This is a genomic window from Facklamia sp. P12932, assembly GCF_050409545.1.
Lineage (GTDB): Bacteria > Bacillota > Bacilli > Lactobacillales > Aerococcaceae > Facklamia.
This window is the reverse complement of the sequence record NZ_JBNUPG010000001.1, coordinates 1-188,145: the sequence shown is the minus strand read 5'-3', so window position 1 is coordinate 188,145 and position 188,145 is coordinate 1. Positions and strand designations below refer to the sequence as shown.

The 188,145-nt window shown below is 35.5% G+C and carries 171 protein-coding genes, 1 other RNA gene, 1 pseudogene, 1 CRISPR repeat array, 2 riboswitches and 2 other annotated features; of the genes and pseudogenes, 22 read left to right on the top strand and 151 right to left on the bottom strand.

The genetic code is table 11. From position 1 onward, the window contains the following. Positions 1-86 precede the first annotated feature (86 nt). The 25 genes from ACQV2P_RS00865 to rpsB form a co-directional block, all read right to left on the bottom strand. Positions 87-1,001: an ROK family protein gene (locus ACQV2P_RS00865; protein ID WP_428875317.1), complete on the bottom strand. Its 915-nt coding sequence runs from the start codon at positions 999-1,001 to the stop codon at positions 87-89. Positions 1,002-1,606: 605 nt separating this feature from the next. Next, positions 1,607-3,151 carry a sodium:solute symporter gene (locus ACQV2P_RS00860; protein ID WP_428881751.1) on the bottom strand — a complete coding sequence of 515 codons (1,545 nt, stop codon included), beginning with the start codon at positions 3,149-3,151 and terminating at the stop codon, positions 1,607-1,609. 86 nt (positions 3,152-3,237) lie between these two features. Continuing rightward, positions 3,238-4,134 carry an N-acetylneuraminate lyase gene (locus ACQV2P_RS00855; RefSeq protein WP_428873954.1) on the bottom strand — a complete coding sequence of 299 codons (897 nt, stop codon included), beginning with the start codon at positions 4,132-4,134 and terminating at the stop codon, positions 3,238-3,240. 19 nt (positions 4,135-4,153) lie between these two features. Further along, positions 4,154-4,837, bottom strand: a complete 684-nt coding sequence (locus ACQV2P_RS00850; RefSeq protein WP_428875318.1) for an N-acetylmannosamine-6-phosphate 2-epimerase — start codon at positions 4,835-4,837, stop codon at positions 4,154-4,156. A gap of 277 nt (positions 4,838-5,114) precedes the next feature. Further along, the gene (lepA, locus tag ACQV2P_RS00845) at positions 5,115-6,938 is read right to left on the bottom strand and encodes a translation elongation factor 4 (RefSeq protein WP_428873951.1); all 1,824 of its coding nucleotides are present in this window, start codon (positions 6,936-6,938) and stop codon (positions 5,115-5,117) included. A gap of 250 nt (positions 6,939-7,188) precedes the next feature. After that, positions 7,189-8,337, bottom strand: a complete 1,149-nt coding sequence (dnaJ, locus tag ACQV2P_RS00840; RefSeq protein WP_428873950.1) for a molecular chaperone DnaJ — start codon at positions 8,335-8,337, stop codon at positions 7,189-7,191. 86 nt (positions 8,338-8,423) lie between these two features. Further along, entirely contained in the window at positions 8,424-10,268 is a 1,845-nt protein-coding gene (dnaK, locus tag ACQV2P_RS00835; protein ID WP_428875319.1) for a molecular chaperone DnaK, read from the bottom strand. A gap of 51 nt (positions 10,269-10,319) precedes the next feature. Then, positions 10,320-10,952: a nucleotide exchange factor GrpE gene (grpE, locus tag ACQV2P_RS00830; RefSeq protein WP_428894466.1), complete on the bottom strand. Its 633-nt coding sequence runs from the start codon at positions 10,950-10,952 to the stop codon at positions 10,320-10,322. A 13-nt stretch (positions 10,953-10,965) separates the two neighbouring features. Further along, positions 10,966-11,994, bottom strand: a complete 1,029-nt coding sequence (hrcA, locus tag ACQV2P_RS00825; protein WP_428891687.1) for a heat-inducible transcriptional repressor HrcA — start codon at positions 11,992-11,994, stop codon at positions 10,966-10,968. Between the two features lie 151 nt (positions 11,995-12,145). Beyond that, on the bottom strand, positions 12,146-13,081 hold the full coding sequence (ribF, locus tag ACQV2P_RS00820; RefSeq protein ID WP_428894465.1) for a riboflavin biosynthesis protein RibF: 936 nt from the start codon (positions 13,079-13,081) through the stop codon (positions 12,146-12,148). A gap of 3 nt (positions 13,082-13,084) precedes the next feature. After that, positions 13,085-14,005: a tRNA pseudouridine(55) synthase TruB gene (gene truB, locus ACQV2P_RS00815; protein ID WP_428873945.1), complete on the bottom strand. Its 921-nt coding sequence runs from the start codon at positions 14,003-14,005 to the stop codon at positions 13,085-13,087. 160 nt (positions 14,006-14,165) lie between these two features. Continuing rightward, positions 14,166-14,552 carry a 30S ribosome-binding factor RbfA gene (rbfA, locus tag ACQV2P_RS00810; protein WP_428873944.1) on the bottom strand — a complete coding sequence of 129 codons (387 nt, stop codon included), beginning with the start codon at positions 14,550-14,552 and terminating at the stop codon, positions 14,166-14,168. Positions 14,553-14,563: 11 nt separating this feature from the next. Continuing rightward, complete coding sequence (gene infB, locus ACQV2P_RS00805) at positions 14,564-16,897, bottom strand: translation initiation factor IF-2 (protein ID WP_428894464.1); 2,334 nt, start codon at positions 16,895-16,897, stop codon at positions 14,564-14,566. A gap of 22 nt (positions 16,898-16,919) precedes the next feature. Beyond that, a complete protein-coding gene (locus ACQV2P_RS00800) occupies positions 16,920-17,246 on the bottom strand; it encodes a L7Ae/L30e/S12e/Gadd45 family ribosomal protein (protein WP_428873942.1) in 327 nt (108 codons plus the stop codon). Then, entirely contained in the window at positions 17,243-17,539 is a 297-nt protein-coding gene (gene rnpM, locus ACQV2P_RS00795) for an RNase P modulator RnpM (protein WP_428873941.1), read from the bottom strand. The genes ACQV2P_RS00800 and rnpM overlap by 4 nt, the downstream gene beginning before the upstream one ends. A 34-nt stretch (positions 17,540-17,573) precedes the next feature. Further along, entirely contained in the window at positions 17,574-18,827 is a 1,254-nt protein-coding gene (gene nusA, locus ACQV2P_RS00790) for a transcription termination factor NusA (RefSeq protein WP_428894463.1), read from the bottom strand. A gap of 24 nt (positions 18,828-18,851) precedes the next feature. After that, a complete protein-coding gene (rimP, locus tag ACQV2P_RS00785) occupies positions 18,852-19,325 on the bottom strand; it encodes a ribosome maturation factor RimP (RefSeq protein ID WP_428873939.1) in 474 nt (157 codons plus the stop codon). Positions 19,326-19,441: 116 nt separating this feature from the next. Then, the gene (locus tag ACQV2P_RS00780) at positions 19,442-23,755 is read right to left on the bottom strand and encodes a PolC-type DNA polymerase III (RefSeq protein WP_428894462.1); all 4,314 of its coding nucleotides are present in this window, start codon (positions 23,753-23,755) and stop codon (positions 19,442-19,444) included. Positions 23,756-23,839: 84 nt separating this feature from the next. After that, positions 23,840-25,093: an RIP metalloprotease RseP gene (gene rseP, locus ACQV2P_RS00775; RefSeq protein WP_428873937.1), complete on the bottom strand. Its 1,254-nt coding sequence runs from the start codon at positions 25,091-25,093 to the stop codon at positions 23,840-23,842. 18 nt (positions 25,094-25,111) lie between these two features. After that, positions 25,112-25,909 (bottom strand): phosphatidate cytidylyltransferase, encoded by a 798-nt coding sequence (locus tag ACQV2P_RS00770; RefSeq protein WP_428873936.1) that lies wholly within the window; start codon positions 25,907-25,909, stop codon positions 25,112-25,114. Between the two features lie 25 nt (positions 25,910-25,934). Beyond that, complete coding sequence (locus ACQV2P_RS00765) at positions 25,935-26,660, bottom strand: isoprenyl transferase (RefSeq protein WP_428873935.1); 726 nt, start codon at positions 26,658-26,660, stop codon at positions 25,935-25,937. Between the two features lie 156 nt (positions 26,661-26,816). Next, entirely contained in the window at positions 26,817-27,377 is a 561-nt protein-coding gene (gene frr / locus ACQV2P_RS00760; RefSeq protein WP_428873934.1) for a ribosome recycling factor, read from the bottom strand. Between the two features lie 69 nt (positions 27,378-27,446). Next, complete coding sequence (gene pyrH / locus ACQV2P_RS00755; protein WP_428873933.1) at positions 27,447-28,175, bottom strand: UMP kinase; 729 nt, start codon at positions 28,173-28,175, stop codon at positions 27,447-27,449. A 68-nt stretch (positions 28,176-28,243) separates the two neighbouring features. Beyond that, a complete protein-coding gene (tsf, locus tag ACQV2P_RS00750) occupies positions 28,244-29,125 on the bottom strand; it encodes a translation elongation factor Ts (RefSeq protein WP_428873932.1) in 882 nt (293 codons plus the stop codon). Between the two features lie 152 nt (positions 29,126-29,277). After that, a complete protein-coding gene (gene rpsB / locus ACQV2P_RS00745) occupies positions 29,278-30,081 on the bottom strand; it encodes a 30S ribosomal protein S2 (protein WP_428873931.1) in 804 nt (267 codons plus the stop codon). A gap of 253 nt (positions 30,082-30,334) precedes the next feature. Here rpsB and ACQV2P_RS00740 point away from each other — a divergent pair, with 253 nt between their 5' ends. Further along, positions 30,335-31,552 carry an Mbeg1-like protein gene (locus ACQV2P_RS00740; RefSeq protein ID WP_428891693.1) on the top strand — a complete coding sequence of 406 codons (1,218 nt, stop codon included), beginning with the start codon at positions 30,335-30,337 and terminating at the stop codon, positions 31,550-31,552. Positions 31,553-31,567: 15 nt separating this feature from the next. Here ACQV2P_RS00740 and ACQV2P_RS00735 read toward each other — a convergent pair whose 3' ends face one another. From ACQV2P_RS00735 to ACQV2P_RS00700, 8 genes are all read right to left on the bottom strand, one after another. Then, the gene (locus ACQV2P_RS00735; protein WP_428875828.1) at positions 31,568-32,275 is read right to left on the bottom strand and encodes a hypothetical protein; all 708 of its coding nucleotides are present in this window, start codon (positions 32,273-32,275) and stop codon (positions 31,568-31,570) included. Between the two features lie 5 nt (positions 32,276-32,280). Beyond that, positions 32,281-33,252: a flotillin-like protein FloA gene (floA, locus tag ACQV2P_RS00730; protein WP_428873958.1), complete on the bottom strand. Its 972-nt coding sequence runs from the start codon at positions 33,250-33,252 to the stop codon at positions 32,281-32,283. A gap of 31 nt (positions 33,253-33,283) precedes the next feature. Then, the gene (locus ACQV2P_RS00725; RefSeq protein WP_428894461.1) at positions 33,284-33,895 is read right to left on the bottom strand and encodes an NfeD family protein; all 612 of its coding nucleotides are present in this window, start codon (positions 33,893-33,895) and stop codon (positions 33,284-33,286) included. A 532-nt stretch (positions 33,896-34,427) separates the two neighbouring features. Continuing rightward, positions 34,428-35,651 carry an AI-2E family transporter gene (locus tag ACQV2P_RS00720; RefSeq protein ID WP_428873927.1) on the bottom strand — a complete coding sequence of 408 codons (1,224 nt, stop codon included), beginning with the start codon at positions 35,649-35,651 and terminating at the stop codon, positions 34,428-34,430. A gap of 157 nt (positions 35,652-35,808) precedes the next feature. Further along, positions 35,809-38,421 carry an ATP-dependent chaperone ClpB gene (gene clpB, locus ACQV2P_RS00715; RefSeq protein ID WP_428873926.1) on the bottom strand — a complete coding sequence of 871 codons (2,613 nt, stop codon included), beginning with the start codon at positions 38,419-38,421 and terminating at the stop codon, positions 35,809-35,811. Between the two features lie 156 nt (positions 38,422-38,577). Next, on the bottom strand, positions 38,578-38,943 hold the full coding sequence (locus ACQV2P_RS00710; RefSeq protein WP_428873925.1) for a hypothetical protein: 366 nt from the start codon (positions 38,941-38,943) through the stop codon (positions 38,578-38,580). A 16-nt stretch (positions 38,944-38,959) separates the two neighbouring features. Continuing rightward, positions 38,960-39,802, bottom strand: a complete 843-nt coding sequence (locus ACQV2P_RS00705) for a serine aminopeptidase domain-containing protein (RefSeq protein ID WP_428894460.1) — start codon at positions 39,800-39,802, stop codon at positions 38,960-38,962. Continuing rightward, complete coding sequence (locus ACQV2P_RS00700) at positions 39,802-40,140, bottom strand: metal-sulfur cluster assembly factor (protein ID WP_428873923.1); 339 nt, start codon at positions 40,138-40,140, stop codon at positions 39,802-39,804. The genes ACQV2P_RS00705 and ACQV2P_RS00700 overlap by 1 nt, the downstream gene beginning before the upstream one ends. A 126-nt stretch (positions 40,141-40,266) precedes the next feature. Here ACQV2P_RS00700 and ACQV2P_RS00695 point away from each other — a divergent pair, with 126 nt between their 5' ends. After that, on the top strand, positions 40,267-41,085 hold the full coding sequence (locus tag ACQV2P_RS00695) for a Cof-type HAD-IIB family hydrolase (protein WP_428873922.1): 819 nt from the start codon (positions 40,267-40,269) through the stop codon (positions 41,083-41,085). 521 nt (positions 41,086-41,606) lie between these two features. Here the strand turns inward: ACQV2P_RS00695 and ACQV2P_RS00690 are convergent. Further along, positions 41,607-42,620, bottom strand: coding sequence for a YitT family protein (locus tag ACQV2P_RS00690; RefSeq protein ID WP_428873921.1), 1,014 nt, complete (start codon positions 42,618-42,620; stop codon positions 41,607-41,609). 15 nt (positions 42,621-42,635) lie between these two features. Continuing rightward, positions 42,636-43,082, bottom strand: coding sequence for a hypothetical protein (locus ACQV2P_RS00685; protein WP_428873920.1), 447 nt, complete (start codon positions 43,080-43,082; stop codon positions 42,636-42,638). A gap of 148 nt (positions 43,083-43,230) precedes the next feature. Between ACQV2P_RS00685 and ACQV2P_RS00680 the strand changes: the two genes are divergently transcribed. Next, entirely contained in the window at positions 43,231-45,123 is a 1,893-nt protein-coding gene (locus ACQV2P_RS00680) for a fructose-1,6-bisphosphatase (RefSeq protein WP_428873919.1), read from the top strand. A 148-nt stretch (positions 45,124-45,271) separates the two neighbouring features. Here the strand turns inward: ACQV2P_RS00680 and rplS are convergent, their stop codons facing one another. The 29 genes from rplS to ACQV2P_RS00535 all read right to left on the bottom strand — a co-directional run bounded on the left by rplS (position 45,272) and on the right by ACQV2P_RS00535 (position 78,143). Next, entirely contained in the window at positions 45,272-45,619 is a 348-nt protein-coding gene (gene rplS, locus ACQV2P_RS00675; RefSeq protein ID WP_428873918.1) for a 50S ribosomal protein L19, read from the bottom strand. 126 nt (positions 45,620-45,745) lie between these two features. Then, positions 45,746-46,474, bottom strand: a complete 729-nt coding sequence (gene trmD / locus ACQV2P_RS00670; protein WP_428873917.1) for a tRNA (guanosine(37)-N1)-methyltransferase TrmD — start codon at positions 46,472-46,474, stop codon at positions 45,746-45,748. Then, a complete protein-coding gene (gene rimM / locus ACQV2P_RS00665; protein WP_428873916.1) occupies positions 46,464-46,988 on the bottom strand; it encodes a ribosome maturation factor RimM in 525 nt (174 codons plus the stop codon). The genes trmD and rimM overlap by 11 nt, the downstream gene beginning before the upstream one ends. A gap of 169 nt (positions 46,989-47,157) precedes the next feature. Further along, complete coding sequence (locus ACQV2P_RS00660; RefSeq protein ID WP_428873915.1) at positions 47,158-47,424, bottom strand: KH domain-containing protein; 267 nt, start codon at positions 47,422-47,424, stop codon at positions 47,158-47,160. Positions 47,425-47,462: 38 nt separating this feature from the next. After that, the gene (gene rpsP / locus ACQV2P_RS00655; protein WP_428873914.1) at positions 47,463-47,735 is read right to left on the bottom strand and encodes a 30S ribosomal protein S16; all 273 of its coding nucleotides are present in this window, start codon (positions 47,733-47,735) and stop codon (positions 47,463-47,465) included. A gap of 90 nt (positions 47,736-47,825) precedes the next feature. After that, on the bottom strand, positions 47,826-49,301 hold the full coding sequence (gene ffh, locus ACQV2P_RS00650; protein ID WP_428873913.1) for a signal recognition particle protein: 1,476 nt from the start codon (positions 49,299-49,301) through the stop codon (positions 47,826-47,828). Between the two features lie 14 nt (positions 49,302-49,315). Beyond that, positions 49,316-49,642, bottom strand: a complete 327-nt coding sequence (gene ylxM / locus ACQV2P_RS00645) for a YlxM family DNA-binding protein (protein WP_428873912.1) — start codon at positions 49,640-49,642, stop codon at positions 49,316-49,318. Positions 49,643-49,833: 191 nt separating this feature from the next. After that, a complete protein-coding gene (locus ACQV2P_RS00640) occupies positions 49,834-50,292 on the bottom strand; it encodes an N-acetyltransferase family protein (RefSeq protein WP_428875470.1) in 459 nt (152 codons plus the stop codon). Between the two features lie 271 nt (positions 50,293-50,563). Beyond that, on the bottom strand, positions 50,564-50,779 hold the full coding sequence (locus tag ACQV2P_RS00635) for a helix-turn-helix transcriptional regulator (protein ID WP_428873910.1): 216 nt from the start codon (positions 50,777-50,779) through the stop codon (positions 50,564-50,566). 2 nt (positions 50,780-50,781) lie between these two features. After that, positions 50,782-51,099, bottom strand: a complete 318-nt coding sequence (locus ACQV2P_RS00630) for a DUF6442 family protein (RefSeq protein ID WP_428873909.1) — start codon at positions 51,097-51,099, stop codon at positions 50,782-50,784. A gap of 919 nt (positions 51,100-52,018) precedes the next feature. Then, on the bottom strand, positions 52,019-52,372 hold the full coding sequence (locus tag ACQV2P_RS00625) for a helix-turn-helix transcriptional regulator (protein WP_428884931.1): 354 nt from the start codon (positions 52,370-52,372) through the stop codon (positions 52,019-52,021). Between the two features lie 326 nt (positions 52,373-52,698). Then, on the bottom strand, positions 52,699-53,016 hold the full coding sequence (locus ACQV2P_RS00620) for a hypothetical protein (protein ID WP_428892900.1): 318 nt from the start codon (positions 53,014-53,016) through the stop codon (positions 52,699-52,701). A 1-nt stretch (position 53,017) separates the two neighbouring features. Further along, the gene (locus tag ACQV2P_RS00615) at positions 53,018-53,317 is read right to left on the bottom strand and encodes a DUF2089 family protein (protein WP_428894459.1); all 300 of its coding nucleotides are present in this window, start codon (positions 53,315-53,317) and stop codon (positions 53,018-53,020) included. Between the two features lie 642 nt (positions 53,318-53,959). Next, positions 53,960-56,504: direct repeats of the CRISPR family, unit length 36 nt; unit sequence GTCTTATATCCATTCAAAACAACATAGCTCTAAAAC. 73 nt (positions 56,505-56,577) lie between these two features. Next, positions 56,578-57,237 (bottom strand): type II-A CRISPR-associated protein Csn2, encoded by a 660-nt coding sequence (csn2, locus tag ACQV2P_RS00610; protein WP_428873904.1) that lies wholly within the window; start codon positions 57,235-57,237, stop codon positions 56,578-56,580. 1 nt (position 57,238) lies between these two features. Beyond that, positions 57,239-57,571, bottom strand: a complete 333-nt coding sequence (cas2, locus tag ACQV2P_RS00605) for a CRISPR-associated endonuclease Cas2 (RefSeq protein ID WP_428873903.1) — start codon at positions 57,569-57,571, stop codon at positions 57,239-57,241. Continuing rightward, a complete protein-coding gene (gene cas1 / locus ACQV2P_RS00600) occupies positions 57,561-58,433 on the bottom strand; it encodes a type II CRISPR-associated endonuclease Cas1 (protein ID WP_428873902.1) in 873 nt (290 codons plus the stop codon). The genes cas2 and cas1 overlap by 11 nt, the downstream gene beginning before the upstream one ends. Continuing rightward, positions 58,433-62,413, bottom strand: coding sequence for a type II CRISPR RNA-guided endonuclease Cas9 (cas9, locus tag ACQV2P_RS00595; RefSeq protein WP_428894458.1), 3,981 nt, complete (start codon positions 62,411-62,413; stop codon positions 58,433-58,435). The genes cas1 and cas9 overlap by 1 nt, the downstream gene beginning before the upstream one ends. A 463-nt stretch (positions 62,414-62,876) precedes the next feature. After that, on the bottom strand, positions 62,877-63,830 hold the full coding sequence (locus ACQV2P_RS00590; RefSeq protein WP_428894457.1) for a 3-hydroxyacyl-CoA dehydrogenase family protein: 954 nt from the start codon (positions 63,828-63,830) through the stop codon (positions 62,877-62,879). Between the two features lie 1,630 nt (positions 63,831-65,460). Next, complete coding sequence (locus tag ACQV2P_RS00585) at positions 65,461-66,660, bottom strand: hypothetical protein (RefSeq protein ID WP_428894456.1); 1,200 nt, start codon at positions 66,658-66,660, stop codon at positions 65,461-65,463. Next, a complete protein-coding gene (locus ACQV2P_RS00580) occupies positions 66,660-67,277 on the bottom strand; it encodes an ATP-binding cassette domain-containing protein (protein WP_428894455.1) in 618 nt (205 codons plus the stop codon). The genes ACQV2P_RS00585 and ACQV2P_RS00580 overlap by 1 nt, the downstream gene beginning before the upstream one ends. A 565-nt stretch (positions 67,278-67,842) precedes the next feature. Continuing rightward, complete coding sequence (locus tag ACQV2P_RS00575) at positions 67,843-68,637, bottom strand: DUF2785 domain-containing protein (protein ID WP_428894454.1); 795 nt, start codon at positions 68,635-68,637, stop codon at positions 67,843-67,845. A gap of 168 nt (positions 68,638-68,805) precedes the next feature. After that, on the bottom strand, positions 68,806-69,252 hold the full coding sequence (locus ACQV2P_RS00570; RefSeq protein ID WP_428873837.1) for an ATP-binding cassette domain-containing protein: 447 nt from the start codon (positions 69,250-69,252) through the stop codon (positions 68,806-68,808). A gap of 252 nt (positions 69,253-69,504) precedes the next feature. Beyond that, positions 69,505-70,140 (bottom strand): hypothetical protein, encoded by a 636-nt coding sequence (locus ACQV2P_RS00565; protein ID WP_428884927.1) that lies wholly within the window; start codon positions 70,138-70,140, stop codon positions 69,505-69,507. 51 nt (positions 70,141-70,191) lie between these two features. Beyond that, positions 70,192-70,356: a MerR family transcriptional regulator gene (locus ACQV2P_RS00560; RefSeq protein ID WP_428884926.1), complete on the bottom strand. Its 165-nt coding sequence runs from the start codon at positions 70,354-70,356 to the stop codon at positions 70,192-70,194. A gap of 292 nt (positions 70,357-70,648) precedes the next feature. Continuing rightward, positions 70,649-71,581 (bottom strand): TIGR01212 family radical SAM protein, encoded by a 933-nt coding sequence (locus ACQV2P_RS00555; RefSeq protein ID WP_428884925.1) that lies wholly within the window; start codon positions 71,579-71,581, stop codon positions 70,649-70,651. Between the two features lie 58 nt (positions 71,582-71,639). Further along, positions 71,640-72,596 (bottom strand): ABC transporter permease, encoded by a 957-nt coding sequence (locus ACQV2P_RS00550; RefSeq protein WP_428873775.1) that lies wholly within the window; start codon positions 72,594-72,596, stop codon positions 71,640-71,642. Further along, positions 72,596-73,681, bottom strand: coding sequence for an ABC transporter permease (locus ACQV2P_RS00545; RefSeq protein ID WP_428873777.1), 1,086 nt, complete (start codon positions 73,679-73,681; stop codon positions 72,596-72,598). Before ACQV2P_RS00545 ends, ACQV2P_RS00550 begins: the two co-directional genes overlap by 1 nt. Next, complete coding sequence (locus tag ACQV2P_RS00540) at positions 73,681-75,240, bottom strand: ABC transporter ATP-binding protein (protein WP_428881727.1); 1,560 nt, start codon at positions 75,238-75,240, stop codon at positions 73,681-73,683. Before ACQV2P_RS00540 ends, ACQV2P_RS00545 begins: the two co-directional genes overlap by 1 nt. 140 nt (positions 75,241-75,380) lie before the next feature. Continuing rightward, complete coding sequence (locus tag ACQV2P_RS00535) at positions 75,381-78,143, bottom strand: DNA translocase FtsK (protein ID WP_428893222.1); 2,763 nt, start codon at positions 78,141-78,143, stop codon at positions 75,381-75,383. Positions 78,144-78,403: 260 nt separating this feature from the next. Between ACQV2P_RS00535 and yidC the strand changes: the two genes are divergently transcribed. Beyond that, positions 78,404-79,360 (top strand): membrane protein insertase YidC, encoded by a 957-nt coding sequence (yidC, locus tag ACQV2P_RS00530; RefSeq protein WP_428873780.1) that lies wholly within the window; start codon positions 78,404-78,406, stop codon positions 79,358-79,360. Positions 79,361-79,406: 46 nt separating this feature from the next. Here yidC and ACQV2P_RS00525 read toward each other — a convergent pair whose 3' ends face one another. From ACQV2P_RS00525 to gndA, 3 genes are read right to left on the bottom strand one after another with little or no spacing between them, the layout of a single operon-like run. Further along, on the bottom strand, positions 79,407-80,921 hold the full coding sequence (locus tag ACQV2P_RS00525) for an ATP-binding protein (RefSeq protein WP_428874693.1): 1,515 nt from the start codon (positions 80,919-80,921) through the stop codon (positions 79,407-79,409). Continuing rightward, positions 80,905-81,606 carry a response regulator transcription factor gene (locus tag ACQV2P_RS00520; protein ID WP_428873782.1) on the bottom strand — a complete coding sequence of 234 codons (702 nt, stop codon included), beginning with the start codon at positions 81,604-81,606 and terminating at the stop codon, positions 80,905-80,907. The genes ACQV2P_RS00525 and ACQV2P_RS00520 overlap by 17 nt, the downstream gene beginning before the upstream one ends. A 59-nt stretch (positions 81,607-81,665) precedes the next feature. Continuing rightward, positions 81,666-83,111 (bottom strand): NADP-dependent phosphogluconate dehydrogenase, encoded by a 1,446-nt coding sequence (gene gndA, locus ACQV2P_RS00515; protein WP_428874692.1) that lies wholly within the window; start codon positions 83,109-83,111, stop codon positions 81,666-81,668. Positions 83,112-83,252: 141 nt separating this feature from the next. Between gndA and ACQV2P_RS00510 the strand changes: the two genes are divergently transcribed. Next, on the top strand, positions 83,253-83,384 hold the full coding sequence (locus ACQV2P_RS00510) for a hypothetical protein (protein ID WP_428881723.1): 132 nt from the start codon (positions 83,253-83,255) through the stop codon (positions 83,382-83,384). 32 nt (positions 83,385-83,416) lie between these two features. Here ACQV2P_RS00510 and ACQV2P_RS00505 read toward each other — a convergent pair whose 3' ends face one another. The 7 genes from ACQV2P_RS00505 to ACQV2P_RS00475 all read right to left on the bottom strand — a co-directional run bounded on the left by ACQV2P_RS00505 (position 83,417) and on the right by ACQV2P_RS00475 (position 89,152). Then, positions 83,417-83,815, bottom strand: a complete 399-nt coding sequence (locus ACQV2P_RS00505; RefSeq protein WP_428873785.1) for a rhodanese-like domain-containing protein — start codon at positions 83,813-83,815, stop codon at positions 83,417-83,419. Further along, entirely contained in the window at positions 83,815-84,783 is a 969-nt protein-coding gene (locus tag ACQV2P_RS00500) for an ROK family glucokinase (RefSeq protein WP_428874691.1), read from the bottom strand. The genes ACQV2P_RS00505 and ACQV2P_RS00500 overlap by 1 nt, the downstream gene beginning before the upstream one ends. 10 nt (positions 84,784-84,793) lie before the next feature. Next, positions 84,794-85,477, bottom strand: coding sequence for a rhomboid family intramembrane serine protease (locus ACQV2P_RS00495; RefSeq protein ID WP_428875812.1), 684 nt, complete (start codon positions 85,475-85,477; stop codon positions 84,794-84,796). A gap of 122 nt (positions 85,478-85,599) precedes the next feature. After that, on the bottom strand, positions 85,600-85,752 hold the full coding sequence (rpmG, locus tag ACQV2P_RS00490; RefSeq protein WP_090290502.1) for a 50S ribosomal protein L33: 153 nt from the start codon (positions 85,750-85,752) through the stop codon (positions 85,600-85,602). 89 nt (positions 85,753-85,841) lie between these two features. After that, the gene (locus tag ACQV2P_RS00485; RefSeq protein ID WP_428873788.1) at positions 85,842-86,456 is read right to left on the bottom strand and encodes an endolytic transglycosylase MltG; all 615 of its coding nucleotides are present in this window, start codon (positions 86,454-86,456) and stop codon (positions 85,842-85,844) included. Between the two features lie 14 nt (positions 86,457-86,470). After that, positions 86,471-86,947 carry a terminase gpP N-terminus-related DNA-binding protein gene (locus ACQV2P_RS00480; RefSeq protein ID WP_428893223.1) on the bottom strand — a complete coding sequence of 159 codons (477 nt, stop codon included), beginning with the start codon at positions 86,945-86,947 and terminating at the stop codon, positions 86,471-86,473. 81 nt (positions 86,948-87,028) lie between these two features. Continuing rightward, positions 87,029-89,152, bottom strand: a complete 2,124-nt coding sequence (locus ACQV2P_RS00475; protein ID WP_428874690.1) for a peptidoglycan D,D-transpeptidase FtsI family protein — start codon at positions 89,150-89,152, stop codon at positions 87,029-87,031. Between the two features lie 172 nt (positions 89,153-89,324). Between ACQV2P_RS00475 and ACQV2P_RS00470 the strand changes: the two genes are divergently transcribed. Both ACQV2P_RS00470 and ACQV2P_RS00465 read left to right on the top strand, forming a co-directional pair. Continuing rightward, positions 89,325-91,979, top strand: a complete 2,655-nt coding sequence (locus ACQV2P_RS00470; protein WP_428893224.1) for a YfhO family protein — start codon at positions 89,325-89,327, stop codon at positions 91,977-91,979. 94 nt (positions 91,980-92,073) lie between these two features. After that, positions 92,074-92,952 carry a DUF1189 family protein gene (locus ACQV2P_RS00465; RefSeq protein ID WP_428875809.1) on the top strand — a complete coding sequence of 293 codons (879 nt, stop codon included), beginning with the start codon at positions 92,074-92,076 and terminating at the stop codon, positions 92,950-92,952. Between the two features lie 12 nt (positions 92,953-92,964). Here ACQV2P_RS00465 and ACQV2P_RS00460 read toward each other — a convergent pair whose 3' ends face one another. Beyond that, positions 92,965-94,308: a DEAD/DEAH box helicase gene (locus ACQV2P_RS00460; protein ID WP_428875808.1), complete on the bottom strand. Its 1,344-nt coding sequence runs from the start codon at positions 94,306-94,308 to the stop codon at positions 92,965-92,967. Between the two features lie 156 nt (positions 94,309-94,464). Between ACQV2P_RS00460 and zwf the strand changes: the two genes are divergently transcribed. Continuing rightward, entirely contained in the window at positions 94,465-95,907 is a 1,443-nt protein-coding gene (zwf, locus tag ACQV2P_RS00455; protein ID WP_428874687.1) for a glucose-6-phosphate dehydrogenase, read from the top strand. A gap of 468 nt (positions 95,908-96,375) precedes the next feature. On the opposite strand, the gene ACQV2P_RS00450 is transcribed toward zwf, so the two are convergent. The 7 genes and pseudogenes from ACQV2P_RS00450 to ACQV2P_RS00420 all read right to left on the bottom strand — a co-directional run bounded on the left by ACQV2P_RS00450 (position 96,376) and on the right by ACQV2P_RS00420 (position 102,785). Continuing rightward, positions 96,376-97,356, bottom strand: coding sequence for a DHH family phosphoesterase (locus ACQV2P_RS00450; RefSeq protein ID WP_428873795.1), 981 nt, complete (start codon positions 97,354-97,356; stop codon positions 96,376-96,378). Continuing rightward, positions 97,356-98,690 (bottom strand): DRTGG domain-containing protein, encoded by a 1,335-nt coding sequence (locus tag ACQV2P_RS00445; protein WP_428873796.1) that lies wholly within the window; start codon positions 98,688-98,690, stop codon positions 97,356-97,358. The genes ACQV2P_RS00450 and ACQV2P_RS00445 overlap by 1 nt, the downstream gene beginning before the upstream one ends. Before the next feature lie 17 nt (positions 98,691-98,707). Further along, positions 98,708-99,145: pseudogene (locus ACQV2P_RS00440) on the bottom strand (hypothetical protein). 40 nt (positions 99,146-99,185) lie between these two features. Beyond that, entirely contained in the window at positions 99,186-100,304 is a 1,119-nt protein-coding gene (gene dinB, locus ACQV2P_RS00435; protein WP_428873798.1) for a DNA polymerase IV, read from the bottom strand. Positions 100,305-100,438: 134 nt separating this feature from the next. Further along, a complete protein-coding gene (yajC, locus tag ACQV2P_RS00430; protein WP_428873799.1) occupies positions 100,439-100,786 on the bottom strand; it encodes a preprotein translocase subunit YajC in 348 nt (115 codons plus the stop codon). Between the two features lie 58 nt (positions 100,787-100,844). Further along, positions 100,845-101,984 (bottom strand): tRNA guanosine(34) transglycosylase Tgt, encoded by a 1,140-nt coding sequence (tgt, locus tag ACQV2P_RS00425; RefSeq protein WP_428873800.1) that lies wholly within the window; start codon positions 101,982-101,984, stop codon positions 100,845-100,847. 18 nt (positions 101,985-102,002) lie between these two features. Further along, positions 102,003-102,785, bottom strand: coding sequence for a glutaminyl-peptide cyclotransferase (locus tag ACQV2P_RS00420; protein WP_428893256.1), 783 nt, complete (start codon positions 102,783-102,785; stop codon positions 102,003-102,005). A 110-nt stretch (positions 102,786-102,895) separates the two neighbouring features. On the opposite strand from ACQV2P_RS00420, the gene ACQV2P_RS00415 reads away from it, so the two are divergent. Then, complete coding sequence (locus tag ACQV2P_RS00415; RefSeq protein ID WP_428873802.1) at positions 102,896-103,531, top strand: lysophospholipid acyltransferase family protein; 636 nt, start codon at positions 102,896-102,898, stop codon at positions 103,529-103,531. A gap of 194 nt (positions 103,532-103,725) precedes the next feature. Here the strand turns inward: ACQV2P_RS00415 and ACQV2P_RS00410 are convergent, their stop codons facing one another. Together ACQV2P_RS00410 and ACQV2P_RS00405 are read right to left on the bottom strand one after the other, a co-directional pair. After that, positions 103,726-103,944, bottom strand: a complete 219-nt coding sequence (locus ACQV2P_RS00410; RefSeq protein WP_428873803.1) for a YneF family protein — start codon at positions 103,942-103,944, stop codon at positions 103,726-103,728. 46 nt (positions 103,945-103,990) lie between these two features. Beyond that, positions 103,991-104,236: a DUF896 domain-containing protein gene (locus ACQV2P_RS00405; RefSeq protein ID WP_428893255.1), complete on the bottom strand. Its 246-nt coding sequence runs from the start codon at positions 104,234-104,236 to the stop codon at positions 103,991-103,993. Positions 104,237-104,323: 87 nt separating this feature from the next. On the opposite strand from ACQV2P_RS00405, the gene lexA reads away from it, so the two are divergent. Further along, the gene (gene lexA, locus ACQV2P_RS00400) at positions 104,324-104,938 is read left to right on the top strand and encodes a transcriptional repressor LexA (RefSeq protein WP_428873805.1); all 615 of its coding nucleotides are present in this window, start codon (positions 104,324-104,326) and stop codon (positions 104,936-104,938) included. 59 nt (positions 104,939-104,997) lie between these two features. Here the strand turns inward: lexA and ACQV2P_RS00395 are convergent, their stop codons facing one another. The 15 genes from ACQV2P_RS00395 to ACQV2P_RS00325 form a co-directional block, all read right to left on the bottom strand. Next, on the bottom strand, positions 104,998-105,510 hold the full coding sequence (locus ACQV2P_RS00395; RefSeq protein ID WP_428873806.1) for an adenine phosphoribosyltransferase: 513 nt from the start codon (positions 105,508-105,510) through the stop codon (positions 104,998-105,000). A gap of 1 nt (position 105,511) precedes the next feature. Further along, positions 105,512-107,830: a single-stranded-DNA-specific exonuclease RecJ gene (gene recJ / locus ACQV2P_RS00390; RefSeq protein ID WP_428892475.1), complete on the bottom strand. Its 2,319-nt coding sequence runs from the start codon at positions 107,828-107,830 to the stop codon at positions 105,512-105,514. A 29-nt stretch (positions 107,831-107,859) separates the two neighbouring features. Next, positions 107,860-108,789 carry a ribonuclease Z gene (gene rnz / locus ACQV2P_RS00385; RefSeq protein WP_428873808.1) on the bottom strand — a complete coding sequence of 310 codons (930 nt, stop codon included), beginning with the start codon at positions 108,787-108,789 and terminating at the stop codon, positions 107,860-107,862. Positions 108,790-108,813: 24 nt separating this feature from the next. Further along, complete coding sequence (locus ACQV2P_RS00380; RefSeq protein WP_428894453.1) at positions 108,814-110,658, bottom strand: acyltransferase family protein; 1,845 nt, start codon at positions 110,656-110,658, stop codon at positions 108,814-108,816. Between the two features lie 11 nt (positions 110,659-110,669). Next, positions 110,670-111,974 (bottom strand): GTPase ObgE, encoded by a 1,305-nt coding sequence (gene obgE, locus ACQV2P_RS00375; RefSeq protein ID WP_428873810.1) that lies wholly within the window; start codon positions 111,972-111,974, stop codon positions 110,670-110,672. A 19-nt stretch (positions 111,975-111,993) separates the two neighbouring features. Beyond that, positions 111,994-114,045, bottom strand: a complete 2,052-nt coding sequence (gene glyS / locus ACQV2P_RS00370) for a glycine--tRNA ligase subunit beta (protein WP_428874680.1) — start codon at positions 114,043-114,045, stop codon at positions 111,994-111,996. A gap of 10 nt (positions 114,046-114,055) precedes the next feature. Then, positions 114,056-114,943 (bottom strand): glycine--tRNA ligase subunit alpha, encoded by an 888-nt coding sequence (glyQ, locus tag ACQV2P_RS00365; protein WP_428874679.1) that lies wholly within the window; start codon positions 114,941-114,943, stop codon positions 114,056-114,058. Positions 114,944-115,179: 236 nt separating this feature from the next. Next, the gene (recO, locus tag ACQV2P_RS00360) at positions 115,180-115,959 is read right to left on the bottom strand and encodes a DNA repair protein RecO (RefSeq protein ID WP_428893252.1); all 780 of its coding nucleotides are present in this window, start codon (positions 115,957-115,959) and stop codon (positions 115,180-115,182) included. Between the two features lie 14 nt (positions 115,960-115,973). Beyond that, positions 115,974-116,876 (bottom strand): GTPase Era, encoded by a 903-nt coding sequence (gene era, locus ACQV2P_RS00355; RefSeq protein WP_428873814.1) that lies wholly within the window; start codon positions 116,874-116,876, stop codon positions 115,974-115,976. 33 nt (positions 116,877-116,909) lie between these two features. Continuing rightward, the gene (locus tag ACQV2P_RS00350) at positions 116,910-117,287 is read right to left on the bottom strand and encodes a diacylglycerol kinase family protein (RefSeq protein WP_428873815.1); all 378 of its coding nucleotides are present in this window, start codon (positions 117,285-117,287) and stop codon (positions 116,910-116,912) included. Further along, positions 117,271-117,753 carry an rRNA maturation RNase YbeY gene (gene ybeY, locus ACQV2P_RS00345; protein WP_428874677.1) on the bottom strand — a complete coding sequence of 161 codons (483 nt, stop codon included), beginning with the start codon at positions 117,751-117,753 and terminating at the stop codon, positions 117,271-117,273. Before ybeY ends, ACQV2P_RS00350 begins: the two co-directional genes overlap by 17 nt. A gap of 10 nt (positions 117,754-117,763) precedes the next feature. Then, on the bottom strand, positions 117,764-119,986 hold the full coding sequence (locus ACQV2P_RS00340) for an HD family phosphohydrolase (protein WP_428874676.1): 2,223 nt from the start codon (positions 119,984-119,986) through the stop codon (positions 117,764-117,766). Next, complete coding sequence (locus ACQV2P_RS00335) at positions 119,958-120,980, bottom strand: PhoH family protein (RefSeq protein ID WP_428873818.1); 1,023 nt, start codon at positions 120,978-120,980, stop codon at positions 119,958-119,960. Before ACQV2P_RS00335 ends, ACQV2P_RS00340 begins: the two co-directional genes overlap by 29 nt. A 178-nt stretch (positions 120,981-121,158) precedes the next feature. Further along, on the bottom strand, positions 121,159-121,332 hold the full coding sequence (gene rpsU, locus ACQV2P_RS00330; protein WP_066126806.1) for a 30S ribosomal protein S21: 174 nt from the start codon (positions 121,330-121,332) through the stop codon (positions 121,159-121,161). Positions 121,333-121,456: 124 nt separating this feature from the next. Then, positions 121,457-121,954, bottom strand: a complete 498-nt coding sequence (locus ACQV2P_RS00325) for a Fur family transcriptional regulator (RefSeq protein ID WP_428873819.1) — start codon at positions 121,952-121,954, stop codon at positions 121,457-121,459. Positions 121,955-122,051: 97 nt separating this feature from the next. Between ACQV2P_RS00325 and ACQV2P_RS00320 the strand changes: the two genes are divergently transcribed. Beyond that, complete coding sequence (locus ACQV2P_RS00320) at positions 122,052-122,513, top strand: kinase/pyrophosphorylase (protein WP_428874740.1); 462 nt, start codon at positions 122,052-122,054, stop codon at positions 122,511-122,513. On the opposite strand, the gene ACQV2P_RS00315 is transcribed toward ACQV2P_RS00320, so the two are convergent. The 18 genes from ACQV2P_RS00315 to hisS all read right to left on the bottom strand — a co-directional run bounded on the left by ACQV2P_RS00315 (position 122,498) and on the right by hisS (position 141,849). Next, positions 122,498-123,253 (bottom strand): ABC transporter ATP-binding protein, encoded by a 756-nt coding sequence (locus ACQV2P_RS00315; RefSeq protein ID WP_428873820.1) that lies wholly within the window; start codon positions 123,251-123,253, stop codon positions 122,498-122,500. The genes ACQV2P_RS00320 and ACQV2P_RS00315 overlap by 16 nt on opposite strands. Then, the gene (locus tag ACQV2P_RS00310) at positions 123,246-124,298 is read right to left on the bottom strand and encodes a FecCD family ABC transporter permease (RefSeq protein ID WP_428884920.1); all 1,053 of its coding nucleotides are present in this window, start codon (positions 124,296-124,298) and stop codon (positions 123,246-123,248) included. Before ACQV2P_RS00310 ends, ACQV2P_RS00315 begins: the two co-directional genes overlap by 8 nt. Beyond that, on the bottom strand, positions 124,285-125,202 hold the full coding sequence (locus ACQV2P_RS00305) for an ABC transporter substrate-binding protein (protein WP_428873822.1): 918 nt from the start codon (positions 125,200-125,202) through the stop codon (positions 124,285-124,287). Before ACQV2P_RS00305 ends, ACQV2P_RS00310 begins: the two co-directional genes overlap by 14 nt. 31 nt (positions 125,203-125,233) lie before the next feature. Next, positions 125,234-125,836: a bifunctional adenosylcobinamide kinase/adenosylcobinamide-phosphate guanylyltransferase gene (gene cobU / locus ACQV2P_RS00300; RefSeq protein WP_428874672.1), complete on the bottom strand. Its 603-nt coding sequence runs from the start codon at positions 125,834-125,836 to the stop codon at positions 125,234-125,236. Positions 125,837-126,108: 272 nt separating this feature from the next. Then, entirely contained in the window at positions 126,109-126,330 is a 222-nt protein-coding gene (locus ACQV2P_RS00295; protein ID WP_428873824.1) for a hypothetical protein, read from the bottom strand. A gap of 101 nt (positions 126,331-126,431) precedes the next feature. Next, positions 126,432-126,526: riboswitch (adenosylcobalamin-variant (AdoCbl-variant) riboswitch) on the bottom strand. A 48-nt stretch (positions 126,527-126,574) separates the two neighbouring features. Next, positions 126,575-127,330, bottom strand: coding sequence for an adenosylcobinamide-GDP ribazoletransferase (locus ACQV2P_RS00290; RefSeq protein WP_428874670.1), 756 nt, complete (start codon positions 127,328-127,330; stop codon positions 126,575-126,577). Beyond that, on the bottom strand, positions 127,327-128,058 hold the full coding sequence (locus ACQV2P_RS00285; RefSeq protein WP_428884919.1) for a hypothetical protein: 732 nt from the start codon (positions 128,056-128,058) through the stop codon (positions 127,327-127,329). Before ACQV2P_RS00285 ends, ACQV2P_RS00290 begins: the two co-directional genes overlap by 4 nt. 2 nt (positions 128,059-128,060) lie before the next feature. Next, positions 128,061-128,882, bottom strand: a complete 822-nt coding sequence (locus ACQV2P_RS00280; protein ID WP_428884918.1) for a metallophosphoesterase — start codon at positions 128,880-128,882, stop codon at positions 128,061-128,063. A gap of 31 nt (positions 128,883-128,913) precedes the next feature. Beyond that, complete coding sequence (locus ACQV2P_RS00275; protein WP_428874667.1) at positions 128,914-129,468, bottom strand: cob(I)yrinic acid a,c-diamide adenosyltransferase; 555 nt, start codon at positions 129,466-129,468, stop codon at positions 128,914-128,916. 22 nt (positions 129,469-129,490) lie between these two features. Continuing rightward, entirely contained in the window at positions 129,491-130,189 is a 699-nt protein-coding gene (locus tag ACQV2P_RS00270) for a Crp/Fnr family transcriptional regulator (RefSeq protein ID WP_428873830.1), read from the bottom strand. Between the two features lie 213 nt (positions 130,190-130,402). After that, positions 130,403-132,094 carry an arginine--tRNA ligase gene (argS, locus tag ACQV2P_RS00265; protein ID WP_428884917.1) on the bottom strand — a complete coding sequence of 564 codons (1,692 nt, stop codon included), beginning with the start codon at positions 132,092-132,094 and terminating at the stop codon, positions 130,403-130,405. 295 nt (positions 132,095-132,389) lie between these two features. Then, positions 132,390-133,331: a carbamate kinase gene (gene arcC, locus ACQV2P_RS00260; RefSeq protein WP_428873832.1), complete on the bottom strand. Its 942-nt coding sequence runs from the start codon at positions 133,329-133,331 to the stop codon at positions 132,390-132,392. A gap of 16 nt (positions 133,332-133,347) precedes the next feature. Continuing rightward, a complete protein-coding gene (locus tag ACQV2P_RS00255; RefSeq protein WP_428873833.1) occupies positions 133,348-134,685 on the bottom strand; it encodes a M20 family metallopeptidase in 1,338 nt (445 codons plus the stop codon). A gap of 12 nt (positions 134,686-134,697) precedes the next feature. Next, positions 134,698-136,203, bottom strand: a complete 1,506-nt coding sequence (locus ACQV2P_RS00250) for a YfcC family protein (protein WP_428884916.1) — start codon at positions 136,201-136,203, stop codon at positions 134,698-134,700. Positions 136,204-136,304: 101 nt separating this feature from the next. After that, positions 136,305-137,306, bottom strand: coding sequence for an ornithine carbamoyltransferase (gene argF, locus ACQV2P_RS00245; RefSeq protein ID WP_428874663.1), 1,002 nt, complete (start codon positions 137,304-137,306; stop codon positions 136,305-136,307). Between the two features lie 36 nt (positions 137,307-137,342). Further along, entirely contained in the window at positions 137,343-138,554 is a 1,212-nt protein-coding gene (gene arcA, locus ACQV2P_RS00240) for an arginine deiminase (protein ID WP_428874662.1), read from the bottom strand. Between the two features lie 201 nt (positions 138,555-138,755). Beyond that, positions 138,756-140,528 carry an aspartate--tRNA ligase gene (gene aspS / locus ACQV2P_RS00235; protein WP_428884915.1) on the bottom strand — a complete coding sequence of 591 codons (1,773 nt, stop codon included), beginning with the start codon at positions 140,526-140,528 and terminating at the stop codon, positions 138,756-138,758. A gap of 1 nt (position 140,529) precedes the next feature. Then, entirely contained in the window at positions 140,530-141,849 is a 1,320-nt protein-coding gene (gene hisS / locus ACQV2P_RS00230; RefSeq protein WP_428873001.1) for a histidine--tRNA ligase, read from the bottom strand. Between the two features lie 36 nt (positions 141,850-141,885). After that, positions 141,886-142,076 (bottom strand) — a binding site (T-box leader). A 186-nt stretch (positions 142,077-142,262) separates the two neighbouring features. Between hisS and ACQV2P_RS00225 the strand changes: the two genes are divergently transcribed. Then, entirely contained in the window at positions 142,263-143,675 is a 1,413-nt protein-coding gene (locus tag ACQV2P_RS00225) for an N-acetylmuramoyl-L-alanine amidase (RefSeq protein ID WP_428884914.1), read from the top strand. A gap of 21 nt (positions 143,676-143,696) precedes the next feature. On the opposite strand, the gene dtd is transcribed toward ACQV2P_RS00225, so the two are convergent. The 5 genes from dtd to ACQV2P_RS00200 form a co-directional block, all read right to left on the bottom strand. Continuing rightward, the gene (dtd, locus tag ACQV2P_RS00220; RefSeq protein ID WP_428872998.1) at positions 143,697-144,140 is read right to left on the bottom strand and encodes a D-aminoacyl-tRNA deacylase; all 444 of its coding nucleotides are present in this window, start codon (positions 144,138-144,140) and stop codon (positions 143,697-143,699) included. Positions 144,141-144,148: 8 nt separating this feature from the next. Continuing rightward, complete coding sequence (locus tag ACQV2P_RS00215) at positions 144,149-146,347, bottom strand: RelA/SpoT family protein (RefSeq protein WP_428872997.1); 2,199 nt, start codon at positions 146,345-146,347, stop codon at positions 144,149-144,151. Positions 146,348-146,488: 141 nt separating this feature from the next. Then, positions 146,489-147,133 carry a deoxyribose-phosphate aldolase gene (gene deoC / locus ACQV2P_RS00210; RefSeq protein ID WP_428884913.1) on the bottom strand — a complete coding sequence of 215 codons (645 nt, stop codon included), beginning with the start codon at positions 147,131-147,133 and terminating at the stop codon, positions 146,489-146,491. Between the two features lies 1 nt (position 147,134). Beyond that, a complete protein-coding gene (locus ACQV2P_RS00205; protein WP_428874660.1) occupies positions 147,135-147,908 on the bottom strand; it encodes an RsmE family RNA methyltransferase in 774 nt (257 codons plus the stop codon). A gap of 3 nt (positions 147,909-147,911) precedes the next feature. Continuing rightward, complete coding sequence (locus tag ACQV2P_RS00200) at positions 147,912-148,865, bottom strand: 50S ribosomal protein L11 methyltransferase (protein ID WP_428872993.1); 954 nt, start codon at positions 148,863-148,865, stop codon at positions 147,912-147,914. Between the two features lie 252 nt (positions 148,866-149,117). Between ACQV2P_RS00200 and gpsB the strand changes: the two genes are divergently transcribed. The 3 genes from gpsB to ACQV2P_RS00185 all read left to right on the top strand — a co-directional run bounded on the left by gpsB (position 149,118) and on the right by ACQV2P_RS00185 (position 151,069). Then, the gene (gene gpsB, locus ACQV2P_RS00195; RefSeq protein WP_428872992.1) at positions 149,118-149,453 is read left to right on the top strand and encodes a cell division regulator GpsB; all 336 of its coding nucleotides are present in this window, start codon (positions 149,118-149,120) and stop codon (positions 149,451-149,453) included. Positions 149,454-149,464: 11 nt separating this feature from the next. Further along, an RNA gene (gene rnpB, locus ACQV2P_RS00190) (RNase P RNA component class B) lies at positions 149,465-149,842 on the top strand. A 99-nt stretch (positions 149,843-149,941) separates the two neighbouring features. Then, positions 149,942-151,069 carry a THUMP domain-containing class I SAM-dependent RNA methyltransferase gene (locus ACQV2P_RS00185; protein WP_428872991.1) on the top strand — a complete coding sequence of 376 codons (1,128 nt, stop codon included), beginning with the start codon at positions 149,942-149,944 and terminating at the stop codon, positions 151,067-151,069. On the opposite strand, the gene ACQV2P_RS00180 is transcribed toward ACQV2P_RS00185, so the two are convergent. Continuing rightward, a complete protein-coding gene (locus ACQV2P_RS00180) occupies positions 151,045-151,485 on the bottom strand; it encodes a ribonuclease HI family protein (protein ID WP_428874657.1) in 441 nt (146 codons plus the stop codon). The genes ACQV2P_RS00185 and ACQV2P_RS00180 overlap by 25 nt on opposite strands. Positions 151,486-151,525: 40 nt before the next feature. Between ACQV2P_RS00180 and ACQV2P_RS00175 the strand changes: the two genes are divergently transcribed. Beyond that, positions 151,526-152,491 carry a hypothetical protein gene (locus ACQV2P_RS00175; RefSeq protein ID WP_428894452.1) on the top strand — a complete coding sequence of 322 codons (966 nt, stop codon included), beginning with the start codon at positions 151,526-151,528 and terminating at the stop codon, positions 152,489-152,491. 64 nt (positions 152,492-152,555) lie between these two features. Here ACQV2P_RS00175 and ACQV2P_RS00170 read toward each other — a convergent pair whose 3' ends face one another. Beyond that, positions 152,556-152,990, bottom strand: coding sequence for a DUF2187 family protein (locus ACQV2P_RS00170; protein WP_428872988.1), 435 nt, complete (start codon positions 152,988-152,990; stop codon positions 152,556-152,558). Positions 152,991-153,061: 71 nt separating this feature from the next. Continuing rightward, positions 153,062-153,985, bottom strand: a complete 924-nt coding sequence (locus tag ACQV2P_RS00165) for a diacylglycerol/lipid kinase family protein (RefSeq protein ID WP_428881708.1) — start codon at positions 153,983-153,985, stop codon at positions 153,062-153,064. Between the two features lie 96 nt (positions 153,986-154,081). Further along, a riboswitch (THF riboswitch) is annotated at positions 154,082-154,179 on the top strand. Positions 154,180-154,228: 49 nt separating this feature from the next. On the opposite strand from ACQV2P_RS00165, the gene ACQV2P_RS00160 reads away from it, so the two are divergent. The 3 genes from ACQV2P_RS00160 (at position 154,229) to ACQV2P_RS00150 (ending at position 159,153) form a co-directional block, all read left to right on the top strand. Then, positions 154,229-154,786, top strand: coding sequence for a folate family ECF transporter S component (locus ACQV2P_RS00160; protein WP_428872986.1), 558 nt, complete (start codon positions 154,229-154,231; stop codon positions 154,784-154,786). Between the two features lie 279 nt (positions 154,787-155,065). Then, entirely contained in the window at positions 155,066-156,037 is a 972-nt protein-coding gene (locus ACQV2P_RS00155) for a rhodanese-related sulfurtransferase (protein ID WP_428874653.1), read from the top strand. Positions 156,038-156,063: 26 nt separating this feature from the next. After that, the gene (locus ACQV2P_RS00150) at positions 156,064-159,153 is read left to right on the top strand and encodes a transglycosylase domain-containing protein (RefSeq protein WP_428885084.1); all 3,090 of its coding nucleotides are present in this window, start codon (positions 156,064-156,066) and stop codon (positions 159,151-159,153) included. A 65-nt stretch (positions 159,154-159,218) separates the two neighbouring features. Here the strand turns inward: ACQV2P_RS00150 and ccpA are convergent, their stop codons facing one another. The 16 genes from ccpA to zapA all read right to left on the bottom strand — a co-directional run bounded on the left by ccpA (position 159,219) and on the right by zapA (position 174,608). Continuing rightward, positions 159,219-160,223, bottom strand: coding sequence for a catabolite control protein A (gene ccpA / locus ACQV2P_RS00145; RefSeq protein WP_428872981.1), 1,005 nt, complete (start codon positions 160,221-160,223; stop codon positions 159,219-159,221). Positions 160,224-161,033: 810 nt separating this feature from the next. Beyond that, on the bottom strand, positions 161,034-161,468 hold the full coding sequence (locus tag ACQV2P_RS00140) for a YtxH domain-containing protein (protein WP_428872980.1): 435 nt from the start codon (positions 161,466-161,468) through the stop codon (positions 161,034-161,036). A 1-nt stretch (position 161,469) separates the two neighbouring features. Continuing rightward, positions 161,470-162,024 carry a DUF948 domain-containing protein gene (locus ACQV2P_RS00135; protein WP_428872979.1) on the bottom strand — a complete coding sequence of 185 codons (555 nt, stop codon included), beginning with the start codon at positions 162,022-162,024 and terminating at the stop codon, positions 161,470-161,472. Positions 162,025-162,106: 82 nt separating this feature from the next. Further along, positions 162,107-162,619 carry a cyclic-di-AMP-binding protein CbpB gene (cbpB, locus tag ACQV2P_RS00130; RefSeq protein ID WP_428874651.1) on the bottom strand — a complete coding sequence of 171 codons (513 nt, stop codon included), beginning with the start codon at positions 162,617-162,619 and terminating at the stop codon, positions 162,107-162,109. Then, positions 162,616-163,143, bottom strand: coding sequence for a metallophosphoesterase (locus ACQV2P_RS00125; protein ID WP_428894451.1), 528 nt, complete (start codon positions 163,141-163,143; stop codon positions 162,616-162,618). Before ACQV2P_RS00125 ends, cbpB begins: the two co-directional genes overlap by 4 nt. A 2-nt stretch (positions 163,144-163,145) precedes the next feature. Continuing rightward, complete coding sequence (locus ACQV2P_RS00120) at positions 163,146-163,742, bottom strand: XTP/dITP diphosphatase (RefSeq protein WP_428894450.1); 597 nt, start codon at positions 163,740-163,742, stop codon at positions 163,146-163,148. Further along, positions 163,723-164,565: a glutamate racemase gene (gene racE / locus ACQV2P_RS00115; protein ID WP_428872971.1), complete on the bottom strand. Its 843-nt coding sequence runs from the start codon at positions 164,563-164,565 to the stop codon at positions 163,723-163,725. Before racE ends, ACQV2P_RS00120 begins: the two co-directional genes overlap by 20 nt. Before the next feature lie 137 nt (positions 164,566-164,702). Next, positions 164,703-166,046 (bottom strand): ABC transporter permease, encoded by a 1,344-nt coding sequence (locus ACQV2P_RS00110; protein ID WP_428872969.1) that lies wholly within the window; start codon positions 166,044-166,046, stop codon positions 164,703-164,705. After that, positions 166,039-166,947 (bottom strand): ABC transporter ATP-binding protein, encoded by a 909-nt coding sequence (locus tag ACQV2P_RS00105; RefSeq protein WP_428872967.1) that lies wholly within the window; start codon positions 166,945-166,947, stop codon positions 166,039-166,041. The genes ACQV2P_RS00110 and ACQV2P_RS00105 overlap by 8 nt, the downstream gene beginning before the upstream one ends. A 26-nt stretch (positions 166,948-166,973) precedes the next feature. Next, on the bottom strand, positions 166,974-168,722 hold the full coding sequence (locus tag ACQV2P_RS00100; protein WP_428892030.1) for a hypothetical protein: 1,749 nt from the start codon (positions 168,720-168,722) through the stop codon (positions 166,974-166,976). A 1-nt stretch (position 168,723) separates the two neighbouring features. Further along, the gene (locus ACQV2P_RS00095) at positions 168,724-169,617 is read right to left on the bottom strand and encodes a bifunctional hydroxymethylpyrimidine kinase/phosphomethylpyrimidine kinase (protein ID WP_428872965.1); all 894 of its coding nucleotides are present in this window, start codon (positions 169,615-169,617) and stop codon (positions 168,724-168,726) included. 117 nt (positions 169,618-169,734) lie between these two features. Beyond that, positions 169,735-170,841 carry an alanine dehydrogenase gene (gene ald, locus ACQV2P_RS00090; RefSeq protein ID WP_428872963.1) on the bottom strand — a complete coding sequence of 369 codons (1,107 nt, stop codon included), beginning with the start codon at positions 170,839-170,841 and terminating at the stop codon, positions 169,735-169,737. A 124-nt stretch (positions 170,842-170,965) separates the two neighbouring features. Further along, positions 170,966-171,277, bottom strand: a complete 312-nt coding sequence (gene trxA / locus ACQV2P_RS00085) for a thioredoxin (RefSeq protein WP_428872961.1) — start codon at positions 171,275-171,277, stop codon at positions 170,966-170,968. A gap of 82 nt (positions 171,278-171,359) precedes the next feature. Then, the gene (locus ACQV2P_RS00080; protein WP_428872960.1) at positions 171,360-173,717 is read right to left on the bottom strand and encodes an endonuclease MutS2; all 2,358 of its coding nucleotides are present in this window, start codon (positions 173,715-173,717) and stop codon (positions 171,360-171,362) included. Positions 173,718-173,747: 30 nt separating this feature from the next. Beyond that, entirely contained in the window at positions 173,748-174,287 is a 540-nt protein-coding gene (locus tag ACQV2P_RS00075) for a CvpA family protein (protein ID WP_428872958.1), read from the bottom strand. Between the two features lie 72 nt (positions 174,288-174,359). Beyond that, positions 174,360-174,608, bottom strand: a complete 249-nt coding sequence (gene zapA / locus ACQV2P_RS00070; protein ID WP_428872956.1) for a cell division protein ZapA — start codon at positions 174,606-174,608, stop codon at positions 174,360-174,362. A 135-nt stretch (positions 174,609-174,743) separates the two neighbouring features. Between zapA and rnhC the strand changes: the two genes are divergently transcribed. Then, complete coding sequence (gene rnhC / locus ACQV2P_RS00065; RefSeq protein WP_428894449.1) at positions 174,744-175,682, top strand: ribonuclease HIII; 939 nt, start codon at positions 174,744-174,746, stop codon at positions 175,680-175,682. A gap of 58 nt (positions 175,683-175,740) precedes the next feature. On the opposite strand, the gene ACQV2P_RS00060 is transcribed toward rnhC, so the two are convergent. From ACQV2P_RS00060 to ACQV2P_RS00045, 4 genes are all read right to left on the bottom strand, one after another. After that, positions 175,741-176,316 carry an NADPH-dependent FMN reductase gene (locus tag ACQV2P_RS00060; RefSeq protein ID WP_428872952.1) on the bottom strand — a complete coding sequence of 192 codons (576 nt, stop codon included), beginning with the start codon at positions 176,314-176,316 and terminating at the stop codon, positions 175,741-175,743. 11 nt (positions 176,317-176,327) lie between these two features. Beyond that, positions 176,328-176,948, bottom strand: a complete 621-nt coding sequence (locus tag ACQV2P_RS00055; protein ID WP_428885086.1) for an NADPH-dependent FMN reductase — start codon at positions 176,946-176,948, stop codon at positions 176,328-176,330. Positions 176,949-176,980: 32 nt separating this feature from the next. Further along, complete coding sequence (locus tag ACQV2P_RS00050) at positions 176,981-177,700, bottom strand: DUF554 domain-containing protein (RefSeq protein ID WP_428885087.1); 720 nt, start codon at positions 177,698-177,700, stop codon at positions 176,981-176,983. A 101-nt stretch (positions 177,701-177,801) separates the two neighbouring features. Then, complete coding sequence (locus ACQV2P_RS00045; protein ID WP_428872946.1) at positions 177,802-179,058, bottom strand: AI-2E family transporter; 1,257 nt, start codon at positions 179,056-179,058, stop codon at positions 177,802-177,804. A 128-nt stretch (positions 179,059-179,186) separates the two neighbouring features. Here ACQV2P_RS00045 and ACQV2P_RS00040 point away from each other — a divergent pair, with 128 nt between their 5' ends. Further along, the gene (locus tag ACQV2P_RS00040) at positions 179,187-180,227 is read left to right on the top strand and encodes a lactonase family protein (protein ID WP_428885089.1); all 1,041 of its coding nucleotides are present in this window, start codon (positions 179,187-179,189) and stop codon (positions 180,225-180,227) included. A gap of 99 nt (positions 180,228-180,326) precedes the next feature. Here the strand turns inward: ACQV2P_RS00040 and ACQV2P_RS00035 are convergent, their stop codons facing one another. Continuing rightward, complete coding sequence (locus tag ACQV2P_RS00035) at positions 180,327-180,812, bottom strand: PTS sugar transporter subunit IIA (protein WP_428872944.1); 486 nt, start codon at positions 180,810-180,812, stop codon at positions 180,327-180,329. 148 nt (positions 180,813-180,960) lie between these two features. Between ACQV2P_RS00035 and ACQV2P_RS00030 the strand changes: the two genes are divergently transcribed. Then, positions 180,961-181,776 carry an undecaprenyl-diphosphate phosphatase gene (locus ACQV2P_RS00030; protein WP_428873012.1) on the top strand — a complete coding sequence of 272 codons (816 nt, stop codon included), beginning with the start codon at positions 180,961-180,963 and terminating at the stop codon, positions 181,774-181,776. A gap of 378 nt (positions 181,777-182,154) precedes the next feature. Here ACQV2P_RS00030 and ACQV2P_RS00025 read toward each other — a convergent pair whose 3' ends face one another. From ACQV2P_RS00025 to ACQV2P_RS00005, 5 genes are all read right to left on the bottom strand, one after another. Further along, positions 182,155-183,690, bottom strand: a complete 1,536-nt coding sequence (locus tag ACQV2P_RS00025; RefSeq protein WP_428874646.1) for an ATP-binding cassette domain-containing protein — start codon at positions 183,688-183,690, stop codon at positions 182,155-182,157. A 279-nt stretch (positions 183,691-183,969) separates the two neighbouring features. Continuing rightward, a complete protein-coding gene (serS, locus tag ACQV2P_RS00020; RefSeq protein WP_428872942.1) occupies positions 183,970-185,262 on the bottom strand; it encodes a serine--tRNA ligase in 1,293 nt (430 codons plus the stop codon). A gap of 41 nt (positions 185,263-185,303) precedes the next feature. Next, positions 185,304-185,527: a binding site (T-box leader), on the bottom strand. Positions 185,528-185,560: 33 nt separating this feature from the next. Further along, a complete protein-coding gene (gene trmL, locus ACQV2P_RS00015; protein ID WP_428872940.1) occupies positions 185,561-186,088 on the bottom strand; it encodes a tRNA (uridine(34)/cytosine(34)/5-carboxymethylaminomethyluridine(34)-2'-O)-methyltransferase TrmL in 528 nt (175 codons plus the stop codon). A 3-nt stretch (positions 186,089-186,091) separates the two neighbouring features. After that, on the bottom strand, positions 186,092-187,273 hold the full coding sequence (gene queG, locus ACQV2P_RS00010) for a tRNA epoxyqueuosine(34) reductase QueG (RefSeq protein WP_428894467.1): 1,182 nt from the start codon (positions 187,271-187,273) through the stop codon (positions 186,092-186,094). 70 nt (positions 187,274-187,343) lie between these two features. Next, a complete protein-coding gene (locus ACQV2P_RS00005; protein ID WP_428872939.1) occupies positions 187,344-187,955 on the bottom strand; it encodes a 50S ribosomal protein L25 in 612 nt (203 codons plus the stop codon). Positions 187,956-188,145 lie beyond the last annotated feature (190 nt).

The window sequence follows — 188,145 nt, the reverse complement described above, 5'->3', positions numbered from 1 at the left end:
ATTTTTAGACATAAAAGTACCCCCAAAAGTTAGTTTTTAACTCGAACTTTTGGGGTCAACTCATAAGAATAGTTTTGAGTTAGTTTTTAATTTGTAGAACAAACTCCATACTTTTTAATAAAGTAGTAAAGAGCTCCAATTCTTCCAGCTTCATTACTATACTTTGCAGCTAGGATAGCTTTAGGCAGAAAAATATTATTTTCAATTTTTGCAGCCAATTTTTCTAAAATAATTGGTAACAATATTTTATGTTGATTCATAATACCGCCTCCTAAAACAATGTACTCTGGATTTATCAAATAAATAATTGGAAGTAATCCTTCTGAAAAGTTTTCAGCAAACCAGTTAATTGTTTCGATTGCGGCTGGATGATTAGTTTTATAGGCTTCAAAAATTATTTTTCCATTAGTATTACTTTCTCCAGTGAGCTGTTCAAAGTATTGGCACATAGCAGTCGTCGATGCTACATCTTGAAATCTTTTACCATTAACAGGTAAGTAACCAACTTCGCCGGCAGAAAAACCTTCTCCATGATACAATTGACCATTAAGGATTAAAGCCCCGCCAACACCCGTGCCAATAGTCAAACAAACTAATGAACTATTGCGTGCAAAAGCTCCAATTGAAAATTCAGCAAAAGCTGCCGCATTGACATCATTTAGAACAACACAAGGTAAATCAAAGTGATGGTTAATGGCTTGCTTAAAATCAGTTCCTACATAGTCAGGAATTGTATAACCTGCATAAACTATCTTTCCTTGTTCAGGATCGACTACCCCTGCTGAAGAAATAGCAACACCCTCTAATTTTTTGTTGATTTGCTTAAGACTTTTAATCGTTTCACCAACTAAATTTAAAACATATTCCATAATATGATTTGATTTTTTTAAGGAATCTATCGGTGTTTCCTCTTCTTTAAAATAATTAAAAGAATGCCCCTTCTCATCATAAACATCACTTTTTATCGTTGTACCGCCAATATCAATCGCTAGTATATGCATTTTTTCACTTCCTCTTATACAAAATTACAGTGATAGAAATAATATATCTTATTCTATTTTTAGAGTAGTCATCATTTAATGGCCTTATTACTAATTATTCATTTTTTCCCTTACCTACCACCTTAAAAATAGGGAAAAGACGCTTAGCCCTTTCCCTACTTAAAATGTTACACATTTTATATTTCCCCTTAAAAACAGCTTTTTTAATTGTTTCTATCTGGTCAACAATTTTGAACATCTTCACGATCAAAAACTAAGATTTGTCCAGGCTGAATGATTCATTCCGATAATGGTTGAGCGTGAGGTTTTAGCCAGCCATCCTTTTCTACATAATCTTTTCATTGAACATTTCCATTAAAGTTATGCCAAATTTTTTCCTGACCTTTAATAGGAACAAATACATCAAAATAGCTAGGATAACTTTGCCAAACTCTATGGTCATCTGTCGTAATCTCCTATTCTAAGATATTAAAATAAAAGTCATCGGAAATCATATGGGACCAAGCTGGCAATCACTTAAGTCATTATTTTCTTTTAAAAGTTAATGACTCTTAGTATAGCTTCTCGCTTGATTTGATCTATTTGATTTAAATCATAAAGTTTCATTAATGTCTTACCAACCAGTCATTATTCGCTTTAATCTCAGAAATATCATAGACAGTGGTGAATTTTGGAGCAGTCGATGTCTCATCTTTAACCATTATCGATACAAGATAACCGACAATTAAAGATACGCCTATTGAAATAAGCGAATAAACCCAAATGCTTACCTTTTCTGCAGGAAGACCGTATTTAATGAAAATCATTACTAAACTTGAAACAATTAGTGCAGCATAAGCACCAATTTTGTTAGCTTTTTTAGAGAATACCCCTAGCATAAAGACTCCACCTAGAACCCCTAAAACGAGTCCCATGAATCCATTAAACCATTCATAGGCTGATTTAATATCAGAGTGTGCAAGAATAATTGAGATAATAATGGAGAAAATTCCAACGCCTAAAGAAATCCAACGCGCAATTTGAGTTCGTTTGGCGTCATCTAAATTCTTAGAAATCACCTCTTGTATGTCCAATGTCCATGAGGTAGCGACAGAGTTCAAACCTGTCGATAGAGTTGATTGACTGGCAGCAAAAATAGCTGCTAAAAGAACACCGGTAATACCAACTGGTAAACGATAGGCTATATAGTAAGTAAACACTTGATCTTGAGCTACTAAAGCGCCAGGATCACTCGGATTTTGTAATTGATAATAAGCGAATAATCCCGTCCCAATAAGATAAAACATAGTCGCAATAAAAATAGATAAGACACCATTGGTAAACATCATTTTATTCAATTTTTTAATATCTTGAGTGGTAGTGAACCGTTGCACGATATCCTGACTTGAAATATAAGATGACAGTGTATTAAAGCCAGCGCCAACAACTAGTAAAAAGATAGAAGATTTTAAAAGGTTCGGATCAAAAATCGGTTCGTGAGGGGCAATAAATTTGTCTTTAGCTAACAAATTCATGATTGGTTGGAAACCGCCGTCTAAGTCCTTGACTAAAAAGCCTAGAGTCACAGCAACACCTACTAACAAAACAGATCCTTGAATAAAATCGGTCCATAAAACTGATTTAATCCCACCAGTATAAGAATAAATAATCGCAATTACACCCATTACCACAATTAGCCAATTGACTGAGATTCCAGTTAATGTGGCTAAAGCAGCAGAGGGTAGATACATAATAATAGACATACGACCAATTTGATAGATAATGAACAAAATAGCACCGATTGCTCGCAAAAGTCTAGAGTTAAACCGTTGCTCTAAATAATCATAAGCAGTATCAATATCCATTCTGGCATAAATAGGCAGGAAAAATTTTATAGCAAAAGGAATTGCAATAATCATCCCTAATTGCGCAAACCACAATAGCCAAGTTCCCTTATAGGAGTTACCTGCTAAAGTCATGAAAGAAATCGGACTTAACAAGGTTGCGAAAATAGAAACCGAAGTTACATACCAAGGGATTGAGCCATCTCCTTTGAAAAACTCTTTACCAATCATATCTTTCTTAGAAAACAGTAATCCTGCAAACAAAACAGCTACTAAATAAATAACTAAAATAATAAAATCGATTGTTGTAAAGCCTTCTTGTGCCATTATTAAACTCCTTTTCAATTTTACATGCTTAATGAAGCATAACGCTATATAAAATATTCTTTAATTACCTAAGTCTTTTTAATTAATTATAAATAATTTTTAAAAATTCGTTCTGCTTCTTCTTTTTGGTCGGCTGTCATCGAAGCCATCGGTTTACGACTTAAAAACTCCCCTTTATTCGCACCCTGTAATTGTAAAATACTTTTAAGAGTTGGATATAAACCGTTTGCTAGCACTGCTTCAATTAAATCATTACTCTCATTTTGTAGCTTAAGTGCTTTCTCATGGTTGCCCTCATTGACAGCTTCTAAAATGCCACGAGCTCGCAAACCATTTACGTTATATGTCGATCCGATTGCTCCATCAACATGATAGATAGCAGCTGGATAAAGCATCTCATCAAAACCTGAATAGATTAGTACATCTGGAAACGCTTTACGTAATCGTTCTAATAAGAAAAAGTCTGCAGCAGTAAACTTAACACCAACAATATTGTCTAATTCAAATAATTCCTTAAATTCTGCCATCCCCATATTAATACCTGTAAGAACTGGGATTGAATAAATAATTAAGTCATTATCAACAGCTTCTGTAATATCTTTATAATATTGTTTAACCTCAGCGAATGAAAACTTATAATAAAAAGGAGTTACTGCTGAAATTGCGTCATAATCCAAATCTGTCGCAAATTTACCGAGTTCAATTGCTTCATAAACATTGGGACCACCAACTTGTGCAATGAGTTTCACTTGGTCTTTCACTTCATCTTTAACAATTTCAAAAATTTGTTTTTTAATGGCCATATCTAATAAGAAATTTTCACCAGTTGAGCCTCCTACATATAGCCCTGCTACCTTCATATTATCAATATTATGACGGACTACTTGACGTAGCCCTGCTTCGTTAACTTTGCCCTTTGAATCAAAGGGTACCAAGAGGGCTGAGATAATACCTTTGATTTCTCTAGCTGTTTTTTTTGTCATTTTATTTCCCCCTATTAATCTATTGGTTATGAATAGCTTCGACAAATTTTTTTGTAATTAATTGAGGTCTAGTGATAGCTGAACCAACTACTACACTATATACCCCAAGCTCTAAAACGTGTCTTACTTTTTCAGGAGTATCAATATTACCTTCAGCAATAATTGGTTTGTTGATTGTTTCAACCGCTTGACGGATGAGTTGAAAATCATTGCTTTCTATCTTATCTTTCTTACTTTGTTGAGTATAACCTACCAAGGTTGTACCAATATAATCAAAACCAATTTGTTCAGCCATTTTCATTTCTTCTAAGGTTGAACAATCAGCCATCAGCTTTTGTTGGGGATACTTTTCTTTAATCTTTACCATTAAATCACTTAATGATTCTCCGTATGGCCTCGTAGATGCAGTTGCATCAATTGCTATGATTTCCGGCCTTGCTTGCATTAACTCATCCACTTCAGTCATCGTAGGTGTAATAAAAGCATCAGCCCCATCATAAACCCGTTTAATAATGCCAATAATTGGCAAATCGACTTGTTCTTTGATTGCTTTAATATCTTCAACTGAATTCGAACGAATACCTTTAGCTCCACCTTCTTTAGCAGCTAAGGCCATTCGTGACATGATAAAAGAACTGTGCAAAGGTTCATCTTCTAAAGCTTGACAAGAAACAATTAATTCCCCTTTTATTCCTTCAATCATTCAATAACCTCCTTTATCAAAGCGCTTTCTAATTTAAAATTATACACATCACTTTGTAGCATTTCAATATTTTATGAAAAGACAGTGAGTTTTCTGAAAACAAAAACTTTTATTATACTTATTTAAAAAGATTTTAATTGATTATTTATCATAAAAGTAGCTTACTTACGTTCTCTAAAAGGGATTGGTTCAAAATGAAAATTAATATTGCTTTATAGTAATAAGAAAAACCCATCTTTGAATTCTCAAAGATAGGTTTTTATGAACCGTTATTCTTTTATTCTTCATCCATTTGTAAGACAGCCATGAAAGCTTCTTGTGGAATTTCAACGTTACCGACTGATTTCATCCGCTTTTTACCTTCTTTTTGTTTTTCTAATAACTTCTTACGACGGGAGACATCCCCGCCATATAATTTAGCTGTAACATCTTTTCGATAAGCCTTAATGGTTGTTCGTGCGATGATCTTATGTCCAATAGCTGCTTGGACAGGTACTTCAAACATTTGACGTGGGATAATCCCTTTTAGTTTTTCAACTAAAGCACGACCGCGATTATAGGCAAAATCTTTATGAACTATAATCGAGAAGGCATCAATGACATCAGAATTAAGTAAAACTTCTAATTTTACTAGATTAGACTCTTTATAGCCAATTAATTCGTAATCTAAGGAAGCATAGCCTTTGGTTGATGATTTCAACTTATCGAAGAAATCATACACAATTTCAGCCATTGGTAGTTCATAAATTACATTTACCCGGAAATCATCCAGATAATCCATCGTAATAAAGTTACCACGCTTGCGTTGAGATAGTTCCATTACAGCGCCCACATAATCATTTGGTACCATAATAGTCGCTTTTACATAAGGTTCAAAAATCTTATCAATCTCTGTTGGATCTGGCATTTCAGATGGGTTGTCAATCAAAAGCTCTTCCCCATCCGTCTTTTCAACACGGTAAATAACTGACGGAGCAGTGGTAATTAAATCAATATCAAATTCACGCTCAAGTCTTTCTTGAATAACATCCATATGCAGTAAACCTAAAAAGCCTGTTCGGAAACCAAAGCCTAGGGCTTGCGATGTTTCTGGTTCAAAGTGTAAAGAAGCATCATTTAATTGTAACTTTTCAAGTGCTTCCCGCAAGTCGTTATAATCGGCCGAGTCAACCGGATAGAGACCGGCAAAAACCATTGGATTTAATTTGCGGTAACCATCCAAGGCCTCCTCAGCTGGATTATCCGCTAGGGTTATAGTATCTCCTACACGGGTATCTTGAATGGTCTTTATACCTGCGGTTAGATAGCCAACATCTCCTACCATCAAGAAGTCTCTTTTGAGAGGACTCGGTGAGAAAATTCCAACATCAATCACTTCAAACTCTTTACCATTACTCATTAGACGGATGGTGTCACCTGGTTTGACCATACCATTCATCACTCGAATATTTAAAACAACCCCACGATAAGCATCATAAGCAGAGTCAAAAATAAGAGCCTGTAAGGGGTCTTCTATATCTCCCATTGGTGCAGGAACTTTCTCAACTATTTGCTCTAAAATCTCATCAATACCGATGCCTGACTTGGCAGAAGCAAAAACCGCTTCTGAGGCATCGATGCCGATAATATCTTCAATTTCTTTTTGAACCCTTTCAGGATCGGCTGAAGGCAGATCGATTTTATTAATAACAGGCAATATTTCTAAATCATTATCCACTGCTAAATACACATTAGCCAAGGTTTGGGCTTCAATTCCTTGTGCTGCATCGACTACTAGAATGGCTCCTTCACAAGCAGCCAAAGATCTTGAAACCTCATAAGTAAAATCGACGTGACCAGGGGTATCGATTAAATGGAAAATATAATCAATGCCATCTTTAGCCCGATAAGTCAGTTCCACTGCATTCAATTTAATGGTAATTCCTCGTTCTCTTTCCAAGTCCATGGAATCTAACAATTGCTCTTGCATATCACGATCAGCCACTGTATGTGTTTGTTGTAAAATACGATCAGCTAGTGTGGATTTACCATGGTCAATATGCGCAATTATCGAAAAATTACGGATTCTTTCTTGTCTATTCTTCATTTCTTCTATATTCACTTGACTTCACTTCCTTTTCAAGCCTCTTATCAATAGCTAAGGTCTATCTTATCAAAAATGAGTGATTTTGAATAGTTTTCTTTCACTATGGTATTTTAATAAATGAACTACTCAATAAAATCTTTATTTATTCTTTAAAATTTCCTATCTAGAAGCTAATCAATCTTATTTTGATTCCAATTGATTTAAAACTTTTCTAAGCAAGTAAAAAGCATCAGAGCATATTGAATACCCTGATGCTAGCCTATTTTTATTCACCATGAAAAATATCACGCATCTTATTAAAGAAGCCACCTTCTTGCTCTTTAACATTAGCACCCATTTCTTTAGCTAACTGTTTAAATAATTCATGCTGTTTGTCAGTCAGTTTAGAAGGAGTAACGACTTTAACCGTTACTTGTTGATCTCCCGTATAACCTGAGCGAACACTCGGTGCTCCTTTGCCTTTTAAGCGGAAAGTGGTCCCTGTTTGTGTGCCAGCTGGAACCTTTAACTTCACCTTACCATGTACCGTTGGAACTTGGATTTCATCACCCAAGGCCGCTTGAGAGAAAGTGATGGGTAGCGTGTAATAGATTTCCGTACCATCTCGTTTAAATTCCTTACTTGGTTCAACATGGAAAACTACATAAAGGTCTCCATAAGGTCCACCATTTGAACCCGCCTCACCTTGTCCTGAAAGGCGAATTTGATTACCTTCTTCAACACCTGCTGGCACAGTCACTTTAACAGAATGACTAACGGATTCTATACCAGAACCATGACAAGTGGTACATTTTTCTTTAATTTCTTTACCTGTCCCACCGCAGACATCACATGTGGTTTGCGTCATCACACGACCAAAAGGAGAGTTTCGTTCTACCTGAATAGTCCCTGTGCCATGACACTTGTGGCAAGTAACGGGCTCAGTGCCTTCCTTGGCACCTGTTCCGTGACAGGTATGACATTCCTCATTACGATTATATTTTATGGTCGTTTCTTTACCAAAAATAGCCTCTTCAAAGGTTAAATTAATACGATATTGTAGATCATTACCCTTACGAGGAGCATTGGCTCTTCGTCCTCCTCCAGCAGATCCACCAAAGAAAGTATCAAAGATATCTTCAAAGCCAAAGCCTGCACCACCAGAGAAGCCACCAAAACCACCACCGCCAAAGCCGGCTCCAAAGTTAGGATCCGTTGAAGCATGGCCGTATTGATCATAAGCAGCCCGCTTTTGACTATCACTTAGGACCTCATAAGCTTCTGCAACTTCTTTAAACTTTTCGTCAGCTCCTGCATCTTTATTAATATCCGGATGGTATTTTTTGGACAGTTTACGATAAGCCTTTTTAATGTCAGCATCACTGGCATCGCGAGATACACCTAAGACATCATAATAGTCTCTTTTATTTGCCATTTTGTCCCTCCTTACACATTTTAATTCTCCTGATAAAAGACAAGAGTCGAGGACTTAGCCTAGACTCTTGCTAAAGTATGTCTTAATTACTCGTCGACTTCTTCAAAGTCAGCATCGACAATATTATCATCAGAAGATGATTGAGCATCAGAGGCATCTGTTTGATTTTCTTGAGCAGCTTGAGCTTGTTGAGCAGCTTGCTCGTAAAGTTTAACGGATAGATTTTGAATCACTTCATTTAATGCATCACGTTTTGTTTTCATTTCTTCTAAATCATTTGCTTCAACAGCTGCTTTCAATTCATCACGAGCTGTTTCTGCTTTAGTCAATTCATCTTCAGAAATGTTATCATTATCTTTCAATTCATCGATAGTCTTATTAGTTGTAAAGATCATTTGATCGACTTCGTTGCGTAAATCAGCTTCTTCACGACGTTTCTTATCGGATTCAGCATTTGCCTCAGCATCTTTAACCATACGTTCGATTTCTTCATCGGATAAACCTGAAGAAGATTTTATAGTAATCGTTTGTTCTTTTTGAGTACCTAAATCTTTGGCTGAAACGTTCACAATACCGTTTTTATCAATATCAAAGGTAACTTCAATTTGTGGAATGCCACGAGGTGCTGCTGGAATATCAGTTAATTGGAAACGACCTAAAGTCTTATTATCTGCTGCCATTTCACGCTCACCTTGTAAAACGTGAACATCTACTGCTGGTTGATTGTCAGCTGCTGTAGAGAAGACCTGTGATTTAGAAGTTGGGATAGTAGTGTTACGGTCAATTAATTTAGTGAATACACCACCCATTGTTTCGATACCAAGTGATAATGGCGTAACATCTAATAGAACGATGTCTTTAACATCACCAGAGATAACACCACCTTGGATAGCTGCACCCATAGCAACTACTTCATCTGGGTTAACCGATTTGTTAGGATCTTTTCCAGTTTCTTTCTTAACGGCTTCTTGTACAGCAGGAATACGTGTCGATCCTCCTACCAAGATTACTTCGTCAATTTCAGATTTGCTTAAACCAGCATCTTTCAAGGCTTGACGAACTGGCCCTTTAGTTCTTTCTACTAAGTCATGCGTTAACTCATCAAATTTAGCACGAGTTAAAGTTGTTTCTAAGTGTAATGGCCCATCAGCTGTCGCTGTAATAAATGGTAAGCTGATTTGTGTAGAAGTCACACCAGAAAGATCTTTCTTAGCTTTTTCTGCAGCGTCTTTCAGGCGCTGTAAAGCCATTTTATCTTTAGAAAGGTCAATAGAGTTTTCTTTTTTAAATTCTTCAACTAAGAAGTCGATAACTTTATTATCAAAGTCATCTCCACCTAGTTTATTATCCCCTGCTGTAGATAATACATCAAATACGCCATCGCCTAATTCAAGGATTGAAACGTCAAAAGTTCCTCCCCCTAAGTCAAAGACTAGGACTTTTTCTTCAGCATCGGTTTTATCTAAACCATACGCTAAAGCTGCAGCGGTTGGCTCGTTAACAATACGTTCAACTTCTAAACCTGCAATACGTCCAGCATCTTTAGTTGCTTGACGCTGAGCATCGTTAAAATAAGCAGGAACAGTGATAACTGCTTTCTCAACCTTATCGCCTAAGTAATCTTCAGCAAATGATTTCAAGTGTTGTAAAATCATAGCTGAAATCTCTTGAGGTGTATAGCTCTTTCCACCCATTTCAGTCTTAAAGTTATCTTCTCCAATATGACGTTTGATGGAAGCTACTGTGTCAGGGTTTGTAACTGCTTGACGCTTAGCTACTTCACCCACTTGAATCTCATTATTTTTGAAAGCTACTACAGATGGAGTGGTACGGTTTCCTTCTGGGTTAGTAATAATCTTTGCTTCTCCACCTTCTAAAATGGAAACAGCAGAGTTTGTTGTACCTAAGTCAATACCTATAATTTTAGACATATAATCTACTCCTTTAAAAATTTATTTTGGTTAAAACTAAGTGCTTAATAATTAGGCGGACACAATTACCATGGCCGGGCGAATGATACGATCATTAAGGATGTATCCTTTTTGTAGAACATTCACTACAATATCAGTGTCTTGTCCTTCAGCCGCTGGTTGGGTGGTTACCGCTTGATGATAATTTGGATCGAATGTTTCGTTTAAGGGATTGATCACTTCAATTTTTTCTTCTTTAAATGCTTGTAAGATTTGATCATACACCATTTGGATCCCTTTGTGGATTGCTTGACTCTCTTCTGAACTTGCTTTGATTTGCAAAGCGCGTTCAAGATTATCAATAGCATCTATTAATTTATTAGCTAAAGATTGAGATCGATATTTAGCAGCTTCTTGTCTTTCACGACTATTAGATCGTTGCATATTAGCAATTTCAGCCTGTAGACGTAAATTTCGATCCTCCAAATTCTGAATACTTTCTCTTAATTCATCTTCAATGGAAGAAACTTCCTCTACTGATGCTACTTCAGTTTCTTCATTTACATCATTTACATTATTATTCAGACTATCCTGATTTTTTTCTGCTGAACTTTCAATGACTTCATCTTCTACTAACTTTTCTTTTTCATCGTTAAGTTCTGCAGAAGATTGCTTGTCATTCCTCTTTTTATTTTCTTCTGTCACTTGATGACCTCCTTTATTGATTAAATTCTTTTAATATCTGCTCCATAAGGACAATCATGCGTGAATAATGCATCGTCGAAGGTCCTAAGATACTTAAAGACATTTTGCTTAAGGCTTGTGTGAAGGTTCCCGTCACTAAAGATAAATGACGCATCCCTTGCGGAGCAAACTCTTGTCCGAAAAGAACTTCGATTCCATCTTGACGTTGTTCAAAGAGATCAAATAATTCATTCGATCCATCAATCAAATTGAATAATTTTTTGTATTCATTGTTGGAATAACGCTGATCCAAACAATCAAAAAGATTATTCTTGCCAGAAACAAAATAACGCGTTCCTTTAACTTGTTGAATTGACTTCTCAACTAAAGGAGAAAAATCAATCGAAGTTGACAATTGTCTTTGCATAATCATCGGAATAGTTAATTTAGTCCGCTGATAAGCATCTTCTAATGTAATACCTCGCAATTCTGAATTAAGAATTGAACGCATTTGACGTAAATCATCATCCTCAACCGGATATAAGGTTTGGAACATTTTATTTTCCACATGTCCTTGATCCGATAATAAAATAGCCATTATTTGATGGTTACTTAAAAGCACTAACTTAAAGTCAGCCACTCGATGCTCTTCATTATTCTGTCCAAAAACCAAGCAAGGTAATCCAGTTAATGAGACCAATAAATCCGCAGCAATTTTCGCCATCTTAAAATTCTCTTGTCGGCGATTTAAGAAGATTTCGCTAACTGCTTTGAGATCTGCTTCATAGGATTGCTCCCATGAATCATTCTCAATTTTAGTGATCAGACGATCTACATAATAACGATAGCCTTCATAAGAAGGTATTCTACCACTTGATGTATGTGCCTTAACCAGAAAGCCGTTTTTTTCTAAAACAACCATCTCATTACGAACAGTTGCCGGACTTATATCAAGAAAACTCTCCTTGAGTAAAGTCTTTGACCCGATTGGTGCCTCTAAATTTGCATAAAGGCGAACAATTAATTCTAAGATTTGGTGTTGTCTGGCTGTTAATATGATCAATCACCTCACATTATTAGCACTTATTCATACCGAGTGCTAACTGTCTCTATCTTACTATCCTCCATCACCTTTGTCAAGGGATTATGGCCATAAAATTAAAAAAATTAGCACTCTCAATTCGAAAGTGCTAATTATATCTATCGATCCTTGATTATTTAAAGTACGCCCGTGTATGGTCTTGATCCTTTTCAAGTTGATTAATCAAACCTTCAATACCATCAAATTTAATCTCTCCACGTAAGTAATGATGCCACTTAATACGAACCTTTTCCCCATAAATCATACGATCAAAGTCTAAAATATAAACTTCAATGGAGAGTTCTTTCACATCATCAAAGGTAATATTATGTCCAATAGATGCCATGCCCATATACCATTGGCCTTGAACACAAATTTCGACAATATACACCCCTATGCCAGGTGTTAACTGACCATAATCCATTGCCACATTCGCTGTTGGAAATCCTAATTTTCTCCCTCTTTTTAATCCATTGATGACAAGTCCTCTGGTTTCATAAATGTAACCTAATTCTTGGTTAGCTAAATCAATATTACCATTTGATAGCTGGTATTGAATTTCACTTGAAGAAATCTTATGGTCACCGATTGTCTTTTTAGGAATTTCGCTAATTTTAAAGCGTCCCTGGCTGTGGTCGACTAAAGTTTGCATATTAGCTATCTCTTTCAGACCGTATGTATAGTCAAAACCTGCCACCACATGAACGGCATTCAAATTAACCATGTAGCTGTCCACGAACTCTTGTGGACTCTGAGCTCCCATGGCTGAAGTGAACTCAGCAATATATAAAATATCTACTCCATTAACCTCCATCAGTTCTATTTTACGAGGGTTATCACTTAAATAAAAGTAGTGATTCGGATGGATCTGTTGATAAACAAGACGAGGAGTATGGTTAAAAGTTAAGACGGCTAAAGGGACTTGATAATGATCTGCTAATTCGCGCCCCTTTTTGATAACTTCTTGATGGCCTAAATGAACACCATCAAAAAAGCCTAGAGCTAAAACGACTGGTTGGTCATATAGTTGTTCTTGATCGTAAGGATGTGCTAAATAAATTGTCTGCAAGGCTTAAACTCCTTCCATTGGAAACATCTTAATAGGTTTTATTAAATTCTCTTTGCTAGGATGTGGGCCGTAAATTGCTAACAAACGGTCTTGATAAAATAAGGCAGTTGGTTCAATAAGCCTGTCATTAAAATAATTAATGTCTAAAACTTTTCCATGTTTAATGTCTGTAAACTGTTCTGGATTTAGTTGGATTTTTGCATAGTCAGAAACTGCCGTTTCAATGGGGTGAACAGCTGTATTTAAGGAGTCTTTTTCTGCTAATTGCCTTAATTCATCTAAGCGATAACTATCCGCTTGACGATAACCCGCTGCTTGAGTTCGCACTAATTGGGACATGTGGCTAGGATATCCTAATAACTTACCGCAATCTACCGCTAAGGTTCTGACATAGGTCCCTTTACTGCACTTTACTTCAAAGGAGAAAGTTTGCCTTTTTTCACTGGTGTGATATTGTGACGGAGCTAAACGCTTGAAGTAGTCGATAGATACTTGACGTTCAGGCCTTTCTACTTCAATACCTGCTCGGGCATATTCATAGAGTCTTTTCCCTTTGACCTTGACCGCCGAGTAATAAGGAGGAATCTGGCTGATTTTGCCTGTTAATGAAGCCATAGCTTGATCAATAACTTGATCATCAACGGCTTGTTCTACTAATTTCTTTGCAATAACTTGTCCCTGGGCATCTTCCGTATCGGTGGCTTGACCTAAAGTGACTTCTCCTTGATAGATCTTTTTGCTATCCATTAGTATTTCAACTAACTTGGTTGCCTGTCCTAAACAGACAACTAAAACGCCCTCAACTTCAGGATCCAAGGTCCCACAATGGCCTACACGCTTCATTTGAAAAATCTTACGCATTTTAAATACTACATCATGACTCGTCATGCCCTTTTCTTTCCAAACAGCGACAATTCCGTTCATTCAAGCCAACTCCTTTATTAATAACAATTATGATTATACTTTAATTGGCACTTGCTTCCAAGCAAGATTCTTAATTCTACAAGAATAAAAGAGCTGTTTTACCGCCTCTCATTTAATGAGAGCAGTGAAAAAACAGCTCTTAATTTGTGAAAACTTAAGATTATTGCTCCGTCTGAACTGAGCTTGCTTCATCAAAAGATTCAGATTCATGTAATTGATTTAATAATGAATCGATTCGACTACCATAGTCTACTGATTGGTCTCTTTCAAATTTAACTTCAGGAACCTTATAAAGACTTAAACGACTTCCAAGTTCCGAGCGAACTTTACCTGTTATTGCTTTCAAACCATCACTTGTTTTTTGTCTTTCTCCGGCTTTATCACTTAAAGTAGAATAAAAAATTGTAGCATTTTGTAAGTCGCCTGTAAGCTCTACATCAGTAATAGTAACCCCTTCAACACGAGGGTCTTTAATCTCTTTTAGAAGAATATCATTAACTTCTCGCATTATTTCTTGACGAACACGTCCTATACGATATTTAACCATTTCATACTCCTTTATTTACGTTCAACTTCGACCATGCGATAGGCTTCAATAATATCATCGACTTTGATATCATTATAGCCTTCAATCATAATTCCACATTCTAATCCTTTGTTTACTTCTTTAGCATCATCTTTAAAACGTTTCAAACTGGCTAGATCTCCTTCATAAATAACGATGTTATCACGTATCAAGCGTAGCTTGCTCGTGCGTTGAATGAAGCCATCTAAAACAAATGAACCAGCGATGGTGCCTAATTTAGAAACAGAATAGGTTTCACGTACTACTGCTTGCCCTGTTACTTCTTCAACATACTCAGGGTCCAGCATTCCTTTCATAGCTGTTTCAATTTCATCAATTACATTGTAAATAATATTATGGAGACGAATATCTACTTGCTCTTCTTCTGCTTGTTGTTTTGCTTGAGGAGTTGGTCGAACATTAAATCCTACCACAATTGCTGATGAGGCATTAGCTAAAGTAATATCAGCCTCATTAATTGCTCCTACCGCCTGATGGACAATATTAACTTTTACTCCCTCCACATCTATTTTCATCAATGAAGCAGCTAATGCTTCTACTGAACCTTGTACATCTGCTTTTAGGATTACGTTAACTGATCTTAACTCACCTTCTTGTAAGGTTTCGAAAAGATTATCCAAAGTAACTTTCTTCTTAAGGTCTCTTTGTTGTTCTTGAGCCTTCTGAGCTCTTTCTTCTCCAACTTGACGAGCTGTTTTTTCATCTTCAAAGACCACAAACTGGTCTCCTGCTTGAGGAGCATCATTCAAGCCTGTAATTTCCACCGGCATGGATGGACCAGCTGAGCGAATACGACGCCCTTGATCATTGACCATTGTTCTTACTCTACCATAGGTGTTACCCACAACAATTGGGTCCCCTATATGTAGGGTACCATGTTGAACTAATAAAGTCGCAGTGGCACCGGTAGCTTTATCTAAGCGCGCTTCAATGACTGAACCTAAAGCTAAACGGTCTGGGTTAGCTTTTAATTCTTGAACTTCTGAAACCAGAAGAATCATCTCTAATAACTCATCCAAATTAGTCCCGTATTTAGCTGAAATATTAACAAAGATATGTTCGCCACCCCAGTCCTCAGAAATAATACCATGTTCAGATAATTCGGTCATTACCTTATCTGGATTGGCTTCAGGTTTATCAATTTTGTTAATCGCTACAATTATCGGTACATCTGCAGCTTTGGCATGATTAATCGCTTCAACCGTTTGAGGCATCACGCCATCATCTGCTGCAACAACAATAATTGTAATATCAGTCACATCTGCACCACGTGCACGCATGGTTGTAAAGGCAGCATGTCCTGGCGTATCAAGAAAAGTGATTGGCTTATCATTTAAAACAATTTGATAGGCACCAATATGTTGAGTAATTCCACCAGCTTCTCCTTCAGTCACTCTCGAATGGCGGAAGGAGTCCAAGAGACTGGTTTTTCCGTGGTCAACGTGACCCATAATTGTAACAACTGGTGGACGAATGCTTTGATTATCATCAGCAGCAGCTTCTTCAAAATAATGATCTAAGTCTGAAACTTCAACAACAACTTTTTCAATAGGTTCAACGCCATATTCTAAACAGATAATTTCAATCACTTCTTTAGAAAGTGCCTGGTTTTGATTGACCATTACCCCTTGTAGCAATAGTTTTTTAATAATTTCAGTTGCATCTCGGTGGAAGCCTTTAGCAATATCTTGTACATTCATTCCTTCAGTATAGTAGAACGCTTCTGGAAGGTCTTTATGCTTACGAGCTGTTAAGCCTTTAGACTCTTTTTGATAGTTACTATTTTGCTTACCACGACGGCCACGACGGCGATCGCCACGACTTCTTTTGGATCCACCAGTGGATTTATTTGAAGAATTACTTTGATTGCTTTGATTTGCTTTTTGACCCTCTACAGCTTGTTTACTATCAGTTGATTTCTTTTGCTTAGAAGCTGCCTTTTCATTAGGATTTTTAGACTTAGTGTTAGGGTTTGTATTATGACCTTGTGCTTGAGAATCTTTTTGAGAAGAAGGCTTTTTAGAAGCTTTCGACTTGTCTTCATCCTTGCGATGCTTGGCATCTTTGTGTTGATTGTTTTTTTGATTTGATTCTTTAGTAGCTTCCGTCTTCTTAACATCCTTTTTGGTTTGTTTACCACTAGTCTTCTTATTTTGTAAAGCTTTCTTTAATTGTTCTTGTTGTTCTTGCGTTACCGAGGACATATGGCTATTAAATTCAAAACCATTATTTTCAGCAAGCACTAAGACTTCTTTTGAAGTCATATTGTTTTGTTTAGCAAATTCATATATACGAATAGTACTCATACAAACACCTTCCTATCTTGTATTATTGATTATTCATTGTATTTTCTCCTGTCACATAAGATAAAAATTTTTCAGCCATTCCTCGATCGGTTATGCCGCAAATTGTGCGTGATTTGCCGATTGCATGGCTGATTTGATATTTTGTAAAACGATGATTAATGGCTATTTTTTTTTCACTAGCCAAACGATGGTAGCGATCACTAGTGGAATCACTGGCATCAATCGCTAAAATCAAAAGTTTAACTTTTTTGTTCTTTGTGGCTTTAGTGACTAAATCGTCACCGGAAATTAACTTAGAGGCTCTTTGAGCCAAACCTAATAAATTGAGTTGTTTTTCTTCTGGGCTCATAGTAGTTCTTTTCGCGCCTTTTGGTGGTCTAGAAAGCGATAAAGTTCTTGATAAAACTCTTTATCAATCTCCATTTCAAATGTTCGATTAAAAACTTTTTTCTTTTCCGCTTGTATGGCTAACTCTGGATCCAAGGAGATATAGGCTCCTCGTCCATTCTTTTTACCAGTTGGGTCTATTTCAATGGTACCTTCTGGGGTTCTCACAATACGGATTAAATCTTTTTTGGGATGAGATTCACCAGTAACAACACATTTGCGCATGGGAACTTTTCTTTTTTTCGCTTGGCTCATTTCCATCCTCCTTTGATGTTAATAAATTAAGTGCTTATTCTTTCTCTGATTCTTCAGTTTCTTCAAACGCTTGCTCCAGCTCTTCATCAAGTGATTCCTCTGCCGATTCACGATATTCTAAATCAGCTTCTGCTGGATCGTCATCTAACTGGCTGGAAGTCTCTTGAAGCATTTCTTCAAGATTATCTAAATCCTCTGCAAGATTTAATTCTTCTTGTCCAGTTGATTCAACTGCTTTTTGTTCAATTAAATATTCTTGATAGCTAGTCTCAGACTTAATATCAATCTTATAACCAGTTAAACGAGCTGCTAAACGAGCGTTTTGTCCTTTTTTACCGATGGCTAAGGATAACTGATAATCTGGTACCACAACAATACAAGAATGATTATCTTCATCAAACACAACATTAATCACTTCTGCTGGATTCATAGCATTTTTTATGAAGGTAGAGGGGTCTTCATCCCATTGAATGATATCCATATTCTCACCATTTAATTCATTGACAATACTTTGAACTCGAGATCCTCTCGGACCAACACAAGTTCCAACTGGATCAATATTAGAATCACGCGAAGAAACTGCAACTTTCGAACGGTCGCCCGCTTCACGAGCAATTGAGATTATTTCCACAACACCTTCGTAGATTTCCGGAACTTCTTGCTCAAATAATCTTTTAAGGAAATCAGCATGTGAGCGTGAAACAACAATCTGTGGCCCCTTACTAGTTTTATCTACCTTGACTACGTATACTTTTACCCGTTCATCCATTTGAAATTGCTCAGTTGGAATCTGTTCACTAGCCGGCATTATGGCTTCAACTTTACCTAAGTTCACATAAACATTGCGAGCATCTGAACGTTCGATGATTCCTGTTAAAATTTCATCTTGATGCACAATAAATTCATCATAAATAATATCTCTTTCAGCCTCACGTATTCTTTGCATAACGACATGTTTAGCGGTTTGAGTAGCAATTCTTCCGAAATCTTTAGGAGTCACTTCAAATTTAATCTTGTCTCCTATTTCATAGGCACGATTAATCTTCAAAGCTTCTTCTAGAGAAATTTCTAAAGTAGAATCATAATTGATATCCACAACTTCCTTAACTGAATAAACTTTAATATCGCCGGTTTCTTCGTTAAAAACAACTTCCACATTTTGTGCTTGATCATAATTTTTTTTGTAGGCCAAAATCAAAGCAGACTCTAAAGCTTCTTTAATAACTTCAGGCTTTATCCCTTTTTCTGCTTCAAGAACCTTCATGGCATTTACTAATTCTTTGCTCACACTTAACTCTCCTATCTCATCTTGCTAAAACTTAACAGCAAGTCTTGCCTTAGCGACACCCTTCTTATTAATTTCAAGTTCTTTAGTGACTGTTTTAATTGGAACCTTCAATAGATAATAATCCTCCGTCACATCTAAAAGAACGCCCTCATGTTGTTTTTCACCGTATTGAGGGGCATAGTAATCAAAGTGGACATATTCACCAATGGCTGACCGAATTTGATCTTCATTTTTCAAAGGTCTTTCAGCTCCTGGTGAGGAAACTTCTAAAAAGTAAGCTTCCGGAAAAGGATCTGGTTGCATAGTGTCTAAAACTTCAGAAATTTTTTCTGAAATTAAAGCACAATGATCTAAATCAATGCCCCCTTCCTTATCAGCATAGATACGGAGAAACCAATGCTTTCCTTCTTTTAGATATTCAATATCAATAAGTTGACAATCTAAGGATGCGATAATTGGCTCCACTAACGGCTGAACTTTGTCTATCACAATACTCATCAATTCACCTCTTCATTTTTATTTTGGTTGAATAATAAAAGAGCGAGCGTTTCCGCCCACTCCTCCTCGAATAATTTGCTAAATAGAGTATATCATATTATCTATTCATCAACAAGTTAGAAGAGTGACAGCTGGTCTTCATCTGGTAATTCAGCTAAAACACCATTCTCTTCTAAATATTCCATAATTGTTTTCGAAACTTTACCACGTTTTTGTAAGTCTTCTTTAGAAATAAAGGCTGCTTGCTCTCTAGCTTCTACAATCGATTTAGCGACCCCTATTCCCAAACCAGGAATTGTTCTAAAAGGAGGGATCAAACTCTCGCCATCGATAATAAATTTAGTGGCGTCTGATTTTTCCAAATTAATCATTTGGAAAGTTATCCCTCTTTCTAGCATTTCATTCGCTAGTTCTAAAACAGTTCGCAAGCTATTTTCTTTTACTGAAGCATCCATTCCCTTGGCCATAATTTCTCTTAAGCGATGTTTAACCATTTCCTTGCCTTGATGCATGGCAATGATATCAAAGTCTGATGCCCTTACCGAAAAGTAAGCCGCATAATAGAATTTAGGATAGTGAACTTTGAAGTATGCCACCCTCAGTGCCATCATGATGTATGCAGCCGCGTGAGCCTTAGGGAACATATACTTAATCTTCAGACAAGAGTCGATATACCATTCTGGAACATTATTCGCTCGCATTTCAGCTTGCCAGTCATCAGGAATTCCTCTTCCTTTACGAACATGTTCCATTATTTTAAAGGCTAAGGAATCTTCTAATCCATATTGCATCAGTGTCACCATGATATCGTCACGACAACCAATTACCTTAGCTAAGGGTACAATATTCTTTTGAATCAACTCCTCAGCATTGCCCAACCAGACATCCGTACCATGCGATAAACCAGAAATTTGTAACAACTCCGCAAAAGTTGACGGCTTGGTCTGAGTCAGCATCCCTCTGACAAAACTGGTCCCAAATTCTGGTACCCCTAAAGTACCTGTATCAGAAAAAATTTGCTCTTTTGTGACACCTAAGACTTCAGGACCTGAGAACAAAGACATCACATCAGGATCAGAGAATGGAATATCTTGAGGATCAATACCTGAAATATCCTGTAAGAAACGTATCATGGTCGGATCATCGTGTCCTAATATATCTAATTTCAGCACATTATCATGAATAGAATGGAAGTCAAAGTGAGTCGTGCGCCATTCTGAATGAATATCTTCGGCTGGAAATTGTATAGGCGTAAAGTCATAAACATCCATATACTCAGGAATAACGATAATCCCACCTGGGTGTTGGCCGGTTGTTCGTTTCACCCCTTCAATTCCTTTAGCCAAGCGCTCTTTTTCAGCTTGAGGCACTTGGGTCATGGTATTTTCAAGATAACCCTTCACATAACCAAAGGCCGTCTTTTGTGCAACGGTGGAGATAGTCCCCGCACGAAAGACATGGTCTTCTCCAAATAAAACTTTAGTATAAGCATGAGCTTGCGGTTGATATTCCCCAGAGAAGTTAAGATCAATATCGGGTACCTTATCCCCTTTAAAACCTAAGAATGTCTCAAACGGTATATCCTGTCCGTCTCGCTTTAAATCTTTACCACATGATGGACAGGCTTTAGGCGGTAGATCAAAACCTGATCCAACTGAGCCATCCTTAAAAAACTCGTTGTAATGACAATCCGGACAGTAATAATGTGGCACTAAAGGATTAACTTCGGTTATTCCAGTCATTGTCGCTACAAAACTAGAACCTACGGATCCCCTTGACCCAACTAGATAGCCGTCTTGATTGGATTTTAGAACCAGCTTTTGCGAAATTAAATAAATAACGGCAAATCCATTAGAGATAATCGAATGTAATTCTTTTTCCAATCTTTTTTCAATTAATTCTGGTAAAGGATTTCCATACATTTCGTAGGCCTTGCCATAGGCCAAATCACGAATTTTTTGATCAGAGCCTTCAATATTTGGTGTGAATAGTTTTGAGTGGATCACTTCAATGTCGTCTTCGACCCAATCGGCTATTTTATTCGAATTAGTTACCACTAATTCATAAGCCAAATCTTCTCCTAAGAAAGAAAACTCTTCTAGCATCTCATTAGTCGTTCTAAAATGAAGTGGTGGGAAATGGAGGTCGCGATTAGCATTGCGTTTTAAAGACTTGAGTAATATTTCGCGGTAAATCGAATCCCGTTCTTCTAGGTAGTGAACATCTCCAGTAGCCACTAGTAACTTGTTATGTTCATTGGCTAGCTTAACCATTCCTTGCATGATCTTAAACAAATCTTCACGAGATCTAATCAAGGTTTCTTCAATCAGGGTGTCATAGACAGAAGGGGGTTGAATTTCTAAATAATCATAATATCCTACTAATTCACTAGCTTCTTGATAACCCTTCTGCATCAAGGTTGTAAAAACTTCTCCATTGGAGCAAGCGGAACCGACAAGTAAATTTTCTCGATACTGATTTAAGACAGACCGTGGTATTCTGGGTTCGCGATAAAAATACTCCACATTGGAAATAGAAATCAGTTTAAAGAGATCTTTGAGACCTGCTTGATTTTTAGCAATTAAAGTAGCATGAAAAGGTCTTATCTGTTTATATGCATCACCTTTACCCATCTCTTTATTCAACAGATTATGGTGGGTCATTTGATATTGCTCATTGGCTTGTTCTAGTAACTTAAACAAGATATGACCCGTTGTTTCCGAGTCATAAATAGCTCGGTGGTGTTGTTCTAAAGTTACACCGTAACGCTTGGCAAGATTGTTCAATCGGTGTCCTTTTATATTAGGGTTTACCAACCTTGATAGGGCAAGTGTATCAATCACTGGTAAATTATTCATAGCTATGCCATGACGCACATAGGCTTGATTAATAAAGCCCATATCAAAGGAAGCATTATGTGCCACCAAAATGGTGTCTTGTGTAAATGCTAAAAATTTGTCTATTACTTCTTTTTCACTTGGTGCATCTTCTAGCATAGCATCGGTAATGCCTGTCAGTTCTGTTGTAAAGGATGAAAGTGGATGACCAGGATTAATAAAGGCCTCGAAAGTATCAATTACATTCCCCTTGTGCATCTTAACAGCAGCTAATTCAATCATACGATCATAGACAGAGGATAATCCGGTCGTTTCCACGTCAAAAACAACATAATTAGCTTCTGAAAGATCATGATCACTTTCATTATAAGCAATAGCTTCACCATCATTAACAATATTAGCTTCAATACCGTAAATCACTTTAATATCGTTTTCTTTACCCGCATAATAAGCTTCTGGGAAAGCTTGAGCACCAGCGTGGTCGGTAATAGCTATAGCTGAATGTCCCCATCGAGCCGCTGTTTTAATATAATCTGAAACACTATTGGTCGCATCCATTTGAGACATATTAGAATGTAAATGGAGCTCTACTCTTTTTTGACCTTCAAAGCTATCTTGACGTTTTTTAGGATTTAACTTACGAATCGAACGAGGCCTAAAATCTAGTTCACCAGAATAATTATCTGGGACCATATCCCCTTCCATTCTCAGCCAGTCCCCTACTTGAAACTGATGAATTTGCTCCTTAGTTAAGCGTCGTCCAGAAATTAATTTGACAGCCACAGAGGAAGTATAATCCGTCACTTTCATGATGGATAAAATTTCTCCCGATCGTAAATCACGGATATCATTGGCAAAGACATAACCTTCGATTACTTGTTTGTATTGATTTTCTGGCAAATCAATAATAGGAGTAGCTGTGATATTAGGGATGTCTTTTCCTACTGGCTTAATTTCACTAATATTGACTGATTGTTTCTGCTTTTCTTGTTTTTTCTCTTCATTTTCAATCGCTTCTAGTAGGTTTTGATGATCCAATTCTTCTAAACGCTGTTTAGTTGTTAAATGAGTGGCATCGCTTAAGGATTGATCAACATAGTAAATGATTTTTATTCCTTTAAAGCCTACTTGATCAAAGTGTCTTTTAATTATGTGATCGTATTTATTATCAAATGTATCTACTTGACTCTGACTCGCTAAACCTATTTCAAATAGTTTTGTACTTGCATCATAAGAAATGGAGGCATCTTGTAAACAAACTCTTAAAAAAGGTGTCTCATTCATAATAACAGTTTTTATTTTTTCCCAATAATCCTCAATTAACTGACGATTATCAGTTTCAGCCTTATCAAAGTGCCACCATATTTCGGTTTCTACTATTTGAGCAAAAGCCTGTCGCATAGTAGTTAGTAATAAGTAATAGAGGTCTGGGTGAATCCGCTGTGGGAATCTCAAATGAAAAATCCAGCGTTGGCTGTCTGCTAAAACTTCCACTTGCTCAATTTGACCTCCTGCTAATGCACTTAGAATGTCTGGATCAGTAATGTTTAGTTGCTCCAATAAAACATCGAATAAAGTTTTTTCTTTGCTCATATGAATCCTTTCTTTTTACTTGTGTCGCATTTAATTTTACAATGCATCACTTAAAAAAACCCGTAAAAGACAGGGATTTTGTTCCTAGAAAAATGCTCGCATAATGTCATTCCAAGTAACTGCAATCATCAAAATCAATACTAAAACAACCCCTACCATGGTAACTAAACCTTCTTTTTCTTGGCTGAGAGCTTTACCTCTAACTAATTCAATTAAGTTCAGGACAATTTTTCCTCCATCTAATGCCGGTATCGGTAATAAATTAACAATTCCTAGATTGGTGGATAAGGAGGCAAGAAAAGCAACCATATCGATCAAACCTTCATTAGCAACCGTGCTAGTTGCCTGAGCCATTGCCACAGGTCCTCCTAACATATTTAAATCAAAACCACGTGAAAATAATGTGGCCAAGGCCGAAAGGACCATGATGAAAGTTCGATAGGTAGCTGTAAAACCAAAAAACAAACGATCTTTAAGCGATGTCGATTGACTGACGGTAATTCCTAATGAACCATATCCCAATTCATTCTCCTCCAATTGGAGTTCTTTTTTAATGACTTGGTCTTGTCTTTGAATTTCTAATCGTACTGTCTCTTTAGGGTATTGGGCAATTAAATCCACTAAGCCTTGCCAATCTTTGGTCTCTTCTTCATTAACTTTAGTGATTCGATCCCCAGCTTGCAAACCAGCTCCTGCAGCAGGACTGCCCTCAACCACTTGACCTATTTGATTGGTAGTGGTAGGAATTCCTGGAAGCATTAAACCGACTATCGCAAAAGCAACAATCGATAAGATAAAGTTATTAAGTGGCCCACCAAAATTAGTGAGAATCTTATGCCAAACTGGAACTGATTCATAACGCGTTGCTAAGGGGGCTACACGAATAATGGTTCCATCTTTTTCAATGATTTCTGCTTGAGGATGGACATGATAAGTTTTAAGATAATCTTCCCCTTGTTCATAAACTTCAAGAGTCATCTCATTTACCAAATCGGCCTTATCTAATCGAACAGGTAGTTCATTGATATCACTAGTCTCACTAAGGTTAATTTTAATAACCTTATTTTGTTCATTGAAAGTTAAACCTAAAGATTGTCCCGGTTGAACTTCAGCTTCTTCATTTAAACCAGCTAAACGAACATAACCTCCCATTGGTAAAGCACGAATAGTGTAGGTTGTCCCATCTTCGGCTTGTTTTGAAAAGATTTTAGGTCCCATCCCTAGTGAAAATTCTCTCACTAAGATGCCTGCTTTTTTAGCCCAATATAAGTGCCCAAACTCATGAATAATCACAATAATCGAAAAGATAATTAAGAAAACTAAAACTGTTTTTAACATCGCTTACTCCATTTCTAATTAAACACCTAAAAAGTTATTCCATACAACAAACATGATGCTGGCAAATATTGTTGAATCAAAACGATCCAATACTCCCCCATGTCCTGGAAGTAATTTGCCCGAATCTTTCACACCAAAGTCTCTCTTATAGGCGGATTCTACTAAATCACCGAACTGACCAGCTATAGAGATAAGAATGGTTAAAAAGCCAAGATATTGTGGATTTTTTATTTCAACAGTAAAAAAGAGACTGTAAATACTAGCGACTACAAAAGCGGTTGCTACGCCACCCAAAGCTCCTTCTACTGTTTTGTTAGGACTTATTCTGGGAGCCAGCTTATTCTTCCCATACTTTCTACCTATTAAATAAGCTCCAGTATCCGTTGACCAAATCACCAAAAGAACATATAGAATAGTCGTTAAACCAAGGTCTCTAATCATTATTAAATAACGAAAGCCAAAACCTATATAAAGCGAAGCAAAAATTAAAGTGGATGCATCTACAAAATTAAAACGTTGATAATTATAAACCGTCAAAATCAACAATAACATTCCTGCTAAATAAAAAATCATCAAGGGGTCTGCCTCAGAAAAAATAGGACCAAAATATTTCTCTGGTAAGAGGACCGAGGCTAAGGCTAAAGTTGATATTAAGCCTATTTCATTTAAATAATCGATTTTTTTCATCTCAGCCATTTCGTACAAGGCTATTGCACCCAACAACATTATACAATAGCTAAACCATTTCCCACCCAAGATGACAAATGGTAGATAAATAGAGATCCCAATAATTGCTGTAATGATTCTTTGTTTCATTTTGATCCCTACTCCTTTCTAACATTTAAGAGATTTTACCGAATCTTCTCTGTCTTTCACTATAAGCTGCAATCGCTTGATCAAAGTCTTCAGTTGAAAAATCAGGCCATAAGACCTTTGTAAAATAGAATTCACTATAGGCTAATTGCCATAATAAGAAATTGCTGAGTCTTAATTCACCAGAAGTTCGAATCATCAAGTCTGGATTTGAGTATGAAGCAAGATCTTGAGTCATTAGAGACTGATCAACTAATTCTTCGGTAATTTCTTCTGGCTTTATTTCATTTTTTAAAACTGCCTGACTAATACTTTGAATGGCTTGGACTATCTCTTGACGTCCACCATAATTTAAAGCAATGTTTAAAATCAATCCACTATTATCCTGCGTTTTTTCTACTGCTCGATCTAAGATTTTCTTAGTTTCTTCAGGTAAACGATTAGCATTACCAATATAGGTAACTTTAACATTATTTTCCATTAATTGAGGCATGAAGGATTCAAAAAAGTCTTTTGGCAAAGACATTAAGTAATCCACTTCATCCTTGGGACGCGCCCAATTCTCTGTAGAAAAAGCATAAACCGTTAATACCTTGATTTTAAGTTGGTGTGCACGAATGGTAATTTTTTTGATGGTCTCGACTCCCTTTTTATGCCCCATTACTCGAGGTAAAAAACGCTTTTTAGCCCAGCGACCGTTACCATCCATAATAATTGCAACATGGTTAGGGATCTTCATATTATCTAAATTCATGGTTGTTTCCTTTCAGTAGCATAAATACCTTTTAATTATAGCAGAAAGAAATTGTATATTAAAAGAAAACTAGAAGAAGTTGTTTAATCATAAAATTCTAGTCATTCATAATAAAAAATCAAGTCAAGACTTCTTGACTTGATTTTTGGTCGGTTTTTAGTTATTTCTGATTTCATCTTCTTTAACTGAAGTTAGGCGATCAATTTCCTTAGTCGCATTATCAGTTATTTGCTGAATATCCTTTTCATAACGTTTTAATTCATCTTCAGTAATTTCACTATCTTTTTCAAGTCGCTTAGCTTCATCCATTGCATCTCGACGAATATTTCTTACTGAAACTTTTGCATTTTCTTGTTCTTTACCGATTACTTTAACTAATTCTTCTCGTCTTTCTTTAGTCAATGCAGGTATCACAAGACGAATAACTTCACCGTCATTTGTAGGTGTAATTCCCACATCACTCATCATGATTGCACGCTCAATATCTTGAAGCGAACTCTTATCATAAGGTGAAATTACTAACATTCTTGCTTCAGGTGTATTAATTGAAGCTAACTGGTTTAATGCCGTAGGTGTTCCATAGTATTCAACCATGACACGGTCTAAAATACTAGCATTAGCAACTCCAGCGCGAATAGTTCCTAATTCACGTTGAAAAGCTTCAATTGATTTTTGCATTCGGCTTTCAGTATTTTTTAATATATTATCAGCAGCCATTTTCTTCCTCCTATATGATCCATAGTTATTTTATTATACCATATTTAAGCATTGTAAGAAAAGTTAGAACTAATCATGATTATTTCCAACAGTTGTTCCAATATTTTCACCAAGAATGACACGTTTAATATTCCCAGGTTCGTTTAAGTTAAAGACAACTAATGGAATGTTGTTATCCATAGACAAGGAAGAAGCCGTAGAATCCATTACTTTTAAGCCTTTAGAGATAACATCCAAGTGGGTTAAATTTTCATATTTAGTAGCTGTTTCATCCGTCTTTGGATCTGCACTGTAAACACCATCCACATTGTTTTTAGCCATCAGAATAACGTCTGCTTCAATTTCAGCCGCTCTCAAAGCAGCAGTGGTATCTGTTGTGAAATAAGGGTTACCAGTACCACCAGCGAAAATAACTACTCGACCCTTTTGAAGATGACGAATCGCACGTCTGCGAATATAAGGCTCAGCTACAGCACGCATTTCAATAGATGTTTGAACTCTTGAGGGGACATCCAGATTTTCTAATGCATCTTGCAAGGATAAAGCATTCATTACAGTTGCTAACATACCCATATAATCTGCTTGTGCCCGGTCCATTCCCATTTCAGCACCAATCGATCCACGCCAAATATTTCCGCCCCCTACAACAATAGCTATTTCAATGCCTAATTGATAAACTTCTTTAAGTTGTTGGGTAATTGAACGGACTGTCGCAGGGTCAATGCCAAATCCATTTTCACCTGCTAAAGCCTCTCCACTCAGTTTTAGAATTGCTCTTTGATATTTTGTTTTAACCATTATTCTCACCCTTCTTTTCCTTTAAAAAGACCCCAGCAAAAACTGGGGTCTCTATTAAATGTTGTAAATTACTTGCCCATTTGAGCGGCTACTTCTTCAGCAAAGTTATCTTTACGTTTTTCAATTCCTTCTCCAACTTCAAAACGTACATACTCAGTAACTTTACCCCCTTTAGCACCAACATAATCTGCAACTTTTTGATCGCCATCTTTAACGAAAGCTTGCTCGTTCAATACGATTTCGCCGTAGAACTTATTCATACGACCTTCAACAATCTTGTCGACAATCTTTTCAGGCTTGCCTTCGTTTAATGTTAGCTCGCGTTGAACAGTTTTTTCGCGTTCGATTACTTCAGCATCTACATCTTCACGATTTAGGTATTTAGGGTTGATTGCAGCAACATGCATCGCAACGTCTTTAGCTACATCTTCATCTTTAGAATCTGCAACGACAGTTAAAACACCAATCCGTCCTCCTTGGTGAGAATATTCACCGAAGACATCATTATCCCCTTTATTTAAAAGGGCAAAGCGACGGAAAGAAAGTTTTTCACCAATTACAATAGTTGATTCTGTAATTAATTCTGCGATTGTTTGTCCATTAACTTCCAAGGCATTGGCTGCTTCCATATCAGCTGGTTTACCTTCAGCAACAGCTTTTACAATATCATTAACTAATGTAATGAACTTGTCATTTTTTGAAACAAAGTCTGTTTCAGAGTTTACTTCAACTAATGCAGCAGTATTTCCATCAATATAGCTTGCAGTTAAACCTTCTGCAGCGATACGGTCTGCTTTCTTAGCAGCCTTTGCAAGTCCTTTTTCACGTAATAAGTCGACTGCTTTGTCCATATCTCCATCAACTTCAACTAAGGCTTTCTTAGCATCCATCATTCCAACACCAGTCATATCACGTAATTCTTTTACTTGTTTTGCAGTTACTTTTGCCATCTATAAAATCCTCCTTGGAAATATCATTCAATAATGTGCTACCTTAATTATTATATCAAAATTTTTCAGCTTGCTAAAGCCTAATGTATGTATTTTCATAAAAAAGCTGTCTAAAGATGCTTGGCAACTTTTGACAGCTTTTCTTAATTTATTTATTCAGCTTCAGTCGCTGGAGAGCTTTCAGCTTCTTCTGATTCTGTATTTTCTTCCTTGTTGTCAAATAAGTTATCAAAGAATTGGCTATCCCCTTGCTCATCAGTGTCCACGTCAATTTGACCTTGATTTGCTTCAATTGTTGCTTCTGCCATAGAGCTTGTAATTAATTTAATGGCACGAATGGCATCATCGTTTGCTGGAATAACATAGTCAATCTCATCAGGGTCACAGTTAGTGTCCACCATCGCAACAATTGGAATATTTAATTTACGAGCCTCTTGAACCGCGATACGCTCTTTGCGTGGGTCTACGATAAAGATCACGTCAGGTATTCTTGGCATATCTTTGATACCACCTAAGAATTTTTCTAATCGATCCCACTCTTTACGTAATTCACCGACCTCTTTTTTAGGAAGCACATCGAAAGTTCCATCTACTTCCATTTGCTCTAAAGCTTTTAGACGACGAATACGTCCTTGGATGGTATCCCAGTTTGTTAATAAGCCACCTAACCAACGGTGGTTAATGTAGTACTGACCTGCTCTTTCAGCTTGTTCTTCAATTGCTTGCTGAGCTTGCTTCTTAGTTCCTACGAACAAAGCAACGCCACCATCAGCAACTGCATCTCGCATGAAATTATATGCTTCATCTACCAACTTAACCGTTTTTTGTAAGTCGATGATGTAAATACCGTTACGTTCTGTAAAGATGTAACGTTTCATTTTAGGATTCCAGCGACGTGTTTGGTGTCCAAAGTGCACACCAGCTTCTAACAATTGTTTCATTGAAATAACTGCCATATTATAAACTCCTTTTGGTTTTGTATTTTCCTCCGCTAGTTTCATTTAGCTATTAGACTCATGAGAGCACCCTAGTAACTATCCACTAACGTGTGAATTGTGCCTAAGCACTCTTATAAATATAAGCTATTCGATCAAAAAATGCAAATGAATTTTTGCTTTTAAACTATTTTAATTCAACTTTACTTTTTTCACTCATACATTTGCTTTATAACGCTCCATTCGGCTAAACTAAGAGCTAGGAGGTGTCAGCATGTCATCATTATATACTTATTTAGAGCAATATGGTCAATTAAGCTTTCAAGAGGAACCCTTTAATGAACTAGATGCTGCGATTATCTTAGAACTAACCTACCTCCCTATCGATCGGTTTTTTACCGATTCAATGGATTTTAAAGATGGTTTAACTTTTAAGCATCTAGCTAGACTATACCAACCCTTTAACCAATATTTTCAAGAAACCGATCAAACAATGGCCAATCCTTTTAGGAGTCAACTGATTAAAAAAATCGCAGACTATCGTCGGTTTAAAAATTTAAGAATTAGTGGTTTTTTAAACTCAATAGACTTTAAATTAGAAACTCAGTCAGCCTTTCTATTAGTAGATTTAGGAAACAACTTCCTTTTCGTTTCTTTTCGTGGCACCGATGACATGATAGTAGGTTGGAAGGAGGATATCATCCTCACCTACCAATCATCCATTCCGGCACAAATTATTGCGAGCCAATACCTTGAAAAAGTCATTCAAGCTCATCCGACCAGTCATTTAATATTAGGAGGACATTCTAAAGGAGGCCACTTAGCTCTCTATGCAGCTAGCCAAATGTCTCTTGAAACTATTAGTCAGATTAAAATAATTTACACTTTGGATTCACCTGGCTTTCATACCGTTAACTTGCGTCAAAATAAGATGAAACGTGTGAACAAAAAGCATATCCGTATTATTCCTGAAGATAGTATTATTGGTAACTTGCTTTTCCATGATCAAAAAGCCATTATAATTAAAAGTAAAAAGCGTGGACTGATGCAACATAATCTAGCAAATTGGAAAATTGAAGGGAAACAATTTCAACGAGCGAAACAATTAACAATCACCAGCCAAAGTATCAATCAAATCAATAAAAACTGGATCTTGCGAAACTCTCCCGCTAGACGAAAACGTATTATCTCTGCTCTAATTGACTTAATTGATGCCTGTGAAGCGCAATCGATTAACCAACTCATTAATCAGCCAACCTATTATCTAAACAAAGTTCATTACCGTTTTAGACAATTTGACCCATCCTTGCAAAAGGATTTGCGTGATTTTGCTAAACAGTATATTCAATTTTTTAGAAATGATTTAAGACAATATCATTTAATAAATCTCAATCAATCGATTATCGAAGCGCGAAAGAACTTTAAACAAATGGTAAAAGTATTTTATAATGCCTTTGGCAGCGATAAAAAAAAATCCTATTCTGATAAATAACAGAATAGGATTTTTTTATTTTCTAGACCTAGGCGGTCCTAGAATTTCTGACCATATAATGGCTTCTTTTAACTGATTGGAATGGTTGGTAGAATCCTCTCGAGAGCTTAATCGTTGAACCTGCATTGGTTGACTAAACTCAGCTAACTCTTCCCCTTCAATAATGAATTGTTCCATTTCATAGTCCATATCAGAAAAATCATTAAAATCTTGGGTAACCGTTGAAGATTTAGCGATTAAATCTCCTTTGCTAGGATGCTCTTGAAATTCATTCACAAAATCCTCGTAGTATTTAGCAATTTCTAATAATTTTTCACGGTTAGGGTGATATGCCGACAATTGAATAGCTTTATCTTTAACTGCTTGAGGACCTTGCTCAATCAATTGATTTACTTGTTTTTTTAAATCGTTAGAAAAAGATTGAATATCCTTTCGATATTTTCTTTTTAAACGATCGATTGTTTGAGGATCTACATCAATCTTTCCTTCTTGAATTTTATTAACTTCTGATTCAAATTTTTTCTCTGATTCTTCATCGGTCTCAAAGAAATTATCGAGATTGGGATACTTTTCATGATAAGTAGTTGTTTCTAATTGATCTAAACTTTGAAACATTTTATCCTTAATGGAATCAAAAGAACCATTCTGACGATTCATTTTTTTTATTTTTGAACCGAAATAGTTGATAATAAATCCCAGAATTATTATTTCAAAAAATCCCATTATAATCACTCATTTTCATTATTATGTGGCGTACCACTTTTTGCAATCGATTCACGCATTTGTGTATCTGATTGAATATTTTCTAAATCATAATAATCCTTAATACCGATACGCCCATTACGGAAGGCTTCAGCAACAGCTAGAGGAACTTGAGATTCCGCTTCAACCACCTTGGCACGCATTTTCTGAACTTCGGCAATATTTTCTTGCTCTTGAGCAACGGCTACTGCACGACGCTCTTCAGCCTTAGCTTGAGCAATCTTCTTATCTGCTTCCGCTTGATCGGTTTGTAATTTAGCTCCAATATTACGTCCGACGTCAACGTCAGCAATATCAATCGAAAGTATTTCAAAAGCAGTTCCTGAGTCTAAACCTTTTCTAAGGATTGTTTGCGAAATGGAATCGGGATTTTCCAATACAATGGAGTGGGTCGAAGCTGAACCTACAGTCGTTACAATACCTTCCCCTACACGGGCAATGATTGTTTCTTCACCCGCACCACCTACTAATCGTTCAATATTAGCACGTACAGTAACTTTAGCTTTGGCTTTAACTTCAATACCATCCATAGCTACACCTGCAATAACCGGTGTTTCAATAACCTTCGGGTTAACTGAAACTTGAACGGCTTCAAAAACATTTCGCCCTGCTAAATCAATAGCGGCAGCTTGTTCGAACTCTAAATCAATATTAGCACGCTGGGCAGCTATCAAGGCATCAACCACTTGGTTAACGTCTCCACCTGCTAAAAAATGAGCTTCTAATTGATCAGTTGTAATCGGTACACCGGCTTTGGTGGCTTTAATTAAGGGATTAACAATATAAGCAGGCTTAACTCTTCTTAAGCGCATCCCTATTAAATCACCTATTGAAACTTTAGCGCCGGAAAAATAAGCAGTTACCCATAAGCCAATTGGAACAAATCTTAAGAACACTGAAATCAAGAAAATCAGTAATAAAATAATAACTACAGTCATCACTATGGGTGACCCTTCATCCAGATAAAAATTATCCATTCATTTCGCTCCTTACATAAATTTTTTTGTCAACAACTTTGACAATTTGAATCGGTTGGTTAGCAGCTATCATCTCTTCTAGACTGTATGCTTCAAAATAATGATCATCGACTTTTATTTTACCAACCGGCCTCAAGCCTCCTACCGTTATTCCTTCTTTACCAACTAAGCTTGCAAGATAAGTATGATCCTTAGTCTCTGAATTGGAATTTGCATCTTTGTTAATTGCTTTATCCAAGATAAAATCGGGACTAAACTGCAAATTGTAACCCATCTTATTAAAAATCAAGAATAAAATGAGAACAATCGCTAAGCTAGCTAATACAATTAGAGTAACAGTCGATAAATCTTGAAACTTTAGCCATAAACCTAAAATAAAAGCGATTAAGCCAACTGATCCTGTTAAACCTAAATCTGGTATATACACCTCAAGAATCAGCAATATGACACCAATCATAAAGATTAAATAGTGCAATATTGCTTGGCCTTCTATCCCAAAAAACATGGCAAAAAGAACAGCTGCAATGGACCATAATAACCAAGTCCAGCGCGTATATAATGATACTACTAAAGCACTAATTGCTAGAAAAAAACTTATAAGCATGAAACCACCTCCTTTAGTTAAATTATATCATGAAATTGCTTTCATTAGTAGCAAAATCATGCGAACTAAAGTCTTATAATTTCATATTTAAATAAAAACTCCTAATTAAGGGTAGGCACTGCACCCCATAAATAGGACAGAATAAAAACACCTTTGTTAGGCTGCTTGTTGGCGTTTTAATTCGATTTTGAGTGGATTTATCTCGCTAAGTTCTTCGAATCCTTTGCCATAAGTCTATTGTTTACCGCCGGCTTGATTGAAGCGCTAGGTTTGACTTTAACGATCCCAAGGCCAGCAAATTTTTACTTGAGACGTGTTCTTAATGTTTCATTCATCTATTATTTGATTATTAGTCCGGCCTTCATTTTTCATTTCAATACATTTCGATTTTGTTTCTGCAGAGTAAGCTAGGTGATTAACCCTAATCAAACACCTCCATTAAATTCATTTCACACGAATTCAACGGAGGTGTTTTTATGTTTGCCTCACTATTTGGGGTCAGTGCCTAAATCAGGGAGGGAGTTTAATAAAATTAATTAAAATCTTGATTTGACTCTTGATTATCATCAGCTACTTGCTTAAAAGAGTCGTATTTAGCAATATGTAATAACTTTTGTCTTTCTTCGTAAGAATAAGTCTCACGCTCTAGGACATCGCGCTTAATTATTTTGTAGATAGCGGAAGCTATCGGAACTCCTAGCAACATACCAGCTACTCCGTATAGTCCCCCGCCAATGGTTACAGCGAATAAAACCCACATACCTGGCAATCCTATCGATCCTCCCACAACTCGTGGATAAATGACATTTCCTTCGAATTGCTGGATGAGAATGATAAAGATAATAAACCATAATGCCTGGGGAACCGATTGCACTGAAATTAATAAGGCACCAATAGCTCCTGAAATATAAGCGCCTAGCATAGGAACCAAAGCAAAGAAACCAGTTAGAGATCCAATCATTCCAGCATAAGGAAATCTAAAGATCCACATACCTACGGTAACTAAAAAACCTAATATGATTGCTTCAATCACAGATCCTGTAAAGAAATGTTTAAAAGAGTCATTCAATGTCGTTAACACATAAAATATTCTGCGTGATACCGGCTTACTAGTATAAGTGGTAACGATTCTTAAAAATTGGTCCATTAGTTTTTCTTTCGATAACAGTAAATAGATAGAGAAAATGAAGGCCAATACTCCATTAATAATAATAGAAGTTAAAGAACCGACCGTAGAGAGGGTGGTATTTACTACTCCAGTGATAAATCGATTTCCCATATCTTGAATACTTTTAAGAATATCAGCCCAATTTATTTCAAAACGGTCTAAGAATTCCATCGATTCTGCTGGTAACATTTTCTCAAGATTGGTAAGCGCTTCTTCTATGCGTGTAATTTGAAAGGGAACAGCTGTAATAAACTCTGTAATTACATTGTAAACTTGTGGTAAGACCAAGCCTAAGACAAATAACAATACTAAAATAATTGTTATAAGAGACAAAAGAATGGCGATCGGGCGTCGGTAGGGTTTAATCCAACTTTTATCTGAGACTTTCTTTAGCAAGTCTTCATAACGCACCATTAAAATATTTAAAACATAAGCAATCGCGAGGCCCGAAAGAATCGGTAAAAAAACTTGGCCTAAACGATTAATCCATGAAAAAATCACATCATAATTAAAGATTGCTAAGACTAAACCAGCAATTAAAAAGATGTAGCGAACAACAATTTTATCTAATCTATCAATTTGTTTCAAAAGCATTCCCCTTTCTCATGCATTCTATTCTAGCATCTTTTAGTCCTTTTTACACCATTTAGAAGGTATGTTTTCACTAGTTTAATTGTAAAAAAGGCCCTGATAATCAATCAAGACCTTAACTTATAGTAAAAGATTTAATTAGAAGATTTGGCAATTAATTACCGGATGCTAACCCTTCAAATTGCAAATGATCATTAGCTAAATCCACTTTTACAAGTGAGTTTGGCAGAATATCACCCGCTATAATCGCTTTAGCTAATGGATTTTCCAATTCTTTAGTAATAAAACGTAATAAAGGACGGGCTCCATAAATCGGATCATAACCTTTATCCGCTAGCCAATTGATGGCTTCTGAGGTTAATTGGAGTTCAATTTCTTGATAAGCCAAACGATGACGTAAATCTTTTAAGAATTTCTCTACTACACCTTGTAAATCTGCTCGAGTTAAAGGTTTAAAGAGAACGACATCATCAATTCGGTTGAGAAATTCAGGTTTAAAGTGGTTGCTTAAGGCTTGATTTACTTGTGTTTCTACTTCAGCTAGAATTTCTCCCTTATCACTCACTCCTTCTAATAATAAATGAGAAGCAATATTAGAAGTCATGATTAAAACAGTGTTTTTGAAATCTACAACACGACCTTTAGAATCAGTCAGACGGCCATCATCTAAAACTTGTAAAAGAATATTAAAAACATCTGGGTGAGCTTTTTCAATCTCGTCTAATAAGACAATGGAATATGGACTACGTCTTACAGCTTCTGTTAATTGGCCACCTTCTTCATAACCAATATAACCTGGAGGGGCCCCAACTAAACGAGAAACGGAATGCTTCTCCATGTACTCAGACATATCGATTCGAACCATGTGGTTTTCATCATCGAATAAGACTTCGGCCAAGGACTTGGCTAATTCTGTTTTACCAACACCGGTTGGACCTAGGAAGAGGAAGGAACCAATTGGTTTACGTGGATCTTGCAAACCAGCTCTTGATCTTAGGATGGCTTGTGTTACTTTTTCTACCGCTTCATCTTGCCCCATCACTCTTTGATGAAGCGTTTGATCCAAGTGCATTAACTTGGTTCTTTCTCCTTCAACTAAGCGACTGACTGGAATACCAGTTAATCTTTCAACTACTTTGGCTATTTCAACGTCAGTCACACGTTCTTGAGTTAACCGTTCAGTATCAGACTGTAAAGTTTCTTCTGCTTTAGCCTCTAACTCTTTTAATTCTTGCTCTAAATGCGGAATTTCGCCATGCTGTAAGCGAGCCGCTGCTTCAAGATCATAATTACTCTGAGCTTCTTCTAACTGTCTACGCGCATTATCTAAGGCTTCTCGCTTATCTCTTAAAGCGTTAGAAGCTTCTTTTTCTACTTCCCAACGCATTTTCAGTTGATTGGCTTCTTCTCTTAAATCAGCCAATTCTTCTTGAAGATTTTCTAAACGTTTCTTAGAAGCCTCATCAGATTCTTTTTTCAAGGCAGCCTCTTCAATTTCTAATTGCATTAACCGTCGGTTGACAGCATCCATTTCAGTTGGCATAGAATTCATTTCTACGCGAATAGTAGCAGATGCCTCGTCAACTAAGTCAATTGCCTTATCTGGTAAGAAACGATCGGTAATATATCGATGTGATAAGGTTGCAGCGGCCACTAAGGCATTATCATGGATATTGACCCCATGGTGAATCTCGTAACGTTCCTTTAGACCTCTTAGGATAGAAATAGTATCTTCAACTGTTGGTTCTTGGACTAAAACGCGCTGGAATCGACGTTCTAAGGCCTTATCTTTTTCAATGTTTTCACGATACTCGTCTAAGGTTGTCGCACCAATACAGTGCAATTCTCCCCTTGCTAGCATCGGTTTTAACAAATTACCAGCGTCCATCGATCCTTCTGTCTTACCTGCACCAACAATGGTATGAATCTCATCAATGAAGAGTAAAATTCTCCCTTCGGATTCTTTTACCTCTTTAAGAACGGCTTTTAAACGTTCCTCAAATTCTCCACGATATTTTGCTCCTGCTATTAAGGAGCCCATATCTAAGGAATAAAGTTCCTTATCTTTTAAGTTTTCGGGAACATCTTTGCGAACAATTCGATGGGCCAATCCTTCGATAATGGCTGTTTTACCTACACCTGGCTCACCAATTAGAATCGGATTGTTCTTGGTTTTTCTAGATAAAATTCTGATAACATCACGAATTTCTTCATCACGACCGATTACTGGATCCAGCTTATTATTTTTAACCGCATCATTAAGATTCGTTGCATATTTATCTAGAGACTCATAAGTCTCTTCTTGGTTTTGTGATGTCACACGATCTCCCCCTCTTAATTTCTCAATTCTTTCTCTTAGTAGGGACTCATTAATAGCCTTTTGGTTTAACCATTTGGTCAAAGGATTATTTTTTTGCTTATATAAAGCTAGTAGAATCACTTCAGTGGCTAAGTATTCATCCTTATATTTCTTTGCTATTTGACTGGCGTCATTCAATAACTGAGTAAATCTTTGACTAAAGTGTTGGCCATATTGAATATTTTGACCGGCAACTTGAGGTAATTGATCAATTTCTCCTTCAATCACTGCTTGAAAAGCCGACCGATCAACACCTATATCTTCATATAATTTTGCAGCATAATGGTCTGCTTGAATAAATATACGCCATAAATGCGGGATATCAATCTCTTGATGCTGTCTTCTAATAGCAATTTGTTGCGCTTCAGCTATGGCGCTTTGCAAAGTGGTTGTCATTTTTTCTATCATATTCTCACTCCTTAAGGTCAGAATTGGTCAAATTATTTAATCTATATTAAAAGCTCTCTCAAAGAGCTTAAATTGAGTATAACCTATTGGTCAGGAATGGTCAATAGGTTGGGGCAAAATTTTTAGAAAAAATAAACTTCTACTAAATTACTTAAATTATTTTAAAAAGTAATTAATTTCCACTTGTATAGAATCTAAATCAATCAATGAATGATCCTGATAATATTTCTTAATAGTCTTTTGACTCTGATCAATTATAAAATTTAATTGATGCCAGTCTGAGAGGTCAAGTGCATATTCTTCAATTAATAGAGAGATTCGTTGTAAGACTATATCCTTAATTCGATTCCTTTCGATACTGATTAAGAGCGGAAAGCCACTACGAATATCTGTGGCGATCATTGAGGAGGGTAAAAGAAGAATCAGTTTGAAAACCAATTGATTGATTTGGTCTTGGCTAACTTTTTCAATATAAGAACTTAAATCCACCCGATGGTCTAACCATTGTTTAGTTTTTTGCAAGCAATCACCTTTCTTATTATTCAAAAAAATCTTTTCTTTCTAAAGATAGCTTTTCTACGTACTCCCATATCTGATCGGACTCTTTAAGAGAAGCTGCCTTTAAAAAGCTGGCCATCTTAACAATTTCTTTAAATGGAACCCGATGATAAGCAGGTTCGTGGTTGAAGTATGTATTTTGACTATAGGGTTGATCGATGATGGATTCCACAAATTCTACCGTATCTTGATAAGGAACAAGCGGATCATTTTCGCCATGCCAAATATATAAAGGGCGATTGGCTATCTTTTCGGCTTGCTTACTTAAATCTGACTGATAAATAATGGCAAATTCTTTATGTGTTTCTTTTAAAAGTTGATTATTCGTTAGACTTTGATTAGATGATGACTGGTTATTAATAACATTTTGATCAATCAACTTAGAAATGTGCGCACTCCCCATTAAGGAAACGGCTGCTGAAAGAAATGGGTGTCTACTGAGTAAAAGTAAAGTGGTCATTGCTCCCATTGACATTCCCGAAACTGCCACAAAATTATCCTTAGTCGTCGATTTAAAATGGTCGAATAATAATGGAAATTCTTCTATATTAGCTCGAAGAGCCATTAAAAAACCTTGCAATTCTAGCGACTTTCTATCCCCTCTTTTCCCATGTAAATAGGCATCTGGCATGACTACTCGAAAGCCTTGTCGGGCAATTTCCATACCATAATGTAAATGTTCACCAGCTGAGTTGGTCCACCCATGATAGAAAAAAACAAGTGGTAAGGGCTGATTCACTTGCTCACTAGGAGATAGAGTCCGTCCTGGAAGAGGGCCAAATGGCCCATCTTCAATCACAAAATCAGAAACCATGACATCCATTACATCACTCCTAAAGCTATCTTGGCATAGCGTGATAATTTATCTAAAGACCAGGGTGGATCAAAAGTAATAGTAACTTCAACATTATTAACTTGAGGAACATCTTCGAAAGTTCCATTTAATTCATCCACAATAACATCTGCCATTGGGCACATTGGAGTAGTTAGAGTTAATAAAATCTTTAAAATCCCCTCTTCAGTTAAATCGGCTCGATAAATCAAACCTAAATTAATTAAATCGACCCCTAATTCAGGGTCAATCACATTCGATAAACGATCCACAATCATACGTTCTTCATCATTTAAACTTTTTGTGTCGCGCATTTTTTCTAAATCCATTCAAACGCCTCACTTTCTTTGTTTTCATTCTACATCAATTCAAGCTTTTAGCCAATAATCATGAATAGTTGCCCTTAAGCTTTCATCTTTGCTATAATCGAAGCAATCTCTAAAGGAGGCGAATTAATGAGCCAACATATGATTGCCATTGATTTAGATGGCACTACTCTAAACAATCAATCCAAACTTACTCCTTTAACGATTCAAACATTGCAAAAATTAGATCACATGGGTCATTTAGTTTGTATCGTTACTGGAAGACCTTATCGGACTAGTAAAGAAATTTATCAAGTCTTAAACCTCGTTACACCTATGGTTAATTTTAACGGTGCCTATTGTCACTTCCCTGACCGACCTGAGTGGCTAGCAAGTTACTACCATGAGTTAGATCGTGAAATAGTCTTTGATTTATTTAACCGGCAAGATGAATTAGGCATTCAGCTAGTTTGTGCCGAAGGTAAGGAACGTCTTTATACTTCCTCAATGAATCTTCCTGAGTCACCCTATTATCCAGCCGAAGACGCAAGCTATCAAAAACTTTCTCGACAAACTCTCATTCATAATCCGATTGCTGTAACCCTTTTCACTTCGGAAGCAGACCAAATACCTATTCAAAAGAAAATCATGGCTAGCTATCCAAATCAAGTTTCTGTGCGAACTTGGGGGGGTGAAATACCCGTTTTAGAAGTGGTTAGTAAAAATTTACACAAGGCAGTGGGTGTTAAAACCATTGCTGACTTCTATCATATTCCTCGTCAAAATATTCTAGCCTTCGGTGATGAAGATAACGACTTGGAGATGATTGAATTTGCAGGTCATGGCGTGGCAATGAGTAATGCCATCCAACCCCTCAAAGATATTGCTAACGATATTACTGAGCATTCCAATGATCAAGATGGTCTGGCTCATTATCTTATCGATTATTTTAATCTTTCTTTTAACTAATAATAAGTTATTACTTTATTTCTGACTTCACTTTGATATAATTTATTTGAAGAGAAAATTCTAATCTTGCTTATTGAAGGAGGCGTTATGATGTTGAAGCAACTTTTCAGTTTGAAAAAATTCAGAAGCTGCATTCAATCACTCTTTCTGAATAGAAACTCTTCCACTCAGCCTGCATTTCTTGGAGGTAACTTCTCAATTAAAATAATCAACTCACATATCCCCTAACCAATTTTTGGTGGGGGTATTTTATTTTATGTCAAGTAAGTGCAGAGACTAATTTGTGAAAGGAGTGTTGGGATTGTCATTAACTCAAACTAAAAAGAAAGGTTAAGGTGATCCAAATGCTTAAATTGCACGTATCTCGCTCCTAGGCGTTAATAGGAATAAAGTAAACCATCCTTTTAGCAAAAGTAATCAGAAACTAAAAAAGAGCAAAGGAAGAATGTACTGACTCCCTAAAGTTGGATTTCATGGTCCAACTTCTTGGGGTCACTATATCCCTTGCTCTTTTACTTTGTTTAGAAATCGTCATCCTCATGCTCGATTCCATCATATAATTGATCAAATTCCATCGGCAGGTTGAAAAAGCTAAAGTCTTCGGATTCCTCTTCTAATGGTCTGTCTACTTGAACTTGTTTCCTCATAGCCTTTTGTTGGTCTCTACTAAAGAAATGACCTACCACTTTATTCGAACGAATAAAGTTAATAAAAGCTTTAGGGTCTGTTTGTCGAATGGCTTGCTCTAAGGGGAACATTTCATAGCGGTTTAAAACAACCATTAAGACATCTCGTTTATCACGCGAGTAGCCACCTTGTCCTTCAAGAATAGTTACTCCTCGAACAATTGACTTATAAATAGCGTTGACTACTTCATCCGTATTATTAGTCACTACTAAAGCTGTAAGGCGTTGCTCATTGGTATGAATGGCATCAATTGTTTTAGCTAAGGCATAAATGGAGATCAAGGTATAAAGGGCAAATTCCCAATCATATAATAAGCCAGAAGCTAAAATAATTAATGAGTTGATGGCAAAACCAATGAATGCCACATTCATATCAGTAGCACGAGAAATTACCAAAGTAATAATATCTAAACCACCACATGACATACCATATTTAATAGTTATCCCAGAACCAATGCCACAAATCACTCCACCTATAATCGCATTAAGCAACGGATTAGAAGAAATGACTGTTAAAGGAATCATATTAGTTGCTAAGGAAGATACAAAAACAACAATTAAGGTCCAAATAGTAAACTGCTTTCCTAATTTCACCCATGAAAGAATAATAATCGGAATATTAAATAGAAAATAGATATTCCCTACTGTCATATAAGGACCTATAACTGGGATATTCACTGCAAAGTAGTTTAAAATTTGTGCTAAACCAGAAGTACCTGATGAGAAAATATTTCCAGGCATTAAAAAGAGTTTTAAGCCAATACCTATACATAAGGCAGCTGTTAAGGCCACCGTCAGTTCAAATAAAAAGTTTAGCCAAGGTCTTTGTTGTATATATTCAATGATCAATTTATTTTTCCTCCATTAAATCATTGGATTAGCAGATTCGCCTAATTTCTTTTCCAATTCAACAAGTAATGCACGCGCAATACTAGAACCCATTACCAATACTTCATAAATTAAAGTAGGGTCTTGAGTGGCTCTTAGTAGGTTACGCAGGTAAATTTCACCATCTCCTGCCAAATAAAGGTTATAATAACCTGTTTTAGCTTCGTTTAATTCATTGATTGCTTCTAATGCTTCAGGGCGCTGATTATAATCTTTTAATAAATGAACATGACGGTAAATAATCTGAGCATCTAAATGAGCGCCTTTAGCATTTTGAATAATCACTTCTACAACAAGTCTACGCTCTTTACTCACCTTAAATTGAAAACGATATAGGTGGTTTCCGTCTTGAATTTCTTGGTAATTAGCAGGTAATTTCTTTTCTTTTAGTAAAGCATCAAATCTTTCTTTAAATTCTGACATTAATTTCCCTCTTTCCTCACAATAAGTGTAATCGAATTTAAGTATATCAAAGTTTGACTTTGAAACAAAGGATTGACTTTCACAATTAAATTGCATAGCTTATAGATAGAATCATAAAAAATTTATATTATTTGAAAAGAGGTAGGAAATGGATAGATTAGAAAAAGCTCAAACTGTTGAAGATTTAATCGAAATTATAAATCTTGAGGCTATTAAGCAGTTACCTAAAGCAACCGAACATTTTATTTCCGATTTACATGGTGAATTCGAAGCCTTTGATCATTTGCTACGGAACTGCTCAGGTGTTATTTCAATTAAGGTCGATGACCTTTTTCATGATACTCTAACTAAAGATGAAAGGTTAGAATTGTGTTTCAATATTTATTACCCAGAAGACTTGATATTAAATGCCAAAAAAACAAAAGATGAATGGATGACACTCCTAGATCAATTAGTTCAAATTACGCGCCATGTTTCTAGTAAGTATACCCGTTCCAAGGTAAGAAAAGCTCTACCAAAATCCTATGCCTATATTCTAGAAGAACTTATTTATCAATATGACGAAAAAGATAATAAGTCACGCTACTACCACACTATTTTTAACACCGTTATTGACCTCAATCTTGCTGACCACTTTGCCATGGCTTTAGCTCAGTTAATTCAACGTTTTGTGGTTGACCACCTCCATGTATTAGGAGACATCTACGATCGAGGACCAAATCCGGATAAAATCGTAGACCGCCTAATGGAAATTCCTTCGCTTGATATTCAATTAGGTAACCATGATATTATCTGGATTGGTGCCTATTCAGGATCATTAGCTTGTTTGACCAATGTTATCCGTATCCAGCTGCGCTATGGTCATAGTCAACTCTTGAAAGATTATGGAATTGACTTAAGTCGCTTAGCCAAATATGGCCATCGCTATTACCAAGACAATCCAGCCTTTCACCCTCGCGGAGATAATTCCGAATTAAGCCAAGAGGAAATTGATGAAATCACACTCATGCATCAAGCTATTTCGATTATGCAATTCAAAGTTGAAAGTCAAATTATCCAACGGCGTCCTGAATTCAATATGGAAGAAAGACTCTTACTGGATAAATTATCCGCTGACCGTCAAAGTGTCGTGGTTGAGGGCGTTGAATACCCAATTAAGAACGGTTGCTTCCAAAGGGTCGATTCTGCAGAACCCTTTGAACTGACTTTAGGCGAGGAATTAGTACTCTTGGACTTATTGCATCAATTCCAAAATTCTGAAAAGTTACAACGTCATATTAACTTTTTAGTCTCAAAGGGAACCATGTATAAGTGCTACAATGGCAACTTACTTTTCCACGGCTGTATCCCCACTCATCAAGACGGTGAATTTATGAAAGTCACCCTAGATGGTAAAGAATATAGTGGACGCAGTTTGATGGAAAAGTTTGGCGAATCGATTACACGAACTTTTCTAGATAAGAACTCTATGGATGATTTTGATACCGATTTAGTATGGTATTTATGGTGTGGTCCTGTTTCTACACTCTTTGGTAAACATGCCATGAAAACATTTGAACGTTACTTCCTTGAAGATAAAACAACCCATAAAGAAATTCAAAATCCATATTATGAGTTAAGGAATGATGAAGATTTTTGCCTAAAAATGCTGGCAGAGTTTGATTTAGAACCGACCGGCTATATTATTAACGGACACACACCTGTTAAAGCTGTTGCAGGTGAAAAACCGGTTAAAGCCAATGGAAAAATGTTAGTCATCGATGGTGGCTTGGCAAAACCTTATCAAAAAGTAACCGGCATTGCCGGCTATACCCTAGTAGATAATTCATTTGAAATTTATATCTGTGCTCACCAGCCATTTACAACCAGAGAAGATGCTATTGCCTCACGCTTTGATATCCTACCAAAGAAATATGTAGTGACTGAAAAACCAAAACGTTATTATGTTGCCGATACTGATATTGGATTAAGCTTGACTCGGCAAGCTAATGAATTAAAGAAGAACTTACCTACATATCGCTCGGATATCTTTGAACAATAAAATAGTTTCTCATTTAAATGTAGAGAGGAGACCCTCAAAAGAACGTTTTAAACGCTAACTTTTGGGAGTCTCCTCATGTTTATTTTAAATGAAAAAAATTTTCCTAACAAAAAAAGAAAGCCTACAGAATAGGCTTTCTGGGTCTTTTCTAACGTCCGCGTTCTCTGATACGTGCTGCTTTTCCAGACAATGAACGGATGTAGTATAACTTAGCACGACGTACTCTACCTTTACGTGTTACTTCTAATTTAGCGACACGTGGTGAATGTACAGGGAATGTACGTTCAACACCTACTCCATTAGAAATTTTACGAACAGTATATGTTTCACTGATTCCAACACCACGACGCTTAATTACTAAGCCTTCAAAGATTTGAATACGCTCACGTTCACCTTCAACGATCAGGGCATGAACACGAACATTATCTCCAGGACGGAAATCAGGAACATCATCACGTAATTGAGTTTGGGTAATTTTATCGATTAAATTACTCATTTTCATTTCTCCTTCCAACAAATATTCTTAAATAGTCTTTCTATTTAGCGGAATATCGTTAATTCGGGTCAATAGACCACTTAAACAATTATACAAGAAATAAAACACTTGTAAAGGCTCAATTGCTTAATTTTGAGCCAAATTTTTAAATTCTTCTAGCCACTGCTCTTCTTGCTTACTTAAGCTACGTTTTTTTAACATATCGGGTCTTCTTTCAACTGTTTTTCTCAAACTTTCTTTTTGACGCCATTGGTCAATTCGCTCATGATGACCACTCAATAAAACCTCTGGCACTTCCATTCCGCGAAAATTTTGCGGTCTTGTATATTGAGGGTATTCTAACAAATGATCTTGAAAAGACTCACTGACAATGGATTCAGCATTCCCGACAACTTCCGGTATTAACCTTACTGTCGCATCAATCATCACCATAGTCGGTAACTCCCCGTTGGTTAAAACATAATCACCTAAGGAAACTTCTTGAGAGACATAAGAACGGATCCGTTCATCAAAGCCTTCATAATGGCCGCAAATAAAAACCAACTCATCTTTTGTCGACCACTCTTGCGCCATAGTTTGCGTAAAGGGTTCGCCAGTAGGATCCACCAAGATAATCGGTGTCTTTGAATCTAAGTCGAGACTTTCTAAACACTCCACTATCGGTTCAGGACGCAACAACATACCTGCTCCACCACCATAGGGATAATCATCGACATGACCGTGCTTATTAACGGCAAATTGGCGAAAATCAAGGGTGGAAAACTCAAGAATCCCCTTATCTTGAGCAGCCTTCATTAATGACTCCTGCATAGGGGCAAACATTTGCGGAAAAAGCGTTAATACTTTAACCTTCATCAACAAGTCCCTCCATTAACTCCACCGTTACTTTTCCTTGAGCTAAATCCACTTCTTTAACAACATCATCAATAAAAGGAAGTAAGATATCTTTTTGTTTAGCTTTTTCAGCTTTAACCACCCAAACATCATTAGAACCTAAGGCCATGATTTCTTTAATCTTTCCTAATTTTTCACCTTGATTTGTATATACACTTAAACCAATAATTTGGTGGTGATAATAAGCCCCTTCTTCTAGTTCTTGCTGGTCATCAGCAGGAATAGCTAAAGTTAGCCCTTTAAAGCTTTCAACTTGATTAATATTACTAAACTCTTTGAATTTCACAAGATAAGAACCCTTATGTTCTTGGAAGGATTCAACAGTCACTTGCTGGATACTTTTTCCGTCTTTCATTACAAATAAACGATTCTCTTTAGCAAAACGTTCCTCTATGAAGTCGGTGTCCATCAATAATTTTAATTGCCCTTTAATACCAAAGGTATTGACAATCCTTGCAACTTGATAATATTCCATATGTGTTCCTCCTGTAAATTCATTTGTAAGTTAAGGGTATAAAAAGTTGTGTTCTTTGTCTAAAGTTTTGAGTACGAGTTTACTCAGGGCACATACAAAAAGACACTAACTTAAGTTAGACTCAGTTTAGTGCCTTAAGATGGAATAAATAATAAGTTACCCTATTATTTTACTCTTCTTCATTATCATTGAGGTCATCAGCAATGACGATACGTGAGCGTTTTTGATCACGTAGACGAACACTGTAAACAATTGTTCGAATTGCTCGAATGACACGGCCTTTTCTACCAATAATTCGTCCTACATCATCAGGATGTAAGATTAAATGATACTCCATAAATTCTTCAGTATCATGAAGTTCAATTTGAAACTCCTCTGGGTGGTCTATTAAAGGTTCCACAATAGTTTGAATTAAACGTTCAATTTTTTCTGTCATTGAGAGCACATCCTTATCTTTTGACGCTATTGATTAGGCTATTTGCTTAATTTAGATTCGTGGAATTTTTGCATAATTCCTTGACTGGATAAAAGGTTACGAACGGTATCTGAGGGTTGTGCCCCATTTGCTAACCATTCTAAAGCCTTCTCTTCATCAATTACTAATTCTCTTGGTTCTGAAACAGGATTGTAAGTACCGATTTTTTCGATAATACGACCGTCACGTGGAGAACGTGCATCTGCTACCACGATACGGTAGAAAGGACGCTTCTTAGCTCCTGAACGCTTTAAACGAATTTTAACTGCCATGTATTTCACCTCCATAAGTTCTATCACAGTTATGAATAATAACAGAAAAAAAACAATCTGTAAAGGGTTTTTCCTTTACAGACTAAAAATTTATTTACGCTTGCGTTTTTTCTTCAACAGACGGGCAATTTTCTTTTGTTCTTGCTCTTTTTGAATCTGCTCTGGCGATTGTATTTTACCCAAAGAAGGTATGCCCATATTTGGCATTCCACCCTTTTGTCCTCCTTGTTGCAATTGATTCATCATTTTGTTCATGCCCCCCATTTTACCATTGGACATTTGACTCATCATTTCACGCGATTGGTTGAATTGCTTAATTAATTGATTAACTTGTTGTAAGGATTGACCACAGCCAGCCGCAATCCTGCGTCGACGACTTTGGGAAATGACATCTGGATTGGTTCTTTCATAAGGAGTCATGGATTGAACCACTGCTTTGACTCGATTCATCTCTTTATCATCGATATTAAAATCTTCCAGACCAGGAATTTTATTCATACCAGGGATCATCTTAAGTAGGTCTTTAATAGGCCCCATTTTACGAACTTGATCCATTTGATCAATAAAATCATTAAAATCAAAGGAAGCATCTTTAATTTTATCAGCCATCTTAGCTGCTTGTTCTTCATCAAAATCTTGTTGAGCCTTCTCAATAAGGGTCATCATGTCCCCCATACCAAGAATTCGTCCTGCCATACGATCCGGATGGAAAGGCTCAAGTGCACTTAATTGCTCACCTTGCCCGGTATATTTTATCGGTTTGTCGATAATGGCACGAATAGAAAGCGCGGCTCCTCCTCGTGTATCACCATCTAATTTGGTAATAACAACACCGGTAATATCTAGCGAGTCGTTAAAGGCCGCTGCTACGTTTACAGCATCTTGACCGGTCATAGCATCGACGGTTAAGAGGATTTCATCGGGCTGAACAGCTGCTTTAATCTGACGCAGCTCTTCCATTAATTCTTCATTTACGTGAAGACGACCCGCCGTATCGATTAAGACCACTTCGTTACCATTTAAACGCGCCTGTTGAAGAGCTTCTCTAGCAATCTCGACCGGATTTGCTTGCGTTCCTTGACTGAAAACATCAAAACCAAGTTGTCGACCAATCGTTTGGAGTTGGTCAATGGCTGCTGGACGATAAACGTCTCCAGCAACTAGCAAGGGTTTCTTTAAACCTTGCTCTTTTAAATGTTTCGCCAATTTACCCACCGTAGTTGTTTTACCAGCCCCTTGCAAACCAGCCATCATAATTACGGTTGGTGGTTGTTTAGAGATATTAATCGGGGTATGCTCGCCCCCCATTAATTCGGTTAATTCTTCGTTAACAATTTTAACCACTTGTTGAGCCGGTGACAGTGAGTCTAGGACTTCTGATCCGAGGGCTCTCTCATTTACTTTCTTTACAAAAGTCTTCACTACCTTGAAGTTAACGTCCGCTTCCAGTAAAGCAAGTCGGATCTCACGCATCATTTGTTTAAGGTCGGCTTCGGTAATTTTTTCCCCTTTACCGACAAATGAAATGGAATTCTGTAATCGTTCGGATAATGCTTCAAATGCCATAATATTGCTCCTTTTTAGCTTTCTAATTGAATTAAATAGTCAATTTTTTCTAATATGTCATCTTGATCTGCCACCATTGAGCGAATTTCTTTTAAATGTTTCAGTCGGTCATTGCTTTTGGCTAAAATACGTAACTTTTCCTCATAGCTTTCTAATAATTTTTCTGAACGTTTTAGAATATCATGTACAGCCTGGCGACTAATCTCATAATAGTCTGCGATCTCCGATAATGATAAATCTTCTTCGTAATAAGATTGCATCATGGATAATTGACGATCCGTTAGGAGAGAACCATAGTAGGAAAGTAATTGATTGAGATAGATTGTTTTTTCAAGTGACATCTTAAGCTCCCCTATTGATTAATAACTAGCTAGAATAAGTAACAGTATTTAAAAAAATACTTAACATTCAATCACGACTTTTAAATAAATTTACTCCTCCTATTTTAGCATGATTTCAGCCGTCTCACAAATCGATAAGTGAAAAGCTGGGATTAAAGAAAAAGATGTCTTCTATAAGTTGCTTTGGCTTTCTAAAACTTAGATAATGTCTTTCTTAAAATTATTTCTTTACTAGATGTTCCATGTTCAAAGGCCTTATAAAAACGGCTCGCCGCTTGATTCTCTGCCTGGATTAAAAAGTACTGATTTATTTCTTCTTGTAAGCAAATATTCTCAAATGCTTTAAATAATGACTGAGCCACTCCCCTGTGTCGATAGTCTGGCAGTGTATAGACCCAATTGACATAGGCCATCCTATAAGAATCTTGAATGCAAAGATAAGAATGAAACTCCAACCTACCCACAATCTGATGGTCCTCATAAGCTAATAAAGAACGACTTAGTTCGTTGGGTTGATTGGAAACCACTTTAATTATCGCTTCTTCATCTATATCATCCGTTGTCATCCTATCCGGTTCTATTGCCAATGCTTTGTTCAAATAAATGATAAACTCTTCTACGTTTTCTTTTGAAAGTTCTTTGATTTCCATTTTTCTCCCCTTAATCTATAAATATACTATGCTGAATCATCTCTCTATTTTATTAAAAACTATCTGTCCTTAAGACTGTTGTCCATAAACTAGATTCAATCAAGACTTCATCTGATAGCTTAAGCTTAACAGAATAGTCTTTGTTAAACAGTAAAAATAAAGATAAAATAAAAAGAATAGAGCAAAAAACGAACTCCATTCTTTAAGATTCCATTTATTCAACTATTCAGTCTGTTTTAAGAAGTACACCGAAGATCAACACCTACTTAAATTAGCCAAAGTAAAATAACTCTTCAAATTTTTTATCTAAAGCAATGCAAATAATAAGCGCTAATCTTGCGGATGGATTAAATTGTCCTTTTTCGATAGCACTAATAGTTTGTCGAGAAGCCCCCACTAATTTGGCTAATTCTTCCTGAGTCAAACTTTTCTCTGCTCTAGCAACTTTTAAGCGATTTAGTAAAACTAATTCTTCTTTTTTTCCCATATTTAAAAAACTCCGTAACTACTTAATAATGAGGCAAAGCCTAATATAATAGCTAATATAGCTATGATCCCACTTACCAAATAGAGCTTTTTATCTGGCATTTTAGAATACTGATAAAATGAAGCCGCAGCTACTTGAGCCATTAAGATTATCATAATGTCTATGGCTGATTCATTAAAGATAACCCTCAAAACAATAAGAAGTAACATTACAACCGATACTCCTACCCACCCAATTTGAAAAGCTTTCGTATTTATTGCTTCGTCCCTTTCGTCTTTTTGTGCTCGCTGTGCTTTTTTTAAAACATCCTCTTTTTCCATAGTTTGCCCCTCCTTTGACTATTATCTAAATAATAACATTCCAAAAGAAATATGTAAAGTATTGTTGTCGCCATGTAAAGTTTAATTGCTTTTGTGTTTTCACATTCCTGTCTTTTATGTGGTAGATTGCAAAATTCTATCCATATCGCCTAGTATTCTAACCATAACCCTATAGCCTTAGTAGGGCTTTCAAACAAAAACAAAAGAACAGAGTTAGAACTAGCTCTATCCTTAACGGTCAATTGATTCAGCTGTTCAGTTGATTTTAAGAATTAGATCGAAGATCACTCAGAAATTAAAATGGGTATTGAATTTGATCAAGGTGACTACTTTTAATCATTAGTTCTTTATACAAACGATAAGCCAAAATTTCGCCTAAATAAGCAAAGGCTGAAGACAAAGGCATTACAACAAGGATAGCGTTAAGAGGTAAGATGAGTATGAAAAGACTCATCATTTTTCAGTTAATATGGACTAGACAGTTCGCAAGTCGAGGGAAATAGATTATTCCTATTAAGACAGGTCATAACATTTTCTTAACTAAATGTTCTGGGGCTTGTAGAAATAATGTGATATCAAGTGGCGTCAATAAGCTGATCACTAACAGTTTTCTTTTTGTGTTCTTCATAAAATTCTCCTTGTTTAGTCTGCCAACTTCCTACTCTCTATAATATACGTACCATTCAGATACACTACCCCCTTTCAAGATTGACTGTCATCTTTAAAAGAGTTTATAAATCAGCCAGTTTGACAGCTTAAGTTGTTTAATTTACTTTTTCTTGGCAAATAAAACAAAAAAACAACTACTTCCTAAGTCTAAAAGTAGATTTAGAAAAAAGTTGTTTTAAGGATTATAAATAGAATGACTAAGGATTAACTAATTACCTTTAAATAAACTTGCTTCATTGAAATAAACGATTTAGGGCATAAAATGCCCCCACCCTTTTCCAATTGCATAGCCGGCACCATAGAAAAAAGTAACAATCAGTAACCCATAAACGATCATTTTTAAAATCTCTGTTATTTTTTGGTATTTTTCCAATTCATTTGCATCTTTTTCAACTTTTTTCATCAGATCAACATCCCCTCTTAACATATAATCTATAGATATTTGATAAAAATTACTAATCTTAATCAAGGTTGGAATATCAGGAAAGCTTTTTCCTACTTCCCAACTAGACAATGTTTGTCGTGTGACATTCAACGAATCAGCAACCTGCTGCTGAGTAAGTTTAAGTTCTTTTCTCTTTTCCTTTAAGATCTCATTGAGCATCGTCTTCACCTCCTAAATTTAAGATAGGCTTTATCAGAGTTTTGGCCTAGCAATTTGAAATTGCAAGTGATCATATTTTGGCAAATATTCTTTGCATGGCGATTATATCAGGGATTGCTTTGAATTTATATCATTCAAATGAATTGTTAAGACTTTCAACTGTCCTATTTATTTTTAGCAAATAAAATGAATTTCCATATTTAAAAGAGACTCGAATGGTTCTCTTTTATAGTTCTTAATATTTTTCATAATTTTCTGACTAAAAGCAAAAGATTATTTAAATTTAAATTAAAAGTTTTATTTTTATAATTTCTAACATAATTCTATTATAAATCTCTAATTTTCATTTTTTCAATTTGGGAAGAAATTTTTAATTGCTTTCTCATAGCAAAATATATAGCTAATAGAATAAAGGTAGGTATATTGTTTACTAAGAGTGTTGATACAAAATCCATTAAACTTTTCATGTTATCGGATTGTTCCAGGGGGGTGATGGTTAAAACAAGTGATAAAGACATAGAATAGACAAAACTTAAAGAGGGCAGTATCAAGCCAAACCATTTATTTTTAAGTTTAGATAATAATATTTGTAAGATAATAATTAATGCCCCATATACAATAAACATAATCAAAGCAGCTCTCATATCATTCAACTCCTTTCATCTTTTTATACTCTGAAACCAAAATTTTAGCTGTTTCAAAATCAAGCTTATCATTAACAGCCAATCGTTTAATTAAAGAGATATAAGGTTCATTTGCAATATCATCGCTCATTTGAATTTTTTGGATAAGCCTATCTAACCTTAGTCTTACTGTCGGATAAGTAACCTCATATTGTTTAGCGATTTCTTTTAAAGAGCCAGATGCTAATATAAATCTTTTGATAAAAGATAAATCTTCTTCTTCAAGATTTGACATCCATTCAGGAATAATATTAATTTTCATTTCACCCTCCTTCTTTAATTAAGTTAAAGTTATCATTTAACATTATTAAAGTCAATCTTTATCCTATACTTTTACATTATTTAAATTAGGTTTATATAAAAACTGTTTTTAGTGATAAAATGAAGCTTAACTCAACAATTGATTCTAGTGAGACTACTATTTAGGAATTAAACTAAAAGCTAGCTTTAATTTTAGTATAAAGTTTAACTATTAGCCTGAGATAATTATTATATCGGCCTCTCTTAAAAACAACTTCATTATTGCTAAAAAAGAGTAAGTTATAACACTTCATAACTTACTCCTTTTTTTATATTTGATTTAAGAAAGCTAGTCATACTAACTCATAGCTCTTTGCTAACTGATTAGAGAAAAAAATTCAGCAAAATATTCTGCGAGTGTAGTATCAAATAAATATATTGATAGACCATTGACCATGGCACTAAAAATATAAAACAAAAACAAAAAAGAATAGTTTCTTTAAAGCACTTTTAATAGTCTTATTCATATTTATCCCTTATGTTATAAAATTTTATCGCATGAGATAATTGATCGTTATCCATTGTTAAGAAGACAACCTTAATAGAGCTTATCCCCTTACAAGATAATTGAAATTCCTAACTTAGAATTAACTAATTAGAGATTGACATATATCCATTCAAAACAACATAGCTCTAAAACCTAGCAATTCTTCATTATCTTCGAACTCGAGTCTTATATCCATTCAAAACAACATAGCTCTAAAACAAGTCTATCGTTATATCTTTACCGGCATCAGTCTTATATCCATTCAAAACAACATAGCTCTAAAACGACTATATCTTACTACGAACCGAAAAAAATGTCTTATATCCATTCAAAACAACATAGCTCTAAAACGGACATGGTATGTAAGAGATACCTATCAAGGTCTTATATCCATTCAAAACAACATAGCTCTAAAACTTTGGTATTGTGCACCTGTATAACCTCCAAGTCTTATATCCATTCAAAACAACATAGCTCTAAAACAAAATTTCACAAATTGCAGGTAAAAAACACAGTCTTATATCCATTCAAAACAACATAGCTCTAAAACACTCTAAATATCTTTGTGTGTATTCACCAAGTCTTATATCCATTCAAAACAACATAGCTCTAAAACCTGCATTGGTTTCTTCATTCGCCTGCATAAGTCTTATATCCATTCAAAACAACATAGCTCTAAAACTGGCGTCTCGAATAATGTCAGATATTTTATGTCTTATATCCATTCAAAACAACATAGCTCTAAAACACACCACCGTTATACCTAAATTATTTACAAGTCTTATATCCATTCAAAACAACATAGCTCTAAAACTACTTCCTAAATCTCTCAACGTTGAAAGATGTCTTATATCCATTCAAAACAACATAGCTCTAAAACTAAACTGTTTTAATAAAGCCATTGTTAAATGTCTTATATCCATTCAAAACAACATAGCTCTAAAACTACTTCCTAAATCTCTCAACGTTGAAAGATGTCTTATATCCATTCAAAACAACATAGCTCTAAAACTAAACTGTTTTAATAAAGCCATTGTTAAATGTCTTATATCCATTCAAAACAACATAGCTCTAAAACACACCACCGTTATACCTAAATTATTTACAAGTCTTATATCCATTCAAAACAACATAGCTCTAAAACTTAATCTGATATATTATCGACAACTTATTAGTCTTATATCCATTCAAAACAACATAGCTCTAAAACTATTTCTTTCGATTACAGCAAGGTTGAGCAGTCTTATATCCATTCAAAACAACATAGCTCTAAAACATTCAAGTTAAAGAACATGGTGGAGAAGAAGTCTTATATCCATTCAAAACAACATAGCTCTAAAACGTTTTATTTTCATCTTCAACGAAAACAATGGTCTTATATCCATTCAAAACAACATAGCTCTAAAACGCAAGAATGGCGTGATGAAACATGGTATCAGTCTTATATCCATTCAAAACAACATAGCTCTAAAACATGTTAAAACAATTCTTGAATATTACGAAAGTCTTATATCCATTCAAAACAACATAGCTCTAAAACTCTTAGGTGAAACGGTTCATAATACGATTGGTCTTATATCCATTCAAAACAACATAGCTCTAAAACGACATCAATCTCCACCATACGGGCCCGATAGTCTTATATCCATTCAAAACAACATAGCTCTAAAACTACAGTATAATCAAGACGAGGGAAGTGATAGTCTTATATCCATTCAAAACAACATAGCTCTAAAACGAAGCAGTGGAAATCTGTTTAGAAAATCATGTCTTATATCCATTCAAAACAACATAGCTCTAAAACTCAAATATTAGTTCAACATCTATTAATGTAGTCTTATATCCATTCAAAACAACATAGCTCTAAAACTCCTTTGTCCACCCACCTTTTGCAATATAAGTCTTATATCCATTCAAAACAACATAGCTCTAAAACTGCTATTTCTCTTATAGTAAAACGGTTTATGTCTTATATCCATTCAAAACAATATAGCTCTAAAACTAAAGCCGTGGACAGTGCGCAATCTGTCATGTCTTATATCCATTCAAAACAACATAGCTCTAAAACATCAGAGAATTCTATCATATATAATAATGTGTCTTATATCCATTCAAAACAACATAGCTCTAAAACACTAACGATTAACCGTTCGCAATCAGCACGGTCTTATATCCATTCAAAACAACATAGCTCTAAAACCATGTTTAACATTTCCTTTTATTTTGATTGGTCTTATATCCATTCAAAACAACATAGCTCTAAAACATAGGCTTTATATTCATTAATTGAATATTGGTCTTATATCCATTCAAAACAACATAGCTCTAAAACATATCGGCGTTTCAGTGACTTCTCAAAATGGTCTTATATCCATTCAAAACAACATAGCTCTAAAACGTCCGACCTTTCCCATTTGCATGCGTTCTCGTCTTATATCCATTCAAAACAACATAGCTCTAAAACAAAAAAAGCCAAGACAACGAAGTGCTGCATGTCTTATATCCATTCAAAACAACATAGCTCTAAAACAAATACTTCTGAATATCTTACAATGTTCCAGTCTTATATCCATTCAAAACAACATAGCTCTAAAACCTATACGCAAAACTCAATATCGCCAAATTAGTCTTATATCCATTCAAAACAACATAGCTCTAAAACCTCGCAATGCCTGGAGACCCTATTATGAAGCTATTTGTTTTTGCGAAAACTTCAGTTTTGAATGGGTAATTTTTTATTCTTCAAATTTATAAACATAATATTCTGAATCTATTACATATTGAGGGTATCCATATAACTTTCGTGGTTCTATAAAAAGTGTACGTAACCCATAACTAGTAATGTATTCAAATAAATCATGGACTTGATCTTGTGTTAAATAAGAAAGTGAATTGATAATGATTAATAACTTCTTTTTTTTCAAATAATTAACTACTTGAACTATATCATAAAAGCGTTCATTTATCGAGTGATAATCAGTAGCAATTGTCACATTAAATAACTTCAAAACTGCTTTTATATCCACTTCATTAGCTATTAAGTCTAGCTCTGAATCTATTAATACATCGTCTACTTGTACTAGTAATTGGTGCAGAGTTTGCTCTAATTGATTCTTTTTTTCAGGCGTCTCATTTAATTGATCTATTATATCTTGATAGATTATATTTAAGAAAGTGGTTGAATTAATTTGATACCCTAGTATATCTGTGATTATAACCATTTCATTGGCTTTTAAGTTATTGTTTTTATGGTCATAAAATTTTAACTCTGCCTCTTCAGTGTAAGAGTATATTTGTTCAATAATGTTTGAAAAAAGTTTGACCTCCTCAATTACCAATAGTGTAGGACATTCAATTAAAAGCGGTTGATCGAGCATTTTAAAATTAATCTTCACTCTAATCTCCCTCCCCTAAAATCACAATACGATCTGTTCGATTCGCAATGGATACGTCTGATTCTCCTACCAAATATATCATCCTTGAAAATTGTTTTTCAGTCACTGTTAAAAGTGTGACTAATCCTTCTTCTGGAATATGTTTTTTTAAACGATTAATTTGCGCCGCTTTAGCCGTTGAATTAAGTAAAATCTTACTATAAATTGAGTACTGATGCATAATAAAACCTTCATCAATTAAAAATTTTCTAAATTTACGATAGTCTCTTTTTTGCTCCAAACTAGCAACGGGCAAATCAAACATTAATAATAAACGCATAAATCTATAAGACATCTCTAAACTCCGGCTGCCTATTATCCTCCTCATTCAAAAATTTAATCGATCGTTTTGTATAATCGGCAATGATATTCGTTAAAAACATCTCTTGATCCCTATAAGCGAATGTTCGACTAAATATTTTAAAGAGCTTTAATTTAATCACTTTGAACTCTTCGCCTTGATACTTATAAACGATAGTATCAATTATTATTCGAAAGGGTTCCATTAAGTCACTTGCTAAATTAAATTCATTAAATTGATTATCATGTTTGATTCCTAATTGAGTTAAACAACCATTTTTTACAATTTCTCTAGCAAACATGCTTAAAATAAGGGTATACCCATAATCCAAGGCGGCATTAATAGTACTGGGATCTGTCCGTACAAAATCTGCTCCAAAAAGTGTGGTGAAATATAACCGAGAAGCATGCGCTTCTCGATTACTTTCATCAAAAGATAGAATGCCCTTACTAAAGTGTCTTAATGTTTCAGCTTTAGTATTAGCGCCTAGCTCCTGCAAAAAACTAGCCTGATTTAAAATTTTTTGTCTAATAATATTTCTCCATAGTTCATTTTTAAAAGAGACAGCCCACCTCATCTGTTTTTTCAATTGTAAGGAACTATCATGGCGTCCATAATAAGGTTGGAGCATACTTTTAGGTAGACGTTTTTCATCGCAAAAAACAACCAGTACATTATGATCAGCTAAATGTTTTAATAGCATCGTCGTTAGTGTAATATCAGTTGTTTCTAAAATAAGTATATCGATTTCTGACAAATGAATTAATTCGGTTGCTCGTGCACTTCGATAGTATAAATGGTGATTTTTATAGCTCAACTTGGAATGTGAGTTAACCACCACTGTCCGCCACGCCATTACAATTCCTCCAACTTTATTCTCGTTTCATAAAGACCAGTTATAGAATAGAATATTAATATAGATTCTTTTAAGCTTCCTAGAGTATACCTAACGCTAGACTGAGTTATATTTTCATCTAAAAAATTAAATGCAGCAGGTGCTCCATAAGAAACAAAAGTAAATAAAGAAACAATTGATTTGGCTAGGCCATTGATATCCTGACTCTTCTTCTGATAGATTGTTTCTAACCGTTTAGTAACTTTAGGTTTTTGGATATATTGATCAGCAAATCTAATAACCTCCTGGAAGATTAAATCAAACTTTTCTAAGTGATTATTTACATATTCTACACTTTCAGGATATTTACTTTCATCATAATGTTGAGCATGATAGACCATTGGCACTAAATGAGCAGATAGAACAAACTGATTACCTTTTTGAGCTTCTTGATGCGATGAAATCAAACGTCTTGCGCCCTCTTTTGTTTCGTAGAGTGTGTATTTCTTTAACACAAGGTATTCAGCGTCTTCTCGAAAGCCCTTGTCGCTTAAAAATTCTTTTGGAGATTGCTTAAACTTAGCTTTTTCTTGCATTGTTACGCCGATGAATTGCCATTTCTTCTTATCTTTTATTGCTAAAGTAAAGGCGGTTTTAGGGTTCAAATACCCTCCATATTTATTTATATCCAATCCTTCTTTTATTGGTATGAGTTTCTCTGAAGTCCCCTTAGGGTTTAACGTTTGTTTGTATAATTCTCCAGATTGTTCTTCTACTTTTTTGACGATATTCATCTGCTTTGAAGATAGCACTTTTTTAATTGTCTGCATTTCTTTATTTTTATCCCAAAGAACCTCGCCTGTCTTTTCGTCAATCACAAAGTCTTCCACAAAGAAATCAATCATCTGATCATATTTCATTTTTCGATAAGAAGCTTTGTTTTTAATAGAACTAGATTGATAAGAAAATTGACCATAGACCAAGTCACGTTTCACTCTTGGATTAACTTTCAAAATTTTATTAGCCACCACTGCATTTAAATATGCATCATGTGCATGATGATAATCGTTAATTTCACGAACTTTATAAAGATTAAAATCTTTTCTAAACCGACTTGCTAAAGTAGATTTTATGGTGACGATATCTACAGTTTTTTCAGCCGAAGAATCATTTAAAATCGTATCTAAAATATTAGCAACATATTTAGTTATCTGGCGCGTTTCTACCAAGCTTCGCTTAAGGAAACGTTCTTTTTCTTTCTCGCTCAATCCTCCTCTTTCGGCTTTGGTAAGGTTCGCTAGTTTCCGTTCGCTCATAAGTCCTGACTTTTGTAAACGTTCCCAGAAACTTCGCTGTTTATCGACGATAGCTTTAGAAGGGACATCGTCCAATTTTCCCCTATTTTTTGCAGAACTAACAAGAACTTTATTATCAATCGAGTTATCTGTAGTAAAACTTCTTGGAATAATATGATCAATATCATAAAAAGATAAACGATGAATATCTAAAGGCTCTCCTGTATACATATCTTTCCCGTTTTGTAGATAATATAAATAGAGACGATCATTTTGTAAGGTTTCATTAACTATCGGTTGCTCTTTTAATAAATTACTACCAAAGTCCTTCAAAGCAGTCGTTAATTTATCTTCGCGTTTCTTAGATTGCTTCTTACCAAAAGCTGTCGTTTGATGTTCACGAGCCATTTCAACTACTACTGAATGAGGAGCGTATCCCATAATCCCTACCACTTCTTCTACAATTTTTAGAGATTGTAAAATTGATTTTTTTATAGCAGGCGAGCCTGGCAACTCATAAACCATATCCTCTAACGCTTGATCTTGTTCAATATTTTGAGCGCGTTCAATAGTCTCTTTAAAGCTAAGCGTTTCATCGTTAATTAATTGCATGAAATTTCGATTGTGATGGCGATCTACTCCATCATCATCCTTTAAATAGTCCATAATTGTCTTATGCGATTGCTTATCACGAATACCATCAATTAATTTTGCTGACAACCTTCCCCAACCTGAGTAATTTTTTCGAGAAAGATGCTTAATCATTTCTGGTGTTAAGTATTGATTAAATTGTTGCAATTGTGTTTTCTTCATCTTACGATCTTCGAAAATAGTCAGAATAAATATAATCTTTTCTAGCATTTGCGAAAGCGAGTCATCATCAAGTAAGGCTTGCATTCCTTCAATTTTCATAAAATCTAAATAGGTTGAATAACTTGCATTAAATCTTCCATCAATCCCATTGATTTCACTGGCTTCTATAGCCAACTCATTTATTAGAAATTTTTTTAAATTTTTCTCGCTGACAGAATGATTTTTCTTAAATAATTGATTAAAAATGGCTTCTTTTTCTTTTTTAGAAAAAAATTGAAGCCGTTGTCGCTCATCTTTATAGGAAACTTTTGTTAGTTCATTAAAAATGGCGAATTTTTGATACAGCAAACTTCGCTTAGGTAGTACCTTTTCCTCTGGAAGATAAAGGTCGTAGTTGGTCATTTTTTCAATAAAAGAAGTAGCAGATGCTTCTAAATTGACCACACTCTCAAAATTCCACGGTCTAACAGCTTCATTTGACTTTCTTGTCATCCATGAAAAACGATCTTCATTTGTTTTAGCAAGTGGCCCGACATAATAAGGAATTCTAAATTTGAATATCTGTAATATTTTATTACGGTTTTTGGCTAAAAATGGATAATACTTTTCTTGATGATTTAAGATAGCCACTAACTCTTCTTGATGGACTTGATGAGGAATACTTCCATTATGATAAGATCGTTGCTTTCTTAATAAATCCTCTGTCTCCATTTTATGAATAAAATAATCACTGCCCTTAATGTTTTTAATTTCAGCTCGAAGGTATTTATAAAACTCTTCGAGACTAGCTTCGCCGTCTATATATCCAGCATAACCTTTTTTTGTCTTATCCCTAAAAAGATTATAGTATAAACTCTTCGAATGATTTGCAACAAGGTCTTTAAGCTTTCTTAAATCTTCTTTATGTTCATTGTATTGACTTATCATATTATCAGAAAGGAGCGCATTTGTTTTTACACCACTCGGTTTCAAAACGCCTGCTAATTCAATAGCATCGTAAGTTGCTTTAGCCGTCGTAAATAATTCTAAATGCTCATCACCTATTTTTCCCAACAACTCTTCTAAATCCTCATTGTAGGTCTCTTTCGTTAGTTGCAACTCTGCTTTTTCTTCTAAATCAAAAGCCTTTTGAAAGTTTCCCTTATTTCCAACAATCAGATTTAAAAATTTTTCTAACGGGTGTGACGTTTTTATTTTTAAGAGATTTCTTACTCGTTGATTCTTAGCTGATCTAGCAATTTTTTCTTTAAAAATTAATTCAATTTGACTTGATTCCTCATCAGTTACTATTATTTTATCTTCTGGGAAAGCTTGATTAAACGTTTTAATAAATTGAAGCCATTGTTGTTTAATGGAAGTGTTTTTTAAGTCCAAGTCGCCTTCAATTAAAAAATGTCCACGGTATTTGATAATATGGGCGAGTGCCAAATAAACTAATCTTAAATCAGCTTTCTCGCTACTATCAGCTAAGTGTTTACGTAAATGATATATCGTTTCAAAGTTTAGGTGGTATTGTTTTTCCTCATCCATGTTTCCAAATATAGGGTATATGTTGTAAGGTTTGTCTTCGTCTGTAAAAAAGCTGTTGTCTAAACGTTCAAAGAAATTTTCATCCACTTCTTTTATCGCTTCAAAAAAAAGATCTCTTAAATATACAATTCGATTTCGCCGACGACGTAATCGCCGACGACTCGTTCTTTTCATTCGAGTATCTTCCGCAGTTTGTCCCGTATCAAAAAGGCGAACTCCCCAGAAATTCTTCTTAATTTTCTTACGATCAGTGTTGCCTAATATATTCATGTTTTTTCTCACAAGTTGGAGGTCTTCCGTTAACACAGCCCACCCTACTGATCCCGTCCCAATATCTAATCCAATCGTATAAGGTTTCTTCACTTAATCTCGCTCCATTTCATTGAGTTTTAGTATCATTTTTAAGATAACGGTTACATTATAACATAGCATTATATGAAAGAAGATAATTTTTTTAAAAATATTCAATTTTTCCAATAATAAAAAAATAATATAGAGCGTTGACACAAATGATTTTTATGTTATTATATAGATGTTGTATCCATTCAAAACAACATATGCGAGTTAAAATAAGGTTTAACCGAACCCAACTTATGGCGCTGTCTCGGCGCTTTTTTTTAGCTAAAATTATGAAATTAACCACGCTAGAAGGTGAATTGTTTGTGTACAATGCGCTCATTCACTCTCTCATTCCATCTAAAATAGTAACCGCTTCTCAAGTGCTGCGAACACTCATTTTTGCAATTCACCAACTCTCTTCCCACAGAAAAAGCCCCCGCATCCGTTTAGGATGAAGGGGGATTTCTTATACAGTCGAGACGATCTATTAAAATTCATCATGGAGTTTAAGGATATCTAGCAACATTTCATCCCTATATTTTAATAAGGATTCCCGATCATTTCCAATTTCTTTTGGTCTGTTTTTAAGCGATTCTGCGACCATTTTCGGAATTTTCTCCTTGGCTTCTTCGGGAATTTCAGTCCATGTAGCAAGGTCTTCTAACCAGCTTTCTAACGATGGACCGATATGTTTGAGGACAGCTTCAATTCCACCTTCTCCTCCGCCTAGTTCAAAGACAAGACCCGGTCCCATAATTCCCCAACGAATGCCTGGTCCAAAGGTAACTGCCTTATCAGCATCTTCCATCGATACTGCACCGTCTAAGACCATCGAGATAAGCTCTCTAAAAACAGCCGCTTGAATTCTGTTAGAAACAAAACCTTTTAATTCTTTATTCAATACAATCGGTTCTTTATTAGAAGACTTAAAGATTTCTTTAGCCACTTCAATCGCCTGATCGCTCGATTTTTCGCCTTTAGCCAATTCAATTAGCGGAATCAAGTGCGGGGGATTATAAGGGTGTGCTCCGATAATTCGATCGGGTTTTTCAGCAAATTTAGCGATTTCTGAAATAAGCAAGCCAGAGGTTGAAGAACCCATTACTGCTTTTTCTGGTGCATATTTTTCAAAGTCTTTAATAAATCCTTGTTTTATTTCATAATCTTCAGGTAAACACTCTTGAACATAATTAACATCTGCTAGCGCTTCTTCTAAGTTTCCTGTATAAGAGATTCTGCTTAAAATTGTATCTCTTTCTTCTGATGTAAAAACATTTTGAGTAACTAGGGTATTTAAAGCATTATCAATATATTTTTTTACTTTTTCTTCTTCTTCTTCCCATTTGTTATAAGAAACTACATTATATCCTCCAATAGCAAAAACAATGGGGAAAGAACTACCTATCACACCACCAGCAATAACGGTAATCTTTTTATCCATATAAAACGCTCCTTTAAATACAAAAACCAACCCTATAACTGATTTCATTAACTAGTTATAAACAAGACTATGTTCCATATCGTTTTAACGAACAACCCCATTGAATGTCATTAGTTATCTCCTATCCTTTTCTTGAAGCCCCCTTCCTAAAGCAATTCATTAAAGCAACGAACTTTCTATCCATGCACATTCAATTTATTGGTCTTCGTTAACAAATTTATCTTAGAATAAAAATAGACCTTTTTCAAGAATTCTGAATTCGTTGTTTTTTTTAATATCACACCATTTAAAACACCCGTCTTTTAAGGGTGATTTGAAAGCATTTTTACTGTCAATTACAATCCATATAAACTATCTTTATTTTTAATGACCATTTAAATTATAAGGAGACACTCTGTTGAAGATCAAAAAAGTTAAAAATAAAATCTATTGTCTCCATTTTTCCTTCTTATTCATGCACTTGTATCCTACTTCAAGAGAACATTAACCTACTCATCGTTTTTTGACTATGTGATAGGTAGTGGAGTAATTTTTTATTATTCTTTCCATTGTATATTTCTTCGAAGACAAGACTATTAACTTGTTTGAACAGAATTAAAAATAGAAGCTTTCTTTGGATTGCTTCTGCGTCAAACAAGCGAATACATTCTCTATTCCTAGGCTTATAGTTTCTATTAATAGATCGAAGTACTCAAAGTATGGGTGTTTAATCGTTTTAACGCCTATTATCGTATATTTCAAGCCTCAACGATTGAGTGAACATTTCAGCGACAGCGTTGTAATGATTTAGGACTAGTGGATACCAAAGGTTTCAAGTAAAAATTATTAAACACTTTCATGCTGAGTATAGCAAATGTTTAAACGTTTCTTAAATGAGGTGGACCGGAAGCGACAAAAGGGTTGAAAAATTGAATAATGTTGATCAATTACAGCTTAAAATAAATAAATAATTTAGCAAACGTACAATAATTCAGAAAGAATGTGCTGCTACAATTAATGTAAAAACAGTTGAAGAAATGAAACGTCAATAGATTGTTAAAAAGCTGTGCCAATTGGTCGCAATTTCCAAACCGCCCTTTTTTCGTTGGAAAACCACTTCTTTGTATTGAATCTATGGATAATGTTGTTCAAAAATAATGTAGACTTTTGTTTCAATTGCCTATCAAATATATTATATAGTTTAATATATTCATTCTTTTTTAGTATTCATTACTTATTTTCTTTTATTTTTTTTCAAAATGAACTCTTTAATCTCTAAAGAAGTTCTTATATCATAATCCTCAATTGAATGTTTAGAAAAATCTTAATTTAACCATTCAGCTACAATGAATTTCTGGAATTGAATAAACAGATAAAGGTTTTGAAGCTGAAACATATTGTTACAGATGTTGGTTAAAAACACCGATCATTGTTTATGTTGTTGTAGCAAGCATTGACTTCTCTCATCCCTCATACACGCCCTCGACCTAAAACGATTGAAACCTTCCTTAAAGGAAGGTTTCAATCGTTTTAGGTCTTCTATTATTCCTTATCCTAGCACTCGTTAATATAATGATCCCATCTTTTTAGACAAAGACTTACATTGTTAACTGATTCCTATTAAACTATTTTATGAATCTATAAGGAAAGATTATAAACTTTCATCTTTGACTCCTTTGAAATTACTTAGCTTGCTACTTCTTTTAAATTCTATTATAAATATAACCGCAACGATTATTAAGATACAAAAGATATTTGATAGAATACCGCTATTAAAATTTAAATGACTTATTTCTATTTGGTTATTTATTTGTCCGGTCACGACAGCAACAGATTGCATATAATTATACGGTATTAAATGCGCCACTTTTTGCAAGGGAACCAAAATATACGACAAACTCATACTTCCTAAAATAACAATCAGAGCCACAAACATTGTAAGCATCTTATCCTTAAATACCATTGCTATTAAGTATATGGTCGATATAACTGTAATAATTGATACCAACTGTAGAATCAGAGCGTTTGAAATTAAACGGCTCATTGCAATCCAACTGGCTGCTAATTTTTCACTGTAAATTAATATTGGATAATTAAAAGAGCCCTTATCAAAGAATAGACTGGCTAGGATATAAGCGAGTATAAGAGTTAGGAAAAATATGGTAGAAGAAATCAAACTACCAATTGCGGTATTTCGTATAAATCTTTTGAAATAATTATCTGGAATCAATCGATAGATCATTAGTTTATCATGAAAAGCAGAAGCAAATATTTGTGAGAGAATAAAAATAATCAGAAAGGTAAAGAGAAAGGGCATATACTCATTCCATATAGAAAACATAAAAGTTGCTCCAAATACTGGCTGGATATTATCAGCTTTTAATTTATGAGCTGACAGATAGTTATAAAATTTTTCATCACGTTTCAAAGCTTCCATGATTTCTTGATACGAAGACCCATAAAATTTTGAATTTCCTTCTACAATTGAACTCGTGTTAGAAATTTTATTAGCCATCATAGTGTAAGCTTCCTGATAGTTCTTCTGTTCCAATGCATTCAGAATCTTTTTATTATTTTCTTTTAAATCTTTCGCATTGATTAAATTCTCTTGATCAATCGAATTTATTTGCTCGTTTGTTTCATCTTGACCATCAATTAAACTATTGATTTCTGCAATATCTTTATCAAATTTAACGTTTTCTTCAATTAAAGTGTTTTTTAGAGAAAAATAATCAATGGATTTATAATTTAAAAACAAGATGGTAGGTATACTCAAAAGAAGAATAAGTAGTGGCATAACATTTAAACGGCTCCTTAATAGTTTCTTAATAAAGAGCATTACTTCCATCATTACTTTTCACCTTCTTTCAATTGTTTATCTTGCAAATAAACGATAGAATCACAAATGATCCTAAGATCTTCAAGGTAATGGGAAGTTATAATGATTATTTTATCTTTTTCTCGGTTTTTCTTTAATAGTTCAAAAAACATCGTTCTGGAATCACTGTCTAATCCGTTCAATATTTCGTCCATTAAATAACATTCTGCGTCACTGATTAAATATAATGCAAAAATCAATCTTTGCTTCATGCCTTTGGAATACTTTCGAATAGGCACATTCACAAAATTATCGATGCGACATAAGTGAACAATCTCTTCAATATTTAAAGAAGATTCCCATTTTAACTGAACAAATTTTAAATAATCCATGCCAGTTAAGTTTTGATCCAGCCATTCAATATCTTCTAAATAAAAGAAATTTTTTCTTTGATTAGTTACGGCTTGATTATTAAAACGAATCTCACCCTTATTAATTTCTTTTAACCCTGCAATGGAACGAAACAAAGTCGTCTTACCTGCCCCATTTGGAGCAACAATTCCATAAATAAATCCATTTAAAAAATTATAGGATGCATTTTCTAATACCGATAGCCTCGTGCTAATTGATACATTTTTTAAAGAGAGCATAATTCCCTCCTATCAATTATAATTTAACATTTTGTCCATGTTGCTGTATTAATATAAAAATGTCAATTCTTACTAGAACAGGTAAAAGTAAAAATATTTCTATCAAACTAGTAATACTTCAATACTCTGAATGAAGGTGCAGCGGTTGCCACTTGAGGACGGACAATCCCAACAAAAGAAATTATTGCTAATAAAGAAACTAAACTTCTTTTAAAAAAAGATGCATTTTTTGTTTAATGCCTTAGAATCTTTTAAATTTTAAAGGTTTTAAAAAATATAACTAAACTGTATCTAGCTTCTCAGCATCTAATATCGTTAATTTCAAATTTAACACATATATTGTACCAAATAGTTTAAACATAATCAATAAGCGCTTACATTGGGATTAAAATTGTTCACATTACATATTCGATACGTCATGCTAAAATTTATATAAAGATAATTTGAAGTTAGAAAACTAACACTAGTTTAGAGTGTATCTCTCGCTTCTTGATAAACATTCTGCAGAATTTGACCCTATACGGTTATTATAATAAGTTCTGACTTTTAATGTTTAAATGGTTAATTAGCTGTTTATAGGATCATACAAACGTTTTTTTAGATCATCACTAGCAAGACCTAACTGATCTAATTCAATATATATTGCCATACAAAATGAACGAAATGCCGACCATTGGTAATATTCTTTATTATTTCTTCGCGGAAAATTTTCTCGATTAATCCACACTTTGAATTTATCCTCGTGTAAAATGTTATGAACAAATAATTCTTTAATAATATAGGCTAGACGGTCCTCTTCATCATCTACCGGTTTTATTTCTATCTTTCTAAAGTAGTTCATAATCGCTTTCCAGATAGCTTCCAGATTCGTTTTATTAAATAAGGGGTGTTTAACGATTGCAACCATTAAATCTGCAGCATGTGCAAAGGTGTGAACCCACCCAAAACAATCAGCATATCCCGAAAAATCCAACTCTTTGTAAAAGTAAGTCAAGGTATCATTTTCAATTTTTTTAAACGCTTCTTTGTCTAAAAGTTTATAGTATATTGAGCCTTTTTCATTGTCGTATGTAACAATTAAGGAGAGAAGTAATAAGGAAAAAGAGCGTTTTAAAGTAGCTTCCCCTTTTTTATCAATTTCAAATAAAATAAAATCTTTCTCTAACAATTGGTCAATCATATACCTAACTTGATCTATTGAAAATAATTCTTTTGCCATTCCTCTGACAAAAGTCCTATAGATTAATTTATCTCTAATTTCTGAGTTAGGATGACCTCTATTATTAATTAACCATTTTATTTCATCCAAATTATAGTTTTGTGAATTAAACTTCATCTTCTCTAATAACTGTTCTTGCATTACTGATCTCCTTTTATAAGCTATACTCCTTATATTTTGTAGAGGTAAAGTTTAAATGAATTAGATTTTATAAAGACACACTAAATTTTTAGAAGGAAACAATCTCAATTCTCAAAACTTATGTATTCTACCCCAGGTAAATGTAACTCTTTAACTCGTCTTCCCATTTTATAAATAAATAACTTCATCAAATAGATTTAAGTAATCAGGATTCGTATTATGACTGACTAATATGATTGTTTTATCTAATTGCACTAATTTTTTAGTGAGATCGATTTCGAGTTCAGAATTCATCGCGGAAAATGGTTCATCCATTAATAAAATAGGCATTTGAGAAAGTATAGCTCTTTGCAATTTGATCATTTGTTTCTGTCCACCGCTAAGTTGACTACAATTATCACTCTTTAAAATTTTATTTTTGTGCTTTTCAGGTAAACTAATTTCTTCTTTTATTGTAAAACTATCAAATAGTGTGACATTATTAGCATAATTATCCGAAAAAACATTAGAAAACTGACTATTATAAAAAATAATTTCTCTTAATTGACGATAAGACAATTCTCTATTATCAATCAATATTTTTCCGTCCAAAGGTTGGAGATTACCAAATAGTATATTGAGTCAAGTGGACTTTCCTTTTCCACTCTCTCCAACTATTAAATACTTCATGTCTTTTTTTAATTTCATGTCTTAAAAAAAGCGAATGGATTCATTCATTTCCAATCACCATGTGTTTTATTATGTTTTTACCTTGCTTATCAAGTAGGGCTTCTTATCCTATCCATCTTTCCTTTCTGATTTTTGGTACAAAAAAGACGATAGATTTTAATTTCTATCGTCCTTTTACGATAATTACCCTACTTGAGTTTATATGTTTTTATCTATCAACTTTTGATTTGCTGCTAATAACTCTTCATAATAATCATTATATGCTGGACTAAACTTTCTCATCAAAGGAATAGCTTTTTCATAATAACCTGAATCTTGCATATGCTTCTTCATTTTTTCTTGAATACGATATATTGGGTTATTTAGATAAACACTACTTTCCTTAAAAGACTGATATCTTTCTAACATTTCTTTTTTTTCCTCTAACCATTCGTCTGGATTATAAATAGCCTTTGTTTTTTCCTCATTTACCTCTTCAATGTCTGTTAGTGAAATGGTTTTTGATGCTTGGTCTATTGCTATCTTCTCATCTTCATCTAACTCAAAGTCAGGCATAGTATCTAAAAATTCAATATAGTCTTCATAATATTTTATCTTATCCTCTTTCAACGTATCTGTTAAAAAAGCTTTGTATGATAAAAAGAAAATTTGACCAATATATCCTGGAAATACTCTTACTAACTTAGAATAAATCGATTCCTGTTGATCGATTAAAATCAATTGTTCTTTTAAAGTGTTTATATCTAATCCCTCAAGGAGTAGTTTCAATATTTCAACTCTTTTATTATCTAATTGTGATTTTATTTCTCTATCTCGAATGATAGTGGCTAACATTGACTTATTGGGTTCTTGTAAAATACCTTCAATTTCCTCTATTGAGCAACCTTATTTTCGATAAATAGATATTTTCTTCAGAATATCAACCTCTTCATCAGTGTAAATCCTGTAATTATTCGACTCTCTTTCTGGACTAATAAATCCTTTTTCTTCATAATATTCTATGGCTTTACGTATTAGACCTGTTTTTTCTCTCACTTCATTCATCAACATAGTACATACCTCCTTTTAAATCAAATATATCAGCCCCCCTAAGGGACAGGTCAAGAGATATTTAATAATTTGAAATAAGAGATCTGTAGTTTCTTTAATTAGAAGTTCTGATAGTTTTTTCAGTCCTTATTCTTTTATTATTAGAAATAAAATAGTGATGCAATGATCGATACTTTGAATAAAAAGAGGTTATTTTCTCTTGTTCTTTTTCAAAAAGCTGGTTATCAAATCTTTTAAAAATAAAGTACCATAAAGTTCACTATCTAACCCCATGGTGCCTTATTTTAATGGATTAACTTCGCATCCCCTGATAGGATCCTCTTCTTTCAAGCTCATGATCAATAGCGTTTAAGACCTCCCACTTCTTCAGTGACCATTGAGGTCCAATCAATCGCTCACGCGGTGCATCGCCGGTTAATCGGTGAATAATAATATCCTGAGGGACATACTCCAATTGGTCACAGATTAATTGCACATATTCCTCCTGTGTCATAAATCTTAACCGCCCCGTCTGATAATCTTGGACCATTTTAGTGCCTTCCATCAAATACAAGAGATGAAGCTTTAAGCCTTGAATATCTGATTCTTTTACTACTCGTTTCAAACTCTCCATCATCATGGCGTAGTCTTCACCAGGCAAACCATTAATTAAATGGGTACACACAGGAATATGATGTTTTCTCAACTTGGCAACACCATCTAAGTAGCATTGGTAATCGTGTCCCCTATTTATATGGACGCTGGTCTGGTCATGAACAGTTTGCAGTCCTAATTCTACCCACATATAATACTTTTGATTCAATTCTGCCAAGTATTCAACCACATCATCAGGCAAGCAATCTGGACGCGTCGCTATCATTATGCCTACCACACCCTCTTCATGAATGACTTGTTCAAACCGCGCTTTTAAAACATGTAGGGGAGCATGCGTATTGGTAAAGTTTTGAAAATAAGCGATGTATTTTTGAACTTTAGGCCATTTTTTGTGCATTTGCTGGATCCCTTTTCCTAATTGAATAGGTAGCGGATCCAACCGACTTTGAGCAAAGTCGCCCGAACCAGATTCCGAACAAAAAGTACAACCGCCAAAGGCAACTGTACCATCACGATTAGGACAAGTAAAGCCACCGTCCAGTGAGACTTTAAAGACCTTTTCGCCAAAATGATCCTTTAAATGCTTATTCCACGTTTGATAACGTTTATTATTTCCATTCATCTTTTTCATTCCTAACTTTTCATTTAAAAAAGACTGTCATGATGAATTCATGATCAGTCTAAGTATTTTATTTCGATTTGACATAAGTAATTCCGTTAGCTGCAGGCCCTCTGGACTGACCAACCACTCCGACCAGGACAATAATTGTCACTAAGTAAGGTGCAATCTGTAAGTAAACAGATGGAATACTCTCAATATAAGGAATACGTGACCCTAAAACTGCTAGGGATTGGGCAAAGCCGAAGAAAATAGCCGCTCCCATTGCGCCAAGCGGATTATATTTACCGAAAATCATGGCCGCCATCGCCATAAACCCTTGCCCGGCAACCGTCGAAAGTGAGAAGTTCAAGGTAATGGTATTCGCTAGAACACCCCCACCTAAACCACCAAAAAAGCCTGAAAGTAAAACACCGGCATACTTCATGCCATAAACATTGACACCTAGTGTGTCCGCTGCTTGAGGGTGTTCGCCGACTGAGCGTAACCTTAAGCCAAAAGGTGTTTTGAATAAAACGAACCAAGCGATACCCGCTAGTAAAATACCAGCATAAGCGGGGGCTGAAGTAGCTTTAAAGAAAATCGGTCCAATAAAAGGAATATCCGATAAAATGGGGAAAGTCGCATAACCAAAGGACTCTCTAATGGAAGGTGTTTCACCTTTACCATCAAATAATACTCTAACTAGAAAGACACCCAAAGCTGGCGCGATCAAGTTGATAACGGTTCCTGAAATGATATGGTCAGATCTTAAATGGACAGTGGCCAATGCATGGATAGCTGAAAGGAGGATACCTGCCAGACCTCCTGCTATCAAGGCCAACCAAGGGGTCAGATCGCCAAATTGATCCGCAAAATTTAAGTTAAAAACAACTGAAGCTAAGGCACCAATAACCATGATTCCTTCTAGCCCCACGTTAACAACCCCAGAACGTTCTGAAAAAACACCACCAATGGCTGTAAAAATTAGAGGAGCTGAATAAACAAGGGTTGAAGAAACGATAAGTGTTAGCAGATTAACTGACATTAGACTTCGCCTCCTTCTGAATTAGCTTTAGTGGCTATACTTTGTTTTTGTGGGAATAATTTATCTTTAAAATAAGTAATAATAAAGTTCGCTCCAATAAAGAAAATAATTATCCCCATGACAATATCTACGATTTCGGAAGGAATTTTAGCAAATAGCGCCATGGTCGATGCCCCTGTTTCTAAAGCACCAAAGAGAATAGCTGAGAAGATAATACCGATTGGATTATTAATTCCTAGTAAAGCGACAGCCATTCCGTTAAAACCAATAGCCGGTGCCACACCATTTTGAAGGTTAATGAATCCAAATTCACCCAAGCCATTCATTACGCCCCCTAAACCAGCTAAGGCACCAGAGATGAGCATGGCAAGCACAATGTTTTTCTTGTCAGACATTCCGGCATATTTAGAAGCATAACGGTTGAGACCCACTGAGGTTAATTCAAAACCAGTCGTCGTGCGTGACATTAAGATGCCAATGATTACCGCAGCAATCACTGCTAGGAAAATCCCACCATGTAGGGTGGAGTTTTTAGTTAATTGACTGAGCCATTCCATTCTTAGGCTGGCATTTTGACCAATTGAAGGCGTTCTATCTGCTCGATCGGTTAAGACATAGCGAATTAAATAATCGACAAAATAAATAGAGATATAATTTAACATGATGGTTACGATGACTTCGCTGGTGCCAAAATAGGCTTTTAAAACGCCGGCGATAGCTGCCCACAAGGCTCCGGCTAATGCTCCGGCGATAATAGCCAAAGGAATGACTAGCCAAGCAGGTGATTCGGGCATCATCAAGGCCACCCCTACGGATACAAACCAACCCCATAGGGCTTGACCCGAAAGACCAATATTAAACGATCCAGCCGTATAAGCCACCGCAAAACCCAGTCCAGTAAAAATTAAAGGAGCTGCTGCTCGGAAGGTTTGACCGATGGAAAACGGATTACCAAAAGCTCCTGTAATTAAAAATTTGTAACCTGTCACTGGATCATATCCAAAGGCCAACATTAAAAGGGCTCCAAAAACCAAACCAATAATGACCGAGGCTACGGAAGTAAATATTTTAGTTAATCTTGACATTAGTTACCTTCACTCCCTTCTTTCTTATTACGATTAGCCATTACTTCTTCAAAAGGCGTCCCGGCCATTAATAAACCTAATTCTTCTTCATTAGTTTCAGCAGCCGGGATATCGGCTACAATCTTACCATCAAACATAACTAATATACGGTCAGATAAGTTCATTATTTCATCCAACTCAAAACTCATTAGCAGAACTGCCTTGTTTTTATCCCGTTCATTGATTAATGCTTGGTGAACAAATTCAATAGCCCCTACATCCAACCCACGTGTAGGATTCGCTGCAATTAAAATATCGGGATGCATCTCCAATTCACGCGCAATAATCGCTTTTTGTTGATTTCCTCCTGAAAGCGAACGGGCATTGACCTTTTCGGAGACCGTTCGGACATCATATTTTTTAATTAGTTCTTTTGCCCGCTTTTCTATTTCTTTAAAGTTCAAGAAATTAGACTTTGAAAAGGGCGAATGATAATAATCTTTCAATACAATATTGTCTTCTAATTTTCGATCGAGAATTAAACCGTATTTGTGACGGTCTTCAGGAATATGAGCCAGACCTTTTTGCGCAATTTGACGGGTTGTATAGTGGGTAATATTCTCACCATTTAAGTAAATCTCACCTGAGTTAGGTGGGATTAAACCAGTGATGGACAGAACTAATTCAGATTGCCCATTACCATCTATCCCTGCAATCCCAACAATTTCACCGTGTTTCACTTCAAATGAGAGCTTGTCTACAGCTACGATGCCTCGATGATCTTCAATATGGATATTTTGAACTGACAAAGCTACATCGGTCGGGTGTGCTAATTTCTTTTCGGTTTTAAAGTTAACGTTTCTTCCTACCATCATATTCGCTAAATCCACCGTTGAAGTTTCAGCCACATCAACGGTTTGAATTGACTCTCCTCGGCGAATAACAGTACAACGGTCAGCCACTTGCTTAATCTCTTTTAACTTGTGCGTAATAATAATTATAGACTTGCCTTCATTAGACAATTTATGCATTGTTTCCATTAGCTCGTCTATTTCTTGCGGCGTTAAAGAAGCCGTCGGCTCATCAAAAATTAAAATATCTGCACCACGGTAAAGGGTCTTTAGAATTTCCACTCGTTGTTGCATACCCACTGAAATATCTTCAATCTTAGCATCAGGGTCTACTGACAAACCATATTTTTTAGAAAGCTCAACAATTTTTTCGCGTGCTTGAGCCTTATCCACCACCAGTCCCTTGGTCGGTTCTTCACCTAGAATAATGTTTTCAACTACGGTGAAGGCTTGAATCAACATAAAATGCTGGTGCACCATGCCGATTCCTAACTCGACTGCTCTTTTTGGAGATCCGATTGTCACAGCCTTACCGTTCATATAAATCTGACCGGAGCTAGGTTCTAGTAAACCGGATAAGATATTCATTAAAGTTGATTTGCCTGCCCCGTTCTCACCAAGTAAGGCATGAATTTCTCCTTTTTTAAGTTCTAAATTAATCTTTTTATTTGCAAAAAAATCGCCAAACTTCTTGGAAATATCTCGCATTTCGATAACAGCATGATCCATGTTAATCGAAACTCCTTTCTCCATTGCTAATGTTCATAGTCCCTCATATTATATCGGATAATAGCATAAATTTCAGTAACAAATTTATTTTAATAGACCATGTTTTTTTAAAACTATTTTAATCATCCTTGGTCTAAAAATTAATCTTCATTTGATTCAATTAAGACTTGCCTTGGCTTACTCCCATCTTGTGCGGAAACTAAACCTTGTGCTTCTAGGTCATCAATCATACGGGCTGCACGATTATAACCAATTCTAAATTTGCGTTGGAGTTGTGAAATAGAGATAGTATCCTGTTCCTTAATCAACTCCACTGCTTCAAGATAATATTCATCATCAGAGGCTTCTGAGTTTAAGACACTCTCTTCACTGACGACAATATTTTCATCATAATTGGCTTGTCTTTGTTGCTTGATGAAGTCAGTAATGCGCTCTACCTCTTCATCAGATATATAAGCTCCTTGAACTCGGATCGGTTTATTCTTGCCCATGGGTTGGAAGAGCATGTCACCACGACCCAGTAATTTCTCAGCACCGACCGAATCTAGAATTGTGCGTGAATCTGTTCCAGAAGAAACAGCAAAGGCTAAACGAGAAGGAATATTGGCCTTAATAATTCCAGTAATAACATCAACCGAAGGTCTTTGCGTCGCTATAATCATATGGATACCGGCTGCCCTCGCCATTTGAGCTAAACGGATAATGGCATTTTCAACATCATTAGAGGCCACCATCATGAGGTCTGCTAACTCATCAATGATAACGACTATCTTCGGTAATTTCTCGTAGCCAGTTCCTTCTTCTTTGTTCCAACTCTCCACTTGTTCGTTATAGCCATCAATATTTCTCACCCCGCTTGTAGCAAATAGTTCATAGCGTCTTTCCATTTCTTCTACCACATTATTTAAAGCTCTAGCTGCCTTGCGTGGATTGGTAACCACCGGTGATAACTGGTGGGGTAAGTCGTTGTAGAGGGTTAATTCGACCTTTTTCGGGTCAATCATTAAAAATTTAATGTCTTCAGGTTTTGCCTTCATTAAAATAGAACAAATAATTACATTCACACCAACCGACTTACCTGAACCTGTTGCTCCAGCAATTAATAAATGGGGCATCTTGGTTAAGTCAGCCAGACAAACTGAACCTGAAATATCTCGTCCTAAAGGCACTTCTAAGAGTTTATCAGATTCCAAGCCCGCATCGACAATTTCACTAAAGGCGACTGGGCTGACTTGGGTATTTGGAACTTCAATTCCTATTAGCGATTTGCCGGGTATAGGGGCTTCCATTCGAATATCACGTGCTGCTAGTGCCAAAGCAATGTCATCAGATAAGGACACAATCTTACTTACCTTAACTCCCACAGCAGGTTCAATTTCATATTTAGTGACTGAAGGACCCAAATTGGCCTTCACTATCTTGGCATCGACCCCAAAACTTTCAAAAGTCAATTCTAATTTTTTTATATTGTCATTAATACGTTGATATTCTTCCGACTGGTCGACTACTGGTAATTTTTTTAGTAGCTTTTTCCCAGGGAACTGATAGGTTTTAGATTTCTTTTGTTTGGTTTTGGTTTGCTTTTGTAGTTCTTCCTTACTTAAAACCTGATCTAAGTCATCGTCAGTTAGAGCTTGCCTTTGATTACTAGCGTCTTGCCAATGACTAGCAGTAGCTAAGACATCTGCTTTATTAGGCGTTTGTTTAGAAAGTGCCTCATCAGCCATTTCGTCTTGTGCTATGGCTGTTTCAATTTCTTCTAGGCTTTCTACTTCCTTCGTTGGTAAAGGATTCAGCTGCTCTTTTGTCATTGAATCAATCGATTGACTATCAGCTTGAGAATGCGCTATTTCTTGATCGTGCATCTGATCAAAGAAGTCTAAATCCAAGACACGTCCTTCTTCTTGGGATAAACGTTTGGAGTTTAAAGATTTTTGCTGATAATCTTCTTGACGATAAGGCTTAAATTCATATTCTGTGGTGGGGTTAAAAGCGGGTTGGTCTTCTCTTTCGAAGGTTGGCATATAAGCTGTTCGATTGTTAAATGAAACATCCTTTGGAGGAAGACTTTGTGTTTCTTCTGTTTTCATAAAGAAGGAATAGAAACGACTAAATAGTGTTGTAAATACATTTTGCTTTTCTTGCTTTGATTCATTAAGTTCGTTGCCTTCAATATTCATAACCTCATCAGGATTTTCTTCCAATGGACTAGCAGCGATGATGTTTCGTTCATCGTTAAGATCATCACCTTTATCTTGGTAAACCTCTTTAAGTTCTGAAAAATCAGGAAAAAGTTCTTTAAAAAGATTAGTCATTTGGCTAAATAATTGCTGAATGGCTTGCCAACCGGTAATTAAAGGGCGATCTAAAAGAAAAATTAAGCCGATAAAGAAACTAACAAAGAAGAAGAGATAAGATCCCCATTTACCAAATAAATATCCGATACTGACATAAAGACCTGCTCCGACCAATCCACCCCCTAAGTTAGAAATACTTTGTTGAGATAATAATTCCTTACGGTAGATTCGAAATGCATGCTCAAACGCCGACTGCTGAGTATTATTTTGTAAGTAATCGTAATACTCAATAAAGTGTAAAGACCCTGCTAATGCGATTATAATTAAAAAACCACCTAAGAGTGGTCTCAAAGGTACATTAATTACTCTTCCTTTTAGCATCATCATGGAGCCTAAGAATAAACTGGTATATAAGAGAAGTCCGTAACTTTCACCTACCATTAAACGAAAACCATTAGTTAGCATTAAACCCATAATGCCCCAATTGAAAATAGCGACTAAACTTAAGAAAGTAATTAATATACCTAAAAATAAGTAGATTGATTGGTACTTCATTTGATTGGGTGATTGACTCTGACGCTTGGATTGTTTTTTCTTTTGAGCCATTCACATCACATCCTTTCAGAACTCTCGTGCATGGGTTATTATATCATTTATGATAAATGATATCGAACAAATTATCGTATTTCTAAGTTTATTAAAGGCTTATACCAATTAAAATTCAACTTCTAGAAATACTCTTTTATATGATTACTAACTTGATAAACCACAAATTTTAGCTTAGAATGTATCAAGTCATTGTATTTGTTGTAAAATAACACAAAATAATATATCGTTAATTATATCAATTAGATGGAGCGTGAAAAATGAAATTTATAAAAAAATATTGGAAGTTAATTTTTCTTATCTCGATGGTTTCATTGATAGCAACAGGCTGTATTCGCTATGATGCATCGGGTAACCCAACTGGACCTATCTATGAATATTTAGGAGTACCAACTGCTAACTTCTTAGACTTTTTAGCAGATATTTTTGGCGGTTCTTATGGGATTGCAATCATGATAGTTACCCTAATCACTCGTTTGTTTATGCTTCCATCGACTTATAAGATGACTAAATCATCAATGGAAAGCTCAGCTAAAATGAAATATGCCCAACCTGAAATTGCAGAAATTCAAGAAGAAATGAAAGGAACAGATAATCCACAAGAAAAAGCTGCTCTGCAACAAGAGTTAATGCAAGTTTACGGAAAATATGACATTAACATGTTATCGAACGTTTCTGGCTGTTTACCATTATTAATTCAAATGCCAATTATTTCAGCTGTTTATACAGCGGTTCGTACATCCGATAAAATTGCAGAGTCCTCTTTCTTAGGTATTCACTTGGGTGGAAAGAGTTTACTATTAGTTGGTTTAGTTGCAGCAACTACCTTCTTATCTAGTTGGTTAATGCAAAAAGGAACAGCTACACCCGTTTCCGATAATCCTCAAGCCAATCAAATGCAACAATCAATGATGTATATGAACCCAATTATGTTAGGTTATTTCACTTATATTTCTAACGCGGGAATCGGACTATATTTCTTCACTGGTTCTCTTTTCACTTTAGCTCAACAATTCTATATGAATCAGGTTGCACGACCAAAAATTCAAAAAGATATTGATGAAAAAGTCAAAAAGTATCAAAATATGCCGCGAGTAAAGCGACAGAAAAAAGCGAGACAAACGAAAAAACAATTAGAAAAAGTAAATGCTGACCGTATTGTGCCGGTTAAAAATCCAAAAGCTAGAAATGCTGGAAAGCAAAGAAAGAATAAATAAATCTACATAAAATGAGCCTCACCACATTATTGTGCTGAGGCTCGTTTTATTTTTCTTCTTTAGCAAGTTCTTTGGCAATCCTTTCACTTTTATAAATTAAGTGTTGGTCCGTTAAAATCGGAAACTCAACATAGAAGATCGATCCTCTTTGATAGACAGACTCCACCCGAATTTTTCCGTGGTAGCCTTCTACTAATTGTTTAGCGATACTTAACCCTAAGCCATTACCACCTTTGGCACGCGCTCGTGCTTTATCCACTCGGTAAAACCTTGAAAAAACACGCTCTTTATCTTCTGCTGTCATTCCTTCTCCAAAATCTTGGACAGCAATTTCAACCTTATTCATGGTTTGACTGACTGAAATATGTATCTCCGGACGATCTGTCGAATATTTCACAGCGTTATCAAGTAATATTACTAAGATCTGTTCAAAGTGATGATGATAAATATTGACATAAACTTTTTTACTTTTCTCATTATCTAAATAAAAATGAAAGTTTGGATATAAAATTTCAAAATTATGGTGGACTAGAGAAGCTGCGGTGGTGATTTCGGTTACTTCGTCTTTGTAATCCACGTCTACATGGTCTGCTCTTGAAAGGTCTAACATTTCTTGGACTAATTCCTTCATTCGTGTAATTTCTTGCAGCGAAGCAGAAATAGATTCATCTAAAACCTGCTGATCTTCTTTACCCCAGCGATTTAACATCTTTAAATGTCCTTCAACAATCGCTACCGGCGTTCTTAATTCGTGCGAAACATCTTCCACAAACTGTTTTTGACCCTTTACATAAAGCTCAATCTTATCGAGCAGTTTATTAACATGTAAACTTAAATCGCTCCACTCATCATTGGTTCGCGGTCGAACAACACGAACCTGAGAGAGAGTATCTCCTTCTAATAAATCTAAAGTGTTAATAACATAAGTTAAGGGCCTTAAAAAATAATGAGCGATTAAAAAGCCACATAATATTGAAATCAAAGTCGTTATTAGAAAACAACGAATCAAAAAATAATTTAACTTTTGAACATACGCTACTTTTGCCTCAGGTAGAACAATATATTGAACAATGCCTAATAATTCTTGATTAATACGACTCGAAATCCGACTAGAGCCGATTAGATAATTCTTTCCTTTTATATTTTGCCTTTCAAGCTCTTTACTAGATGATCCAATAGGATATTGAAAATGCTGACTTTCATTTAATAACTTTTGTTCGGGACTATATAGGCGAATGATAGTTTGGTCGTTAGAATAGTGATCTATTAAAAACTTAACTTTTGTCTCACTATCTTGTTCTTTTTGGTCAAGGAATTGTTGAGCTTGGAAAGGCTGATCTTGGTCGGATAGCCCCTTAATTAAAAATTCAAATTGCATCTGATGACTTTCCTTTGATTGTTCATCGTACATTTGAATCGTTAACTGGCGATAGATTAAAAGTGAAATAAATGACAGCATAATCATTGCTAAGGATAAGAAAATACCCCATTTCCATTTAAGCGAAAGGGGTTGGTCTTTCTTAAAAGTAAAGACAGAAGATGATTTAGTTTCTGATGACATAGCCTGTACCACGAACCGTTTGAATATAAGATTCTTCTCCTGGAATATCGATTTTATTTCTCAAATAACGGATATAAACATCCACCACATTAGTTTCAACCTCGGATTTATAGCCCCATACTTGTTCTAATAAGACATCTCGTGGCATAACCATATTGATATTTTCCATTAAAAAGACTAATAATTCGTATTCTCTTTTAGTTAAATCAATTAACTCACCTTGTCTTTTCACCATACGGCTTGATTTTTCAACCACTAAGTCCCTAAATTTTAGATAAGGTTGATTTTGAGTTCTTGATTCATCTTCAGTCTCGATTCGACGGAAAAGTGCTCTGAGTCTGGCTAATAATTCTTCAATGGCAAATGGTTTAACGATGTAGTCGTCTGCTCCTTGGTCAAGACCTGAAACACGATCAATGACAGAATCTCTAGCCGTCATAATAATAATAGGTACATCTTTAACTGGACGAATACGGCGTACAACTTCCAACCCATTTAATTCAGGTAACATTAGGTCAAGTAAAATAACATCCCACTTTTCTTCTAAGGCCTTTTCCAAACCACTGCGCCCATCATAACAGATAGCTGTTTCATAGCCTTCATGTTGAAGCTCAAGCTCAACAAAGCGAGCTAAGTTCTTCTCATCTTCAACAATTAAGACACGTTGATTTACATTTTTTACCATGCGAACTTCCTCCTATAGACTTAACTTACTAACCAATTAACGTTTATTAAGGTCTTAGACTATTGGTCTACTCTTTCTTCACGCGATTCATCCCAAATGAAATGGTAGCTGCCAACTTTATCCACACGTTCATAAGTATGCGCTCCGAAATAATCACGCTGTGCTTGAATTAAATTAGCTGGAAGTACTTCACTACGATACGAGTCATAATAAGCAATTGCGCTTGAAAATCCAGGAACAGCAACACCCGCTTGAACTGATAAAGAAACAATTTCGCGAACACTTGATTGATACTGATTAGTGATTTGAGTGAAGAAATTATCTAATAAAAGGTTATCTAATTCTCTATTACGATCAAAAGCATCAGAAATATCTTGCAAAAAGCGCGCACGAATAATACACCCTGCACGGAAGACACGGGCAATTTGGCTATAATTTAAATCCCATTGATATTCTTCGGAAGCGCTGCGATATTCTGCAAATCCTTGAGCATAGGACATAATTTTTGAAAAATAAAGTGCCTGACGAATTTTCTCTATCCACTGTTTACGATCCTTTTGGAAGCTAGAAGTATCATGCGAAGGTCCTTGAATAATTTGAGAAGCCTTAACACGTTCTTCTTTTAAAGCAGAGATAAAGCGCGCATAAACCGATTCTGTAATTGTAGGTAAGGGAACGCCTAAGTCTAAAGCTGATTGCGAGGTCCATTTTCCAGTCCCTTTATTACCAGCTTTATCAATAATCATTTCAACCATTGGTCGCTTGCTTTCAGGGTCTTTTTCCTTAAGAATCTTGGCGGTGATCTCGATTAGATAGGAATTTAATTCTCCTTGGTTCCATTCCTCAAAGACTTGAGCAATCTCATCTGCAGACATTCCTAATAATTTATCCATGATTGCATAGGATTCGGCAATTAATTGCATATCACCATACTCAATACCATTATGAACCATTTTAACATAATGACCGGCACCATTTGCTCCCATATAAGCTACACAGGGTTCTTGATCAGCTGGTGCTTTTGCCGCAATTTCTTTTAAGATAGGCTCAACTAATTCATAGGCTTCTTTTGGTCCACCAGGCATTAAGGCAGGACCATGTAAGGCACCTTCTTCCCCACCAGAAACTCCCATCCCAATAAAATGTATGCCAGAGTCAGCTAAAGTTTCTGCTCTTCTCATAGTATCTTTAAAGAAGGTATTCCCTCCATCGATTAAAATATCTCCTTGGTCTAAAAGAGGTAAAAGTGATTGGATTGTAGAATCAGTCGCTTGACCTGCTTTTACCATTAACAAGATACGACGAGGCTTTTCAATTGATTGAACAAAGGATTCCAAGTCATAGCTAGCTACTAAATTTTTATCTTTATTTTCGTTTATGGCTGCTTCTGTTTTAGACTGTGAGCGATTATAAATTGCTACACGATAACCTCTACTTTCAATATTTAACGCTAAATTCTTTCCCATTACAGCCATTCCAACTACACCAATTTGAGCTAATGTCATCTAATTATCTCCTTCACTTTCATGATTATCTCATTCTAACAAACTTTTAACTTGAATTAAAGTTAACTTAATAAAGACAAATTGCATTTTATAGGCGTTTGCGTTACACTATTTTTATCAATGGATAGGAGGTTCCAGCCAATGAAAGCCAACAAAAAAAAGAAAAGTAAATACGATCGACGTATAAAAATCTTTTCGATTATTATGGTGATTACCATGTTAGCTGGTGTCATTTTTAGTCTCGTAATTTCTTTTTTTAATTATAAAGGATAATAGGAATGAAGTGGATTCTGCCACTTCATTTTTTATTGATTCGATTTGGTTTTCCCAAACCATTTTTCCATTCCACCCTTTAGAATAAAGACTTGGTCATATCCATTCTTTCTTAATATATTAGCAGCTCTTGAACTTAAAAAATAATTATCATCCACTAAATAAACAGGAATATCTTTTCGAATTTCACTAAAACGCATTTTAAATTGCGACATTGGAATACTTCTAGCTCCTAAAATATGACGTGCATCAAATTCTCCCGCTTCACGAACATCAACCACTTGGACTTTGCGAATAATTTCATTTAATTCTCCACTAGCGACCAATTGGGCTGATCGTTTGCGCATTATCCAAAGGCTTACCCAGAAAATACCATAAACTAAAAGAACAGTTACAATTATCCACAAAAACAGTTCAAATATACTCATCATTATTTCCTACTTTCTTTTACTAAAATTAAATAAGCTGCTCCTAAAATTCCGGCGTCATTGCCTAATTCAGCTAAGCTTATTTGTGTTTGATCTTTGATAGGTTGAAAAACAAATTTTTGATATTGTTTTTCAATGGATTCCTTAAGGGAGTCTCCAGCCTTGGAGATACCCCCTCCGATAACAATCTGTTGCGGATTGAGAATGTTTGCTAAGTATGAACAAGCTAAGCCTATGTATTTTGAAAAGTTTTCAAAAATTTCCAGAGCAAAGTCATCATTAGCTTTTACTGCTACCATTAAATCCTCAGCTTCAACCACTTGGCTAGCTTGGAACATTTGGTACAAAGAAGATTGGCCTTGATAATCTTTAGCAAGAAGTTGACCCAAGTTATTGAGACCTTTGGCTGAAGCAATCGCTTCTAAGCATCCCTTTTTACCACATGAACAAGGAAAACGATCGGTAAAGTCCACTGTTATATGGCCAATTTCTCCCGCTGAACCCGAAGCTCCTTTAATCAAACGATTTTGGCAGATAATTCCTCCTCCAACTCCTGTTCCCAAAGTTAACATTGCTAAATCACTGCAACCCTTGCCTGCTCCTTGCCAGAGTTCACCAAGAGCAGCTGAATTAGCATCATTAATGATCATAAAGGGAAGGTTGATTGCTCTTTCAAATTGGCTTTTAACGGGATGAGGGTGTACCCAATTTAAATTATAGGCTCCCTTAACTGAACCATCTTCTAAAATAGTGCCCGGACTACCCATTCCAATGCCTAGGTAATCTTCTGCTACTTCTTGTCTTTCTTCTAATTTGTTTTGAATAGATTCGATAATCGAAGGAACAATTTTTTGACCTTTATTTTGAGTCATGGTTGGTATTGACCATTTTTCAATAATTTGACCTTTTTGTGAAATAATGGCCATTTTAACACTCGTTCCACCCAAATCGATGCCGATAATCTTTTTCATATACAGCCTCCTAGCGATAGTTAAAAATTTTACCCATAATTAAGAGAGCAGTCAAAATAAATATTCCCCAAAAAACCCCTGATCTTATCTTCTTATCAACACTGGCATGCAATCGGTGACCTAGACCTAAGACTAAGGTCGTCATACCACCGTATACCGCTCCACCAAAATGTCCCCACTGATCAATCCCTTGAGAAGAAAAACCAGTAATGACATTCAAAATAATTAACAGTGAAAAATTAATGGCTCTTTGCCTTAAAACAATCATATTGGGATACATTTTCGCTAAGACAATATAAGCTAGAAACAAGCCGAAAATACCTGTCGAAGCACCTGCTGAAACATTGTCATTAAAGGCAAAAGAAAATACATTGCCCCCAAAACTAGCAAGTAAATAAATTATTAAAAAGCGTCCGTGTCCAAGAATTTTTTCTAAGTCTTGCCCTATAAAATAAAGAGAAAGGTTATTAAAAAGCAAGTGTTCAAAACCAATATGTATAAAGCTTGGTGTAATTAATCGCCACCATTCTCCACCATAAAGAATTAATTCATTGGACTTCGCTCCCGTTTTTATTAAAGCCTCTAAGGATGTTGTTGTTTGAAATCTTATTAACATATAAATGAAGACCATTAAGTTGATCGCTACTAAGGAATAAGTAACGAAGGGTAAGGCTAAAATACGTCTCTTTTTCATATTTGAAACTCCTTTAATAATTTGAAGTCCATTATACACTAAGTAGCTATTTTTTCCTATTGAGCCTAATTCAGTTAAAAATAAAAAGTCTAGGTCATTAATGGCCCAGACTTTCATAAAAATTATTTTTTAACTTCACGGTGTAATGTTACCTTACGATCTCTTGGGCAGTACTTTTTAACTTCCAGACGATCAGGATTGTTACGTTTGTTTTTATTAGTTAAGTAATTACGTTCACCGCATTCAGTACATTCTAAATTGATGTTTACGCGCATGATTTTCCCTCCAAACTAAAAAATATTTACTCTTCCAAGAACAGCACTATAAGATTATACCATTGTTTCTAAAATTTAGCTATGGTTTTTTATTGATAATAATAAGCTCCATGAGTTAACTGGCTAGCAATTTCATGAATGGTCATATCAGAGTTCAATTGATATTCGCCTGTTTGAATTAATGAAGATAATTGCCATTGTTCGATAAGGTTTTGAAACTCTTGAGCGGAGGTAATATATCCTTCTGTTTCTAATCGCTGAGAAATCTGACTAGCATTCTCTCCTTGACGAATTACAAAGGCTCCTTCAGCAGAAGCTTGGTTATTATCTTCACTTGCAGTTTCATCATTAGAATCTATGGATTCATCTTGTTCTTCAGTATTATCACTCTCATCTCTCAGTGACTCTAAATAATCAATTGATTCTCTTTGTTTAGCAACCTTTTCTGTTAAGGATTCGTTATCGGTGGTCACTTTTTCTAATTGTTTTTTTAAGTTTTCATTATCGCCTGTTAGTTTTTCTAAACTGGCTTCACTTTCTTTAACCTTGTCTTTTAATTGCCTGGTTTCTTGCCCATCAAGTAAGCTAGGTAAGGTCACTCCCTCGATTGGCACATACCCTTGAACAAAGGTAGCATAAACAGCCGTTAGTAAACTGGCAATTAGAAGCCCCACCCCTAATGATCTTAATTTTTCTTTTTTCATATTAAACCTCCTAACTAGCGGTTTTCAATATATTCATCGATCACGTATTGAATGGTTACGAGCTCTTCATCAACCTCATCTTCAATTTCTTTTAAGGTATAACCTTGTGAATAGTAACGAATGATGTCTTCGCGATTGCGATCATTGACATCATAATTGACACGCGGTTGAACCACTTCTTCTGCAACTTCAAGAGCTTCATGCTCTTCAACTGCTTCAATTGCTTCAAATTTTTCAGCATCTTCTTTGGGTGCAAAATAAACATCTTGAGCTGTTAAAGGCTGCATAAATTCTTCCTCAACACTTTCAATGGAAGTATCTTCCACCTTGAGTTGATTAATCGAATGTTGTAACTGTCTGATTTTTTCTGCGTGATCTTCAAGCTTTTTATTTAAGCTTGCATTACCTGTAGAGTCTTTGGTAAACAAAGACATCACCAAGACAATAATTGCCAGCACCAATAGAGCCAGTACTAAAATCCAAATATCCATTATTTCACCTCATCTATTTTTTCTCAGTTTAGCAAACCTTTGTGAAGATTTAAATAAATCTTTCTGAAAATTTAACCCTAATTAAGGCGAAGTTAAATTTTTCTTATTCTTATAATCAATAATAGTCTCTCTAGTGGCTGATTTCAATTCAAAGTAAGCATTATACACGTCCCGTGCTATTCGAGTGGCTTCACCACCGTATGAAGACTGGTTAAGGTAAGGGACAATCACGCTAATAGCTATCTCAGGATCATCAAAGGGTGCATAACCAATGTAAGTACCATTTATAACAGGATCATTTTTTGCATATTGAATAGGTCCTGCATAGAAGGCTTCTGTCGTTCCCGTTTTCGACCCTACTTGAAAAGGATAATCCTGCAAATAAAATGAAGCAGTTCCTTCTTGGGTATGGGAAACCATTCGCATTCCTTCTTGAATTCTTTGCATTTGGGCAGGCTCATTTTGAATGACATTCATTAACTTTGGTGGAATAGTGGTAACAATCCCACCTAATTGACCGTTTTTATCAGTTCCGCGAACTTCTTTAACCAATCTAGGTGAATAACGTTTGCCGTTATTAGCTATTGTAGAGACATATTGAGCCATCTGTAACGGTGTGTATAAGTCGAATTGACCATACGATAAATCAAGTGCTGAAACTAACATATTACTAGCAGGTGTATATCCCGTTGATTCATTGGGGAGGTCGATACCAGTCTTAGTTCCCAAGCCAAATTCAGCAAAGTTCCTTCTCAAAATATCGATGGTCCGAGGATTAATATTCAATCGTCCCTCTTCTTCATAATTGTATTGCCCACCGATACGCATGGCTAACTTAATCATGTAAATGTTTGAAGAACGTTGCAATGCAATCATATCATCAATAGGAATTTGCCCTGTTCGATTGAATAGGGATGTTTTCTCTTGAGAAGCTTGGAATTTTAATGGTTCATCAACAATTACATTATCTGTTAAAGAAATAACGCCTTCTTTATAACCCATTGAGATCATGGCAGGCTTGACACTAGACCCCATACCGTAGGATGTGTTAATGGCTCCTAAAGCGTCATCAACAATTTGCTCACGATTATAGGTATCATTTTTTTTATCATAAGCATATCTCTTACCGGAAATGCCTAATACTTCACCATTTTTTGGATTTAAGGCTACCACATAAACTCGATCATTTAATCCCTGTTCGGCTCCCATATTAACTAAACTGCTTTCAACAATCTCATCTAACTTAGCTTGAAAATCTGTATTGATAGTTAATACCAGATTGTTTCCTTTTGAACCTTCGTAGACTTTATCATTTTTTAGAATATCATCTTTAGCATCTGTCACAATATTAAAAACTGATTTAGAGCCTTTTAAAATCGATTCATATTGCTTTTCTAAATAAGAAATTCCGATTCGATCATTCATAGCATAACCTTTAAGCAATAATTCCTTAGCGTCTTCTCTTGGAATACCGCGCTCTTCAGTCGAAACTTGTCCTAGGATAGAACGGAGCATATCCTTTTTAGGATAAACTCTTTGCCAATCAGTCCCAATTTGAATGCCGGGTAAGTTTCTTAAGTTTTCACTCACCCTAGCTATTTCTTCTTGGGTAACATTTTTATTTTTTATCGTAACGGTCGATAACTCGTAAGCAGCTGCCATACGTTTATAGATGGCAATAATTTTTAATTCGGCTTCCGAAAATTCTAAATCTTCGTCTTCAACTTTTGATAATTGAGCTTCATAAGCCTGACTGCCTGATAAAAGCAGTTCCTCATCATTTAAACGTTTACGAATTTCGTCGATATTATTTACGATAAAATAATCTTTCTTATCTCTTTCGGTAACTCCTTGAGTTGGTAATTCAATTAAAGAGGCTAACTGAGTAGCAATTTTAATAAGATCTCCATTATCTACCCTCGAGGCACGATCTCTGGTAAAGAGAATAGCTCGTTCCGGTTGATTACCGACAATCACATCACCTTGGCTATCATAGATCATTCCACGAGGCACAGCCCCCGTTGAAATGGTTGATTCGGTTCGTTGAACCATTTTAGTAAGACTTTCTCCTTTATATAGTTGCAAATAGCCCAGACGAATAAAAAGGGCTGTAAAAGCTAAAAAGGCTGTAAAAAACAAAAGATTTAATCGCCTAGGTATATGTGAACGCTTCTTTTTTTTATTTTTATTTAATTTTTTAGGCATCTTCATCATACTTTCTGTAATCTATTTCTAAAGTCTAAGTTATTATAGCAAACTATACCTCAAGTTGAAACTTTATCCGTTAAGTCATAAATTAACATTTATTATTTTGTGATTTTATCACTATTTTTTGCTAAGATAGATAAGCAATGTTTCAAGAAAAAGGAGTTTTTTCGTGAAAATTAAAAGTAGAAAATATTTTATTTTAGTGAATATATTTATTAGCTTCTTAATAGCAAGTATGTTAGCCTATTTGATGAAATTTATTCCCATAGGAGATCAACAAGAACGTACCCTGCTCACCGTTGATTTAAGCCAGCAATACATCGATTTTTTCAGTTTGTATCAACGAGCACTCACAGAAAATCCTAGACTCTTCCTTTATTCTTTTGAAAAAGGAATTGGTGGTGAGATGATTGGCTTATGGGCGTATTATTTAATGAGTCCCTTTAATCTGATTATACTATTTTTTAAAACTGAAAATTTAGATTTCGCCATTCTATTTTTAACCCTCATAAAACTGCTAGCCATTTCGGCCAGTTTTTATTATTTTGTTGAAAAAAAATACACCATCCAGCCAGTCATGAATATAGCTTTTAGTCAAGCCTATACCTTCATGTCTTATACCATGGCCTATCAACTGAATATCATGTGGTTAGATGGATTATTCTGGTTACCACTAATTGCACTAGGTCTAGATTATCTACTCAAAGAGAACAAACCGCTTCTTTATGTTTTTAGTTTAGCGATTGCAATGATCAGTCATTATTACATAGCTTATATGATTTCGATCTTTTTAATGGGTTATAGTCTTTTTGTCATTTTCGAAGATGAGAAACACCTTTCAATCAAAAAAGTTTTTTCGCAATACTTTTCTTTTATAAAATATTCACTGCTTTCAACCGGATTGTCAGGACTCTTTTTACTCCCTACTTTTATTTCAACTCTGAGCAGCAAAAATGCTCATAAGAAAGGATCCTTCGATTTTATTTTTGATTGTTCAAGTGAACACTCCTTGATGGATTTACTGGCCAAAAACTTTATCGGTGCTTTTAATTTTAATCAGTTATCCAACGGTTCAGCCAATTTTTATGTGGGCATGACTGTGGTAGTTCTTCTTATCTTATACTTTCTCTCAGCTAAGATAAGAATGAAAGAAAAACTAATCAGCTTTATGTTATTAGTCTTTTACTTTGCCTCCTTTACTTTCACTAATTTAGATAAGGCATGGCACCTTGGTCAATTTCCGATTTGGTATCCTTCTCGTTTTTCATTCTTAGTTTCATTCTTTTTATTAATTTTAGCGATTCGCTCTTATAAATACGTTCATAAGATCAGACTCTATCAAATACTCACCATAGTTTTTTCTTTAACAGTCTTTTGTTTATTTTATTTTTTGAATGATAATTATAGCTTTTTAAGTGATGCAAAAATCTTTTATAGCCTCATCTTCATGCTCTTAATTAGTTTTATTTTCTATCTTAATCGCAAGCCCAATAAGGGTTTGCTTTTCCTAATACTCCTTCTAACATGTGGAGATATGACTCTAAACGGTTACTTCATTTTGTCATCTAATGATCATTATGTGCAACCTTCTCGATTTAAAGATTATATTGCCTTATTGGATGAGATGATTGCCCCTGTTCAACCTAAAGAAAATGAATTCTATCGCATCCATAAGACCTTTAATCGAACAAAAAATGAATCCTTTTTCGCTAATTATCCTAGCGTCAATCATTTTGGATCAACCTTAGAGGCTTCTACTAGCCAACTGTATGGTTATTTGGGAATTCCACACACTAGTAATTCCATTTATTACACCAGTGGGACCCTGTTTACCGATGATTTTTTGAATATTCGCTACCTCATCGATATCACCTCCAATACAAATATGTATGCCACGGTTGAAAGTTACGCTTTATATCGAGAAGTCAGCGATTTTGATATTCGAGCGCATCAAAAACTCAAAAAAGAAAAGCGCTATGTCTACTATAAAAATCCGAATGTTTTGGGACTAGGAATGGAAGTATCTCCTGTGGTTATAAAAGCTAAGTTTAAAAAATATAAGCCCATTGAAAATCAAGAAATCTTATTAGACTTGCTGAACTTTGACGGTGAAAAGCTACAATTCTTTGAACAAAAAAAATTCAAAAAAATTGATTATCTAAATCTGAATGTGACCAATAAAGGAGATGGGGACTTCTATACCTACAAAAAAGAAAATCCCAAAAGGGATGCTTCTTTTGCCCTATCCTTTGATACTGAATCAAACAATCCCTTTTATTTTACTTTTCCTAATCATTTTTCTAACAACAGAGTTGAACTTATACTAGATAGTAAGCCTTATGAGTTTTATTCGCCTACTAACAGCCGCCAAATTATGGATGCGGCTTTTAAAAAATCAGGTAAAGAACATTCACTTAGAGTTAAGTTAAAGAAAAACACTTTTAAAGCCAACCTTATAAATCTCTATGAATTCAACCTTAAAAACTATCAGCAGTTAATCACAAAAAGAAAAAACAAGTCTCTAAAAATTACTTCTTTTGAAGAAAATACTTTGGAAGGCCAAATTAATATTGAGCAAGAAGAAGGATATTTGCTGATGACATTGCCTTATGATCCTTATTGGCATGTTAAAGTGGACAATCAGTCTGTAGAAGCCCTTCCAGTTTTAAATGATACTTTAATGGCTATTCCAATGACCAAAGGTAAACATACAATTAAGATGACTTATTTCCCCGACTCTATCTATTATGGTGGCTTGGTTAGCTTTCTAGCTATTGCTTTATTAATAGTAGATCAAAACAAATTTCGCCATAAAAATAAATAATTCATGTTATAATAAATATAGGCGTCCAACTTGCATAATGCTGAATAGTTGGATAAGATAGCTCTATTAAATTATAGAATAAAGGATGTTTTATTTGAAAAAATTATTTTTTATCCTTAAAAATGGCTTGAATAATCCACGCTTTTATATCGAGAGCCTCAATGTCAAATGGAAGCAAGTATTAGTCCTTCCTTTAATTATCACCATTTTAATGGCTTTGAATTTTGGAAAAGCCCTTTTTCCAACACTGCGATCCATTCAAACAGATATTAATGAAAGCATTAATTATCTACCTGATTTCCACATTAATGCGGGTGAACTCCAGCTTAATGAAGGCGAGAAAGCTCTATATTATGAATCACGACAATTTCAATTAATTATAGACGATCAGTTGACCAATCTTTCTGAAGGAGAAGGTTTAATTTTAAAGTCAGTAGATAATAGAGACCCTCAATTGACGAGCACCTTCAACTTGTTACTAGTTAAAAACCAAATACTGGTCTATACACCCGAAAATGGTCAGGTTTTTGCCTTTAATCATGATATGGTCACTAATAAAGAAAATCTAGCGGCCGTTTTGACTTATGCTAGTCAATTTAGTTTAACTCAACTCTTCTTTACTATAATAATGACTTGGATAGCCGCGGTCTTCGCTCACTTTTATTTTCTAGTTATTACCTCTTTATTAACCGGTATCTTGAACATGCGTTTAAACTTTCCTTTACCTTTTATGGTGCGAATGAAGTTAGTTATGGTTTGTTCTTTTGTGCCAATCTTAATGATAGAAATCATTCAATTATTATGGTCAGGCTTTTATGTTCCTTTCTATCTCTTTGTGGGCCTAACACTCTTTATTATCTACCATACTTTTAAACAACATACTCTCTTCATGCATCAATTGTTATCTCATATGGATATCAACATTATCAAAGAAGAAGATATTAAAACAGATGAAGACAAAAAGGACTCCTAATTCAGGAGTCCCTTAATTTGTCTTATTTTTTCGTTCTTGTCTAGCTCTCAATTTATTTTTACGTCGGCCAACTGAGCGTTTATGCTCTTTTATTTCTTGCTTCAGTTTATTTTTATAGCCCGGCTTGACTTTAGTCTTCTTAGCGCGATTAATTAATTGTTTCACCTTAGGATCTTGTGTTTTTTCTTGTGTATTCTTGCGAACGGAGCGTCGACTCCGATGATCAACTTCTTTTAACTCACCCTTACTATATTTGACTTCAGTAAATTTAATACCCTTGGCTTCTAAGCTCTCAATAGCCGCTTCATCGTCAGGCCCCATAAAGGTATAGGCTGTGCCGGTTAAGTCATTTCGCGCTGTTCGACCGACACGATGGACAAAGAATTCTAAGTCCTTTGGCAATTCGGTATTAATAACGTGCGAAACACCTGGAATATCAATTCCTCTGGCCGCAAGATCAGAAGCCACCACATATTGAAACTCTAGATTTCGAATTTGTTTCATTAAACGATTTCTTTCTCTTGGTTGCATGCCACCATGAATGGTGGCTATCTTTAAGCCCTTGCTTTTTAAAAATTCACTTAAGTCATCGGCATAATTTCTAGTATTACAAAAAACAATTGCTAAATAGGGCTGACCCATTGTTAATAGATTATAGACCATTTCCTCTCGTTTGATCCCTTTGATATCAATTAAGTAATTTTCCACTTGGTCAGTTAGCACTTGCTTCGGTTTAATCGTAATCTCTTTGGGTCCGGTCATGTATTTATTTAAGAACACTGCTACCTGCTGAGGAATCGTAGCAGAAAAAACCATCATTTGCAGATTTTCTGCCATTCTAGAAGCAATTTCATCGACAATTGATAAAAAACCCAAATCAAAAGTCATATCCGCTTCGTCCACAACCATCGTCTTAGCTGTTTGTACCCATAAAGCATTGGCTTGCATCAGATCAAAAATTCGCCCTGGCGTTCCAATTACTAGATGCGGTTGTTGGTTGGCTAATTTATCTATCTGTCTTTCCTTATCCGTTCCACCTATAAAACGTGAAATTCTGATACTCTCACTTTGATCACCTACTAATTCCGTCGCAAATTCATAAATTTGATTGGCTAATTCACGACTAGGAGCTGTAATAACTGCTTGAACTTTTTGATCGCTAGGATCTAATTGCTCCAATAACGGAATAAGAAAAGCATGTGTTTTTCCTGACCCAGTTTGAGACTTTACAATAAGGCTCTCGCCTTTTAAGGCAAGAGGGATCACTTCTTCTTGCACCGGGGTCAACTTTTTAAATGATATTCTATCCAGTGCTTGCTTAATAAATGCTTTTATATTTAATTCATTAAAATTCATATATTTCTCCTCTATATATTCTTTTGCTTATAATAACGTCATTCGTAAAAAAGTATACCATAAAGCTATCTGATAAAATATGACGGATTCTTAATCTTGAATCCAAGATCTAATTTGATATAATAAAAACTATGTAAAAATGGAGGCATCATAAAGATGAAAGAATATCGCTTAATTATGACTATTTTTGGGGCTAGTGGTGACTTAGCCCACCGTAAATTATACCCTGCCCTTTATCAATTATATAATAAAGGCTTTTTAGCTGACCATTTTGCAATAATTGGGACCGCTAGACGAGCATGGGACGATGAATTCTTTCGTCAAGTGGTTAAAGAAAGTCTTTCACAAGCTAAACAAGCGAATGAGAACATTGAAGATTTTCTCTCGCATTTTTATTATCAAGCTAATGATGTAAAGGAAAGTCGACAGTATAACCAACTTAAAAAGCTATCTCTTTCTCTCTCAGAAAAATATCAAACTCAAGGAAATCAGATTTTTTATATTTCTTTATCTCCTAAGTTATTCCCAGTTATTACCAGTCAGTTAAAAAATCAAGGCTTACTCACTGACCAGGGATATAATCGACTAATTATTGAAAAACCTTTTGGATATGATGAAAAAACAGCTGAAGAATTACAGACTCAGTTAACTCAGTCCTTTGATGAAAATCAAATTTATCGAATTGATCATTATCTAGGTAAGAGTATTGTCAATCAAATTCTACCCATTCGGATGAACAACTTTCTCAGCCAATTCCTATGGGATCCAGCCAATATCGACCACATTCAAATCACTTTAGATGAAGAAATTGGAGTCGAAGATCGTGGAGCCTATTATGAAACTAGTGGGGTCAGTCGCGATATGATCCAAAATCATGCCCTGCAATTATTAACCTTGATCACTATGGACCTACCTGCTAATAGGAGTAATGAGGCTTTAAGGCAGAAAAAAATTGATCGATTGAAACAATTGAAACACTATGCTGACTTAGAAGTTTTAAAAAAACATGTGGTACGTGGGCAATACATACAAAGTGAAGACCAAAGTCACGTAGCTTACCGTCAAGAAAAAGACGTTGCCAGTGACTCGACAACCGAAACCTATATGGCTTTAAAAATAGCCATTGAGCAAGATAAATGGGCAAACACCCCCATCTATTTGCGCTCAGGTAAGCATCTTAATAATAAACAGACCGATATTAAAATAATCTATAAGAAGCAAGCTGAAAATGTTCCAGCTAACTATTTACAAATTGAATTAGCTCCTCATGCTGGCATTCGTTTGTGCTTATCCCAGTCTGATTCTACCCATCGTAACGAAATTAAAGAGCTCAATTTATGCTATCATCTTCCACGAGAACTTACCAAGGTTATACCAGGTGACTACGAAAAATTACTTTTTGACTGTATGAACGGCGACCTGAGTAATTTCGCTCACTACCTAGAAGTCAAGTATGCTTGGCAATTTATCGATTCCATTCATGCTCTATGGCAAGAAGAAAAAGATCCCGATTTGGCTTTCTACCCTGCCCAGTCTAACGGACCAGAAGCAGGTGACTATCTGATCGAAAAGGACAATCGCTCATGGTTTAATGAATAACAAAACAAAATAAAGATCCTTTCACTTTAACCTGTACTAGGCACTGCCCCCAAATAGTGAGGCAAACATAAAAACACCTCCGTTGAATTCGTGTGAAATGAATTTAATGGAGGTGTTTGATTAGGGTTAATCACCTAGCTTACTCTGCAGAAACAAAATCGAAATGTATTGAAATGAAAAATGAAGGCCGGACTAATAAACAAATAATAGATGAATGAAACATTAAGAACACATCTCAAGTAAAAACTTGCTGGCCTTGGGACCGTTAAAGTCAAACCTAGCGCTTCAATCAAGCTGGAGGTAAACAATAGACTTATGGCAAAGGATTCGAAGAACTTAGCGAGATAGATCCACTCAAAATCAAATTAAAACGTCAACAAGCAGCCTAACAAAGGTGTTTTTTATTCTGTCCCATTTATGGGGTGCAGTGCCACGTTAAAGGGAAAGAACTTTTTATCGATTAGATTATTAAATGTTTTGATCTTTTAAAAACTGAGCATTAACTTTAATCATTTGATCAATTAGCTCTTTTTTCTCTTCATCATCATAAACATTGGCTCCCGAAGCCATTTCATGACCACCGCCATTAAACTGGATCGCTACTTGATGAATATTTGGGCCTTTTGAGCGAATACGTGCACGATACTCTCCATGTGAGTCTTCTTTTTCAATAAAAATAACCCATGTTAATACTTCTTTTAAACGTCCTGGTAAATTGGTAACCGCATTGGTTCCATCAACCGTCATTCCTCTTTGAATTAAATCTGCTTGTTTCAAGGTCATTGTTGCTACTCCCTTTTCATACAATTCAATTTGATCAATGGCAAATGATTGGAAATTTAATTCATTGAGTGATAACTCATTCATCTTGCGGTTAATTTGAGTATTTTCAGCTTGATGAGCCATCAAATAAGCTACCGCCTCAAAGGTTGCTTGAGTGGTATTTGAATGGAGGAACCGTCCTGTATCACCGACAATGCCCGCATATAGGAATGTAGCAGCTTGTGGTGAAAGGGTCAATTGACCTTGAGAATGCATGATCATTTTAGTAATGAGTTCTGCAGTTGAAGAACTTAGAATTTCAACAATTTCCAAGTCAGCAAAGTGCTCAACTACCAGATGATGATCTATTTTGATTAAAGTATTATTTTGAATGTGATCATTTCCGTCAATCCGTTCAAAAACTGGTGTATCTAAAATAATTACCAAAGCATCTTCATAATCCTGTCTGTCAACATTATCCATACGGCCCAACCACTCAATTCCCTTGCCCATCTTGCCAGCAGCTAGGACCGTCTTATCTGGAAAATTATGTTTGATTGTGGCCTTCAGCCCTAATTGTGAACCAATCGCATCTGGATCTGGATTGATGTGTCGATGAATAATAATACGATCATATTGATCAATTAGACTTATTAACTTTTCGATTAAGCTTTGCTTAACTGTCATTAGTTAGACTCCTTCTGTCTTTTATTTACCATTTGTGAACCAACTGTTGCTTGAGCGACCAGAATATTTTCAACAAAAACTTTCACCTGAGAAATTGCCGAACGTCGATTGTAGTTAGAAATTTCAACTTGAAATTCAATCAAGTTTCCTAATTGAATAAATGTGAAATAATTAAGATTAAGTGATTCAAGAATATTATTATGACCTGTTAAATCCTTTACCTTGATAATTGCAACTTGGGCAATCAACTCGCAAAGCCCTCCATAGGATAAAGTCCCCAAAGTATTAACCATCTGGGGTTGGACCTCAAACTGATAATCATAACGATTTTTAAAATCATTACGGTTAACTTCAACCAAGTGTTTTAACAGATCGTGTTCGAAGGTATTAGCTGTTTGTGGTTGCTGTTGAATATTTTGTAAGGCCTTCATAACATCTTGGCGAGAAACGACACCCAAAAGTTGCAAGTTGTCAGCAACAACGGGAATCATTTCAATATCTTCCCAAATCATCTTATATGAAACAGATGCTAAACTCATATGCGGCTTAACAGTAATGACATTTTTACTCATCGCCCGTTCAATTGAAACACTGTTACCTCTTCCCATTAAATCATTAGCAGTTACGACTCCTACTAAACGCTTATTGGTCACCACTGGGAATCTTGATAAACCAGTTTCACTCGATTTCTTCTTAAAATTCTCAATAGTATCTGAAGGCTCCAATGATACCGTTCTTTCAATAGGAGTATAGACTTCTTCAACTGTTACAATTTCTTGCTTAATCATTTGCTCGTTGATTGATTGATTGATTAATGAGGCAACAGTATAAGTATCATAACTAGTCGTTATAATGGGTAGCTCTTCTTGGTTTGCTAGTCTTATAATATCGTGGTCGGTTTTAAAGCCACCTGTTATTAATACAGCGATACCATTCTTTAGGGAGTGTCGGTGAACTTCAGACCGATTACCAACAATAATCAGGGTCTGACTTTCAAAATATCGCTCCATAGCTTGCAAGGTCATCGCTCCAATAATGAATTTGGTCAGGGGTTTATCCAGTCCTTTTTCCCCCCCTAAGACCTCGCCATCAATTAGAGGGATTATATCACCAAAGGTTAAATGGCCGACTGATAAGTGATTTTTCTGTTCAATACGTATAGTCCCTACCCGTTCAATAGTCGAAACAAGTCCCTTTTCTTCAGCATCTTTGATAGCACGATAAGCAGTTCCCTCACTCACTTGCAATTGCTTAGCTATGCCTCTGACAGAAATTTTGTTTCCTATGGGCAAGGATTGAATGTATTGGATAATGCGTTCATGCTTAGTTCCCAAAGAATCACCTCAAAATCTTATTTATTAATAATATATCTTAAAGCCACATCTAAAACCATCTTAATAACAAAACCTACCATAAAACTCATGGTTGCTAAGTCTGTATTGCCTTCTGTTTGTGATTCTGGAATTAATTCTTCCACTCGAACGAAAATCATAGTCTTCAGCATAATGCAAGTGCGGAACAAACTGATCCATTAAGCGTAAGAAGACACCACCAACTAAAAAGCCAACTGCTGCTGGAAACCGTTCAGGAATTTTAAAACCAACACTGGCAAGTTATTCTAAAGCAGGAGCTAAAAGTAACCAGAAAGAAGCTGCCACCATAATTTCACCTGCTAATCCCTGCATCATGGCTAGTAATTTATTGTCTACTTTCTTTACTAAAAAACAAAAGATGCAGCAAATACAGTACATAAACATGTTCCTATGCCGACTATACCCGACTGAAAGATGGGTTCAGTTGAAGAAACCCTTCCATTTTATATCCTTCTATTAAATATCTAATTGAATGGGTAAGGGTTCACTTTGAGGGTCTAATAACTTGGATACTGATATTCCTAATAAACGAATCTCTCTATTTGCCTCACCGTGATCTTCCCACAATTCTATAGCTTTATTCATTAATTGATAACGATCATTAGTTGGATAGGCAAAGCTGTCTTGCCTGGTCACTGTTTCAAAATTACTGTAACGTATCTTAAGAGTGAGCGTTTGACAATATAAATCTTTAGCATTTAGATCTTGCGATATTTTCACTACTAGTTGGCGTACTTTTTCCTTAATAACCTCCTCATCTAAAAGGAAAGTTTGAAAGGTTTGTTCAGTTCCCATCGATTTTCTTTGCCGATTTTGACTGACAGGCACATTGTGAATACCTCGAACCTTAAAATAAAGTGAGTGTCCCATTTTTCCAAATTTAGCAATTAATTCTTCGAGTGAAAACTTCGCTAGGTCTGAGCCAGTTTTAATGTTATGGCTTTCAAAAATACTTAAAGACTTAGCGCCTACCCCATAGAAATCTTTAATTGGGAGCGCATGAAGAAAAGGTATGGCTTCATCCGGAGAAACCAAGGTAATACCATTCGGTTTATGAAAATCTGAAGCCAGTTTAGCAATAAATTTATTATAAGAAACTCCTACTGAACAACTTAGATGAATTTCTTCATAAATTTGAGCCTGGATAAGACGAGCGATTTTTAAAGCTGATTCTTCCTTTATATGATTTTTCGATACATCCAAATAGGCTTCATCTAAGGATAGAGGCTCCACTTGGTCAGTGTATTGATAAAAAATTTTGCGAATTTCTTGCGAAACCGAGCGGTAATAAGCCATATTGCCTTTGATAAAAACAGCTTGAGGACAGCGCTTATAAGCTTCCAAAGAAGACATTGCAGAATGAATACCGTATTGACGCGCTATGTAATTACAAGTGGTCACAATCCCCCGTCCATTAGTTAATTTTGGATGTTTAGCAATAACTACAGGTTGATTGCTTAAGGACGGATTATCACGAATTTCAATGGAAGCATAAAAGGCATCCATATCCACATGTAATATTTTGCGACTTGTATCCGGTTTAGGATCATCGAAAGTAAGTAAGCCATATCTCATATTTAGCCTCCTAAAGGCTTCATATCCTAATAATAATACTATAAAGCTAGATAGAATAAGTGAAAAAACATTTATTAATAAGTAATAATTACCTACTAATAAATGTTTCAATTATTCATTTAAGATGCTAAGACTTACACATTAGCATCCGTTTCTAACTTCCCTTCAACAGTGGTTTTATTTTCAGAAGAGTAGACGGTTTCATCATTTGTACCCGCACTCTTAAGAACATTTGCTACCGCACTGATTTCAAAGGTTAAATATATACCTTCACAGTCAATTACAACAAGGCCTTCTTGCTGTTTTACTTCATCTACTATTCCATGCAATCCCCCAATTGTAACTACTCCATCACCTGCTTGCATTGCCTCAATCATTTGGCGCTTTGCATCGGCCGCTTTTTTTTGGGGACGAATCAACATAAAGTAAAATAAAGCGAACATAATAAGCATTGGTAAAAAAGCAAAATAACTATTTCCCATTAAAAATTCCTCCTCTAAATATCTCTTATATTATAACAGTTTTTTAAGACTTTCTCCATTAAAATTCTGGAGCATTTGGTTTGTTATAACCATATTCTTCACGAAAAGCTTGACGAAACTCTAATAAATTATCTTCTCGAATGGCTTGACGAACATCACGCATCAATTGCAATAAGAAATGGGTATTATGTATCGAAGTTAAACGTAACCCAAAGGTTTCTTGACTCTTCATTAAATGGCGAATATAAGCGCGACTATAATTACGACAGGTATAACAGTCACATTTAGGATCAATGGGGCTATAATCACGTGCATATTTAGCGTTTTTCACCACTAATCTTCCTTGCGAAGTCATGCAGCTACCGTTTCGAGCAATGCGAGTAGCTAAGACACAATCAAACATATCCACACCACGAATGGAACCATCAATTAAGGCATCAGGAGAACCAACCCCCATTAAATAGCGTGGTTTGTTTTTAGGAAAAACTGGCATTAAGTAATCTAGGACTTCATTCATTTCCTCTTTAGTCTCGCCCACTGATAAGCCGCCAATGGAATAGCCTGGGAAATCTAAAGCAATCATGTCTTTAGCGTGTTGTAAGCGCAAGTCTTTATAACCTGCCCCTTGGCAAATGCCAAAGAGTGCTTGTTTTTCAGGATTTTGATGTGCTTTTAATCCTCTTTCTGCCCAACGACTAGTTCTAGCAATCGACTTTTTAACGTAATCATAAGGCTGATGATAGTCTGGGCATTCATCAAAGGACATGATAATATCTGATCCCAAAGCATTCTGAATTTGAATGGCTTTCTCAGGAGATAAGAATAATTTTTCTCCTGAAATATGATTACGAAAATGAACGCCTTCTTCTTCTATATCACGAATCTCACTCAGAGAAAAGACTTGAAACCCTCCTGAATCGGTTAGAATCCCTTGATCCCAGTTCATAAACTTGTGAAGCCCGCCTGCTTGCTCAATAATCTCTTCACCAGGCCTTAACCATAAATGATAGGTATTACTTAATATCACACCCGCTCCCATATCTTTTAACTCTTCAGGTGATAATGATTTGACGGTAGCTAATGTTCCTACCGGCATATACATGGGGGTTTCAAATGAGCCATGTGGAGTATGAAGTATCCCTAATCGAGCTCCCGTATGTTTTTCTTCTTTGATTAATTCATAAGTTATAGCAGCCACTATTTACCTTCCTTTCTATTATTTCAATTCCACTTTAAAAATTAATGGATAATTTTTTCCGGTTAAATAAAATTGATCCGCTTCAATATGAGCAATCCCATTTAAGACATCCATTGTTTCTCTTTGTTCTGCTGTAAGATCCAACTGATCGAGCATAGGAGTCAGATCATATGTTTTAAGTATTTGACCACTTTGAGGATCAATTTTAACAATGCGATTATCATACCAAATATTAGCGTAAATTGCATCATTGGCATATTCCAACTCATTTAACTGATCTAATGGCTCTCCTTCTAAATTCACTTCCACTTGATCAACTAATTTAAAGTTGTCAGGATTATAAGTATAGATAGTTGATGACCCATCAGACAAGTAGAACAGATCTTTTTCCTCATTATAAGCTAATCCCCATCCTTCACCTTTTATTTCATAAGTGTTGACTAGTTCTTTGGTCTTTACATCCCATTTGAAAACTTTGCCCTCTTTCCAAGTTAACTGCCAAAGTTCATTGTCACGCAAAGAAATCCCTTCTCCAAAGTATTGGTTATCTAATCCAATGAAGCGGTCTAACAAGCCTTTTTCCCAATTAAAATAACCCCAAGCTGATTCTCCGTATAAACCTGTGCCGATTAAGAGTTGGGCCTCTTGATCAAGCTCAAATCCTTGTATAAATAAATTTTCCTTGATAGGGTATGTCTCAATTAAATAGACCCCTCCTAAGCTACCATTAGCTATAACGTTTCTTGTAAAAGTAAGACTAACTAACAATAAAATAGTAAAATTCAATATTTTAAACATCATTCATTCCTCCTATAAAAAAACTTGATAAATCCTTAAGAATATGCTGACTTGAATCTTGATTGAATCTTGGTAAAATAATAACAAACATTGTAACTGAAAGGAAATTGAATATGACTTTTTATCAGTTTGCCGTAGCCATTTTACGCTTTCTCTTTCGTCTTTTTAATGGGAAATCCTATATAATTGGCAAAGAAAACATTCCCGATCCCAATCAATCAACTTTTATTCTAGCAGCCACTCACCGCTCTTTTTGGGACCCATTATACTTGGCCATTGCACTTTATCCACTTGAAATTTCTTTTATGTCAAAAGAATCAATTTTTCATAATTCTTTGTTAGCTAGCATTTTACGAAAGGCACATGTTTTTCCAGTTAATCGAGAAAAACCTAGTCCTAAAACGATCAAAATAGCCGTCAAACAATTAACTGAAAAAAATTTGAATTTAGGTATCTTTCCTTCTGGTAGTCGGTACACAACTGAAATTAAAGGTGGAACTGCTTTCATTCAACGTCTTTCAAAAAAAGACATCATCCCAATTGCTATTCAACCACCTTTAGACTTTAAATCATTCTTTAAGAGACAAGGAGCTAAAATAGCTTTTGGACCTGCCATTAAATATAATCCTGAATTAGATTATAATAAAGATCAACTAGCTAAAATAGACCAGGAATTGGCCAAGGCTTTTGATAATTTGGATCATCAATTAGACCCAAGCTTTAGCTATGTTCCTGCTAAAAAGAAATAATTATTACGCTTTATAAAAAAACTCCTACCCTTGAAGCTGTCGTTAAGCTGCTCTAGGGAGGAGGTTTTTAATCTTAAAAATAATTTATTGTATACTTGATTAAAGAAAACCTAATTTTCTGCGCCTTTTCTGCTCCTTAAGGACAGAAAACAGTAACAAAAATTGTGAAAGAAAAAACATATTTTCAAACAAAGCTATTTCGATTGCATCTTCATAGACTGCATGATTTGCTGAACTTTTTTCTTGGAAGGCTTTTGCCCCATTTGCGCCATCATAGTCGTAATCATGCGCTCATCAATAGGTGGATTTTCTTTAAAATAATTCATCATATACTTCCGAGCAATAAAGAAACCTAACACTGCTCCTGCTACCAATGCTAAAATAACAATTAAAACCCATGAAAATGTTGACATACCATCTCTCCTTTTAAAAATTTAACCGATTAAATACTCTAACCTATTAATCTTTACGATTATGAATTCCTTTAGCTTTTTGAATTCTTTTAACTTTTTCAGGTGTTAAATCATTTCCATCTGAATCGACAATTTTAACTCCCTCAACCTGTCTTACCATGTGCTGTCTGAAGACTTTTAAGTACTCTTGTCTTAATTGATTCTGTTCTTTTTTTTCTGAATCCGTAAGGCCTTTAGTTTTTTGAAGTTTAGCTAACTCATTAATTCTTGCTAGTTTTGAAGATGAAAGCATAGCGTTCCTCCTTTGCTACGAACATTTGTTTGATTTATAATTCTACTTCTGCTACAATTAAATTATCCTATAGAAAGAGTGAGTGAAATGATTAAGATAACGACCAAGCAATTAAACGTGCTACAATCTATTTATGAATTACTCAATGAAAATGGTTATCCACCCACTGTTCGCGAAATTGGAGCGCGTGTTGGACTTTCTTCTCCATCCACTGTCCACGGTCATCTTGACCGATTAGAAGAAAGTGGACTGATTGAAAGATCTGCCAGTAAAACAAGGACGATTGAAATAACGGCCTTGGGAATTAAAAAATTGGGCATCAAATCCGATAAAGTACCTTTACTCGGCTATGTTGCCGCAGGTGCTCCGATTCTTGCTGAAGAAGAAGCTATGGAATATTATCCTAAGCCTACCGATCTTCAATATGATTCAAGCGAATTATTTATGCTGATCATTAAAGGTGAATCCATGGTTAATATTGGCATTTTGGATGGCGATATCATCACCGTCCGCAGACAAGCAACTGCCAATAATGGTGAAGTCGTTGTTGCTATGACTGAAGATAATGAAGCAACATGTAAAACTTTTTATAAGAAAAAAGATCATATCGTACTTCGCCCTGAAAATGATACCATGGACGATATTATCTTGCCCGACGTTTCAATTTTAGGCAAAGTAGTTAGTCTTAATCGCTATTTCTAATCAACTCAATTAAAGATTAGCCTAACCAGAGATTAAAACTGGTTAGGCTCTTTTTATTTCTAATAGTGCATTAGTGTGAAATACTTGTGATCTCCCAACTTCTCTTTTCCTTTTAAGTCATCTAACTCAATAAGAAAAGCACACCCTGCGACAATTCCTCCAAGATTTTCCACTAATTGGATAGTTGCTTGAATGGTTCCACCTGTTGCTAATAAATCATCGGTTATTAAGACTCTTTGGCCCGGTTGAATAGCATCTTTGTGGATTTGTAAGACATTTGATCCGTATTCTAAACTATAGTCTACTTCAATTGTTTCTCTAGGAAGTTTACCTTTTTTACGGACAGGGGCAAAGCCCACTCCAAGCGCATAAGCAACTGGGCATCCAATAATAAAACCACGCGCTTCAGGCCCTACGACCATGTCCACCTTTAATTCTCTAGCATAGTCTACTATCTCTTGAGTCGCTGCTTCAAAAGCGGGACCATTTCCCATGAGAGGTGTGATATCACGGAAAATAATACCTTCTTCTGGGTAATTATCAACACGAGCGATATAGTTTGTATAATCCATTTTAAGTCTCCTTATTTATCCAGCTTTTCACTTGATCAAGTGTTTGAAAATTCAATAATTTTTCTGCTTCCATGGCTTCTTGATACTTGCTCATGGCAGGCAACTCCATTAAATCAAGTTTGTTGGCTTGCTTAAGCTGGTTCATGATTACAAGTCCATCTTTTATTGTAACAAAACCCGCCTCAAAAAACACCACAATCATTGTTTTTATTTTTATTAATGGAATTGATAAATAGCTAGAAAGAACTTGTAAATCTTTTAGTTGAAGACTACCTTCTTGCTTAAGCAGTTGGAACAATTTTGCAAAGTCTTGACGCTGGGGCAAGCCTGCTAAATATCTGGATTCTACAACAACACTGGCTAAATAAATTTTTTCCCATCCGTGACTCTTTAAAAGTTTTTTTAGTTTATTAAGATTTTGGGGGGGCTCAATCAACACTAGATTTTCATATTTAAAATTAATGGGTAATGCTTCATAATTAATCAATTGATAGTCGTTTTTCAACTGTTCAGAAAAGAGTGCCGCATTTTTTTTATCTTGAAAACAATAAACCACCTCAGACAGCTGTTTTAATTTATCAAAATGTGTTTTCCCTCGGTAATCAATCCACAATTGCCCTTCCAATTTAAAATCTTTGACAATTAATTGACATTCTTTTTGTTGTTTCCATTCGTTAATTGACAGTTCTCCAACCATATCCAACTGAATACCCAATTGACAATCTTCAAAGTCATCCGCCATACTAAACGCTATGGCAGCTAGTGAGTTTGCAGTGCCTGATTGATTAAATTTCATTTTAACATGTTGTTTATTCGCTCCAATTACTCTTTTTTCAATCATCTTTAAGTCCTTAAATAAAACAATAGGCTTAGGATTATGCATACCGAAAGGTCCTAATTTTTGAATCTCTTCGATTAATTTTAAATTAATATCTGTCAAACTTAGTCTAGCATCAACCGACAAGGAAGTTTTGGCTAAAATTTGATCTTTGTGTTTATCAGCTAACTGGCTTAATTCAGTCTGAAATTTTTGCCAATTATCTTCTTCAATTGTCATACCAGCCGCTTGGCTATGACCACCAAAATGCTTTAATAGTCCTTTTAGCTGACTAAGATTTTTGAAAAGATTAAAGTTTTCTTTTGATCTAGCTGAACCTTTATACTGATGATTTTTCTTGTCAAAGTTGAAAAGTAGGCATGGGCGCTGGTATTTATCACAAATGCGACTAGCTACAATTCCTAAAACTCCGGGATGCCAATTTGGAGAAGTCTGGCAAATAATTCGAGGCAACTCCTTTAAAACATCTAATTTTGATGTAACTTCTTGATAAATTTGAGTGACTAATTGCTGTCTTTTATAATTTTCCTGTTCAATAAACTCAAGCCACTGACTAGCCTCTTGCTCGGTAAAAGCTGCCAACCAATCGAATCCCGGTCGAGGATCTCCCAACCGTCCCACAGCATTGAGTCGAGGACCAATAATAAAACCAATCGTTTCGGCAGATATATCATCTTTTGACTGTAATTGTTGGTTTAATAGAAGCTGTAGTCCGGGCCGCTGAGTAACTTCTAACTGATGGATTCCTCCAATAACAATTGTTCGATTTTCATCTAAGAGAGAGACCATATCAGCAACCGTACCAATAGCTGCTAAATCTAACATTTCTATTGGTATTTCACCAAGGATGGCTGTTGCTACTTTAAATGCGACACCTGCTCCAGATAAATCTCCAAAAGGATAACTTCCCTGAGGGTGACGAGGATGTATGATGGCATATGCAGCTGGCAGCGTTTCCTGTAACTCGTGATGGTCAGTTACAATAACGTCGACCTTCTTTTCTTGAGCAAATTCAATTGCTTCATGACCTGCCACTCCATTATCAACCGTGATGATTAATTGAACCCCTTCTTCAATAAACTCTTGATAACGATCGATATTGGGACCGTAGCCATCTTTAAAACGATTGGGTAGATAGACTCGACTGTCAGCTCCTAAAGCATCTAAAGCCTCTTTTAAAATTAAAGAAGAAGTGATTCCATCTGCATCATAATCACCATAAATCAAAATTTTTTCTCCCTTTTCAATGGCTAAATGGATGCGTTTTACTGCTATATCCATTTGATATAAGGCAAAGGGGTCATGATATAAAGTTGGCTCTTGTTCGGTGGCTTTTTTTATTGCCGATAGATCATGAAGACCACGATTAAAACAGATTGCTAAAAAAGCGGGCGAATAGTCTTCTCCCGCTATTAATAATTTTTGATAGTTTTGATTTCCATTTAAATTTTCTGGCAATTGCCATTGGTATTTAGACAACATCGTTATTCTCCTTACACATCATAAACTCATTAATTAAGTGGGATTTCATATTCATCAAAGTCATTAACAAGATGACTGTTAGGAAAAATAGAACAAGCTTCTTTTTCAAGTTGCTTGAGAGCCTTGCCTAAGTAGCGAGCTGAAATATGATTGAGATAAAGAGCCTCTACTTGACTATCTTTAGCCACTTGGGCTGCTTGATGACTGGTCGAATGGTAATAAGCTCTTGCCATTTTTTCTTCCGCTGCTTCATGAGTAGCCTCATGGACTAAAGCATTCGCTTTTCTGGCTAAGACTTTAGAATTCTGACAATAACGGGTATCCCCCAAAATGGTAACGATTCTACCAGGTCGATCCGGAGCAAGAAAATTCTGGCCATCTATCCATCTGCCATCTTCTAATTGAACACGTTCTCCGCGTTTGAGTTGACCATAAATTGGACCATTAGGTATCTCAAATTTTTTCAACTCTTCAACTAAAAGTTGACCAGGTAAATCTGGTTCTTCTACTCGGTAGCCAAAAGAAAGAATCCCATGTTCTAAAGGTAAATAATTAACCTTCCAGCCATTATCAAAGATTAACTCGCCACCTCGGTCTACCAACTCTGTTATTTTTAAACTGTATGCAAGTTTGGATTTTGAATATTTTAAGGAAATCTTAATAAAATCTTTTATCCCCTTAGGTCCATAAACTTCTAAACAGTCTTCTCCACCTTGAAAAGATCTTGAACTTAGAAGTCCTGGCAAGCCAAAAATATGGTCTCCATGAAGATGAGTAATAAAAATTTTAGTTATTTTTCTAGGTCGAATGGTTGTTTCCAAGATTTGATGCTGGGTTGCTTCTCCACAATCAAATAACCAGATTTCATTCAACTCATCTAATAACTTTAAAGCCAGCGAAGAAACATTTCTTTGTCTGGATGGAATCCCAGCACCTGTGCCTAAAAAATGTAATTTCATATTTCCATCAACCTCTTTCTATGACTAGCGCTGACGGTATATCTCCTTAGCGATAAATTTGGATAACTCCAATGATCCCTCATCATTTAGATGAACGCCATCTTCAGCAAACCATTCAGCGTGTCCACGGGCATAATTCGCCCAGTCTATAATTCTAACATTTCCATATTCTTGAGCCGCTCTTACCAATTGACGGTTAGCATCATCTGTCCAAATGCGATCAACCAAAACGTTGACATAATACTGATCACGGTCTAGACCGACTGCTTGAATATAATCATCCATTTGACCAACTGTAAATGTTCCATTAGAGCCTAACATGGTTACCACAGTAGGCTTTAATCCGCCTGTTTGATTGAGACCATATACCGTATCATAAGATTCATAAAGTTGTCGACCGACTTTCGGATCAAAAACAGCCTTAGGAAATACATCATTCAAGCGCTCGGTGGCTGCAGCTAAAGTTGAATCCCCTATGAAAGTTATCTCCAAAGCATTAGCATAGAGTAAGACTTCTTGATCTAAGCCTTCGATATTATTAACAACTACTTGTCTTTCTTCATTTTTTCTTGACTCTTCAGCAATATTCATATTGTTTTCAATAATGGCTTGAATTTCCTTACTTGATTCTACACCCTTAGCTGGTGAAGAAATAGCCAGAGCGATGACCCCCATCACGACATTAAAAATATAACACGCTGTGATAAATTTCACTACTCTTAATGATTGAGGGTGAGAGCTTAAATAATCAAATTGATGCTTCATTTTGCGCCAATTAAAGTCTTGTCCAATTGGAAGACTAATTCTGCGCTTTTCAAATAATTGGTAAGTAATTTCAGCTAAAATAATGATCAAAAGCAACTGAAAACCATAATTTAACCATGGAGACCTATTCATAAAGCTAATGTTTTGAGGCATTAAAAGATAGACAGGATAGTACCATAGATAGTAAGAAAAAGATCGTTGGCCTATCCAGGTAAATAGTTTAAAACGAAAGATTTTGTTCCAAATAGTTGCTGGATGAATACTTGAAACAACAATTACAGCAGAAATCAAAGAAAACAAAGTTAAACCAAAACGATAAGCAAAAGGTTTGGTTGCAAACATGAATTTAATCATGAAGAAAGCAAAAATGACTGCAAGTAAACCCATAAGATTCATGGTCATAATTTTCTTTGATGAAATCTTTTTAGGTGATAAATTAACTGGAAGAGCTAATCCTAAAGAACCCCCAAGAGTAAAAGCAGATAATCTTGTTAAAAGGTCATAGTAAATTCGGGTAGGATCTTGGTTATCTTTATAAAGATAGCCCATTAAAAAAGCGGATAAGGCTGAAATAATCAATAACATACGAATAGTTACTTGAGGTTTTTTATGCCAACTGTAAAGTAAAAATATTAAAATAGGTGTTAAAATAACCAATTGTCCATATAAAGAGACGTACCACAAATGTGTAAAGGGACTTGGATTAGCCGCTTGAACAAAGTAAGACTGTTGATTAAAAATCTGATAATAATTGTTAATAAATGTGAGTGAACTTAATCCCATCCACCGAATATTAGATAAAAAATCACGGTTAAAAAGTAAAATATAGGTAGACGTAGTTAAAACTACGAATAAAGTAGGGAAAAAAAGTCTTTCAAAACGCTTATATATAAATTGCCAAAAGGACTCTTTTCTAGCTTGTATATCTTTTAAATAAAAATGTCTAAAGTTAAAAAAACCAGCTATGAAAAGAAATAGATTAACTGCAAGGAAACCACCTGGAACAATATGTTCAAAGTAGTAATAAGCAATGATTAGCAGTATTGCGATTCCCTTAAGACCGTCAAAAATTGGGATACGCCCTTGTTTAACTTTATTTTGCATATTAAAACCACCTAATCAATAAACTCAAATTGATAATCCTCTAAGTAAACTGTATCGCCATTTTTCGCGCCAGCTTCTCTCAAGGCTTGATCGACACCCATTGATCGCAGTTGACGTGCAAAGCGTTGTAAACTTTCATCATGAGCTGTATTGGTCATTTTATAAAGCTTGATAATCTTTTCACCTTCTAATTCCCAATAACCTTCTTCAAGTTTACGAACAGTAAAATCAGGGCTTTCGTCGATCGTATAATTTTTATGATCACTTTCTTTTTCCTCCAAGGGTATAAAGTCACTGGAGGCAACTAATTGAGCTGTTGCTCGCATCAATGAATCAATTCCCTGGGCTTGCCAAGCTGAAATTTGATAAATTTTTGGAATAGAAAGATTTAAATTCTGATAATAATCAGATATTTTTTCTTCAAATACTTTTAAATTATCTTTAGCTTGATCTAAATCCATTTTATTAGCCACAATCAACATGGGTCTTTCTAAAAGACGAGGATGATAATTAGCTAACTCTTGCATAATAGAAGAAAAATCTTCAAAGGGATCGCGTTCATGTACCGCTGCCATATCCACAATATGTAATAACGTTTTAGTTCTTTCAATGTGGCGTAAGAAATCAATACCTAAACCAACACCATCAGAAGCACCATCAATAAGGCCCGGCATGTCTGCAACGACAAATTCCTGACCATCAGCAATTTTAACCACTCCCAAGTTGGGTACTAAGGTAGTAAATTGATAATCTGCTACTTTGGGTTTAGCATTAGAAATAATGGACAATAGGGTTGATTTGCCCACGCTTGGATAACCAACCAAGCCCACATCTGCTAGAACTTTAAGTTCCAATTGTAACTCCAAGGCTTGACCTGGTTCTCCATTTTCAGCAATTGAAGGAGCAGGGTTTTTATGCGTGGCAAAGCGTATGTTTCCACGCCCCCCTCTCCCTCCTTTAGCAACAATTACTTCTTGTCCATGGTCCACTAAATCGGCAATGAGTCTACCGCTTGCTTCGTCATAAACAGAGGTTCCTGGTGGAACTTTTACATAAAGGTCTTCTGCATTCGCTCCATATTTACTCTTACTCATTCCATTTTCCCCGTTATGCGCTTTGAATTGACGATTGTATCTAAAATCCATCAAAGTATGAAGGCCTTCATCCACTCGAAAAATGACATCGCCACCGCGGCCGCCATCTCCTCCTGCAGGTCCACCATCTGGTCGATATTTTTCTCTTAGGAAAGCGACCATTCCGTCGCCACCTTTACCAGCAATTACCTTCACTTTTGCGCGATCTAAAAAGGTAGACATTATTATCGCTCCTTTACTCTTATTTATGGACCACTTTTCTAGGATCCATGAGACTGAGAATTGTTTGTGTTAATTGGTACATCATTTGATAGCGATTATGGCGAAGAGCTTCTTGGTCAGCGTTAACCATATGTAGTTCTAAATATGAAGCAATCATTGGACTAATGCTTTCAAAATATTCCATTAATCTTGAGGTGTCTTGTAAGTCCTCTATTGCCACTATCTTTTCAATTAAGTCCTTTTCTAGTTGACTTTCAGCTAGATTATCAGTGATTTTAACTTGCTCGCTAACCTTTTCACCTAAATTAACTACTCGTGCCAAGTTTTCAATCATTTTTGAAAACTCAACCGGTTTGGCAGCTTTGAAGTCTTGTAAACTTTTAGCCGTTTCTTTTATTTTTACAGGATTTAGTTGTTTTTGTGCGAGTGCTGCTTGAATAATATCGTAATCCATTCCTAGATTACCTAATCTAACTTGAATCCGAGCTTCTATAAAACTAAGCAAATCATTTAAGTAATCGGCTGCTGAATCAGCATCTTCATGGTTAATCTTCACTAACAAGCTCTTTAAATCGATATTCCAAGATTGGTCTAAAAGAATGTCAATTAATCCCATGGCTTGTCTTCTTAATGCATAAGGATCATTAGACCCTGTTGGTATCATATCCGCTTTGAAGTAAGCAATTAGACTGTCTAATTTATCTGCAATCGATAAGGCGGCAGCCGCAGGTTTATCAGGTAATTTCCCTCCAGCCGAAGTTGGTAGGTATTGCTGAGCAATTGCTTGCGCTACACTATCTTCTTCACCATAATGTTTAGCATAAATCCCACCAATGACACCTTGTAATTCGGCAAACTCATTTACCGCTTGAGTCACAAGATCAAACTTGTAAATCTCACTAGCACGCAAAATGGTCTTTTGATCTTGAGCAGATAAATCGATAAAATCCATCAATTCTTCAAGCAGGTGTTTAACACGTTCTTGTTTTTGACTATAAGTACCTAACTTAAAATGCTCTTTCAAGCTTGATAATTTAGCTAAGTCTTCTTTTAAAGATAATTTTAAATCTTCTTGGTAAAAGAATAAACCATCTGCTAAACGAGCTCTTAATACCTTTTGATTACCTTTAATGACTTGATCAATGTGCTGATCATTACCATTTCGTACTGAAATAAAATAAGGCAACAATTCTTTGCTTTTAGGATCTAAAACATAAAAATAACGTTGATGATCACGCATTGCTGTGATGACCATTTCTTGGGGAATTTCTAAATATTTTTCCTCAAAACTGCCGTAAAAAGCAGTTGGCCACTCGACAATGGCTGTTACCTCTTCTAGTAATTCATCATTTTCCGGTATAACCCAGCCCCTTTCATCTTCAATCGCTTGAATTTGCTGGTAAATCTTCTCTTGTCGTTTTTCAAAACTGGCAATCACATACATCTTTTCTAGTGCGTTTTCATAGTCACGACTATTTTTAATTACAACTTTGTCATTTTTAGTTAGAAAACGATGACCATGTGAAAAATTATTCGCCTGAATACCAGCAAATTCAAAGTTAATCACCTGATCTTCTAGTAATGAAAGTATCCAATGAATCGGACGAATATATTCTAAATTTAAATCTGACCACCGCATGGTAACTGGGAAATGCATACTGGCAAGAACAGTTGGGATAGCTTTTAACACTTCTTCTACTTTCTTCTGCTCTGCCACCTTATTCACAAAGAGGTAGTCAGTTCCTTTAACTTCTTTAACAAATAAGTCTTCCTCTTGACAGGCTTGACCTTTTAAGAAGCCCAATGCAGCTTTCGTCAGATTCCCTTCGTTATCTTGTCCAACTTTTACGGACGGTCCTCTTACTTCTTCTTCTAAAGCTGATTGCTGATCAGATAAACCTTCTACTCTTAGAGCTAATCTTCTAGGAGTTGCGTAAGTTTCAATGGATTGAAAGCTGATTCTTTCTTCTGCAAGAAATGCTGCAAGTTTTTCGGCTAATTGATCACGCAATTTCAATAAAAATCTAGCTGGAATTTCTTCCATTCCTACTTCTAATAAATAATCTCTCATAGCAATCCTCCTAGTTCTTATTTTCTTTTAATAATGGAAATCCAAGTTTTTCTCTTTCTTGTACGAAGGTCTTAGCAATACCGCGAGCTAATTTACGAACACGTCCTAAATAAGCAGGGCGATCTGATGCCGAAATCATCCCTCTAGCATCCATTAAGTTGAAGGTATGACTGGTCTTTAAAATATAATCATAGGCTGGATGAACTAAGTTTTCCTCAAGTAAACGGTTGGCTTCTTTTTCATAAGCTTCATACTGCTTCATTAATAAGTCAGTATCAGCTAATTCAAAAGAATATTTAGACTGCTCATATTCTTGTTGGAAAAAGATTTCGCCATACTTCACGCCTTTGGCCCACTCTAAATCATAAACATTTTCCACATCAAAAATATACATAGCAAGACGCTCCAAGCCATAAGTAATCTCTGACATTACCGGATCACACTTTAATCCCCCCACTTGTTGGAAGTAGGTAAATTGAGTCACTTCCATACCATCAATCCAAACTTCCCATCCCAGTCCCGCACAACCCAAGGAAGGGTTTTCCCAATTATCTTCTACAAACCGTATATCATGCTCTAGGGGATCAATGCCTAATTCAATCAATGAATCCAGGTAATATTCTTGTATAGCAAGAGGAGAAGGCTTCATAACCACTTGAAACTGATGGTGTTGGTATAAGCGGTTAGGATTTTCACCGTATCTTCCATCAGCAGGTCGTCTTGACGGTTCAACATAAGCGGCATTCCAAGGTTCTGGTCCATTAGCCCTTAAAAAGGTATAGGGGCTCATGGTTCCGGCTCCTTTTTCAGTATCATAGGATTGAAGGATCAAACATCCTTTCTTTGACCAAAAATTTTGCAAGGTTAAAATCATATCTTGTAACGATTCAACTGCCATTTTAACACCTCTTTCTTAAAATAAAAGTCCCTATGACCCCCTTTGGAGGTCATAGGGACGAAATAAATTCGCGGTTCCACCCTAATTCTAGTTAGACTAGCACTCTTAAAATTCATTTGTTAACCCAAAGGACCATTCGATTTGCTCTAGCTTTCACCTGCCTAGAGTCGCTTTACTATCTTCTTTTAATTGCTTTGGCTTGTTAAGATTCTACTAATTATAAAGCTTTTTGTCAATTATCTTCCTTGATTTTTACTGATTTTCAATTGGTCGGCTACTTTATATAATTGATTGAGATAAGATTCTCCTTTTAATTTAATCCCTACTTGTTCATGGTAGATGGTGAAGATCAATTCATCAATTTTTTTGTAAGAAAGGTCTGAAATTGAGACTTGTCCTAATTGATTCAGTTTAATTTCATTAAAGAGTTGTAAAATTTTGACTTGCTTAGAACTAAGATGCATTCGGTTGGGATCTTTATCTAAATGGTTATGACACAAAACACCCAAATGGACCATCGAAAAGTCCTCAATCCTCTGGCTCGATCCGCAGACTACACAATTTTTCATATTTAATTGAAGCCCGAAGCGTTGCAAAAGTTTAAGTTGCAAAAGTAATTGAATAGGCCGGGCATCTTCACGTTCATTGAGACTGTTTAGAGTAGCTTGGAAAAAATCAAATAGCTGTTGATCTTTGCTATTATCATCCACACTGGCATCCACTAGTTGACTTATATAAGCAGCATGCGCTTGCTTAAAGGGATCAGATTGAATGGATCGAAAGAGGTTAAGGGTTTGACCTTCTTTCAAAAAGGACAAACCCTGTTGGTTAATAGTTCCCCAATATTGATGTTCTGTCAATGGGATTAAATGCTTTTTAAGGGGATGATTGAGTGACTGTAAACCTCTTACAAAAAACATTTTAGTACCAAATTCACGTGTAAAAATTTTAACTAGACTATCTTTTTCGCGGTACGGCCGAATAAACAAAACAATTCCGGTAAATTTTTCGTTCATTGGCACTCTCCTTATTAATAATTCTCACTCTGATAGCCCAATTCATTTAAATTACTTTGACGATCCCGCCAATCTTTTTGCACCTTGACCCATAAGTCTAAATAGACTTTGGTTGCTAAAAGCTTTTCAATATCACGTCGTGCCAGATGACCTATCTTTTTAATCATTGATCCTTGAGCACCAATAATTATTCCCTTTTGGCTTTTACGTTCCACGATTATTGTAGCTAGTACTTCTACCTTGTCATCAGCATTTTTTTGCATGGATTGGACTTGGACGGCTACTGAATGAGGAATTTCTTCGCGTGTTAACATTAAAATCTTTTCACGAATTAACTCCGCAACGAGGAAATACTCAGGATGATCCATTACCTGGTCAGCCGGGTAATATTGGGGGCCATCTGGCAAGCTGAGTGTCAGTTGGTCTAATAAAGCTTCGACATTTTCACCTGTAAGTGCAGATAAAGGGATAATCTGATCAAAATCATAAGCATCTTGATATTTAGTGATAATATCAAAGAGCAAATTTTTTTCAATCAGATCTACTTTATTAATAACTAAAAAGACTGGTTGCTGGACATCTTTTAAACGATTGATAATAAATTGATCGCCAGGTCCTATTTTTTCTGTCGCATTGACTACCATAATCACTGCATCCACCCCACTCAAAGAGGAATAGGCTGTTTTTATCATGAAGTCTCCTAAAGCATGCTTGGGTTTATGGATTCCGGGGGTATCAATAAAAATGATTTGTGAGTCTTCACGGGTATAGACACCCTGAATTTTATTGCGGGTTGTTTGGGCTTTATCAGACATAATCGCTATTTTTTGGCCAATAATTTGATTTAATAAAGTTGATTTCCCAACATTGGGACGGCCAAGAATAGCTACAAAACCCGATTTAAAATCTTTTTTCATTTAAACTCCTTTAGTATGATTAATTGTCACCTTTTAAAATAAATAGGGGAGAAATAGTATAGCCCCGATTATAATGGAAATGATTGCTGTCATTAAAACAGAAGCAGCAGCGATATCTTTTGCCTTTTTCGCTAAGGGATGCCATTGGTCTGCTACAATTAAATCAATAACCGCTTCTATTGCTGTATTGATTAATTCGGAAAAGATAACAAGGCCAATAGTTAATAGTAAAATCGTCCATTTCAGTGGTTCAAATTTAAAATAAAAGGCTAAAAGGACTGCCACTAAAGCAAAAAATAAGTGGATTTTTAGATTTCTTTCACTTTTAATTGCTTGAAAAAATCCTTGGCTGGCACAAATAAAAGACTGGAAAAAATTTGAATTCTTAAAAGGATTATCTTGTGAGTCCATATTCACTCAGCACCTCTTCTTGAATTGCAAACATCTCTTTCTCAGTTTCAATGGTTTGGTGATCATAACCATTTAAGTGTAAGAAACCGTGGACAGCTAGAAATCCCAACTCTCTTTCTAGAGAGTGGTTGTATTCACTGGCTTGTTCAAGCGCTCGTTCGATTGAAATAATAATATCTCCCAAGTGAAGATTGATTGGCTCTTGAACTTCATTTGAGTTGATAACTGACCAATCTATTGGTTCTTCCCCCTCCATTAAAGCAAAAGATAGCACATCCGTTGCTCGGTCAATACCACGGTAGTCGCGATTCAATTGGCGAATGGTGTGATTATCGACGATGGTTATGTCTAATTCTGCTTGAGTAGGAGCAGCGATTTTTAAGCCTGCTTGATCAATTAAGTCTAAGATAATCTGTTTTTGTTTTTCAGTCAGCCTCTGACCTTCATCAATTAATTCAACTTGCATTTTCTTCTCCTTATTTAGGATATTCCACACGTGTGTGATACATACTAGCTATCCCTAAAATTAGTGACTTTCTTACTGTTTTTAGTTCATCAACCGTCAACCCACAATCGGCAAATTGGCCATCGTTAATCTTACTCGCAATTATGGAATCCAGTAATTCTTCAATACTCTTTTGAGTATGTTCTTTCATTGTTCGAGAGGCTGCTTCCATTGAATCTGCAATCATCACTATAGCGGATTCTTTTGATTGTGGAATCGGGCCAGGATATCTAAAGGTCTCTGGATTAATAGGCATTTTTTGCTCTTTAGCTTGGTAATAAAAATAGCTAGTCATGGTTGTGCCATGGTGTTCTTTACATAAATCAATAACAGACTGAGGCATACGGTACTCTTCTAATAATTTTACACCTTGAGCAACATGATCAATAATAATTTTTGCAGACTCATCTGGCCCTACCATGCGGTGAGGTGATTCAATGCCTCCAGATAAGTTTTCAACGAAGAATAGGGGATGGACTGTCTTTCCAACATCATGATAGTAAGAGGCTACCCGGGTGGTCAAGGAATCCCCGCCTATGGCTTCCACGGCATTCGCTGCTAAATTAGCCACCATAATTGAATGATGATAGGTTCCCGGTGCTTTTTCAATCAACAATTTTAATAAGGGATGATTTAAATTAGCTAACTGATTCATCGTCATGGCTGAACGACTGGATAAAAGTTGCTCCCAGTAGGGTTCAAAAACAGCGATTAATAACAAGCCAAGTAAATTAGCTGCAATTGTCATTATTAGGATGATAAAAGCCTGACGAGATAATATAGGAATTGTAAGAACAGCCATTAGAGGCAAAGCAATTATGAACTGCCAAATGATATTTAAGGCCACTCTTTTTTCTACTTTCATCGCCTGACGATCAGAAAAAGTAGTCAGTAAAACGGAAACAATGGTAGTAAATAGGTAAAATAAACTGATGAAGGTTACAACAGTTTGATTGTCTAAATCACTAACTATAAAAATAGCAAAGATATTAATAAATAGAAATGCTAACAATGTTACTTTATAGGAAGATTTTTCTTTTAAATATCCTGGTAAAATCATCAAAGGTAGAAGCAACATACCATACTCTAGACCTGCCTGTTGGAAGAAATGTCCCATCTTGGCCATGATCAACGACCCAAAAACAATAATCATATAAGCAGTAGCCTGCATATTCGCACGGCTTAAATCTGTCCAATTTAATTTATCAGAAAAGATATAAACGAATAGAAAAGCATGGACAAAAATTAATAGAACAAAGACTGGCATGAGATATTGCTTAGTCGATGCATCCAAGTAACCAAACATCTCAAGTTGTCGCATATTATTTTGATTAATAATATGACCTTCTTGAACAATAACTTGTCCTTGTAGAATATAAGATGTTTGAACTTTGGAAGCTGCTTCTTCCTTTAAGCGATTTGTTTCTGACTCCGAATATACCATCGTTGGTTTTATCAAGGCGCCTAAAAAGTTTAAAGTCGTTTGCTGAGCAAGCTCTGACATATCGGAAGATGTGATTTGTAAACGATATTTGTCCAACTCTTTATCAACTTGATCAGGACCTAATTCTTGAGCAAGACTCTCGGATATAAAATCAGTTAAATTCGATTGTAATTCAGATAGTTCTAAGGGACTGATTTTAAAAACTTGATCAATTGAGCGGTTAGAAAGCTGATCAAACAAATTAAAAACATTTTCATCTACCATTTGTAATTGTGCTTGAATCACTGTTCGCTTTTGCTCCTCGGATAAATTATCGAAGTTGGTTTTTTTAGTTGGTAAATTATTGACCTTTTCATTAAAAGATTGATCCAGTGGCTTTTCTTTAGATGCATTCTTTAAAGAATCAATTACACCGTCTCGTGAGTACTTACCATTACGAGCCTCACGAACAAAGCCAAAAAACTGCTCAATCCGCGTAATTTCCTGAATCCTGATATCTTCTTGATATAAATAGATATCATTAATAGCATCCTTAGCTCTTTGTTGATTGGCTTTTGTCTGCTCAACATCTTCCATCGTCACAGGCGCTAAAATTGTTTCATCTGCTACTTGATTCAATTCAAAGTGATAAACTTCTGGTTTGACGTGTTGATAGCCAATTAAAAAAATTGCTAAGGATAGTATGAATGTAATAAGAGGTATAAAGACTTTACCTAAACGCTCATGAAGTAACTGTAGTCGACGATTCATTTTCTTCTCTCCTTGGAAGGTTTTCAATCATGGGTTCTTTGCTATAAGCTCTAATAATATCCGCAACTACTGGATGACGAACCACATCGAACTCATCAAAAGATACAAATTCAATGCGTTTAACCTTTCTTAATTTATGATAGGCGTCAATCAATCCAGATTTTACCCCTTTAGGTAGGTCAATTTGTGACTGATCGCCATTTATAATCATTTTTGAGCCAAAGCCTAATCGAGTTAAGAACATTTTCATTTGTGCAATTGTTGTATTTTGAGCCTCATCTAAAATAACAAAAGCATCGTCTAGGGTTCGACCTCTCATATAAGCCAATGGCGCAATTTCGATAATGCCTCTTTCCATTAGACGGTTGGTTTGTTCCGTTCCGTAAATGTTATATAAGGCATCGTATATTGGTCTTAAGTAAGGATCTACTTTTTCTTTCAAATCACCTGGTAAGAAACCAAGGTTTTCTCCAGCTTCGACTGCTGGGCGTGTCAGTATTATTTTTTTCACTTTACCTTCTCGCATAGCCTGGACAGCCATCAAAACAGCCAAGTAGGTCTTTCCAGTTCCAGCAGGTCCCATACCAAAGACAACGTCTTGTCGGTTAACAGCTCTAACGTATTGTAACTGTCCAAAGTTTTTGGCACGAATAGCTGTTCCATCTGCAGAACGACCCACCACTTCTTCGTAAAGGTTGAGAAAAAAATCTAATTTATTACTTTTTGCCATTTTAATGGCTGTCATGACATCCATGGATCGAGGGGTGATTCGCCTTTCCAAAAGTTGAATAAGGTTTAGGAGGATTTGACGAACAGACTCCACTGTCTCTTCACGCTCACCAATAATGTTAATTATTTCACCGCGGTTGGTTATTTCTACTTCGAAACTATCTTCAATCATACGTATGTATTTATCATGATTGCCCAACAAGGAAATTAGCCAATCTGTGTTTGTGACGGTGACTTGTTTTGAGAATTTTTCGTTGTTATTCAAATAGTCGTCTCCTTTATTAATAAACTAAGTTAAGATTACCATAAAATGCTTATAAAATGGAATAAAAGACCGATATATTAATACTTATTATGATATTTTTTAAAAATAAAAAAGAACCAGAAAACTGATTCTTTTTAAACAGAATATTTTATTCTATATTGTTGCTTAGGCGATACGCTTAAAACTTGCGTTTACGAGCTGCTTCTGATTTCTTTTTACGTCGAACACTTGGCTTTTCGTAAAATTCACGCTTACGAGCCTCTCTCAAAGTACCGGTTTTAGAAACGTTACGCTTAAAGCGACGAAGAGCGTCATCCAATGATTCGTTATCACGAACTACTGTTTTTGACATCTGGTTCCCCTCCCCCCGAGCTTATAGTAACCTTTCCTTAGAAATAATAATCTAAACAAAGTCCTCTCTATATTATAGCATGAATCTAAAGCTTTTCAAGAACAAAGAAAAACTTTTGTGAAGTTTATGCGGGATTATCTTGTAATACTTCTTTACATTCAGCACACAGGCCAAAGACTTCAAAGCGGTGACTCCTTATTTCAACTGAAGATAAATCGGTTGTAATATGTTGCATGGGACAAGCATCAAGTAGAATTGTTTTACCACAATTGGTGCAAATAAAATGATGGTGATGGTGATGGTCTGTGCCGTGAGTTAAATGGCAATTATATCGAAATAGTTGTTCTTGTTGGTATTCCGTCGTTTCAAGAATACCCACTTCAACGAAATCATAGAGGTTACGATAAGTAGTATTATAAGACATGGTCGGATACTTCTCTTCCAATGCTTTATGAATGCCCAAAGCAGATAGGTAGCGTTGGTTTTCAGCAAAGAGGGAAAGTATTTCTCGGCGCTTCTTGGTCATTTTAAATCCTTCTTTTTTTAGAGTCTTTAAACCTTGATCAATAAGTTGTTGAACTTCTGGAGCTAACTGACCTTCATTTAATCTAACTTCTTTCAATTCTGTCACCTCTTTCAAGAAATATGGTAAACTTAAATTAATTCATTAACTGGATAGCCATTAGGAATCAAGCAAATCCGTTACCACTTCATTTTTTATCATATCGGATTCAATTGGTGAGACCACCTTAAGAGTTGCTAAAGCAGTAGCCTATCAATTCCCATATGTTCATATATTATTGCACAAATATGTCTTCATTTCAACAAGCTCGCGCTTGCAAGGGGTTCTACAAGAGGCTAAAAATCATCAAGCTAAAGAGGCCGAATCTTTTTGCATAATGAATAATTTACATTTCTTTAATTTATCACCACCCTTTACTCAAGTGGTATCACAACTTACCGGAAAAACAAGTCAAACTATCGGTGCTCAAAACGAGTTAAACCATGAATATTTTGACCGTATTAATGCCGTGGAATTTGCCATGCGCTATGCTGATGGAAAAGAGCCCAAAATTTTTATCGAAGCAGATATTATCTTATTAGCTGTCTCACACCCTTCAAAAACACCCCTAAATGTTGACGTAAAAACATTTAGGGGTTATTATCATTGCCATTGTTGATATTTTTCTTTTAAATAACTCGTAATATCCATTTGATAACTGCTATTTAATTTTTCTGAAGACAAAGCCTTAGACACATCATTAAAAACTACTTGATGTCCCTCTTTTAACAATAGAGCCCGATTTCCATATTTTTTAGCAAGACTCAAATCGTGCATAACTGTAATAATGGATCGTCCTGGCTGCTGCAACCACTCTTTAAGTATTCTAAAAAGGTTTTGCTCATATATTAAGTCTAAATGATTACTTGGTTCATCTAATATTAATAACTTAGGATCCTGTAAAAAAAGTTGAGCTAAGTATGCTCGCTGCCTTTCTCCTCCTGATAAGCTTTGAACTGATCGCTTACGCTTTTGATATAGATTGGTTTGAAGCAGGACTCTTTCAAGCGCCTCTTGATCTATGTCTGTCCAGCTCTTAAACCAGCCTTTAAGATGTGGGTAGCGTCCCATACGCACTAATTCTTCTACAGTAAAATCAAAGTCTGAACCAGGATGTTGGTCTAAAACACCAAAAATCATTGCCTTTTGATTGCTTTTTAAAAGCCGAAGGTTGCTGCCATAGATCTCAATTTCTCCAGTGTAGGGATTTTGACCAGATAGAGCTTTTATTAATGAGGTTTTTCCTGATCCGTTTGGTCCACAAATCATCAACCAATCACCCTCGGCTACTTCAAAATTAATGTCATGTAAAATTATTTTTTTATCTAATTCCATTTTGAGTTTATTAACTTTAAGCATTACGCTTCCCCCTAGCAAAGATAAGAATAAAAATACAGCTGCCAAATAAGGAAGTGATTGCCCCTATTGGTATTTCAAGGGGGGAGGCAATGGTGCGAGCTAATAAATCGGTTACCACCATAAAGTTACCACCAATAAATAGAGTCCAAGGAATCAAACGTCTATGATTGGAGCCCACAATTAAACGACTAATATGGGGGGTTATTAAACCTACAAAAGGTATCGAACCGCCTATTGAAACAGCAACACCAATCAAGATGGAAGTGGCAATAAACAATTTAATTCGAACAGAGACTATGTTTATCCCAATATTTCTTGCGATGTTTTCCCCCATTGAAAAAGCGTTCAATTCTTGCCATTTCATAACAATATAGCCACCCATTATTATGACGCAAACACCCATTACCCAAACATCGGTATACCTGGAGCCTGAAAGCGACCCTAAAGTCCAAAAAACTAAAGAAGGCAGCTTTTCTTTGCTAATAATCATTAAAATATTCATTAATGAAGAGACCAGCATGGTAAAGACGATTCCAGTTAAGATAACAGTCATATTCTTTAACTGTTTATCCAAATAATAAGAAAAAGATAAAATCAATACGAGTGATCCAAAAGCAAAGATCACCGCCATCAAAAAGATTCCTTGCCTTTGGATAAAGGAAGGAATCCCAATGACGATAGCAATGCCAGCACCCAAGCTTGCTCCAGCTGAAACTCCCAAGGTAGAGCCATCAGCCAAGGGGTTCATTAACAAGCTTTGCATGGTCATTCCACTCAAAGAAAAGGCCATGCCGATTAAAAAAGCAGTGAGTAAACGAGGTAGTCTAACAGCAAGTAAGATGGTTGCCTGTTGTTCCAAGTCGGTCATTGGTTGATTTAAGACTTGATTTTCTAGCACTTGATACAAGTCAGTAAAAGAAATTTTCACACTTCCTATAATCAAAGCCATAGCTAGTATTAAGAGAGTTATTGACACCATCAGGACTAATTTTACGACACTTTTTTTAGCTGATTGTGAAAGCTGCCAGCTCTTATTCTGTGCCATAAACTAGATCATATAATTCTTTGACAGCATCCATCAAGCGCGGTCCAGGTCTAGTGAAAGCAGAATTGTCTACTGCAAAAACTTTATCATTTTTTACAGCTGAAAGGTCATCCCATTCTTTGCGTTGCATAATTTCTTCTTCAGGAGAAGGAGCCTCTTCATCCATAGGAAGAGAAGTAGTAATGATTACTTGTGGATTGGCTAATAAAACTTGTTCTTCTGAGACTTCAACAAAGGATTTTTGATCTGCAAAAACATTTTCTAAATTCAACATCTGTCCAATTTCATCCATGAAGGTTTCAGAACCAGCAGTCCATAAGCCAAACTCTAGCGGAGAAACTTCATAATAAACACTCTTAGATTCTTCTTCTTGGTCAGCTTTTTCTTCAAACTCTTTAAAGACTGTTTCCATTTCTTCAATTAATTGGTCTGCTTCTTCTTCTTTACCAACTAATTGACCGAGCAAATCGATTGCTTCATAGACTTCCTCAATTGTCTGGGCATCTGTCACCAAGACGGTAATTCCTGCGTCTTCAATAGCAGTCATTTGATCTTCAGTTAAGGACATAGCAGTCATCACAACCACTTCTGGGTCTAGGGCAATAATTTCTTCAATATTTAAATTTTCACCAGTAGCGATAGCTGGAATCTCTTCCACTTCATCTGCCGGGAAGTCTACATAAGTTCCTCGACCCACAATAGTGTCTCCCGCTCCTATTTCAAAGAGTATCTCAGCATCTGCTGGCATTAAAGTAACAATTTCATCAACGGGTCCCTCTTCAAGCACAACTTCTCTACCAACCATATCGGTCAATGTGAGAACCGTCGTTTCTTCACTAGATACCATTTGTCCGGTAAACAGAGTCATCACAAACATCATTAAAACAGCAATTTTTTTATTCATTTAATTTTCTCCTTTATTTATTTAAATTTTTTTACTTTATATTCACTGCAATTCCTGAAACCACCCAATAAACTAAGTTCGCTTGTCTGGCAATTTCTTGATTCATTAAACCATGAATATTTCTGAAAATGCGCCCGAGTTTATACTCTGGAACTAATCCTAGACCTAGCTCATTTGACACAATGATAAAATCCGTTGATGAAGCTTTTATTTCTTTTAAAAAAGCATTAAGCTCTTCCATAACAAAATCTTCTAGCTTTTGGATTTGCTCACCCTTTAGTTCATTGACATACTCATCAAAAGATAGTTCTTGATTGTTAGCTAAGAATTGCCATTTATCAAAAAGAATATTGGTTAGCCAAACCGTCATACAATCGACTAAAGCAATTTGATAATTATTTGAAAGTTGCTTAACCAATTGATCCAAATCATGAGCCTGTTCATAAGTATCCCAATCTTTGGGTCTTGATAAACGATGTTTTTCAATACTCCTTTTTACTTCTGAATCAGAAAACTTATTGGCTTGGGTTGCTATATAAGCAATATTTTGAAGCTTTCGTCTATAAATTTCTTCTTGAGCTAATCTAGATTTACCAGATTTAGCTCCTCCAGTATAATAAATAATTTCCCCCATTCACTCACTTCCTAAACATCGATATATTTATTTTTGTTAGACCTTCAAAAAGTCGCAAAGCTAACAATATATTAGCAAGAGTAGCTAGCTTTAAGGGCCAAAAGAAACTTACCAGCATTGCAGCCCCTAAAATCGGTTGAAAACATAGAAGTGGTAATAAAACATTAAACAAGCAGGCGCCTAGAGTTGGAAGAATAACCGGCCATATTTCAAAGATTTAAATTTACGATAAATCATAACAAAATTAATCTGAGCTAGTATCATAAGTGCCATTAATAAAAGATAAGTGGAATACTTAAGGGAAAAGCTGAGCTCATTGCCGTTGTTAAATGTCCTATAGCACCAACTATCGCGCCAGCAGATCTTCTCATAGCTAGCAAGAGTATAAAAGCTGGACTTGAATCAAAAGCTACTGTCAAGAATAGCTTGAACTGTGCTAAGATGATTGACAATGACATCATATGAGCAAGGGTTACTAAATCTTTTGCCTTCATCTTACCTCCTTAAAAAAACCAGACTAGGCTACTTGTCTGGTTAATAAACGTATTTGTTAACGAACCTTGTTACGAGACCTTGAGAAATAACAATCATCCTTGATAAAATAGGTAATCTGACTTAGATTTTCATCCATACAGTAGCAAGGGACTGCGCACGATTCTCACGTGCTTCCCCTATTCTATCTTAATTATCAAAGAGCTTAGCATCATTATAGCATAATTATTAAAGAAAATAACAATCCTAATTCTTATTAAAAAGAAGTAAAACAAACAGCATATAAATGATTTGACCAATTAAAGCAGCAGCTCCCATGGTATCTCCTGTCATACCTGAAATTTTATGATACACGAAATAGCGATAAAAATACATGGTAAGCAAAAGACTTATATAACTAAGTAGATACGGCCACCCTAATAGGAAAAAGAAGGCCATTGTTAAAATCTGACTGGCCACAATTTTCCAAGTAGAAACGCCTAGGAAAAGACTACCTAAGCCATTGGGGTTATCACCAACATACACTAACTGATAAAACATTAAGGGTAAACAGCTACGACCACTGGCAGCCCAAGCAATAACAAAGACTATTTCATTTTCAAAATAATTAATTAAAAACTCTCTTCCTAAAACAAAGGTAAGTAAAATAGTCGAAATTAAGATCAAAGCACCATTGGCTCCAATTGCTGAATCTTTCATAATTCGAACCATCTCATCAGCTTTTTTAGAGGATAATAGTCCGTCAGCAGTATCAGCCAAAGCATCATAATGAAAGCCTCTAGTTAGTAAAATATCCAAGATAATTAATAGAGACCATGCGATGGTGGATGAGAAAAAGTTACGAAATAAAAAAAAGAACAAAGCAAAGATTCCGGCATATATAAAAGCAAAAGCTGGGAAATAGATTACCCCTTTTTTTAATTTAGTAGCTGCTTGATCGACTGATTGATTAATTGGGATTGCTGTAAAAAATTGAAAATATAAAATAATAGACTCAATCAATATAGCTCACCCACCCATTTAATATCTTTAAAAACTGTCAATAAATTAGCTTTAAAAGCTGGTTTTATTACAATTAAGAGCGATGTTGCAGGCCCTGCTGATTGATAAAATTGAGGTAAATCTTGACCTAATCTAAAATCAAGTTGGTTAAATTTAGCCACTTGCTGTGCTTCAGCAATCGCACCTTGAGACCCAATTGGAACTATTTCATGAATGACATCTTTAAGATTTAATAAGTGGTAAAGCTCTTGATAACTAACTATTTGATCGACCTGGTCAATTAAATCCTGACCCATTAAAGGTTTTCCTATTTGATAGACTTGATCCCCTGGTTGGACTTTTTTTATTTTTAAATCAGCGATTTTGGCCTTTGCAAGCAAGGTGAGTCCAAGGGATGTCATCTTAGTTGGCATATTTTCCTCAGTTGAGCCATTCATTGCTAAATCAAAAAGACCTGCTAATGCCAGTTCTTTTTTTATACCATCAAGCATTAAATCTCCAGTTGGATTCATTTCATTGCCAAACATATTTATTAATAATTGTGGCTGGGCGTTTACAGAAAGAACCTCCATAAGTACCACGCGAACAGCAAAAGCTGCAGTAATTTGGGGTGAAACGCTTAAAACATCAGCTTCTTTTTGGCCGATTGAAGCTGAAGTGTCACAAGCAATAACTAAGGACTCATCATTACTTAATGGCATAATATGTATATCACGATATTTTTCCATTTCTACTCTCCTATCTCAATAACCTTCAAAGCTTCCTTTAGATTGTCCAACAAAGTCGATCCCTCTTCCCACTCTCTAGGTGTTCCTAAACTTGTTAAATAATAATTACATCCTTGCTTAGTCAGTTTCTGTCTGCGGTGGACATGTCCCATAAAACTATGACGGATGGGATATTTATCATAAAGAGGCTTAAGATCATCAGTAGAAATAAAAGCATTAAAATAATCTATGTCTTCTTGAAATTTAGGATCTGGTAAGATTTGCAAATCAAAATCTGTTACAAAATGAGTGACTAGAATATAATTAGCTTTGTTTAGATAGATCATATCTTTTTCTATTGTTCTGGCAAATTCTCTTGAGACTTGGCGATCAGATTGCTGCCAATTAATATGTAGTTTATCCTCCCACTTATAACCTTGGTATCTACCTGCTTGAAGAAATTTTTCATCATGACGTCCAAAATTTCCCGAATGATTGTACCAAGCGGAGTGCCCGACTAATCCCCAATCTTGATTTAGAGAAAGTGGCTTTCTTATTAAACAGTTCGGATGGTTACAATAGCTATCATAAATAATTTGGGTTTCTTGATTAGTAGACCAATAATCGTGATTTCCTGGAACAAAATATAAAGGGATGGTTATGGCTGCTTGTAAGTCCTTAATGAATGAAAAAACTAAAGACTGATGATTCGCTATGTCTCCAGCTATAATTAAATAAGACAAATTCCACTCATCAGTTTCTTTAGCCAGTAAATCAATAATTGTTTGAGCGTAGGGCTCTGCTTGTAAATCAATATGGAGATCAGAAATAACACCAATCTTCATTTTCTATCTCCTCACAATTAATTTAAACCACTTAGCGAAACACTTTCCCCGATCTTACATACTTCGGTTCTGCTTGATTATTAAGGTGGTTAACTAAGCGACCACCTACAAACAAATAATCGGAAAGCCGATTAAGAAATTTTAAGACATTCGGATTTAACTTTTCAGAAATTGGTAGGCTAACCAGCCTTCTTTCAACTCTACGAGCAATACTACGAGCATATTGAAGTTGACTGGCTTCCATGGTTCCTCCAGGCAAGATAAAAGATTCAATAGGGTCAACTCTTTTATCGTAAGCATCAATTCGTTCTTCTAACCAAGTAATAGCAGTCTCTGTGGTACGATAAGGAATCTTTTCATCTGCGTTTGCAACATCTGTCCCACAATCAAATAGTAATTGTTGAATTTCTAATAAATCTTGACGAATTTCATCGGCTAAATTAGGGCTTGCAATAAGGATACCAATATAAGAATTGAGTTCATCAATACTTCCATATGCCTCAACTAAGGGGTTGTTTTTGGCTACCACACGGTTGCCAATTAAACGCGTATTCCCTTGATCTCCTGTTCGCGTATAAATTTTCATTGTTTTCTCACCTCTTTGATAGTTACTGAATCAGGTCGTTAAAATATTTCCAATCATGATAAATTATTTTTTTACGTGTAAAAGTAATTTTTTTCTCTTGAGTTAAATCTTTAATGACTCTTCCTGCTGTCTCTCTTGTCGTACCGGCTACTGTCGCCGCTTCGTTAATAGTCAATGGATGTGGAATAACCACATGATCACCCATAAAACGCCCCATATCATACATCCATAAAGCCAGGGTCTGAATTACTCGGCTAGAAGCACTTGGTATAGCCGTCATTTGCACACGTTTTTCCAAATAATATTGGACACTGGCTAAATTTTCATAAAGAAATTTGAATTGTTCCGCATTTTTAAAGACAATATTTTCCATTAGGTTTTTGGGGATGTAAGCTAAATCAACATCTGTAGCTGCATAGGCATCATAAAGATGGTGGTCTTTAAAAAAGAATTCCGCATAAGGAAAAAAACTTTCCTCCGCCACATAATCTAAGTAACAAAACTCTCCTGAAGCATTTTCTCTTTCAAGACGAACCAATCCTTTAAAGACGAAATAACAATAAATATTTGGATCATCTTGAAAAAAGATTAACTGACCTTTTGGAATGTGATGAAAAATAGAGTTAGAAGTAATTTGATTGACTTCATCAATTGAAAGTCGATTGAAAAAATCATAGTTATATATATCGTTAATATAATTTTCAATTGCCCGATTAACCATAAAGACCCCTTTCTTTGTCAAAGTAAATTGTTTACTGACGATAAAAGGAGTCTTTTGTATAGAAATTTAGTTTTCAATTTTCAAAATTCAATTCAAAAGATGCCACTATATTTACTCACCTTTTATGTCATTTATTCATAGATATTATCTCACTTGTGAATATATAAATCAAACAATGAAAGGTGTCCAATAAATGTTAACAGGAGGTTCTCATTACATCTTTTCAGGAGCGCCAATACCTAGCAATGATAATGCATCTTTTAGAACAATCGTAATCGCTTTAACCAATTGAATTCTTGATTCTAACTGATCATTTTCTTCCAAAATACGGACTTTGGCATAATACTTATTGGACAATTGTGCTAATTGAATAACATATTTTGCAATGACTGATGGTTCAAAATGCTCAGCTGCCTTAATAATGACTTCTGGATACTGTTTAATTAATTTAATGATTTCCCATGAGTGTTCATGATCTAACTTCAACTCTTCCGTTGGCTTTATTTCCTTACTATATTTATTAAGCACTGTATTTAAACGCGCATAAGTATACTGAACATATGGACCAGTTTCACCTTCAAATTGAACGATATCATCTAAATTAAAATCAAAAGAGTTGAGACGATCTGCTTTTAAGTCATGGAAGACAACAGCTCCCACACCCACTTGTTTAGCAATCTCAGCTTTATTTTCTAAGTCAGGGTTCTTAGCTGTGATCTGTTTATCGGCAATTTCAATCGCTTCATTAAGCACTTTTTCAAGTAAAACTATCTTACCTTTACGAGTGGATAACTTTTTACCATTTAAAGTAATCAAGCCAAATGGAATATGGTGCATATTTTCAGCCCAATCGTTACCCATTTCATTTAAAACAGCTTTTAATTGTCTAAAGTGATCACTTTGCTCATTACCAACAACATATAAACTCATCACGAAATCAAAAGTACGCTTGCGATAGTAAGCAGTCGCTAAGTCTCTAGTCAGATACAAAGTAGCTCCATCTGATTTTTTAATTAAAGCAACAGGTAAGTGATACTTTTCAAGGTCAACAATTGTGGCTCCACGTTCGATTTTAGAGATATTATTATCTGCTAAATAATCTAAAACTTCGCCCATCTTATCATTATAGAACGATTCTCCAGTATAATGATCAAATTTAATATTTAAAAGATTGTAAACACGTTTAAATTCATTAATAGACTCTTCTTTAAACCAAGTCCATAGTCTATGATACTCTTCATTGCCATCTTCTAGGGCTCTGAAGACTTGTCTTGCCTGATCTTCTAATTCGGGATTTTCTTCAGCTTTTTCATGGAAATCAACATATAACTTTACTAATTCATTAACTGGATCTTTCCTTACTGTTTCTTCATCACCCCAACCTTGATAAGCAACAATTAATTTACCAAATTGCGTTCCCCAATCACCTAAGTGGTTAATACGAATAGGATTATAATTTAATTTTTCCAAAATTAAGGCAATCGAATTCCCTAATACGGTTGACCGTAAGTGTCCCATTGACATTGGCTTAGCGATATTAGGAGACGACATATCAATTGGAACGTTACCTCCTTTACCAATATCTGTTTGACCATAGCTTTCACCTTGTTCAAGTACTTCTTTTAAGACTTTGCTAGCCAAGTCGTCGCGCTTAATATAAAAATTGATATAAGCTCCGACTACTTGAACTTTTTCAAATGCAGAAGTATCAATTTTTTTTGCTACTTCTTCAGCAATTTGATGGGGGGCTTTGCGAAATATTTTAGCCAAAGAGAAAACTGGAAAAGCATAGTCTCCGTGCTCATTATTATTAGGTTGTTCAATTAAATTTTCGATCTGTTCTTGGGTCAAGTGCTCTGATAATATAGGATATAAAGTTTCAACAATTTGCTTTTTTACTAACATAAAATCTTCCTTTCTATACAAAAAAGCCTCTAGAATTCCTTCTAGAGGCATATGGTTATACGCGGTACCACTCTAATTCACCTTAAATTTTAAGGTCTTAAATTGATAACGCAGTTGCCTACGTGATGAACTACTCATTTCATTCACCCAAATAATAAAGTGCGGTTCAATTAATTAAGACTCATCGGCTCCCATCATCCCAACTTGCTATTCAGTCTTGCATAATCTACTCTCTTTAAGATTTAATTATTAATTTTGTCTCATTGTATATTAATTTTAAAAAAATAACAAGCTCTTATTTTTTAATAATCGTTCCGGATTCATTTTCAATTAATGCTTGAAGATTTTCTAATGAAGTAATGACAGCCTTACCATGATCTGTATTTTCAACGAATGCAATAGCTGCTTCAACTTTTGGTAACATAGATCCCGGTGCAAACTGCTCTTCTTTAATATATTCTTTCAAGCTTTCGATCGAAACTTTTTCTAATTTTTTTTGATTTGGTTTGTTGTAGTTTACATAGACATAATCCACACCTGTTAGAACGATAAACAAGTCAGCTCCGAGATCGTTAGCTAGTTTTTGTGAAGCAAAGTCTTTATCAATAACTGCTTCTACTCCAACTAATTGGCCATTGTCTTCAAGTACTGGAATACCGCCACCACCAGTTGCAACCACTACATTACCAGCATTTACTAGGGTATTGATGGAATCAACTTCTTTGATAGCAACTGGCTTAGGTGAAGCAACAACTTTACGCCATCCACGACCAGCATCTTCTTTAAAGCTAGCATCAGTTTCAGCCATTTGTTGTTTGGCTTCTTCTTCACTGTAGAATGGTCCAATTGGTTTTGATAAGTTATCAAAAGCTGGATCGTTTTTATCTACAATAACTTGAGTGACCAAACTAACTACTGGCTTATCGATACCTAATTTATTTAATTCATTTTGCATGGCATTTTGTAACCAATAACCAATTGAGCCTTCGGTCATAGCCACTAATGAATCTAATGGGAAAGCTGGGTTTTTCTCAGAATCAGCTGCAATATTTTGTAGCAATAGATTTCCAACTTGGGGACCATTACCGTGAGTAATAATAACCTCGTCTCCATTTTGAATTAATTTCACTAAATGTTTTGCTGTTTCTTTTAAAGCGTCTTTTTGTGCTTGAGCGCTTGGGTCGGAAGATAGAATCGCATTCCCACCTAAAGCGACAACAATTTTACGTTTTTTCATATATTCAATCCTTTCATTAGGCCTTAGTAACTAAAGCCTTCAATGCATGGGCATAGATTTCCATGGTTTGATAGAAATTATCGAGTGGCATTCTTTCATCTATTTGATGCATTGTATCTTCTACCCCTTCTTGAAGGGCACCAAATGCCACACAATTTTTCATTGTGCGAGCAAAGGTAGCGCCACCAGAAGAAATTGGTTCAGTCATATCGCCAGTTAAGTCGCGATATACTTTTAACAAAGTAGTTACTAACTCAGAGTCAACTGGAACATATAACGAAGCTAGATAATCAAACTCATTATACTTGAGTTTGTACTCTTTTGCTACTTTAGCTAATTGTTCTACCAATTGATCTTTGTCAGCAGTTACAGGAATACGCATATCAATACCTAGTTTAGACTCTTCTGCCGTAACCTCTAGGTTAGCAATGTTACATGTTAGGCTGCCAGATGCTTGGTCTTCAACCTCACCAAAGATACTCTTACCATTAACATCATTAGCAAAGTGATCTTTAACAAATTTTAAGACAGGATGGTCATATAATTCAGACATTCCTTCAATTAGATGCGTTAAAGCATTGTCTCCTTTTAAGGAGTCTTTAGAGTGAACGGATTTACCTAAAACAGTTAAAGTTTCACCGTCTACTTGGTATTTGTAGCCTAAATCCTCAAGAATTTGTACTAATTCATCTTTTTTATCACCCTTGTAAATAGCTTTATCAGGCACCACATTTAGGGCTCCTTTATTTTCCATTTCAAAAGCATCTGAACCTGGACCGGTGATGTGCAACTGTAGTAAGCCTTTTTCTGCATAGGTTAGAGGGAAAGATGAGTCAGGAACAATACCCATTGTTACTTGCTCTTCTTTTTCATTGTAACGGTTTAACCCACGCCACAAGTTCTCTTCGTCTGTTCCAAAGATAAAGCGAACACGTTTATTTAATTCATGTCCTTGGTCTAATAAAGCTTTTAATGCATACAAGGCAGCAATAGAAGGTCCTTTATCATCTTGTGTTCCACGACCAAATAAGGCTCCTTCACGGATATCCATTTCAAATGGAGGCGTTGTCCATTCATCTGGGTTTAAAGCTGGAACCACATCCAAGTGACATAGAACACCAAACAACTCTTCACCCTGACCCATTTCTGCATAACCATAATAACCCTCTGGATCAATATAGGTTTCCATGCCCATTTCTTGACAAGTTTTTAAAGCAAATTCTAGCATTTCTTGAATGGGTTGACCAAATGGAGTTTCCGCATCATTTTCATCTAATACAGATGGAATAGCAACCCATTGGCGCAAAGTTTCAATAGCTGGTTCTTGATGATTTTTAGTTAATTGGTAATCCATTTAAACACTCCTTTAAATTCCTAAGTAAGCTCCAATTAATAGTAAGACAATTGTCACTACAAAGATAATGATAATCAAATTACGCATAAATTTCCACCAAGTTGTTAGTTCGATATTGGCAATTGCTAAAGCTCCCATAACGACACCAGAAGTAGGAGTAATTAAGTTTACAATACCACTGGCAGATTGGAAAGCAGTTACTACAATACTTTCTAATACATCAGCAAATTGGGCTAATGGCGCCATGATACCCATAGTAGCTGCTGCTAGACCAGAAGTCGATGGAATTAAGAAGGACATTGGGATATAGAAGATATAAGTTAAGACTGTGAAAACACCTTTTGGTAAATTCGCTAACCCTTGTTCTCCCCAGTGTAATACAGTAGCGGTAATTTGGCCATCGTTCATAACTACTTGAATACCACGAGCGACTGCAGCAATTAGAGCTACTGACATTAAATCTTTAACACCTGCGATAAATACTTCTACAAAGCGATCTTCTTTAATACCATAATAAGCAGCAATAATTACTGACATTAAGAAGAATAGAACTGAAATTTCAACTAAGTACCAAGTACCAAATGGTAAGCCTTCTAATGACTGCCCAATTAAATCTCCGACTACTGGTATACCTAGTAAGGATTCATGAACAGTATTGAAGAATGTAAAGTTGTCATTTAGATCAGCCCATGGAATTAAAGAAAGAATCATAATCACAAAAGTAAGGACAAATAACCAAAGGACACCCTTTTGTTTAGAAGTTACTTTCGGTACATCATCTGGGACTTTCCATTTTTCTTTATCGGCTTCCATATGGTCAGCAATCATAGAGTTATTCTTATCAGCTAAAACTTTCTTAGCATAACGAGTTACATACATAGCTCCAATTACATAGGTAACAGCTAGGAAGATAAAACGTAGTAACATACCGTCAGCCATAGAAATTCCCGCCATATCGGAAGCAATAGTTGTTGCAAATGGGTTAACTGTTGAAGATAGAACCCCTAAACCTGCACCAACTAAAATGATTGCGACTGCCACCAAGGCATCCATTCCGATACCCACCATTAATGGAATTAAGAGTGGATAGAAGGCAATAGTCTCTTCGGCCATACCATAAGTAGAACCACCAATAGCAAAGATACCCATTAAAATCCAAATTAAACCTGTAACATTATTCTTATTGTTTTTGATGGTAGAGGCAATCCCAGCATCAATGGCACCTGTTTCAGTGACTACTCCTAGAAATCCTCCAACAATCATAATGAATAAGGAAACATCCACTGCACCAGGAGTAGTTTCTGTACCTAAAAAACCACGAATAGGTGCAGCAAATAAATCCCACAACCCTTGACGTGTACGCTCTACTGTGTGATAAGTTCCAGCAATAAAATTTCCTTCAGGATCCACCTCATAGGCGCCTGATGGAATAATCCACGTTAATACAGCGATAACCGCCGTAATAATAAATAGTATCGTAAAAGCATTCAACATCTTTCGTTTCTTCATCTTTTCCATTTTCTTCCTCCTCCTTTTTTAAAACAAAATCCGATTGCGGTTCATGGCCACAATCGGATTTCATGCCCCGTTTCACTTTTTATAGGGTAATGTTATTGTTATTAAGCTTTAGGAATGAACAAGTTCCCGTTAGTAACTGCCATAATCGCTTTGATTGAGTGCATACGGTTTTCAGCTTGTTCAAATTGACGGGCTTGTTTACTGCGGAATACTTCGTCAGTAATTTCCATTTCTTTAACACCGAATCTTTCTGCTACATCTTTACCATATTTTGTTTCTGTATCATGGAAAGCTGGTAAGCAGTGAAGGATAATATAATCTCCCTCAATTAAGTCAGTCAATTCTTTATTGATTTGGTATGGTTTTAATAAGTTAACACGTTCTTCGAACTTGTCTTCTTCACCCATTGAAACCCAAACGTCTGTATATAATGCATCAGCATCTTTAACAGCGGCTTTAATATCAGATGTAATTTCAATAGTAGCACCTGATTCTTTCGCGTACTCTTGAGCTTTTGCTACCAATTCTTCATCTGGGAATAATTCTTCTGGTGAAGCGATGGTCACATTAACACCGATAATAGCCCCAGTGATGAATAATGAATTAGCCACATTATTACGACCGTCACCACAATATACTAACTTTTTGCCCTTTAGCTCTCCAAAATTTTCTTTTAAGGTCATATAATCAGCAATCATTTGAGTTGGATGCCATTCATCAGTTAAACCGTTCCACACAGGAACTCCAGCGTATTTACCTAAGTCTTCGACCATCTCTTGACTGAAACCACGGAATTCAATACCGTCGAACATGCTACCTAAAACGCGTGCTGTATCTTCTACAGATTCTTTTTTACCTAATTGAATGTCATTAGCACCTAAGAATTCTGGAGCCGCACCTAAGTCATTAGCAGCTACTGTAAAGGCTGCTCTTGTACGAGTAGATGTTTTTTCAAATAATAGACAAATGTTTTGTCCTTTTAAATACTCGTGTGGAATCCCACGTTTTTTCAAGTCTTTTAAGTGAATTGAGAAATCAATTAAGTAGTTTAATTCGTCGGCAGTAAAGTCGATTTCTTTTAAAAAGTTTCTTCCTTGGAACATAAATTCCCTCCTATATCTGTGTGTTTATCAAAAAAATTAAATATCTTCGCGAACAAATGGCATTGACATGCAACGAGGACCACCACGACCACGTACTAATTCACTACCTTCGATTTGGTGAATCTTAATACCATTTTCAATCAATAATTTGTTGGTTACAGTATTACGGTTGTAAACAATTACTTCACCTGGTGCTACCGTTAAGGTGTTGGCACCATCGTTCCATTGTTCACGTGCTCCAGCTACGATGTCATCACCACCACAACGGATTAAGGTAACTTTTTCTAAACCTAAAGCTTCTGCTAAGATGTCTTCTAACAGCCCTTCTTTTTCAGTCACCTTGATTTCACCATTTTCACCAGGAGTTACTGAGAAGACTTTTAATTCGCCTTCAATTTCAGGGTGGATAGTGAATTTATCATAATCGATCATAGTAAATACAGTATCTAAATGCATGAATTTACGGTTGTTATCGATTAAGAATGCTAATACTTCTTTGAATTCAGTCTCTTTAAATAAGTTGCGAGCTAATTTCTCGATTGAATATTTATCAGTACGTTGAGAAATCCCAACTGCTAGAGTGTTTTTAGATAAAACTAACTCATCTCCACCTTCGATACGTGTATCTTCATCACGTTCATAATAAAGGGTAGTTCCTTTATATTCTGGGTGATAGTTAAAGATATATTTTCCATATAATGTTTCACGGTTACGTGTATCTGAGTACATGTGGTTAAGAGAAACACCGTTACCCATCGTTGCAAAGGGATCTCGAGTGAAGTATAAGTTTGGCATTGGGTCCACTAAAAAAGGATAGTTTGACAGCAATTCATCAAAACCATTTGATTCATGCTTAATCTCACTCTTCTTGAATCCTTCCATCGTTTTTAATACCATTTCATAGGTATCTTCCATATCCATTAAATACTGTTTAACTTGGTCATAATTTTGGCCTGGCTCTAACCCTGTTTCAGCCATCCACTCATCAACAAATTGTTCTTTCAATCCTTCTGCATCAATTGCTTCAGCCACTAATTTTTCCAAATAAAGTACTTCAACACCTAGGCTTTCTAATAACTTAGCAAATTCATCGTGTTCTTTTTGCGCTGCTTCAAGATAAGGAATATCATCAAACAATAAGCGTTCAAGGTAATCTGGCATCAAATTTTCTAATTCTTTACCCGGACGGTGAAGCATTACTTTCTTCAAGCGACCAATTTCAGAATTAACATTAATACTGTGGGACATTTTATTTCCTCCTTAATTATTTGTTAACTCTAGTCTAACATACGATAGAAAACGTTTCCGTTAAATCGGTCACTTCGATAAATTGAATTGATAACATTCTAAATGAGATATTCATCACATTTATCCCTTAAATTTTAGAATACCACTATCTTTCGTCAGAAAGATAGTGGTATTAATAACTACTTCAAATTTTAATGGGAATTATTTTTTAGCTTTTAATTGTAAATATAACTCATCCAATTGATCGGTCGAAACATGACTTGGTGCATCTGTTAATAAGTCGTGACCACGACCATTCTTTGGAAAGGCAATGACTTCACGAATATTAGGCTCTTGAGCAAGTATCATCACTAATCGATCTAAGCCTAAAGCGATACCACCATGAGGAGGGAAGCCGTAATCCATTGCTTCTAATAAGAAACCAAATTGACTTTTAGCTTCTTCAGCAGTAAATCCTAATAATTCAAACATTTGATCTTGCATCTCACGTTGATAAATTCTTAGAGATCCACCTCCCACTTCATAACCATTAAGAACAATGTCGTAGGCTTTAGCTTTAGCATCCGCTGGATTGTCTTTTAATGCTTGGACATCGTCGTTTTGCGGAGCAGTAAACGGATGATGCATAGCAACATATCTTTGATTATCTTCATCATATTCAAATAATGGCCAATCGGTAACCCACAAAAAAGCTAACTCTTCAACATCGTATAAGGTGTGTTTCTTGGCTAAATGATTACGTAAAGCGCCTAAGGAATCAGCAATGACACTGGCTTGATCAGCCACAAAGAAGAGGATGTCTCCCTCTTTAGCTTCCAACGTCTCTTTAATCTGGTCTTGGTCTTCTTCAGTAAAGAATTTAGCGATTGGTCCATTAAAGCCTTCCTCTAATACTTTAATCCACGCTAAGCCTTTAGCTCCATAGGGTTTAACAACTTCTGATAAGGCATCTGCTGTCTTGCGTGTGTATTCATCAGCTAAGCCTTTAAGGTTTATGGCTTTGACTTGCCCTCCATCTTTTACAGCATTTTTAAAGACGCCAAATTCACTATGTTCAGCCCATTGAGAGAGGTCTTTTAATTTCATGTCAAAGCGAATATCTGGTTTATCTGACCCGTATTCTTCCATTGCTTGAGCATAAGTCATGGTTGGGAATGCTTGCTTAATTTCTACTCCTCTTGTTTCTTTGACAACTTCTTTTAGCATCTCTTCTATATATGATTGAATATCTTCTTGACCTAAAAAGCTGGTTTCAATATCGACTTGGGTAAATTCTGGTTGACGGTCACCACGTAAATCTTCGTCTCGGAAGCATTTAACTATTTGATAATAGCGATCCATGCCTGCACCCATCAGCAGTTGCTTAAATAGTTGGGGTGATTGAGGTAATGCAAAAAAGGATCCCCCTTCACGGCGAGTAGGTACTAAATAGTCTCTAGCACCTTCCGGAGTGGATTTGGTTAACATAGGTGTCTCAACATCAACAAATCCTCTTTGGTCTAAGAAATTACGGATTGTTCGCGTTACATTATGACGTAGGCGAATATTTGCTTGCATTTTAGGACGACGTAAGTCTAACATACGATTTCTTAAGCGAACTTCTTCATCCACATCCAAATCATTTTCAATATATATAGCAGGCGTTTTAGCTTTAGTATAGATGGTTAAAGCATTGGCATACAGCTCAAAACGTCCTGTTTTAACTTGCTTATTCATTTGATTGTTTTCTCTTAATGCCAATTCTCCAGTCACTTCAATAATGTATTCTGAACGAATCCGATTGGCTAGCTCAAAATCTTCTTTTGAAAGTCTCTCAGCATTAAAGACCACTTGACAAAAGCCTTCACGATCACGTAAATCAACAAAAATTAAACTCCCTAAATCTCTTCTTTTTTGTACCCATCCTTTTAATGTGATCGCTTTACCAAGGTACTGTTCATCTACTAATCCACAATATACAGTTCTTTCTGTCATTTTATTCACCCCTAAAATATTTATCAATTACACTCGTATCCGTTGTTAAACGGCGATAAACGCCATAAAAATCAGACCATAAGTCACCTTTTGAAATCTCGGTCTCAGTCCCATTTTCTTGATTTTTAACAACTAATATCTCAGACTCAACTTCTTGCTCACCCAACATAATAGTTAATTTGGCCCCTAATTTGCCGGCTGTTTTAAACTGAGACTTTATGCTTCTAAATAAGTAATCTCTTTCTGCAATCAATCCAGCATATCTAGCCTTTTGAACTAACTCGGTTGCTAATTGATTAACCGACTCATCACGACATAAGACATATAAGTCTAGAGGCTCATATGGTGGAATGTCAATCTTTTGTTGATCCATTAATAACATGAGACGTTCAAGCCCTAATCCAAAACCAAAGCCAGGCTTCTCAGGTCCGCCAATTTGTTGAACCAGTCCATCATAGCGACCACCACCACAAACCGTTGATTGAGCACCAATCCGATTATCATCTACTACAAACTCGAAAATAGTATCCTGATAATAATCCAAACCTCTTACCACCTTGTCATTGACTTCAAAAGGTATTTCTAGTTGCTTGAGCATGGATTGAACTTGTCCAAAATGGTCCTTACTCTCTTTAGATAAATAATCTAAAATACTTGGAGCCTCTTTTACATAAGCTTTATCCTTAGCATCTTTTGAATCTAGTACACGCAGTGGATTGTCATGCAGTCTTTTTTTAGAATCATCACTTAAATTATGAATATGTGGCTCAAAATAAGCAATAAGCGCTTGACGATAAGCCTGCCGATCGTTTGGCTTTCCTAGTGAGTTAATTTGTAAAGTAATATTTTTTAAACCTAACTCTTGAAAGAAATGCCAAGCTAAACTGATAACTTCCACATCCGTTGCTGGATTTTCTGACCCGAAAACTTCGACGCCCATTTGATTGAACTGTCGTTGACGTCCTGCTTGGGGTCTTTCGTAACGAAAGTAAGGACCTAAATAATAAACCTTAAAAGGCTGTGCATGTTCTGGACCAAACAATTTATTCTCAACGTATGCTCTCACAACACCCGCAGTCCCTTCGGGGCGTAAACTAATATGTCGTTCTCCTTTATCATAGAAGTCATACATTTCTTTAGAGACAATATCTGAAGTATTACCAACTGAACGTGAAAATAAATCATAGGACTCAAAAAGCGGTGTCCGTATTTCACGATACATATATTGATCAAATAAATCTCTTGCTACATCTTCGACATATTGCCAACGATAACTATCCTCTGGCAAGATATCAACGGTGCCTTTCATCTTTTGAATCATTCTACCCCTCCTAATATAAAAGCGCCCTAAGTTTTCACTTAGGACGCATTAACGTGGTACCACCTATATTTGTAATGAATTTATCCATTACCTCTTAATCGTAACGTGATTGACGGAATAACTTTTGATTATTCTTCTCCATAGTGTCTTCACTCTCAAATGCAACTTTTCACTCAACGTTGCTCACTGTATATTACAGAGCTACTTGTCTATTTCACCGAATTGATTAATTATGTTCAGATTACTCAATGATGATTGATTTGTCAAGTTGAATTAAAATTCTTCTTTAGTTTACTTTATAGCAAATGATTAACAATCTAGTTACTATTGTGTAACAGTCCATCTAGAGTTGACCTTTAATTCAATTAATCAACTATAATGCAATTAATAGAGGAATAGTGGAGGAATATAGGATGGCTATCGTTTGGACCAAAAATTTGAAACACTTAACTAAAAAGCGACTTACTCCTTTCTTATTAACACTTATAATTAGCGTCATAACAGTATGGGGAATTGTTAATCTTAGCAATTTAAAAGCTTTACCAATTGATCGTCAAGGAATCGTTCTGCACTCTTTTCCAACTACTAATTCCGAGGTTTTAACCGAAATTGATCCTGACTTTCCTATTGAAATTATTCAAGAACAAACCGGTTGGCTTAAAGTGCGCTATCAAGGGAAAGTTGAAGGTTGGTTACCCAAGTGGCTAATCGAAAACAAGGAACTTAAAAGTGACCAAGATTTAGCAGCCTCTTTTGAAAAATCAACGGCTCTTTATCAAAAAGCTGATTCTAAAAGTCCTATTCTCTCAAATATTCCTAAGGAAAGCCTCATCCCTATTAATTATATAGAAAAAAATTGGGCTCAAGTTAATTATCAAGGTAAACCAGCCTTTGTAAACATAAACGAGATAGAATTATTGAATCGACAAGACGCGGAGCGTTTAATTGCCGAAAAGAATGCTTTAGATAGCAGTATTAATAAAAAAGAAAAAGAAAAAGAAAGCTTGAAAAACAAGCTTATCATGCGCAAAAAAGAAGAATACTTATTAGAAGAAGCAGACTTTTTTTCTAATATGATTTATCAAACGGATTACCTACAAGAATTTACAAGGCTTGATTATGTTGAATATAGTCCTCAGGAATCATTTTACTACGTAGAAGACAGTCAAGGAGTTAAAGGATATATTGATTCCTTCTCTCTATCTGAGCCTTACTATTCAATTGACCATCGCTTTCTACCTATTAAATCTGAACTCCAACAAGCGACCATCATGCTAGACCCTGGCCATGGTGGAGAAGACCCAGGTACATTGAGTAAAGATCAAAAGTATGCTGAAAAAAGCTTTACCTATAAGATTGCTAAAGTATTAAAGAAAACACTTGAAGCTTTCGGGGCTAAAGTTATCTTAACTAATGAAAGCGACCAATTTTTAGACCTCGCTGAAAGGGTTAAAATCAGTAACCAAAAACAGCCAGACTTATTTCTTTCGTTACATTTCGATTCCTCCTATGACACTCAGGTCAAAGGTGTTCGTACATATTTCTATCATTTAAATGACGAAGAATTTGCGAAGACCTTACATTCTGGGTTGATAACATCTGGTCGACCTAATTTGGGTGTGGAGTATGGAAACTTTCATGTTTTACGCGAAAATACCGTCCCCTCCCTCTTGCTCGAACTCGGTTATATTACAAACAGCGAAGACTTGGAGTTAATGTTAACGGATGACTACCATCAAAAATTAGCTGATGCTATTACTGAAGGACTCTCAACTTATTTTAATCAAGTTGGAAATCAATTAGAAATAAATACCCCTGATAGATAAGGTCTCTATCAGGGGTATTGTTTACTCATTGGAGTCCAAAATTATTGTAACAGGTCCATTGTTTTCAAATTCAACTTTCATGTCAGCTCCAAAAATACCTGTTTTAGCTTTAAAACCTTTTTTGTCAAGCTCTTGGTTGAAATAATGGTATAATTCTTCAGCCTGGTCTGGTTTTGCAGCATTGGTAAAGCTAGGGCGATTCCCTTTCTTACAAGAAGCGTACAGGGTAAATTGACTGACTGAGAGAATACTGCCGCCAGTATCTTTCAACGATAAATTCATTTTTCCTTCTTCATCGTCAAAAATCCGCATAGTTACAATTTTTCTAGCACAATACTCACAGTCTTTAACCGTATCTTCAGGTCCAAATCCGACTAAAAGTAGAAGTCCTTCTTTAATGGCTCCTACTACTTCTTCATTAACTGTTACACTGGCATGGTTCACTCTTTGAATAACTACTTTCATTTGACCTCCTAATTGCCTTGACGTTTAACTTCGTAAACATCTGGGATGTTCTTTAATTTAACAATTAATTCATGTAATTGTTGTGTATCAGCAACTAAAACCTTAAGTTTGATGATGGCTTGACTTTGATCATCAATGCGCCCATTGACTGCTTTGAGGTTTTTGACCGTATGGTTGACAACGTTTAAAACGTCGTTAATCATACCCGACCGGTCAAAACCAATGACTTGTATTTCTGTTTCATACTCATGTTCTTCTTGCTTTTCTTCGGACCAATGCACTGCAATCGTTCGATCATCCAATTCAATTTCACTTTTTAAGTTGGAACAATCTTTGCGGTGAACAGAAATGCCTCTACCTCTTGTTATATAACCAACTATCTCATCACCGGGAACCGGGTTGCAACAACGACTAAGTCGCATCATTAAGTTATCAACGCCGTCAACCACTAATCCTTTTTCATTTCCTACTTTTTCTTTGTTAGAGTCAGTCTCCCTATCTTTAGAAATGACATTAGATAGCTTTACATTTTTGTCGACTTTCTTAATATTCCAAAAATGCATAATAGAAGTCGGTGAGATTTCTCCTAAGCCGATAGAAGCATAAAGATCTTCCATCTCATTGAAGTTAAATCTCTCAAGTAAGTCTTTTTCTTTGTTCTTTTTAAGTTCTATTTTTAAAGATGTTTCGTTTTCTTTCAGGGCTTTTTCAAGTATTTCCTGTCCAATTTCGCTATTTTTCTCACGCTCTTGCATTTTAAAATAACGTTTGATCCGATTACGTGCTTTAGAAGTTTTAACAAACTTGAGCCAATCACGGCTAGGGCCAACAGAACTCGGATTGGTTAATATTTCAACAATATCTCCATTTTTCAAGCGATAATTAAGAGGAACGATATTACCATTAACTTTTGCTCCAACCGTCTTATTTCCTATTTCAGTATGGATATGGAAAGCGAAATCGACTGGACCTGAGCCTAATGGTAATTCAAAGACGTCGCCTTTAGGAGTAAAGATATAAACTTGATCTTTAAAAACATCTTCTTTAATAAATTCCATGAATTCACTAGCATTCCCTGCATCATCTTCATACTCAACAATATCATGAAACCATTTTAACTGTTGTTGAATGTTATCTCGTGGTTGCTCATCGACTGTTTTCCCTTCTTTGTAGGCCCAATGAGCTGCTAGTCCGTACTCTGCCACTTCATGCATAAGGTGCGTTCTTATTTGAACTTCAACAGGTTTGCCTTGAGGTCCAATAACAGTCGTATGAATTGATTGGTACATATTAGCTTTAGGCATAGCAATATAATCTTTAAAGCGTCCTGGCATCGGCTTCCATTTTGTATGAATAATGCCTAAGACTCCGTAGCAATCCTTAATCGAATCGACTAAAACGCGAACCGCTAATAAATCATAGATATCATCAAACTCTTTTTTCTGATCGACCATTTTACGGTAAATGGAATAAATATGTTTCGGTCTTCCATAAACAGTAGAGTCCATGGACAGTTCGTCAATCGCATCTTTTATCTGATCAATGACAACTTGAATATATTCTTCGCGCTCATCTCTTTTTTGGTCCATTTGATGGACAATATCATAATAGGCTTGAGGATTAATATATCTTAAAGAAATATCTTCTAATTCCCATTTAATGACACTCATACCAATTCGTTCAGCCAAGGGTGCATAAATATCTAATGCTTCTTGAGACTTTTCAATTTGTTTGTGGGGTTTTTGAAATTTCAAAGTGCGCATATTATGTAAACGGTCAGCTAATTTAACCATTACCACACGAATATCTTTAGCCATGGCAATCAACATTTTACGATGATTTTCTGCTAATTGTTCTTCTTTACTTTGAAATTTAATCTTACCGAGTTTAGTAACGCCATCTACTAAGAAGGCGACGGATTCTGAAAATTCTTCCTGGATTTTTTCCAAAGTGTAGTCCGTATCTTCCACTACATCATGTAAAAAGCCAGTAGCTACTGTATCAGGGTCTAATTTAATATTCGCTAAAATACCTGCTACTTGAATTGGATGATTAATATAGGGTTCTCCTGAGAGACGTTCTTGCCCTTCATGGGCCTTGGTTGCTACTGCTAATGCCTTTTTTACAAAAGCTACCTTACTGTCATTCATATAAGATCGACAAATTGCTATAACTTCTTCACCAGTATAGACATCATTTCTACCCATATTATCACCACTCTTTCTAGATAATTTTTCTACTATTATAACTTAAATACTCACTATAAAACAATATTAGCCTCTTTAATACTATCAATCTTAGCTTATGCTAAAAAACAACTGGTCGAAAGACACAGTTGTTTTAAAATTTTATTCAGAAACAATTTTAATCCCTTTAGAAGCACCAATACGGTTTGCGCCTGCTTCAATCATTATTAATGCAGTTTCTTTATCGCCAACGCCTCCAGAAGCTTTGACTCCCATTGTTTCACCAACAGTCGAACGCATTAGAGCAATATCTTCTTTCACAGCTCCTGCTGTTGAAAAGCCAGTGGAAGTTTTAACAAAATCTGCTTTGGCTGCTTTGGCTGCAAGGCAAGCTTTCACTTTTTCTTCTTTTTCAAGTAAACTAGTTTCGATGATAACTTTCACAATAATTTCTTCTGGAACAGCTTGAACGACTTGACGGATATCCTCTTCTACTGTTTCCCAATCAGCAGCTTTAGCCGCTCCGATATTGATTACCATATCAATTTCACTAGCCCCATTTTTCACTGCTTCTTTTGCTTCAAAAGCTTTAGTAGATGAAGTATTCGCTCCTAAAGGGAAACCAATCACTGTACAGACTTTGATGTCTGAATCCTTCAACAAATCACTCGCATAAGTAACCCATACTGGATTAATACAAACTGACATGAATTGATATTCCAAGGCTTCTTGACAAATTTGCTTAATTTGGTCTTTGGTTGCATTTGCATTTAATAAAGTATGATCGATATATTTATTTAATTCCATTTTAAAACTCCCTTTCAATTTCAGTGACATATGATAGGACACTTAAAAGATAAATAGGTGCCGTCTCTGCCCGTAAGATTCTTGGACCTAAGCTACAAATCTCAAAGCCATTTTCTACTAAGAAAGATACCTCTTGTTGTTCTAATCCACCTTCCGATCCAAATACCATAACTATCTTTTTATTCTTTTCGATATTTTTTAATATTTTGGCTAACAGATGGTGTTGACCTTCTTTAGCACTTTCTTCGAATGCCACTAGTTTAATGTCATGAGTACGATACTGATTAACAAAGTCTTTTAAATTTAAAAGCTGCTTAACTTCAACCTTTTTTAAACGTTTTGACTGTTCTGCAGCACTATCAGCAATTTTTTGTAGTCTTTCAACTTTTTTACCAGCTTTTTTCTGGTCCCATTTGACTACATCACGTTTTAAAGCTAATGGTTGAAAGCTGCTCATGCCGCATTCTGTAGCTTTTTGAACAATTGAATCCATTTTGTCATTTTTGGATAAACCACAAGCTACAACTACCTCGACCGGTAACTCCGTTTGACTGAGAGTCTCACTTAAGGGTGACATGATTTCTAATAGAGCATAATCATTCTTTTTTTTGAGATAAGAAGCTAGATACTTCTTTTGATCGTATACAACTATTAACTCCTTCCCTTGCTTAGCCCTTAAAACATTGACCAAATGATGACTGTCTGATGGATTCAAAACAACTTTCTTGCCAATTTCTACTATTTGATTCGAATCATCGATAAAATATTGATGCATAACTCACTCTTTCTTCTGAGCCGTGATACCAGCCCATCCTTTATAATAATTAATTTGGATTATTTCCCACTGATCTGTTGATAAAGAATCGATTACTTGTTCTGCCTTCTCAGTCAGTATGCCTCCAAGAATGAGATAGCCACCCTTTTCTAAAAGCTGATAGGCATCCTGATAGAGCTTGAGTAATATATGAGGTAGGATGTTTGCCATGATGATATTTACTTTTTCTTCAACACCTCTTAATAAATCATTGACATGAAATGATATAGGTGGTTGAAAATCATCAGAATAGCCCATATTTTGCCATTTTTGATAAGTAAGATTTTGTTTAGCAGCTGCGATTGCTTGAGGATCAAGATCGTATCCCACCACTTTTTGTGCGCTGAGAGCAAAAGCTATCAATGCAAGGATACCAGATCCCGTTCCAACATCATAAACTTTCTCGTCACCTCGCATAACCATTTCTAAAGCTTGCGCGCCGAGTCGGGTTGTCGGGTGATCACCTGTTCCAAAGGCAACTCCTGGGTCTAAATAAATAACTTTCTCATCCTTATATTTTGGAGAATAAGCATCCCATACCGGAACAACTTTTATAAATCGTGAAATTTCTTGAATTCGGTAGTTTTTCATCCAATTTTTTTGCCAATTTTCCATTTCAATCGGCTCTTTTTCCCAACTATAATCGAAATAAAGGTTATCTTCTAAATAACTATCGAACAAGTCTTTTTCTATATCTTGTTCAAAAAAACCTAAGACAAGCCCCCGTTTATCTTGTTCTTTAAGGGATGGAGCTAAAGGAATTTCTCCAAATAAATTTTCTTTATTTTCCATATATCCATCGACATTTATAAGCTGCGTCCCTTTCGCCCCCCACTCAAATAAGAGATGAGAAACATATTCCACTTCATCAGGCTTCTTAGTTTCAAGATAGATAGTCACTTTTGTCCAATGAGTCATTAAACCCCCCCAGTCAATGCATCTAAAAAATTTAAAGCTGAGCTTATTCACATTATGGAGGACTGTTTATCTTTTTTCAATCAAAAGAAGTTATTTTTTCAAGATTAAGTCTAGCTATTTTAATAAGGGCATGTAATAATAAATAATAGACTTTAGAATATTTGTAACTTTTTTTGAAATTTTCAAAAGAAAAGGATAAAATAGTAGTTGATATTCTATTTAATATAAAAGCTAATAAACGAGGTGAACTTCATGGCAGAAAAAAACTTAACAGCAAAAGATATCTTACAAAAAGAATTTTCTCGTTCCATGCGTGGCTATAATGCTGCTGAAGTCGATGAGTATCTCGATAGTATTATTCGTGACTATGATTCTTATCAAAAAGATGTAGTGTTCTTAAAGAATGAAAATGAGCGACTCATTGCTAAAATAGATGAATTAACTAAGCAGTTATCATTAGCTAAGAAAAACGTTTCAACAACTCCAGGTTCTGGCGTAACCAACTTTGATATCCTTAAACGTTTATCTAACTTAGAAAAACATGTTTTCGGAGCCAAAATTTCAAACACAGAGTATAGTCAAAATTAATGATCATAGTAAATTTCAGGTAATCGCGGTCAATTCATTTGGCTGAGGAAAGTCCATGCTCGCACAAGCTGAAACGCTTGTAGTGTTCGTGCTTAGCGAAACAATAAGCTAAGGTAGCCTTAAGGTGAACGGCGAGTGAATATTCTAAGGCTTAGCTAAGAATAAGTAATTCATAAAGTGCCACAGAGACGATCTTTTTGGAAACAAAAAGCTGAAACGCGGTAAACCCCTCGAGCGAGCAACCCAAATTTGGTAGGGGCACTCTCTGTATGGGAAAATGCGTAAGCATTGCTTAACTGAAAGAGAGACAAGTTATCTTGTAGATAGATGATTACCCTTTATTTATTCTTGCCTATGGAATAAATATTGACAGAACATGGCTTATCGAAATTTACTAATATAGGTATTTATAGATGCATATAGTCAACAACACGATTCTGAGCCTAAAAGCTTGTTGAATCGTGTTTTTTTAAAAGGAAGGATTATCCATGAAAACATATCACTTAATTGCTACAGCAGCGGCAGGTATCGAGGGAATAGCTAATCAAGAACTCAAGGATTTAGGCTATGAAACACAAACAGAGAATGGTCGCGTGCGCTTTAAAGGAACTGCAGAAGATATTGCTAAAACAAACCTATGGTTGAGAACAGCTGATCGAATTAAAGTAGTGGTTGGCGAATTTAAAGCAACCTCTTTTGAAGAATTGTTTGACCAAACCTATGCGATTGCCTGGGAAGACCTCTTACCCATGGATGGAGAATTTCCTGTTTCAGGTAAATCGGTGAAATCAAAACTTTATTCTGTCCCTAACTGTCAAAGAATTGTCAAAAAAGCCATTGCCAAACGGCTAATGGATCACTATGCTCGTAAAATGCCTTTGAGCGAAACAGGTGATTACTACCCTATTGAAATATCGATACTAAAAGATGTGGCGATGATTACTTTAGACACAAGTGGAAGCAGTCTATTTAAACGAGGTTATCGAACTGAAAAAGGTGGCGCGCCTCTAAAAGAAAATATGGCAGCAGCTTTAGTCAAATTGACTACTTGGTTCCCTGACCGTCCTCTTTATGATCCAACTTGCGGGTCTGGAACAATTTTAATTGAAGCTGCCTTAATGGGACGCAATATTGCTCCAGGATTAAATCGGTCATTTGCAGCAGAAAAATGGGAGTTCTTTAATCCAGAAGTATGGTCAAAGGAAAAAACAAAAGCACGTCAAAAAATTAACCATGAAATAAAACTCAATATCTTTGGAAGCGATATAGATGGAAGAATGATTGAAATCGCCAAGCAAAATGCAGCAAATGCCGGTGTGGGAGAAGATATTACTTTTAAACAAATGCAGTTAAAAGATTACCGTCCGAATGAAGAATATGGCATTTTAATCTCCAACCCTCCTTATGGGGACCGCTTGCTAGATGAAGATAAGGTACACCAACTATACCAGGACATGGGTACTATTTACCGTTTGATGACCACTTGGTCGAAGTATATTCTCTCAAGTGATGACTCATTTGAGAAATTTTATGGTGAAAAAGCTAGCAAAAAACGCAAGTTATATAACGGTGCCTTAAAAGTAAATTATTATCAATTTTGGTCTACAAATAAATAAGGGTCTAAAGTCTTTACTTTCCCTTGTTTACGTAAGGCTTGTTTTGCTGCTTGATCAGCTGCTCGATTTTCTTTTTCAGGAATCCATTTTAGAAAAAGTAAAGGATAATGGTCCATTTCAAAGAGAATAACTTTTAAAAGCTTGCTAAAATAGTCTTTTTTGGCAAAACGTTTTTCAATCGATTGGAAAACAATCTTAGAATCGGTTTTAATTTGAATGAGTTGATCTGTTTTTAATTTTTCTTGCTTGATCCATTGCATAGCTAATCTTAAAGCAAAAAACTCAGCTTGGTGATTATCCAGACATTCATTAATATAAAATTTAAAAGTAGCAACTTTTTCACCATTGAATACCAAAAAAGCTAGGCCCGCTTCTTTAGTTTTAGGATCAAAAGCGGCATCAATTTGTATCCACATAGGTTTTTCACCCTCTCTATTTTGAAAGGAGTCTCCTCAATTGACAGATCTTATTCATATGCCAAATAAGAGCGAATATTTCTATCGCAAAGCCATGAATGCGCTTGAACAAAATGATTATGCAAGTGCATCTAACTTTTTGAAAGAAAGCTATCAGATAGAACCTTCCCTTAAAGTGTTTAAAGAACTAATTTCTATTCATATTATTCAAAATAAAAGTCAAGCTGTCAAAAAGTTATGGCAAAATTTTCTTTCAGACCACTCCATACAAGACCTTGACTATGAATTAGCGATACTTTATGTTCATTCTTTACCTTATCTTTTTTCTCATCAAAAACTATTGATTCAGTTATATGAAATCAAAGAATATTTTGATCAAAAAAAATGGGATATCTCTTTGATTGTTAAACAAATTGAAAAAATTAAAGAAAAAAAAGCTCTTTCTAAAGAACTTCAACTCCTTATAAATACGAAGGGGTTAGATTCAAAGTTGAAACAATTGAAAGAACTAACCTTATATGAACTTTTAAAAGAAATCAAAAACTTCTATAGTTTAGATTACTCCCTTAAACATCCAATCTTGACTGCATTATTGGCTGACAAAGAGATAAGTCAATTCGTTAAAAGTGATATATTGCATCATTATATAGTTCGAAATTACCAGGCCCATCTAAAACTGACATGGTTTGAAGAAATTAAAATCATCGATAGCCTATCTCTAGTCCCTTATAAAGAAGATTCGACCTATTTACAAATAAAAGCTCTTCTTGAAGATTATACGGTCAATAATAATCCTCATATTTATGATGGTCTACTAGAAGAAATAAATTTATTGGTGATGGTATACTATCCATTTATCAAAGAAAAAATCTCAGACCCTGTTGCATGGTTTAATAGCTTTTTAAGTTATTACCATATAGAAAAAAGTGAAGAATCCGATCAAAATGAGCGAATGGATGAAATTCTCCAACAGGCTATCGATGAAATCAAACAACTAAGTCTATAGATAGAAATTTAAAGAAAACTTTCTAAATAAATTAGAGCAAGTCTATAGTAGACTCGCTCTAATTTTACTTCTCTTCTTCTGACTGTGTATCATTTTCCTTGGTGTTTTTATGGTGCACGGTAGGTTGTGGATCAAGAATGACATGCTTATCCTCTTCTTGTGGTGGTAAGGATATAAAATCAATAATATCTTTGAAATTAACTATGGTCTTCTCTTCAATAATATCTTGCATCATCATATCTGATTCTTGCCAATAAATATCTACAACAGCACTATTAGAAAGCAATTTTGTAATTATTCCTGTCATGCTACTTTCTCTAAATTTGAAAGTAATCTTATCCCCTATTTCTGGTCGAATTGCTAACTTTACTGATTCAATCATTTCAAGACCCGTTTCATAATCTACATCTAATAGCGAAGCGATACGTGACTTGCTTGTCCCGCGTCTTAACTCCTTTTCAATTAGACTTCGTTGCCCATCTGAAATTTTTTTCGACACGTTATCCCTCTTTTCTTAAATTGCCCTCTGTAATTGTTATTATACCACATTTTTCTTTTTTATTCTAAAGGTTACTCTTTCTCTACCTTTGGAACCCATACAGAAAGTGCTTGACTATGAATCTTAATTTTTAATGGTAAACTTGGGCCTTTATCGCCATCAATGTTCGCTTTTAGTTCACGTTCTTCATTCAAGGAAGCGAGTTTAATATCGAATGTTTTACCCTTTAACGACAAGATGGACTCATTATCTAATTCGTGTCGAGGCAAGCCTTTCTCTTCAATAAAAGTAGCTATACTTGATATAGCCAATGAACCCTTAAAAGCATAAAGATGACCCAATCCATCAAATAGCTGGTCTTGTGAAAGAAGATTTTCCATTCCTCCCACACTAGTAGTGAGTGTTAATAATATAAGATTGGTTTTAAGGTGATGAGATTCCTTTCCATCGACACTAATGTCTAAATCAAAATCTTCCTCTTCAAACATCGCTTTAAAGCCATCAAATAAATAAGCTAATACCCCAATCTTATTTTTTACTTTAGATTCAGTTTCAAATACTGCTGAAGGAATAGCTCCTAGCGCAAGAACATTCGCAAAATACTGCTCGTTAACTTGCCCGATATCCAATTTTTTTAACTCTAAAGATTTAAATTGATTAATGGCTTTTACTGGGTTTAGAGAGATTCCTAAAGATCTTGCTAAATCATTTACAGTCCCCAAGGGTAAAAAAGCAAAATGAGGTGGTTGTGAATTCTCCATTAAACCGGATACCACTTCCTTAATAGTGCCGTCACCGCCCAAACAAATAATAGTGTCGTATTCATCTGCAGGGGTAGTTTTTGCCCAATCATAGGCATCTTGAGGTTTTTCAGTTGTTCGGTGTTTGACTTGAGCATCGTATGTATTAATTAGTAAATCAGCTAACTGCTCAGCATATGCTTTGGCCTTACCCTTACCTGAACCTGGATTAGCGATGATTAAAACGCTCTTCATATTAACCCTCCTTTTTTTACATTATACCACAAGTCCTCCTAAACGATTTTCCCTTCCAATTTCTTTGAAAGTAAGTTACACTGATGTATATCATTAGACAGAGTAAAAGATAGAACGTCAAGTGTTGTTGGATGGGATGTGGCCAACAAACGAAAAGAATTTATTCTTGCGATACTATCTTTGCATTCGCTGCATTAATATTATTTGTAGCGCTCTCTTGTCAAAAAAAGGAGCGTATTTTTTATGCAAAAACCTGATTCCCGTCGTATTATTTCATATGGTAATAAAGGAAAACTAACCACCCTACAATTAACTACCATGGCTTTATTATTAGCGTTTCGTATTATGTTAGCTTATATACCAGCGTTTAGAGTAGGTGAAATTGCCCAAATTGGAGTTGGCTTTATTGGTACTGCTATTTCCAGCGCTATAATTGGTCCATGGTGGGCTATCGTTATATCGGTAGCTAATGACATTATCACTGCTCTTCTAAATGGCTATAGCTTCTTCTTCGGTTATACCTTTAGTGCCGGTTTAGCTGGTTTCATTTATGGTTGGTTTTTGTGGCGTAAAGAACGTAATTGGAAAAATATTCTTATAGCAGTTGTTTTAGTAACCTTTATTGTAAACTTAGGATTTGGATCTCTATGGATTAAAATGATGCAAGGTAAAGCTTGGGCAGCATTCATGCCAATTCGTATCGCTAAAAACGCTGTCTCTCTTCCATTGAACACAATTATTTTAGTGATTATCCTAAAATTGCCTGTAATTGATCGTTTAATCAAAAAATTCCAATTTTAAACTTTATGGTAGCTCTTTTAGGTAGGTAACGCACTACTTACTATTTATGAATTATCTTATAAAATTAATAAAAAGGGCAGAAGTTTAAGCTTCTGCCCTTTTTATTAACGAAAATTTACTGTACTAAATATTATAAACTTCACTCAAAAAATCAAAAAATACTAGTAAACTTATTTAACAATCAGATTAAAAATTGTAAAAACTTGTGACATTTACTATATTTACGTATAATATGAAGATATGAAAATAAATGTAGCTTGCAACTACAGGAGGTATACTATGAAGAAAAATTATCGTGTATTGTTATATTACAAATATCAAAGAATTGAAGACCCTGAGTTATTTGCCAAAGAACACTTAGAGTTTTGCCGTCGTATCGGTTTAAAGGGGCGCGTATTAGTCGGTGAAGAAGGAATAAACGGAACCGTTTCAGGCACCCTAGATCAAACACAAAAGTATATGGACTATGTTCATTCACTAGAAGGTTTTGAAGATTTATGGTTTAAACAAGATCTTGCTGATGATTATGCGCATAAAAAGATGTCTGTGAGAACGCGTGAAGAAATTGTAGCTTTAAACTTAGATGATGATATTGATCCACATGAAATTACAGGACAATATCTATCCCCTAAAGAATTTAAAGATGCTCTACTTGACAAGGATACAGTTGTTCTTGACACTCGTAATGACTATGAGTATGATTTAGGTCATTTTAAGGGTGCGATCCGTCCTGAAATTCGTAATTTCCGTGAACTTCCTGACTGGGTGAAAGAAAACAAAGAAAAATTTATGGACAAACGCGTTGTTGTCTATTGCACAGGTGGTATCCGCTGCGAGAAATTCTCAGGTTGGTTACTTAAAGAAGGTTTTAAAGATGTTGGGCAATTACATGGTGGTATTGATACTTATGGAAAAGACCCTGAAACTAAAGGTGAGCTTTGGGAAGGTAAGATGTATGTTTTCGATGAACGCATTGCTGTCCCAGTTAATCAAGTAAATCCTACAGTAGTCGGAAAAGATTATTTTGATGGAACACCATGTGAAAGATACGTAAATTGTGCAAACCCAGAATGTAATGAACAAATATTGACTTCTAAAGCAAATGAAGATAAGTATTTACGTGGATGTAGTGAGGCCTGTCGTCGTCATCCTCGAAACCGCTATGTCGCTGAACATAACTTTTCCACAGAAGAATGGGAAGAAAGATTAAATGCAATTGGAGAAAGCTTAAGTAAAACACATTCTGCATAATTTAAGCCGATAAAGGGGATAATGAAATGACTAATAAAGAAAGCAAGAATCATCTGCCACCTTTGGAGGGTCATCATTTAAAAGATAGTAAGCCAAATCTCAATCAAAGGCGGCAAAGATTAATCAACCAGAAATCTTCTAACTATGTTAATAGCGAAGAAGCTCGAGCAAGAAGATTGAAAAGAATTAGTGAACTTGAAAATAAGAGCTTTAATAATTTTGATAAGGCTATTCCTCAGTCAAATGAGGATAGAAGACAGTTTTCTTCTAATCATTATCAATCGCTTAAAGTCAAAAAAGAAACTCCTATAGGTGAGTCAGTAAGCAATTTACACAATAAATCGATTAAAAAAGATCGCTCAGAGAAGAAAGTTATTAAAAAAACTGAAACTGACACTGATTTAAAGCTAGAAAATAAGACTATTAATCATACTAGCAGTAATAATTCTAGTAAGTTCAGTCGAGACGCTATAGAATCAAACAGACCTCAACAGAAGTCAAATCAAAAAACTGAAAGTGAAAGTGACAACCACTCAACGGATAAAAATCTTTTTCAGACTTACCTTGATAAAAGAAGAAAAAGAAAAAAAGAAGTGCGTAGTCAACTATCTTTGGAAGGTCTTGACCGGTTTTCAAAAATTTCCTTAGTCCTTTCGATTATCTTTAATGTATTTAGACGTCTATTCATCTACTTTGTAGTTGTGGGTCTTCTTTTTGGCTTTCTCTTATCAGGTGTTGGATTAGGCTACTTCACTTCATTAGTATCTGATACGACTCCACCAAGTAAACAAGAGATGGCTGAAGCTATTAATCAAGTCGAACAACAATCTAGTTTATATTATGACTCTGGCGACCTTATTGCTGATATAAGATCGGACGTCGTTAGATCTGTTACTAATTTAGAAGATATTTCACCCTATATTAAAGAAGGTTTAATTTCCATTGAAGATCAAGCTTTTTATGAGCATTACGGTGTTAACCCTAAATCAACACTTAGAGCAGTGCTTCAAACGCTTATTACCGGGTCTGGTACTGGAGGATCAACATTAACTCAGCAATTAGTTAAGCAGCAGTTATTAACAAATGATGTTACTTTCTTTAGAAAGGCTAACGAAATTCTCTTGGCCTTAAGAGTTGAAAAATATTTTACCAAAGACGAAATATTAAACGCTTATCTCAATGTTTCTCCTTTTGGCCGTAATAATGAAGGAGATAATATTGCGGGAATTCGTGAAGCTTCTGAAGGCATTTTTGGCAAAGAACCAAATGAAGTTAATTTAGCTCAAGCTGCCTTTTTAGTTGGTTTGCCTCAAGATCCTTATAGCTATACTCCTTATAACTATAACAGTTCACTTAGAGAGGATTTCAATCCTGGTATCAATCGAATGAAAGCTGTGCTATTCAGTATGTATCGTAACAAGGCTATTACTAAAGAAGAATACGAAACTGCGATTGATTATGATATTAGTAAAGATTTTATTAAACCTGAAAATCGTCCAATCGAACGCCAATCCTACCTGTATCAAACCGTCATGAATGAAGCCATTAAGAAATTAATGGAAATTAATGTCAATGACGATGGAAATCAGATGAGCGATGTTTTACAAGACATTGAATGGTATAATCAATATTATTCTGAAGCAGAAAACCAGCTGCGTACCGGGGGCTACAAAGTATATTCAACTATTGATAAAGAAATTTATGATCAATTACAAGAAACTGCTAAAGAAAACGTAGACTCATTAGGAGTAAGCTATGATGGGGTTTATACAGATCCTAGTACCGGTGAAGAAATCTATTATGTTGAAAATATTCAAACTGGTGTTGTGGTGATTGAAAACACTAGTGGAAAAGTACTGGGCTTTGTGGCTGGGACCGATTATGATAATAATCAAATTGACCATGCCTTTGCCACTCGCCGCTCTCCTGGTTCAACCATCAAACCACTTGCAGTCTATGCACCAGCAATTGAGAATAATCTTATTGCTCCTGCCACAATTGTACCCGATACACCATTTGTAGAAACTTATCCCGATGGAACTGAGTGGAAACCGACCAACTACGGCGAATCAATTTCTAATAAGTTTATCTCTGTCAGAGAATCATTAGCTAAGTCACTGAATTTACCAACTATTCGAATTTATCAAGGGCTTATACAGCAAAACGTACCAGTCTATGATTATCTTGAACTCATGGGCTTTAAAGATGGCTTTGCATATGATCAAGAAGAAACATACAACCTAGCCTTTTCCATTGGTGGAGTGAATACCGGACCGACTGTTTTTGAACAAACATCTGCTTTTTCAACTTTTGCCAATAATGGTTATTATATTCAAGGGCATATTATCAGTAAGATTGTCGATTCATTTGGAAATACTGTATTTGAACAAGAAGTAGAGCCACAAAAAGTATTTAGTGAGGATACAAACTACTTAATGGTAGATATTTTAAGGGATACAACCGAATTCGGTTCAGGACAATATGCCAAAGCTAATCTGCAAGTTCCAGGAGACTGGATTGCCAAATCCGGAACTAGTGAGAATGCTAAAGATCTATGGTTTATTGCCTCTACTCCTTCTGTTACCATTGGTACATGGGCTGGCTATGATTCACAATATTATGAATACTTTGTTAACCCAGATGATGGACTTGGCAATGAATCGGTTCGTTCACAAATATACTGGGCTAATATCGCCAACGCCTTATTCAGAGTTCGACCTGATATTTTTGGATCTAATGAAGTCTTTGCACAACCCGCTTCTGTTGTTAGCCAAAATATTGTAGCAATGACAGGAACTTTACCTGGAAACATTACCTATAATAACCGAATTGCTAGTCTAAATGGCCCTATTAAACAAGATTTGTTTAAAAATTCAAATCCTGCTGCTCCACTCTCTTATAACTTCATGTTTAACGCTAGTGATCAAGATACTGCACGTTTTTGGAATGCTTATATGGAATCTATTGAGGAAAAGACAACATCAACGACCTCTGCTGAAGAAACAACGGATGAGGATGATGAGTCTCGTTCTGAAAGCACAGATGAAAATGGTAATCTAATACCGGCGCAACCAGAAAATAGCGAGACTGTTACTGAAGAAGTATATTATGAATAATTTTGCAAAATAAAGGCTCTATAATAAAAAGCTATGAGTTAAAATCTCATAGCTTTTTAATGTTTTTATTCACTCAGTGTTGAACCACGGTGTACTAATTTATGGGGAAGAATGATTTGACGCTGCTCGATACCCTCATCATTCATAATTTTCGTTAGCAAGCGCATTGCTACCGCTCCAACATCATATAAAGGATATTGTAAAGATGATAGTTGAGGACGCGAATATTTTGTAAGGACTGAGTTTTTACTAGTAAGTACTTGAAAGTCTTCAGGTACTTTAATATTTCGATCAGTTAGGGCATTTAAAATGGCTACTGCTAAGAAATCTTTAGTAGCGATAACTCCGGTAGCTTTAGCAGCTAATAATTGATCTACAATTATATCTCCTTCATCATCAGTAAAGTCACTTTGGATAATCAAATCTTCATCTACCGCTATATTATGCTTAGCCAATGCTGATTTATAACCAGGAATCCGATGCACTCGATTGACATAATACTTTTCTGAATCGGTGATAATAGCTGGTCTGTTACCCTTTTGAAGTAAGAAATCTGTCATTTCTTCTATTGCTAATCGAATATCAATTGATACTGTATAGAGATCAGGATCTTCACTAATCATACCCGCAATAACTACAGGTGTTCTTGAAGTTTTAATTAATGACTTAAGTTCTTCGCCGACATTATAACCCATATAGATAATACCATCTACTTGTTTAGCTAATAAATTATTAAAAACATTAATTTCTTTGTCGACACTTTCGTCGGCATTTGCTAAAATAATGTCATATTTGTACATAGCTGCTATATCATCAATTCCGCGTGCCAATGCCGAAAAGAAGATATTAGTAATGTTAGGAATAATAACGCCTACTGTGGTTGTTTTTTTACTGGCTAGTCCTCTTGCTACAGCATTAGGTCTATAATCTAAACGTTCTATAACTTCTGAGACTTTTTTTCTAGTACTTGGCTTTACATTTGGATTACCATTTACAACTCGAGATACGGTGGCCATTGATACGCCAGCTTCACGAGCTACATCATATATTGTAATTGTTTGCTTTTCCATGCCTACCCTTCTTTCAAATTTTTAATTTACTCTTTGAATTTAACATAAGCAGACAGATAGTGCAAGCGTTTTCTAGCTTTATTCTCAAGTTTTCACAGTTTTTTCATAAATAATGAACTCGCTCATTAGAGGGTGTTTGCTGTCTTCTCCAAACCAAAAGATAGGTTAACACTGATTTCATTTGTAGAGCAGTTTACCCTTCAACTTTTTGGATGGTCGGTGACACCAAATATGGCAGTGAGGAAAATTTAACTTAATTAACCTACCATGGGAATAAGCACCTTATCAGATATAATCTATTCGAGAAAGAAGAAACGAAGAAACATCATCGGAGCTTTTAATTTATGGGAATCGCCGAATCGAGCGCAATGACAGACCATCATACTGCTTAAAGGAAGTAGTTATTATTAATAGCATTCAAGATTTTTAAAATACGCAATGATTATGAAAGTACGAGCGATGTTTACCGACCGAAGGAGACAGACACGGCACCTCAAAAAGCAATCTACTACAAACCGTCTTATGAATCACTCAAGTTTAACGAACGAGCCAAGCTCTTATCTGACGAAGGAAAGACACTCTACAGTCAACGAAGAATTGCTGTAGAGTCTGTATTCGATCATGTAAAGACAAATTTAAGCTCCTTCTTCGCCTTAGAGATAAGGTGAAGACTATTGTAAGACTGGTATTAATGGCCAATAATCAAGCAAATATGCAAAGCAGCGAGCTTAGAACGAAAAACACCTTTCCATTCTAAGCTCGCTGCGTTTTATGTAGCGGGTGAAGAGGCCTTTTGTCCAGCCTCTAAATTTATTTTAGTAGTTCATCTGTTTGCTTCTCGACTTCTTTTTTCACATCTTTTAGTTCTTCTTTTGTATCAACTTCAATATCTTCAATTTTGGCACTCAAGATGTCTTTAGATTGACTGAGGTCTTCTTTTACATGATCCCATTCTTTGCTTGCTTCTTTCTTTAATTCTTCAGCAGAACGTTTAATATGATCAGCTGAAGTTTTAAGATTTACACGGAAATCTTCACTCGCATCAGAAGCTGCGTCATACATCTCTACACCTCTTTCCACGGCATAGTCTGTATAATCATTAGCCCGATCAATCCAATAATCTAATTCTTCATTTAAATCTTCACGTAACTCTCTACCTGATTTAGGAGCATATAAAAGAGCAGCTGCCCCTCCAATAAGAGCGCCTAATAAAGCTCCCGCTAAAAATCCATCATTATTTTTCATATTATTTTGCCTCCTTTAAATTAATTGAAATCTCACCAGCTGTTTTAGAAGGTTTTCCTTGAATAAAGGAATCTAAGCTTCTCTTTTCCTGTTTAGCTGGATCCTTAGCCAAAATCTCTGAATTTTTGGCTTGTGGCTTCACTTTGAAACGATTTACCATTCGCGATGCTTTTTGAATTGAATCAATTGGTGATTTTTTCTTGTTTTTCTTAAGCATATTTGAAACAAAGTTCGATGTCATTTCTTTAGTCGAGTCATTTAATTCAGAAACAGATGTTCCGACATCACCGATAGCAGTAAATAACGGATCGGTTTTTCCTAATTTAGCATTTAAATCATCTACAAGTGTATTTGACTTGTTCAGTAAACCTTCTACCTCAATTGATAGATGGTCAACATCTTTAGTCACCACATCAATGGTATTATTTAATTTGCTCACCGTTTCCTTCAGATTTGTCAGAATTTCACCAATTTTCATCAAGGTCATCGATAAGAATACAACGAGAATTGCAAAGGCTAAAGCTGCAATCATGGCTGCAATTTGACCAATTGTCATATCTAATCCTCCTTTGCTAAGTTACTAGCTTAAATATATCATGAAAGCGCATTTAACTCAAAGATAAGGGCTTAGAAATGAGCTATTTATTTATTAATTTTTTCTCACGCCCTTGTTGGAAGTTTGAAACCCTTAACTCTTTTAAACTTGTACGATGCAAGAAAGCATTTATTCGTTTTAAAATCATATTTCGAGTAATAATACCAATGAATTTCTTTTCTATATGGTTTTCAACCACACATAAAAAATTATTATCTACCAGTTTATGCAAAATTGATTCGAGCTTTTCGTTCATTGTTATAAATTCTGGTTTCCTTAAGTCTAAATGCTTAATTAATTTATAATTAAGGTTGTCAAAGTCTATGTCTTCTAAAGTAATAGCTTCTTTAACAATCATGTTAATACTTACTAAGCCCACTATTTGACCATTTTGATTGACCACAGGAATCATCGAATAGTCGACTTGATTAAGGACTAATAAGCCGTGAATTAATGAATTAAAGTCATAAAGATAGACTACATTATCAGCCGGGATAATAACTTCTTTTAGATTTTCAACAATATTTTTTGATAAGTTAGGATCTATCAAGATCAATCAGCTCCATCTAGTTTAAAATAATAAGACAAATCTTCTAACTGTATTGCATGTGAATTATAATAATTAACCTTAATAAAGTCATCGGAAATTTCAACTATAGAAAATGTTTTTTCTTGAATTTCGCCCCTTGCTTTTGCAATGGAACCAGGGTTCATAAATAAGATTCCTCGCTTCATTTCAGCATATAGGCGATGTGTATGGCCGTGGAAAACATATTTGGCATTCTTTTGTAAAGCTAATTCTAAAAGATTAATGTTTCCTTGATTTACTTGATACAAATGGCCATGAGTAATCAAAATTTTTCCCTTAGGGGTCGATAAAATTTCGCTAGATGGATAGCCTGGAGAAAAATCCATATTTCCTGCTACTTTAACATCGACAGCCTGCCAAATAGGATCATCAAATGAAAATTCTGAATCACCACAATGAATAATATAATCTACTTTATCCCTAAACTGCTGAATGATGTTTTTTACAATAGAGTAATTTCCATGATTGTCACTTAATACTAACAATTTCATCTCTATCCCTCCAACCAATCATTTAGTTTTCCTTTTAACTTCTCCACTGCTTGGCCTCTGTGAGAAATTTGGTTCTTGCGTTCCGCAGAGATTTGAGCAAAGGTTTGTTGATCTTGAGGATAGTAAAATAGTGAATCATAACCAAAGCCACCCTCACCGATAGGCTCTTTGGTAATGATTCCTTCTACATTACCTTCAACAACTAATGAATCTTTTTGTGGATCTGCTAATACGATAACGGTTGTGAAATAGGCTTTTCGTTGATCACCGTTAAATTCTTTCAAATTTTCTAAAAGTTTCAAACGGTTTCTTTCGTCATTTTTTTCTTCTCCAGCATAGCGAGCCGAATAGACACCCGGCTCATTATTCAGTGCTGGAACACATAAGCCTGAATCATCTGATAGGGCTAAGCAGTTCATTTCCTTAGCGATTGTTTCTGCTTTTAAACGTGCATTCTCCTCAAATGTTGTACCTGTTTCTTCTACTTCTGGAATTTCAGGATAATCAAGCAAAGATTGAACTTGTAAATCAAAAGCTTCAAAAAGAGCTTTAAACTCTGCTATTTTTCCTGGATTATGACTAGCTATAATCAGTTTCATAAATTACTTCTCCTTTAATTTCACATTTTCTGACATCAAGATCTTTTCGAGCTAGCCAGTCGCTAGCCATTCGATCAAAGTGTTCGATGTCTCCTGTTGTATAGAAAGTTTGTGTAGGAGATTGTTGTAAGGCATCATTTGCTGTTCGACTTAAGTTAAAATAATCCAACAGCATACTAACATCATTAATTGTTTCAACTCCTGAATCAATCAGATGAACCTTAGGACCAACTACTTCTTGAATTAAACCGCGCATGATTGGATAGTGGGTACAACCAAGTACTAATGTGTCAATTTCTTTTTTTAATAGCGGGGAAAGTTCTTGCGACACTTTTTCTTTAGCTTGGCTACTATAAATTTGGCCAGTCTCTACCATTTCAACAAAAGACGGACATGCAAGTCCTTCTACGACCACATCATTTTTTTTATTGATAATCGTTTTTTCATAAATTTTACTCTGAATAGTTCCGATTGTTCCAATCACACCGATTTTTTTATTATTAGTTTGGATAATGGCAGCTCGACTACCGGGTTCAATTACGCCAACAACAGGTATGGGTAAAGTTCGCTTCAAATCTTCTAAAGCTGCAGCAGTCCCAGTATTACAAGCAATCACAAGCATTTTAATGCCTTTTTCACGCAAGAAATTGCTGAGTTGCCAAATATACTTCTTAACTTCATTTAACGGACGCGGACCATATGGACAACGAGCATTATCACCAATAAAAAGAACGGATTCATTAGGAAGTTGTTTTAAACTCTGTTTAACAACTGTTAATCCGCCGAATCCAGAATCAATAAAACCGATGGGTAAGTCTTTCATAAAATTCTCCTCACTTCACAATTATTATTTTAACATATCTATGCAAAAAAAGAATGGAAGTCATCTTGTTATTTACTAAAAAACAAGGCCCTTAATTAACAACCTACTGAAGTTGTTTGCAAGGCCTTGTTTTAAAATTAATTAACTTTTTTCTCGTTTTTCCATATAGCAAAGGACTTTTTAAAACTACCAATTAATCCTTTTTCACTATAAACTAGAACATTTGATTTATAGAACACAACCGATAACCAAATCGATAAGGCTAAGAAAACAATCGCAACTAATACCGATAACCATATTTCACTAGTGGCAACTGTGTCATTAGCCAAACGGAAAGGCATAATAAAAGGCGTAAATAATGGGAAATAAGAGCCTAAACGAACAATGGCTGAGTTAGGTGACTGCATACCGTATAAGGCAATATAAAAGCCTGCTACTGCTAATAAGGTGATTGGGGTGATCATTTTATTGACGTCTTCAGTTTTAGAAACTAATGAACCTAAGAAAGCTGCAAGTATTGAATAAATTGCCATTCCTATAACAGCAAACAATATTCCATATAATATCACCGGTCTAGCTTGTGAAATATAATCGCTGATTATGGCCGGATCAAAACTTTCGCTCATGGCTTGTGTGCCAGCTTGAATATTTTCCATATTTTCAGATGAGTTTACAAAAAATTGGGCTAATACTAAGCCGGATACATAGGAAATAATAACTCCTAGTATACCATATATGACTAATTGAGTAAGAATTACCAAGCCCACTCCAATCAGCTTACCTAAAAAATGCTGGGTAGCGGTGATACTGGAGAGAATAATTTCCATGATTTTAGAGCCCTTCTCTGCCGCAATTTCTTGAGAGACTATGGATACGTAACTCATAATAAACATTAAAACCACAAAACACACTACATAAGCCACTCCAATTTTAGCGGCAGTTACTGGATCATTTTCTGAAACCTCTGTAACAGCGCCATCATCGTCTGGTTGGATGCGAATAGTTTCAATGTCAACAGCACTATCTTTTAATTGATTCACTTCTTCTTGTTTTAAATTAAATGCTTCTGCTTGTTTTTGAATGCGATATTCTGAAAGTACTTCTTCGATATTATAAGTGGCAATATTCTTGCCTGAATTATGGCGATAGAACTTAGCATTAAGATCTACATTTTCGCCTTCAACAACTAAATAACCATCAATTTCTTCTGCAAATAAGGCTTCTTCAGCTTGCTTTTCATTTAAGTCAAATTGGTAGTCATTTTCATCTTCTATTGCAGCAATCAATTGATTAATCTCTGCATTTTCAGATACAATTCCAACATTGCCGACTGAAGAGCTGGATTGATCAAGATAAATAAAATAACCGATTGCTAAAATAACCAACCCCATAATAATGGGGCCTGCTATCATCCAGAAAAAAGCCCAAGACTTCACATTTTTCCGATAAACCTCTTTTGCTACAAGCCACATTTTATTCATGAATTCGGTCACCTACTTTCAACTTAAATATTTCCTCTAAGGTCGGTGGTTGTTGAGAGAACATTGGGATAAATTGTCCTTGAGTGATTGTTTGGAAGATGCTAGGACCAAATGATTCATCGCTAAGATTTAAGGTGTAATGATCAGGGCTGGTACGAACTACCGAATCTACCCCTTCAATTTCTAGCAGGCTAGCTTCATTCCACTTTTTACTTTCAATATAAATACGAATACGTCCAAACTGTTCTCTAACTTCATTAATCGAACCGTAAAGAACTTGCTCACCATCAAGAATCATGGCTAACTTATCACATATTTGTGACACATTTTCCATATTATGACTAGAAAAGATAATGCTCGATCCACCTTCTTTTAATTCTAAGATGCCTTGTTTTAAAAGGTCAGCATTGACTGGATCTAGGCCAGAGAATGGCTCATCTAAAATAACTAATTTAGGTCGATGGATTAATGTAGCAATCAATTGTATTTTTTGCTGGTTTCCTTTAGAAAGCGTATTAATCTTATCTTTTCGTTTACCTTTTACGGCAAATTTATCCATCCATTCATCTATTTGAGTGATAATATCAAGGTATTTCATTCCTCTAAGGCTAGCGAAATAGACAATTTGTTCTTCAATAGTCATCTTTTCATAAAGACCACGTTCTTCTGGTAAGTAACCAACTAAATCATATAATTGATTATTAATCGGCTTTTGATTCCAAGTAACTAGTCCCCCAGGTTCAGGATTTAAGAAATCTAAAATCATTCGAAAAACAGTTGTTTTCCCTGATCCATTTGGACCAATAAATCCCATAATCGTTCCCGATTCAATGTCAAAAGAAACATTCTTTACAGCTTGAAAACTACCAAATTTCTTGGATAGGTTTTTTACTTCTAACATTATATCCTCCTCTTAACTTTTTATGATTATTCCACATTGTCTAGCAGCGGATCAGTATCTTCACTGGTTGGAATCACTTCTTCTTGAGCCGCTTTGTCGCCAAATATTTCCGTCAAATCGACTAAATGAATGTTTGATCGATCATCTAATTTAAGCGTGATTGTTTGTCCTTCTTCTACAAATGGTAGGTAATCATTCAATTTTGCAGGCACTTGATAAACATTACCATCTAACATGAAATAATAGAAAGTTTCCCCCTCTTTTATAACAGCTTGGATTTTTTCAACTTTTCCGGTTACTTTTTCTAATGTGTCCTCATTGATTGCCTCTAAAACCACAGGATTATCTTCCCCATACTTTTGGATAAGCTGAGTCATATTGCTAGCAATGTAGACTTTCTGATAATCTTGAACATCTACTAAGCTATAATTTTTAATAAGACCGGAAGAGTCTTTTAAAGTTAAAATATACATAGGATTGCCTTGTAAGTTAATCAAGAGAGGGAATGTTGCAATATATCCTTTTTCTTGAACAGACCCTTCAGCTGAAGCCATAGCAGAGAACTCTTCGGCAGCAGATAAATTGTACATAGTAGCTTCTTTGGTTCTTAGATTAACTAATACAAAGCCAATGTTTGATTCATCTGATACAACAGAAGTGATACCAGTATAGAGGTAAATATCATCATTCATTGGTAGATAATTATAACCTTTGGAGGTTTCTGTTACGCCTTCTTTGGCAAAAACTGAGTTCCAAAAACCATTTTTATATTTACCGTTTTGGTCTAACTGGTGCATGATTAAGTCAGCAGAATAAACGCGGTCTACCCAAGATGGGATCTCATCCATGGAGTATTTTTGGTGTTCTCCTGTCATCGCATTAACAATAATTAATCCATTAGGTTCTGGCTCATTAAGAAAGAAATTTCGTCCATAGCTAGTAGCTATATAATAAGGATTGCCCTCATCATCGATTTCAAAGTCAGGGCTTTCAAAAATACTGAATGGATAATTGAATCTTAAATGTCTAGAAATATTCCGACCGAAATGATCTGAATAAGAATATCTAATCGGTTTTTCAGGTGTTTTTACTTCCACTTTTCCAGTAACATTATCAACTTGAAGATAATGTGGGATTCCTTCTGAAAAGTTGTTTAACCACTTAAACAGTCCTGCATACTTCAAGGGAGTTACCCGGTAGGGTTCTGCTTCAATATTGATTTGGGTATATTCATCCGATACTTCAAATTGAGAAACAAGCTCAGTTAAAGCTCCTAAATAGCGATCTCCAAGGCGCACTGCTGTATCTCGATCCACTAATGGCACATTATCAATATTAACTTCAGGAAAAGTGGTCTCGAAATCTTTATTGACTGGTGAGATCATTTGACCATAATCTTTTGCCATAAAGAAAGGAGAAAAAACAAACTTCCCAATTAATCCTACTAATAAGACAATAACAACCGGCCAATAGAACAAGCGGTATTTCTTTGGCAATTTGCCGAATTTAATCTCAGTAACTTGATTAGGATTATTCTTGATCTGCTTGAACCACTGATTGGAATCTTTAATCAATTCGATGGCAAAAACACCGGCCACAATTAATAGAAGAAAAAACCAGCTTTGATAAGAAGCGTAATGGATAGGTGGTAGTGTGAGATAATAATAAACAAAGATAGCCAATGCTAATAATACATACAAATAGTTTGGATTAAATGAACGCTTGTTGGCTTTTTTATTAATCGTTTTTTCAGGTGTCACATCTTTAATAATCAATTTAAAACCCACTTTCTTTTTTCTGACTGAAATATGTAGAAATTTCTTTTATAAAAGGCTCAAAATGAATAGGACCCACATTACTTTCATTTTGACTAATAGAAAAAGGAATCATTTTCTCAATAATATCTGCTGTCAATCTAACAGAGTCTTTCAAGCTGTCACCAGCGATTCGACTGGCAGTAATGATTGAAGCAACAGTGTCTCCAGTTCCAAATATGTAACCATCAAAATACTCGTGAACTACAAGTCCTTTTTCACCCGATTGGCTGGCATAGTAGAAACCTAAGCGATTATTATCACTTCGATCATCTTTAGCTCCTGTAATAATGACATTTTTACAACCTAAAGTTAATAATTCATCGGCGATATCAGCAATCTCATTTAATCTGAAGTCCTCTTTGTAGTCTCGTCCTAAAATCAAACAAGCTTCTGTTAGATTGGGCATGACTAATTCTGCATACGGTATTAATTCACGCAAATGATGAGCGACGTCTTGATCAAAACCAGCATAGAACTGACCATGGTCCCCCATAATCGGATCCATATATAATGCAATGTTTGGATTGATTTCTTTTTCTTTTAAAAGATAGGTTTTCAAATCATCTATCTGCTGAGTATCAGCAAAATAACCCGTTAAAATTGCATCAAAATGATAGTCAACTTGCTGCCAATGGTGCAGCATTTCTTGATAAGCATTTCCCATGGAATAACGAACTAAATCCCCTTTTTCTCCAGCATGCGAAGAAAGGATTAAAGTTGGCAAAATAGTAGCTTCTAATTGGGCAGCAGCTAAAACTGGCAAATTAATTGAACCCGCTACTCTTCCGGCACCAGGAATATCATTAACAACTAAAATAGTATTTGAATAATTATTGCGATTAAGTGAAAACATAAGAACCCCCTACATTTATATAATCATAGTACCTCTTTTAAGCAAATAAATAAAGATAATTCATACTAAAAAAATAGCAGAGACATTGTCTCTGCTAGGGTGAGTGGTTTATCTTGTTTATAAAACTGTTTCAATATCAAAAAACTCTCTGTCTTGCGATTCAGCCACGGCAATGGATGTTAGATGTCCAAGATAAGTATTGATACCTAATAAAATCGCATCATTTTGCTTGGCAGCTTCTTTAATGCCTGCCCTAGCAATTTCTTTAGCATATTGTAAAGTAGCATTGGTCAAAGCAATGGTGGAAGTTCTTGGGACAGCTCCTGGAATATTAGCCACTGCATAATGAATAATATCATGTTTAAGGAAAATCGGTTCCTTATGAGTAGTTGGTTTAGTTGTCTCAAAGTTTCCACCTTGGTCAACTGCAATATCAATTAAAACGGAACCTGGTCTCATTTCTTGAATAGTTTCTTCTTTAACAAGAACTGGTGCACGGCGTCCAGCTATTAAAACTGATCCGACAACTACGTCTGAATCGATCACAGCTTTATGAATGTTTGTTTCATTCGACATCAATGTCTGTACACCATTACCAAGAATATTTTCAATCTCAGCCAAACGTTGTGGATTAATATCAAGAATTGTCACATTAGCACCTAAACCGTAAGCCAATTTAGCGGTATTAAAACCGACAACCCCTCCACCAATCACTGTCACATTGGCACGACGAACACCTGGTACACCACCAAATAAAATACCTGGACCACCGTGGTTCTTTTCTAATAAACGCGCTCCGATTTGAACAGCCATTCGACCGGCTACTTCAGACATGGGTGTTAATAAAGGAAGTGTCCCCTTATCGGCAACCGTTTCATAGGCTACTCCAATCACACCCTTATCGAGCAAGGCTTGTGTTAATTCTAGTTCAGGAGCAAGATGTAAATAGGTAAATAGAATGAGTCCTTCATAAAAATAGTCATATTCCTCTTTAACTGGCTCTTTCACTTTAATAACCATTTCTGCTTTCCAAACTTCTGCAGCTGTTTCAACGATACTTGCTCCAGCATCAATATATTCATGATCAGTAAACCCTGAACCCAATCCAGCCTCTTTTTCAACAATTATCTCATTTCCAGCTGAAACAAGTTCTTTAATATTATTAGGGGTGAGTCCTACACGATCTTCATTTGCTTTCAATTCTCTAGGTACTCCAATTTTCATTAATAAATCCCTCCTTTGTTTTTTTATTATACCACATGCTCTTTTCATCACAAATAAATTATATGATTATATCTTAAAATTTAAAGGGCCCAGCTTCTGAAGTTGGGCCCTTTTCTTAGTTATTCTAAATATGCTTTTTAAGCACCTCAGTCAAACGATCTTTATCATGAAAACCGACAAGTTTTTCTACAACCTGTCCATCTTTTTTTATAACCATGGTTGGAATGGACATAATACCGAATTCACCGGCTATTTTAGTTTCTTCATCGACATTCATCTTGAAGAAATTTACTTGTCCTTCCATCTCTTCTGATAATTCATCAATAATTGGAGATTGCATGCGACACGGTCCACACCATGGTGCCCAAAAATCTACAATGCTTACTCCTTGTGCTGTTTTCGTTTGAAATTCTGAATCTGTAATTGCCTTAACCATCTTAAAGCCCCTTTCACTAATCACGTTGATAGATGTATCTTAGCACATCAAAAAGGTCTTTGACTATTTATATGCTTACTAACTAATCGAAGTAAACCCTTGTTGAACCATCTCCTCCAGCGTTTGGTGGGGAGTATTCGAAGTGATCGACATGAGGATGATTGCTTAATTGATCTTTGACACCCTGTCTCAATGCTCCTGTACCCTTACCATGGATAATGGTGACCAGTGAATGGTTGGATAGAAGAGCTTGGTCTAAATACTGTTTCAACTTACTCATCGCTTCTTCGTACCTCAAACCACGTATATCTAAAGTCGTTTTTACCTTAGATCCAGCTTGCCTTTGTACATTAACCTTCTGCTTAGGCTCAACCTTACCAATCGGTTTTAGCTCGTCAGCCGCAATCTTCATCTTAATAATGCCCATTTGAACAACATACTCATTTTTTTCAACTTGTTCAAGCACAGTTCCTCTTTGTCCATAGGATAAGACCTCGACATCATCGCCCACCTGAATCTTTTTAGACTTTTTAACCCGTTTTAAGACTTTATTCTTTTTCAAGTTTTCTGGTTGTTTTAATTGATCAAAAGCCTTTTTCTTGTCGATTAAAACATGTTCTTTAATGGTTTGATTTTGTCCTTGGACTAACTGTAAGTCTCGAATTTCTTGCAGCAATTCTTCGGCCTCTTTTTGAGCTTGTTCCACTTTCTCATTAGTCTGACGCTTAGCTTTTTCAACTAAGTCATGCTTTTGCTCAAGATAGCGGTCATATTCAGTTCGTAAATCTTGCCATAAGAGTTCTGCTTTTTCTAAGAAAGCTTGAGCTTCTTTATTTTTTAGCTCACTTTCTCTTCTTTCACGCTCTAATTTAGCAACCATTTCGTTCAAAGATTGACTATCTTGTGAAATTCCTTCTTGAGCCCCCTCTAATATATCTTGTCTCAAGCCTAATCTTCTTGAGATTTCAATAGCATTGGACCGACCAGGTACACCTATCATTAAGCGATAAGTTGGCGATAAGGTCTGAACATCAAATTCCATAGAGGCATTAATTGTTTTTGCTCGTTCATGGGCATAAACTTTTAATTCCGGATAATGAGTTGTTGCTAAAACAGTAGCCCCTACTTTCCTTAAATAATCTAAAATAGAAATAGCTAAGGCTGCACCTTCTTGCGGATCAGTTCCAGAACCGAGTTCATCAAATAAAACGAGGGATTGATAGTCTGCTTCTTCGACTATATTCACAATATTCGTCATATGACTGGAGAAGGTAGAAAGAGACTGCTCAATGGACTGCTCATCTCCAATATCAGCATAAATCGATTGGAAAACGCCTAATTGAGAACCAGAATCGCAAGGAACATGAAGTCCTGATTGTCCCATTAATTGAATGAGACCAATCGTTTTTAAAATAATCGTCTTACCACCGGTGTTAGGACCTGTGATTAAGAGAATATGATAGTTTTCACCAATTAATATATCATTTGCTACAATATCGTCCGAATCAATTAAAGGATGTCTGGCTTGCCATAGAGCTACTTGGTTATCAATTGAAAAAACAGGCTTTGTCGCCTTAATCGCTTTAGCATACTCAGCTTTAGATTGAATAAAATCTAATTGGGCAATCATGGATTGATTATGTTTAATTTCTTCAACATAAGGCGCAATCATTAAAGATATTTCAAGAAGAATTCTTTCAATTTCGGTACGCTCATCTATCTCCAATTGGGCTAAGCGATTATTTAACTCCACAACAACCTTCGGTTCCATAAAGACTGTCTGACCAGTTGCTGACTGATCATGAATGGTACCACCAAATTGACCTTTATACTCCGCCTTAACGGGTAGAACATAACGATCGTTCCTGATAGTTATTAAGCGATCGCTCAACTGATTCCCTTTAGTTTTTAGTAATTGATTCAGTTGGTTGCGGATTTGATTTTCTGTTTGACTTTGATTTTTTCTAATAGCTGCCAATTGAGTGGATGCGGAATTTAAAACCGCCCCCTCATCACTTACCGTTGATTGTATTTCTTTGATAACTTGTGGAAGACTCACGCATTGATCCACCCAATACTTCAATGAAGGATAGATTTTTTCTTCAGCTTCTAAATCAGCAAAAAATTGTGTTACTTGATTGGTAGTAGTCAATAGGCGGCCAATTTGTCCTAACTCCTTAGGGTTTAAAGCAGCTGAAATCTCCAGCCGTCTAAAGGCCATACTTAACGCTACTAAGCGAGGAATAGGTATGTTCTTACCTTGTTGAAGAATTGCTAAATTTTCTTCCACTTCCTCTTGCCATTTTTGAATTGTTTCCAAATCGGTGGATGGCTGCATTTTGAGAATCTTAGATTTAGCCATCTCGGTATTTGCAAAGTGGGAGACTTGCTGAATAATTTTATGATACTCTAATTTCTCCAAAGTTTTACTATTAGTCATCAAAGATTCCCCCTTTCCTATTAATAATCATTAGGATCCCAAGCCAAACTTCCCTACAAAGTCGGTCAAAATAGGCGTGGAATCCACCATTCTAAAAATCAATGGGTTGTTAACAAATTGCTGTTGGATAAATTCTATAGGAATTAACGATAATAAGTATAAAACCATAAATACGATAAAATAGACAACAGCGAAATTGAGTACACCACCAATTAACCGATTACTAATATTTAAAACACTATAATAAGTTACTTTGGTAAATAAAATGGATAATACATTCGTTAACAACCAGCCGATTAACCAGATAATTAGAAAAGTAATCAATTTATAGAAAGTTTGATCGAGTAGAAAAGTTTGAGCTTCCGTATATAGAGCGAGTTGACTATCTGGTTGGACAGCTGGAAATGGTATAATCATCTCCACCCACTTGCTCAAAACATCAAAATATTGTGTAGCAATGATATAGGTAATAATATAACCTAACAATCTTACAATCTGCATAATCATTCCTGACCGATAGCCAGAGTAAAAGGCGAAGGCCAAAATTAAAATTACAATAACACTTAACATAAAGTACCCCCTCTAATGATTTCCTCATTAGTCCTGTTCAAAAAATTCATAATCATTCTATTTCTTTAAAAATTAGCCTAAGCCTAGTCTTTTCTCTAGCGCTGCAATTTTTTCTTCTTTTGTAATCTGGTCTGAAATAGCATTAATTGCCATCAAAATAGCGCGATCTTCTTGAGTCAAATTGGGATCAAGTTCTTTTAATTGTTGTAATTGTTGAGTCAGTAATTGAACAACTGCATCCATGTGCTCTCTCGAACGATGACCCACAATGGTATAGACTCTGCCTTCAATCAATGCCTTATAACGGTTCTTCTCTTCCATGTAATCTCCTCTTTAAGCTTGATTCTCCCACTATTTTACCAAAAGTCCCTCTATAATGCACCTTTCCTATACGAATATTAAAGAAGATGGTAAACTGATAATTATGATAGCCAATTCATAAAAGGTGGGATATAAATGAACAGCGTCACTCTCGAAGTAAACCCAGCAACTCTTAAAGTTATGGAAGAAAATTACCAAAGACACTTAATTGACCCCGTTCCCTATAGCCTCTTTAGAGCTAAATTAGCTTATGTAACCATTACAGCTTATAAATCTGGCAAAGTCCTCTTTCAAGGAAAAGCAGCTGAAGAAGAAGCGCGAATATGGGCTAAAGACTTGCCTCAATCAATCCACACGAATTTTCTCGAAAACAACACTCATTTACCTGACCGGATTCAATTTAAGAATTTAATTGGGTCGGATGAAGTGGGAAACGGATCTTACTTTGGACCCTTGACTGTATGTGCAGTCTATCTTCCTTTTGAAAAACAAGAATTAATTAAAGAACTTGGCGTAAAAGATTCTAAAAATTTATCTGATCATGAAATCGAAAGCATTGCGGCTAATCTCATACACTCAGTTGATTATCATTTAACAATTGCTAATCCACAAAAATACAATCAAATGATTAAAAAATATAATGCTAACGGACTTAAGGCGAGATTACATAACTTTACTATTAAAGAACTATATAAAAAACTATCTCCTGAACAGAAAAAGCAACTTGATGGAGTAATAATTGATCAATTTACGTCAGAAAAGAATTATTACCAACACTTAAAAAACGAAAAGGAAGTTTATCGCGCCCATGTCTATTTTGCTAAAAGGGCCGAATCTATTCATCTGGCCGTTGCTTGTGCTTCCATTATTGCAAGAGATGCCTTTGTTAAAAAACTTCATTCGCTCGGTGAAACTTTTGGCGGCAAACTACCTTCAGGGGCAGGCAGAAATGTTGATCTTTATGCATCAAAATTAATCGACCGCTATGGGATTGAAAGTCTCAATCAAACAGCTAAACTCCATTTTGCTAACACACAAAAAGCTAAAAAGTTAAGCAAAAAATATTGTCATTAAGAAAAAGCTGCCGATTTTTATCGACAGCTTTTTTATAGTCAATGCGAGGGGCATTTATCTAGTCAATTGTAGTTTCAGGAATATTTTCCAGTTGATTGATTAATTTTACATAGCGAATAAATTTAGCTATACATTTTTCTAAATGGTCAACTGTTTTAGGGTCGGTAATGTTCCCTTCAGCATCAAATTTATTTTTAGCACCACCTAGTAAAAATTCATTTCCAGGGAAGACATAAGCATCCACTCTAGGAGACTCCAAAATTTGATCCATATGTAATTGAGCACGCGAGGTCCCTTGTTCCAAATAGGATGCTCCAATAACATACACAGGCTTATGAATAAAAGGTGTAACTTTATAAGATAGCCATTCAATTGTAGATTTTAAAGCAGGTGGAACAGTATGGATATGTTCTGGGGTGGCTATTAATATACCATCCGCTTGAAGTATTTTTTTATTTAATAACTGAATCGCCGGATGATCTGTTTGATCATTACTAGCATCAAACATCGGAATTTGGTTAATTTCAAGAATTTCTAATTCAAAATATTCAGCAAAGTGCCGCTTTATATACTGTAATAATAAACGATTAGACGAAAATTCTGCATTAGAGCCTACGATTCCTACTAATTTCATATTATCCCCCCTTACTCTTTAGCTTCGAACTGTTGATGATAGAACTTGCGAGCTTCATCCACATTTGCTTGATGCCTTTCTTGTAATAGTTCTGTGACACCAATAAATTGAAGAAAATCATTAAAATAAGCTTCTAACTGATTGACCTTATCTGGGAAAACTAAATTCCCTTCTTTATCAAAAGCCTCTAAAGAGTTCCCCATTAAAAATTCACAACCAGGCATAAGCATTGCACGAATAACTGGTGCATTCATAATTGAACGCAGGTGTTGTTGGGCTCTAGAAGTCCCTAAAACACCATAGGAAGTTCCCACAATCATTAAAGGTTTATCCACAAAAGGAAATATATTATAAGATAACCAAGATAAAGCGTTCGTCAAAGCGGCTGGAATAGAATGATCGTACTCTGCAGTAGCAATAACCACTCCATCGGCTGCCTCAATTTTTTCAGCCATTTCAATGATTACCTCAGGTAATTTTCCATCCGCTGGTTTATTAAAGATTGGCAGGCCTCGAACTTCAAGTAATTCGATATTCGCTCTATCTTGAAAATGTTTTTGAATAAATTGTAATAACTTACGATTGGTAGATTCCATAGAATTATTTCCAACGATGCCAACAATTTTCTTCATATTATTATACCTCCATAGAATAGTATTCCTAATTAGAATAAAGATAATAGCGTCAAGAAAATAGGGGGTAAAAAGATTGCCGGTGTATAATTTAAAATCTTTAATTCAGTAATATTTAAAATATTCATGCCTAAGCCAATCAATAATAGTGACCCTACTGCAATAATCTCATTTACCACTGCTACTGATAAAATAGGAGCTAAAAAGCCTGCTAAGATTACTAATAAGCCTTGGATGATTATTACTGGAATTGCCGATAGTAAAACACCTGCTCCCAAAGATGAACTCAATAGAATGGCGGTAATGCCATCTAAGATAGACTTGGTATAGAGCGTGGTATTATCACCGGTTAATCCACTTTCTAAAGATCCTAAAATAGACATTGAACCAATACAAAAGATCATTGCTGCTGAAATAAAACCTTGCCCTAACTGACTATCAGATCCTGGTTTTGATATTTTTTTTTCAATTAATGAAATCCCATAAGTTACCTTTTGATCAATATCAATTGATTCCCCAATCATTGCTCCTACAACAATTGACAAAATCATAACAATCGTATTTTCTCCAGCTAAGGTACCATCAATTCCAATTGCGAGCACGCATAAAGCAATACCATGCATCAATCGCTCATGGATTTTTACAGGGATTCCTGCCTTTAAACCCATACCGATTAAACTACATATAACGATTACGATACCATTAATAATTACACCCATCTTAACAAATCCTTCACATAAAATTAAGAGCATCCAAAGGATACTCTTGCTTGACTGGCGTACTATCTCACCTTGACACTTAATTATTATAAAGATAAATTCATGATTTTTCCATAGAAAACCAAGAACTAATTTTATTTTAATAATTGATTGGAATTTAGTAATTTATCAACTTGATCTTCTGCAGCAAAACCATCCTGCCCATCTTCAACCAAACACATATCAATTAAAGTTTCTTTAGAAAGCGATTGGTTCTTTAAATCATCACCATATAAATTAGAGTGTTTGCGGTAAATACGATATAGTTCTGTTACGATCACTTTAAGTACTGCAAAAGCAGGAACACCTAGAATCACACCCGTTACACCAAATATGCGCCCCGCTCCTAACAGAACAATTAAAATTGTAACTGGATGGATTTTTAAATTCGAGCTAAGAATTTGCGGTTGAATAAGTCTTCCTTCAACTAAAGCCTCAATCCCTATAACCAATAAGACCTTTATTAACATAAAAGGAGAGGCAATTAAACCAATAATTATGGCAGGAATAGCGGCAATGACTGACCCAATATAGGGAATGACATTAAGAAAAGTAGCAAGTACTCCTAAAGTAATCGCATAGTCTAGGCCTATAATGGAAAAACCAGCAGCGAAAATCATGCCCACAATAATTGCAACAATAATTTGGCCACGAATATATTGACCAATCTGATAGTGAGATTGATAAATCATAGTCTTAGTCGTTTCTCTATAGCGATCAGGAATATAATAAAGTATTTTAGGGAATAGCTTATAACCTTCTAATAAAAGATAATAAAGTAAGACAGGAATAGTAACTAAGCCGGTTACAACCGTTGAAACCGTACCTATCACGCTACCTAATCCACCAAAAGTCGATGTAATTAGCGGTTGAATTTGCTGGATAAGTCCGTTTAAATCAACACTCCCCTCTTGATTAGCCAGATTAGGAAAGACTTCATTAAAATCAGGTAGTAAAGGAAGCTTGTTAAAAACATCTTGAATTCCTGCTACATATTTAGGTAAATCATTAATAAATGAGCGCGTCTGACTTTGTACTATCGGCACGAGTGTAGCTACACCCCAAGTTACTAATAATGAGAGGCCAATAAAAATTAACCATATTGATAAATGACGGTTTACACCGCGTCTAGAGAGTTTAACCACTAAGGGCGAGAACAGATAGTACATAATGCCCGTTCCAATGAAAGGAAAGGCAAAGAAGTTCAAGAAATCAAAGAGTGGTTGAAATAAATAAGAAATTTGTGTAAAAGCATAGATTGCCAAGACAATTAAAATAAATTTTAATAGCCGAATAACATTGCGATCATTCAAGAATTCTGACTTAAATAAAAACTGATTTAATTTTCGCATCAATACCCTCCTATCCTATATGAATTCATCTCAATCATACCACAAATAGAATTAAAATGATTGGCTTAACTACGATATAAATCTACCCTTATGCTATAATACTTTTGAAGAAGAAAGGAGTCCATCTTATGAAAGAAAAATATTTTTTAGGTGGTTATACCCGTCGAGTTAATGAAGGATTAACATCGATCACTTTTGATTCTCAAAAAGAAACTTTCACAGAAAGAGAGTTAATCGATACAATTCAAAACCCCACCTATCTTGCCCTCTCAAAAGATAATCGCTATTTATTTACAATTGAAAAAGAAGAACCTTTTTCAGGAGTGGCAGTATACAAAAAAAAGCATAATGATACCTGGATTAAAAAAAATTATTTTTATCACACCAAAGCAGCAGGATGTCATCTTTTCTATTTAGATTCTAAAAAAGTCCTCTACCTATCAAACTATCATGAAGGCACTATAGAAATCTATCACTTAAATGATGATGAAATAAAACATATACAGACTGTTACCCACGATGGTTCATCTGTCCATCCTAATCAAACTCAGTCTCGTATCCACTTTACCTCTACTTTCAATCAAGATAAGTTTCTTTATGTTTGTGATTTGGGTAGTGATAAAATTTATGTATATTCCTTAGCTGAGAATGGCTCAATCTCCCATCTTGAGCAATCTTTAAATATTCCAGCTGGAACCGGTCCACGGCATTTAGCAATCCATCCTAATCAGAAATTTATCTACATTATTGGTGAGCTGAATAATACCACGATTTTATGTCATCTAAAACAAAATGGCCATTTAGAGATTATTGAAAGTTATCATAATATTCCAACCGATAGTCACCCAGAAGCCACCGGAGCTGCAATTAGAATTTCAAAAGATGGTAACTTTTTATATGTTTCGACACGCTATCAAGATCAAATTACCCTCTTTGGAGTGGATAAAACTAGCGGTAAGTTAAGCCTTCTACAGAGTATTTCATCATATGGAAAAGTTCCAAGAGATTTCTGCTTATCGCATGATGAAAAATATTTGATTGTGGCTCATCAAGATTCTGATTACCTCACTTTATTTAAGAGAAATTCTGCAAGTGGAACAATTTCTTTAACCGATACAAAAGCTTATGCTCCTGAATGCGTTTGTATATTAGCATTAAATAATAAGTAAATTTCATTAAAAAATATATTCAAAAAGTTAGTGATTAGTTAAAAATCAAAATGATTAGCAGATTCAATAGAATTTGCTAATCATTTTTTTGATAACCTTTTACCTTAATGTCACATACCCAATTTCTTGTCCTTTAGTAACTGAACCGCTAGCAGTAATCTTAAACTCATCGATGACCTCTGAACCATTAACAAAGATAACTAACATCACATTATCCTTACCTGCTGCTTCAATTTCTTGATAATCAACTTCTGAAACAGCAGTGGTTGGTGTTAAGTTATCCCCTTCATTAACCAAAGTATTAAAAGGCTTACCTTCTAATTCCACCGTATCTAATCCCATATGAAGTAGTAATTCTAAATTTTCTATTTGTATTCCCATCGCATGTTTAGTCGGAAAAACATTCATTAATTTACCCTGAACTGGTGAGTAGATGGTTGATTGACTCGGTTGAATAGCGTAGCCATCTCCCATCATTTTCTGAGAAAAAACTTGATCGTTGACTTCTTCTAAAGGAATTATTTGACCATCACAGACAGCATGTAGGCTGATTTTTTTAGCTTTTTTCTTAAATAACCCAAACATTTTATTCCTCCTCTTGACTTCATTTTATCATATTTCTTCACAGACTCCTATTTTAAGAATTGACCACATAGTGACATTTGTTTAATTGTTAGCTATAATAAGCGAGAAAAAGATCACGAGGTGATATATAGTGCAAAACCTAGAATGGATGGAATTATTAAAAATTATTTTCTTAAGTATTGTTCAAGGAATTACAGAGTGGTTACCCATTTCTTCAACTGGACACTTAATTTTAGTTGAGGAATTTATTCAATTAAATCTCAATCCAAATTTTGTTGAAATGTTTCGAACTGTTGTACAATTTGGTTCAATTTTAGCTGTAGTCGTCCTTTATTTTAATAAACTTAACCCTTTGGATTTTAAAAAGTCTAGCCAAGAAAGAAAAAATATCTGGGTAATTTGGTTTAAAGTTGCTTTTGCTACCCTGCCAGCAGGAGTTCTGGGCCTATTGATCAATGATTACATGGAAGAGTATTTTAATACTCCTTATGTGGTCGCTGCTGCCTTAATCATTTATGGTTTTGCTTTCTTGTGGATTGAAAATAAAAAGCCAGCTCGTCATGCTAAACAAGTTAATACTCTTAAAAAGATTTCTTTCCCTACGGCTTTTAAAACCGGTCTATTTCAGGCCTTGTCTTTAATTCCAGGTACTTCACGGTCGGGGTCAACCATCCTCGGTGGACTTTTATTAGGAATGGAAAGAACAGTTGCGACAGAGTTTTCTTTCTTTATGTCAATACCTGTTATGTTCGGAGCTTCTTTAGTTAAGTTAAAAGACTTTGGCTTTGCTTTTACTAGTGCTGAACTTGTTTACCTCTTGGTAGGTATGTTTGTTGCCTTTCTTGTTTCCTTAATCGTCATCCGTTCACTTCTTAAATTCATCAAAACGAATGACTTTAAACCTTTCGGTTACTACCGTATTATTTTGGGTGCCGTTGTCATTTTGTATTATTTATTTAAGTAATCTAAAAGAAATAAGAGTTGACCCTATAGTGACCCCAAGAAGTTGGACCAGAAAGATGCGTACATGTTATATGTGCTTGTCTTTCTTATTTTATTGTTTTCTAAGCAGCTTGAAGTGATTGGCGATAAGCAAATCGGGCTCAGCCAGATCAGGCTTTAAGATACAAAATATATACTTCTAACTTGTTTACGTATAAGGACTTATTTTTATTTCAATTTTATGATTGTTTTTATCTTCTTTTGATTCGCATAAATAATATTTTTTTAAGTTGGTCCATCATACTCAAAGCCAATGGAAGCCCAAAAGCTAGACTTTCGGTCTCACGCTTGGACTTCGGCTTTAAAACTACTCATTAACTAAATTCATAAACGTTTGAATTTAATCAATAAGTTTAAGACCCTCTGGTTTAAGTAGATACAGTTGATGACATACCTCTTTTAAATATAAACGATCATGGGAAACGCTAATAATAGTTCCTGGAAATTCGCTTAAAACTTTCCGTATTTTTGGTTGTGAATTCGGAGAAAAATTTCGCGTCGGCTCATCTAAGAAAAGAAGATTCGCTCTCATCAAATCCATTTTTAAAAATAATAATTTTGCTTTTTGTCCTCCTGATAATTCATTGATAGGGTGAGACATTTCCTCAGGAAGAAAATTCATACTGGCCAAAAAAGTCATTATTTGTGTTAATTCTTCGCTGCTTCCTTCCTTAGCAAGTAATTGAATCGGTGTCAAATTCGTATCAACGAATTCACTATGATTTTGAGGCATATAGGCAGGTATAATTCCTTCTCTATCACCATCTTGATTGAATAAAAGCCACATATGCTTTAAAAGCGTTGATTTGCCCACCCCATTGGCTCCCACAATTCCTATTTTATCCTGTCCTTGAACCGTTAGATTAATGTTTGGTGCTAGTAAACGACCTTCAACCTTTAAATTAAGATTGCTTACCTCCATAATCTTGCGCGAATCAGCAATTGGAATGGAGTGGTTAAAAAATATCTTAATTGGGTCTTCAATTATCACTTGCTGACTTCCTTGTTGATGTTCGCGTTCAAGTCTTTTGCCCAATGACTTAACGGTCTTCATCTTTTTCGCTAGTAGTCGTCCGCTTGCTGAATCCTTAGTATGATTTAAACGATGATGCAAAGCTGACTCAAGCCTTTGTTGACGAGCAAACTTTTTAGCATATATTCTTTCATTTTGCTCAAAGTCTTTTTGCTGACTCGCGATCCTCTTATCACGATATAGAAGATAGTCCTTATAAGCTAATTTCGAAACTGTATGACATGGGTCTTTTCTATGCAACAATCGCTCTAAATGAATAATCGAAGTGGCTGTTGATTGTAGTAGCGATTCATCATGTGAAACAAATAATATTGCTTGTTTACTTTCGCTAATAAATTTTTCTAAATACCTTATTGAATCAATATCTAAATCATTAGATGGTTCATCTAGTAGAACTAAATCCGCTTGCTGAGCTGCTATTCTTAACAGTGATAGTTTTATTTTTTCACCACCTGAGAGGGATCTCACTATTTGTTCAGAATGTAGTCGCTCCCAATCAAAACCTATTTTCATTCCAAATTTGATTATTTTATTATAATCCATTAAAAAGGGATCTACCTTTGCGAAAAAGAACTTTTCAATACTTAAACTAAGATCTTCCTCCTTCATTTGTTGAGGGAGGTATGCCATTTGACTGAAAGAATTAATTTTTTCGCCTTTAATAATTAGATAGTTACTAAGTGATTCATCATTCATTAACCACTTTAAGATAGTCGATTTCCCATTACCTTCTTCGCCAATAATCGCTACTTTTTCGCCGGGATGAATAATAAAAGACAAGTCATCAATAATTTTAACGAAATCCTTACGATGGTATAAGCTTAGACTATTTACCTGTAACATAAAAAAACTCCTTTCTACTCTTGTGCCAAAAATCCATTATTAGCAGCTTAGAATAGAATAGAAGTATCCCCTATGTAACATTTGATACTTTCTAAAAAAGTTCACACTAAATAGAAGTCACTTCTACTCATGCTGCTTTCTTAGAAATTGTTCAAATGTAACACTCCTCTTAATAAGTTACTTTAATTAAAGCATATCTTTTTTTAAAATTCAAATTTCACACTCTAAATACTTATACAAAAAGCTTTCCTTAAAAAAATTTAAGAAAAGCTTTGTATATTATCCCATTGCATTCTCTTTGGTAATTTCAGTCACTCCACCCATATAAGGTACCAATACTTCTGGAATTTTAACACTGCCGTCCGCTTGCTGGTAGTTTTCTAGGATGGCTACAACTGTTCGACCAACAGCTAAGCCAGATCCATTCAAGGTGTGAACATAATTCAACTTGCCTTCAGCGTTGCGGTAACGAATCATGGCGCGTCGCGCTTGGAAAGCTTCTGTGTTAGAGCAAGAAGATATTTCTCGATAGGTATCTTGAGCTGGAACCCAAACTTCAATATCATATGTTTTAGCGGCTGAAAAGCCCATATCTCCAGTACAAAGGGTGATTACCCGATAAGGTAGTTTTAAAGCTTGTAAGATACCTTCAGCATCTTTGACCATAAATTCTAATTCTTCATAAGAACTTTCTGGATGGGCAAATTTAACCATTTCAACCTTATGAAATTGGTGCATACGAATCAGACCTCTAGTATCACGACCGGCTGATCCGGCTTCTGATCTAAATGATGGAGACATGGCGGTAAATTTGACCGGTAACTCTTCCATTGCAATTACTTCATCTCGATAGTAGTTGGTTAGAGGAACTTCCGCTGTTGGGATTAAGACAAATTGACGATCATCACTCAACTCAAAAGTATCTTCTTTAAATTTAGGATATTGTCCTGTTCCAAACATTGACTTTTCATTAACTATATAAGGCGGTATAACTTCGGTATAACCATTTCTAGCCGTATGAGTATCTAACATAAAGTTATAAATAGCGCGCTCCAACCTTGCGCCTAACCCCTTATAGAATACAAAGCGTGAACCTGATACTTTGCCTGCTCGTTCAAAATCAAGAATGCCTAAATTCTCTGCAATATCCCAATGATTTAAAGGTTCGAAATCAAAGTCTGTAATCTGACCCCAACGGCGATTTTCAACATTATCTTCTTCATCTTCACCTATTGGTACTGATTCATGAGGTAAATTAGGTAATCCATGTTCAATTTGAGCCAAAGCAATGTCTAGCTGATTTAAAGTCTCATCTAATTCAGCTATTTCTTGCCCTATAACTTGCATGGCTTGAATCTGTTCATCCACATTTCCTTTATTGCGCTTAATAGTGGCAATTTCTTGCGAAACTTTATTACGGACCCCTTTTTTCTCTTCTACTTGAGTTAATAGAGCTCTTCTTTTTTTATCCAACTCTTTAAATTCATTTAAAATTTCTGTTTTTACTCCGCGATGACTTAATTGCTCAACTACTTCATCCATATGGTTTCTCAAATAGCGCCTATCTAACATCTTAATTCCTCCTTTATGTAATAAAAAAGAGACCTCCGTCTATTTGGGACGAAAAGGTCTCTTGTTCCGCGGTACCACCCGTTTTTAAGAATTGATTTAAATTCTTACACTTGTATCATAACGGCGATGACCGGCTTTATTTATGCTTAGCTTTCATAAAGCAGAATGAATACGTGGATTCACTGAATAAGTGATTAGCTCTCATCAACCGCTAACTTTCTGCTTGACCCTTATTTCAGATACTATTCGTACTAACTATTAAATTTATTATATTAAATAGATTTTATTTGTCAAGCTATTACCATTTAAGTCTTTGAGCCTTTTCAGTATCACGATAATGATGTATGGCTTCCAATCCTTCATAGTTCTGTTGTCTTAGAGCTTCATAAATAATAATATTAGCCGTATTAGATAAATTTAAAGAACGAATATGCTGATCATTCATCGGGATTCTTAAAGATTGATCTTTATGAGCTTGCATAAAATCTTCAGGTAGCCCAGTCGTTTCCTTACCAAAGATAAAAAACTGCTCATCAATCGTTGAATCAGCTAAATTAGCTTCGCTATAAACTCTTGGTGCAAATTTAGAAATCAAGTACAATTTACGATTACCTAAAAACTTCATAAAGGCTGGTAAACTGTCATGGTAAGTAATGTCGACATGCTCCCAATAATCTAGCCCTGCTCGTTTAAGCATTTTATCCTCAGTAGAAAAACCAAGCGGTTCAATCAAATGTAAACTAGTATTAGTTCCTGCGCAAGTTCTCGAAATATTGCCAGTATTAGCTGGCATTAGGGGCTCATAAAGTACGATATGGTTTTTCATCGTTTAACTCCTTTTAGACTTTAACTCTTTTTTATTTTTGAGACGTTCAATAGCTTTTTTCATTTCTTTGATGGTTTCTGGTTCAGATTCCTTCTGCAGTTGGTCATAAATCATACTAATTATCGCTTGATTTTTATCTCTTTGGATTACACTAACAGCATAGGCAGCAGTTGCTCGAATCACTGGTCGTGGATCTTTTTCAATTAATTCAAGCAGATGCGGCAAGGCTGTTCGGTCCCGATAATTAGCCAAAGCGATAATTGCATTTCTTTGCAAGGGCTTCTTGCCTCGCCAAGACCCCGCTAAATGTCCAAATTGTCGTTTAAAGGCTCTATTGCTAAGTGATAACATATTCTTTAATATTGGTTTTACTTCGTCTTGGATAGGCTCCATTTCAGGATGAAGATGAAAATCAATGCCCTTGTTATAAGGACATGAAATCTGACAAATATCACAGCCATAAATGACATGAGTCATTTTTCGGCGATAGTCTTCAGCTAAATGTCCTTTGGTTTGAGTCTGATAGGATAAACATTTCTGCGCATTCATCTTACCGTCACCAAAAAGAGCTTGAGTAGGACAGGCTGTCACACAACGATAACAATCGCCACAACCATATGTAACCCTTTTATCTGGCATAAAAGGAATGTTCGTGATAATTTCACCTAAATAAACGTAACTGCCAAATTCTTTAGTGACCAGCAAACCATTACGACCTATAAAGCCTAATCCAGCTCTTTCAGCCACAACCACATCAATCAATTCCCCCGTATCAACCATCGGTTTAAAACGAGCATCAGGAATTTCTGCTTGGATAAGATCAATAACCCTTTGCATACGTTCTAATAAAATATGATGGTAGTCTTCCCCCCAAGAAGCACGAGCAAAACTACCACGACGTTCTTCTTTATTAGAAGCTGGTTCCTTTCTAAAGTTACTAGGATAAGCCAAAGCAATCGAAATAATTGATTGGGCCCCTTCAAAGATTTTTTCAGGATAGATTCTCTCCTCAATGATAGGATGTTCAAAACCAGTGGTATGTCCTTTCGCCTTTTGCTCTCTTAAACTTTCCTCTAAATGGTCAAAAGGTTCCGCTGTCGTAAAACCGATCTTATCCACTCCTAAGTCTTTCAGCGATTTTTTTAAAATGGATTTGACTTTAATAGCCTCTTCTTTTGAGATCAGTTTGTTCAACTCCTATCTAAAAAAAGCACCATAAACGACAAGCGTTTACAGTGCTTCATAATACAAATTTTTACTCTTCTTCTTCGTCTTTAGCACCAATTACTTCAGGTTCTATCACTTCAGTTTCTTCCTCTTCTTCTGGTTCTTCTGTTGGAGCAGAAACTGAAACGATTGTTTCAGTTGAATCTTCTAAGATTTCAACGCCTGCTGGAACTGCTAAGTCAGCAATTGTCTTAGTGTCACCAATTTCCATTCCAGTAACATCAATTTCAAATGAGTTCGGAATAGTGTCTGGTTTAGTTTCGATTTCCACTGTATTAAGTGTTTGTTCCACAATGCCAATTTTAACTGTTTCTTCGTTAATAATGCTTAATGGAACTTCAACAATAATCTTCTGATCAGCAGAGATAGCTTCTAGGTCAACTGAATAGAAAATATCTTTTAAAGCTGCTTTAGAAAAGTCTTTCAAGATTACTTTTTGCGTTTTACCGTCGTAGTTTAAATCAAAAACCGCGTTAGATCCTTCTTTTTTTAGAAGTGATTCGAATTCGCGACGATCAACTAATAAAGAAGTTGCTTCTAATTTTTGCCCATATAAAACTACTGGAATTTTACCTTCACGACGTGCTTGTTTAGAAGCACCGGTACCTGTCTTTGTTCTTAATTCTGCACTAATTGCCATATATAAGAGCTCCTTTATAACTTATTGCATATAGAATGCTAGATTTGCTGTAAATTTTTACACATAAATTATCATATCAAAAACCAGCTCACAATACCAGTGTTTTATGACTAGTCTTAGTGATTTTTTCTAGAGTTGTCAAACATATGTTACACAAGGTGCTTCTAAAATGGCATGCTTATGTCTTAGC

What these genes read in the sequence shown, in the direction of transcription:
- ACQV2P_RS00865 (WP_428875317.1), bottom strand. Translation starts at nt 1,001, where the DNA reads ATGCATATACTAGCGATTGATATTGGCGGTACAACGATAAAAAGTGAT.
- ACQV2P_RS00860 (WP_428881751.1), bottom strand. Translation starts at nt 3,151, where the DNA reads ATGGCACAAGAAGGCTTTACAACAATCGATTTTATTATTTTAGTTATT.
- ACQV2P_RS00855 (WP_428873954.1), bottom strand. Translation starts at nt 4,134, where the DNA reads ATGACAAAAAAAACAGCTAGAGAAATCAAAGGTATTATCTCAGCCCTC.
- ACQV2P_RS00850 (WP_428875318.1), bottom strand. Translation starts at nt 4,837, where the DNA reads ATGATTGAAGGAATAAAAGGGGAATTAATTGTTTCTTGTCAAGCTTTA.
- dnaJ (WP_428873950.1), bottom strand. Translation starts at nt 8,337, where the DNA reads ATGGCAAATAAAAGAGACTATTATGATGTCTTAGGTGTATCTCGCGAT.
- dnaK (WP_428875319.1), bottom strand. Translation starts at nt 10,268, where the DNA reads ATGTCTAAAATTATAGGTATTGACTTAGGTACAACAAACTCTGCTGTT.
- truB (WP_428873945.1), bottom strand. Translation starts at nt 14,005, where the DNA reads ATGAACGGAATTGTCGCTGTTTGGAAAGAAAAGGGCATGACGAGTCAT.
- rbfA (WP_428873944.1), bottom strand. Translation starts at nt 14,552, where the DNA reads ATGGTTAAATATCGTATAGGACGTGTTCGTCAAGAAATAATGCGAGAA.
- infB (WP_428894464.1), bottom strand. Translation starts at nt 16,897, where the DNA reads ATGAGTACTATTCGTATATATGAATTTGCTAAACAAAACAATATGACT.
- ACQV2P_RS00800 (WP_428873942.1), bottom strand. Translation starts at nt 17,246, where the DNA reads ATGAGCCCAGAAGAAAAACAACTCAATTTATTAGGTTTGGCTCAAAGA.
- rnpM (WP_428873941.1), bottom strand. Translation starts at nt 17,539, where the DNA reads ATGAGCCAAGCGAAAAAAAGAAAAGTTCCCATGCGCAAATGTGTTGTT.
- rimP (WP_428873939.1), bottom strand. Translation starts at nt 19,325, where the DNA reads ATGAGTATTGTGATAGACAAAGTTCAGCCGTTAGTGGAGCCAATTATC.
- ACQV2P_RS00780 (WP_428894462.1), bottom strand. Translation starts at nt 23,755, where the DNA reads ATGAGCAAAGAAAAAACTTTATTCGATGTTTTATTGGAGCAACTAAAC.
- rseP (WP_428873937.1), bottom strand. Translation starts at nt 25,093, where the DNA reads ATGTTAAAAACAGTTTTAGTTTTCTTAATTATCTTTTCGATTATTGTG.
- ACQV2P_RS00770 (WP_428873936.1), bottom strand. Translation starts at nt 25,909, where the DNA reads ATGAAACAAAGAATCATTACAGCAATTATTGGGATCTCTATTTATCTA.
- ACQV2P_RS00765 (WP_428873935.1), bottom strand. Translation starts at nt 26,660, where the DNA reads ATGAATTTAGATAATATGAAGATCCCTAACCATGTTGCAATTATTATG.
- frr (WP_428873934.1), bottom strand. Translation starts at nt 27,377, where the DNA reads ATGGCTGCTGATAATATATTAAAAAATACTGAAAGCCGAATGCAAAAA.
- pyrH (WP_428873933.1), bottom strand. Translation starts at nt 28,175, where the DNA reads ATGGTTAAAACAAAATATCAAAGAGCAATTCTAAAACTGAGTGGAGAG.
- tsf (WP_428873932.1), bottom strand. Translation starts at nt 29,125, where the DNA reads ATGGCAAAAGTAACTGCAAAACAAGTAAAAGAATTACGTGATATGACT.
- rpsB (WP_428873931.1), bottom strand. Translation starts at nt 30,081, where the DNA reads ATGGCAGTTATTTCAATGAAACAATTGTTAGAAGCTGGTGTGCACTTT.
- ACQV2P_RS00740 (WP_428891693.1), top strand. Translation starts at nt 30,335, where the DNA reads ATGTCATCATTATATACTTATTTAGAGCAATATGGTCAATTAAGCTTT.
- ACQV2P_RS00735 (WP_428875828.1), bottom strand. Translation starts at nt 32,275, where the DNA reads ATGGGATTTTTTGAAATAATAATTCTGGGATTTATTATCAACTATTTC.
- floA (WP_428873958.1), bottom strand. Translation starts at nt 33,252, where the DNA reads ATGACTGTAGTTATTATTTTATTACTGATTTTCTTGATTTCAGTGTTC.
- ACQV2P_RS00725 (WP_428894461.1), bottom strand. Translation starts at nt 33,895, where the DNA reads ATGCTTATAAGTTTTTTTCTAGCAATTAGTGCTTTAGTAGTATCATTA.
- clpB (WP_428873926.1), bottom strand. Translation starts at nt 38,421, where the DNA reads ATGATAGAAAAAATGACAACCACTTTGCAAAGCGCCATAGCTGAAGCG.
- ACQV2P_RS00705 (WP_428894460.1), bottom strand. Translation starts at nt 39,802, where the DNA reads ATGGATGTCATGGTTTCTGATTTTGTGATTGAAGATGGGCCATTTGGC.
- ACQV2P_RS00700 (WP_428873923.1), bottom strand. Translation starts at nt 40,140, where the DNA reads ATGGATTTAGAAAAAATGCGCGACACAAAAAGTTTAAATGATGAAGAA.
- ACQV2P_RS00695 (WP_428873922.1), top strand. Translation starts at nt 40,267, where the DNA reads ATGAGCCAACATATGATTGCCATTGATTTAGATGGCACTACTCTAAAC.
- ACQV2P_RS00685 (WP_428873920.1), bottom strand. Translation starts at nt 43,082, where the DNA reads ATGTCAGAATTTAAAGAAAGATTTGATGCTTTACTAAAAGAAAAGAAA.
- ACQV2P_RS00680 (WP_428873919.1), top strand. Translation starts at nt 43,231, where the DNA reads ATGGATAGATTAGAAAAAGCTCAAACTGTTGAAGATTTAATCGAAATT.
- rplS (WP_428873918.1), bottom strand. Translation starts at nt 45,619, where the DNA reads ATGAGTAATTTAATCGATAAAATTACCCAAACTCAATTACGTGATGAT.
- trmD (WP_428873917.1), bottom strand. Translation starts at nt 46,474, where the DNA reads ATGAAGGTTAAAGTATTAACGCTTTTTCCGCAAATGTTTGCCCCTATG.
- rimM (WP_428873916.1), bottom strand. Translation starts at nt 46,988, where the DNA reads ATGGAATATTATCAAGTTGCAAGGATTGTCAATACCTTTGGTATTAAA.
- ACQV2P_RS00660 (WP_428873915.1), bottom strand. Translation starts at nt 47,424, where the DNA reads ATGACAGAAAAAATTGAACGTTTAATTCAAACTATTGTGGAACCTTTA.
- rpsP (WP_428873914.1), bottom strand. Translation starts at nt 47,735, where the DNA reads ATGGCAGTTAAAATTCGTTTAAAGCGTTCAGGAGCTAAGAAGCGTCCT.
- ffh (WP_428873913.1), bottom strand. Translation starts at nt 49,301, where the DNA reads ATGGCATTTGAAGCATTATCCGAACGATTACAGAATTCCATTTCATTT.
- ylxM (WP_428873912.1), bottom strand. Translation starts at nt 49,642, where the DNA reads ATGTCACTTGAAAAAACAATCTATCTCAATCAATTACTTTCCTACTAT.
- ACQV2P_RS00640 (WP_428875470.1), bottom strand. Translation starts at nt 50,292, where the DNA reads ATGGAAATCAAAGAACTTTCAAAAGAAAACGTAGAAGAGTTTATCATT.
- ACQV2P_RS00635 (WP_428873910.1), bottom strand. Translation starts at nt 50,779, where the DNA reads ATGGGAAAAAAAGAAGAATTAGTTTTACTAAATCGCTTAAAAGTTGCT.
- ACQV2P_RS00630 (WP_428873909.1), bottom strand. Translation starts at nt 51,099, where the DNA reads ATGGAAAAAGAGGATGTTTTAAAAAAAGCACAGCGAGCACAAAAAGAC.
- ACQV2P_RS00625 (WP_428884931.1), bottom strand. Translation starts at nt 52,372, where the DNA reads ATGCTCAATGAGATCTTAAAGGAAAAGAGAAAAGAACTTAAACTTACT.
- ACQV2P_RS00620 (WP_428892900.1), bottom strand. Translation starts at nt 53,016, where the DNA reads ATGAGAGCTGCTTTGATTATGTTTATTGTATATGGGGCATTAATTATT.
- ACQV2P_RS00615 (WP_428894459.1), bottom strand. Translation starts at nt 53,317, where the DNA reads ATGAAAATTAATATTATTCCTGAATGGATGTCAAATCTTGAAGAAGAA.
- cas2 (WP_428873903.1), bottom strand. Translation starts at nt 57,571, where the DNA reads ATGTCTTATAGATTTATGCGTTTATTATTAATGTTTGATTTGCCCGTT.
- cas1 (WP_428873902.1), bottom strand. Translation starts at nt 58,433, where the DNA reads ATGGCGTGGCGGACAGTGGTGGTTAACTCACATTCCAAGTTGAGCTAT.
- ACQV2P_RS00590 (WP_428894457.1), bottom strand. Translation starts at nt 63,830, where the DNA reads ATGGATAAAAAGATTACCGTTATTGCTGGTGGTGTGATAGGTAGTTCT.
- ACQV2P_RS00585 (WP_428894456.1), bottom strand. Translation starts at nt 66,660, where the DNA reads ATGATGGAAGTAATGCTCTTTATTAAGAAACTATTAAGGAGCCGTTTA.
- ACQV2P_RS00580 (WP_428894455.1), bottom strand. Translation starts at nt 67,277, where the DNA reads ATGCTCTCTTTAAAAAATGTATCAATTAGCACGAGGCTATCGGTATTA.
- ACQV2P_RS00575 (WP_428894454.1), bottom strand. Translation starts at nt 68,637, where the DNA reads ATGCAAGAACAGTTATTAGAGAAGATGAAGTTTAATTCACAAAACTAT.
- ACQV2P_RS00565 (WP_428884927.1), bottom strand. Translation starts at nt 70,140, where the DNA reads ATGTTAGCCACTATCATTCGAGATAGAGAAATAAAATCACAATTAGAT.
- ACQV2P_RS00560 (WP_428884926.1), bottom strand. Translation starts at nt 70,356, where the DNA reads ATGTTGATGAATGAAGTGAGAGAAAAAACAGGTCTAATACGTAAAGCC.
- ACQV2P_RS00555 (WP_428884925.1), bottom strand. Translation starts at nt 71,581, where the DNA reads ATGAAAAAGATGAATGGAAATAATAAACGTTATCAAACGTGGAATAAG.
- ACQV2P_RS00550 (WP_428873775.1), bottom strand. Translation starts at nt 72,596, where the DNA reads ATGTCAGTTAATCTGCTAACACTTATCGTTTCTTCAACCCTTGTTTAT.
- ACQV2P_RS00545 (WP_428873777.1), bottom strand. Translation starts at nt 73,681, where the DNA reads ATGTCAAGATTAACTAAAATATTTACTTCCGTAGCCTCGGTCATTATT.
- ACQV2P_RS00540 (WP_428881727.1), bottom strand. Translation starts at nt 75,240, where the DNA reads ATGGATCATGCTGTTATCGAAATGCGAGATATTTCCAAGAAGTTTGGC.
- ACQV2P_RS00535 (WP_428893222.1), bottom strand. Translation starts at nt 78,143, where the DNA reads ATGGCTCAAAAGAAAAAACAATCCAAGCGTCAGAGTCAATCACCCAAT.
- yidC (WP_428873780.1), top strand. Translation starts at nt 78,404, where the DNA reads ATGAAATTTATAAAAAAATATTGGAAGTTAATTTTTCTTATCTCGATG.
- ACQV2P_RS00525 (WP_428874693.1), bottom strand. Translation starts at nt 80,921, where the DNA reads ATGTCATCAGAAACTAAATCATCTTCTGTCTTTACTTTTAAGAAAGAC.
- ACQV2P_RS00520 (WP_428873782.1), bottom strand. Translation starts at nt 81,606, where the DNA reads ATGGTAAAAAATGTAAATCAACGTGTCTTAATTGTTGAAGATGAGAAG.
- gndA (WP_428874692.1), bottom strand. Translation starts at nt 83,111, where the DNA reads ATGACATTAGCTCAAATTGGTGTAGTTGGAATGGCTGTAATGGGAAAG.
- ACQV2P_RS00510 (WP_428881723.1), top strand. Translation starts at nt 83,253, where the DNA reads ATGAAAGCCAACAAAAAAAAGAAAAGTAAATACGATCGACGTATAAAA.
- ACQV2P_RS00505 (WP_428873785.1), bottom strand. Translation starts at nt 83,815, where the DNA reads ATGATGAGTATATTTGAACTGTTTTTGTGGATAATTGTAACTGTTCTT.
- ACQV2P_RS00500 (WP_428874691.1), bottom strand. Translation starts at nt 84,783, where the DNA reads ATGAAAAAGATTATCGGCATCGATTTGGGTGGAACGAGTGTTAAAATG.
- ACQV2P_RS00495 (WP_428875812.1), bottom strand. Translation starts at nt 85,477, where the DNA reads ATGAAAAAGAGACGTATTTTAGCCTTACCCTTCGTTACTTATTCCTTA.
- rpmG (WP_090290502.1), bottom strand. Translation starts at nt 85,752, where the DNA reads ATGCGCGTAAACATCAATTTAGAATGTACTGAATGCGGTGAACGTAAT.
- ACQV2P_RS00485 (WP_428873788.1), bottom strand. Translation starts at nt 86,456, where the DNA reads ATGAAAAAAGAAAAATTAAGATCATTAGGGGTGGGGCTTCTAATTGCC.
- ACQV2P_RS00480 (WP_428893223.1), bottom strand. Translation starts at nt 86,947, where the DNA reads ATGGATATTTGGATTTTAGTACTGGCTCTATTGGTGCTGGCAATTATT.
- ACQV2P_RS00475 (WP_428874690.1), bottom strand. Translation starts at nt 89,152, where the DNA reads ATGCCTAAAAAATTAAATAAAAATAAAAAAAAGAAGCGTTCACATATA.
- ACQV2P_RS00460 (WP_428875808.1), bottom strand. Translation starts at nt 94,308, where the DNA reads ATGAATTTTAATGAATTAAATATAAAAGCATTTATTAAGCAAGCACTG.
- zwf (WP_428874687.1), top strand. Translation starts at nt 94,465, where the DNA reads ATGAAAGAATATCGCTTAATTATGACTATTTTTGGGGCTAGTGGTGAC.
- ACQV2P_RS00450 (WP_428873795.1), bottom strand. Translation starts at nt 97,356, where the DNA reads ATGACAGTTAAGCAAAGCTTAATCGAAAAGTTAATAAGTCTAATTGAT.
- dinB (WP_428873798.1), bottom strand. Translation starts at nt 100,304, where the DNA reads ATGAGATATGGCTTACTTACTTTCGATGATCCTAAACCGGATACAAGT.
- yajC (WP_428873799.1), bottom strand. Translation starts at nt 100,786, where the DNA reads ATGGGAAATAGTTATTTTGCTTTTTTACCAATGCTTATTATGTTCGCT.
- ACQV2P_RS00420 (WP_428893256.1), bottom strand. Translation starts at nt 102,785, where the DNA reads ATGATGTTTAAAATATTGAATTTTACTATTTTATTGTTAGTTAGTCTT.
- ACQV2P_RS00415 (WP_428873802.1), top strand. Translation starts at nt 102,896, where the DNA reads ATGACTTTTTATCAGTTTGCCGTAGCCATTTTACGCTTTCTCTTTCGT.
- ACQV2P_RS00410 (WP_428873803.1), bottom strand. Translation starts at nt 103,944, where the DNA reads ATGTCAACATTTTCATGGGTTTTAATTGTTATTTTAGCATTGGTAGCA.
- ACQV2P_RS00405 (WP_428893255.1), bottom strand. Translation starts at nt 104,236, where the DNA reads ATGCTTTCATCTTCAAAACTAGCAAGAATTAATGAGTTAGCTAAACTT.
- lexA (WP_428873805.1), top strand. Translation starts at nt 104,324, where the DNA reads ATGATTAAGATAACGACCAAGCAATTAAACGTGCTACAATCTATTTAT.
- ACQV2P_RS00395 (WP_428873806.1), bottom strand. Translation starts at nt 105,510, where the DNA reads ATGGATTATACAAACTATATCGCTCGTGTTGATAATTACCCAGAAGAA.
- recJ (WP_428892475.1), bottom strand. Translation starts at nt 107,830, where the DNA reads ATGTTGTCTAAATACCAATGGCAATTGCCAGAAAATTTAAATGGAAAT.
- rnz (WP_428873808.1), bottom strand. Translation starts at nt 108,789, where the DNA reads ATGAAATTACATTTTTTAGGCACAGGTGCTGGGATTCCATCCAGACAA.
- ACQV2P_RS00380 (WP_428894453.1), bottom strand. Translation starts at nt 110,658, where the DNA reads ATGCAAAATAAAGTTAAACAAGGGCGTATCCCAATTTTTGACGGTCTT.
- obgE (WP_428873810.1), bottom strand. Translation starts at nt 111,974, where the DNA reads ATGTCTACCTTTTTAGATCGCGCAAAAGTGAAGGTAATTGCTGGTAAA.
- glyS (WP_428874680.1), bottom strand. Translation starts at nt 114,045, where the DNA reads ATGAGAGATTATTTATTAGAAGTAGGAATGGAAGAAATTCCAGCTAGA.
- glyQ (WP_428874679.1), bottom strand. Translation starts at nt 114,943, where the DNA reads ATGGCAGTTGAATCGTTACAAGATATGATTTTAACCTTGCAAAATTTT.
- recO (WP_428893252.1), bottom strand. Translation starts at nt 115,959, where the DNA reads ATGAACGAAAAATTTACCGGAATTGTTTTGTTTATTCGGCCGTACCGC.
- era (WP_428873814.1), bottom strand. Translation starts at nt 116,876, where the DNA reads ATGAAAAAAGATTTTAAATCGGGTTTTGTAGCTATTCTTGGCCGTCCC.
- ACQV2P_RS00350 (WP_428873815.1), bottom strand. Translation starts at nt 117,287, where the DNA reads ATGGACTCACAAGATAATCCTTTTAAGAATTCAAATTTTTTCCAGTCT.
- ybeY (WP_428874677.1), bottom strand. Translation starts at nt 117,753, where the DNA reads ATGCAAGTTGAATTAATTGATGAAGGTCAGAGGCTGACTGAAAAACAA.
- ACQV2P_RS00340 (WP_428874676.1), bottom strand. Translation starts at nt 119,986, where the DNA reads ATGAATCGTCGACTACAGTTACTTCATGAGCGTTTAGGTAAAGTCTTT.
- rpsU (WP_066126806.1), bottom strand. Translation starts at nt 121,332, where the DNA reads ATGTCAAAAACAGTAGTTCGTGATAACGAATCATTGGATGACGCTCTT.
- ACQV2P_RS00315 (WP_428873820.1), bottom strand. Translation starts at nt 123,253, where the DNA reads ATGCTTAAAGTTAATAAACTCAAAATGGAATTAGATAAAAAAATAATT.
- ACQV2P_RS00310 (WP_428884920.1), bottom strand. Translation starts at nt 124,298, where the DNA reads ATGGCACAGAATAAGAGCTGGCAGCTTTCACAATCAGCTAAAAAAAGT.
- ACQV2P_RS00305 (WP_428873822.1), bottom strand. Translation starts at nt 125,202, where the DNA reads ATGAATAAAAAAATTGCTGTTTTAATGATGTTTGTGATGACTCTGTTT.
- cobU (WP_428874672.1), bottom strand. Translation starts at nt 125,836, where the DNA reads ATGGGGGAAATTATTTATTATACTGGAGGAGCTAAATCTGGTAAATCT.
- ACQV2P_RS00295 (WP_428873824.1), bottom strand. Translation starts at nt 126,330, where the DNA reads ATGAAGGCAAAAGATTTAGTAACCCTTGCTCATATGATGTCATTGTCA.
- ACQV2P_RS00285 (WP_428884919.1), bottom strand. Translation starts at nt 128,058, where the DNA reads ATGGAAAAATATCGTGATATACATATTATGCCATTAAGTAATGATGAG.
- ACQV2P_RS00280 (WP_428884918.1), bottom strand. Translation starts at nt 128,882, where the DNA reads ATGAAGATTGGTGTTATTTCTGATCTCCATATTGATTTACAAGCAGAG.
- ACQV2P_RS00275 (WP_428874667.1), bottom strand. Translation starts at nt 129,468, where the DNA reads ATGAAAATTTATACGCGAACAGGAGATCAAGGGAATACGCGTTTAATT.
- ACQV2P_RS00270 (WP_428873830.1), bottom strand. Translation starts at nt 130,189, where the DNA reads ATGGTTAATCGGGCAATTGAAAATTATATTAACGATATATATAACTAT.
- argS (WP_428884917.1), bottom strand. Translation starts at nt 132,094, where the DNA reads ATGTTAGTAAAAAAGCAAATTGTTGAAACTTTATATCCTATATTATCA.
- arcC (WP_428873832.1), bottom strand. Translation starts at nt 133,331, where the DNA reads ATGAAAAAACGTAAAATTGTTGTCGCTTTAGGTGGGAATGCGATTCTA.
- ACQV2P_RS00255 (WP_428873833.1), bottom strand. Translation starts at nt 134,685, where the DNA reads ATGGATTACCAATTAACTAAAAATCATCAAGAACCAGCTATTGAAACT.
- ACQV2P_RS00250 (WP_428884916.1), bottom strand. Translation starts at nt 136,203, where the DNA reads ATGGAAAAGATGAAGAAACGAAAGATGTTGAATGCTTTTACGATACTA.
- argF (WP_428874663.1), bottom strand. Translation starts at nt 137,306, where the DNA reads ATGTTCCAAGGAAGAAACTTTTTAAAAGAAATCGACTTTACTGCCGAC.
- arcA (WP_428874662.1), bottom strand. Translation starts at nt 138,554, where the DNA reads ATGTCCCACAGTATTAATGTTAATTCTGAAATTGGTCGCTTGAAGAAA.
- aspS (WP_428884915.1), bottom strand. Translation starts at nt 140,528, where the DNA reads ATGACAGAAAGAACTGTATATTGTGGATTAGTAGATGAACAGTACCTT.
- hisS (WP_428873001.1), bottom strand. Translation starts at nt 141,849, where the DNA reads ATGATTCAAAAGATGAAAGGCACCGTTGATATCTTGCCAGAGGATAGT.
- ACQV2P_RS00225 (WP_428884914.1), top strand. Translation starts at nt 142,263, where the DNA reads ATGGCTATCGTTTGGACCAAAAATTTGAAACACTTAACTAAAAAGCGA.
- dtd (WP_428872998.1), bottom strand. Translation starts at nt 144,140, where the DNA reads ATGAAAGTAGTTATTCAAAGAGTGAACCATGCCAGTGTAACAGTTAAT.
- ACQV2P_RS00215 (WP_428872997.1), bottom strand. Translation starts at nt 146,347, where the DNA reads ATGGGTAGAAATGATGTCTATACTGGTGAAGAAGTTATAGCAATTTGT.
- deoC (WP_428884913.1), bottom strand. Translation starts at nt 147,133, where the DNA reads ATGGAATTAAATAAATATATCGATCATACTTTATTAAATGCAAATGCA.
- ACQV2P_RS00205 (WP_428874660.1), bottom strand. Translation starts at nt 147,908, where the DNA reads ATGCATCAATATTTTATCGATGATTCGAATCAAATAGTAGAAATTGGC.
- ACQV2P_RS00200 (WP_428872993.1), bottom strand. Translation starts at nt 148,865, where the DNA reads ATGACTCATTGGACAAAAGTGACTATCTATCTTGAAACTAAGAAGCCT.
- gpsB (WP_428872992.1), top strand. Translation starts at nt 149,118, where the DNA reads ATGGCAGAAAAAAACTTAACAGCAAAAGATATCTTACAAAAAGAATTT.
- ACQV2P_RS00185 (WP_428872991.1), top strand. Translation starts at nt 149,942, where the DNA reads ATGAAAACATATCACTTAATTGCTACAGCAGCGGCAGGTATCGAGGGA.
- ACQV2P_RS00180 (WP_428874657.1), bottom strand. Translation starts at nt 151,485, where the DNA reads ATGTGGATACAAATTGATGCCGCTTTTGATCCTAAAACTAAAGAAGCG.
- ACQV2P_RS00165 (WP_428881708.1), bottom strand. Translation starts at nt 153,985, where the DNA reads ATGAAGAGCGTTTTAATCATCGCTAATCCAGGTTCAGGTAAGGGTAAG.
- ACQV2P_RS00160 (WP_428872986.1), top strand. Translation starts at nt 154,229, where the DNA reads ATGCAAAAACCTGATTCCCGTCGTATTATTTCATATGGTAATAAAGGA.
- ACQV2P_RS00155 (WP_428874653.1), top strand. Translation starts at nt 155,066, where the DNA reads ATGAAGAAAAATTATCGTGTATTGTTATATTACAAATATCAAAGAATT.
- ACQV2P_RS00150 (WP_428885084.1), top strand. Translation starts at nt 156,064, where the DNA reads ATGACTAATAAAGAAAGCAAGAATCATCTGCCACCTTTGGAGGGTCAT.
- ccpA (WP_428872981.1), bottom strand. Translation starts at nt 160,223, where the DNA reads ATGGAAAAGCAAACAATTACAATATATGATGTAGCTCGTGAAGCTGGC.
- ACQV2P_RS00140 (WP_428872980.1), bottom strand. Translation starts at nt 161,468, where the DNA reads ATGAAAAATAATGATGGATTTTTAGCGGGAGCTTTATTAGGCGCTCTT.
- ACQV2P_RS00135 (WP_428872979.1), bottom strand. Translation starts at nt 162,024, where the DNA reads ATGACAATTGGTCAAATTGCAGCCATGATTGCAGCTTTAGCCTTTGCA.
- ACQV2P_RS00125 (WP_428894451.1), bottom strand. Translation starts at nt 163,143, where the DNA reads ATGAAATTGTTAGTATTAAGTGACAATCATGGAAATTACTCTATTGTA.
- ACQV2P_RS00120 (WP_428894450.1), bottom strand. Translation starts at nt 163,742, where the DNA reads ATGAAACTGATTATAGCTAGTCATAATCCAGGAAAAATAGCAGAGTTT.
- racE (WP_428872971.1), bottom strand. Translation starts at nt 164,565, where the DNA reads ATGAAAGACTTACCCATCGGTTTTATTGATTCTGGATTCGGCGGATTA.
- ACQV2P_RS00110 (WP_428872969.1), bottom strand. Translation starts at nt 166,046, where the DNA reads ATGAATAAAATGTGGCTTGTAGCAAAAGAGGTTTATCGGAAAAATGTG.
- ACQV2P_RS00105 (WP_428872967.1), bottom strand. Translation starts at nt 166,947, where the DNA reads ATGTTAGAAGTAAAAAACCTATCCAAGAAATTTGGTAGTTTTCAAGCT.
- ACQV2P_RS00095 (WP_428872965.1), bottom strand. Translation starts at nt 169,617, where the DNA reads ATGTTTTCACTTAATCGCAATAATTATTCAAATACTATTTTAGTTGTT.
- ald (WP_428872963.1), bottom strand. Translation starts at nt 170,841, where the DNA reads ATGAAAATTGGAGTACCTAGAGAATTGAAAGCAAATGAAGATCGTGTA.
- trxA (WP_428872961.1), bottom strand. Translation starts at nt 171,277, where the DNA reads ATGGTTAAGGCAATTACAGATTCAGAATTTCAAACGAAAACAGCACAA.
- ACQV2P_RS00080 (WP_428872960.1), bottom strand. Translation starts at nt 173,717, where the DNA reads ATGACTAATAGTAAAACTTTGGAGAAATTAGAGTATCATAAAATTATT.
- ACQV2P_RS00075 (WP_428872958.1), bottom strand. Translation starts at nt 174,287, where the DNA reads ATGTTAAGTGTTATTGTAATTTTAATTTTGGCCTTCGCCTTTTACTCT.
- zapA (WP_428872956.1), bottom strand. Translation starts at nt 174,608, where the DNA reads ATGGAAGAGAAGAACCGTTATAAGGCATTGATTGAAGGCAGAGTCTAT.
- rnhC (WP_428894449.1), top strand. Translation starts at nt 174,744, where the DNA reads ATGAACAGCGTCACTCTCGAAGTAAACCCAGCAACTCTTAAAGTTATG.
- ACQV2P_RS00060 (WP_428872952.1), bottom strand. Translation starts at nt 176,316, where the DNA reads ATGAAATTAGTAGGAATCGTAGGCTCTAATGCAGAATTTTCGTCTAAT.
- ACQV2P_RS00055 (WP_428885086.1), bottom strand. Translation starts at nt 176,948, where the DNA reads ATGAAGAAAATTGTTGGCATCGTTGGAAATAATTCTATGGAATCTACC.
- ACQV2P_RS00050 (WP_428885087.1), bottom strand. Translation starts at nt 177,700, where the DNA reads ATGCTCTTAATTTTATGTGAAGGATTTGTTAAGATGGGTGTAATTATT.
- ACQV2P_RS00045 (WP_428872946.1), bottom strand. Translation starts at nt 179,058, where the DNA reads ATGCGAAAATTAAATCAGTTTTTATTTAAGTCAGAATTCTTGAATGAT.
- ACQV2P_RS00040 (WP_428885089.1), top strand. Translation starts at nt 179,187, where the DNA reads ATGAAAGAAAAATATTTTTTAGGTGGTTATACCCGTCGAGTTAATGAA.
- ACQV2P_RS00035 (WP_428872944.1), bottom strand. Translation starts at nt 180,812, where the DNA reads ATGTTTGGGTTATTTAAGAAAAAAGCTAAAAAAATCAGCCTACATGCT.
- ACQV2P_RS00030 (WP_428873012.1), top strand. Translation starts at nt 180,961, where the DNA reads ATGGAATTATTAAAAATTATTTTCTTAAGTATTGTTCAAGGAATTACA.
- ACQV2P_RS00025 (WP_428874646.1), bottom strand. Translation starts at nt 183,690, where the DNA reads ATGTTACAGGTAAATAGTCTAAGCTTATACCATCGTAAGGATTTCGTT.
- serS (WP_428872942.1), bottom strand. Translation starts at nt 185,262, where the DNA reads ATGTTAGATAGGCGCTATTTGAGAAACCATATGGATGAAGTAGTTGAG.
- trmL (WP_428872940.1), bottom strand. Translation starts at nt 186,088, where the DNA reads ATGAAAAACCATATCGTACTTTATGAGCCCCTAATGCCAGCTAATACT.
- ACQV2P_RS00005 (WP_428872939.1), bottom strand. Translation starts at nt 187,955, where the DNA reads ATGGCAATTAGTGCAGAATTAAGAACAAAGACAGGTACCGGTGCTTCT.